This is a genomic window from Microbulbifer maximicatervae (SeqCode), assembly GCF_052467305.1.
The window spans coordinates 348,528-579,213 of the sequence record NZ_CP174306.1 but is presented as its reverse complement, the minus strand read 5'-3'; the positions used below and the strand labels follow the sequence as shown (position 1 = coordinate 579,213).

Genomic DNA, 230,686 nt, shown 5'->3' with positions numbered 1-230,686 from the left:
GGTGCCGCAATGAGACGGGCAGCACCCCAGGCAGGGTAAAAGCGACGCCTGATCAGGCCTCCAGCGCCGGAACCTCGCGGCCCAGACCACGGTAGAACTCGGCGACATAAGCCTCCAACTCATTGGCGGCAATGGCATCGCGCAGCTTTTGCATCAAGCGCTGGTAGTGGCGCAAATTGTGAATCGTATTCAGCTGCGCACCGAGAATTTCACCGCAGCGATCCAGATGGTGCAGGTAAGCGCGAGAGAAATTCTCACAGGTGTAGCAATCGCACTCTTCCTCCAAGGGACCCGTATCATGACGGTGCCTGGCGTTGCGGATTTTCACCACACCTTCGAAGGTAAACAGGTGGCCGTTGCGCGCATTGCGAGTGGGCATGACGCAGTCGAACATATCCACACCGCGGCGCACCGCCTCGACAATATCCTCCGGCTTGCCCACGCCCATCAGGTAGCGCGGCTTATCTTCCGGCATCTTGTGAGCCAGGTGATCCAGCACCTTAATCATCTCATCTTTCGGCTCCCCCACAGACAGGCCGCCAATGGCATAGCCATCGAATCCAATCTCGGTCAGGCCGCGCAGGGACACATCGCGCAACTCCGGGTACATACCGCCCTGCACAATACCGAACAGCGCCGACGGGCTATCGCCGTGAGCCTTCTTGGAGCGCTCCGCCCAGCGCAGGGACAACTCCATAGATTTGCGCGCTTCATCGGTAGTGGCCGGATAAGGGGTGCACTCATCGAAGATCATGACGATATCGGAACCCAGGTCCCGCTGAACGCGCATGGACTCTTCCGGGTCCAGGAATACCGGGCTGCCATCGATAGGCGAACGGAAAGAAACCCCCTCTTCCGTAATCTTGCGCAGTTCACCCAGGCTAAACACCTGGAAACCGCCGGAGTCGGTAAGGATCGGGCCGGACCATTGAGTAAAGTCGTGCAGGTCACCGTGGGCTTTAACCACTTCGGTACCCGGGCGCAGCATCAGGTGGAAGGTGTTGCCCAGAATAATCTGTGCACCGATCCCTTCGATATCCCTCGGCAACATGCCTTTCACGGTGCCGTAAGTGCCCACCGGCATAAACGCCGGGGTTTCCACTACACCGCGAGGGAAGCGCAAGCGACCGCGACGGGCCTTGCCATCAGTGGTATCCACTTCAAACTGCATAAAACATTCGCGGCTCACTGGGTATCTCCTTTCGCTGGTGCTACTTCTTCTTTTTTGGCATTGGGATCGCGGGTAATAAACATGGCATCGCCGTAACTAAAGAAACGATAGCGCTCCTCAACTGCGGCCTTATAAGCGGCCATCGTATGCTGGTACCCCGCGAAGGCACTCACCAGCATCAACAAGGTGGATTCCGGTAGATGGAAGTTGGTGACCAACTTATCCACAACCTGGAATTCATAACCGGGATAAATAAAGATATCTGTCTCCCCTACCGTGGCCTGTAACTGGCCACTGCGCGCCGCACTTTCCAGCGCGCGCACGCTGGTGGTACCCACAGCAATCACGCTGCCATTGCGAGCGCGGCAAGCAGTTACCGCATCCACCACATCCTGGGAGACATCCAGCACTTCACTGTGCATCTGGTGCTCATAAATATTGTCCACGCGCACCGGCTGGAAAGTACCGGCACCCACATGCAGGGTAACGAAGACAACCTCGACACCTTTATCCCGCAATGCGCCGATCATCTCATCATCAAAGTGCAGCCCCGCCGTCGGCGCGGCCACAGCACCGGCGTTGCGGCCGTATACGGTTTGGTAGCGCTCGCGATCGCTGGCATCGTCTTCACGATCAATATAAGGAGGCAGCGGCATATGGCCGAGGCGATCCAGAATCGCCAGCACACCCTCTTCTTTGGGGAAGGACAATTCAAACAGCGCATCCTTGCGGCCGGTCACCTCTATACGGGTGCCGTCTTCAAGGACGATGGTAGAACCGGGCTTAGGCGACTTACTGGAGCGCACGTGGGCCCAGATATCCGTCTCGTTGAGCACCCGCTCCACCAGGATTTCCAACTTACCGCCGGTCTCCTTCTGCGCGAACAAACGCGCCGGGATCACCCGGGTATCGTTAAAGACTATCAGGTCACCAGCTTGGACCTGATCGAGAATATCTGGGAACTGCCGATGTGCAATGGCCCCGCTGGGCCCATCCAGACACAAAAGACGGCTGCCACGGCGCTCCTCGGTGGGCGCGCGGGCGATCAGCTCATCGGGCAGATGAAAGTCAAAGTCCTGACGCTGCATGGAATCCTGGAAATCTAGAAACTATGGAGAGGTCGCGAAGGTTATAGGAAATTTTAGGAGCTGTTAACTGGGACGACAGAAAATGCGCTAAGTTATTGAAATCACTGGTTGACCCAAGCGAAAGCATTGCTATAATCACGCCCTCTTCGCACCGACCCCAAGGTCGAGCAGCGAAAGTGCCAGAGTGGTGAAATTGGTAGACACAGGGGATTCAAAATCCCCCGCCCTTAAAAGCGTGCCGGTTCGAGTCCGGCCTCTGGTACCAAATCAAGATCCGAAGAAGTTCGGAATCGTTCAGAAAGCCCCGTAAATCGGGGCTTTCTGCTATCTGGAATGTACAAAGCCCTCCGCTCTCGTTCATTGTCATCCGGTGCTATCTGGTGCTACATTTGGTGCTACCTAGTTCAATTTAGAAACTGGTAGCACCAATGGCCCTTACAGATACCCAAATCAAACAGGCCAAACCAAGCGACAAGGATCAGTGGCTTACAGATGGGCAGGGATTACGCCTGCTAATCAAACCCACCGGCTCCAAGTATTGGCGGCTTAAGTACAGGTTCCAAGGACGGCAGAAAACGCTAGCCTTGGGAGTTTACCCTTCTGTTAGTCTCAAACAGGCACGAAATAAAGTAATTGAAGCAAGGCAATTACTAGAGAACGGCCAAGACCCTTCAGTACAAAGAAAAATTGAAAAACATCAGCTTCGAGAAAACATAGACCGCAGCTTTGCTACTGTGGCTGAAGACTGGTGGAAACATCAGAAAGGAACCTGGACTGAAAATCACGCCCAGCGTGTATGGTCTAGGTTACGCGATAACGCCTTCCCCCGAATTGGGCAAAAACCTATTGCCGATATTCATCCCCAAGATGTAATTGCCATTGTTCGCGATGTTGAAGATCGGGATGCAATGGATGTTGCTCAGCGGGTTCTACAAGATATTCGCCGGGTTTGTCGTTATGCAGTGCAAATGGGCAAACTCACTCACAACCCCGCCAGTGAATTAACTGGCATTCTACGCGGCCGTAAAAGTAGTCATAGGGCCTCCCTTCCCCGCGAAGAATTACCCAGTTTCTTAAAAGAACTGGACTTTTATCAGGAACGCGGGCGGGCACTAACCAAGCTAGCTATACAGCTATTAATCCTTACCTTTGTTAGACCTGGCGAATTGCGCTGCGCACGCTGGGAAGAGTTCGACTTCGAGTCTGCTCTATGGCGTATCCCTGGCGAGCGTATGAAGATGGGAACGGATCATATAGTACCGCTATCTACCCAAGCCTGTGCTGTCTTGGAGGAATTAAAGCCCATCAGTGGCCAATATCCTCTGCTTTTCCCCTCTGAGCGCGAAAGAGCCCGACCCATGTCCGATAACACTATGCGTAAGGCAATTTTTAAAATGGGCTGGGACGGCTCCCAAGAGGGAAGAAGTAAAGCAAACCCCCATGGCTTCCGCGCTACTGCTTCCTCAATCCTGAATGAGACCGGTTTTAATCCTGATGCCATTGAAAGGCAGCTTTCCCACATGGAGAGAAATGGGGTGAGGGCTGCATATACCCACCACGCTCGTTATATGGATGAACGAAAAGAGATGATGCAGTGGTGGGCAAATTACCTTGATGAGATGCGGGGGAGCGGGAAGGTAGTTCCTATTTTTGCGAAGCAGGGTTAACACAAAGTTGAACACTAAGAAGAACAATCGCTCTCGCCTTTATTTTTTAATCCAACAGGGAAATAGATATGTCATCTTCTTTTCTGAAAGCTAGGGAAATTTTTCGAATTGAAGACTATAAAAAACTAAATGAGAAAAAAGACCTTTCTCTATTTAAATTTTTGCTAGACCGATCAAATACTTGCTCATGGCTATTACATTTGACCGGGGGTAACTTTTTTAAGCGTAATTCAAATAATTCAGAAATTGCAGAGGAAATGAGATCTTGCCTCACAGCTTTTAGAGAGGATGATGCTGAATATAGGAAGCTTAAATCCTTTGATATACGTGATTACGTATCCCTTGAACAATACCCCGAAGAACCGATTGACTCCTCAACTTGGACACCCGCTTGGCTAAGGTCACAGGAATATAGATGTTCTTCAGTAAGACCAATGGGAGTTGGAGATGTTATTAGGATGTTTGATGATTTGGGAGATGGTGCTCCAAAGGGCTTTACTGATGAAGAATTTGCCGAGGACGTGGCTGAATCGAGGGCTCGATATCATCGTAATGAGGAGATTTTCCCTGAATTAGAAGATATATCAATTGATCAATATTATCGAGAAGCTTATGACTATCATCATGGCCTAGCAGCATTGAATATTGATTTGATGGCAAGGGATGAGCAGATAGTTTCAGAGTTAAAAGAACTGCTACCGAAGCTACGAAAATTATTACAGGCTGCTCCTGAAAGACTATTAGACCCAGGTTTTAAGGGACAGCTGTTTTTGGGCCCATCATTACAAAAGCGTGATACCCGCCGGATCGATATGAACAAAGTAAGGGACTATCGTGTTCCGGCATTGATCGATCTATATATCTGGTCCGTGGTTGAGGGGGAAATTTTATCAAATGCAGATTATTTGAGGCTTGTTTTTCCTGGAGATACATTAACTGATGAACTAGTTAATGAGGATAAGATTAAGAAAGTCTGCCTACCATATGCTTTTCGCTGCATGGAAACCGAGTTACTAACAGCTCTTCATAGGTCATTAGATTGGGAGCAAAAATCTCACTGGAAAAATAGCGCTTCTTAAAATCCTGAATTTTGATGCTACCTAAAGGTCCGGCAATCGCCTTTTAAAGCTGATTCAATCTCCTCACCGCCACAGACGTTCACTGTGGTTTGTTAAGGAGACCGAAAATGACCCTCTCAAATACTCATCCCCAAGTGCCGGATGTTTTACCTAACCCGCCGAGCGACCCTATTTTGCGCCTACCAGAGGTAGAGCATCAGACTGGGCTCAAGAAGACTTACATCTATGCCCTGGTAAAAAAAGGTGAGTTCCCCACCCCTATCAAACTTGGTGAGCGCGCCAGTGGTTGGCTCTCTTCTGAGGTTTGCCAATGGGTGCAAAATCGAGTTGCTATTTCTCGTGCGGGAGGCAAGTAATGACTCTTCGTGCCTTCTCTCCCTACACACACCAGCAAGTAGCTGAATTTGCTCGAAGCTATCGGAAAACAGAAAGCGCTGAGTTTGAGCAGAAAATACTTCTTTCGAATTCAAACCTAAGCCCTGAAGATCGGAAACTCTTCCTCAGCTCAATCATGGAGACATTTGATATGGGCTGCCCTATCCCTGGTTATGAGTTGCTTTTGTTTCTATGGCCAACGGGTGAAGCAGCGTTTCTAGCGGTAGGTTCTGACTCATTTAACCCTATTGTTGATCAGCAACATGGCCGCGCCCATTGGTATCTCTCCTCCCCTAATACAATAGCACTAGGACTTCCTGATACTGAGGTGGTGAACCTTTACCGCCTTAGAGCAGGTCTCTCTCTGGGAGGTTGGTTAGCTTGGGATGGTATCCAATTGGAATACCACCCATCAGAGGAAGCTGATGCCCTAGAGCTTCGCAATGGAGGGCTTAAAAATGTCAGCTAATATACGTGCCCTCGCCATGCCATATTGCCTAGATTTACAGCCATGTGGTCGCTATGCATTACTGAATCGCAAATATAAGCCAGTTGGTTTTAGCAGCAGATCATTTGTCTACTATGAAGAGCACCCTGTACTTTTCAGTGTCAGAATTACACCCAAAAGAGCGGCAGCAATCTCCTTGAGAGGAGATCCTGATCCGAGGCGAATTATTCTTTATAACGATAGTTGTATCCCTACCGCTAACTCGGAAGCATGGCTTTTCTATCAGGCTAAATTAGCGATCTTGGCGCGATTACATCATTACAGCGATGATGAATATCACGAACAGGACAAAGCAAAACGTATCCGTCTGGCCAACTTACGTGATGCAAAACGGTTTACGGAGCCTAAGGACGTAGCGGTTTCCCTACCGCCAAATTTATCACCACGGTAAATAAGACTATTGCCTCTATTCGGGGCGATCTTACCCCCTCTTAAAAAAGGTGTTACAGGTGTGCAGGTGTTACAGCATGGCTGAAAGCCCCGTATTTACTGGCTTTCCGCTGTCACACCTTTCTGTTACCCCAAAAGTGTTACAGCAATAAGGTGTAACAGGGATAAGGCCCGCAGTTCTGTTGGAAGCCTTATGGGGCGGGGGTTAAAGTTAAATATAAGGAAAGCTAATGGCACGCTTTGATATTAAACGAGTGGCAGACCTCACCCTTGATCGGGCTGATGAAGTATTGGCGCACTGGGCTCCAGATGGCTCATTTCAGGGAGCTGAATATATTGCTCTTAACCCAACTCGATCTGATAGCAGCAAGGGGTCCTTCTCTGTAAATCGCAATACCGGTGCATGGGCAGATTTTGCAGCGGATGAAAAAGGTGGGGACCTCGTATCGCTGATTGCCTATCTTGAGGGGGTAAACAATGGAGAGGCAGCGCAAAGGCTTGCTGCGTTTCTGGGGCTCTCTGAAGGGGAGTCTATACCGCCTAGCTCAACCTATAAGTCGAAACCCAAAAAGCCTGCCGGTAGCTCCTGGGAAGCCGTATTGCCGGTACCTTTAGAAGCAGAGCAGTCTTGCCCAACAACCCATCCCCATAACGGTAAACCCTCTAAAGTTTGGGAGTACCGTGGGCAGCGCGGCTCATTGTTAATGAAGGTGATGCGTTTTGACATTCAGAAAGGCGATGCAAGATCAAAAGACTATCGCCCCTTAACCTATTGCCGGGATTCGAAGGGTCGCAATTCTTGGAGATGGAAGCAGCCGGTAAAAAAGCGGCCACTCTATAAGCTGGATTTATTGGCAAAGCGCTCTAAAGCTCCGGTATTGCTAACCGAAGGTGAAAAGGCTGCGGATGCAGCTGCTAGCCTGCTGCCGGGTTATGTTTCTATGACCTGGCCCGGTGGTAGTAAAGCGTTGGGCAAAGCAGATTTTAAGCCCCTACATGGAAGGGAAGTACTTCTTTGGCCGGATAACGATGCAGCAGGCAAAGACTGTATGCTTAAGCTGGCTGCGATGCTGCACACTATGGAATGTAAGGTTTCTATGGTGTGTTTAGAGTCCTTAGGACCTAAGTGGCCAGCTAAAGGCGATGCGGCTGATGTGGAAGCTACCGGTATTACAAAAGAGCAGCTTACAGCCTTAATTACAGAGGGAAAATTTTTAACGCCCTATCAGCCCGTAGCAACGGTATATCAAGCCCAAAATAAGGGAGTAAGTAATAAAGGGGCCGAGTCTGGGCAATTTGTAGTAAATGATCGTGGGGTTTTCTTCCCGGTTCAGGGGGCAGATGATGAGCCTTCACTAATGAGAATCTGTGATCGCCTGGATGTGCTTGCTTTAACTCGTGACCCCCAAGGAAGAAACTGGGGTACATTGGTTCGCTTCCTTGACCCTGATGGCATTGTTAAAGAGTGGAATATACCTAGTGAGTACCTAGCGACTGAGGGCGGTGCGGAAGTACTTAAGCAGCTGTACTGCATGGGCCTTCGCGCTGAGGCAGGGCAACAACCAAGACGCAGAATCGTTCAGTACTTACAAACGGCAAAAAGCCCCAATCGCTATGTCTTGGTGAATAAACTTGGCTGGCATGGTAATGCCTACTTACTACCGAATGAAACCCTGGGGACTCCTGTAGAGCCTCTATATTTTTATTCCACCAGCCCGGACCTCAACAAGATAAAGTTTAGTGGTGAGCTTCAGCAATGGCGCGAGCATGTGGCGAGTTATTGTAAGAACAATACCCGGTTGTTATTTGCGGTTTCAGCAGCGTTTGCAGGGCCTCTACTAAATCTCATTGGCATGGAAACGACCGGCTTTCACTTCTTTGGTGATAGCTCCCAAGGAAAAACGACCTTACTTAAAGTGGCTGCTTCTGTTTATGGTGGGCCTGATTTTGTTCGTACCTGGCGCAGTACTGATAACGCGCTGGAAAGTATTGCTGCCTCTCACTCAGACGGCCTTTTAATCCTCGATGAGATCAGTCAATGCGATCCCCGTATTGTGGGGGATATTGCCTATATGCTGGGGAATGGCACAGGCAAAGCGAGGGCTAATGATCGCGGAGGCGTACGCGGGAATGCGTTTGAATGGCGGCTTGTCTTCCTCTCTACAGGAGAGCGCACGCTTGATCAACAGATGGCTGAAGTAGGTAAGAAAGCCAAAGCCGGGCAAGAAGTGCGATTACTGGCTATTCCCTCAGATACAGGGAGTGGTGCCGGTATTTTTGATGAATTGCATGGGTTTGCCGGGGGTGCTGCGTTATCGCGCTATATCGTTGAGAAAGCGTCCTTATTCCATGGAGTGGCTCTTTACACGTTTATCAGAGAGCTATGCGCTAGCAACTTGGAAAAGCTGGCAACCCAGATTCGCCGGGAGCTTGTGAACTTTGCCACAGAGCTGTCTGATGATGTGAGTGGCCAGGTACGTAGGGCAGCAGAGAAGTTTGCTCTCGTTGGTTTTGCCGGAGAGCTGGCTTCCAGGGCGGGGATTACAGATTGGCCCAAAGGCATGGCCATGGAAGCGGCCAAATCCTGTTTTAGCGCTTGGGTATCAGCTCGTGGCGGTGTTGGAAACCTGGAGGACCGGCAGACCTTGGCAGCACTGAGATTATTCTTTGATCTCTATGGAGAGTCCCACTTTACCCGCTGGGATCGAGAAGACTTCACAGCCGATGATCACACTGTTCGCACCCTAAAGCGTTGCGGCTACCGGAAAACGCTACAGGACAGTAATGCCCTTGAGGGGCAGGCTTGCTCTGAGACTGTTTACTACGTTTACCCAGCTACGTTTAAAGCAGAGGTTTGCAAGGGGCTCAGTGATCGAAAGGCAAAGACACTACTAGCCGCCTGTGGTGCTTTGGAGCGTGATGGCAACGGGAAATTCTCGATACCAACGCGCTTGCCGAATAGTGGGCGTAACCCTGAACGGGTGCTAATCATTCGACCTCACTTGATTCCTGTTGAAGATGATGGAGAAAAGGGACTACTTACGAAAAAGGCCGCGTAGCCCATGCCGTTTACAGGTGTTGTAAACGGTGTGCAGCCGTTTACATTCTCTAAATAAGCAGTTGGCCTCGTGGTAAATAGTTAGTGTGTAGGGGATGAACTCAAGGCGTGCTGGTAGCTTAAATTGGCCAACTTCTCAGCGTAATCTATTTGCCGCTCTGGGGACCAGGCCATGTGCAATCCTGTGGTCCGGTCTTTATTTCCTTCACCTCATCGTACAAACACATTGTAACTGCCAAAATCGATATCCTTGACTCTCAATGAAAAGTATTCGGAACATCTATGCCCAGTACCGTACATTAGTACAGGTTGAAGGCAGTAGACTCCTTTCAGTTTTGGGATGAGGACTCCAATCTCTTCCGGGCTGTAAAAAATTGGAAGGCGACGATATTGCTTTTCTGGCCAAAGCCGATATTGAAAAAAAATCGCCTATAAAGACATGCAGTGCATTTAACTCAATCCTTTAGGTGTTAACCGAACAATGACGATTGGCCGAAAGGTAGTTTAGGAATGACTCAACATCGGCAATAACGACCTCCCGAGGGTGTCGAAGTTTAAAAAAGTGGATAAAGTGCTTTATCCAGTGAACGTATGCCTGTTCCGCACGATAGGCTAGACCTACCTCGCATATTTGGCGCCGAACGCTGAAGATGAACTCGTTTGAATGTTTGGGTTGCCTGCTACGAATATCACTACAGGTGTCAAGCCCTGAAATTTAGAGCCATGGCCAACATCCGCAGAAAGTTTCCCCTAACTTATTGATTTAATTGTGGGTAAAATGTGTTCAAGAGAGGGAGGTTGAACCAGACATCTTGAGGCGGTGGCCAGCTATCTCTGGCTACTACAAAAGTTGACAGCTGTGAAACCATCCATATAAGACTTATACCAAGATGCTGAAAACATGGACTCGAAAAGCTTAGTTTGTACGCGCCCCTTACAAATTATAACCAAGTATTTTTACCGTTTAGCATTCCGTCAAGCGTAGTTCAACCTCTCGTGGTTAATCATAAAGTTTTCTCGCATCTTAAGCTTAAATTAAAATTTGGAGAATACAGATCTTAAATGTCAAAAGTAAGATTAGGGCCCGATGGCGCACATATTTTTGATCGAGATTCAGGCACCAATATTCTGCTGAACGAGATTATTCCACCAAGAGATCGTTGGACATTTAGTCCAAGACAAGTTTCGATTGCACTAACTAATGCTTGCGATCTTGAGTGTACCCACTGCTATGCATCCAAAATGCCTGCAAGATTAAACTTTGAATCTGTGAAACAGTGGATGCTTGAGCTGGATAGCGCTGGCTGTTTTGGAGTTGGTTTTGGCGGGGGAGAGCCAATGCTCTATCCAAAAATTCTAGAGTTATGCCAATTTGGAAATTCCCATACTAATCTCGCGATAACTATGACTTCTCATGGTCATAGGCTAAGTGTCCAGATGGTTGAGGACCTCAAATCATCAGTGAATTTCCTCAGAATTAGCATGGATGGTGTACACCATACCTATGAAAAGATAAGGGGCCGCTCTTTTCTTTCTTTACTCGAGAAATTAAGTTTAATAAAGGGGGAAATCCCGTTTGGAATTAATTATGTTGTCAATGAAGCAACAATTAGTGATTTGACGAGAGCGGCAGAAATTGCTGAAGAATTTCAAGCCAAGGAACTTCTTCTTCTTCCAGAGGTAGAGTATGGCCGAGGGAATGTTGCTACACAACAAACGCTAACTAAGCTTTCTGAGTGGGTAGACTCATACAGAGGCAGTTTACAGCTATCAATTAGCTCTGCGCATTCTGAATTAGCAAGAAGCCAATCCCCTTTACCAGCTGAAGCGGAAGAGATTGCATTTGCTCACATAGATGCCAACGGAATACTGAAACGATGTTCTTTTGATAGTGATGGTCAGATTATTAGCGACAGGGGCGTAATGCACGCATTTAACAAATTAATAGAAGAGCAGAAATTAGCATGAAAATTTGGAATAGCTATGGATCTGAACATTCGCTAAACATTGTGATAATTGGACGCTTTAAAGAAGAGCATGAAGCTGAAGCGTTTGAAAAATTAACCGATAAAGTCACGCGATTCTTAAATGATAATTCAGAGTTTGATGTTGAAGCTGATCGGTTTGATAGAAAAACTCTCGACTTTTTGAATAAAGAGAATCTCTTTTCTCTGACACCTCAGCAGCTAGTCCACTTATTATATGATGTCCATGTTTCCCGTCATAACAAAGAAATTCACATTAACTCAGATGACGATGTTAATGCATTTATTAGTCTCTTAATACATAAAGGCGCTAAGGTTGAAGTTTTTTCAGCCCATGATTACCCCGAAAATTAATAGGCTTAGGATTTAATTATGCTTAATTGGGATCGTTTTAATACCTTACCTGGTGCTGATACTGATAATTTTGAGAAGCTATGCCGGGGAGTGATCAGAAGAAATTTTGGCAGTTTAGGGCCTTTACATGAACTGAAGAATCAACCTGGAGTCGAGTTCTATATTAAATTGAACAACGACCACCCACGATTAGCAAAAAGAAATGAAACTGTTGGCTGGCAAAATAAATGGTTTGGCTATACAGCAAGGGGAGAGCTAACCGCTACAGCTAAACAGCAAATCATACACTCATTAGATAAAACCAAAGAGCACGTATCACAGATTAACCATTGGTTCCTATGGACCCATCAAACCTTTGCTAAATGCGATCAAACTTGGTTCTACAATCTTCAAAGCAACTATGGCTTTACCTTGCATCTCTGGAATCAAAATGACTTAGATGAGCTTTTGTCAGGGCCCGCTTTAGACTTACGCAATTCTTATTTCGGCGAGCTTGCGTTGACAAACGAAATGTTGCTTGAGCAACATAAAAAATCAATTGCCCCTATAAAAAATCGATGGCTTCATGAAGTTCACCAGCGAATGGATGCTGAGCTTCAGGTTAGAAAAGTGTTGGGCGAAAAAGAAGCGTGGGGCACCTTCAAAAACGTCACCAATGATCTGAATGAAGTAACTGAGACAATTAAATCAAGCATAAACAATCCTGAATATTCTCGCTGGAAAGATGAGTTAAAGGCTTTTCATGCGTATTGTATCAATCTCCTTGAACACTGTGAGATCTTTAATAATGATATTAGTGGCAATGATATTCATGATGTAATGACAACAATCGGGGAAGTTGATTCCCGATCTAAATTAGAAACTCAAAGAACATTAATAAAAATACGTTCAGGAAATCTTCCGCTATCCCTGACGATTACTAATGCTTTAGCATATATAAAAGATATAAAAAAATTATTCCGTTCTGCCATTAAACTACTTTCCCAACAATTTATCGCAATTATGGCGGACGCAGGGGGTGGCAAAACACAGCTTGCCGTAGAACTAACTTCGCAAGCAATAGATAGGCCCGCAGGAATTTTTATACTCGGGAGATGCCTTAAGAAAGACATGACACTAGACGATATTGCTCATAGTTTCTCTTTCTACCAGAAGCAGGTTGACAACTTCGAAGCGCTGATTTCAGCAGTAAACTCTGCGGGTGAAAGGTCTGGTAGACGCTTGCCAATTGTTATTGACGGGTTAAATGAGGCCCAAGACCCGAGAGAGTGGAAACACTTGTTCGAATCCACTCTTCCGGTTTTAAAAAAATATCCGAACGTCGTGTTGGTATGTACCTTAAGAACATCTGAAAAAGGTTATGAAAATTACTATCGGCCAAATACGCGTCAACGATACGACGGCAGAGAAGGTTGCGCACAACAATCACTACCGGAATCGGCTTTCAAAGTTCTTTCTGAAGGATATGGAGAAGCGTTAACATACGAAGCAATTAAAGCATATTTTAAGCTCTACAAAATTAAAGCAGATCCACTTTTTGCCCCTATGAATTTTTTCTCCCACCCTTTAAATCTTAAGATATTTTGCGAGGTTACTAACAGAAAAGCTGAAAGCATAATAGGTGTTTCATATTTTCCATCTTCGATTTACAGCCTCTTTAGAGAGCAAATAAAACATACTGCAATATCTATTGCCAGCCTGACAAATCTTAGAAAAAAATACGAGATTGAGGATACTAATAAAGCAATCTATTTTCTAGGTGAATGTATATGGAATAAAAATACTAGAACGATAACAGAAGATCATTTAAGGGATAAGCTGAAGCTTCCTCTTAGTGATTGGGACTCAGATATGATAAACCTTCTTGCACAAGAGGGAATTATATTTCGGGATGAAGGAGATGAAAAATTTAGCTATGAACTAACACCTGTATATGATCGTTTGGGTGGCTTTATTGTCGCAGAATATCTTCTAGGTAAGAACTTAGGCAAGGAGTTAAGTGAATGGACTACCCAATCTGATGTTATCGAAAAGCTATTTGGTGAAATATCAGATCAACACCCACTTTCCCAAGATATCCTCCATGCTTTAGTAGTATTGATACCGAAAACAATAAATCGAGAGCAACTTTGGAAAGCTCTTCCAGAGGAATATCAATCTGCTGCGCTGGGATTAACTCCTCTAATTGATAAGGTTGACATCTGCTCTGAAACGCTCGAGAACTATAAATCTTTAATAACTCGCGATGGACTTTCGATAGGGGATATTGAGCAGCTACTGACTTTGAGGTATGTAGTTGAACATCCATTAAATGCAGAGTTCCTCAATGAAATATTAATTAATTTATCTGTATCAGATAGAGACTTATCGTGGACAGAATATATTAGAAACCAAAGCGCGGAAATTATTAGCGCACTGAAAGATCATCTAGCAAATATAAAGTCTGGAACCAGATTTACCCCTGAGACTATTCGATTGAGAATGATTTATTTCTCTTGGTTTCTTACATCTACAGTAATTGATCTGAGAAATTATGCTACAGAGTTGTTATATCATATGGGCCAGCAGGATCCTAATTTGATGTTTGAGCTAACCCTAGAACAACTGAGTGTAAATGATCCGTATGTTTCAGAGCGTTTGCTGGCCTCAAGTTATGCGCTTGCAACAGTTAAAGTTAACTTGCCAGGATGCGAAGAAGCAGTCATAAATTACGGGAAAAAATTATATAAGGAAATGTTTGTTAGAAATGCCTCCTGTGCCACAACTCATTTGTTAGCCAGAGAATATGCAAGCTGTACATTAAGAATGATAGTATTCAACCACTCTAATCTCACACAAGAACTAAATCAGAGTTTATTCCTGCACCCGTTCTCGGAAATGCCAAGAAGAGAGTGGGGATGCATTAAAAAGGATGAGGAAGAAAATTCTTCCTATAACTCACCATTCAGAATGGATTTTGAAAACTATACGATTGGGCGCCTTATAAAGGATAGGAGTAATTATAATTTCTCACATGAAGAATATAAGGTTGCTCGTTGCAACATTCTTTGGCGAATAAATGACCTGGGATGGTCTTTTGATAAGTTTCAAAAAGAAGAAAATCTTATTGAATCATATATGCGCCATTCTTCGCATTTAAGACGACCCCAAATAGAAAGATATGGGAAAAAATATTCTTGGATTGCTTATTATGAACTTGCTGGTCAATTAAGTGATGAATCCAAACTAGAATATTATGGTGAATTTCGCTTTACCACAGATATTGACCCATTCCACCCCAGTCAGATCGAATATTCAGAACTTGGCGTTCATGAATTTCTCTCAGATGAATCTATTGCTACAAAAGATTGGATACAAGAAGAAAAACTTCCTGACTTATCAAGTATTGTTGAAATTAAAGCAGATGGCCAAGATTGGGTTCTATTGTGTGGATTTAACTCTGAGCAGTCTAAAAAATTAGATAGGAATTTTTATTGCTCAATAGATACTGCATTTGTTTCTGAACACTGCATGAGTCAATTAAAGATATACATGGCCGAGAAAAGAAAGATAGACTGGCCGGAAAAATATAGAAGCTATAGCTTATACTCAGGGGAATTATATTGCGAAGCTCTTAATGATTTTTACGGAGACTCCGAGGTCAGTGTCGAGACTGGATATGAGATCCAGACATACGAACAACCTGAGATTAAACTCAATGATAGTATCTATATGGAAGGCGGTACTTTCGAGCGTAAAGTTCCAACTACTGATAAATTGAAAATTCTCTCCACAACTTTTAACTATCATTGGGAAAACCCAGGCAGTTCAAATGAAAGTACTAATCGATTAGCTTTGGCACCTTGGCTGGTAAAAAATCTTGAGCTTCACTTCAATCCGTCAGAATTTACTTATCTGGATAAAAGCGACGATATGGCAATATTAAACATTAACCTCAAAGACGATGCATTTTGCAGCTCCAGGGAGCTGGTATATCTTAGAAAGGATCTTTTCGACGAACTGAATAATAAGCTAGAGATAAAGCCTATTAAGTATATTTTTGGAGAAAAAAGATATGCTAAGAATGAGAATCTAGGAAGAGAAGATTCATACCGTCGATTTGAATCAATCACTCAATTAGAATCTACTAATTAAAGAGCCTATTATAAAGTAAGTTCTTTCTTGTATTTATTAGGAATTGAGTATGAGAGCGCTTACGTAAAATATTGTTATTGGACAAATTTTCTGTAGAGTGCGGCGTGAAAGTTTTAATGGGAATTATGTGATTCAAACACAAAAGCTTATAAGACCCAGAGGAAGTAAAAGAGCAAAAAGTAAATAAACTACTTGGCGATTGTAGTGCCTTAGAGCGTAATGGAAATAGGAAATTCTCAAAACCAATGAGTTTACCGAATAGTGGGAGTAACCCTGAGCAGGTGCTAATCATTCGACCTCACTTGATTCCTGTTGAGGAGGATGGAGATAGTGACCTACTCAAGAAAAAGACTGTGTAACCCTTGCCTTTTACAGTTACTGTAAAAGATATTCAGCCGTTTACTTTGATCTAATCCAGAATTCTGGCTTAGCTCCACTTATCCACATGGCTGACCAGCGGAATCTGAAATAGTCCAATTCCCTAGTAAAAAACACAGTACTTAATGCCCTCTATGCCGGAAAGGTCGCTGTACTGGGTGGCCTGACCTAGCATAAGGCAAGCGGAGAGGGTAAATTCAAGAGCCCCGCTCAATAGTTAAGCTATGGTTTTAATCACAAAGTAAGTGGGCAAGGTGTAAATTTACATCTTGCCCCAAAAAAAGCAGCTGGCCGTGTGGTAAACAGTTAGCTTGAATGGGGAAACTCAAAGCTTGCCTGTGGCTTAAGTTGATCAACTTCTTAGCGCACTCTATTTGCAGCTTTGCGGACCAGACCATATGTAATAGTGTACGGTCAGTGCAGATGCGTTCACCGGGGGGCTCCTAGTTCATTGGTTGCAACTATTAGGTACTCACCTGCTATGTTTAGACTGTTGTTAATTGCATTAATAATTGAACCGCTAACCCTTTACATCAGTGGCATCCAAAAGTTGAAGCAAGCACAGCGGTGTCTGCTGGCTATTCAATTTTTATAATTGGCTTATTTTCTTGTTGGCTGTTTCCCATTGTCTATCCCCCGCTAGCCTTCTTGTACACATCTTCCCCTTAGCATTGAGTCCGGATGATTCACCTTCCTGTAAAGAGCGTTTAAGCGGAAAGAGTAGTCCAGGGAGGATGGCCTTTTCCTCCTGGGTGATTGCCTTAAGGGCTGCTTCACGGGGTCCAGGTTGGGACCAGTCCATGATTAACTCTCGGGCAAGGCAGAGAGCCTCCAACTCTTGTAATTGAGATAGAAAAACTTGAGTGGGTACTGTTGAATAATTCGCTAGAAGGTTTCCCATAGCTCCCCCTGAATCCACCAAAAGTAATAGTTTTTGTTAACTTAATAACAGTATTGGTTGTATTTATTATCCTGTCAACAAAAATTATTAACTTATTAACTTTTATTGTTACCATCTTGGAATCATAAGACAGAGTGAATAAACAAGTGATTACGGGAATACAGGTACGGATGGCTAGAAGTGGCCTGAAATGGAGCGCCCAAGATCTGGCAGAAAAAAGTGGAGTGGGCCTTTCGACAGTTAACAAGATTGATCGAGAGGATGGAATCCCTTCTGTGCGTATTCAGAATCTTGTAGCTATTGAGCAGGCTCTACTTGCTACTGGTCGTGTTCGCTTTGAAGGGGAAACTGGTGTGTTTGTTAAGCCTTTTGAAGGCTGACATCTATTGTGAGGAGTAGTACTTTTCCTGCCAATACGGGCTTGCCGAATACATGAAATCACAAGATGACTCACTACCCAGCGTAAAGACCCGCTGAGTTGTATGGCAAGCTTGTGGTATGGTGGAAAAAAGGATTAACAGCTTCAAGGAGTGAGGTAACACAATGTCACTACCCTCAAGGATCGAGGCAGAGCAGCGCTATGAAAAGCTGCGCGCACTCGCATTGGAAGTTACACAGAATTCACTAACGGGTAATTTGAAGCTAACTCAGATAACCCCTCAAGCCCTAGAGGCCACCCAAAACTGGGAATCCTCAAGGCTTCGTCAGTACGACTGGGACTGGCCGCAAAACTACAGCTACTACAAGAAAAGCTATCCCAAGCGCTTCGAGATAGCACTATGGGAAAACAGTATCTTAATCGCCATCTCCATAGGCCGCCCCACCTACCACGCCACAGGGATGCGCCTGGATGTGGTGGAAGCCATGCCGCGCGACCTAGGCGAACGCTCCAATGTATTCGATACAATTATCCTAGCGTATGAAATCTATGCGCGGATGGTCAATGCCAATCATATTAGAATCATGAATCCGGTTAATGAAACGGTGAGAGCCTTCTACGAGAAATACGGATATCAGTACATTGCCAAGGGCGACTACCTGACAAGAGATATATTGTGATGACTGATAAAGACAAAGTGAAACGCCTGGCTGAGGCCAGACAAAAGAAAGGCTGGACGCAAAACGAAATCGAAGAATTTGCCAAGCGCCGCAGCCGTGAACTAAAGAAAATTTCCGAGGATATTGAGGAGCCTGATCACCTCGCCTCTGGAACCCAAAAATCTATCGAAGAGATATGCAAGGATGACGACAAAGACGAATAAGCCACTGTCAGATAAGGAAAAGCAGTTTGAACCGCAAAAGGGGGAAGTGTCTCCAGAAGATGCCCGTACGAAGGCCACTATCTATGCGGCTCAGGTTAAGGCCCAGATGAAAAGTAAGGGGGCAAAATTGAAATGAATGAGAGTTGTGCTTGTCGGGTGTGGTGAATGTAATGAGTAGCCCGATTATCCACAAGGAATAGGTATTAGGCATGCTACGTGGAGTACCAATAATATTCGGCTTTATTATGCCAAATCAAAGCCCCTAGATACTCAGCTCTATGGAAGAGTTACAGCTATTTTTCGATAAGCTGGAAGAGTACAAATGCTAAGGAGCACCGTAAAGACTTGAAAGCTTCTAAAAGGGGTAGTCAAGATAATAGAGGGAGTAAGGGAAAATAATTTAGACTTGGATTGCCACTTATTTAGATCGGAGCAGCATCCAAATAATTTATCTATAATATTACAAACTTGACCTGACAGAACATCTTCTGAAAAACCAGTAACTGTTAGATCAAGTCTAAACCACTACAACTTACCAATATTTAGAGTATTGGGATTTCTGTGGGATATGAAGATTTTTCTGGAGGTTTTAACCCCCTCGCTCTATTTCGGCATACAGAGGGCTATATATGCGTGGTCCGGTCTCATTTTAATGGGATAGCGTGCCACTACCTGGCGCTTCCATTCGGAAGCCGCTGCTTCACAAGCTTCTTTACTGTTAAATTCAGCCATTGCCACACTTGCTCCACTCTCGCCGCTTACTGGTTTTAATGCCAGGGTTAGTATTAATACAAACTGTTCCATATTTCTCTCCTTTTGATACGCGCCCATCAGATATTGAGGCTTTCCCTGTTCCGATACACAAACTAACCATTGGATGTAGATGGTTAGTGGTAAGGCTTTAGACCGACTTGAACCACGATTGTACTGCTAAGTGCCTAGCAATCAATTGGGCTAGTTAGTCAGACCTATGTGGGAATTGATCTTTTCAGCAATTCACTCAATCTCAATTGGAACTATCGTCTTGGAAATGAGGTTTGGCCTGTTACACCCTTTATTTGTAACAGATTAGGGGTAACAAAAAGGTGTGACAGCGGAAAGCCAATAACCATGCGGCCTGCAGCCACTCTGTAACACCTGCACACCTGTAACACCTTTATTTGAGAGGGATAGAAGTTAACCCTCCCCTCCCCCCTTTGGCTGGGCTGAGACTGCGGACGAGTGGGTATCATCAACATGTGCGTTGTAGAGGAGATATACATCAGCAGAATATTGAGAAGGCATTACTCAATTACTTCAGAGTCTCTATTCGTGACGACGTGGGCAACCTATTCGACTGTGATTGCTTCTCGTGCAGAGTACGCAGATTGTGCGTACCGTGGACGGTAAAGATGTGAGGTTATTCACTTCCTTGCATGGTAGCTCAGGCAGTGAATATCTACCTGGCGTAACGGCGTAGCTCCCGTCTATGGCTGAGTCTTTGGCGGGCCAGGGCATCCGATATCTCTACTTCTGGAACAGCGTGTAGATTAACCGCCCACTAGTTGGCTTGATGGCTATGGCTGAACTCTAAGCCAAGCTTAGGGTTCAACGGGTCCTCCTGAGCGTCCAACACACGGGTAATTCGGACCCCGCTTATTTAACAGATATCTGATTTTTCCTAGGGGGGTTATACCCACCTTAAAGCTAGTTCGGGAGCTGGCAGACCAAACCCCTAATTCGGGGTTTGGTGTTCTGATCAGCTGAACCTATGGGGAGAGGTTGCTAATCCGGTAACTCAATACAGAACTACCGCCAACCTAAGTTATTTTTTATGTGATCTGAATTGAATACAAAAAACACACTGGAGGTGGGAGGGGTGTTTTTAATCTCTATTATTGATCCTGCAGTCACCGCCGCGCTATTCGTGCGTAGCCCAAAAGTAGAATTTTTGTGGAGGGATTACAGGTGGAGAGCAGGTATTCTTCGTCTTTGATAGTTTTGTATCAAGCACTTCGGTTGTAGTGTTCAATACGGAAGGTGAAGTAACCAATATAACTTGAACCTTAGTTTCAACTTTAGACCTTAACTTTGGCCAAGTAGATAGCTAGTCATTTCAGAAATAACTATATGGTTACTAGCCATTCGACTAAGTAAGGGAATAATTATGAATATCTTACGTCGCTGCTTATTTATAAGTTCTAGTACTCTACTCCTAATTTATGTCCTTCGCTGGCTGCTTGCCTATTCATGGCTGTGGGTGATTGGCTATCTTGTAGTTGGTGCAATATTCGTCGCTTTCACAATGTGGGTTTACTCTGGAATGTATAGCGAGGATGAATAAAAATTTTTGTAAGCATGCACATACATAACCAGAAAACTCCGCCCTAGTGGTCCATGTGGTTTTGAGCTGAATGTCAAACCGCCGTTTCTGCGGTTTGGAGGTCTGTACTTCACCGACCCCCTAAAGGCCCAAAGGGAGTCGCGATTTACGACTCCCTTTGGAATGCTCTGGGAGGTGCTTCTTCTAAGGCTGATCCACCTGTTGAGTATTAGGCAAACCGACATTCTGTCGGTTTGAACCAGGTTAAGCCGACAATAAGGTTCTCAGCAGGGGGGTAGGAATTCAAAGTGGTGCTACAAATGGTGCTACTTTTTTGCAAGGTCCCCTTATATAGCCCATAACTATTGGCCTGTAGCCTGTTTTTCGAGTCCGGCCTCTGTACCATATCTCAAACCCGCGATAGCGTAGGCTTTCGCGGGTTTTTTGTTTTACTCATCACCGTAGCCCTGCCTGAAAGTGGTGTTATTTCAATGACACCTAACAGTCAATACTTCTTTTACAAAATCTTTTAGCCTCAAGCATCGCTACCCGCCAGCTATAACCCCTTGAACGGTAAAACTTATATTATTAATTTCGAATAGTCACGACAGACCACAACTTTCATCAAAAATCCTTACACAACTATCCTCAATATAAAGGGAGGTTACGCTTATAGCATCTGTAGTTTTGAACAAACAAGCCAAGTGACATTTAGTCTAAAAACAAAAATAATATATTTATAGAAATAATCTTTGCGAGAGCCCTAGCGGTACGATCGCGCCAAAGTGATAACTGTCAAGTAGAGCCAAAAACAAACCATATCAGCTTAGAATCACCCAATCAGCTCTAACTCCCATAACATCTCCTCAAGGTACACAAATAGCAATTCACTACTACAAGTAAAAAATAATCGCTGAATCTTAGAGCCTCTAAAATAATTAGCAGCAATTGAATTTATTAGTAAACTCAGGTCCAGAGAGGCTTAATGTGCTCAAAATGTAGGCAGAAATAACCCTCCCGCCTACTAGTCAATTATTTCTATAAAAAAAGTAGGAGAAACCTATCAAACAAACTTCAATAGTTATATTCTAAAGCTATATTAATAAGTTAATCTAGGGATTCACCTTGGCCAAATTCCAATTTAAAATATTAAAAGCTAGTCACGGCGACTGCATAATAATACAAGGGAAGTTTGACGGCCAGGAAAGAAATATATTAATTGATGGGGGGCCAGCCAAAACCTTTAAAAGAGGAGGAAAGAAAGGTGAACTTCTAAAAGAACTAGAATTTATTGATAGAAAAAAGCAAAAAGTTGATCTTCTGATTCTAACTCATGTAGATGAAGATCATATTGGTGGCTTATTGAAAGGCTTCAGAAATAATGGAATTTTATCAAGACTTACGGTCGAAGTATGGTTTAATTCAGGCAGCTTAATAGACCATGCATTCAATCAGGAAGTCGACCCAACTCATCTACTGACAATCGCCCCCCCAAGCAATACAAATAGCTTCACGAGCATTAAACAAGGTTTAATATTTGAAGAGCATATAAGAGAAAAGGGAATTTGGAATGAAGAGCTTATTATAAGCGGTACCTCTCTTCAAAGATTTGGAATTACTTTTACAATAATATCTCCAACAGAAGAAAAGCTAGAAAAGCTATTAGGAAAGTGGGAGAAGGAAACTTCGAATTGGTTTACAGGCTCCAATAATGGCGACCACCACATACCACTTGATCACTTATTGAAAAATGAAGAACCCTTCAAAGAAGATAACACTATTCACAATGGCAGCTCAATAGCCTTTATTTTCGAATATAATAATAAGAAAATTCTTTTTTTAAGTGATGCGCACAATGAAGTTATAGTAAGGCAGTTAAAAAAATTAGGGCACTCCGAAAAAAATCCACTGAAAGTAAATTATGTAAAGCTTTCTCACCACGGAAGCAAATATAATACCAGTACAGAATTATTAGATATTATCGACTGCTCAAACTTCATAATCTCATCCGATACAAGCCGTTTCAAGCTACCAAACAAAGCGACAATTTCTCGAATCATAAAACATAAACCAAACTCTACTATCTATTTCAATTATCCAGAAATAATTAACGAAAAGATCTTTTCCAGCAGTGAATTAGATTCACTGCAAAAAATGAAGATCAAACTTAAACCATGTAAAGATCCGTTTGAGTTGTAATGAGCAAAGAAGACGCAATAAAATCGCAAACCGTAAAAATAAATCAAGGCAGCGGATTTATCGTTCAACCCGCCACCAAAGATTTTAGCTATATATTTACAGCTAAACACAACCTCCAAAACGATACAAACAAACCTTCAGATGGACTACTTGAAAAGTCTGAAATTATAATTCAAAGACCTTGCAATGAAAGCAGTGTAGAGCAAAAAAAAATAGAAGCTTTAGAACTATATGTCTCAGACACTATTGATATCGCAATTATAAAAGTACCATACCAATCCGATGTGCTGATTTATCCCTCCTATGAAAAGATTGAAATCGGAGAAACTGTTAGGTTATGGGGTTTTCCGACATATGATGAAAACAAAAATGAACCACTTGATGACCAAATCAACGCTTTAGAACTAAAAATTCATAGAAATGACGGAAACGAAATAGAACTGAGAAATAAATCTGACGCAACATATAACGATGTTATAGGGTATTCTGGTGGCGGCGTGTTTTCACTATCCAGCACCTCTCCCTCATTAGTTTCTATTCAGAGCAAAATGAGTCACGGGGAGGCGGAACACAATCACATAAAATCAATCCCAGTCAAATTTTTTAAAGAACTCATAGAAAATAAAAATTTAAAAAATGTTTACCCATACCACTTAAATAATTACTCATCAACAGCAAAAGATACTTTTATATTCGAAAACTGTGTCAATCCGAAAAATTTAAATAAAGCCAAAAACAGATTACAAAGCCTAGCTGAAAAATATGTATCGGCAGGAATATGCAGTCCTCTCGATATTATTAACAGTTTGAGAAGCCACCTAAAAGTCCACAACAGAAAAACCTCCGAATTAGAAAACAAAAAACTTTGGATTGCACTCCTTGAAATTATCGTTATAAAACACCTAATTGATAGCGTCAAAGATGAAACAAAGTGGACAGTTTCAGATGTCAAGTATCTTTTTAATTCAGTCAGATTCATATTTATTAATTCAACAAAATCATGGAAGAGACACCTCGAAGAGATCATATGTACAAATTTAGACCACTTGAATGATGACGGGATTGCCTTACTGGTTCTTATTGGGGAACAGGACCTACCCGAAGATCCTGTACTCGATCCTGAAATTTTTAGAAATGCAGAACCAGATATCTCCAATGGTCTCGATGGATCTGCAGAACTAATTGACCTTGCAGAAAATTCTCCTATTTGTAGTGGTGATATAAAAATTATACATTTTGCTAAATTACACTCAAAATGTCTCGTTGCAGATGAATTTAAACTTAAAAACTTAAACAGTAACGATGCACTTCAACATATCACTCAAAATTATTCAAAATACATCCCGCAAGTAGATCAAATCGATGAATAATTCATTTTCACTAGGACAGCCACCTAAATTACAAATATTTGAAGAATTTAATGATGTAGAAACGAATTACTTATACGTAAACATTAAAACTGCAAAGCTTCAAGCCTTTCATTATCACTTTAAAACCGTCACTCAACTTGAAGCTGATTGGAAGGAAATAATAAGCGCCTTAACAAGCGAAATATTGATTAAAGAAGGCCTCACATTCCAGAGGCGAAATACCTATGTTTTATATACCTGCGAAGAACCTATCCCAAAAATCCTTCAATACACGATTGAAAATAATAAATTTTCTGTAAGAAAACTTATTTATAACAAATCTGAACCAAACCTATCTACCAACCTCATAATCCAACACCTTAATGAAAAAATATTAATAAGCAATATTGACATTAAAGGTAAAATTAAAGTCAAAAACACTGTAACAGTGTCCGAGATATCACAAAATTTTATTGAAGATTATCGGAAAGAAGTAGAAAACATTTCAAGCGATAACGTTGATTTCCTAGATCGCTGGCTAGAAAAAAAAGTGGGGCTATAGTGAAAATAAAGAATGTATACATCCAAGCCTTCAAGTCATACTTACTCAAATCTGATGGGACCTTTAATTTTGAAATTTTAACTCCAAATGGGAAAAAGGATATTGCAAATCTAGTCTCAATATATGCTCCTAACGGTTTTGGGAAAACCAGCTTTTATGACGCAATAGATTTTACGCTTACAAATAATATAAATCGTTATGTACAAAATGATAACGCAAAAATCAATGCAAGACTGAGCGCTGAATCTGGAGCAAAATATATATTAAGAAATAGAGATGCTGACAAATATGAAGAGGAAAATAAACAGCCGCTTCCAACCGAACTCGTTATTGAAACCACCCAAGGTATAATTAAAAAAAACGTTCCAAAACCAAAAGGAAAACAAAAATCTGACTATCTAGCTAATAAATCAAAACCCAAAAATTTATCCCCTAAAAGCGTAGAGCATTTTAATCGAATCATCTTATCTCAAGACGCGATTAGCAGCTTCCTTAGAGAAGTAGACCCTAAAGAAAGATTTGAAGAGTTCTCTAAAAATTCAGATTCCAAGTTGTCCGGCGCTTCGACCAAAAGAGAGATGATCAGAAAGCTGCACACACACATAGAAAAAAAAATAAAAAAATTAGAAGAAGACAAAGATAGAAAGAATGAAAAAATTAAGCTGGTAGAAAATAAAGATAGACCTTTCGAACAAATCAACAAGATTATCGATACAATTAACGATACAAAATCCTGGGAAATATCCAAGCCAATAAACCCTTTTAACTCAACAAATCAAAGAAAATTTGAAGATGAAGTCTCAGTAATAGAACTGCAAATTAAGAACAAAGTAGAAAGGGAAATACAGCCCTTTATTAACCTATGGGAATCCTTTTCAGGGAAAATAGAATCAATAAAATTACACATAGAAAATCAAGACAAAATCAAAAATGAAATAAATAACAATAAAAGAATAATAAATAACGCCACAAAACTTCAATCATTAAAGTCAAAACTTGACCACAATCAAAAAAAAGAATACGCAGAGAACTTAAAGCTAAATCAACTCAAGCACCAAAAAGATATACTACCAAAATTTATAGAATTTAATAAAAGAAAAGAAGTATTAGATGGCAAGATATTATCAACAAATAATGAAATATTAAAAAATAGCACCACCAAAGAAATATTATCTAAAAGTCTTACTGAAAAAGAAGAAAAAACAAGTGAGCTACAGAGGAAGATAGTAGAAACTCAAATAGCCCTAATTGAATTACCAGAAAAACACAAGCAAATCCATCAACTAACACAAACAAAGGCTGAGCTGAAAAATGCGATTTCAAACCTAAGCTCATCCATTGATGCCAACAAAGATATATTACTCCAAAAGACTAAAAATAAATCCTATTTCTCAAGCCTGGAAATAAGTCACCCAATTGAAGCTAAGGGTGTATATAACGAATACGAAGGTAATATTTTACAGGAATTGCAGAGCCTACATGGTTCTTACGTAGAACAGTCAAAGTCTTTAACTGAAACCAACAAAAAAATAAAAAAACATTTAAAATTAATCGAAGAAGTAAAAGACAAATCTGATGAAACATTAAAGTTATTGCACTCTGCAAGAAAAATCATTACAGAGTCAGAGTTATCCCAGTGTCCAGTATGCCAACACAATCATAAGGATTTTGCGCAGCTACAAAAAAAAGTAGCCGATAACGATCTATTTGATTCTTATCAAAAGTCACTAGAATTAAATTTTAGTGATATCGAGAATAAAAAATCCAGCATTGCGATGGAACTTGCTCAGATTAAAGAAAGATATGAACTACTACTTGAAAAATTAACTAAAAATACTGACAACGAAGAGAACCAACAAAAATTAAAAATAGAAAATTTAAAACTTGAATTGGAAGCAAATAAACATGAACAAGAAAAGGTAAGGGACTCCTTAGCGACCCTTCTAGAAGAAGTGCAAAATAGAACAGAAAACGAACTTTCGGAAAAATATAAGAGCAAGATAGAAATAAACAATATAGAAGTAAAAGAGGCAGAAAAATTAAAACACGAAATACAAAGGAAAATTTCAAGAATCGATAATGAAGAAGACAAGCTTAAAGTTAAACTGCAATCATTATTGGAAGAAGCTATTGAAAATAAAATCGAAGAAGATGAATATATACCACTAGCTAAAGTGCTGGAAAATTCGAAAGAAGTGGGCACCGATCTAAAAAAGAAGGCTGAAAATTTTCTGAGAAAGGAGATACATGAAATAGAACAGAATATAAAAGCTATCTCACAGAAAAACCGACATATTAAAATCGAGATAGAAAATCTAGAGCTGGATTTGATATCATATGACACCTCTTCAATTAGTAACTATATAGAAAGGCTTCAGGTATTAAACACCAACTTGGCTGAAAATAAGGACTATGTAAATGAGCACAGTAAACTTTATACCCACCTACACACTTCCGCCCCAAAAGATATCGAGCAGTTTGATGAGATCAAGCATGATGGGGAAGTGGAATTTACAAAGTTAGCAGATCTAAAACTCTCACATCAAAGTTATTTAAAATATTGCGAATTACTAAAAGATCTATCACAAAAAGCTTCTGTAAGCTTCGAATGTCAAAATATAAAAAAAGATGTACAAAAAATAACTGATGAAATCAAAATTTTAGAGGATTTACTTAGAAAAATAAGTGATGATTTAGGAAGGATAAATCAATACATTCAAAAAGAAGCAGATAATTTTTTTGAGACTGAATTAATAAACAAAATATATTCAGCTATTGATCCTCACCCAGATTTCAGGGAAGTGCGTTTTGAGTGCAAGCTCATAGGCACAGATAAAGGTGAACTAAATATATTTGCATACGATCCAGACAAGAATGAAAAAGTTTCACCTAAAATTAATTTTAGTGCAGCTCAAATAAATGTCTTAAGTTTAAGTATTTTTTTAGCTAGAGCCTTGACCACATTAGATGATCAAGAGCATCCGGTTGATTGTATTTTTATCGATGACCCCATACAGTCAATGGATTCAATAAACACCTTAAGCCTAATTGACCTACTAAGAAATTTAACTGTTAGATTCGAAAAGCAAATTATTATTTCAACGCATGATGAAAACTTCCATGAACTATTAAAAAAGAAGATACCGCCTAGACTTTTCAAATCTAAATTTCTACGACTAGAGTCATTTGGAAAAGTTTCAGAAGATAATCTTTAGGTACTCTAGCTATATTTATTTTCAAAAATAGAATAAGTTTTGACGCCTATTTATATAAGCGCTATTCTGGATATCAACAACAGAAGTAGTATCAAGCGCCATCCATATTGACACCGTAGACAATACATGATCGAATTCTGTATAAATAGCTGGTTAAATAAGGGGTGGCCGATACATTTTGCCCGCAGTTCTCAAACCTTACCAAAGCCTACAATTATCACTATATCCCTTATTGTGTGTGAAGAGAACAATGCTATACACCCACAAAGTAGTAGCTTCAATTATGCAACCACGTAAAATTCCGGATCAAATATTATATAAATAGCCATACAGATAAGAGTTAAGCAAGACCTCTACCATACAGTGCTAAAACCTCACTAGAGCGCACCCCTACTACCACTGTGCTCTCCTTTGCGCGCGAAGAAGTTTCCCTGTAACTAAGGTACGCGGCCTGGTTGAAAACATGAGTTCCTCCGAGAATGGATTGAGGCTAGGATAAATATCATTTAATATTTATTTATTAATTTCTCTAAAAATACGCAATGAAGAACTGCTTTAATCTCGCAATTTATATCGACATAGAATAGATAAATAGTTAGCCTGAAAATTTACAGTTATGTTTATATCATTTTTTTAGACCAGCATTTACAATCTAACAGATCATCCTGTATATGATAAAAATTTATTCTTAATTCAGGCTTTAATTTTAATTAATAGTTTACATCTATAGGCTCATTATATGAACAGTAAGAATACAATTACTTCCGGTGGTTGCTTATGTGGAGCTGTTCGGTACGAGATAAAAGGGCCACTACGCAACGTAGTTAACTGTCACTGTAGTATGTGTCAAAAGCTACATGGAAGTTTCGGCCCTCATACCAAGGCTCGCAAGGTCAATATTAAGATCACCAAAGATGATGGACTGGCGTGGTATAAAACATCAGAAGTGGCCCGCAGAGGCTTCTGCCAGCAATGTGGCTCAAGCCTATTCTGGGAACCATTTAATCTCGATGCAACTGGAATTATTGCAGGATCACTCGATGGCCCAACCGGGTTGAAAACTATGGGGCATATTTTCACCGGCGAAAAATCTGATTTTTACGAAATCGATGATGAACATCCTCAATTCAAGGGATCATCTGATGGGCAGCTAGTCAATGACTACAAATAAGTAGCTACCAGAGATTTGGGGGGCGCTAGTGCTCAAATTACACTAAAGCTCCCTATCAAATCTACGGACACCCAACTTTTCAGGCCCATGTGTTATTTAATTCGTATACCTAGTGGGCACTTAAGGATCTAGCTGAGATAAACCTATCTCCTCTAATATCTTTCAAATTAGAACCTCCACCAAATACAACCAGCAGAATTCCGGCCCCAAGTATTGGCAAATGCCCTATCAACTCATGAATACCAAGAATCGATGCAGTTAATAGAAAGAAACTTAATACCGTAAGAGTTGCTAACCGCGTTGACCAGCCCAACAAGATAACCAACCCAAAGCAGAACTCAGCCATTCCCGCAGAAAAAACGAAGGTCAAATCGGAGAAAGAATACCACCCCAGATTAGACATGAAGTTCCAATGATAGTGCTGTAGAAACTCAAGGCCCAGATGAGGGTTGAGCCACTTATTGTGAACTGCCAGAGTCATTAGCTGAAGGCCTAGCCCGCAGCGTAAAGCAAGCAGTCCAAGATCTGGCTTTTGGTACAATATAAATGCTAGTGAAAGCCCTAAAAATTCAAAGCCGTAATCAATCCAGATTGAGAATGGGTAAGTAGCCATTATTGAGAGTAAAAGCGCGAAGATTAGATACCCGGAGCTTCTTAGGCTGACATCTAAAATTAACACAATACCAATTACCAGCTGAAACTCATTAACAAGACTTTGCGTGGCAGAGAATTCCAGGTTAGGGGCCAGTAATACACCCGAAAAATAATTAAAAACAAAGGTTAACCCAATCAATGCAGACGTGATATGCCAAATTTTGTGACGACCAATGTCGGACCAGAGGTAGGGAAATTTATTAGATGCTTTGTGAACTGCCACTACCTCAAGTGACTGTAAGGATCTATTCACCATACAGTATAGAATGCCCCCCAAAAGAACTAACGCATATATCCAATTCCACTCAAACTCAACTGCATTACCATCGTTTTGTACAAACCAGCGTACATGAGACCACGCAGGAGAAGAAACAAAGTAGCCTATAAAAGCTATAACCAGTAGAAATCTGTAAGACTTCCTCCGTGTAAACATAATTATTACCTCAATGAATACTGCTTTTAGCCTACAAAAATCTATGCAGGCAGCTTTTGCACCTGATCATATATAGTTCACGTATTTAGAGTAAATAAGGTAGCGTTCACGTTGCTAGGTACTTAACAAATGTGAAAAAAATAGCATTCTGAGGGGATTCTTTGTCAACCAAAAAATTTCTTGAAGCAAGTTCACAAAGTGTGAAATCATTGCTCATTGATAATGATCACCAATAGATCTTAGCTATCTTACGCGCGTCTAGAATGAGCATATTATCCGTCAGACAAATGGGTGAGCAACCACATAAGTCTATCTTTTATTAATAGTTTTACTAGAACCCAAAAGTGCCGGTTATTTATGATTGAATTTAAAAGATATGCTCATATTGAAGACTTAAGGAGCCTCTGAATAACTCCGTAATGCCTCTGCGAGTCTTGAAGGCTGCAGATGTTAGGCGCAGCTCGCCGCGAATGGCCGTAGCCCTTTGCAAGAGCTGCAACGCAGCAGGTGCGGCCTTCAAGGCCCGCCCTTCGGGGCTTGCAGAGCGATTCACACTCCGCGTTGCGACTTCTTGAAAGGTCTAGACATTCCTGCGAAGCCGCGCCTTGATTGTGAACCGCTCTGAAAGCCAGAGGTATCACGGAGTTATTCAGAGGCTCCTTAATGCTTTACTATGTAAAATCATACAAAAATGACTCAATACTTAAAATACTAAAGGAAGGGGTAAATAGCACTAGTGAAGCAGAAGAGTTTTCTCTCTTTATTTGGTGGGTTGTTGATTCTATTCATGGTGACCAGGAAAATGAAATAGAGATAATGGGCAGCGCAGGCAATCTTGAAATGTTACCTGATCTCGAATATGAAATATCAGGTTATATGCAATCAGTAGGCTTCTACGATGTATGGTGTAGAGTGAGTAAACAGGCTTAATAGTACCAATACTCATTATTCAAGAACTGAAAATGGAAGCTCTACAAACCAGCTTAGTGTTGAGATGACTAGTACAACTAGCATCTCAAGCCTTCATCCCAACAATTCTGGGCACCCACAAAAGTAGCAGCTCCAAATACAATCCATATTGATACCGCATAAAATACTGAATCAACCAATGCATAAATAGCCAGCCAAATAGGGGGCAACCAATACCTATACCACGCAGCGCGTAAATCCCATGAGTGGCCACTGCACTTGCTTGTGTACATAAAGATGGTAAAGATATGGGGCCGGGCAAAAGATATGGACATCGTCTCAATTGGGACGGCAAAAGCCAGCTGGCAGATTTCCCAAGATGCGGCAACTTATACCACAACAAGCAATTACAAGCCTGCCGTCCTTTATATCAATAAAAAGACCGCTTTGAACTGTCCTCCATAGTCAAGGCTAGCCTTGACAAGCCAGGAGCAGACACCACAACTCACTTCAATGCCACACCACTCACAGGCTTAAACTGTTCGTTCGTCTACGAATATGTCGATTCGTCACTTTTTTAAACACCGAGATTACTGTCGCTATAAGCTAGGTCAAAACTCAATAGGAAAAGAAACTCTTATGAAAGTTACAGCCATTGCCTCCTGTTTACTATTAGCCTCAAGTAATAGCTTCGCCCTCGAAACCAAAAAGAATGACTACGATTTGAGAATCGACAATGTACAAATATTAACCAGCGATGCGGAAGGCTTTAGCGAGAAAAGCCGTATTTACATTCAAGATGACCGCATAGCCAGAATCACTCCAATGACCAGGACAGCCCTACCTGCCGAGAATACCCACGACGCACAGGGTAAATATGCAATACCGGGCTTAATCGATTTACATGTGCACTTGAGTGCATCTGGGTCAACGTATAAGAATTATCAGCACCTGCCGTTAGAAACCAACTTAAACAATCAACTCTATTATGGCGTTACCGCTGTCACTGACCTTCTGATGTCGAGCGAGATGATGCAATCTATATCCCAGTTGAACGATTTGGCTCCACTAGTATTTGCCTCCGGACCCGCCTTCACCAACCCTAGAGGTCACGGTACCCAATTCGGAGTGAAAGTTCATGAGATTGACAGTATCGAGCAAATCAGTGCGAGCTGGGATGCACATTTAAGTTACCAGCCAAAGTTGACCAAAGCCATCATAGAAACTTTTGATGGTACTGTCGTCCCGCTCTCAGATGATGTACTCAAAGAGATTGGAAAACGCTCCCAAAGCGCCGACTTACCGTTTTTTGTTCATGTCTCCACCCTGGAAGATGGGAAACGAGCAATCAAAGCTGGGGCTACTGCTTTAGCCCACGGTATCAATTTTGAACCAGTGGACAATGAATTTATAAAGCTCATGCTACAAAACGAGGTTACCTATATACCCACTCTATCAGTGCTTCATAATCAGGCTGATGAACATGAAAATCAATCTATCACTCAATTAGACTTGGCACCTATACACCCAAAAATGAAGGACTGCCTGTTTAATGAAGTCCAGGCACCAACCGCCAGTAGAAAACTAGCCTGGAAGAAAAAATCCATCGCATATAATAACGTGATCAAGCTAGCTAAAGCCGGTATTAAAATTGGCGCTGGCTCTGACTCCGGCAACCCCTACTCGCCACACGGACTGGGCTTAATAAGCGAGATATTAGCCTTGCACAAGGCGGGTCTATCCAACCAGCAAATTATACTGGCCACGACACAGGTTGCAGCAAAAACTTTGAATGCAAGTGAGAATATAGGGTCAATATCCCAGGGAAAACGTGCTGACTTTATTCTGCTAAATAAAAATCCTATTGAGAACATACAAGCAATTACAAACCCAGAAAAAATCTATCTTGCAGGTGTGCCGGTAGAGAGAAAACAGCTTATCGAGAAGAGCTACGCCACTCCCCCTATCGGTTCCAGTTGTGAATCTTCTTCGGAGAAGAAAGACCATAGAATATAAAAAGACCTCACAGTGTCAGCACTCATTTAAATTGTAATTTATGGGTGCTGATACTCACCTTTAGATAATAAGAAAACATATCAAGCGGGCTTGAATTAAAACTATCTTATCTTATTTAATCCCAATATAATTGGCCAATCCTGAATAAGCTATGATAGCTAGTGCTCATCAATATTTTATGTCAATACTAAAAGATCTTAAGCATCCTTTCTTTGCGAAATCATTTGTCGTCGTTCTATTACTAGATATAGCTTGCGTATTTGTTTTTTTTGAATCAGGAGATATAAGCTCAGTTAGCAGTGCTCTCACTGGTGCTCCGATATGGTTTGTTTTCTTTTATTGGCTACCCACCTGGTCCACAGCTCTCATTGTATTGCGCCTTAGACGCAGAGGGTATCATTCATTGTTAATCGAGTGGATGATCCTGGTAGTCCATATGACTATTGGCAATCAGTGCGTTAGCTGGTTTATAGAGTACGCCTTTAATGTCGAAGGCGGTTTGAATATGGGACTGGGCATTATCTTTAATGGGCTAATGTGGGCTACCTGTTTATACTGCTCTTACGCCATGCTGGAATACCGTCATAAAGCCTCTGAGCAAAAGCTCGCCATGCAGAAAGCAAAATTACAAACATTACGTTATCAGCTAAATCCACACTTTATGTTTAACAGTCTTAATACTATCTCCTCCTATATTCATAGCGATCCAAACCTTGCTGATGAAGTTTTACATAAACTGGCAGATATTTTGAGACATTCCCTCGACACTGGCGAGCTAGAAGAAACTACAATCAAAGAAGAAATTGAACTGATTAATAAGTATTTAGAAATAGAAAAAGTACGTTTTGGTGATAATTTGAAAGTAGAGATTACAGTAGACCCAAGAGCCAGTGATATCTCTATCCCGCCCCTATTATTACAGCCAATTTTTGAGAATTGCTTCAAACATTGCCGTACAATAGAAAACTTACATATTCAATGTCGTATCTACTTAAAGAATGACAAGGTAATTATTGAAGTCGCAGATAACGGATATGGATTTCAGGAAAGCGTTCTTAGTTTTATCCACTCACAGGGAACTGGAATTCATAATTTGCGCCAGCGCGTTGAGCTACGGCCAAATGGAAAACTTACTCTAAGCAATCAAAGCGGTGCCCACGTTAAAGTTGAGATGTCTGTATGAATTTAAGGGTCATTATTGCCGAAGATGAAGCACCGGCAAGGAATAAATTAAAAGCTCAGCTGGCGACTATTAACTCTATTGAATTGGTTGCAGAAGCAAAATCTGGACTGGAAGCATTAACATTGATTGAGGAGCATCAACCACAACTACTACTGATGGACATTGAAATGCCTCATCTTAGTGGATTGGATGTACTAGATGCCCTAACTTACCAACCCTATATTATTTTCACAACAGCGTATTCTAAGTTTGCTATTGATGCTTTTAACCACGATACAATCGATTACTTGCTTAAACCCTACCCATTGCAACGCTTAAAAGCTGCCATCGAAAAAGCGGAGAAGCGAATCAAACTTATTCATAACAGTACTCGGGTAGGGGGTGATTCGATAGCACTAAAGCGCCTCGTAAGTAGGTGCGATGATCGCATGACCTTTATTGATCTGAACGATATTTCTTATATTAAGTCTGAGAAAGGTTCAATTATTGCTCATACAGTGAAAGGCATCAAACCCTTACAAATGGGCCTAGATCAACTGGAGCAAAAGCTTAACCCAGATCAATTTCTACGCCTACACCGCAGCTACCTGATTAACCTGGACAGAGTCTCGGAAATTCAGCGTTACCTAAACGGAAAATTGGCAGTGATTATTGATGATGAACAGAAAACCACTTTAATATCTAGCCGATCCGGAGCCGATAGATTGAAAATGATATTCGAGCAGGGAAGCTAGAAATCGCTATTTGTTTCTTTATTCTTACACGATTAGACCGTACTTACACCATAAATGAAAATCGGGCTGAGTTTAATATGGAATACTGGCAAGTACGTTCTTGATACCACCTCATAAGCACTATCAAGTAATCATCCCAACATCATAAATCATATCGACAAAAATAAAGTGCTGAACCAATTCAATACATTGGGAAAGACACAGAAGCCTCTAAAACTAGCCCAGCATTTCTTTAAGTGGAAATAAGAGTTTCGACATTCAATTATTCAAGAGACTCTTCAAATTCCTTTTTGCTCTCTAAATCGTAATAAAGAATATCACTCCAATACAAACCCACCGGAGGCTCACTCTCAACGTTGTCAAATTTATCATTGAACTGGAGCCCATAAAATGGACTTAAAACAGATTCTGAATTGTTTTCTGCTGCACTCTTTACAATATCAGCCGATACCTCTGGGTCTTCAGGAAGTGCATCAATAGCTGCTCCAGCTTCACGGCAAGCGATAATTTCGGATTCAACGTAGCCACGCAGAACTGACTCTTCAGAGTCATCCATACAGTCCAGCTCGATAGTCTCAAGCAGTAGATGCCTATCCTTATGCTCTTGAAGGAATTCTAACGTTTCATTTAGCATTGAATCCGGCAGATCCGTAATGTCTTTGCTAATAACTCGCAGAACTTCAACAAATTTCTTTAACCGCTCAAATCCTGCCTCAAAGTCACTACTAATAGCATAAAGTTGAGTTTTATCATCAGGTGAATCGTCCTCAAAGCCATCCGAGACCAATGACGCGCACAGATTGGGATTCCCGGACATTAGCACACGATAAGTGAAGGGAATACTATATGGCCATTCAGACAAGCCGGAGATAGTCTCGGGGCGGTCTGAATAGGATTTAGGTTGATTACTAAGGCTATAAAGATAAGAACGATTTGCCATTTTAAGACCCCTTATAAATACTGCCAACGGCACGACCTTATCGTTGTCATGCCTTTTTTGCTTAAGAAAAATATTAGATGGAAACTTTATGGGCTAAGAAAGTTGAGAGTGAAGTTAACTCTGTGTGCTTACCATCCAGTTAGTTGTTAATAACCATCGGTTCATTCGTAAATTGAGTAGATGGATAAGTTAGGTACTCACCGCCAGCGTTCTATTTCTGTTAGAACTAGACTCTACCACTACTGAGCCTGATTATGTACAAGGGGCTTTATTTTAATGATATTTTTCAGGAAATTGATTTTAATCAATTTCAGCTTGGAGTTTTTCTAACGGTGCTGTAGCCAGAGCCATTCAACTTTACCCCTGCAAATAGCTCTGGTCACTCGGGAGATTATCAAACCACAACCTGCCTTAACCTGAACTTTAAATTACTCACACTATACATGTAACTGTTACTTACTTTTCCTACCCTCTGTCTTCGTTCATTAAGTCTATCTTAGTTACCAGGCTCCTATTATTCTGGGCACTCCCTTTCTTCCAATACCCCACCCCTCTTGATTGAGTATTCTGTATAACTCCCAGTCATTATATCGAGAATTTGTAGCCAGGAATAAAACAGCGCTTTTTCAGATTTAGCAATTTCTTCTGCCAGTTCCTTTGCGGCTTCCTCTGTGGGTGCAGAATCCCTAAAGCTTTTTGCACCACCATTCATTAAATTAACCCGCTCTGCAAAAATTGCGAACCGATTGATTTTTCTTCCCATAATTTGCTCCTTATCCATAAAAACAGCTTAAGTCCTTACATTCCTAAGCTGATACTTCCATCCAATTTATACTTCGCTCAACTCCTCGCATTTGCGCCAGGGTCAGCTCTAACTCCTCGCGTAGATTCATCTCTACTGATACCGAAAAGCTGCGTACGTATTTTGTATAGTTAAGGATACAGATAGCGTACATTGGCCGGTTGTTATAACCCGATCGGTAACGGCAGATCCGGATCGGCTCCCCGTCAATAGTGATACTTCTGGCTCCCATTGCTACCTCCACTCAAGATACTGTACATGCATACAGTATACGGTAAGAGGTTCAGGAACTGTCAAGTCACTATTGCCGCCAGTCCAGAGCCCACTCCGCCCATATCGCCCTTCTGCACGCGAAATTACCAGTGTTATCAAGGAGTTTGGTACGAGGGTAATCACCGTTTACGCCATAGCCGCAGATATACACTTCCTGTGTATTGGCAACCCAGTCGTATAAGTGCTGGGACAAGCCATAGACTGTATAAGAAACGATCAGCGATCTATTTTTTGATTAAAAAATGATTAACAAGGCTTAAGGTGAGGGAACACCGGTGAGTAGTACATAGGCTACACCGCTCAACTCAATGCAAGGGAGAAGCAGAGGGGTTGTCGTAGAACAATGTGTATCCTGCTAGCTACCAGGAGTATTTGGGGAATGCTTGGGTAGTCAGCCTTTAGGAGGGTTTTGCGGTACCTCTAAGCTCTCAAGGCTTTTAGCCAGCCAGTCTTCATACCAGTTAAGATAGCTACTAGACCAAGGCTGTGGCTCACGGTAACTCTGAGTAACCCATACTTCTCCCCTATGAGCACCGTTAATAACTAACATAAATTCAATACCACAGCCTATTTCTGCAATATCAATGGTGCCTGCTGACATCGGATATTCATCTTCGTCATCCTGGTAGTAGTGCGGAAGACCTTCTACGTTAGCACCATAAGAATGCCCAGCCCCAAAACCAATCTCAAGAAGAAAGGCCCGAAACTCCTGCGGTAAAGAAATGTTGTATTTCTTCTCGATACCGTTAACTTCTTCCTCCGAAAACCGACGGAAGTTATAGTTCCAGCGCTCTGCACCAAAGAGAGAACAATCCTTATCCAAACCACTCAGCCGTTTAAGTTGTTGTTTGATGCCCAGAAGTCGGCTTTCTATATCTTGCGTACTCATACCGTCTATATTTTAAATATTTATAAGTTTCTGCATTGCCTAGATTACAACTTTTAACGCAACGACTAAACTGCCTCCTCCACATCCTGCCTCACCGAAACCTAACGAAGAGTGAGATTACTTCAATTAGTGCCATTTCGTAAATCTCAATTCGCGACCATAATTGCTGCGATAAGAGCCCCAAAAATAAAATAGAAAAATACAAACCACCCTTGAACTAAGATACCTACTTACTTACAAAAATTAAAAGAGATATTTGCGATGTATACCAGTGATTTAATTTAGCCAATTTCATCTAGATAAACTATGGGCCCAACAGTATCAAACTACAACAGCAGATAGCATATTTTTAAAACCTCAAATACAGCTAAAAAGATAGGCGCAGAAATGATCTTATTGGAATTTATTCAGATTGTTTTCAGTAACAAAACTGCGTAAGGTAACTGAATATTTCTCGATATTTTGATCGCTGCTGAGCAGCGTTATTTGTAAGCAAATCGAATGCAAAATATTGAAGAGATTTATAAATAGCCTATTCCCTCAAAGGAGAACGGTAGCGTGACATAAAAGTAAGTTAAAGTCGCTGACCCAAGGTGCTACCAACACCAGGGGCCAGCTAACCAAATTGATACACTCACTATCAAGATGGCTGTATGGATGATACGCTAGAAACCCGCTCGTCTTCAATAAAGTGGAGCACATTCAGTAACTTGAGGCAATCACTCAGGTTCTGGCAGCGTTGTGTCCGTCTTTTCTACTTTTATGCCTACCGTTCCCGTGCCCCACCCCGCATTCATTCTTCAACTTTCTTTCACAGCTTTCCCATTGCGGAAAGGCTACCCATGGTTTGAGTATCATTAGGGAATAACATATGTTGATTTTGACTCGCCGAATCGGCCAAAACCTCAGAATTGGGGCTAATGTCTCAATCACTGTATTGAACGTTAAAGGCAATCAAGTACAAGTAGGAATAAAGGCCCCCAAATCTTTGGCAGTTCATCGTGAAGAAATTTATAACCGTATCCAGAGGGAGCAGAAGATAGACAAGTAAAACCTGTGAGTGGAAAACCTGGACCAATTATTGGGGGCAGAGTCGAGTAAGCTAAGGGGTTACACTGCCACCAATTATTGGCCTTTCGCGAGAGCGATCATACTTACCGTCAAGAACCCAATCATCTTGAAACTTTGGGATTATCACGAATAGGAGATACGCCATCTTCGAAGACTATATGTCGTCTTCGAAATTTCTTATCCAAAAGGTATTCAGGTTGGCTAATCCGATCCATTCGAAAATGACGAAAGTCATTGCGAGCAGGGTCCCAAGCTACCAGATACCATACGGGTGGTAAGATCAACATAGCTTGCGGTTCAACAACCCGGCTAGTTACTGCCCCTTTCGCATCACGATATTGGAAGCTCAGGTATAGTCGCTGAAGAAAAGCCGTTTCAAATGTAGGCAGTAGTAAGGGCGACATCTCTCCGACATTAGATACGTCTACCTCCGGTGAAAGCTTGCCGATGTACAGGCAATCCATAAACCTGCGTAAATCACGCACCTTATCAACGGGTAAAGCCTTCTCTATTTTTGCCAGCCCGGCATCCGCAAGATCCGAAAAGGGCAAACTCCCTGCTGCACGCACGGATGCAACGCTAATAAGCAGCGCAAAAATCTCAGCGACCGAGAGCCGAGCTGTAGTTTGAACCGATTGCGGATCAAGTTGCAGGCCGCCCCCAGGGCCAGGTTCAGAACGGATAACAAAGCCCTCATCCCGCAACGAGCTGATATCACGCAGCACTGTGCGCCTGGATGCGCCAACTTCAGCGGCTAAATCGGCAATCGTCAAAGTGCCCTTTCGGCGAAGGCTTCGCACTATGGCGTCTTGTCGGAGACGTACATTCATTTTACACAGATATTAATAAATGGTGACAGTTTTTGGCACTATTAGATTCTAGCCTATGCACTCACAATCCAGCAAAGGGATGTTGAAGTTGGAACAACCCTTAAGGATAGAAAGCGGAGCCTGCTGGTAAACAGCAGCTCTCAAGGCCTCCCCAAAAAAGAGGAAGTAAATTGTCTAGAATACCCGATTTCCCCACACCTACTCTTATCTCAGTGAATGGCATAGAGCTGGAGGTCTTTGAAGCGGGCCAGCAGAACACAGGAAACCCCGTTGTGCTTTGTCACGGATGGCCGGAACATGCCTTTTCCTGGCGCCACCAAATACCCGCTCTCGCCGCAGCGGGCTACCACGTTATCGTTCCCAATCAGCGAGGCTATGGCAACTCATCCTGCCCAACGGAAGTAACCAGCTATGACATCGAACAATTAACCGGCGATCTAGCTGCACTTCTGGATCACTACGGATACCAAGATGCCACCTTTATCGGTCATGATTGGGGTGCAATGGTCGTTTGGGGAATAGCGCTATTACACCCAAACCGCGTAAATAAAATTATAAACCTCGCACTGCCCTATCAAGCCCGAACAGAGAAACCTTGGATCGAGTTTATGGAGGAATTCCTTGGGAGCGATTATTATTTTGTCCACTTCAATAGGCAGCCAGGTGTTGCGGACGCAGTGTTAAACAAGAACGCTTCCCAGTTCCTTCGCAATTTGCTCCGCAAAGACGTACCTTCTACACCGCCGGAACCTGGTATGGTAATGATCAATCTCGCAAGAGCAGTATCACCGCTTGGTGCCCCCTTGCTGAATGATAATGAACTGGCTGTATTCGTTTCCGCATTTGAAAAAACGGGTTTTACAAGTAGCATAAACTGGTATAGAAACATGGATCGCAATTGGCATATCTTGGCAGATGTAGACCCAGTTATCCAAAAGCCGACCCTTATGATTTACGGCGATTATGATTTGATACCTAGGTCTCCATATATCAAAGATTTTGTTCCCAATGTAGATGAGGTGAACCTTAATTGCGGCCATTGGATTCAACAGGAAAGACCGGAAGAAACCAATCAGGTGATTTTAAACTGGCTGGAACAACAATCCGCTACTTAGTATCCATTTCTCTAGAAAATTCCCTTTCCGATTATCCACACAGAATCCCGCAAAGAAGGCGTTCACGGTAGGATACTCATTTTAAAGTGGCCGTCTGAGGATAGCATGTGCATATAAGCGAGACATGCTACTTCATAAGGCCACTGCTCAACATAATATGTCTCGATACAACTCATCAGCTACTGATAAATTGGCTTTGCTGCCGAGATGTTCCTCACCTCTAAATTTGGCTGACAATCATCGCTTAAGTATGTAAAACTAGTGGCTTAATGCATCCACCCTGGTGCAGGCAGATCATAACTTCACTGTCAATTTCAGAATTTTATAATAGCTGGATTCCCAAATGGAAAAGGTTGCCATATTTGTTGATGTACAAAATGTTTATTACACATGTCGACAAATCTATAAACGAAACTTTGATTACAACAAGTTTTGGCGGGAGGTGACAGGGGGTAAAAAAGTTGTTAAAGCCATAGCTTACGCCATCGACCGTGGTGATAGAAAACAGTATGAATTTCAAAACATCTTAAGGTCGATTGGTTTCGAAGTGAAATTAAAGCCCTTCACCCAAAGATCCGATGGCTCAGCCAAGGGCGACTGGGATGTGGGCATAACTATTGATGCTATGGAATATTCAAGCTCGGTAGATACAGTGATTTTAGTGTCAGGAGATGGCGACTTTGACATTCTTGCCCAAAAGCTCAGATTAGATAGAGGTAAGAAAGTTGAAGTATATGGTGTTCCGGAATTGACAGCTGGAGCATTAATTAATGCGGCGAGCAAATTCACTCCAATTGAAGATAGGTTATTGCTGTAATAACTACCAAGGCTACTAACTGGTGTTCAGTGGCCTTAAAGAAATTTCGCTCAAAATAACCATCTAGTCACTTATGTGATTTTAGAACAAATACCTATGCTATTAGTCAACAGACAAGTCTATTATTGGCTTTTATACTATCTAATAACACCTTAGTAAGGCTCAAGGCGTCAACAAATGAAGAACTCGTTAGTTATAATTTTGACCCTATTCTCTATGGCTTCTAAAGCAAGAGGGGATGTAAATAATTGCCCTAAATTAAATCTCAACATTCCTGAATCTAAAGCCAACCCAGTAATAAAGGTCGCACCACTGCGTCCACTAGGCACTAACAGGAACTTACCCGTATGCGTAGTCGTGTCCTTTAGACTGGTGGAGAAAACGACGTCTGAAGGAGGAGGTCTTGTTCCTGGGGAAATAAAGATCGAAGGTTCATCTGATAAAGCATGGGATACCCCCGTTAAAGTCGCCGTATCAAGATGGCTTTACCTTTCAGAAGGTATCGACTATCGTGGGCGTCAGTATGTGATCTATAAGATTCCCTCACAATCCCCATAGTCAAAAACTAGAAAAGCTAAATGGTACCGTTTAGAGATTTTATGCGCATATTGGTACTCTTGATTACACTTATCCCCGCAGCAGTTTTTGCAGGAGGTATAAATTGTACTAGCGACGGAGACTCAGATCGCTATAAAAATCAGCTCAAAAAATTCAATGCTCAGCTACTATGCGGCCTAAGTCCTGAGTATGTTGCAGGATTTCGTATTGTTTTTGCTCCATCATTCGGACAAGCCAAGATAACAACGGTTTACCAACGCCATGACGGGACACTAGATGTAAATGGTAAATATCCTCTATCGTTATCCCAGTACAAGGACATGGTTTCCCAATTTAAGGATCTCAACCTCTTTAAATTAGAAAGTTATGATAGATTAATTGATTTGTACTGTGCCAAGCCTCCAAAATTATCAACGAAAATAGATTCCTCCGAACCTAATAAATGCCCTTTGGGGCTCGATGGGGAGACCGTTTATATTGAGGCTGCCTATGGAGGCCAAAAAAGGACCGTTCAGCGCTGGAATGGACTAAGTGTTGCTCCCTATGTGGAAAGGGACTTTAGTAGAACTGCAAATTTTCTCCTAAATATACTTGACTCTGAAATTAAGGACTAATTTATTTTTATATATACTCAATGAGAACACTCAAGATTCTATTATTTTACTTTAGGGAGTGGAAAGGATTTAGCCTAATAGTTCTCCTTCTATTACTGGTGTTACTTCATGTTATTAACCTTGCCAGTAACACCGAGAAGGTTGTAAAGCAAAATGGTACAATCAAATCAAAATTTTATATTGGTGGCTCCAGTGCCGCTCACATACCAAAATATCAATATCGAGTAGAGCTAAAGAATCGCAAGGTGATTGATGTGGGCAGCGATATGAACCTACACCCAGGTGATACGGTCTGTATTGCAAGCATCACTTATAAAAATATCTTGAGAGTCGCCCAATATACCATAGAGACTTCAAACGGCTGCACCGGTGCACAGTAATCGGCGTTGCGCAAGAATCTACTTTTGTGTTCCGACTAACTCCACGACACTCTAGCCCTTGAACTTTAGGTTTCAGCTCAGAGGCCTACTAATCCCCATATCTATCAATCCTTATATTAGTTTCTTTACCTTAACCACATTAACAAACTCAGCATGGTGATAGATGCGCCTAACTTATTGATATTACGAGTTTTTTTGATGGTATCCAGGGTATATGAAGTATTACCCCTGTTACCAAATGCTATGTTTCTAGAGTCGCGTACAATCTACGGAACCAGAAGGCAATGGCTATCAGAATCCTTTCTATCGATGGTGGAGGAATCCGGGGAATCTTACCTGGCCAGATACTGGTGTCCCTTGAACACAAGCTAAAGGTGAAATCAGGCAATCCTGACGCCAGGATAGGCGAGTACTTCGACCTGGTGGCCGGAACAAGTACCGGTGCTGTATTGGGTGCCGCCTATATATGCCCTAACAAGCAAGGAAAACCCAAGTTTTCTGCTCAAGATGCTGTCAACCTCTACCTAGAGAGCGGTGAGAAGGTATTTGGCTCCGGATCATGGCCTTTTCTAGAAAAGTTAAAGCTATTGAAGCAGGAGAAGTACTACTCCAAGGAACTGGATAAAGCTATTACACCATTCTTCAAGAAAACAAAACTTAGTAATCTATTAAAGCCCTGCTGCTTTATTTCTTATGATATCAAAAGACGGAAACCAATCATTTTTAAGCAACACCGCGCCATAGTAAAGAATGAAGATTTTCTGGTTAAAGATCTTCTCTTAGGTAGTACAGCAGTACCAACCTACTTTGAGCCTGCACGCATTTTTTCACTTCCTCCATCCAACAATAAGTATGTCCTCGTAGACGGTGGCATGGTAGCCAGTGATCCAGCTTTATGTGCCTATTCCGAAGCTATCAAATTCAGTGAGGTCTCCGGGATTAAGGATATGATTATTTTGTCACTAGGCACTGGCACAGAACTTTCAGGGTACAAATACAAAGAGGTCAAAGATTGGGGGATGTTTAACTGGGCAAGGCCCGCCATTGATATCGCTGTAAATGGAAACGCACAAATGGTTCATTATTACCTAAAGCAAATCTCTTCTACCGTAGAGAACTCAAATTACTACCGCATACAGCCAAAACTCTATACTGCTGACTCAGCTATGGACAATGCATCACCAGAAAATCTAAAGAAGCTTAAAAAGTCGGGAGAAAGGAATGCGGAGTGTTTTGATAATGAACTGGAAGAGTTAGCTACTATATTAGTCAACACCCAAGGAAACCATAGATATCAGTAATACTACGATTAGGACCATCATCAGCCTTATTGGATTACAGTTATAGAAAGCCTTACTACTTATCAGAGCTGAGATATTTTTCTCTTACCTGATTAATCATACCTCCGGCTTCAAGTACTTCAATTTCGTCCTTAGCCAAATCGCTCCGTAAGTTAATACACTCTCCAGATGATTTTATTAGTAATTTAATTGAACTGCTTGACTTTATCTGTGCAATTGGATTGTCAATTTCAAGAGCTACACCCTGCTCAAGCCGATCGTAATCATCAAATTCTTCAAATAGCAATGGCAGTACACCAAAGTTAATAAGATTACGCCTGTGTATACGGGCCATACTTTTTGCAATTATGCACCTCACCCCAAGAAAGCGTGAAGATACCGCCGCATGCTCACGGCTGGAGCCTTGTCCATAATTCTCACCACCGACAACAAAACAGTCTCCATTGAGCTTCACTGCCCGATCATAGAACGATTCATCGATTCGTGAGAATGTATAGCGGCTGATGGCGGGGATATTTGAGCGCAGCGGTAAGATTTCTGCTCCAGCAGGTAATATTTCATCAGTGGATACATTGTCCCCTGCTTTCAGCAATAATGGGCCAGTTAAAACTTTCGGTAGCTTTTCGAAATCAGGGAGGGGCTTGATATTTGGCCCTTTGATCAACTCAACTGCTACTGGGATTTCTTGAGGCGGCTGCAGTAACGGACGTATATCAGGTAGATATTCCGGCTCACGGAAGCTGGGGTAGTCCATATCCAGGTCACGAGGGTCAGTGATCACTCCTCTTAACGCACTGGCAGTGGCCACTTCGGGGCTGCATAAATAGACTTGATCGTCTGCGGTGCCTGAGCGGCCTCGGAAGTTACGTGGGACCGTGCGCAAGCTTATACCACCACTGGCAGGGGCCTGCCCCATGCCGATACAACCACCACACCCGGTTTGATGCAAGCGAGCTCCCGCTTGTAGCAATTTTGTCAGATCTCCACTCCGACTGAGCTCTTCGAGTAACTGACGTGAGGTTGGATTGATGTCAAAGGAAACGTCATCAGCTATTCGGCGACCTGAGACCATGCGTGCAGGTATCGCAAAGTCTCTCAACCCTGGGTTGGCAGAAGAGCCAATATAGCTCTGATAGATAGGACGGCCCTCCACTTCACGGACCGTCACAACTTTGTCTGGGCTTGATGGGCAAGCAATCAGCGGCTCGAGATGTGATAAATCGATAGTATCTTCTTCGTCATAACCAGCGCCTTCATCGGCCTTCATTTCAACAAAGTCGTTTTCACGATGCTGCTGCTTTAGGAAAGCCCTAACTGCTTCATCGGCAGGAAAGACGCTGGTGGTAGCGCCCATTTCCTGCCCCATATTGGCGATCACATGGCGATCCATCGCTGTCAATTTAGCCAGGCCGGGACCGTAATACTCAACAATCTTGTTAACACAGCCCTTAACAGACTGCCGACGCAACATTTCCAGAATGATGTTCTTAGCGCTAATCCATGGCGGCAGCTCACCTTCGAGCTTCACACCGAGTATTTTGGGCATTTTCAGTGCAAAGGGGACGCCTGCGATGGCCATTGCTACCTGTAGGCCACCGGCTCCAATCGCCAGCATACCCATAGAACCCGCTGCACAAGTATGGCTATCTGCGCCAAGTAATGTCTTGCCAGGCACATCAAAGCAAGCCATCTGTACTGGATGGCTGACACCATTACCGGGCCGCGAAAACCAAATTCCAAATTTACGACAGGCACTTTGCAGGAATATATGATCGTCGGCGTTTTTAAAATCCGTCTGTAACAGGTTATGGTCTACATATTGTGCTGAAAGCTCAGTCTTGATTTGAGACAAACCAAGTGCCTCAAGCTCCAACATAATAAGTGTTCCCGTCCCATCCTGAGCTAGCGTCTGATCGATCTTTATCTCTATTGGGCTGCCAGGCTCCATTGATCCACTCACAAGGTGGCTTTGGATAAGTTTCTGCGCAAGATTCATAGGCATAAAGGGATACCCGGTGAGTGAGCTGGAGCTTTCTAGTATTGATATAACTAGATCTTGATCATTGTAGCTCTAGCTTCCTCGGCTGAAGCACCGTTGTAGTTGCAGGACTATGTAAGCGCCAAGGCTATACCCCCGGACTCTTAGTAGCTCTAACATACGCTAGAGCTACTTGAACCGTTTGCTTCCGCAGTTTTGTAATCTCTGACAAATAACTGAGTATATTCAGCTACATACGATCGATAGGGGGTAATCACTATTAGATAGGGGTTTAATTCAACCCAGAACTTCTATTTAATCAGTCAAAATTAAAAGTGCTCTTGGAAAAGACACAATTTCTAAAGATTGGCAATTGCTTATGAATTCAGCTCACACACAATTATATTAATTTTCTTCTCTACAAGCTGACCTGTATTACTTTCTCCATACTCACTATGCTTCCCGCGGGATACAACTTTAAATCCAGTGTCAGACAATTGGGCACAAATATCACCTTCATCAAACAGCCTGAATCCATATTGAGTGAACGGTAGATTTTGCATAAAAGATTTATCGCCAAAAGCCAGGCATAACTTTCCTTTAGGTGCTAGTACTCTGGAGATCTCTGCAAGATGAGTTTTTAGGGTGTCCCAAAAGTATATTGTGTGTACGGCTAGAACCTTATCGAACTGTCTATCGGCAAACGGCAGGCTTTCTGAGCTACCAACTAAAAAGTCCATTTGCCCCGACTCTATATATTCAAAATTTAGGCCCTTTGCGGTTGCAACCATATCGCTCGACCAATCAATGCCGGTATAGCGGACACAAGCTCCCTTACGAATTACGTCGACTGCAAATTTGCCATTACCCGGACCAATTTCTAGAACAGAATCACCATCTACCACATTGAGAGCCGTTAAAGCGGCAAGATTCGTTGCTTCATTCGCTTTGTTCATTTGCTGCGCGGTTTCTGAAGCCAATGTACCAGATGGTTTTCTAAGCTGCTCAGCAATGAGCTTTGGATCTTTTGACATTACTATTCCTTCAGCGCCAAAAATAAAGTACTAACCAGATAATTTATTCTTTAAATTAACCAATCACTTCCTAGTTAACCGTTTTGTTTTCAATACAGATGTAAAATACAACTTATTCTACCTACTATATTGCCCAATATCTATATCGATTATGTTAGGCAAAAAATAGGTGCAGGCAGAATACCTATTAAGATATTCTGCCTGCGTATCTCAGTATTTCCTGCAATGCGAATTACTTCAATATGAAAATTTGTTTTTTAAGTACCCCTTTCCAAAATAGATTGCAAATAAAGCAAACTAGAACTTGTTATCTTTAATTTGGTTAGATTGTACTTAAAACGATATTTAAACATCCGCAGTATGTGCCATGAGCTTGCAAGCAATTATCATAATGACAGCAGCCACAATTGTTGGGACCACTGTAGGGATAAATTCTGGATAAGATCCATCAATAAAATAGCCTACTAATCGGCCAACCAGAACCAAAATCAATGCAAGAAATCCAACCATAATATGGTCCACGTTAGATCTTATCGCTCCAAGAAGAACCATTGCCCAAATTGCGATTGTTGTCCCACCCCAAAGAGAGCGAATACTCGATAGCCCACTCACAGAATCAATAGGCCCGATAAATGTGTGGGCCAGCATGACAGATGGACTAATCATAAGCACCAATCCAGTCCCCATAAAAAACAGGGCTAAGATACCTAAAATACAGCGTCCAATAGTTGCCTTCGCCATATACCCAAAACCTCCAATCAATTTGTAATCATTCAATATCACCGGACGAGGCATAGGTTATGGATAAATATGCCACTATATGGCATATTTTGATAACTATGCGAACATCTACCCTCTCACGAATAGATAGACTTGAAGTTATCACCGCCCGATTAAAGTCGGACGAACCCATCACGATTGGTGAAATTGCCAAGGAAGTGGGCGTTAGCATTCGGACGCTGAATCGAGATATAGAGGTGTTAAGAAGCCGAGGCTTGCCGATTGAAACGGACGTGGGGCGCGGTGGTGGAATCCGTTTGGACCAGCGCTGGGGCGTTGGTCGTGTCAACTTAAACTATACAGAGGCTGTTGACCTGATGATCAGTTTGGCTATTGCTGAACAGATGAAATCCCCCCTCTTTATGGCACACTTAAGTAGCATCCGCCACAAGGTAATGGCTTCCTTTTCACCGTCCATGAAAAGTAAAGTGAATGGTATAAAGGCACGTATCATCATCGGAAAATCGGCTTCCGAGGTTGTGCTCTCAAATTTCTTAACTCCAAAGCGTAAAACTGTCGAGAAGCTCCACCAGGCTTTCTTAATGCTTCAACGCATAAAGATCACCTATTGTGACGAAAGCGGAAAAGAAACGCTACGTACTATTGAACCCCACTACCTCTTTCTTAGTTATCCCGTATGGTACATCCTAGCCTGGGACAAGCTCCGTGAGGATATGCGGGTATTTCGCTGTGACAGGATTGAAAAGATACAGACCTTAAGTGAAAGCTTTAAGTTAATTCCACTCACTGAATTTAAGAATAAGAGGGATGGTATATCTCCAACTTAATGTAACTGGAGTTAATCACAATAATGCTATTTGAAATTTCTGTATTCAGCATAATTACAGAACATACAACTAAACCTCTATCCTTTTCTCCCTTGGATAAGCAGAACAACCAAGAAACATAATCAAAAAATGGCTCTCACAAAGATTGCAAGAATAATTGGAACTATTTCAGTTGTAGCTTAGTCTATTTATGCAACATATAGACCAGAGCTATTTGGACTTGCTAAATTTAATCCACAGCCAGAAATTTTATTGAACAGGCAAGAAGTTACACAAAACCGACCCTAAACACATGAGCACTCAACAAGGAAGCAGAGATGCCAGGCAGTTATCCAAGTAAAATTAAGGAATTACCTCTCTACGATGGTCGCTTTGATGCTTACAAGCTTAAGGCAGAAAACAGTGATGTTCTTTTCGCATCATATCCAGCTGGAACGTTTATTCCACCCCACACTCATGACACAGATAATCATGGCGTTATCACAAAGGGAGAACTAATACTCACCATGAATGGTGCCACCCAACGGATTGGCATCGGACAGTGGTACCACGTACCGGCAAATGTGGAGCACTCCGCGACTTTTGAAGTCGAAACAGATGAAATTGAATTTTGGTTTAAAGAGAAAACAGGCTAAATCTCTATACGAACATAAACTATGAGCTTTAAAAGCCAAGTCGGTAACCTGTAGATACAGTGTAGTTTATCAAGAAGTTGAGCTGTACATGCAACTCGAAAAAGGACTTTAGACTTGTAAAGCCTAAAGTCCTGATCGATAAAGCTATAGCAGAATCGCGTGTGGCTTAACTCTAAGGTGCAGGCAAGTTAATTACTTTGCTAAGTATTCGTCAGCACTGATCACCTCTGCATAAGCAAATTGCAGTGCAGCCATATAAGCTGCATGTATATGTGCAGCGGGAACATCGGCACCATTGAAGGACATGTCCCGACTGGCGCAAGCATCATGAATAACGGTATTTTCATACCCAAAGTCACTTGCCGCTCGGGTGATAGCGTCGATACACATATGGCTCATCGCACCGACAATGACCAATTTACTAACGCCTAGCTCATCCAAGCGCTCTTTTAGGTCAGTACCTTTGAAGCTGTTTACATCATTCTTGAGTACTACCGGCTCACCTTCAACAGGCAGAAGGCTCTTGTGAATTTCTGCACCCTCACTACCGGCAATAAAGAATGGGGCATCTTCACTGAGAAATTCATGGCGGACATGAATAACTGGCCACTGCTTTTTGCGAAACTCAGCCAGCACTTTTGCTGCCTGGTTTGACGCTTGGCCAATGCCTTCAAGAGTCCACTTTCCGCCTTCAAAGTAGTCGTTTTGCATATCGACGACGATTAGCGCTGTCTTGCTCATAAGATTGTCCTTTGGTTGTGTCTTTGAAATGTACAAGCGCATGTTAGGGCGATGGGCTAAGATACAGGCGTGGCAAGACCGACATAAAAAGGGCAAAAACTGACAGGGGGGCTAGTGACCCAAACAATCCAAATTGCAATACTGATGATCCCCGGAGCGGCTCAGTCGGCGACTTATGGCTTAATCGACCTGTTCCAAACCGCAAACCACATCTGTCAGGAGTCAATTCCAGAACCCAAGGCGCTATTTGAGGTATCACGCTGGCTAATTAATGACGGAAAAGTCATACCCGAGAAAAAAGGGGCTGCTAAAGAACCAAATATTGTTATTGTACCGCCGGTACTTGAAGGTCAGGAATACATGGAGCCACCGACAGATGTCAGTACCTGGTTGTTAAAGCGGCACAAAGAGGGGGCCGTAACCTGTTCCGCTTGTGCTGGGGCTTTTATGTTGGCCGACGCAGGACTATTAGATGGACGCCAGGCGACCACTCACTGGCGACTGGCCGATGCCTTTAAGCAGAAGTTCCCGGATATAGAGCTGAATATCGATTCCATCCTGATTGCAGACCCGGATGTTGTCACCGCAGGAGGTGTAATGTCTTGGATTGACCTTGGGTTACATCTGGTCGGACGATACATGCCTCCCCATATAGTTATGGAGTTAGGACGTTTCTTGTTGGTGGATACGGGAACCCGTTACCAAAGTTATTACCGCAGTTTTCTACCTCCTGTAGATCATGGTGATAAAGCAATTTTAAAAGTACAGCAGCAAATTCACCGGGATTATCAACAACCAATCTCTGTTGCAGAGATGGCTCAACTCGCCAATCTGGGCGAGCGCACCTTTCTACGAAGATTTCAAAAGGTTACCGGCTATAGACCCGCCGAATATCTTCAACAGCAACGTCTGCAAAAGGCTCGCGAACTATTGGAAACAGGCACATTGCAAGTCGAACAGATCGCTTGGCAAGTGGGGTATGAGGATGTCAGCGCATTCCGGAAAATGTTTCACAAACAGACCGGACTCTCCCCTAGGGAGTATCGACAGAGATTTTCAGGTGGCTCTAAAATGTAATTCTCAGGAAAGGATGAAGAGTCGTGCTAAATGAAAAAGTAACCAATCTCACTAAATAGATGGATCGAAGAGATTCTTATTAAGCCCGGTAGCTTGATAGGTAGCGAAACGCCTCTATTTAGAATACGTAGACCAATATAAAAGTTAACCAGATATAACAATAAGATTAAAAGCTTCCTAAAACCTAAAGGTTCTACCTAAAAAATTAACCACATTCAGATAGTTAATGAGTCATTTATCGTTCGAGTAGATATTACAGCACCAACCGGCTAGCAGAAATACGAATCATTTCCCTTTGGAGGTATCGATAAGCACCCCCTAAACCTTCACCTCCGCGCCATCTCAGAAATTGCCCTGCATTTTTCAAAGGTAAATAGCAAGACTTCAATCTCTCCAAATCCAGTGCACTCAATGTATATGCCGAGTTCTGAATAATATCTGAAAAAGTATTTTGTGAACGATTCTGGATATTCAAAAAATACACGGATTTTTTTGTTAAATCATGGTATCAGCCGAACGAGCTTCCCTATATAGTGACGCCGCCTAACTTTGATTAAAAATAGGTTAGTTGTCATTGTTTTTTGAGTTGTGGGAGAGATACCAAAGTGATTAAGAAAATTTTTTCGAAAAGAGATCTCAAGCTTCCAATCATTGGCGGCTTGATAGCGGTAGCAAGCTTGCTATCAACAACTGTATCGGCAACGGCCGAAGTTGATATAAATCAATTACGTCAACAATCAAAAATTATGTTCGGCGCTCTCTCAGAAACTATGCCAGGCAGTGAGAATGACACCCCAGCGATGGTTGAGCTTGGAAGAACACTGTTCATGGACGAACGGCTTTCAGTCAATGATAGCCAGTCCTGTAACAGCTGCCATCAAGTAGGGAACTACAACGGCTCGGGTGTCGACAATGAAGCGACATCACCGGGAGCTTTACCTGGCACCAAGGGTGATCGAAACTCTCCAACGGTCTGGAATTCCGGATTTCAGGTGGCTCAATTTTGGGATGGTCGCGCAGAGGACCTGAAGGAACAGGCCAAAGGTCCAATTCTAAACCCTGTAGAGATGGGAATGCCTTCAGAAGAGGCTGTTGAGGCAAAGATTTCAAAAATTGCCGAATATCAAGAAAGTTTCAAACACGCCTTTGGTAAAGAGAATGCTATCTCTTACGACAATATTGCTCAGGCCATAGCTGCGTTTGAGCGCACACTGATTACAAATGATCGTTTTGATGATTTTATAAATGGTGATGATCAGGCTATGACAAAAAGTGAGTTAAAGGGCCTGCAAACCTTTATCAACACTGGTTGTTCAGCATGCCACAATGGTGCAACCTTGGGTGGGAACATGTACCAGAAGATGGGGCTGGTCAACCAATATCCACACCAAGAAGATTTAGGTCGTTATAAAGTTACAGGCCTTGAAAACGATAAAATGATATTTAAAGTTCCAATGTTACGCGACGTAAGCAGAAGCGCTCCTTACTTTCACGACGGGCGTGTAGAAACCATTGAGCAGGCAATTTACGATATGGCTTGGTACCAATTGGGACAGAAATTGAGCACACAACAGGTAAGTGATATTGCAACTTTCCTAAACGCTTTAGAACATCAAGCTCATTAAACTATTTCCCACCCTTCGGGGTGGGCTTCTTTCGCTCTAATCAATTTTGGCTGAGCTCGCGGGTTTCCAGTCACTAGCTCATTGACAACTTGTAACCATTCAACCCTGCGGTTACTTTGTGTATATGACATAGCAGTCAGTAGACTAAACGGTTTCCTAGTTAACGACCAACTTATAATGTCTAGCGCTCCACCAATGCTTATATCAAGCCCGTAAAATAAAATTCGAAGGGAAATGTACAACCTTCAGCTACTAACTTGAGGGAGTTCCATTAAATTACTGTTCACTACCCGGGCATTCAGTCATCAGATTACTTTATGTGCTTTTGCTTTATAGATAGAGAAATTTTCCATAAGGGGCTAAGAGAATAGAAATTAAGAACTTCCCTCTTACCAATTAAAACCACTCACACTGCTTAACTCCTTATCTCCCCCCCCAAAACAAGACAATAAAACAGCCTTAAGTAACTTTTAAATAACCCAAAGAAATAAAACTAATCTGATTTGCCACACTCACTGTATTAAGAGTTTAGCGTTCAGGAAGATCAATGAAACTTCGGCTAGCGTCAGCCCTCACCATATTAGTTATCATAGCGTTTTTAGGCTTGGTGTACGTCTACAATTATCGACTGACCCAAAGTATTCAGTATGACGCCCATCCTGTTACTAAAGAGTTCATCAAAAGTAATGCTTCCCTTAAAGACAAAGATACTATCAACATTCTTATTATAGATGGCGGTGGAATACGTGGTTTGATACCACTCTATGTCATTCAACATATCGAAGAGCAGACCGGCAAGCCTATTGATGAATTGTTTGATGTTTTTAGTGGAGTATCCACTGGCGCCATCATCGCTACTGGCCTCAATGTGACTCAAGAATCATTTGACGATGATCATCCAGGGATTGAAAACCTTAAATCCCAAAGTGATAAAATTATTGATATTTATAAACAAGATAGCAGATACGTATTCTCCGTACCCTGGTATCACAAATTATTAACCTTTAATGGTTTTATCTCTCCTCGCTTTAGCGGTGAGCGTTTAAGCGAAACCATGGAAAAGCATTACACTGAAAAATTGAAGTTTACGAGTTTGAAGAACTACGTCATCATCCCCTCTCTCAATATTCATATGGGCCAGCTTCAACTATTCAAAAACCGTGGTGAAGCAGTCAGTAAACTACCCACAGACACACTGTATCAACTTGTAACAGCGGCAGCTAGTGCGGAGACTCTATACCCACCTGTCGAGTTCGTAACTACTGGACGGGACATTCATCAGCGCTATTATGCCGACGCTGGTATATACGCAAATAATCCGGCCAGTATTATTTTACGCGAAATTATTAGAGAGTTTCCTGAAAAAAACTACTATGTGCTAATTCTCGGGGCCGGAACGTCTCCACTGAGTACAATGGAAGCCAACTACAGAAACTTAAAAAACTGGGGAAGAATTAATTGGGTGAAAGACCTTATATCTAATGTACAGAGGTCCATGGATGACCAACAGGTATACACCTTGGAAATCGCACAATCCCTTAGCCCTAAAGGGCGAATAAAATATAACTACTTAAATGTAGAGCTTGTTAATCCATATGTTGACCCATTTGACTATAAAGCAAGTAAGAAGCTGAAAGTTCTAGCAGATAGGCTTCTTGAGGAAAATAAAACGGAGGTTGATCAGGTAGTAAACACCCTCAAGGACAAAGGCTAACTATAACGCTGGAGAATACTTCACCTATTCAGTTGAGCTTGCCATTCAGCGTTGCCTTGGATGAGAAGCCATTAATGGATTTGCATGCATGAAGGCCCGAAGATTTGAATTGAATCACACAGAATACAGATAGTGTGTTCAACTTAGGCAAGGTAAGATCATGCCCATACCTTCTTGGATTGACCATGGATATAGGTCGTTAGCAATGAACACACGCCTTCTTAATCTCGATGTACTACGGGGGCTGGCTGCAACTTTGGTTGTCTGGCAACACAGTAGTGAAGTATTTATCCGCAACCCATCCATCGCCCAGCACGGCTCGGCACTGGCTGAATTTATCAGTCAACTGGATTTTGGCCGGATAGGTGTACTTTGCTTTTTCCTAATATCCGGCTTTGTCATTCCCCACAGTCTTCTTGCATCTAACCGTACTCTCAAGAGCTTTGCTATCCGCCGCTTCTTCCGCTTGTATCCCACTTACTGGTTATCTCTGACTGCAATTATCGGACTTACATGGTTGCTCGCTGACCGAACATTCTCTGCATCTACCATTCTTGCCAATACCACAATGCTGCAAGGTCTTATGGGGTTTGAAAGTGTTCAGATTCTATATTGGACTCTCACTGCAGAGCTGCTTTTTTACTGTCTCTGCGCACTGATGTTCACCCTTCGACTACTAGGGAACCCCAGATATCTACTTTTAGTGTGCTGGGGGGCACTATCGGTATTTGTCAGCATGCAACTTTTAGGGCAATCATCCACTCCAATTTCCCAGCTTCCCGCTACCATTACTTACCTCCCCTTTGCTATCGCAGTTATGTTCTGCGGAACCCTACTCAGGTATTGCTACGAAACAAGGCGCGGTTATCGTTACATGCTTTGGGGCCTGGTTTCGACTTTCTCGATACCACTACTCGTTATGGCCATGCACCTACTAGGTAGGTCGATCAGCGAAACTCCCCTCCGCTTTGTATCATCTCATTTCATCGCTTTAGCTATCTTCCTCGTTTTTGTATTACTTCCACCAAAGCCAATACGACATTTAGCCACTCTGGGGACTATCAGTTATTCCATTTACCTGTTTCATTTAATCGTTGTCTTTCTCGTCAGCTGGGCCATAAGCCAACCTTGGGGACAAGGGCTTACAAGTATTTCTCTATCCACGTTGCTTGTGGCAGTAACACTACTTAGCTTCGCTTTGGCGGCAGCCATTTATTGGTTGGTGGAGAGGCCCTGCATGCAATTTGGGCGCTTTTTGAGCGATCGAAACGACGGGTTAAACAGGTCAGGGGAAATGTTAAGGGGGAGTTAGTGTGGAAAACTATCGGAATAAGTTAGGGGCCTGGAAGCAAAAAAATAGCCGTAGACTTATTAGTCTACGGCTATTTTTAGCAGCCATTATTGAGTGTCTACTGCGCCCACAACAAGCTGATAGCAATAGTCCACATCATAATGCCCACCAGTACATCGAGTACCTGCCAGGTTCTGGGGTTCTTAAATAGCGGCTGCATCATGCTGCCACCCACTGAAAGAAGGGTGAACCATAACAGGGATGCACTACATGCCCCCAGCACAAAAAACCAGGTTCCATTGCCAGCATACTGCGCCCCTACTGAGCCAATCAGTACAACCGTGTCCACATACGCGTGTGGATTAAGCAGGGTTAAGGCTACTGCGGTAATCAAGGCAGAGCGGCGGGATTTCATCCACTCTTTTTGCTCTCCAAGACCTTTGTTAGTGAAGGCCGAACGGAAAGCCATGGCACCGTAGGAGAACAGGAAAGCAGCACCGAGCCAGGTCAGCCAGATCATCCAGTCGCCACCCGCTTGTGCGAGATTTGCAACCAGGAACACACCAGCTGTAATCAAGGCAATATCCATCAGTACGCATAAAGCCGCGATACTAAAGTGATATTGTCGACGGATACTCTGCGTCAGCAGAAACGCATTCTGCGCTCCGATCGCCATAATCAAACTGATGGTAGTCAAAAAACCTTTTGCGAGCGGCGCCAGCAACAACCCTGAAAACACGATGCCTCCTGTGTTTCATTTTCTAATTTGGAAGTGCCCGCAGGGCTGCGGGCCTGAATAGTGGCGCGAGATTAAGAGTCAAACTAGAATAAGTAAACTTAATTATACTGATCCCTCATAAGAAATTCTTATGCTAGACCTAAAGCAACTCCAAGCCTTTGCCTTTGTCGTAGAGGAGCGCAGTTTTGACAAGGCTGCCGCCCTACTCCATGTCAGCCAGTCTGCGATTTCCCAACGAATCAAAGCCTTAGAAAGCCAGGTTGGCCAAGCCCTATTGATACGCTCCAACCCTTTGCGGCCCACTGAAGCCGGCCTCAAAGTGCTGGGGTACTACCAGCAAATGCACTTGTTACAGCAAGAGCTTCTCACTGATATCGATCCAGAGGGAGGCAAGACCCGCTATAGCAACCAGAATAAGGTTCGTATCGCACTGAATGCAGATAGTTTGGATACCTGGTTCCTGGCTGCCATCACACCATTGATTCGATCCCAGCAGTTGCTCGTGGATCTAAAGGTTGACGATCAGGACGCTACCCATGAACTGCTGAAGAATGGTGAAGTCATTGGCTGTATCAGTTCAACAACCAGTAACCTCCAGGGCTGCCAATCAGTACTGCTCGGTCATATGGCCTATTACCCAGTATGCACTAAGGCCTTCAAAAAGAAGTTTTTTTCAGACCCGATTAAGGTTGAAGAGCTCCACTACGCTCCCACAGTGGAGTTCAACTATAAGGATCAATTGCAGAGTCGTTACCTTAAACAGTTTTGGGGAGTGGAGACTGGTCAGTACCCATCTCATGAAATCCCCTCGTCAAAGAGCTTCCTCAGTTTCTTAACTCTGGGGTTGGGTTGGGGAATGGCGCCAGATATTCAGATCGCGAGCCTGCTAAAAAGTGGAAAGTTGGTAAAACTCGCTGAAGACCAGTATTTGAAGATTCCTCTTTACTGGCATGTTTGGAATTTAAAATCGAAATTGATTAAAGAGATCACTATCAACCTCACAGAGCATGCTCGAAAAGCCCTGAGTCAGTAGTTCTTGAGTAATTAGTGATGGTGCAACTGCCAGTATGGACAGTAGTCCAGCTGCAGTTCGCCATTTTCCAGCTGCTCTAGGATTGAGAGTGCTTGATGATATATTGGTTGATTTTCCTTATGTCGAACATTTATATTTTTGAAGTCCCGATAGGATTCCTGATAAATTTCTTTCGCATCGCCTCCCAATAAAAAGCTAACTATTTGGTCTCCATGCTTTAACTCATAAGCGAAGTAAGCTCCGTCTAGCTTTTCTTTCTGTACTAATTTCGACGGTTCAGAAGTTATACGGCGAGTGTAATAATTTCCAGGTTTATCCACGATACACTGGGAATTTTCCTTGCCACAGTTTCCATTATAACTTTGCTTTAATCGCTCTATACTTTTACCGTAGTCGGGATCGGTCTGCCCGTATACAACACGTGAAACTCCTAAGAAAATCATCATTCCACTACACATCATGCAGGGTTCAAGAGTTGTATAAATACTAACATTGGAATTAGTTAAGTATTTGGTCTGAGGCCCTAAGCATTTTGTCTCAAGACATCTTTGCATTACACGCACTTCAGCGTGCTGGGTCTTATCCTCACAGACTGAAACCGAATTAAGCTGAACTCCCCCAATGCGCTTGGAAATATCATCAAATAAAACCGCACCAATATTATGGCCTCTTTTATTTTTATCAGTAGGTCTGACCCAGTCCTGGAATACTAAAGAGTAAGCCAACAACATCAGTATCTTATCCTGCTCATCCTTAACACTCTCGGCTTTAGCTATTCCCACAAGAGAGAGTTGTGATAGAACGAAAAATAACAGGAGGCGAAACAACCCGGTATTTTTACCAAAACTGTTCAGTTTTTTGATACTTAGGAGCCCGATTAAAGCCATTTCTCCATTTCACCAATAATAAACCTGACTCTGGCGGGTACAAGTTGAGTGCGCCTAAGCGCCAAATACAGTGTCTCACTAACGGGATTTTCAAGGCTATGTGCCTTAATCAATTTCGGCTTTCGAAATGCACTTACCGCATAGGCGGGTAAAACTGTGAAACCCAATCCCATACTAACGGGCTCCAGGATTAAGCTGATCTGATTGGAAAACCCTTTTTGTTGAAAATCTTCAAGACTTCTAAATTGTGGGAAGTTCGCTCCCAATAATAGACTCGCATGGTGTATACCGTCTGGATGGCCTATGTACCCCAGCGCTAAAAGCGACTCCCAATCAGGGGTTTTCACTTCAGCCGGCGTCACTAGCAATAACCTTTCACTGGCGATCGGCCGACTGTCAATCTCCTCTGCTTGTGGCGGGCTGGTCATTAATCCAATATCAGCACCGTTTTCCGCAATGGCCTTCTCTACATCCAGGTTGGGTGCGAAACGGCAGCTAATCGATAAACCCTGGTGGATTTTCTGCAGGGACAACAACTTGGGGTAGAGCTTCAGCCCCACACTCCCAGGGCACATCACTCGCACATCCCCATGGTGGGGAGGGTCTTCACCAACAATTTGCCCCAGGCTGGAAAGCTTCTGAATAATCCCCTGCCCTTCCCGGTAGAGCCGATCACCAGCATCCGTGAGAGTGAAGTGTTTACCCTGCCTGACTAACAGAGCGACACCTAAGTGCTCCTCTAACTTGCGTATATGCTGACTGACCCCAGACTGAGTCATATGCAAGCGATCCGCCGTACGAGTGAAGTGCCCCTCTTCAGCTAAAGTACAGAAGCTTCTTAACCACACTGGATTTATCATTACGAATGCTACTTGAAAATATTACAAATGATAATTATACGTAATGAATCAGAAGCTGTAACTTAACCGCATTCAACAAAGGAGACAGCTATGAGTAACGCATACCCGAGAACCTTTTCTCATATCGGTATTTCAGTGCCAAACCTTGAAGAAGCTGTGAAGTTTTACACCGAGGTACTTGGTTGGTACCTGATTATGAAGCCCACAGATATCACAGAGGACAAAAGCGCTATCGGTGAAATGTGCACCGACGTATTTGGCCCAAACTGGGGTAGTTTCCGCATTGCTCACTTATCGACAGGGGACCGGATTGGCGTAGAACTATTCCAGTTTAGCAATCAGGAAAACCCAGAAGATAATTTTGAATACTGGAAAACCGGGATCTTTCACTTCTGCGTACAAGACCCCAACCTGGAAGAACTGGCGGATAAGATTGTGGCGGCCGGTGGTAAAAAACGTATGCCGGAGCCCCGTTATTACTATCCCGGTGAAAAGCCTTATCGCATGATTTATATGGAAGATCCTTTTGGCAACATTCTGGAAATTTACAGCCACAGCTATGAGCTGATCTACAGTGCTGGTGCCTACTGATCTTAAGCACTCCAGAATTCACTCAGCATCACTCGAACGATGCTGAGTGAAATGCCAGCACAGAGTTATTCAGAGGCTCCCTAATTTATTTTGGTATTACTCAATCGCTCTGGTCTGCTGTGATGCTGACTACATTACGCAAAACCAACCAGGAAACCACAAAGGCCAAAATTCCACACACCGCAATTACCCCAGCAAGCGACCCTGGTGTTCCATTAAATACCAAACTGGTTATCAGGATAGCTACAGCCCCGATTGACAACTGCATAGTACCAGCCAGAGCAGAAGCCGTTCCCGCTATAGGGCCATGTCTTTCCATGGAAAGAATAAATGCCGTCGGAAGAACCAAACCGAGAAACATATTGCATACGATAAGCATGCATATCAGTAGTACGAGATGGTCAAAACCGGCCTCTATCACTAAATACATGGTCACCGAGCTTATTACAAATCCAGTCACACCCCACTTCACCAGCTTCACCATCCCTAAACGGGCACCGAAATTTGCCGAAAATTGACTCGACAAGAAAAAACTAAGCGCATTTAGAGCAAAGGCGAGACTAAATTCGGTTGGGGTCAATCCGTAGTAATTCGTATATAAGAATGAAGCTGCCGCAAAAAAAGCAAGTACACTAGCGAAGCCAAACCCTCCTATACAAGTAAGCCCTATATAGATCGGGTCACGTAGTAATATCGAATAAGACTCAAGCAGCGCACCTATTTTAAATGGTATGCGCTTATTCACTGGTAAGGTTTCGTGAAGGCTTGTAATAGCAAGTATCAGACTTAAAAAAGTAGCAATGGATATCCCCCAAAATATGCTGCGCCAACCAAACGAAATTAATAGCAGACTACCAATTAATGGCGCCAACATAGGAGAAATTGAAAGGACAAGAATTGCTGTGGTAAGAAGGCGAGTTGCTTGAGTACCCGTATAAGAATCTCGAATTATTGCTCGGGGAATCGACATTACCGAGGCGGCACCCACCCCTTGTAAGAAACGGAAGGCAATTAACCACTCGATAGTGGTTGCCAGGGCACAACAAATAGATGCGAAAGTAAAAACCAGCAAACCAAAATAGAGCGGCGGTTTGCGGCCAAACATATCGGAAGCGGGGCCATAAAAAATCTGACACACCCCGAACGCAATAAAATAAGCCATCAACGTATAGGACGCGACCTGGGTTGAGGTGTCGAGGGCCTTTGTCATCGCAGGTAATGCAGGCAGATACATATCAATGGCCATAGGACCAACAGAGCTCAAAAGCCCCAGGATCAACGCCATTTTTATAAAGCCTGAGTTCATCCACAGTCCCTATTGAACCAACTCCACCTTGGCACCTCTACAAGACACCTCTCACAATTACTAAAAAGGGAGAAGGAAAGAATACACCGCGCTTGGGACCCTAAGAGGCATGGATGCCGATTAGGAGCTTACAGGGATGTATTCACAGCGTGTCTCGAGAGCGGTGTATTCTTTCCTTCCACCCCAGTAGTAAGTTCCCTCATCATTTTTCGGACTGGCAGGTCAAACCTTAACCTTCAATCGTAGCAACTTAACTTAGGACCATAAGATCAGGGGAGTTAATGGCCCATGACGCTTCTATACCGTCTGCAGACGGTATAACTAAAGGTTTTCCAACCCTGACCTCCAAGCGTCCAAGGGGCTCCTGTGGTGCCCGGCACTTGTTCAGCGCCTCTTGGTGGAAAAGCCCTGTCATTCTAGCAACTGTGGTAGCTCAGGAATTTTTGCCTGGCCTGCTGGCTGCTACCAGCCACAAGCCCAAGCGGCACCCGCTTTCCCCACCAACAAGACAACGTCGCCGCCTCCCTTTAAGCTCCAGACGTCCAATTACCCCGCGCGGCCGCCGTCAGCGACCCTATATCGCCAATACCCCCTGTTGGATTATCACTCTGCAACCAAACAGTGATGACGTTGACCTATTACTCAGCGCCGGGAAAATGCAGCGACTGCATATCAACACGATTGATGGGATTGATGGGCGCTCAGGCATTCCGGAACTGGAAGACAATGAGCATATCGCGAGTAACGTCACCCGGTGGCGCCACTTGTGCGAACTCAAAAGCTCCGAGATTGGATGCTATCTCGCCCACTTGAGAGCAATTCGCCGGGCATACCGCTCCGGCTTGGACCGGGTCTGTATTCTGGAAGATGATGTACAGCTAGAACCCTCATTTGGCCGCGTCTTAGCGGAGTTAGAGCAACTCCCTGAAAATATCGAGATGGTTCGACTGATGGGACTTAAAGTCCGCAAGCGAAAAGTCGTGCAAGCCTTGAATGATGGTGTTCATCAGTTAGTGCGACCAGAGCGGGGGTGGTGTGGGGCACAGGGATATCTGATTAACCGGCGCGGGATGGAGAAAGTCTTAAAATATGCCAGCCGTATTTTCGAACCCATCGACAAGGTATTCGATCACTTCTGGCAATTTGACCTAAAACTGTATGGCGTTGAGCCCCACCTTCTGTGGGAAAACGAACACATCTCCAATATTGTTAAATCCAATATCCACCGCACGAAAGTCGCCCGGTGGCTCTATTGGCTGCACCCTTTCGGAAAACTCTGGCGCAGTGTGGGCAGGCACTTTTATTTAAGGCTCCACTCAAAAGGGTTCTATCCAGCAGAAAAACCCACACAGCGCACAGGACGTACGGCGCGGATTAAACCTTAAGAACCCTGCGATCAATTCTCCCAATAACGCTGCATTTTTAAAAACATAAAAGAAGCCGTCCAGGTAATCATCACCAGTCCCGTAAGGGCTTCAAGGCCAGCGGTAAAACGCAGATGCCCCAGGGGCTCAATATCACCGAAACCCAGTGAGGTATAAGTGGTAAATGAGAAATAGGCGCAGTCCAACAGGCTGCCATTAAAGTTGCCCACCAAAGTGCCAAAATAAGGCGAATTCACCATAAAGTAGTAACAGTAGGCAAACAGCCATATTTCAGCCACATGGGCGATCAGGGCGCCAAACACCCCCATCACAATCGCCAGGTTATGCTTAATTGGTATCCAGCGACCGATACGGGCAAGGGCACTCAATACTTCGTGGTGAATCAGGACGACGGTGGCGACAACTATCGAATTCACCACGAAAGCAAATGCCAGATCAGCGTCGATCATGAAAGAACTCGCGCACTAAATTGCTTGCCTCTTCCGCCATGACTCCCGACTCCACCGTAATCTTGTGATTGAAAAAGCTGGCCTGTGCCAATTCCAGCTGGCTCTCAACAACACCGGCCCGGGGCTCGGTAGCGCCATATACCAGCCGCCCTACCCGCGCATGTACCATTGCGCCAAAGCACATAGTACAGGGCTCAATCGTCACATATAAAGTGGTGTTTGGCAGGCGGTAATTTTGTTGTTTATCTGCCGCTTGCCGCAGGGCTACGATTTCCGCATGGGCACTGGGGTCACAATTCCCAATCGGGCGATTACTGCCCTCCCCTATGATTTTTCCATCCTGGACCAAAACCGCACCCACCGGTACTTCACCGCGCTCAGCAGCGAGTTGTGCAAGCTCCAGGGCTCGCCGCATAAATCCAAAGTCTCTGGGAGTCGCCATAACGCTGCTCTATTACCTCTACCTATCAAGTGCCTGTTATTTATGTTTAATAAAACGACGAATAACAAAGTCCGCCTCCAGCTCCAGGCTGTCGCGCTCTTCGAGTTTCTGCCGTTCTTCACGATTGCCCTTCCAGGCAAAAGGCGTCATAGCGAGAAAATCTGAAATGGCCTGCTTGCCCTTCAATACGAAAGGGAAACAGCAGCGCATATCGACTTCTGGGGTCAACTTCTCAATCACTTTTGGTGCGGGATGTTTACGCGGCTCTTTATAGAGGTACTTCTTTAGTGACCACAAGTGATCGGGGCCAGGGGATACGTCTACCAAATGGCCACCGGTTTTGATTACCCGCTCCATTTCATGATCGGGGGCTGGGGCAAAGATCTTCAGCAGGTTATCCACCGACTCCGAGACCACCGGTAAATTCACATTGCTGGCAACCACAAACTGAGCACCACTGTCGCGCTTGGCCGCCATACGCACGCCGGATTTTGAAATGTCGATACCGGAAAGGCCGTGGCCATGCCAGCCGGCGGACTCAAGCTCCCGCAGGTAATACCCCTCACCACAACCGATATCCAGTAAACGGCGACCGGGCTTGTAGGGCAAGAGCGCCGAAATACTATCAACCAAAGGCCGATAGTAACCGGCGTGAAGAAAGCGCCGCCGCGCGTGAAGCATCTCCGAAGAGTCACCGGGATCTTTGCGGCGCTTGCGATAAACGGGCAACAAATTGACGTAGCCCTCACGCGCGCGATCAAAACTATGTCGATTGGTACAGTGCCAAGTATCTTTTCCTAAAGTTAAGGGGGCAGCACAAAGCGGGCATTGCCAAATCATTCAACTTCCTGAGTGTGTCTATTCTCTTTTACAAACGAGCGCGAAGACCGCTGCATAATCAAATCTGCCGCCTTCTCCGCAATAGCGATCACAGGCGCATTGGTATTGCCACTGATCAGGGTGGGCATTATGGAGGCGTCCACAACCCTCAGTCCATCCACACCGTGTACTTTTAGCTCGCTGTCCACTACAGCCAATTCATCACTCCCCATTCGACAGGTACCTATCGGATGGTAGATGGATTCTGCATGCTGGCGAATATAGTGGATGATTGACTCTCTATCACTCAACTTCTGCTCTGGGCGCAAGGACTTTTTCTTGTAGCGACTCAGTTCCTCCTGGGCGAGGATATCCTGTGCCATTTCAAATGCCTCCACCATTACCTGCAGATCCTCGGGCTCACTCAGGTAGTTGGGTTCAATTCTGGGCAGTTTGCGTGGATCGGTGGAGTCCAGAGTGATCTCGCCGCGACTCTTAGGCCTCAGGGCACAGGCGTGAAGGGAGTAACCGTAGCAGGTGCGCTTATTAAACCCATGCTGGAAAGTCGGAACTGCCGTCATGTGGAACTGAATATCCGGGTTACCGCCCGCCAGACTGGAACTGGCAAAGCCCCCCGCCTCGGCCACATTGCTGGTTAAGGGCCCTTTATTTAAAAAGATCAGTTCTGGCAGGCGCATTGCGGTAAGGAGCTTCGGCCATAGTGCCTCGGAAAAGCTAACCGCTTCAGAGGCTTCCACTACTTGTATGATATCCAGGTGGTCCTGTAGGTTTTTTCCAACACCGGGAAGATGCGCTTGCGAAGTCACTCCAGATTTACGCAATTGGTCCTGATCCCCAATACCAGACAGCATTAATAGCTGTGGCGACTGGATAGCACCGGCACTTAAAATCACTTCCTTGTTCGCCAGGATTTTAGTGCCATCAAGCAATTCGACGCCGGTCGCTTTCTCTCCCCTGAGAATAATCCTCGCCACCTGGCTGTTGGTACGAACATGTAGGTTAGAGCGGCTGGAAACTGGGTGCAGATAAGCTGTAGCCGCAGAGCAGCGGCGTCCGCGCCGTTGGGTTACTTGGTAAAAACCCACGCCATTTTGCTGGCTGCCATTGAAATCATTATTCGGCCGGTGTCCCAGGGACTCAGCTGCGCGTAAAAAAGCATGCCCCGATCGGGTTTTCCACTTTAAATCCGAGACCGACAGAGGGCCGTAGCCACTGTGGTGCGCATCAGTACCCCGTTCATTGCCTTCCGACATTAAGAAGTAAGGCAACAAACCTTTCCAGCCCCAACCGGGATTACCCTTTGCTTCCCAGGCATCGTAGTCGTCGCTATTGCCACGGATATAAACCATGGCATTGATAGAGCTACTACCCCCGAGGGTCCTACCCCTCGGCCAAAACAGTTTCCTGTCATTCAGGTGCTTTTGTGGCGTGGTATGGTGGTGTAGGTTATAGCGAGTACCCGGCAGTAACTCGCCAATACCCACAGGGATGGAGATCAGGGGGCTCCGATCTTTAGGACCCGCCTCCAGAAGACAAACTCGATTCTGCTCTTCGGCACTGAGCCGATTTGCTAAAACACAACCGGCGGAGCCGGCACCTACGATCACATAATCAAAAATCATTTGAGTGGACATGGGACCTCAGCACCTTTGTAGCTGGATGGTCCACTGACGGTACACTCAAGCTGTGAATAATGACAGGCTGGAGGTCACCCAAGCATGCCCAATTCCGAATTCAGTGATGATCAGGTACTCACCTGCTGGCATAAGAATGCTCATGAGTGGACTAAAGTAGTAGACAATGCCGCCATTCCCAGCCGCCGACTGGTTACTGATGCCGCCATTGTCAGCACAATCATGGCGTACCAACCAGCAAGCATTTTAGATATCGGTTGCGGTGAAGGCTGGCTCAGCAGAAAACTGGCGGAGCAAGGTATTCGAGTCTGTGGTGTCGATGGCGTTAAAGATTTAGTGGATATTGCCAGCGCTCGAGCAGGCGCCAATGAGTCCTACCGGCGATTGCAATACGAAGAAATTTGCGCCGAAAAACTGGAACAGCAGTTTGAACTTATCGTGTGCAACTTCTCCCTCATCGGAAAGGAATCTGTCGAGCAACTATTCAGCCATGCACGCGAGTTAATACTGCCCGGTGGGTATTTTGTCATCCAAACTCTTCACCCCCATCAAGCCTGCGGTAATGAGCCCTATCGAGATGGATGGCGCCCGGGATCTTGGGAAGGTATTGAGGGAGATTTTGAAGAGGCCGCTCCCTGGTATTTCCGCACCCTGGAAAGTTGGGTCCAGCTATTTCGTGACAACAGCTTTGCCATAGAAGCGATTTACGAACCCAGGGCCGATAGCCAACCAACCCCATCCTCACTGATTATTTGTGGGAGAATTTTGCGGTAGCGCATTTTGGAACTCTTTCCTGGCACCTAAGCCCCGATCCGGTGGAAAGAGGAGCTATTCAAGACAATTTTTTCATCAGCATTGGCACAGAAATACCAAAACAATAATAAAAAAACATTGGCGGGCTCCTGCTCACGCTCGCGACCACTTAGACAAAAATGAAAAAGTATCCATTTCATGCGGCCTCCAAGGAAAGAGATGACTTTTTCGGACTGTCCAGTAAGTGGAGTTGCATCAGCCGCCTAATTAATTCGAAAAAATGCTTTGTTAAGGGTGACCCATAATAAATTCAACGACCGCTTGCGGCCATCGAAATGAGAAGTTGACACCCAGGGGTAAACAGAATGCTACTCTGCAGTTTCCGATTCAGCGCCAATCAACTAGTGCCAAAAACCGTTGGCCTATTTCTTCTGCCCGCGTGCTGCGTCTGTTCTGCCGATGAGTTATTTATCCCGGATTCCCATGAAACCCTGAATATGGAATCCGGCAGTCTGTTTTTCTCCGACAGTGCATTTGCAATGGATAACGAAGCCCTGGTCCAGGCCGCCGAGTACTTGCGCACCAATAGTATGAGCAACGTACAGCGACGCCTGAATTACCAGTGGCTGCAGATGCACACCAATCCAGATAAGTTTAAGCCCCTGAAAGGCGGCAAAGCCCTGTCCAAAATCTTGCGAATGGGCCTTGAGACTTACAAAGCACAAAACTCCCGTGCCGCACGTACAGGCTTGCTCAGGTACACCAACAACGAGGGCAAGATTGGCAGCTCGGTGGACTACGGCATCTCTCTGTCCGACGACAAATTCAAGTTCTCTTTTGAGCTGGAGTTTTAGGGAGCCCCTGAACTCAGGCGCGCTACCTCTCCTTCCCCGTTTACAGGTTTGTTAGAATCTCCGCCACTTAAAACCGGCGGAGATAACCGTGAGTAGCTCGAACACCCCCAAATCCTTTCCTGAACTCCCTGTTGCCGGGGTGGGTCCACGCCTGGCCGCACTGCTCTACGACCTGCTGATACTGATGGGCCTACTGGTGGTTTACGGCTTTATCGCGCTGATGGTTGCCTCTACCGTGGTGGGCCTCAACTGCCAGCCCGAGGCAAATGACTACAACCCCTGTGTCAGCGGACCATTCTTCCAGCTGGGCGCTCTAGCGGTTATCGTAGGGTATTACTTCTGGTCCTGGAGGGCTGCGGGTCAAACTGTGGGGATGCGCGCCTGGCGCCTGCTGCTGGCGAGCCCAAACGGAGCCCAGCTCACTTGGCGCCAGTGTATCCTTCGCGCCATCGTAGCGCCGCTGTCTATTGCTTGTTTGGGACTCGGTTACTTCTCTGCTTGGGCCAGATCCGACAAGGCCACGTGGCATGACCTTATCTCCGAATCCGAGGTGCGCGTACTTCCCAAGAAGTCTAAAAAGTAGAAGGCCAGGGGCCCTAACGGGCCCGCTGCAGTAGATACCATCCCGCGCCAAAGCACAGCAATATCGGTAGCAGCACCGCGAGGAAAGGCGGGAAACCAAATACCAGGGAAGATGGCCCCAGCATATCCTGGACAAACTGAAACACCAGGCCAACCACCAATCCGGTAAACACACGCAGCCCGGTGGTTACTTCCCGCAGAGGGCCAAAAATAAAGGAAATCGCCACCATCACCAGACTGGCGATAGTGAGAGGCTGCAATACCTTTTTCCAGAACTGCAACCAGTAGCGACTGGAATCCTCACCCTTGCGATCGAGGAAATTGCCGTAAGCCCACAAGCTGCGGGGTGACAGATCCGCTGGCAAAGGCACCACCAAGGCGAATAACTCTGGCGAAATCTCCGCCTTCCACTCGGTCGTAGGCAGCGCCTCACTCTCGGTATGCTCATCGGTGAAGATGGTCGTGCGGCTATTCTCCAACTCCCAGCGCTTGCCATCAAAATGGCCGCGCTCAGCAAACTCCACCTGCTCCAGCTCTCGATCGGCACCGAAGTGATAGCGGGTAACACCGTAAAGTTCGCCATCTGGCAGTGCCGCGTTGAAGTGAACAAACTCGCCGCTGTCTTTCAGCCACAGGCCACTTTCCAGACCGCTCGCCTCCAGCTCACCCAATGCCCGGGCTTTGTCACTCTCGGCAATTACATTGGTCTTGGGAATAACAAATTCCGCCAGGCCCAAGCCCAGTAAAATCAGCAACATAATGGGCTTCATCACCGCCCAGGTAATCCGACCGATTGAGACTCCGGCAGACCGCATAACGGTCAGCTCACTGGTACCTGCCAATGAACCAAGCCCCACCAGACACCCAACCAGGGCGGAAAAGCCCAGCTGTTCATAGATACGCGCCGGCAATGTCCAACCCACATACTTCAGGGCATCGATAAAGCCGTAATCCTTCTTCAGCTCCCCCAACTGGTCCACTAATGCAAAGACCACAGTGAGGCCAAGAATAATCATCAGCGCGCCACCCACAGCAACAATAACGGTGCGGGCGATATATAAATCGAGCTTACTCACCTGGCGACTCCTTCACACCCTCGGGCAAACGCTTGGGCGGCGCCTTGCGCCAATTTCTTCCCGCTAACAACAGCAAGCCGAGCAATAAGAACGGCGGGTGAACCAGCCAAATCATTGCCGGATTGGAAATCTTGCCGTCCTCAATCGCCCCCCTGACACCCTGCAGGATTACCAGGTAGGTGATATACAGCAGAATGGCCGGGATCATCTTCGCAAAACGCCCCTGGCGAGGGTTGGTACGCGATAAGGGCACTGCGAGTACTGCAACCACCAATACCAATATCGGAAGACTGAAGCGCCAGTAGAGGTAGGCCCTCTGTTGCGGATCATCACCTTTAAGGAGATCCAGGGTTGAAGCCGATTCCATCTGATCCTGCAAGCGGCTACGCTCGCGAGGCACCTCTAGAATCACCGAGTAACTGTCAAATTTCATCTGGCGGTATTCCCGCTCACCGGGAACACCCTCATAGCGAAAACCGTCGCGCAGTACCAAATAGCGCAGGCCTGTCTCAGGATCTATCTCCTGTACACCTTCACGAGCGCGGATGACAATCTGCTGGTCTGCCTCAGTTTCCTCTTCCGCACCACCCAACTCAGCCAGGAATACCCCCAACATGGTGGACTTGTCTTCGCTCAGCGCATCGGCGTAATAAACCGCGCGGCCGCCCTGGGAGGACACAAATCTCTTTGGTACCAGGTGATCAAATTCGTTGCGCGCCTTTTCTGCATTTAACAGGCTGGTGGAACGCTCCATACCCGCCGGAGAGAAATACAGGCTCATGGACGCCACCACCAGCGCCAGCATCAGTGCTGGAATCATGGTATAGCCCAGCAAACGCCAATCGCTAAAGCCGCAGGCGTGCAGAACCGTCATTTCACTTTCTATATAGAGGCGGCCATAAGCAAGGAGAATCCCCACAAACAGGCCCAGTGGTAATACCAGTTCCAGGAACCCCGGCAAACGGAATCCCATCAGGGAGAACAGGATATTCGCCGAAATATCACCGGCGGCAGCTTCCGCCAGGTATTTCACGAATCGGCCGCTCATCACAATTAACAGCAAAATTGCGCTAACCGCTAGCGTGGCAAACAGCAGCTCGCGGCAGAGATAGCGAAAAATAATCACAGGGCGAACAAATTCCTTGGTGACAGCGGTGTGATGGTGTCTGAATCAAAAACGAGCAAGTTTCCCTCTAGGTACAGCAATCCACAGGCAGGCGGGTTAAACTTGTGCGACGCATTATCACTAAAAATTCTTGCTATGTCTCGGCCTAGAGGCATGCAATCTATTGTCAGATTTTAAGGAAAGCGAAAAATGCAGTTCTCCGCCAAGGTTGCAGATATCAGTAAACAACGCAGTGCCTGCTCAATTATTTCAGCAGATGCCAAAAATAACCTCAGCGAAAGTGGAAAAAGCCTGGATAAACTGACCGGGGGAATCATTGCAAAAATCCTCAAGCGCGGGGACTTGGGGGCCAAATCCGGCAGCACCCAGCTGATCAATCTTATCGACGTTCCCAGCGAGCGCGTTCTGGTCGTACGCACCGGTAAAGGCACCATCAGCCAGGCGGAATTCCGCAAGCTGGCAGCCAGCAGTGCCAATGGAGTAAAGAACTTTAAAGAAGCCACGAGCTACCTGTGCGAAGTAGAGGTTGAAGGTGCCGACAATCGCTGGAAAGCACAGCAAATCGCCATGGCCGCTGGTCTGGCAAGCTACCGCTACACCCTGTCCCGCACCGATGCAAAGCCCCTGCCCCTGGCGAAATTTACCATCCACGCCCCAGAGAAAAAGCAGCTGAAAGCTATTCAAGGCGGCATGGAAGTAGGTGCCGCTCAAGCACTGGGCAGTAATGTCGCCCGTGATTTGGGGGATCTCCCAGGCAATATCTGTACCCCCAACTACCTGGTTGCCCAAGCTAAAGCTCTGGCCAAAAAACATGCAAAGCTCACCACCAGCGTGCTGGACGAAAAGAAAATGAAAGCCCTGGGCATGGGTGCTTTCCTCAGCGTCTCCAAAGGCAGCGACGAGCCCCCCGCGCTGATTGCCATGAACTACAAAGGCGGCAAGGCCAGCGAAAAACCTGTGGTATTGGTCGGTAAAGGCATCACCTTCGATAGCGGCGGCATCAGCATCAAGCCGGGCCAGGCTATGGACGAAATGAAATACGACATGGGCGGTGCCGCTAGTGTCTTCGGCGTGATGAACGCCCTGGTTGAACTGCAGCCTTCTATCAACGTAGTAGGCCTGGTTGCCGCTGCTGAAAATATGCCCAGCGGCCGTGCCAGCAAGCCCGGTGATGTTGTGACTTCCATGTCCGGCAAAACCATCGAAATCCTCAACACCGATGCCGAAGGCCGCCTGGTTCTGTGCGATACGATCACCTACGCAGCCAAGTTCAAGCCCAGCGCAGTGATTGATATCGCCACCCTCACCGGTGCCTGTGTTATTGCCCTGGGCCATCACGCCACCGGTCTCTACGCCAATAACGAAGAACTTGCCAAGAACCTTCTCCAGGCTGGCGAAACTACTGGCGACCGCGCATGGCAAATGCCGCTGTGGGACGAGTACCAGTCCTCCCTGGATTCCAATTTTGCCGATATCCAAAATATCGGTGGACGCGAAGCCGGTTCAGTAACCGCTGCCTGCTTCCTGGCGCGTTTTGCCAAAGACTACAAATGGGCACATATGGATATTGCCGGTAGTGCCTGGAAGTCCGGCGCACAGAAAGGCGCAACCGGCCGTCCGGTTCCCCTACTGGTTGAATATCTACTGGGCAAATAAGTAGCCAAAGCGCACAATAGCCGCCGGCACCATCGGTGCCCGGCCGCCGGGCGGTCCATTAATTAATGGGCCGCTTTTGTTTTTGGCGGCGTATCAATATGGCCGGGATTATTTGACCAGTATCTGTAATGACTCGCATTGATTTCTATATTCTCTCTTCCGACCAACCGGAACACGCCGATGTTTTTGCCTGCCGCCTGGCTGAGAAAGCCTTCCGCGCGGGTATGCGGGTATTAATCGCGGTGGACGACCCGCAACGGGCGGAGCAGATGGATCAACTGCTGTGGACATTTCGCGAGGACAGTTTCCTGCCTCACGCCCCGCAAACTGAAAACCAACAGGCGCAAATAGAAATTAACAGCGGCGAAGACCCCGCAGATCACCACGGCTTACTGATCAATCTCTGCTCCAAAGTACCCAAGTGGTTTAGCCGCTTTGAACGCTTGGCAGAAGTTGTGATCCAACAACCGGAACCATTAAAACGGTCCCGATTGCGATTTGGTCACTTCCGCGATCGCGGATATCCGTTACAATCCCATAAGATTAATTAGAGCCTCTAACTACGTCCGAGAGTCATGTCCGGCAAAAAAAACAAACACAAGCACCGCGGACAGCAGCGCAAGCAGCCCAGTGAATTTCTGGATGAACTTAATTCACTGCACAACTTGCTTGTCACCGACGAGAACAATGAAGAAATCCCCGTGCTCAGCCAAGTGGCCAAGCAGGGTAATCCTGTAACCCCTGAGCCCCCCACACTTCCCACTATTGCCGACATACCAAAACCCAGTGGGACACCAGCTACCAGTGAGTTCGAAGATATCGATACCTCACTGGAAGATATCGACCTGCCGATTTTATTTTCACCGGTTGAAGAAGAGATGCTGGCCCAGCAATCCCTGTCGCTGGCAGAGTCTGACCTGGCTCTTTTGCGCCCGCTTCAAGAGCTGGCTGTAGAGGATGAGGAACCGCAGGCTTCCGCAGAAACCGGGCAATTCGGCGAAGAGCCCGTTGAAGATAAACCGGTTGAAACACCGTTAGAGCAGATTTCCCGGGAAACCAACGCTGAAGATTCCCCAGAGGCCGAACCGAAGGGGCAGCCCGAACCGCAGCCGGAGCCCCGGGCGGAAAACCCGTTCCTGCCAAATCATATTCGCTCCCGCCTCACCGGTGGACGGCCCCTGCCAGTTGAAGAAAATACCCAAGTAACCGAAGCAACAGTGCCCTCGGAAACAGAAGCCCCAGCAACAGTGGCCCCGGCCCCTGAAGTAAAGGAAGAAGCTGAACTTCCAAGCACTGAGGCCCAAGCCGCCGAAGAAGATCCAGCCGCAGACCCTGAGCCCTCCGCCAAAGAGCGCCAGCGCCAGGAATTGATCGAACAACTCGTCGCCCAACAGCTGCCCAAACTGGAGCGCCGCCTGCGCGCCCAAATAGAACACGTGGTCGACGAGCTCGGCGTTTGGGATTAAGAGACGGTCTAAGGGAGCCTCTGAATAACTCCCTAAGCTCAAATACCGCCTTTTTCCCACCAGACCCCGGCGGTATAATTGCCGCCTTTTCCGCGCAGCCCGAGCAAGCACCAGACTATCCTGAGCCAAAACGCTGTGCACGCAGTCAGTTAAACACAAGGTTTCCCGCCCGCATGGACAAAACATACCAGCCCAACGCCATCGAACAGCAGTGGTACAAAACCTGGGAGGAGAACGGCTACTTCAAGCCTTCCGGGGATACTGAGGCCAAGCCCTACAGCATTATGATCCCGCCGCCGAACGTCACCGGCAGCCTGCATATGGGCCACGGTTTCCAGGAGTCCATCATGGACGCCCTGATTCGCTACCACCGCATGCAGGGAGACAACACCCTGTGGCAAGTGGGCACCGACCATGCCGGTATCGCCACCCAGATGGTGGTAGAGCGCCTGTTGGGCGCCGAAGGCGTATCCCGCCACGACCTGGGCCGCGACAAGTTTATTGAGAAGGTCTGGGAGTGGAAGGAAGAGTCCGGCGGCACCATTACCCGCCAGCTGCGCCGCCTGGGTGCCAGCCCAGACTGGTCCCGCGAACGCTTCACCATGGACGACGGCTTCTACAAAGCGGTGCAGGAAGTCTTTATCAAACTGTATGAAGACGGCCTGATTTATCGCGGCAAGCGCCTGGTGAACTGGGACCCGAAATTCCACACCGCGATCTCCGACCTGGAAGTATTAAACGAAGAGAAGCAGGGCCACCTGTGGCACTTCCGCTACCCGCTCTCCGACGGCTCCGGCCACTTGGTAGTTGCCACTACCCGCCCGGAGACCATGCTCGGCGATACCGCCGTAGCCGTACACCCGGAAGACGAGCGCTACCAGCACCTGATCGGCAAGACCATCAAGTTGCCCCTGGCGGATCGCGAAATCCCGATTATTGCCGACGAATACGTCGATCGAGAATTCGGCACCGGCTGTGTAAAAATCACCCCGGCCCACGACTTCAACGACTACGAAATGGGCCAGCGCCACAACCTCGAGATGATTAACATCCTCGATGCCGACGCCCACCTGAATGACGCAGTGCCGGAAAAATACCGAGGCATGGAGCGCTTTGCCGCGCGCACCCAGATTGTCGACGACCTGGACGCCCTCGGCCTGCTGGAAAAAGTAGAGCCCCACACCCTCAAGGTACCTCACGGAGACCGCTCCGGTGCGGTGATCGAGCCCTGGCTCACCGATCAGTGGTATGTGAAAACCCAGCCCCTGGCCGATGAAGCCATCGCCGCCGTTGAAGATGGCCGCGTTGAGTTCGTACCGAAAAACTACGAAAACATGTACTTCTCCTGGATGCGCGATATCCAGGACTGGTGTATTTCCCGCCAGCTGTGGTGGGGTCACCGCATCCCCGCCTGGTACGACAACGAAGGCAAAGTCTACGTTGGCCGCAGCGAAGAGGAAGTGCGCGAGAAGCACAACCTGGGCGCCGATATCAGCCTGCGCCAGGACGACGACGTACTCGACACCTGGTTCTCCTCCGGCCTGTGGACCTTCGGCACCCTGGGCTGGCCAGAAGATACCGAAGAACTGAAAGCCTTCCACCCCAGCTCCGTACTGGTTACCGGCTTCGATATTATTTTCTTCTGGGTCGCGCGCATGATGATGCTGACCCTCTACTTCAAGAAGGAAGTACCGTTTAACACCGTGTACGTACACGGCCTGGTGCGCGACAACCACGGCCAGAAGATGTCCAAATCCAAGGGCAACGTGATCGACCCCATCGACCTGATCGACGGTATCGACCTAGAGACCCTGGTAGAGAAGCGCACCTCTGGTCTGATGCAACCGCACCTGCGCGAAAAGATCGAGAAGCAAACCCGCAAGGACTTCCCCGAAGGTTTCTCTGCTTTTGGTACCGATGCCCTGCGCTACACCTATTACTCACTGGCTTCCACCGGCCGCGACATCAAGTTTGATGTGGGCCGTATCGAAGGCTTCCGCAACTTCTGTAACAAGATCTGGAATGCCTCCCGCTACGTACTGCAAAACTGTGAAGAGCACGATTGCGGACAGGACGGCAGCACGGATTTTGAACTGACCATCGCCGACCGCTGGATTATTTCCCAGCTGCAGCGCACCGAGATTACCGTACGCGAAGCCATGGACACCTACCGCTTCGACCTCGCCTCCCAGGCCCTGTACGACTTTATTTGGAGCGAATACTGCAGCTGGTACCTGGAACTGTCCAAGCCGGTACTGTGGGACGACAACGCCTCCGACGCAGTGAAGAAAGGCACCCGCCGTACCCTAATCCGCGTACTGGAAACCATCTTGCGTCTGGCCCACCCACTGATGCCGTTTATCACCGAAGAAATCTGGCAGCGTGTAAAAACCCTCGCCGGTTCCAACGGTGACACCATTATGCTGCAGCAGTACCCAGAGGCCGACAGCAGCAAGATCGACGAAGAAGCGGAAGCGGCCGTTGCCTGGTTGAAGCAGGTTATTGAAGGCGTGCGCAATATTCGCGGTGAAATGAATATTTCCCCAGCGAAGAAAATCCCACTGATCCTGCGCGGCGGTTCCAACCGTGACAAAGAACTGCTGGAGCAAGCCCGCAGCCTGCTGATCAAACTGGCCAGCCTCGAAGAAATCACCTGGCTGGAAAGTGGTGAAGCTGCACCAGCCTCCGCCACCGCCCTGGTAGGCGATATGGAATTGCTGGTACCCATGGCCGGCCTGATCGACGTTAAAGCCGAGAGTGCGCGTCTGCAAAAAGAGATTGATAAACTTTCCAAAGAACTCGCACGAGTCGAAGGCAAGCTCAACAATCCCAAGTTTGTAGACAAAGCCCCCGAAGCCGTTGTTGCCAAGGAAAAGGACAAGCTCGCGGAAATGAAAGGTGCTCACGAGCGCCTGCAGCAGCAACTTGAGGAAATCAGCAACCTGTAAGGGTTCTGGTAATCCGCTCCGATAAAGAGCGGACCTGATTTAAAAAAGGGGGCTCTGCCCCCTTTTCTTTTTTTGATATAAATCAAACAACCCCTTCTTGAACTAGTGCCTTTCGATTTTCTATCAACTTCAGAATCCGAGTGTGTGCTTAATGTACCTGCATCAGTTATGGGTTTGTCAGCTCTAAAAACAGCTTTACCGAAGTGGTCGTCGACCTAAAACGCTTCAAGCACCAAACCATTTTTCAACCCTCTAAGTCCCTGATAAGAAATCAACATGATTTTCAATCGGCTTGGCTGTTATTTTTTACAAAGATCATGAATGATTGAAAGCTCTTGGAAGCTAGAGAAAGTCTATTCAGTGGGGATAGAGAGTAAAGTGTTCATTTTTTCATTTGGAACAAGAGTTCAAGCTTGTATGTAATTTATTGATCCCTCAAGATTTTTACGCATTTCTTCGTTAGATTGATTCCAGGGTAGCAATCATGATAATAGTGGTCAGAATGATTACTATATATAAATGTTAGTTTATAAACACGTATTAGGAAGAATATGCAAATAACAGAAATATTCTTGAAGAAACTGGATTCTTATGTCAATCCTAAGGTCGAGAACCGTGTTATTTATGGAGCACTCATATCTGGAATGAGCCTAATTATGGCTCCGAAACTTATAGCGCTGCTAAGTAGTGTTTCCATCAAATCTGAAAAATACGAGATAAACCTACAAAACAATCCGCTGGATGAACTGGGCATAATCATTGGAGCTATCCTGATATTTCTAGCGGTGTCATTGCTCTATTTTTTTAAGTTTACTAAGCGGCCAGAGCTTATCATAACAAGTGACTCTCCGTCAGCGAAACTGTGGAAAAGACACGGATATTCGTTCCAAAAAGAAACATTGATAAATCCCCTCCTTTTAAAAGACTTAGTAGGATGGCTTTCAGATAGTGGAAGGCAAATAGTTTCTATCGATATTGCTGGGGCTAATTCAAGTAATAGATACTTCGGTGAAATTGCAGAACGGGTATCTGAAGAACGAAAATTCATAGAGGTTTCGAGTGAAGACAATAGAGAGCTGTTCGGGTACGAATATCTTGGAACGTCAGAGTCTGGGATTCATGTTGTTCACGCTTACGACTCGACTGGTGGTTCTGCAACTTTCCATTGGTTACTGCTACTCCAGATTGAAGAAAGTGGCATCTTAGAATACGAAGATAAAACTCCTAAAAAGAAGACAACTCCAGTTTTGAAATTGGTTGGTAGAATTAGTCTTGGTGACCGCTACAACGGTAGTGTAATTATGGAACGTGGTGTTATCCGAATAAGTAAGGATGAAAGCCATCTTCCTGATCACGTGATTAAAAAAAATAGAAAAATTATAGTGAAGTAAGGAAATAAAATAACATGGTGATGATGTTCGTTTCACCCCTTTTGGGGCTCCACCAGACGGCCTGTTCTTCGCGCAGCCCGCTGTATATCACGGCGTTAACCTTATCGCCCGGCGGACTCGACGCGCCAACGCACGCCGCTGCCTCGCGTGCTCCGCAATCTCAACCACCTCCATCCCCCAGCACCCTCTCCTTTTGGACACGTCTATAGATTTCCTCACGGTGAACGGGTAGAGATTTGGGGGCACGTATGCCTATCTTTACCTGATTACCCTTAACTTCCAATACCGTAATTGAGACGTTCGATCCAATCCGTAAGTTTTCACCCGTCCGGCGCTTTAAGATCAACATATTTGTTTCCTATTAATACTCAAACCATGCGTAGACCTCCCTTAATGGAAGGGTTTGAAAGTAACTTTTAAGGAAGTATTAGGTGGAGCGCGAGAACGGTAGGCATAGAGGTAGAAAAGGCAGACGCAACGCTTCCAGAGCCAAGGGACACGCCCCAAACTACTGAATGGACTCCACTTTATTGAAGACGAGCGGGTTTCTAGCGTATGATCCATATAGCCATTTTGATACTTGGGTTATCAATTTGGTTAGCTGGCCCCAGGTGTTAGCGCACCTTGGGTCAGCGCCTTTTACTTACTCTTACGTCACGCTACCGTTCTCCTTTGAGGGAATGGTTTTTAGAAAATTCTTGATTCTCTCGAATCTCTTTGGTCATCGGCCTTTAGAAGGCTGTTCAATAACGACCCAAATACCAATAAATATCCACCGATTTTACGCAGCTTTGACACTAAAACAAACTCCAATAAAATCCAATAAGATTATTTTTGTGCCTATATTTTTTATTGCTCACGCTTTGGAAATTTCGGCTGTGCATAAAATTGGCTGTGAAAATTAATACCCCCAACGGCTCCCACACTGGAATTCAGAAAACAATAGATCATCAATACCGCTGAAATGTCTTCCACATATCTACAGAAAAGATCTATCGATAAACCAAAGTAGTTTGCAGACTTTTAGGATATTACTGCGGGGTTTAGGAGCCTTTGAACAACCCAGTGATGCTTCTACTTACAGAGCGGTCACAATCAGAACGCAGCTTCGCAGGAATGTCTAGCTAGACCGTACAAGCAGTCGCAACACGGGGCATGAATCGTTATGGAAGCCCCGAAGGCGGACCACAGCTGCTGCGTTGCAACACTTGCAAAGGACTACGGCCATTCGCGGTGAACTGCACCTAATATCTGTAGCCTTCAAGATCCGCAGAGATATTACGGAGTTATTCAGAGGTACACTTGATACCTTACCCCCAATTAGACCCAACCTGATAAAGTTCGTGAGTGCTAGCTTAGGGGTTTACGATCATATTGACCGTTATATTGGGGAGCAAGAAGATAGATCTAACAAAAGTCGTTAAATCAATGGGTTAAGGACTAATGTTAAAATTGAGATAGTAGTCAAAGTGATCGCTTTTCCAGTTTGTACACACGTGTCAGATTACTTTAAGTCTACAGTATTAAATAGAAATTTAGGCTGTGGAGTAGAAATTGATTCTGAGATAATAATCATGACAATAGTGGTCAGAATTATTATTACTATATAGCTGCTAAGCAAAATATGTAGAGACTATTTGGATGAATGAAAAAAGAAAACAAATCCTTAGATCAATTTATCGAGATTTGCTACTTTCCGCCGGGTTAGATCCGGATGGCCGATGGTGGGAAGAAGATGAAGTTCAGCACTTTGCAGGCCTAGAAAAACGAGAAGAAATAATCGCTTTCCAATCTATATTTAATGTAACACGAAATCATCTCGCGGAATTGAAAAGTAAGAAAGAAAAAATATCTGTCTTGAGCGATTATTCACAAGCTGCTATTGAATTCGCAAATAGCGGTGCATCATCAATATGTGACGCTTCGGGGTTTGCTGGTTTTGGAGGCAGGCCAATTTGGTTTGCAGCAATTTCACTGATTGAAGATGAATTTAATGCTTCAAATAATTTAGATGAACGTCAAAAATATATAACGGAAGTCTATAGTGCATTTATGTCATCAGAAATTGATTTCAACCCTAGAAATCAGTCGTCATATACTGGCTTGGCGTTAAAGGCTGGGCGCTATGGTTTTGCATCCTTGCTTATAGCTAATGATAAATACGCAAGCTCTTCCCCCGAACCAATCTGGCAATTTGTGATTAATTCTTCTAAGCAACCGAAACGTGTGGATATGCTTTTGAAATTAATGGATAAACTATACGAGCTTGACGAAGAGGTAGATAGGTTGGGCAGTCATTCTGGTCGTTCTGCGTTGATGCAGGCTTCGGCGTATACTGCGATAGAACAAATTAACTGGCTCCTGGAACGCGGTGCAGATATTAATAAGCGTGATATACGAAGTGGAGCTACACCTTTAATGCATGCGCTTAATCGATACTTTGGAGTCAGTGATAATAATACAAGAAAAAGACTTCGAGAAACGATCGACCTTCTAATAAGTCAAGGTGCTGATATTTCAATGTGTGCGTACACAGGTCAGGACTTTGGAGTTTTAATTAGAGATACGAAAGCGCTCAAGCCTGCAGATAAAAAGCACTTCCGAGAGATGTGGAAAACTTATAAGAAGAAAGGTGCAACTAAGAATAAACGTGTTCTTTCTGACGATGAAATATCTCCAGATCTTATAAAGAAAATAAATATGCAGGGAGAGTTTCTGTTACACCCATGGAATGTTCTTCTTGAAACATTCTTTGAAATACTGAAAGCGCATAAAATTAGTAGATTTACAGATGAGGACATCTTTCATTATTTAAACCCTAGTTACCACGGGGTAAATTTAGATGGCACTAGAAAAATTGACCTAGCTTCCATTAATCATTGGTTAACTAGATTCGTTTGTAGCTGTGCCAGATCGAATGTTGAATTGCATTGCTCCTCAGAAGGTGTATACAGTTTTTCTTCAACGGAAGGTCAAGCGCGACTTAGGCTTTTATAAGTATCAATGCCTAAATCGGGTAGCCGGTAGTTTCTAGCTATCGGCCCCCACACACTCATCGTGCGGGTCCGCAATGGACGGTTCCCTATTCGTAATGAATCTCTAACCCACTATAGTTTCGAGTAGCTATTCATTTGAGTTGAGTGTCATGGCAGTGCGCTACCTCAACTTTATCCGACTGGAAACATATCGGTAGGTTAGCCTTGTCTTTTAATGCGTGGATTTTGGGTTCAGGCCTTCACCATGTCAAAGGTCTTAATCTTCGCATTAAGCTACTATGCCGTCGGCTGGCTTCTGCTTAATCACCTTAGTCACCACTGACCGAGGTGCTGCTGTGTTCAACCACTTTTGTCTATCCCCACAATGGTGACTAGCAGGTTGGGCCTACTTATGAGTCACCAGCCACGCTGACAGCTTCACAGCAGCAAGCTAAACAGATCTCCAAGGGTAAGAACGTGAACTCTCACTACACAACTACATCATTGACTCTACACGTTAGATCAATCAGCCTCTGTGCCCTTGACCATCTCGCCTCCAGGCTAAGCCTTATATGATGTTTCTGTGCGTCAGCTCGTAGTTTTGCCAGCGGCTTGCTCATAACAAGATCTCACGGCGTTGCAGTTGCCATTCGCTGGTAGTTAGCGTTTAATGGCGCCCATTAAACGGTGATCTTCCTACGCCGGACTTTCACCCCATTAGTCCACACCCATGCCGGGCGTACCAAACGCAGTCGGGCGACACAAAATACGCACGCCTGCTACGGATGTTATGTGTTTTTTGGGTAGAGCCTTTGAAATGAAAAAATTACTTTTAATGGCAGTTGTATTTGTTTTGCTGGGTTGCGCTACAAATAATATAGATATGCAAAAAGAAAAGACAGATTTAACGTTACGTAATTCGTGGAAGCGAATAGATGGCTGGCTATCTGAAAATGCTCCTAAAATACGGGATGCGCTAAACCCTCCTGCTAGTGAAGAAGCTATAACTGAACTGGAAGAAACTATCGGTGAAAAATTGCCTGAGGACTTAAAAGAGCTTTATCGAATCCACAATGGCTTAAATAGGAATGCTGTTGCAAATCTTGTTTATGGTTTACAGTTCTATTCAATTGAAGAAGTCCTACTAGAGTACTCCAGACTAAAAAATATTAAAGATATGAAAGATCTTCCAGCATTAAATTATGCTGATCCAGGGGTAAAGGTAACTTCCGTATCAAGTATGATGCGTATTCCAATAGGAGATGACTCTAGCGGGTGTGGGCTGTTTATAGACTTAGATCCAAATTCAGAAGGTAAGATTGGTCAAATAGTTTTGTATGATCAAGATTATAATATAGCGCTAAACCCAGCTTCATCAATAGAAGAAATGTATTCTGATTTTGCAAATCACTTAGAAGCTGGTAGGTACAAATTATTGGAAGACGCTCTAGTTGATGGTGAACACTGGTTAGACGCAGATGCAGAGCTAGATATTATTAATTGGCACAATTCAAAACGGTGGAAAGATATTCTTGGCAAGCGCTAATACATAAATCGGGTAGCAGGTATTGTCTAGCTATCGGCCCCCACACCACCCATCGTGCAGGTCCGCAATGGGTGGTTCCCTATCCAAAATGAATCTCTATCCAACGATCGTATCGAGCAGATCTTCATTTGAACTGAGTGTCATGGCAGTGCGCTACCTCAACTTTATCCAACTGGAAACATATCGGCAGGCTAGCCCTGCCTTCTAACTCGTGGAATTTGAATTCAGGGCTTCACCATGTCCAAGGTATTAATCTTGGCATAGAACGTAGGCAATCTAGGACAGCCAATGACTGGAGGGTGGCGCCGTCAATAGAGCTAGCTACCTCTCTGGCGGCTCTTTCTCTTTGGTTTACAGGTAAAGGAGATTAAATACTTGGAATTGGTCTTCAGGCTATTGGGATCGCTGTTTTTCGATAAAAGGGCGGTAATCGTGCTGTTGAGTACTTGAGGCCGGGGTAGATTAGCAGGGCGTAGCTGAGAGGAGGCGCCGACAGTCGCTTATACCGTGTACCCAGCGCTTATCGAGTTGAGCACAAACTTTTTGTACAACCTCTACCGATCCCACCAAGCCTTTAAAGCGGCTTTCAAAGTTCCGGCTGAGATAGAGCCAGTGCTTGTGTGAAATACCGAGCCGCTCAAGAATAGGAGGTATGTTTTCGGCAATACAACCCCGTTTTCTGGGGTCTAAATGCCAGCCGCTCCAGTCCACTAGCTCCAAATAGTGATCCAGCTGGAAAGGAAGCCCTTTCGGCATATTCAAACGCTCACCGCCGACAAACGGAAGTAGATTTTTGGGCTGCTTACCTGAGACTGCCGCACGAATACGCTGTTGAATCGAAGTGTAATCAGACTCTTCAGGTGTCTTGGCAATATTGGCACGGATGGGGTTAAGGTCTACATAGGCCATACAGGCGGCGAGTGCTCTTTCATCCAGTAAAGCCTGAGATTTGAACCGGCCCTCCCAAAAGCGGCCTGTACAGTTGTCTTCAGCATTGGCCTGGCGGGCGATGGATTCATTTAAACAGCGCATAAACCAGCTGATATCCATTAGACGCTCCCGCCATAGGGAAACGACCTCTTTTAGCCTGTATTCCTCAGCGTGATCGAGAGTATCGCCCTGAAGATAGCGCTGGGCCAAGCTAGAGGCTTTGAAGAGTTTTTTCCAGCGAGTAATTACCTCTGTAAGAGACCATTTGTTAGCCGATTTTGTGTCGATATAGAGCACTATATGGTAGTGATTACTCAATACTGCATAGGCGGTAATATCTAGCGCAAACACCTCGGCTAACTTATGCATACGGCTTTCAATCCATTCGCGCCGATGCTCGTAATCTTTTCCGGACTCAGTATCTCTGCCACAAAGAAATGCACGCCGTACACAGCGGGAGACACAGTGAAAAGCTAAACCGATCTCCCCAGATAAGAACGCGAACTTTCACCACACAACTGCATCATTGACTCTATCCGTTAGATCACATGGCTTCGGTGCCCCTGGCCACCTCACCTCCAGGCTAAGCTTTATAGGATATTTCGGTCCGTCAGCTCGTAGCATTACTAGCGGACTCCTTCCCACAAATCCTCACGGTATTGCAGTTGCCATTCACTAGTAGTTAGCATCTAATGGAACCCATTAAATGGTGATCTTCCCACAGGGGACTTTCACCCCATTAGTCCACGACCATGTTGGGCGTACCAAGACCATCGGAAATCGGCCACTTTGTGGCCTGGACTCGCAACAAGTTGCTCGCCTTTTATGGCAGCGTTAAATGCCAAAGGATGAATGTGAGTAAGAATCAAAAAAATCCATATACTGAAAACGATAACCGGCTCGCAGATGTAATAGCCGCAATCCAAGTTATGGGAACTTATAAATTCTACAAATTAGATTTTTCTGGTTGGGCCGATCGTATTGAAGGCAAGGAAGATCTAGGGAATTATTGGAAAGCTATCTTTGAAGAGCACCCCGAGTTCTTTCGACTTGATAGTAAACAGGAAAGAGCATCCTTGGTATGGCGAAGAAACTATCAAAAATTATACGATGTAGACGAAGAGAGAAAGATATCCAGGGAAGCCTACAAGGGTCTAACAGATGACCAAAAGAAAAGAATTTCCAGAACTCCATTAACCAACTCAGATATCTCTACTCTTATAAATACTGCGATTAATCTTCATGGCGGCGAGCTGGACCACAAGAAAGATTCAAGATGGTGGATAAGTGGTGCAATTGGTTTAGCAGGCGTTATTCTCGGTGCAGCAATTAAAGCCTATGCTGCATAAGCTCTTAAATAAGGTAGCCGGTAGTTTCTAGCTACCGGCCCCCACACCACCCATCATGCAGGTCCACAATGGGTGGCTCCCTATCCGTAATAAATCCCTAGTCAACGAAAGTGTCGAGCAGGTTTTAAGTTGGGTGTTACGGCAGTGCGCAACCTCAATTTTAACCCTGGCTGGAAACCTATCGGTAGGTTAGCCCTGCCCATTAAATCGTCGAGTTTGGGCTCAGTCCTTCACCCTACCCAAGGTATTAATCTTGACATTAGGCTACTATGCCGTCGGCTGACTTCTGCTTAATCACCCTGATCATTACTGACCGAGGCGCTGCTGTGTTCCACCACCTTTTTCTGTCTCCGCGATGGTGGCTAGCGGGCTAAGCCTACATATGAGTCAACGGCCACGCCAGCAGCTTCACAGCAGCAAGCTAAACAGATCTCCCCAGATAAGAACATGAACTTTCACTACGTAACAGCAAAAGCAATCTAGGACAGCCAATGACTAGAGAGTGGTGCCGGCAATAGAGCTAGCTCCCTCTCTGGCGGCTCTTTCTCTTTGGTTTACAGGTAAATTAGATTAAATACTTGGAATTGGTCTTCAGGCTATTGGGATCGCTGTTTTTCGATAAAAGCGCGGTAATCGTGCTGTTGAGTACTTGAGGCCGGGGCAGATTAGCAGGGCGTAGCTGAGAGGAGGCGCCGACAGTCGCTTATACCGTGTACCCAGCGTTTATCGAGTTGAGCACAAACTTTTTGTACAACCTCTACCGATCCAACCAAGCCTTTAAAGCGACTTTCAAAGTTCCGGCTGAGATAGAGCCAGTGCTTGGGTGAAATACCGAGTCGCTCCAGAATAGGAGGTATGTTTTCGGACAGCAATCTAGGACAGCCAATGACTGGAGGGTGGTGCCGGCAATAGAACTACCTCCCTCTCTGGCGGCTCTTTCTCTTTGGTTTACAGGTAAAGGAGATTAAATACTTGGAATTGGTCTTCAGTCTATTGGGATCGCTGTTTTTCGATAAAAGGGCGGTAATCGTGCTGTTGAGTACTTGAGGCCGGGGTAGATTAGCAGGGCGTAGCTGAGAGGAGGCGCCGACAGTCGCTTATACCGTGTACCCAGCGTTTATCGAGTTGAGCACAAACTTTTTGTACAACCTCTACCGATCCCACCAAGCCTTTAAAGCGACTTTCAAAGTTCCGGCTGAGATAAAGCCAGTGCTTGTGTGAAATGCCGAGTCGCTCCAGAATAGGAGGTATGTTTTCGGCAATACAACCCCGTTTTCTGGGGTCTAAATGCCGGCCGCTCCAGTCCACTAGCTCCAAATAGTGATCCAGCTGGAAAGGTAGCCCTTCCGGCATATTCAAACGCTCACCGCCGACAAACGGAAGTAGATTTTTGGGCTGCTTACCTGAGACTGCCGCACGAATACGCTGTTGAATCGAAGTATAATCAGACTCTTCAGATGTCTTGGCAATATTGGCACGGATGGGGTTAAGGTCTACATAGGCCATACAGGCGGCGAGTGCTCTTTCATCCAGTAAAGCCTGAGACTTAAACCGGCCTTCCCAAAAACGGCCGGTACAGTTGTCTTCAGCATTGGCCTGGCGGGCGATAGATTCGTTTAAACAGCGCATAAACCAGCTGATATCCATTAGACGCTCCCGCCATAGGGAAACGATCTCTTTTAGCCTGTCTTCCTCAGCGTGATCGAGAGTATCGCCTTGAAGATAGCGCTGGGCCAAGCTAGAGGCTTTGAAGAGTTTTTTCCAGCGAGTAATTACCTCTGTAATAGACCACTTGTTAGCCGATTTTGTGTCGATATAGAGCACTATATGGTAGTGATTACTCATTACCGCATAAGCGCCAATATCTAGAGCAAACACCTCGGCCAACTTATGCATACGGCTTTCAATCCATGCGCGCCGATGCTCGTAATCTTTTCCGGATTCAGTATCTCTGCCACAGAGAAATGCACGCCGTACACAGCGGGAGACACAGTGATAGTACGGTGTTGCATCAAGAGATATCTGGGTGCTTCGCGGTAGAGTCATCGGCTGTACGCGCACTTAACTGTATAAACATACAGCATTTTGTGGGATTTCAATCTTTTGTCAATAGGGATGGCGGTTTATACTTTCTATTTGGTGGGTGTCCAGGATTAACACCGCAAAATAAACGGTGTTCCTATCGAGGAATCTAAATATAAGGAAGTATTCTTGAGTGCCCGAGATAAAATCTGTTATGTGCAAGTAGAAGGTAAGTATGCTTTCAATTTGTACCTCGCAAAAAATGAAGAAGAATGTAAGCTTTTAATGAAAGAATTCTATTGGTGCAAAAAAGGCGAAAAATGCAGCTATTCTTTTGGTGTAGAATAACATTTTAATCGGGTAGCCGGCAGTCTCTAGCTACCGGCCTCCACACCATCCATCACGCAGGTCCCCAATGGGTGGCTCCCTATCCCTAATGAATTTCTACTTAGCGATCACGTAACGGAATCAGCGTCGAGCAGCTCTTCATTTGAGCTGAGTGTCATAGCAGTACGCCACCTCAACTTCATCCGCCTAGAAGCATATCGCTAGGCTAGCTCTATCTTTTAACTTATAGATTTAGGTTCCGGCCTACACCCTGTCCAAGGTTTTAATCTTGGCATTTAGCTACTATGCCGTCGGCTGACTTCTGTTTAATCACCTCGTCCATTACTGACCGAGGCGCAGCTGTGTTCCACCATTTTTTCTGTCCCCGTAATGTTGGCTAGCGGGTTTGCCCTACTTATGAGTCAGCGGTCACGCTGACAGCAGCAAGCTAAACAGATCTCCCCAGATAAAAATATGAACTTTCACTACACAACTGCATCATTGACTCTACCCCTTAGATCAACCCGCTTCGGTACCCCTGGCCACCTCACCTCCAGGCTAAGCCTTTAGAGATGTCTCTGTTCGTCAGCTTATAGTTTTACCAGCCGCTTCCTTCAGCGCTGTTGCAGTTGCCATTCGCTAGTAGTTAGCATTTAATGGAACCCATTAAACGGTGATCTTCCTACAAGGGACTTTCACATCATTAGTCCACGCCCATGTTGAGCGTACCAAGTACAAGTAGGTTGCTGCGCGCCATCTACCCCTGCTGTAGTCGTTAGCTTTCAGGAAAGAAGTGATGAGATTATTAGTACTTTTTTTATTCACATTTTCTGCATCGTGTATGGCTGGAGCAAAGGATTATATTTATCCATCTTTCAAAGATATAAATATTGATAAATGCAATATAGATACCAAAACAATTGCAGAGGTAGAAGTTAACTATTCAAGCATAGACTTGGGTGATTCCGGCCTGGCTACAGCTGAAGCAGTGGATCTTAACAGAGATGGGGTATGTGAAATTCTATTAAGCCCACCTTCAGCCTACATTGGCAACGGAAATGCATTCACGACAATATTAATTGTTAAAAATAACTCTTATCAGCCATCTGGTGATATTCAATGGGGGAAAAGGTCGTGGTGGTATGGTGAGGCAAAGAATGGATACCCGAGGATATTTGTTAAAACCTACATTGGACATAGAACAAATCCTATTTACGTCACCGATGTATACTCATATAACGGCAGCAACTATATAAAAGAGTTTGATTCGCAGTATAGTCACGGTCAGTTTATGGATTTAGGACTTAAGGCCTATAAAAGTAAAAAATACAATGCGGCTGAAAAGTGGTACTTGAATGCATACAGAATGAATCAGGAAAGCAGCTTGGGAGACGCAAATAATTTAGCTCTTGTTTATATCCGCCTAAATAGATGTGACGAAGCGGTTAACCTGCTTGAAAGACATTTAAAATTGCCTGATAACTCGGAAAAGCACATTAAGTCGGCAAAATATAACCTTGATTTATGCCTAAAAGCTAATTCGGCTAACCGGTAGTTTCTAGCTAGCGGCCCCACACCACCCATCATACAGGTCCACAATGGGTGGTTCCCTACCCTTTATACATATCTACCCAACGATAGCGTCGAACAGCTCTTCATTTGAGTTGAGTGTCATAGCGAAAACAATCTAGGACAGCCAATAACTAGAGAGTGGTGCCGGCAATAGAACTACCTCCCTCTCTGGCGGCTCTTTCTCTTTGGTTTACAGGTAAAGGAGATTAAATACTTGGAATTGGTCTTCAGGCTATTGGGATCGCTGTTTTTCGATAAAAGGGCGGTAATCGTGCTGTTGAGTACTTGAGGCCGGGGCAGATTAGCAGGGCGTAGCTGAGAGGAGGCGCCGACAGTCTCTTATACCGTGTACCCAGCGTTTATCGAGTTGAGCACAAACTTTTTGTACAACCTCTACCGATCCCACCAAGCCTTTAAAGCGACTTTCAAAGTTTCGGCTGAGATAGAGCCAGTGCTTGGGTGAAATGCCGAGTCGCTCCAGAATAGGAGGTATGTTTTCGGCAATACAACCCCGTTTTCTTGGGTCTAAATGCCGGCCGCTCCAGTCCACTAACTCCAAATAGTGATCCAGCTGGAAAGGAAGCCCTTTCGGCATATTCAAACGCTCACCGCCGACAAACGGAAGTAGATTTTTGGGCTGCTTACCAGAGACTGCCACACGAATACGCTGTTGAATCGAAGTGTAATCAGACTCTTCAGGTGTCTGGGCAATATTGGCACGGATGGGGTTAAGGTCTACATAGGCCATACAGGCGGCGAGTGCTCTTTCATCCAGTAAAGCCTGAGACTTGAACCGGCCCTCTCAAAAGCGGCCTGTACAGTTGTCTTCAGCATTGGCCTGGCGAGCGATGGATTCATTTAAACAGCGCATAAACCAGCTGATATCCATTAGACGCTCCCGCCATAGGGAAACGACCTCTTTTAGCCTGTCTTCCTCAGCGTGATCGAGAGTATCGCCCTGAAGATAGCGCTGGGCCAAGCTAGAGGCTTTGAAGAGTTTTTTCCAGCGAGTAATTACCTCTGTAAGAGACCACTTGTTAGCCGATTTTGTGTCGATATAGAGCACTATATGGTAGTGATTACTCATTACTGCAAAGGCGGCAATATCTAGCGCAAACACCTCGGCTAACTTATGCATACGACTTTCAATCCATTCGCGCCGATGCTCGTAATCTTTTCCGGATTCAGTATCTCTGCCACAGAGAAATGCACGCCGTACACAGCGGGAGACACAGTGATAGTACGGTGTTGCATCAAGAGATATCTGGGTGCTTCGCGGTAGAGTCATCGGCTGCACGCGCATTTGCATGTATAAAAATACAGTATTTTGTGGAATTTCAATCTTTTGTCAATAGGGATGGCGGTTTGTACCTTCTATTTGGTGGGTGTCCAGGATTAACTAACAGCAAAAGTTTGTCGGTCTTCCAGGCATCCCTGCATCTAATTAATAAGCGAAGGCTCTGAATCTGCAGATTAATATCTGTACGATTGGTCAGCATTAAAAGAACCTATCCCCCAAGATTCGACTCTGTATGCCGTATTCATCTAAGTACGTAAGGTGAGTTTTTCTTGTGCTTCAAACCGCACCGATATTAATCGTAATTTATTTATTAGCAAATTTATCACACAAATCATCCCAATTTTTATTATTAGGGGGGAGGGTAATGGAAACATAGAAAATACAATTAATATTTTCGGAGGGCTGTATAAATGAAATAAACCTAGCACACAACAAAGAAACCTCCATTATATACGAATTACTGGAGATATAGATCGCAACCAATTGTGGCTTGCGGTAATAAACAGGAGTACTATTGAGGTAGAAAAAAATCTTTATTGAAGTTGAGCATTTTTTTCTGTGGCAGAAATCAACATTAAACCTAACTACCAGCTAGAAATATAGCTACACAATCGACTTGATTAAACATCTAAAACTTGTGTTTATTTAAACAACTACCATTAACACATTAACTTTGAGCACACAAAATGAACGAACTAAAAGAGCGGAACGAAATAGTAAAAAAGCCAACTTACGTTAAAAAACATACTGAGGAAGATTATTCATACATTCCCGGTATAAGGGTGATAGGTCACGCATTTAACGTTTTTGGCGACCTTCAGGTTAGCTCTAGGGATCAATTATTTGATTTGGGTGCTAATGAATACAGGGAAGTTACAATAGCAGGAAAAATCTATCGTGTGCCAAAATATGTAAAGGTTAACGAGCAAGATCAATATGCAGAAACCGAAGATATAGTTACAGAGTCTAGACTAGAGTTTCAGAATAAATTTTCTTCATCAATGGGTGCATCAGGTACATATGGTGCTTTTAGCATGCAGTTCAATGCATACTTTAATCGTAATATTTCTGGGAGAACTAAGAATTACTACTCTTTATACTCAGAAATTCATCAAGACTTCACAATTGAACTAAATTTTGGATAGAAAGATCCATCGGAATTTTTAACGGAAAAAGCAAAGCAAGCTTTTGAAGAGGCCCACTCATCTAAAAATTACGACAAACTATTTGATGAGTGGGGTACCCACTACCCTAATCACGCTGTATTGGGTGGTCGATGTGATATTACTAGTTTAGCATCCCAGAAGTCTATTAGTACTATTTTTGAATTTGGTGCTGAAGTTAAGGCCGTGTACAACGCTATCTCTAATGCTGCTGAAGCGGAAGGGAAAGTGGATTACAAAGACGTTAGCGATGAATTTATGTCTTATGCTAGTTGGAATACTAGCTGTATAGGGGGTGATACTTCTAAAGCTGCACTTATTAAAGTAAATGGAGAAGCACTAAAGTCTTGGAGGGATACTGTACAGAGCTACCCGGATGTTATTGGATTTAGGTCATACAAAAATACTATGGAAAAAAATGACCTAGGTATAAATTCTCCATTGCAAGAAATTTGGCGGTTAGAGAAAGATGATAAAAAACAGGAGTTAATGAAAGAGCATTTTCAAAAATATATGGCTAAAATGTCAGTTAAGTTTCAGCTGAGGGGTGGAGCAGATGGGACTGTAAAAGAAGGAAATGTACACATTGGTGACAAAGTGTATAAGGCTGATTCTAATTTAGTCGGCTTATATGTCCTTACTCTGAATAGATTAACCCTTCTTGCTGACCCCGAAAAAGCTTCAGAGGATAGAAAGACTACTCGGCAATTCTTCACGTGGTACTATGAAAGTGAGCAGAAAAGACTAGCGAAATACTTAAATGGTCTAAATTCAGATAAGATTGTAATAATTGTTAGTTATGATTCTGGTTGGTCATCATATATCACCAGTGATTTAATATATGCATTTGAAAGATGCGGAGCAAATGATAAGATTTTGAAAGAACACGTTTTTGATTGGCGTCAACCATTTTGCATGATTGGTGTACCAGGGGATTTTGATGGAGGCGTTTATGAGTTGCATGATACGAGTGCTGATGGAGCGGCTATGATAGATGGACATTTAATGAAATCTGAAAGCGATATTAACTATTCAATTGAAATTGAGCGTGATTAACTTCTGCTAACCTACTTCTAAAAGCCACCCATTCCGTCTGGGTGGCTTTAACTTCTTCTTTTATTTGTAGTAGTTCAGACTTGATCCAACAGTTACCGGTTTTTCAGGAGGTGCTTTGTCAAGTTTAGTTTAATTAAATATCTATTTGATGGGTGTCTAGATATTCAAACAGATCTCCCCAGGTAAGAACATGGACTTTCACTACACAACTGCATCATTGACTCTACCCGTTAGATCACATGGCTTCGGTGCCCTTCGCCATCTCACCTCTAGGCTAAGCCTTATAGGATGTATCTGTCCGCCAGCTCGTAGCATTACTAGTGGACTCCTTCCCACAAAACCTCACGGTATTGCAGTTGCCATTCGCTAGTAGTTAGCTTTTGATGGAGCCCATTAAAAGGTGATCTCCCTACAGGGGACTCTCACCCCAATAGTCCACGCCCATGCTGGGTACATTTTGTTCGCCGCTATCGCGGTCGGACAGCTTACGCTACGCTTCACCCGCTGCAAATACGAACGTTAAATGATATGAGTGAGTCGACTTACAATGAATTCTTAGAGTTCCTATTCAACAGGAATGAATCTCTTGGTGAGTGGAGATGGGATATTGATTTGGATGAACCTAGAATCTCCGGAGAGTCATTGGTTTCTTATATTATTCGCATGTTTGATAATTATGACAATGATTTAGCACAGTACAGCGACTGACAGTTAGCGTTAGGATTAGAGTACGTTTTTAACAATACTTTCTCAGATCTATCTTTCTATTTAAGAGATGGTCCATCTTCTTTAGAAAAGCGACTGCAAGCTATACACTCGTTAAAGCACTTGTATTCAAAGTGTTTAAATTTGCGGTGCCGAGATTCTCTCGGACACCTTTCTGAGGAAGGAAATCCACTCAATAATTTTTGCTATATGCTTTGGGATACAACCCCCCTTAGCTACTGTGAGGAACTTCCTGATTCAGATGCTCTATATTCAGCTGTTGCTGAAGTCATGGAATATGCTTTATCGCTAGATAATCTTGCATGTATCGAAAGTGGTCTTCATGGATTGGGTCATCTAGAGCTTTACTACAAAGATGCCCAAAAAATAGTGGAAAAATTTATAAAGGATGCAAGAGTTAAAAATAGTAGACTGCTCGAATATGCAATAAATGCGGAATGTGGTTGTATTCAGTAAAACAATTAAATCCGGGGGCCGGTAGTATCTAACTACCGGCCCACACTCCATACGAGTCCGCAATGGGCGGTTCCCTATCCGTAATAAATCTCTACCTAACGATAGTGTTGAGCTGTTCTTCATTTGAGCTGAGTGTCATGGCAGTCCGCTACTTCTGAGTCAGCGGCCACGCCAACAACTTCGCAGCAGCAAGCTAAACAGATCTCTCCAGATAAGAACGTGAACTTTCACTACACAACTGCACCATTGGCTTTAGCTATTAGATCACCCGGATTAGGTGTCCTTGGCCTCCTTGCCTCCAGGCCAAGCCATATAAGATGCTCCTGTTCGCCAGCTCGTAGTCTTGCTAGCGACTTCCTCCCCACAGGACTCACGGTGTTGCAGTTGCCATTCGCAAGTAGTTAGCATTTAATGGCGCCCATTAAATGGTGATCTTCCTACGCGGGACTTTCACCCCATTAGTCCACGCCCATGATGGGTGTGCCAAATTTAAGAAAGCGGACAAATTACTAGGCCTTCGATTCCGTAATTTGCCGTTGCTAAGGGCGTTATGTGGAGCTAAGTTGGGGGCTTATTGAGAGATGTGGCGTAATTGACATTAGCTTAAAGAATCCCCTGACACTCACTGTAGCGCTACGACAAATTTACCAGACACAATAAGTTGTTTTTATGCAGCCTTTTAATACTCAATTTACCTTATCTAGAGATTACCTTGCCGAATGCTATGATCAGTCTCTACCCTATGGGAAAAATGTCAAGCCCAATTATCTTCTTCCTACATTATTATTATCTTCTGGTGTGGGATTACTGTTATTTACTGAGCAACCTAAGATCGCAAGTTGTACGTTAATTGCATTAGGCGCGCTGGAACTGATTCACATTCGATATCGACGAGCTTGGTGGTTAGCACGGCAGATGCTTGGGAAAAGTGCCGGTAGTGAAGTGAAGTTAACCATAGATAATGACGGAATCCAGACACAGAATCCTTATACGATAACAGTTCTGTCGTGGGCAGATATCGAGCGTATTATTGAAACCGATTTAGGGCTTATTTTGGTGGCTAAATCTGGGGGGCAGCAGTACTTATCTAAATCGTTATTACCTGCTGAATTAATTAATGAGATAGTTACCAAGATAAAGGGTAAACATTGATTTCAATAGAAATTAAAATCGTGCCTACAATGCAGATAATACAAAACATAAAAAGTTTCCCAAACGCGACGACCCTACGGGGCCGCCGCTTGGCAAGGCGTTAAGTTTCCAAAGAAGTTATGAGTCAGAATATTGAAATCATAGATCTAGGTTTTTCTGTTGCAGACGCCGAAGATATCACCTTCAAGTTTGATGGTACTGACCTCCTATTGGAATTTAATGATTGGCAAAAAAACCACATCACTATCAAGTGCGAGAATACGCTAGGGTTTAAATTTCAAAATGCAGAATACGAGATTTCTGAGTCTGAGCGCTTTGATTCTTGTCACACCGTACATGATTCTGAGTGGGTAAAAGAACATCTTAAGCTGGGTGAAGCCTGGGAAGGTGAAAATTGGATCCACTATAAATTAAACTTTAATGCAGCTGGTGTGGTCGAGGTTCTATGTTCCAAACTAGCCAAAACTTAAATCGGATAGCCGGTAGCTTCTAGCTACCGGCCCCACACCACCAATCGTGCGAGCCTGTAAAGGGCGACTCCCTATCCGTACGAGCCAACGATGGTCTCGATCAGCTCTTCATTTCAGTTGAGTATCATTGAAGTGCGCTACCTCAACTTTATTCGACTGGAAACATGTCGGTAGGTTAGCTCTGCCATTTAACTCATGGATTTAGATTTAAGCCTTCACCCTGCCCAAGGTATTAATCCTGGCATTAGGTTACTATGCCGTCGGCTGACTTCTTTTTAATCACCTCGACCATTAGTGACCGAGGCGTCGCCATGTCCCACCACTTTTTTCTATCCCCACGACGGTGGTTAGCGGCTTAGGCCTACTTATGACTCAGCAGCTATACTGACAGCTTCACAGCAGCCAGCTAAACAGATCTCCCCAGATAAGAACTTAAGCTTTCACTACACAACTGCATCATTGACTCTACCCGTTAGATCACCCAGCTTCGGCATCCTTATCCACCTCGCCTACGGACTAAGCCTTATAAGATGTTTCTGTTCGTCAGCTCGTAGTTTTACTAGCGGCTTCCTCCCCACAAGGCCTCGCGGTATTGTAGTTGCCATTCGATAGCAGTTAGCATCTAATGGGCCCCATTAGTTCCCACCCATACGGGGAGCACCAAGCAGCAGCACGTAAGCCCAGCAAAAAAATGGGCAGGACGGCCTACACGCCGCTTCGCTCTGTTTCGGCCTCCCATGTGCTGGGCGTATGTGTAAATATGATTAAGAAACCTTTTTCGTGATGGTGATAACGAAAATAGGTAATAGCAATCACCCAAGAAGAGTCATATTTAGTATGAGTACAGGTACAGTAAAGTGGTTCAACGGTGACAAAGGTTTTGGTTTTATTACTCCAGATGATGGAAGCAAAGATCTATTTGTTCACCATTCTGAAATTCAAATGAGTGGTTTCAAATCTCTGGATGAAGGGCAAAAAGTAGAATATGTTGTGGGGCAAGGGCAAAAAGGACCGTGCGCCAACAATGTAAAGTTGCTGTAAGATAGTTAACAGCATAAATCGGGTAGCCGGTAGTTTCTAGCTACCGGCCCCCACGCCACCCATCGTGCAGGTCCTCAATGGGTGGTTCCCTATTCATAATGAATATCTACCCAACGATAGTGTCGAGCAGCTCTTCATTTGAGCTAAGTATCATGGCAATGCGCTACTTCTGAGTCACCGGCCACGCCGACAACTTCATAGCGGCAAGTTGAACAGATCTTCCCAGATAGGAACGCGGACTTTCGTTACACAACTGCATCATTTACTCTGCCCGTTGATCACCCGGCTTCGGTATCCTTGGCCACTTAGCCTCCAGACTAAGCCTTACAAGATGTTTCTGATAGACAGCTCGTAGTTTTGCTAATGGCTTGTCCCCACAACACCTCGCAGTATTGCAGTTGCCAATCGCTGGTAGTTAGCATTTAATGGCGCCCATTAAACGGTGATCTTCCTACAGGGAACTTTCATCCCACTAGTTCACGCCCATACTGGGCGCACCAAGTCAATTAACTTCGCACTTTAGCGGCCAACAGCTTACAGTCCGCTTCGCTACTTTTCAGCTGCGGGTTATTGACGCGCTATGGATAAGTTGGTAATTGAGTAAGAGATGACAATAGAAAAATATCAAGAAGAAAAAGAGATATTACGAAACTTGAATAAATGAGAAAGCCTGTGGGGCATGTTGATAGCCACACTGATTGGAATTTTTCCAACATTAGCAGTCTTCTATGCTGCGCCGGAGTTATTTGTTTCTGTTTTAGGATGGGTTATTCCAGGGGTAGTCCTCGGAGGTTTTGTTAAGCTGGCAATTAGCGCCCATAGTATTAAGCTTAGGCTTATCCCTGCTGGGTTAATATTTCTACTTGGACCGTTATTGCTATTTGTAACAGGAAATCCATTTACTTTTTTCATTGGCCTAATGAACATGTTTATAGTTATAACAATTACAAGGCCAAGATTATCAAAAGATCAAGAGCGGGCACTCTGGCTTCAACGACAGGGAAAGCTCCGGCCATAACATGCAGCTGTATTCTAACCCCCGAAAGTTGAGCCGGGCGTAAAATCTGAGGAGAAAAAAATGAGATGTATTTTAATAGCACTGTCACTGGTATTTTTTCTAGCTGGTTGCGTAGCCTCTATCCCAAAGGAAGATCTTGAGAGATCAGCATTTATTAGGGCAGGCTCAACCAATATTTGGTCAATAACAAGCGGCGGTTCAACGGTTTCTTTGACTGCCATTGATGGCCTACCTGCAAATACAAAAAATGGCCCTATAGCAGTCAGCCCAGGTAAACATACAATTACTATGTCGTGCGCAGGCAATGAAAATGATTTTGAGCTAACCGTCAGAGCTGGTGAAATATACGAGTATACCTATGGTGTTGGTGGGCCAAAGGGGTGTTTTGGTGGGCTCATCAAGGTTAATTGATCTAAATCCGGTAGCTTCTAGTTACCGGCCCCCACACCACCTATCGTGCGAGTCCGCAATCGGCAGCTCCCTATCCTTACAAGCGTACGATAGTCTCAAACAGCTCTTCAATTGAGTTGAGTATCATGGCAGTGCGATACCTCAACTTTATCCAACTGAAAACGTATCGGTAGGCTAGCCCTGTCTTTTAGAGCGAGGATTTAGGATTGAGGCCTTGACCGTATCCAAGGTATTAATCTAGGCACTTAGCTACTATGCCGTCGGCTGACCTCTGTTTAATCACCTTGGCCATTACTGACCGAGGCTCTGCTGTGTTCGCCACTTATTCTCTATTCCCGTGATGTCAGCTAACGGGTTGGGCTGACAGCTTCGCAGCAGCAAGTGAAACAGATCCCTCCAGATAGGAGCGTGATCTTTCACTCCACAACTGCATCATTAATTCTACCTGTTAGATCACCCGGCTTCGGTATCCTTGGCCACCTCGCCTCCAAGCTAAGCCTTTGAGGATGTTTCTATTTGTCAGCTGGTAGTTTTGCTAGTGACCTCCTCCCCATAAGACCTCGCGGTGTTGCAGTTGCCATTCGCTAGTAGTTAGCATTTAATGGAATCCACTAAATGGTGATCCTCCTACATGGGACTTTCACCCCAATTAGTCCACGCTCATACTGGGCGTATCAAGTGGCTGCACGGGATAAATTTTAGCTGTCACTTTTTAAGCGAAATTACACACAAACCGCTATCAAAATTTGCTCGGTGGTCGGGCGTTATAATTATAAGGGAGATTCTAATTGATAAAATTCCTAAAATATTTTGCCAGCTTTGTTGTCCTTGGTGGGATCGCATTTATAGTCGCCTACAACCATAATCTATATGTTTGGGAGCAACCAAGTAGAAGCATGTGGATTAGCAATGGTAGCTTATTTGATGGTACTGGTACGTTGCCCATTGAGAACCCTGGAATCCTTGTAGAGGATGGTAAAATTTCATGTCTGGGAGATACTTGTGAAGTACCAATAGATGCTATTCAAGTTGATGCAGCAGGTAAATCAATTGTACCTGGCCTCATAGAGCTTCACGGTCATTTTTTCAGTGGTAAAGCTGATTCTAGTGAGAGCAGCTTACCTGTAATGATTTGGAATTCGATCCGATTGCAACCAGATGTTAGGCGGAAGCTGATCGAATCAGGTATTACAAGTTATCGCTCCGTCGGCGATCCCAGCTCGGGAATTTATAAGCTAAAAAAATCACTTGACGACCAGGAGGTCGCTGGACCACATATGTTTATTGCAGGGCCTATATTTACTGCTCCTGGTGGACATCCGGTTCAAAGAATACCAAATCGGATGATCGAGCAAATGGTCGTGCAATCCGATGATCCAAAATATGTAAAGGAGAAAATCGCTGCTCTGGTTGAGCAAGGCATTGACGGTATTAAAGCCGTCTATCAGGGCCATACAAATGAACAAGGCGAAATCACGTTACCACGCATCTCAAAGGAAACCTTGCAGACTATTACAACGGAAGCTCGCAAGCATGGTCTTTGGGTTGCGGTACACACAGGCTCTCCACAAGAAACTAATGAAGCTATTAAAGCTGGAATAACTACCATTGAGCATGGTGTGCGACATGGCAATCTCATTAGCCCAGAAACAATGCAATTAATTGTCGAGCACAATATAGTTTATGTGCCAACTTTAGGTCGAGAACCCAAGGGACACCTGAATATACCGGCCCTACACGAGGCTGGAGTTCAATTTGGTGTTGGCACTGATACACAAGGCAAAATGATTGTTGGTGACAGCTACCACAATGAATTGTCACGCATGGTTGATGCTGGACTACCTGATGCGAAAGCGCTTATAGCCGCCACTAGAAATGGTGCCGAAGCTTTAGGGTTAATTGATCAAATGGGGACCATTGAAGTTGGTAAATCTGCTGATCTACTACTTGTCGATGGTCAGCCTTGGAGTGATATTCGTGACCTTAAAAATATCAAGATGGTCGTTCTATCAGGACGAATTGCGTTGGATAAACGTGAACTGACATCGATATAAATACCCTGATCCCCCGTTAACGATTTATAAATCGGGTAGCCGGTAGTTTTTATCTACCGGTCCTCACACCACCCATCGTGCGGGCCCGCAATGGACGGCTCGCTATCGGTAATGAGTATCTACCCAGCGATCACGCAACGATATCATTTACTCTACCCTTTTGATCATATAGCTTCGGTGTCCTTGGCCACCTCACCTCCAGGCTAAGCCATACAGGATGTTTCTATTCGTCAGCTCGTAGTTTTGCTAGCAGCTTCGTTCCCATAAGACCTCGCGGCGTTGCAGTTGCCATCCGCTAGTAGTTAGCATTTAATGGGCCCATTCAGCGGTGATCTTCCTAAAGGGGATTAGTCCACGCCCATACTGCCCGTACCAAGGCCAAGCTGCATCACCCCTTCGGGCCTGGACCTCACTACGCTCGGCCGCTGTTGGCGGCATTGGAGTTTCTGCTCATCGGAGATAGGGAATGTCAACGAGAAAAATCTCTAAATATTATGACTCAACAGAACACAGTGATACTCGAGAAGATTTAATTTTTGCTCTTAGCGAAGTAAAAGGAAGAAAGGTTGCTGTTGATTGTGGCTGTGGAGCAGGATCAGATATCGCTTATTTGCGCGGTAAAGATTTCACAGTTCATGCCTTTGATATCGAAAATGAATCTATATCTAGATGTCGTAAACGATTCAAACATGATGAGCAGGTTATTCTATCAAAGGATAGCTTTAATACCTTTAACTATCCTGAGTCCTCGCTGGTAGTTGCTGATGCCAGTCTTTTCTTTTGTCCTGAAAAAGATTTTAAGTCAGTTTGGCTGAAAATAACTAACTCTTTGACAGAGGGTGGAATCTTTTGTGGTTCATTCCTAGGACCGAAAGACACAATGGCTGGGCCTGAGTATGATAAGGACGCATTTTGGAGTGATACTCTAGTTATGAATGAATCGAAGATAAGAAAACATCTCAGTAACTTTGAGCTATTAAAGTGGACTGAACATGACCTTTCAGGAGAAACTGCAGATGGTACACCGCATCATTGGCATATATTCTCCATCGTAGCGAAAAAAAAACCTAAATCGGGTAGCCGGTAGTTTCTAGCCCCCCATGCCACCCATCGTGCGGCTCCGCAATTGGCTGTTCCCTATCCGTAATGAATCTCCGTTTTACTAGCGGCTTCCTCTCCATAAGATCTTACAATGCTGCAGTTGCCATTCGCTAGTAGTTAGCATTTAATGGAACGGTAATCTTCCTACAGTGGGCTATAACTCCATTAGTCCATGCCCATGCCCATGCCCATGCTAGGTGTACCAATTGGCTGTTGGACTCAGCATTATGTGCTTCGTCATCGCGCCAGGTGTTAAACACACGCAAGATTAGGAGCCCTCTCCGTTTTATCGCGGCTGCTGAACCCGATAATTGATAGAGGAAAGAATAATGGATGATTTAAGAAGCAGGGCTGCGAGAAGATCCAAGACCAAAGCTAAGCCCCATAAGAATAGTGCTAGAACTGAAAAGCCATGGATTTCGGAGAAAAACTGGAAGTTGATGTATACACGCTCTGAAAAGCTTCGTAGAGCTCAGCAATTAGGGATCGAGTACCCCAATCGAACTATGCTTCAAATCCTAAATACTGAGCTTCCTGAGAAAGATTAAGATATGCGAAATCTCCTATTCATATGTAGCCGGAATCAGTGGCGTAGTCCTACAGCTGAAGCCATTTGGAGAAAACACCCTGATTTCAACGCTAAATCTGCTGGTACCAGCCCGCGAGCTAAAAAAACAGTCAGTTCAGCGGATGTTCGCTGGGCTGACGTGATATTCGTCATGGAACAAAAGCATAAAAATAGGCTAATAGCAGAATTCTCTAGAATGCTGGATCATAAGCCAGTTCATGTCTTAGATATTCCAGATGAATACAAGTACATGGACCCGGAGTTAGTTCAAGAATTAGAATCCATTGTTGGGGCGTACTTGGAGAGTTAGTGCCGAGGTTCAGTCCTTAACAAATTTAGGTAAGCTGAAAAATTACTACACCTGCGGTTCTGCAATTTCCCTTTGCTAAAAACATTAGGTGCGTAATATCGATAACCTATTTGAGACACAATAATGAAGAAACTCAAAAACGAAAAAGAGTTAGTGAAAAAGGCTATAGCACTCGGTACTGCATATGGAACCAAGCGAGGAGTTGTCGAGTTCGAAGCTACCGATTCAGCTCACGAGAAACTCGAATATATTTACCGTCTTTTAGTTCACGATAAAGTAATTCAACCGCTTCCAGAAGACAAGATATCACAGAAGGCAATCATGCATAGGCTGGCAATTTGGGCTTCAAAGTACTGAGCGCTCTGATAGGGTTTTCAACTAAATCAGGTAGCCACTAGTTTCTAGCGAACCGCCCGGTTCATGCCGCCATCAGATAAGATACTTTGCCCATTGATGTATCGGGCTTCATGTGAAGCAAGAAAGACACAAGTCTGCCCGATTTCTTCGAACGTGGCAGTGCGCTGTGCGGGTATGGATCTGCGGGCAAACTCCGACAGGTTTACGTTTTCACAGAAGCCCGGCATTAAATTATTCATGCGAATATTGTATCTTGCATAACGATCACCATAGAGCTTGGCAAAACTGTGTAAAGCGCCACGCAGCATGCTCATCGGATAAGGCGCTCTCGGCTCAACCGTGTTCATTGAAGAAATATTGACGAATGCCCCTCCTCCCTGCTCGATATAAATCGGCGTGACGATACGGGCAAGCTTGACAACATTGAGCACGTACATATCGAGGCTTTCATGCCAGAGATCATCACTTAGCTCGAGTAGGGGGCCGTTGAAATCAGGATCGAACCCTACTGTTTTAATTTCTTCCGGCACCCCGCCACCATGGCCCATATTGCTAACGACGGCGTCGATACGGCCATAGGTTTGCATCGTGTCGTCGACCATTGCTTGCAGATCTGCGGTTTCGAGAACCGAACCCTGCCGCCCTATACCACCTAATTCCTTGGCCAGTTCAACACTGCGGTTGGAAGGGGACATCAACGAGACTTTGTAACCCGCCTTAGCCATTTCGCGGGCGCAGCCGGCACCAATTCCCTGACCAGTTCCAGTCATAATAGCAACTCTTGTTTCGGACATTACGCTATCCTCTAGTGCAAATAATTCATGGGTGGAGATCAATATACGATCTTTAAAATCGGTAGAAAAAGGATATAATTACATGCACTTATGAGTTTAATTCATACCAAAACACGATCTTTACCATCTTTGGCCGGCTTGCGTGGGTTTGAGGCTGCGGCAAGGCATATGAGTTTTACCGATGCTGCGAAGGAGTTGAGCGTTACGCAAACGGCGATCAGTCACCAAGTGAGAAATTTGGAGTCGAGACTGGGTGTAAAACTGTTCCATCGTACGGGAAAGTCGATTTCTCTTACCGATGCCGGGAAAAAACTGTTATCCGAAGCCAGTGCATGTTTTGATCGACTCGAAAATACGCTCCACCTCATCAAAGCCGAGAGTCAATCTCCAGTGGTAACCGTGAGCGTAACCCCCAGCTTTGCCAGCAAATGGTTAATACAGCGGTTAGGTAACTTCTGGAGAGCCTACCCTGATATACAGTTGAATGTTCACCATACCCTGGCTCTCGCCAATTTCACTAACGATGGCGTCGATATTTCCATTCGAGCTGGTGACGGAAACTGGCAAGGTTCAGTGACCAGGCTTTCGTTGCTGCTCGATTTAAGCCCGATTTGCCACCCTTCGCTGCTTAACGGCAAAAATCCTTTGAAAGTGCCTTCCGACCTCAAGCATCAAACTTTGCTGCATGAAGATAATTTTGACGATTGGGCATCGTGGCTCAAAGCAGCCGGGGTCGACGATGTCGATCCGCGATCAGGTAGCGTCATGAATGATAGTAACTCTCTCGCAATTGCAGTCGAAAACTGCCAAGGCGTTGCGCTGGGCCGAATATCGCTAATCGAGGATGACTTAAAATCTGGAAGAATCGTAAAACCATTCGATGTAAGTATTGATTCCAACTTTTCTTATTATCTTGTCTGCCCATACGAAAAACTTGATACTCCTGGAGTACAGGCTTTTCGTAACTTTATACTCAGCGAGGTAAATCAAGCTGTTCAACGCAAGCCCGGAGAGGGATAAGGTATCGCTCAACAACAATCAATTAGCTGGACATGGCAAAGCTTTACCGGTAACCCCAAACGTTAATGGCTTCATGCAAATTGGAATTGGATTGATAATTCGGAATACATAATTGTGGCATCCAACTTTTAGATAGTTTGTAGTTACTGCAAGTACCTATCTAAACCTTAACTTCCACTTTCAAAAAAATTTTCTGAAAACTGGCACCAAAGTTTCATTCAAGTACTCTTCTTTTAAGTCAATAAGCCCTACGACCTTGCTACCCCATCATAGAGTGCCAATAAGAGTTAATTGGCGGGAAAAGTATGGTATTTTCCCCTGTGAATTTATATGGCAGTGGCCAGCCAACGTAGGCTGCTAAAAGCAAGTAGGTTATTCAGGGCACTCCATCTATAACTAGGCAAGACAAAGTCGCCTAACCGTAGGCTGGGATGAGCTGTCTGCTCACCCTTTTGACGATTCTTGCTGGCAACATTGAGTGCCATTAAGCCCTAAATTATGATTACTTACTATTTAGAAATGAAGCCAAAAAGTAAACTTATTTCTAAACCCCGCCCACAGGATACCGAAATTGTAGAAGCTAAAATGAAATATTTCAGATTCGATAAATTCCACTATCAATTAATTGGAGAAAGTTAGAGCTGGAATAATAAACTGTCTCAGACGAGTGATGAATGGAGGTCTTACGCAGAAGTAAATAACCTCAGAAGTTAAGTGGCTCACATTAAAGGCTGTATCGCTGGATACTATATGCTTCAGTATCAAAGCAATGGGAATGTTGAATTAGTGTACTTTGGCTTAGTTTCAGATTTTATAGGTAAAGGATATGGTGGTTATCTGATATGCCATGCTATACAGTCAGTATGGTTATATCCGCGAGTATCAAGAGTATCGGTTCATACTTGTACTTTAGATCACCCTAGTGCTCTTAGTAACTACAAAGTCCGAGGCTTCAGTGTATATAGTGGAGTTCACAATTAACAAGCAGCCCTAGCAAGTTCCATCCGTACAAAACGCGTCCTTTACTAGACTCCCTATTTATTACACCGGTCATCTTTTAGTTGGATGTTATCTTTCTCTATGACTAGCGACCTAGGAGAAATATCTGAATCGTTGACCTAAAAAGTATCATCCACAATTGCTATTACAACTACATTCTTATCCAACTCCAGAACAAATTTGGCTCGCTAGATTGAAGTTCCGACCTGAGGGAGATGATCTTATCTGCTTGCTTGAGGGGGATTTCCTCGAGCATAGCAAAGTTCTTGCCGAAGATATTAGAAGTCGCGTCATGGCGTAGCTGTGAGGCTCGTTAGTAATTTTGTACTAGTAAGTTTCTTCTAATTACTGAAACTGAGCTAGGTAAGGCAACGTGGAAAACTATCGAAGAGTTTCTCGATCACTACTAGAAGTATCTTTCGGAGTTTACGACCTATGAAATCACAAAAGAAATATTGCAATTCATGGCAGCAAGGGCGCTTCGGGTCGTAAGCAGCTCCTCTGATTGTTCAGCCGGACGGTAGTAATCCCAGAATAGTATTTATCACGTATAAGGAAAGATTACTTAGCTGCATGTAATAACTACCCTTGTTTAAACTGCAAGTAGATCATCTTGCATCTCCCTAAATAACTCATTTGGTCACCACCGTCCTCAACTCACTCATGCCTTACTATTCAGACAATCGATTTCAATTGAACCGGCTAATCTGTTACTTTATTAAAGGAAAATACTGTCGAATGACGCTTTTTATATTCCTATTAACCCGGTTCTCACAAGGTGAATATGGGTAAGTACAAACACATCAGCCTCTCAGCAATCCGAAATCGTTTTATGACCGACCAGTTCAAGACCATTTACGTATTTTAATACGTTTTGAATTCTACTTTGAAAGCTCACCATATAACTAATCGCCGCTTCAGCTAGCAAGTCTGAGCATTTACCCGCTACCTAACAATAATTGTAAATAACGTCTTGCGTTCAACCGTAGCCATCAAAGCTCTACTGCATCCCTTCCTTATAATGGTATCTCACCCATTCGATCTACCCGATCAACTGTAGTTGGTCGCTCATCTATGCTTGCACTTTTCATGATTTTTTCACGTCGAACATACTAACCGTAACGATTGAAGTAGGATATGCTTCAATCCTAAGATGCTTGTAAAAGTCTCAGCCACTGTTCCAATCTAAGAAAATTAGCTGATAGATCGTCTTATGATGTAACGACAGCCCCATACATCTCTTTTAATGGTGTACAACCTGATGAGAGCATACTGCTTTCTGAGTAGATCATCTATTTGTTGTCACACCCATTTAGTCACGTCTGTACTTTATACACTTACTAGCATCTTAAGTCTGCAAGCCTATATGTTTGCCCTGGGTGGTGTCCTCACAAGCCTGTTTTGCCCCGCAGCTCTCTACTTAACGTCTAAGGATGCCTCTCTAACAATTTAGCTATTACTTCCTGTAAGTGTCCGGCTTTTCTTAGGCTGTAAATCTGGTATCGTTCGTTATCGCTCGGTTCGCAGTAGCTCATCAATACATTTCTCTTAGACGGGGGAGGTGTCGAATCTACCAGATGAACCGTCCTTACCAATTGCACTTATTGTCTGGAACCAGGTAAGAAAAATGATGATGATCAGATTTTTTTTGTTGTTTATTTTGGTGATTTTTTCGCCGCTGTCTGTATATGCAAAAGACCTTAATAAGGGGCTTTTGTATCTGTCGGCGAACGGAAGCCCCGGGCAAGTTAGAAAAATTATTAAGCAAGGCGCGGACCCAAATCATGTCGATGAAAATGGAGTCACGGCATTGTCATTGGCTTCATATTATGGCATGGAAAGCAATGTAAAAGTCCTCATCAAGGCAGGGGCAGAGGTAAACTTTCTGAATGATGGAGAACTAGGAGCCTTGGGCGTGGCTATTAATCAGAGTAAAAATGAAGTGGTGGAAATTTTACTAAAAGCCGGCGCACGTCCTAATCATTCTCGTCTATTACTATCACCAATGTACACGGCTATGAAGGCCGACAATCTGAAGGCCGCTCAATTACTTCTGGACTCTGGAGTTGAGTTAAATACTAGGGAGGTTTCTGATGATGAAAGCCAGTATGTACTCCACTTTGGCCTTGAGATTATGCTAGATGAGGAGATTTCTGACGAAATGGCTTCTTTACTACTAAAGAATGGGTTGGAATTGCAAGAGTTCCTGGATAAAAAAGAAACACTACCAGTTCTAAAATATCTTATCAGCGAGAATAATAACCTCGGCCTACGCAGAGCGCTTAGCTGGGGGTTGAATCCAAATGTCACTTTTGAGGATGGCTCTACACCGCTGCATTTTGCAATTAGAGACTTTGACACTTACAGCCTCGAAATTCTTCTTAGCTGCAAGGAGATAGAAAATGCTCCAGATAAATACGGTATAACCCCATTAGGCTTGGCACGGGCTGAATACTTTGAAGAAGCTGTAAAGATGCTGGAGAATCGATTTCAGTAAATTTCAGTGTGAATTTGTGGAATATAAATGGAACGCAAATCGTCACTGTTCAATTAGGGGCTCTGATGCCTACAAATATAGATGGGAGTGGTCCTTGCCCCTATAATTGATGACCAAACAGCCGCTCTAGAGTTAGTACCAACCAGAATTCTAGAGTTAATTGGTAAAGGTGACACAGACAGAGGAGATACTGGGCCAAAAGCTAAGAGCCCACACCTTACTACCTTGCGGAGGGCGTTTAACAAAATTTCTACTGTTAAAGATTGTTGAATTTCCTATGTTTTAGATGCACTTAAAACTGCAATCAAACTCGAAGGTATGGCTGGTAAAGAAGGTAGTGGGAGCCCAGTGTTAATAAACGAAGACCAAGAATGGAAACTAGCGGGTGTAGTTGCTTGGGATTCAAGCGAAAGAGATTTACGTACCTATCACGGGGGGCTACGGAGATACAGGCTATAACGTCCGTGCGTCATATTACATCAACTGAATAGAAAATGCGATCTCCTCTCGTGCACTTGAGCAAGATTAATAAAGGGTAACAAACCATTACATTGAAATTATTCAAAGCTATGCATCTATTTATATCGGTTCGTTTCGGTCCCGTTTTGGCATGATCAGTGCCTCACTAATTGATCGCGCCTGAATGTGGTGTTAAGTATAAGACTTACCCACGTTTGGTAGACATCCTGTATAGTTAGGTTTTGGTCTAACATGGATTTGCACCTTGGATAAAAACTCAATTGTATGCTTTGAGGTTGTACATTAAATGTTTCTTCGCTTCTTTCTTGGTTATTTAATTTTAGGAATCTGCTTACCATTACATGCTGAAATTTACAAGTGGATTGATGAGAATGGAAAAGTTCACTTTGGTGATCGTAAGCTTAATGAAATAGACCAGGAGGTCCTTGTTTTAGATGAGTTTAAATCTGAATGGTCACCATTTGATATCAGCGTTAAATCGATGGGTGTAAATATTACGCCAGAAGAGCATAAACATATTGTGGACGGGGTAAATTATATTTATGAATTTTTTGATCGAGTTCTGTATTTTGATATGTATAAAACTGTACCAGTTAACATATTGATACTCAAGGATAAAAAAGAGTACAGAAAATATTTAATAAAAAACAATCGTAGTAATTTAACTTCATCTTATGGCGTTTATTTCCCAAAGGAAAATCAAATAATTGTCTACATTAGAGAAGACAGAAAAGGTACCTTCAGAACAATAAGACATGAAGTGAGTCACGCAATAGTTGATACAATTATGCCATACGCTCCTGCTTGGCTAAATGAAGGATTGGCAGAACAAATGGAGACATTAGGTCGAAAAAAATCAGGGCTTTACATTGCGCCCCATAAAGGCAATAGGGAGATCGTAGATCGAGCAGAAAGAAATAGGAATTTAACCAATATTTCTGTATTCTTAAAACTACCAAGTAGTGAGTGGCGCCACACGTTAACGAATAAGGAAAAGAGCTTACAAAGTCAAGCAGGTCAATTCGTTTATTTCTTACTCTCTACACCGCCAAATCGTAGCTTTGTCATTCGATTAATGCATGAGTTCGAGCGAGGAAATCGTAAATTATCTTATTATCTTGTCAACGATAATTATATTGGAGGAGCTAAGGCGCTAGAGGTTACATGGCAAAATTGGATAAAGAATCAAAGTAAAGACATAATTGAGTTTCTTTAACTAAACTCCTACAGCTAGCTACATAACAAGTGGGTATGGTTGTTCATCAAAATTTAAACCATACTTTCACTTTAATAGACATTACTTTTTACCGGGACATCCAGGATTATTAGCTACTTTCTCAGGCAAACAATAAGGGCAACCTTTCTAGGTTTATCAACCTCCAACAGTCGCTTATACATCAGCAATAATTTGGGATAATGTTGTATGGCCGACATGATATAGGGAAACAGAACCGTATATACGCGATGCCTTCCCTCTCAAATGTATCGTTCACTATGAAAGCTACTGCTATCACGGTTCATTGGCACGATACTTATAAGTGCTAAAGTTTCCTTACCGTTCAATTTTCCAATCTGTAAGTTCGCTCGCCGATATGTAAGCCTATACATTGCGGAATCCTTTGGTGATTAGCAAAAGCCATGCCTTTTTCGCCATTCATAAACACAGTAAACAAGTTTGTCCGGCAGCTTTTCGGTTCCTTGTAATCCTTTCTTAATACTGTTTAGACAGGATTTAGAATTATCCATTAAGATGATTTAGGCAATAAATTATTCACGGATTTTATTCTTATTAAAGGCTATTCTTCAGAGTTTTCAGAGACAAGTGTAGAGTCGAATTTATTGACATTTATTCAAGGGCTGGCAATGATAAAACATAGCTAGATTAAACAAACTTACGCAACTGATCGTCAGGCTGGGCGACCAATACTATACTCTGCCCGCCCTTACTGACAAAGTTATATGTTATTATGAAGAAACTGCTAGTTTCCCTAATGCCTATCAACGCCATTGCGCATAACAGAAAATTTAGCATTCCCGGCTTCAATGAGTGGCATTGATCAAACAGTTCGATTGACCTTGTCTGTATTGCTTTTCCGCCATCTTTCGCGAAGTCTTAAAGCATGTCAGATGACGCCGTTTTTCTCAGTGACACGTCATTAGCATCTCCCATGGAGATATACTCCTGTTGATTGCTAATTTTTTCAGATCAATCAACTAGATGCGCCTATATCTCTATCTAATACACCATAACTGGTCATATCTTATTGGTCTCTGATATTCCTCTTTGCGTTGGAGAGACATTATTGCTGTCTTCCTCATCTGAAAAATCAAGGCGAGTCAGTTTCGTATTCAAGGTTATAACAACCGCTAAAACGGCCAATAGGACAGTAGCTGGTAAAGCGGTGCTGAGCGCTTGCCCGGCCAGTAGGTGCGATCCCGAAGCCCCGATCAGAGCTATCGAGAAGCCTGCATATCCCCACTGTTTAAGTGTTTTGAACTTTGGTTGAAGAATTGCAATCGCGCCAATCAAATAGGCGGTTCCTAAGATTTTCAACAAATAAAGCGGGTAGCCTAAATCAACCGTTGCCTGAACAATGGCTTCCTGTCCTGTTAGTTTGGCCATGCCTGATATCATCATCAGCACCGCGAACATAGATGAGACCACGTAAAAGATGACTACCTGTTTTCTCATGAAGGGAACCCTATTTCGTTAAATGACGAGCACAGACTAGCTGTTCTCTTGTTGCAGTTATATAGACAAAAAGGCAAACTTCCATTGCATGAATGCAACGTCAGGGTAATGTCATGGATTGGAACGATTTGAAGGTCGTTATCGCGCTTGCAGAGAAAGGAACCTTAAAGGCGGCTTCTAGGCAGTTGAATGTTAATTCAACCACTGTTTGGAGGCGGATCCAGCAGCTTGAAAGCGATCTTTCAACGCAGCTATTTATTGTTAGTCGTCGCGGCTACCAACTGACTGAGGCGGGGCGAACTGTTTTGGATAGTGCCAAACGAATGGAGTCATTGGCCGATGGCATCCTCATTCAAAGTTCTCTGCAACATGATAAAGTTCAAGGTTTAATTCGTGTTACCGCACCCTCAACAATGGCAACGACCACTTTGCCCGAGTGGGTTAGTGAATTCCGGAGGTCATTCCCCGACGTTGAGTTTGAGATCCTTGAAAGTGAGCAGGCTCTGGATATCGAGCATCGCGATGCGGACATTGCCATTAGGGCAAGTCATACAGCACCGGAAAACCTTATTGCACGTAAAATGAGAGATGTAAACTTAAGCATCTATGCTTCTGAAGACTTTTTGAAAGTTAGTGGGTATAACGCTCCTTTCAAGTTGTCCGAAATTGAACGCTTAACAGCTATTGACTACGTGCACTTAGACAACCCAGCAGTGCACTGGTATCAGAAACGAATTAAACACAACGCTAAATCCATACATTGTAATTCTATCACTACAGCATTGAACGCTGCGCTTAATGATCAAGGGATAGCCTTGTTACCAACTGATGACTCATACGTTCTAGTTGAACTCTATCAACTGGACGCTAAGTACAACTCATCTTTGTGGATTCTTGCTAATAAGGATCTGAGAAACACAGCACGTATCAAGGCTTTTTGGGATTTCTTAATTACTAAAATGGAAAATTATAAAGTTCAATGATTTGCATGTTCCTATGCATGGAACTATCAGGGGGAGATAAAATCCTATGTATGACGATATGTTACAACACCAAAGGTTCCTCTATCTCTTCTTCATTCTCTTGTCATCTTATTTTTCCGCCTCAAGTCCAAACCTGACTATGCAATTTACGCTTAATAGGTTTCTGATAATTCCCTGTTTATGCGGGCTTTGATAGGCTGGCTATCAAACAATATGTTACAAATCAAGGGCTTCGGTTACCATTGAATATGGGCTTTAATTTCCCGCTAACAAAAAGGAATTCAGTATAAGAATCAGGCAAGAACAACCATACAAAGCCAAGCACGATCGCAAGAACAAGTATTTGTTGGACCACCACCATTTTGCAGCCATGCTCCATATTGATTGGCGCTTGCTGTACAAGCAAGAATTTGGAATTATCAAGCAATGTCAGGAATACTAGAACTAGAGCGTCTTTTGAGCAAAATGAATCCCGAACTTATTGAAGATGAATTTGTATTTTGCACTGTTTCAGGCTCACTAGCTCAATATATTGAATGGAACCCACTTGCGAGCTTCAACGAAAAAGAAGGATTAACACTTGTCTTAACAAAAGGTATCGCAAGCCGTGAGGGGTTGCAGTTTAAGAATACTTATAAGCAAATAACTTTAACCGTACATTCTAGTTTAGAGGCTGTTGGATTAATAGCCGCTGTTTCAAACAAACTGGCTTCTAAGGGTATTAGCGCAAATGTAATTGCAGCATACTTCCATGACCATATTTTTGTACAATCAGAAAAAGCAAAGGAAGCGTTAATTGCATTGAAAGAAGTCGGCAAAAACGGCTTATAAGTGCTCCAACAAGGGCATATACTGGCTGACTACTACGCTGCGTGTCAGATTTTGACCACCTCGTATATGCCTATTAAGCAGATGTTAAGATTTTAGGAATGAGAAAGTATGGCAAAGGAAATTGAGCGGAAGTTCTTAGTAGATAAAAAGGCTATTGCTTCTTTTACAGGTGGAAAGAGAATCAAACAAGCCTATGTAAGTACGAAGTCCAAAGCTGTAGTCAGAGTTCGCGTAACCGGAGATCATGCATATCTAACATTGAAAGGTGAAAGTAAAGGAATTACACGGACTGAGTTTGAGTATCCAATACCCTTTGAAGACGCAAATGAAATGATTACTGAGCTATGTGATGGTCCCCTCATAGATAAAACGAGGTTCATAGTAGAGTACGAAAAACACACTTGGGAAATAGATATCTTTCATGGGGATAATGACGGCTTGATTGTTGCTGAGGTCGAGATGCAAAGTGAATCTGAGAATGTGAAGTTGCCGGAGTGGATTGATAAAGAGGTTACTGGAGATCCAAAATATTACAATTCCAATTTATTAGATTTTCCATTTAAAGATTGGGACAAATCATAACTAGAACGTGCACAACATTGACACATGCTTCGCTGAGCTAATCACAAAATAAATTCTGTATTTTCCTCGGCTCATCGAGGCATCATGAGTAAATCACTATGAATCCAGCCATAGAAGGGTTCCGTAGGTACAAACTTCAATTTAACGCAAGCGATATGTATCTTGTTAGAAATACCGAAAAGAATTGGATAAATGTACTTGCTTGGCCAAACTACCTCTCCCATGAGAAATGGAAAGTCCCATACAGAACCGCAAGTGGAGTACGCTATGATGGCATTATTAGGTGTCAGACAAGCCAATGACACCGCACTCTAAGTCCAGCACTGCGTAACCCTAAAAACTTCAATCTGCTTTTGATCAGAGGAATAGTTTAAGAACTATAGGACCCTCCTTCACCTTCTGAAAACTGGCGCACATTTTCATTTATTCAGCTGTCGCAAGACATTACATAACCCTACCGAATAAAAAGTATATACATAAGAATTAAACGTTCCTTCGCACCACTGGCGCTATCTCCCGCAACGATTTATAAATCAGACAAGCGAATGGGATTACCGACAACTAAAAAATTTCGCAGAAAAGCAATAATCGTTTTTCAAATTATCTCTTCTTGCGTGAGAGCACCCTCAAAATCAGAATTCTTGATTTGCCCTTTTACTGCAAGACCAGTGATTGATACGGGCTTCGCCCGCAGAAACATGGGAGAGCGAAGTTGAATTACCCGGATCAGTTCACTCCTCAGATTTGGCCATTGATTGTTTATTGCCTGGCCGTATTTGCCCTAATTACCTTAATGCTCAGCCTTTCCTATTTTCTCGGTCAAAAACGCAGAGATCCGGCTACCGATGAGCCCTATGAGTCAGGTATTGTTTCCCAGGGCAATGCGCGCCTGCGCCTCTCTGTCGCCTATTACCTTGTTGCCATCCTATTTATCGTCTTCGACCTGGAGGCGATTTACCTGTTTAGCTGGTCCATCGCATTTTATGAAACTGGCCTGCTCGGGTTTATCGAGGCGACCGTATTTATCGTGATACTGCTGGTGGGGCTTATTTATCTGTGGCGCCTGGGTGCACTTGACTGGGGCGGATACCAGAAGAGTTTGGAGAAACGCCAAAAACCCCGATAACAACAATGAGAATTCATAATGCGCTGGAAGCTGAGCAAAGCCGACGACCTGATTGCCACTGAACGCGGTAATCCTTCTGAAGAAATAAGCACTCAAGATTTAGAAAAAAATATTCTCCTTACCAAACTCGAAGAGCTGGTTTCCTGGGGTCGTTCAAATTCCCTATGGCCATTTAACTTCGGGTTGTCCTGTTGCTATGTAGAAATGGCCACGGCCTTCACCAGCCGCCACGACATCTCCCGCTTTGGCGCTGAGGTCATCCGTGCAACCCCGCGACAAGCGGATTTAATTGTAATTTCAGGGACAGTTTTCCTGAAAATGGCACCAGTGGTACAGCGACTCTACGAGCAAATGATCGAACCCCGTTGGGTCATCTCCATGGGTTCCTGCGCAAATTCCGGCGGTATGTACGATATCTACAGTGTGGTTCAGGGAGTCGATAAGTTTCTCCCGGTCGATGTTTATGTGCCCGGCTGTCCACCACGCCCAGAGGCTCTACTGCAGGGATTGACCTTGCTGCAAAAGTCGGTGGCTGCGGAGAGACGAGCCTTCAGCTGGGTTGTGGATGATCAAGGAACTCACAAGGTTCCAAAGCCCAGTCAGCGTGATCTCCATAGGGAGGAACGTATGAAAGCTGACATGCTACGTGCGCCCGACAGTGTTTAGGCTTCATGGAATAAGAAAAAAACAACGGAATAGCCAATGACTGGCGTAATTGCGAAAACTGTCCACACAGCAACTCCCTACAGGAAAGCAGCAGAGGCATTTATTCGGGACCTCGACACCGGATATAAGCTTCACTCGTTCTGGTGGCAGCCACACTGTGATGATATGCCCACACTGTGGATCGAGAAACATGCCTTGATCCCTCTTTTACTCTTTCTCAAGCGGGATATCACCCAGCCATTTGAAATGCTGTATGACCTGAGTGCTATCGACGAACGGCTGCGGGTCAACCGTGGGGAGGGAACCGAAAAACAGCCTTCCAGCGATTTCACCCTGGTATATCAACTACTTTCATTTACCCGCAATTTATTTATTCGTATCAAGGTGGCTCTTCCCGAGAGTGATCTGAGCGCACCGACTATTACTGCCGTTTGGGAGAATGCCAACTGGTATGAACGGGAAGTGTGGGATCTATTCGGTATCGACTTTCCCGGTCATCCCCATTTACAGAGAATCATGATGCCCCTGACCTGGAAGGGGCATCCACTGCGCAAGGATCATCACGCCCGAGCTACCGAAGTCGACCCATTTAGTCTGTCAGAAGAGAAGGAACGCAAAGAACAAGACGCCCTGCTGTTCCGGCCGGAAGACTGGGGCATGGCCAGGAGTAATGAAGACTCAGAGTTTATGTTCCTCAACCTGGGCCCGAATCACCCCAGTGTACACGGGGTATTCCGTGTAGCCCTTCAGCTGGATGGTGAACAGATTATCGATGCAGTGCCAGATATCGGTTACCACCATCGCGGTGCGGAGAAGATGGCCGAGCGCCAGGCTTGGCATACCTATGTGCCCTACACTGACCGTATCGATTACCTCGGCGGTGTCATGAACAACCTGCCCTATGTGATGGCACTGGAGCAACTCGCCGGCATTAAGGTCCCTGAACGCGCACAGATGATACGGGTGATGATGTGCGAGTTCTTCCGCATATCCAGTCATCTGGTATTTTTTGGCACCTTTGCCCAGGACGTGGGACAGATGTCTCCCGTGTTCTATATGTTTATCGATAGGGAAAAACTGTTTGGAATAGTTGAGGCCATTACCGGCGGCAGGATGCACCCGGCATGGTTCCGTATCGGCGGTGTAGTGCAGGACTTACCCCAGGGTTGGGACAAGATGGTGCGGGATTTTCTCGACTATATGCCCGCACGATTAGCCGATTACGACGGCATGGTGATTAAAAATAAACTCCTGCAACGCCGCACCCGCGGCATTGGTGTCTACGATACGGCGGAGGCGTTTGAGTGGGGGGTTACCGGGCCAGGCCTTCGCGCCACGGGCCTGGATTGGGATCTGCGCAAGAAACGCCCTTACAGCGGCTATGATCAGTTCGAGTTCGAGATTCCCAGCTACGATGGTGGGGACTGTTTCGACCGCTGCCGGGTCCGGGTGGACGAGATATGGCAGAGCCTGCGGATTATCCGCCAGTGCCTGGAAAATATGCCTGCAGGCCCTTATAAGTCGGACCACCCTTTGACTACCCCTCCACGAAAAGGCCGCACCATGGAGGATATCGAGACTTTAATTCAGCACTTTGTGAATAACAGCTGGGGACCGGTAATGCCAGCCGGCGAAGTGTGTTATCCCATTGAGGCCACTAAAGGAATCAACAGCTACCAAATCATTAGTGATGGGGGGACCACCTCATACAGGACCCGAATTCGCACCCCTTCATTCCCACACCTGCAAATGATTCCGTTAATGTCCAACGGACTGTTGATTGCTGACCTTATTGCCATTATTGCCAGCATCGACTTCGTCATGGCGGATGTGGACAGATAACAATAAAAAACTACGGCACGCACAGGGCCGTATAGCAGCGGAGTAGAAAAGTGCACGGAAATACACCCAGCGTTTCAGCCATCGCACACACAGATGGCAGCAGCGCCTCAACGAAACCTCCGCAAGTTCTATCTCGGGGGCGACTATGTCCAGCTTACTAGAACCGGAATTGATTGAAGTAATGGAGCAAGGCAATAGCAATTCAGCAGACAACCTGGCGACCTTAACAGTACAAGAAAAAGAGGAAATTGATCAGGAAGCCACCCTCTACCACGAAAAAACTTCAGTGGGGCTCGAGGCGTTGCGGATTGTACAGAAACATCGCGGCTGGATTTCCGATGAGAGCCTCCAGGCAATTTCCAATTATCTGGATATTCCCGTTGCAGAACTTGAGAGTGTCGCCACCTACTTCCAGTTGATTTTCCGCCAACCAGTAGGCAAGGAAGTGATCTACCTGTGCAAAAGCTCCAGCTGCTGGATTATGGGTTGCGATAATTTGCAGAAAAAAATATCTGAGCGCTTAAATATCCAGCCTGGAGAGACCTCCGAAGATGGGATTTTTACCCTGCTGGAAACACCCTGCCTGGGAGATTGTGACAAAGCCCCAGTCCTTATGCTTGGCGAGGAAATGCACCGCCATTTGGATGAGAAAGGTATTGATGAATTAATCGATAAGAAGAAAAAATACCATGCTGACAAATCCACTGACTAAAAATATTTCCAGTGAAAATATTGCCGCCACTATAGAGCAATATGTGGAAAACGACGGCTACCAGGGCTGGCGCAAAGCCATCACCATGGTACCGGACGATATTATCAACGAAGTAAAAGATGCAGGCCTGCGTGGACGCGGTGGAGCGGGGTTTAACACTGGGCTGAAGTGGAGTTTTGTACCTAGGGGTGAAGATTCGCCCAAACAAAAGTACGTTGTCTGTAACGCCGATGAAATGGAACCCGGCGCCTTCAAAGACCGATTGCTAATGGAGCGAGACCCTCACCTCCTTCTAGAGGGAATGGCTATAGCCGCCTATGCCATTGGCGCCTCTCACGCCTATATTTTTATTCGTGGTGAATACCACCTGGCTGCAAAGCGGCTCGAACAGGCAATCGATGAAGCCAAGCAGCAGGGCATGATTGGAGAAAATATTTTCGACAGTGGCTTTAATCTGGAGATCTGTCTGCACCGCAGCGCCGGTAACTATATCTGTGGTGAAGAAACCGCACTGCTAAACGCCCTTGAAGGCAAGCGGGCCATTCCCCGTGCCAAGCCCCCCTTTCCACAGGTCAGCGGGCTTTGGGGCAAACCCACCGTCGTTAACAATGTAGAGACCTTGTGCAACCTTCCCCATTTAATTAGCCACGGCGTGGAGTGGTACAAAAACCTTAGCCGGGGTGACGATGCGGGAAGCAAAATATTTGGTGTTAGCGGCAAGGTTAATAATCCAGGGGCTTGGGAACTCCCAATGGGGACGCCCATTCGCGAAATTATTGAACAACATGCCGGTGGCATGAAAGATGGCCTGCAACTGAAGGGCATTCTTCCCGGTGGAGGATCGACCGACTTCCTCGGCCCGGACCACCTCGATCTTCCCATGGATTACGACGTTATCGGCAAGGCCGGCAGCCGTATGGGGACCGGCACGATCACTGTGCTCGACGATAAAACCTGCCCCGTTGGCTTGGTACTGAACTTGACCCAGTTCTTTGCGCGGGAATCCTGTGGCTGGTGCACCCCCTGCCGGGACGGCTTGCCCTGGGCGGTCAAAATTCTGGAGAGAATAGAGTCTGGCCAGGGGACTAAAGAAGACTTGGAACTCCTCAGGGAACAGTGCGAGCGTATTGGCCCCGGCAATACCTTTTGCGCCCTGGCTCCCGGCGCTGCAGAGCCTATACAAAGTGCGTTAAAACTCTTTGAACAGGATTTTATCGACCATATTGAAGGCGGTTGTTGCCCCTATAAATAAATTAGCGCGACTAACTTAGTACAACAACCCTGCCCCTGAAAGCATTAATAAAAAGAAAATGGATTTCAAATGCCAACCATCACAATAGACGGTAATAAATACCAGGTTGATGGAGATCAAAACCTGCTCACTGCCTGCCTGTCCCTGGGTTTGAATGTCCCCTATTTTTGCTGGCACCCCGCCATGGGTTCTGTTGGCGCCTGCCGCCAATGTGCGGTTATCGAGCATAAGGACAGCGAAGATCAACGGGGCCGGTTGATTATGAGCTGTATGACGCCGATAAAAGACGGCGGTATTTACAGTGTCAGTTTGGAAGCCGCGAAAGATTTTCGCGGTTCTGTGATAGAAGACTTGATGACCAACCACCCTCACGATTGCCCGGTTTGTGAGGAGGGCGGCGAGTGCCACTTACAGGATATGACTGAAATGTCCGGTCATACCATGCGCCGCTATCAGGGTACCAAGCGCACCCACCGAAACCAGTATCTCGGCCCCTTTATCAATCACGAAATGAATCGCTGTATTACCTGCTATCGATGTGTCAGGTTCTATCACGACTATGCCGGCGGCGAGGATTTGCAAGCACTGGGTCGCAATCACCAGGTCTTTTTTGGCCGCAATACCGAGGGCATGCTGGAAAATGGTTTTAGTGGGAACCTTGTCGAAGTGTGCCCCACCGGAGTATTTACCGATAAGACCTTCAGCCAGCACTTTGTCCGAAAATGGGATTTGCAAACAGCTGCCTCAGTCTGTGAACACTGTGCCGTGGGTTGCAACACCGCGCCTGGAGCGAGGGAATCCGGCAACAACCAAGACCCGATGTTGCGCCGTGTGGTCAACTTATATCACCACGATATCAACGGCTATTTTCTCTGCGATCGGGGGCGCTTTGGATACGAATATGTCAACAGTAAGAGCCGGATAACCCAAGTACTTTCTGCGCGCAAAGATGATGTGATTAGCTCTACAGCAGAAACTGATGAACGTTTGCACAAAGAGGTTTCTCCCAAGGACGCGGTGTTCTCACTTTCAGAAAAACTCGCATCTGCGCAAAGAGGTGAGCATCACTTAATAGGCATAGGTTCACCCAGGGCATCATTGGAAAATAACTTCGCCCTATTAAAGTTTGTAGGGCGGGATAACTTCTTCTCTGGCCTCAACCAGCGGGATATGCAGCTACTACACCTTGTCGATAGAATTCAGAGCGATGCCAATATCCACAGCCCGACCATCCCTGAGATAGAAAATTCAGATGTTGTATTGATACTCGGAGAAGATATCTACAACACAGCCCCCAGGGTTGCCCTGGCAGTTCGCCAAGCAGCACGGAGCCGCCAAAAAGAACAAGCTGAATCATTAAGAATACCCTTGTGGCAGGATGCTTCTGTTCGACAATTGGAGGGTGAACCCAGCCCGATTATTTTTATCGGCACCGAACTCAATCAGATTTCAGATATTACCTGTAAAGCGATCTATACCCTGCCGGAACAGGCTGCCCAAATCGGCCAAGCAATTGCCAATAATATTCTGGAGGTAAAAAGCAACAAAACTTCACTGAGTGCAGAGAATCTGGAGGAAGCTGAAAGAATCTCAGCAATATTAACTGCGGCCAAGAACCCAGTGATTATCTCTGGAACCAGTAGCAAGAATATCCACCTTACCCACAGCGCAGCCAAAATCGCCTGTGCTCTGGCGGAAAAAAATGGCAAACCCACTTCTCTATACTTGTGTTGTGAAGAGGCTAATAGCTTAGGAGTTATTCAGCTGTTTGAGCCCGAAACCGGTTCCCTTGAGCATCTGATCACTGAACTCAAGAATGACAAAACCAATATCGATAAAACCCTAGTGATTCTGGAGAATGACCTCTCCCTAAGAATCGTGAGTGAAGAGTTAAATAGTCTGTTTGCCAGCGTCGACCATATCATTCTGCTGGACACCCTGCTCAATGAAACCGCCAAACATGCCGACTTAATCTTTCCTGTATCCGCAACGGCCGAATCCCAAGGGACATTTGTTAACAATACTGGTTTGGCACAGAGATTTTATGCGGTCTATGAAGGCACTGGGTTCATCCAGGAGAGCTGGCGCTGGTTGGTGGATGCCGCTGGTTTTTGCACAGAACACTCCGAGAATATCGATACTATTATCAATTGGAATCACTGCCCGGATATCACCGATTCCCTGGCAGAAAGTGTTTCTTCACTCAAGGTCATCAAAGATTTAGGGCCGGATGAAAATTTCCGGATTGAAGGGCTAAAGGTTGCTCGACAGACCGCTCGCTACAGTGGGCGCACGGCTATTCACGCAGAGGAACATGTCTCAGAGGAGCCCCCACACCAAGACCCCGATGCTCCTATGAGCTTTAGCATGGAAGGTGTGCACAATCCAAACCGATCACCGCTGCAAGCCAATATCTGGTCTCCCGGATGGAACTCCAACCAATCAATTTTCAAGTTTCAGCAGGAAGTGGGTGGCGAACGCCGTGGTGGTGCCTCGGGTAAATACATCCAGAGACAAGAGCAAGTACTTTCGGATTGGTCCTTGCCCACAGCCTCCGATGGCGATACAGATAGCGATAACCACAGTCTAGCGACACTGCCGATTTACCGAATGTTTGGTTCGGAAGAGCTCAGCAACCGCGCAATGGCCATCGCTACAGTGATCGATAAGCCATTCTTTACTTTAAATCGCGGTGATGCCGAAAGTGCCAACCTCAACCAGGGAGACACAGTGGCGTTAGACACCAATAACGGGGTTTTCCGGGGCAGTGTGGTTATCTCCGATAGCCAACCTTCGGGCAGCCTGGGTGTGCCTTATGGTCTTCCAGGGCTTGAAACTCTTGCCCCTGTATTACCGGGAGGCGCCAATCTGTTGCCAGTGGAAGAAAGCTCCGCAATCGGGCAAGAGGACTAATTATGAGCACAAATATCTGGATCATATTGCTCAATATTTTCGGCGTATTGATAGTTACCGTGCTGCTAGCAGCCATTTTAACTTGGGGCGAGCGCCGCCTATTGGGCTTTTGGCAAGATCGCCCGGGCCCTAACCGGGTAGGGAAATTTGGCACCCTGCAAGTTATTGCAGATATGATCAAGTTGTTCTTTAAGGAAGACTTCACTCCGAAATTTGCAGATATTCCCGTATTTGTACTGGCACCCACTGTAGTTATGGCAACCATGTTGATTGCCTTTGCTGTAGTGCCCATATCGCCCAATATTGGGGTCACCGACCTGAATATCGGTTTACTGTTTGTGCTGGCTATGAGTTCTATTGCGGTCTATAGCGTAATTCTCGGGGGATATGCATCAAATAATAAATATGCTCTGCTCGGTGGGCTAAGGGCTGCCGCTCAAACCGTGTCCTATGAAGTATTTATGGGTTTGAGCCTGATGGGCGTTGTTATGCTCTCAGGCAGTTTCAATCTGCGCGAGATTGTTAATGCCCAGGCAGATGGTTGGTTTATCATCCCACAATTCCTGGGTTTTATCGTTTTCTTTATTGCCGGTATTGCCGAGAGCCGCAGAACACCCTTTGACCTGCCGGAAGCTGAACATGAGCTGACTGCTGGATTCCATACCGAATATTCCGGTATGAAATTCGGTATGTTCTTTGTGGGTGAATATCTGGCAGTAATCCTAATTTCAGCACTAATAACCACCCTGTTTCTCGGTGGATGGCACGGCCCCCTACTACCGCCCTTTATTTGGTTTTGCCTAAAAACTGCCATTCTGGTTGGTGTGTTTATTCTTTTAAGGGCGGCGATTCCACGCCCCCGCTACGACCAATTAATGAAATTCGGCTGGAAGGTCATGCTACCTCTGGCCCTGATCAATCTACTGGCTACCGCAGCGGTACTTTTGTGGACTGCCTAGAAAATTAAAATAAGCGTGCGAGGCCAAAGAAATGATTTCAAGCCAAATTCGCAGCATGTGGTTGGTATTTAAACACCTGTTCCGGAAGAACGTTACCGTACAATATCCCGACCAAAAGCCCTACTTGGCACCCAGATATCGCGGCAGGATCATACTCACCCGAGATCCCAACGGTGACGAGCGCTGCGTTGCCTGTAATCTCTGCGCCGTTGCCTGCCCTCCTGATTGTATTTCACTGCAAAAAACAGAAGATCCAGACGGCCGCTGGCGCCCCGAATATTTTCGTATCAATTTTTCCCGCTGCATTATGTGTGGGCTTTGTGAAGATGCCTGCCCAACCTATGCCATTCAGCTAACACCTGACTTTGAGATGTGTGAGTACGACCGGCAAAACATGGTGTACGAAAAGGAAGATCTTCTAATCAGTGGCCCCGGTAAGTATCACGACTACAGCTTTTATCAAATTGCAGGAAAGGCCATCTCAGGAAAGGACAAGGGCGAAGCTCAAAATGAGGCCGAGCCCATTAATGTAAAAAGCCTAAATCTCTGATTTCAATAAGGCTAATAACTAAAAAGAGGTTTTCCCAGTGAATTACATTTTCTACTTAACCGCTGCGGTTGCCATTGTCTCAACCGCCATGGTTATCTTTCACAAGAACGCGGTCCACGCGCTACTTTATCTTGTCACTTCACTTTTATCGGTTGCCGTTATTTTCTACCAGTTTGGCGCCCCCCTGGCGGCAGCTTTGGAAGTTATTATTTATGCCGGCGCCATCATGGTATTGATTATTTTTGTCATCATGATGCTCAATCAGGGAGACGCTTCAGTTGCACAGGAGCAAGCCTGGTTACAACCCCACACCTGGATTGGCCCAGCCCTTCTATCAGCCATTTTGTTAATCCAGCTACTTCTGCTGGTTAGTAGCGGGCAAATTCCTTCAGAGCAAACCTATCACTATATCGGGCCCAAACAGGTCGGTATTGCACTTTTTAGCCATTACGTTCTCGCTGTCGAACTGGCTTCAATGCTGCTTTTAGCGGGGCTTGTTGGAGCTTTTCACCTCGCCCGACACAGAAGAACAGTTAAACCGGAGTGAAGCTATGCCTATCGAATCTGCACCTGGTTTGGAGGCTGGCGTGCTGTTGGCCTCCATTCTATTTTGCTTGGGGTTAGCCGGATTACTCATCCGAAGAAATATTATTTTTATGCTGATGAGTATTGAAATTTGCACCAATGCCGCAGCATTAATGTTTGTTGTCGCCGGCGCACACTGGGGCAATGCTGATGGGCAGGTGATGTTTGTTTTTGTTGTCACCCTGGCCGCTGCCGAAGTAGCCATTGCACTGGCCCTAGTCTTGCAATTTTATTATCGCAAACACACGGTCGATATTGACCAGCTCAATGGATTGAGGGGTTAATATGAACGGATCACTTGCCTGGATACCATTGCTTCCCTTTCTTGGTTTCCTAACCCTCATCAGCATTCCACTCTTTACACAAAAGGAGCCCTCACAAAAGTTAGTGAGTCTGATTGGGGTGGGCAGTGTGGGAATCGCAGCGATTCTGGTTTTTAACCTCGCACTCTCCACCTTTCTGGGCAACCCGGAATCGGTCGTTACGCTGTCAGTTTGGCAGTGGATACGAGTATCTGACCTCCAACTCGGCTTCACCTTTCATGTGGACTGGCTAACCCTGGTAATGCTGATGATCATTACCGGAGTGGGCTTCCTTATTCACTTATACTCAGCCGGATATATGCGTGAAGATCCGGATTTCCGCCGCTACTTTTCCTACCTGAATCTATTTGTCTCTGCCATGTTAATTCTTGTAATGGCGGACAACCTGGTACTTCTCTATCTGGGATGGGAAGGCGTTGGTCTTTGTTCCTACTTGCTCATTGGCTTTTGGTATAAGGACCCTGCAAACGGCGCGGCCGCGCAGAAAGCATTTATCGTCACCCGGGTCGGCGATACCGCCATGGCGATCGGCTTGTTCCTGCTGTTCTTTGAGTTCTCAACACTAAATATACCGGAGCTCATCACAGCGGCAGGGAATCCCGAGGTCAATACTCAAATTGTCACTATCGCTATGCTGCTGTTACTGGGTGGCGCTGTGGGTAAGTCAGCACAGATTCCACTCCAGACCTGGCTCCCCGATGCGATGGCAGGCCCCACTCCCGTCAGCGCCCTTATCCACGCTGCCACCATGGTGACGGCCGGGGTCTACTTGATCGCCCGCATGCACCCGCTTTATCAGCTGTCTGGAACCGCCATGACAGCTGTAGCCATTGTCGGCGCTTTGACTCTATTAATCTCCGGATTCAGTGCTATCGCACAAAGTGATATCAAACGGGTCCTGGCCTATTCAACCATCTCCCAGATTGGATATATGTTCCTGGCCCTGGGTGTCGGTGCCTGGTCAGGAGCCATCTTCCATTTGATGACCCACGCCTTCTTCAAGGCTCTGCTCTTCCTCTCCGCAGGGTCAGTAATCCTGAGCGTACATCACGAGCAGAATATCTTTGCCATGGGCGGCCTCTATCGCAAAATCCCCTTTACCTTTATCTGCTTTACTATCGGTTGCGCCTGCCTGGCAGCGCTCCCATTTACGTCCGGTTTCTACAGCAAAGATCATATTTTGCTCAGCGCTTATGAATATCATCAAGGAGTAAACCTGCTTTGGCTTGCCGGTCTATTAGGTGCGCTGGTCACAGGGATTTATAGCTTCCGGGTTCTGTTTCTTGCATTTCTGGGCAGTGAGGGCAGCGCTTCCTCACACTGTAAAGACGCCAATAACACGGTGATGATGCTTCCCTTGGGCCTCCTCGCTGTACTTGCCCTATTTGGTGGAATTCTCGCTCCACCTCTCCAGGGAGTCTTTGGCACCCCAACCGACGAACACCACTCCTGGGTCATTGAAGCTATTGCCATTGCCATGCCACTGATCGGCCTGTTTATCGCCTGGAAAATGTTCCTATTCGAGAAGAAGGTTGGGGAGCAGCGCTCTCCACTAATGCAGTTTTGGTTTAAGGGATGGGGTTTTGACTGGGTCTATGACCGGGTCTTTGTAAGACCTTTTAAATTTATCACCGCCCTTAACCACAAAGATATTATCGACAGCATCTACAAGGGTACCGCTTCGCTGAGTGCACATCTAAATAACGCCCTCAGCTCTTCACAAAATGGCCAAATACGTTGGTACCTGGCCACCTTTGTAGCCGGATCAATTTTATTCCTAGCCCTGTTGGTGGCTCTATGACATTACTGGCAATAATTATAATTTTATTTGTTGGGGGAATATTAGCCTGGCTGGCAGAGAGACATCTCTATGAGGGTGGACGCTTAATCAGCCTAGTTTCCCTGATTATCGCATCCCTACTCTTGATAAGCTATTTCCCCCAGGCAGAGTCCACAGCTGTTACAGGTGACAGTCAATGGTGGGATAGCCTTTTGATATCCTGGATACCCAGGTTTGGGATCAGCTTCCATCTGGCGATTGATGGACTCAGCTTTCTTATGCTGCTACTGACAATGGGGATGGGGATCTTTGGGTTAGTAATGACCTGGAATGATGTCACCTTCCGGCGCGGCTTCTTTTATTTTAACTACCTGTGGACACTGGCCGGTATTGTCGGTGTGTTTACAGCTATCGACCTGTTTTTATTCTTTTTCTTCTGGGAAGTCATGCTGATTCCCATGCTGCTGTTGATTGCAGTTTGGGGCTATGAGGGCAGAGTCTACGCTGCGATAAAGTTCTTTATTTTCACCCAGGCAAGCAGTTTGTTAATGCTGATTGCCATCGTTGCCTTGGCATTTATCCACTATCGGAATAGCGGACAACTGACCTTTAACTATATGGATTTGTTGGGTGCTCAACTGTCTGCAACAGCAGCTTATTGGTTAATGCTCGGTTTTTTTATTGCCTTTATCGTCAAGTTGCCAGCGCTGCCCTTCCATACCTGGTTACCTGACGCCCATACCCAGGCCCCTACTGCCGGCAGTATTCTGCTGGCAGCGATTCTATTGAAAACAGGAGCCTATGGTTTATTACGCTTTACACTGCCCTTATTCCCGGAGAGTTCACAAGCTTTTGCACCGGTTGCAATGACCATTGGAGCCATCAGTGTGGTCTACGGCGCATCGCTGGCATTCGCTCAGAAGGATATGAAAAGACTTGTGGCCTATTCCAGTGTGAGCCATATGGGATTTGTTCTATTGGGGCTCTACGCGCTGAATACTATCGCCCTGCAGGGCGCAGTGATGCAAATGATCGCCCACGGCTTGAGTACTGCTGCTCTCTTCGCATTAGTAGGCGCACTACAGCATCGTCTCCATACTCGGGATATGAGCCAGCTCGGTGGTGTCTGGCCTCTTCTGCCAAAGCTATCCGCCGTTGCACTCTTCTTTGCCATCGCCTCTCTGGGACTGCCTGGACTGGGTAATTTTGTTGCCGAATTCCTGGTGCTTGTTGGTAGCTTTAAAGCTAATCACTGGTTAACGGTTATTGCAGCAATTGGGCTAATTGGAGCAGCACTCTATGCACTATTAATGATGCAGCGTGTCTTCTTTGGCAAGTTTAATGACAAATTGAAACCCGCTACAGAGGGAAAAACTGTCAGTGATCTAAGCCTCAGGGAGATCTCTGCGCTTCTTTCACTGGCGGTGCTTCTCGTGATCTTCGGGCTCCGCCCCCAGCCTATCTTTGATATCGCCGAGCCTACGATTGCTAAATCAATGCAAAAATTTCAGGCCCCTGAAAATGAAGAAGTCGTTATAGAAAAGACAGGGCCGGAAACTTCAGCAAGCTTATCCTCTCCTACTGCTAAAAGCGCTAATACAGGTACATCTCTATGAGTGCCCAAGAACTATTTTCTATCCTACCGCTTTTACTGATTAGTGCCGGTATTGTAATTTTGCTGCTCCAAGTATCCTTCTGGAGAAATCATGCGGGCGCTCTGGTTACAACTCTTATCACTTTGGTAGCCGCTATCATTGCCTGTTTCTGGGTTGGAGCCACCCTATCGGGCAATAACGGGTCCATTCAAGTGACTGCCCTACTCTCGATTGACTACAACTCATTGTTCTTCTGTCTGCTGATATTAGTTACCGCCATAGCCGTCAGCGTTATGGGATACAACTACTTAAAACTTCGGTGTGACCTGAATAGAAACCCGGATAGCTATCCAGAAGAGTTTTATATACTACTTTTACTTGCCATTTTGGGAGCAAGCACCCTGGTATTTGCCAGCCACTTTGCCACCTTTTTCCTCGGTATAGAGTTAATTAGCCTCGCACTTTATCCACTGTTGGGATTTGCGGTTACTGGCAATTTATCCTCAAGTAAAGATCAAGTAAATTCCCTGGAATCTGCCTTTAAATACTTAATCCTTTCAGCACTTTCTACCGCTCTCGGGCTATTCGGTATCGCATTAATTTATGCGGCGTCTGGGGCACTGGACTTTGGCAGTATCGCTACACGTATACAGGATCTTTCACAGACTTCTGCTCTTTTTGCAACCGGCGCCACTCTGCTGATCATTTCTGTTGCTTTCAAGTTATCACTGGTTCCATTTCATATCTGGACACCCGATGTATTCCAGGGCGCACCTACGCCTACGACGGCGTTGATCGCCACAGTGGGAAAAACAGCCGTAATTGCCTTTCTGTTGCGATTCTTTAATACCTTAAATCTCTACCAGAGCCCTATTCTTATTGACTTGCTGTCAATCGCAGCCATAGCCAGCATGCTGATCGGAAATTTATTGGCCCTGATGCAAAACAATATCAAAAGGCTGCTGGCCTACTCCTCAATCGGCCATATCGGCTACTTAATTGTGGCGTTTATCATCGGCAATAGCGCGTTTGGTACAGAGGCGGTTATTTATTACATGGTCGCCTATGTCATTACTACACTAGGAGCCTTTGCAATCGTTGGCCTGATAGCCGATTCAGTGGAGGCCGCACAACTAACCTATGGAACAAATGTCAGCAACGTGACCAACGGTGCAGATGATCCTTATCACAGGGACTTTTACCGGGGATTACTCTGGCGTAGTCCATGGCTGGCGAGCTGTCTTGCTCTAATGCTGTTATCTCTGGCTGGAATTCCCTTAACTATTGGGTTTATTGGGAAGTTTTACGTCTTTACCGCAGGTGTTGAAGGAAAAATGTGGGCTCTTCTCGCTGGTGTGGTTATTGGTAGTGCATTGGGCCTCTTCTATTACCTTCGTCTTCTACTTACGATGGTACAAAGAGATGCCATTGACACTAGCAGTAACAGCGAAACGTTACAAATTACCACTTCAGGGCAGTTTTTAATCGCAACTCTCGCTGCCGTACTGGTTTTTTTCGGAATATTTCCACAGGTCCTTATTAACTGGATAAATGCTATATAAAGTAGAGAGCGAGTGCTGATGTAAAAATATTTTAAAGCCCAGGCAATAGCCTGGTCATCAGAGGGTACTTACTATGAAGACTTTCAAACAAGCATTTGAAGTCATCAAGGATGCTGAGAGATTTCATCTGGAAATGGCAGCTGTTTACGAGACCTTACTGGACAAATCAGAAGACTACCGAACCCAATTGCTATTAAAACACATGCTTGAACATGAGCAGAGAATGGCGAAAAACCTGCAGAACTACAATGATGTAGCGCAAAATAAGGTGATGAAGACATGGCTGCAATACACCCATGAAGAAAGTGCCAATGACTTTATTCGCCGCCTCAATCTGAGTGATCCACCGACAATTCGTGAAATTAATAATATGGGACGAGAGGTAGATCGCTATTTCTCAGAACTCTATCAGGCGGTGTATGGTGCAATTGAGTCGATGGAGGTGAAAGAGGTGTTTGAAGACCTAAAACAAATACAAGATAAGGAAAGAATTACCTTATCTATGGCCACAAATTCACTGTGGGATATGTAAAAATCCCGCTACTTACAGCGGGATCTAATCGTCACATAATTCTGCAGTCGGCTAACCCGGTATTAAGAAACACCAGGTTAGCCAGCTACATAGCAACTAGAACTACTTAGAACTCATACTGCGCTCTTACGTAGTACAGAGCTCCATTGAATCCCATAGGTGCCGTTTCCGGATATTCCGCTCCAGCAACACCGGACCAGGGGTTTTTATCCGGGTAGTTGTTGAATACGTTTTCCGCACCTGCGATCAAGGTCATGGAATCATTGAAGTCATACGCAGCCTCAATATCTACTGTAAATTCATCACCAGCGTCGATGGGCAGACTATAGTCATCCAAATGTGCTTCCCAGTAGCTACCGTAGTAGTTGAGTCGCACTAGGCCTCGCCAATTATCTCCTGTGTGATTAAAAGTGGCATTACCACGAACATTTGGCAATCCGTCTTCCAGCTGCCTAAGACGCATATCACTTATAGTCTCTTCCCTGAAATCAGTTACTTCAGTATCAGTCCAATTCCAAGCGAAACTAAGGTCCGTAGCATCGCCTACTGGATAGGTTGCTACTACGTCAACACCACGGGTTTTAGTGTCAAAATCATTAGTATAGAAACGGAAGAAGGTTAAAGAGTCAGCGCCGCTGATACCATCAGCCACTAACTGAGCGCGTTCATCATCGGTCAGCAATTGATCCGCCGACTGAGTAATCCTGTCATCCACAGAAATCTGGAAATAGTCAACTGTAATTTCCCAATCACCTGCTGAGAATATCGCCCCCAATGTAAAGCTATCAGATTCTTCTGGCTGTAACTGCGTTCCGCCTCTTAACTGAGCAATTGGGTTTGTTGGTGGGATAGTGCCCTTGTTCTCTAACTGGCCATTAGTAAAAGCTGTTGTTACATTGCTGATATTAGATTGTGCTGGAGTTGGTGCACGGAAGCCCGTACTCCATGTAGAGCGCAAGGCAATAGTATCATTGATTGTGTAATGACCTGACAGTTTATAGTTAAAAGTATCGCCAAAATCAGAAAAATCTTCCCAACGCAAAGCTGCGCCTAATCGAAGATCATCATTTACTTCGAGCTCAAAGTCAGAGTAAATCGCTATATTGTCGCGGTCGAAAGTGCCTACAGTTTCTGGGCCAAAACCAGAAAACCCATTAGACCCAATCAAGAAACCCTGTTCTGCCAAATCGCCAATTTGCCAGGATGCGGTATCACCCTGTTTTACTTCAAATTCTTCTTCTCGCCATTCAAAGCCCGTCGCCATAAATAGCGGCAAGCCAGCAACTTCTGTGCTCTTTGTTAAATCAATATTAAAATTAGTTTCAGTTTGAGCATAACCACCAGGGCTGAACTCAGTCGGAGTATCTGGGCCCAAAGTAGCGTTTACCGTATTATAAATATTGAAATCTACTTCGTTATGGCCTCTACTGGCACTAACATCGTAGCCAATCCCATTGGCAAATTCTCCCCGTATGCCGAAGACCACAGAATAATCCTCTAGATCTCCACCAAATCTTGGCGTAAATCCTCCAGGGAACATTTCTGTATAAGAAAAACACTCATCGAGATCATGAGCTTCCGACACACTCACGTTCTGGCAATCATCAATACCGTTACTGGGATCTAAGTCACCAATTAGAGGGTGGATGAATACTTCGTCGTCATCTATAACGCCATTCCCGTTTACGTCTGTCTTTTCCTCATATGTAAAAACCCCAGATCGGTTCTCGGGATTTCGGAAATAGAACCCTCCATCAGTAGAACGACTCGCGTAGTTACCAAAGGCATACAGCTCAGCGGTATCATTTAGCTCTATGGCGCTGTTAACAAAGAACTTAGTGTCGTCATTAACTTCTGGCTGGCCCCAGATCTGTGCAGGATTAGCTACATAGGTATTGCCATCGGCGATCAACTGAGCAGCATCATCTCTCTGGACACTTCGACTGGTAGAATCCTGCTCACGGTACTCAAGGCTAACATTCACAAAGCCGGCGTCTGTCAATGGCAAGCCAAAGTTAGCTGCAACGGTGCTTTGATCACCATCACCCTCAGCAGTGGTTGCATGCTTGACTTCAACACTTCCGCCCTCAGCTGCACCCTTTAACTGAAAGTTGATAACGCCGGCAATCGCATCGGAGCCATATTGGGCTGCGGCACCATCACGCAGGACCTCAACCTGTTTCAGAGCAATCGCCGGAATTGCAGAGATATCTGGCCCCTGGGCACCATCTGAAACACCACTTCCGAGGAAGGAAATGACGGCAGCGCGATGGCGACGCTTACCATTTACCAGAACCAGTGTGCTATCGGGTGGCAGTCCACGCAGGTTTGCAGGGCGAACGATTGAGGCAGCATCAGAAATTGGCTTTGCATTAACGTTGTAGGATGGAACAACGTTTCTAAGCAGGTTACTGAGATCTCCATCACCCTGGTTTACAAATTCTTCTCCGGTCACGATATCGATGGGAGCGGAGGAATCTGTAGCGGAACGCCCTTCAACACGGGTACCGATTGTTATCACTTCCTCAAGGAGTGCATCTTCAGCAAAAGTGGGACTGCTTAATGCAGCAATCGAAGCTGCCAGCAGAGAGGGAGCGCCACAGGCCGTAAGCCAGCGCTTCTTTTTTTCATTCATAGGAGAAATACCCTGTTTTAGTTATCTCTTATTTTCTTCCGAGCCAAATCAACCAGCTTTCACTTAAACCAATTTGTGCGTTACAGCAAAAATAAATTGGCTAATTAAGGTAGTGCTCCAGGAGATCAATAAAAATTTTTTACGCACTTGAAAGCTCGCTTATGCAGAGGGCGGTTACCACCAATACATTCACTGCAAGAAGTGTGACAACCAGAGAAAATGCCAGAAAAACTACAATTTGCAAGAGCAAAAAAGGCAATTTAAAAATTAAGAACGACTAAAAATGTAGATACTGACAAAACTGCCAAAAATAAAATAAATCTAATTAGATGATTAAATTAAATTTAATTACAAGAGGAAGCAAAATAGAGCGCACATACACAAGCAGGGTATATCCCAAATAATAACTTCTACAGAGGACAAATAAAACTTATTTGATGATTTGAGGTAAAAAAATAACCTTGGCCTACCGTAATAAACATGATAAATATCATTTCACAAACAAATACCGTGAAGATATTTTATCTTGTCAGCTCTAACTCACAGACAAACATCCACAGAAAACCCACTTAACAAAAGAGGTTAATACTAAAAAACTAACGAATATGGGACAAGCAAACCTAACAAGAGTAGATTTGTGTTATAAAAAAACCACCCACTGATACGCTTCGAAGCTAGTAGAGTGGCTTTAATAAACGTCACAGTGAACTATCAGTCTAACTTTTGGTTGACAAAGATATCTCTAAGTAAACCTAGCAACACTATTCAACAATCAAGTGCGAACTTTATTGCGGCTTGAGCGTGAATCTCTGTGGAGTTCATCAGGTGAGTAGAGGTATCCTCTTGCGAAAGCAACATGCAAATCTCTGTACACCCTAGGATCACACCTTCGGCACCTCGATTGGATAGCAAATCCACAATACGAATAAATTCCATTTTTGAACTGTTAAGGACTCTTCCCTTACAGAGCTCTTCGTAAATAACCCTGTGGACTATCTCTCTATCGCTGGGCTCCGGAATCAAAACCTCAATCCCATACTTTTCCTGCATATAGCCACGATAGAAATCTTGCTCCATAGTAAAAGCTGTCGCCAACAAGCCGACGGTCTTTATCCCTCTGTTCTTAAGTGCTTCAGCTGTAGCATCACCAATATGTAAAAAAGGTACATCAATAGTCTCGATAATATCTCCGGCTACTTTATGCATAGTATTAGTGCACAATAAAATGCCCTCAGCACCAGCTTTTTCCAGGCACATTGCCGCCTCAACCAATAGCTTACTCGCCTGAGCCCAATCACCCTCCATTTGTAACCGTGCAATTTTTTCAAAATCGATGCTGTAAAGTAGAATTTCAGCCGAGTGCAGCCCTCCTAACTTTTGAGCAATTCCTTCATTAATCAGGCGATAATAAATTGCTGTACTCTCCCAACTCATTCCACCCAAAAGGCCAATCTTCTTCATCTTTGAGCTCATCTAATATCCCTTAATACATGTTGCGAATACTAACATGAGAGAGTCGAAAGACTGATTGTAAATTGAGGGCATTCAGGAATAGCGACAACTTAATTAAAAGTACCAATTCATATAAAATCGGTATTCACTTATAAATTACATACGGACGTGATTTAATACTTTTCTTATTCTTAGTGAAAGATCAATAATCAGACACTTCTGTAGGATCAACCCGCATACAGGAAGCTATTAAGTTTCTCTTACTGAAGTTGTAACCGGACACGACACTCATCAAGTTTTCCCTTCCCAATAGCCGGTGGGTAATCTCACCAAGAGGCAATCCTTGCCGGTCCAATTCCCGTGCTTCAGTTGCAAGATTTAACAAATAATCATACTTGGCTTGTAAGCGGATTTTTCCTTTTTCTACAATCCCTCTATGAGGACAAAATATAATATCAAAATCATAGGTGAGCACTTTTTTGATACTGTGCATTAAAGTTGGAATACTTTCATCTTTACGCAATAGCTTTAACTTACTAGCTACATACAGATCAGCAGTGAATATCCACCCTCGATCCTGAACCAGATAACAGGTCATGTCTTTGGCATGCCCTGGTGCGGGGATAACAACTACCTTTTCGCCGGAGAACCTTAAATCTTCCGGTAGTGGCGCAGCTTCCGCACGCCCGGCCCTCCCCCAAATCAGCATCTGTATTGGCGGAATTCGAAAACCTCTCTTTAATATCTCTACTGTCGCCTTAGGGGCTCTTGGCTGTATACCAGTAAGCTTATAAATTGCGCCGGCGTTACCACTATGATCTTCGTGGTGATGGGTGAGGACTAATTGCCGAAAAGGTTTATTTTTTACAAACCACTTGACGTATTTCCACTGGTTACTGGGGCCGGCATCGATAATAGTGTCACCCAACCGATATACAATAAAGGTTGTATTGATACCAAAGTCGAAACGGCCGACCCTTTGCGCATCCAGATCTTGATAGTCAAAAGAATCAATAACCGACACTCCACTCTCCAGCGCAAGAGACAGACCTTTAAGGAATTATAGAAGTATATCTATAAGGGCTGTCCTCCCCGGCAATTGAGCAATTTTTACGCCAATCATCGCAGGCTCGGGAAAAGAGAGTTTGATATAAGCTTAAATACGACACAGTGACATTAATGGTGACGAGCTACTTTGTCATTTTTAAACGCAACTGCAAACCCAACTTGGATGTGGCTCCAGTAGTGACCCAGGCAACGCGCCCGTCAGTGTCGACAATCAGCAAGGTTGGCGTCACTTTAACGCCCCATTGGGCACTTAAAACACCATATGGATCATTTAGAGAAGGAAAAGCAAGTTCGTGATTCCGCATATATTCGGTAACCACCTCTTCTGTTCCAGACTGCATCGCAACACCAACAACCTGGTAATCCCGAGACAGGTCAGTCACAGCGGAGGAAACTATCCGGCAATAGGGACACCAGGTTGCCCAAAAATAAATTAATACTGGACCTTTAGGGTACATTTGCTTTAGGTCAATAAGATTTCCCTGCAGCGATTGCCCCTCTAACTGAGGGGCCTGGTTCTCAGGGATATCTCTTTGGTGGAAATAACCCACGGCAGTAACCATTAGTACCGCCAAGGTGATAAATATCAACGCCTGAATCAGGTAGCTATAACGAGCTTTTTCCACCCCAAATAAACTCCTTTAGTACTTCACACTACACCCATAAGCCCGCGACGAGGACTTGGCCACAGCCAGTCCCTTCAGTGAAGCATCCAGTGCAGCAGAAACATAATTGTGTGAACTGCCTATAACCGCAGGATTGGCTGAGTCATTATCATCAATGGCTCCAGCATATACGACTTCCCCCTGAGGATTAATGATAAACATATGTGGGGTAGTTTTAGCTCCATAAGCACGCCCCATAACTCCAGAGGTATCCAGCAAGAAGGGTACGCTTGCGCTGAGGTTATGACTCTGTGCAACTGCCATAGCCTGCTCTGGCTCCAAATAGCCCTGCTTTCCTTTAGCTGAAGAAATAACCGTGAGCCAATTTACTTTCTGTGCTGTATACCTTTTTTGAAGGGACTGCATATTACCACTGCCATAGTGTTTCCTGACATAGGGGCAATCTTTATTAAACCATTCAACAACCAACCATTGGCCTGTGTAATCGGAGAGATTGTGAGTTTTTCCAGCAGCATCCACTACTGAGAATTCTGGCGCTTTTTGTCCAGGAACGGCTGCTGCCAACACAACACTCGGCAACATCAGGGATAAAAGCAAAACTCCTCTAAGTATCGAATTATTCACGTTGAAAAATAATTTCATAATTAACCATCCTCACTATTAACAGTTAAGTGCTTACTAAACAGTGCTGCAATTAAAGACTCTTGCAGCAGTGGTGGAAGTAACTCTGGTTTTTTCTCTCCTGCAGGGTACCATGCATATACAGGTACCGAGTTCCTCCCTAAATCCTGCAAAGCTTGAGTAATTTCAGGGTTATAACGCGTCCAGTCGGCCCGAATTAGAAGCACGTTATTCTTTTTAAATAATGCTTGTACACTTGGGGTATCAAGCACCAGCTTTTTATTTACCTGGCAGGTAATACACCAGGCTGCGGTATAGTCGATAAATACAGGGCGCCCATTATCCAAGGCTTCCGTTAAAAGTGCCTTGTCATAACGATGCCAGTCATACGCCATTTCTGCAGGTTGCTCACCACCCTCCATACGGATTGCCGGTAGAGATATTAGCAAAATAGCAGCGGCACAAATCAGACCCGCTGCTCCCCCCTTTTTGGAAAAATTTTTTACTAGCCAGATTGCAAGAGTAACAACGAGCAACAGGCTTAAACCGGCCAACCAACCAGAGTCTCCAGCTAGGCGCCCTAAAATCCATAGTAGCCATATCACCGTTGCGTAAAGCGGAAATGCAAGAAACTGACGCAACTTCTCCATCCATGGACCTGGAGCTGGCAGATGCCTCAGTATTACAGGACTTGCACACATCAAAATAAATGGCGCAGCGAGCCCTAAACCGAGGCATAAGAAGATGAGTAGAGCCTGAAGTGGAGGAATCACCACCGCTGCTCCCAGAGCTGCTCCCATAAATGGACCGGTACAGGGGGCGGCAACAAAGACAGCTAAAACACCGGTGGTAAAGGAGCCACGGCTACTGGAGCTAGCAAGCCCCATTAATCGGTGCCCAAACTCAAAAAAGCCGCTAAAGGATAGGGCCATCAGCCAGAAGAGCATAATTAACCCAATTACCACAACCGGTGACTGAAGTTGAAAACCCCAGCCAACGGCCAACCCTCCCCAGCGTAGCGCCAATAAAGCAAGCCCCAAAGCAAGAAAAGTCACCATAATGCCGGCGCTATATAGGAAAGATTCACGCAAACGTTCGGCTCGGCGATTACCACCGTTAATCAGTCCAAATAGCTTTATGGACAGCACCGGGAAAACACAGGGCATCAGATTCAATAGGAGACCGGCAATAAATGCTGACAGAAGTAAAAGCCATATAGAGGTCGCGCTCTTCTCAATATCCACTTGGGATAAGAGGGGGGCAGAGACTTTCCAGGCCCGGCTCGAGTCTGCAATCACAAAATCACTGCTTTCACTAATCTCAGAGCCCGGCAGGCGCTTGAACTTGTAGAGGAGAGTTTCATCTTCGCGCTGAACTTCTGGCTCAGACGCAGAGTACAAGTCACCATTTACGGGGAAAATGCTAGGTATTTCATCGCTACGATTCCCTCTGAGCTGCAAAGTAATATGCTCACTACCTCGCGCTGAAATGGATACTGGTTGCCACGGGCTCTCACTTTCTCCCCCTGGAAGCCTGTTGGCAAAGTAATTCCTTAACGCCAGATCTGTAGCTGGCCAAGCCGCCTGCTCTGCAACCGACCGTACAAGACTCATAGTGGCAAAGCCCGGTATGCAATCCACTTTACAAACCAACCACTCCAGATCCGCATGCAGAGTAACCTCTTGCGTGCGCTTATCTGGGAGGAGCTGGAACAGGTAGGCAACATTCCCGGAGTACCCCAGGTTAGTAAGATGCTCTACCCGGAGGCGCGTTGGGAATGGCCATTCGGTCGGCCCTAATAAAGCGCCCTGAGCCTCCATATCAAACCGTGGAGCCGCCCCTGAATCTCCAGCATTACGCCAATACACATGCCATCCAGGATCTACCTCAAAGTAGAATCCAACCGTCTCTCTCATTCCTTGGCGAAATGTATCAGGTGCCAGCCAACGTACCTTGACGTGATCACCAGATGCCGTCTCCTGTGCTACAGGGAGACCCGCAACCAACAGTAACGTCAAACAGCAGATGTTGATCAGCGTGGTCTTTATTTTCAATGTGATTCTCCTTCTCGCCTAATCAACTGGTACTCCCCCTTTGGGTCAGATACAAGTTACAACATTGGCCTCACCCATCACAAAACGAAGTCTCACTATACTCCGATCATACCTAACCTAAAGAAGCGCCCAGAATGCCTGCCTTGCAGATAAGTGACGGCCGTATCCTTACTTATGATGACTATGGTGATCCAAATGGCTGGCCTGTGCTTTTCAATCATGGCTTCTCAGATTCGCGACTAATTCGCAATCCTGATAAGGACCTTACCGCATCTCTTGGCGTAAGAGTCATCTCTGTAGATCAACCTGGTGTGGGGGGATCATCTCCCCATAGAGGCCGGCGAATGGTTGATTGGGGGGCCGATATCGAAGAACTGGTTAATCGTCTAAATATCGAGACATTTTCGGTAGTCGGCCATTCAGGTGGTGCCCCTCATGCACTTTCTATCGCTAACAAACTTCCCCACAGAGTCTCTAAAATTGCCCTTGCAGCCCCTGTTGCGCCACTGGACTACCCAGGAATGACTGACCTGCTAAAAAACCCGGATATCAGACTTATCGCAAAGATTCATCGTTGGCAATTTCTTACTCGTTGTCTGTGCCGATTAAGTGCATACCAAGCCAATAGCAATATACAAGATTATATTCAGCTCTTTGCAAAGAAAGACGCCTCTGATGCCGCACTGTTTATTCGAGACCCGGCTCTTAAGAAAATGTTTGAAGAATCATTCTCTGCTGGAGCAACGCAGCATGGGGAGGGTTTTTTTGAAATGATAATGGCGCTTTGGGATTGGGGGTTTGATCCTCGTGAAATCACCACTTCCACCAAAATATTTTATGGTGATGCCGACGATATAATTGATATTAAAATGCCAGAATATCTCTCAAGTATAATGCCAAATAGCTCAACTCAAAGCTGGCACCAGCTGGGACACTATGCCTTTGTTAACAAGTACTGCTGGGTTGAGTTGCTCAAGTCAGCTCGCAAGTAAGCCTTGCGAACTTTACGAGCAACGCTTTTATCTAGCCATCAACAGGCAAAGCCTCTACTGCACTTACCGGAACCAGGCTTGAAATAAAATCCTCAGTGGCCACATCCCAGGAATAGGTCCTGGCATGAGTAACACAGTCCGATCGGTCCAATAATAGTGCCTTTTCTATGGCTACTTGCAGATTGCTATCCAACGCTCCAACGGGGGCATCACCAATGATATCTTTCGGACCTGTCACAGGGTAGGCGGCAACGGGCAAACCACAGGCTAAAGACTCAAGATTAACCAGACCAAAAGTGTCAGTTACCGAAGGAAATACAAAAACATCTGCAGCGCTGTAGCATTCAGTTAAGTCTTTACCCTCTTTAATTCCCAGATATACCGCCTGTGGAAACTTCCTCTTTAATTCGTTGAGTTGAGGACCATCCCCCACGATAACTTTTGTTCCCGGTAACTCAAGAGATAAAAACTTATCCAGTGATTTTTCCACTGCAACACGCCCTACATTGAGCATGATAGGTCGAGTTAGGCCCTCAAAAAGTTTTGTCTCAACCGGATGGAATTTTTCTAACTCTACGCCTCTTCGCCAGCGGGTGACACGGGCAATTCCCAAGGCTCGAGCTTCCGCTGCCATACCATCTGTAGTCACCATTGTTTGCGCTGCGGAATTATGAAAGCGACGCAGGAGACCGTGTAACCACTTCAGTGGAACTTTATAGCGAATCGATACATATTCAGAGAGACGGGATAGCCAAGATGTCGTAAAACGCAAATTATTCCGCTTGCAGTAGCCACGAACAGCCCACCCCACTGGACCTTCACTCATGATATGAATAGCGTCCGGTGAAAAATCCTCAATAATTCGGGCAGCTTTCCCACCGGGAAATACTGCAATTTTCACTTCTTTATAGCCTGGCCAGGGGAAATTAGTAAAATCAGTAGCAGAAACAATTTTTACTTGGTGCCCCCGTGTTGTGAGTTCTTTTTCAGTTTTTTCCAGCACTCTGGAAACACCATTTAGTTGCTCCGGATAAGTATCCGTAGCAATCAAAATCTTCATATTTTGCACTCTTCAGCTATAGACATAAAACCTCACCTTCCACAGGCAGCCTTGATTTCATATAAACCAGGGCCATTGAAGTATGAAAAAATCACCACTTCGATACACAAGGGATTTTAGTTTGGTCACATCGATGTGAATATTTTTTGGCAATACCCTCAACTTCAGTGAGAAGATTATCATTCAGGGTTATAGGATTGAGCCCCATCTCGATAAGCTGATCATTATTTACCAATAAATCATTTTCTGCTGACTCTTTCCTGGGGTTGTCTAAGTAGGCAATTCCCACCCCTGTCTTGTTGGAGATTAAATTTGCTAGATCCCTGATACGATGCGTCTCTGTCATTTGATTCAGAATTTTGACTCTATCGCCTATCTTTGGAGGATTTTCAATAGCTAACTGAATACATTGACAGGTATCCTGAATATGAATAAATGCCCGCTTCTGGCCACCAGTGCCATGAACGGTAAGTGGGTAATTAATCGACGCTTGCATCAGGAATCGATTGAGGACTGTTCCATAATCGCCATCATAATCAAATCGATTAATCAGAGATTCATCCCTCTGTGTTTGTCGGGTCTGGGTACCCCAAACGATCCCTTGGTGTAAATCAGTGACACGTACCTGGTCGTTCTTGTTATAGAAGGCAAATAACAATTGATCCTGTGCCTTTGTCATATGATAGATAGAACCTGGATTACTAGGGTAAAGAATCTCCTGTTCACTCAAATGCCCTTCAGTCTCTACCTGAATTTTTAAATATCCTTCGGGAATAGTGAGACCAGCTGTTCCATACCCGTAGACACCCATAGTACCCAAGTGAATCAAATGTATATCCAATCCGCTTTCTACTATAGCCGCCAGGACATCATTGGTAGCATTCAAGTTATTATCAAGTGTATAACGTCTATGCCGGACAGATTTCATCGAATAGGGTGCAGCACGCTGTTCAGCAAAATGTACAATCGCGTCTGGTTTTTCCTCTTTTAAGAGATCGAGCAATCGCTCAAACTCCTGTCCGAGGTTAATATAAACATGCCTGATGGACATACCGGAAACTTCACGCCATACACGAAGCCGCTCTGACAGATGCCTGATTGGTGTCAATGAATCAACTTCAAGCTCAATATCAATTTTTCGCCGTGATAAGTTATCAACAATAATAACTTCATAACCCGCCTCTGAAAGGTGGAGAGATGTAGGCCAACCACAAAATCCATCACCTCCCAAAATCAATACTTTTCTCACCCGACCCCCTAAAATTTTTTAGGAATTAATACAATTCGAATAAACTAATATTTTTAGCAGCTTCGAATTAACCTACCTCACTCAAAAGTACCAACCGCCGTTAAACGAGGCCATACGGGCAAACTTATTCGACTTTTTGTGACAATGTCGTGACAATCCATATCACTATCCTTATTCCTTGTACGCCACAGTGAGAAAAAACGAACCACTCGTTAAAAATATCTCTCAGCAGCTTTGTAGTTGATAGTAAGTTGGGGGCTTCCTAGCCTACAGGCGCAATGATAGAACTATCTCATTGTTTCTATATTGAAATATATGGCGACAAAGATCTTTATCGCGCCATTCAAATGAATAATGCGCCAATTTTACTTTAAGCCTAAATAGATAGAGTACTCGAACGGAAACACCATTGTTTTAGACCGATCACTCTACCCCTCTGTTAGAAGGGGAAAATACGCCAATAATGTTTTCAATAAAGCTAAACTTTTTTGACAATTATACGGTTCACATTAGTTGCACACACCCCAAAGCACCTTTCTGTAAGTAAGACAGCGATCAAATACCCTTCACCTCTGTATCTACGCTCACAAGCGCATGCTGAAATTTGATCTGGTATAACGAACTGGCACTCACCGAAGATAAGAAGTGTTTCCATAAACCCTATCTACAAAGGTGATATTAAATTCCACAAACAGATAAGTTATTAGCCTCCAAACCATGTGTCACCTGAAGACAATACGAATTCACAATTGGGGAATTCACTCTCAATCGAAAATAATTATAAGTTTTTCAAAATATCCATTGCCTTCAGTAACGTTAATAACCAGCACTTTTTCCTAAATCTAATGTCACAACCACCAGGAATAGGGACTTTCCGTGAAGCAGGAAAGCATGTCACCGAAAGGTAAATATGCAAATACCTACCCTTTCAAAGGAACTTATTTATCAGAAACGGCAACTAAAAAAGCCGAAAAACAAAAACATAGCCGCGTACTAGCGCGGTAGGTTATGGGCAAAATCGACACAATCGGGATCGCATTTTAGATCTTTAGGTCAGTTAATCTGAGCTTTAAAATCTGCTATCGCAATACTGTATCTCCCGTGGTCTTGACGCCTGCCATAAGTGGCAGAACAGGCACAGTTCTACCTATAAGAAGCTTGCAAGGATGCTGTTAAACCTTCACTGGATGCACTTTGCGAGATAAAAATGTTATTACCAAAATCTCTATCAATTTTTCCTTGTAGCACAACTGATAATCAGTTTTTTGGGGAATCGTGCTTAAAAGAAAAGTGGTCGAGTGTCTCCGCATCGAGTGCATTTTCGTAGAAGAACTCACCTTACGTCCGCTCAATATCAGTACCCGGAGATATAGCTGATGATACTTAAAAAACACCTGTTGCCTGTCGCTATGGCAATATCGGCTTTAACATTTAATGCCACTCCAGCGCTTGCCGACTTTGGTTCCAAGCACGATAAAAACCGAGTTCCCAAGCACGCAAGAAAAAACCAAAGACAGCAAAGAACCACTCCCTTCGACTTCAGTGAAGTCTTCGATACCGTACAGATATTGCATGCTGGAGCAATTGAAATTCACCTGGGTGGGCATTTGGAGCAATCTGATCTCGAATCCATGGAAACCCTGGAAGCCTATGTTCATGCTTTTGAGGAGGGCGATGAATTATTCGAGATGAATTACAACGCTCTCGACGGGGTCGGGGTCAATGTGGGCAACGGCAAAAGATTTACCAGCTTCCCAAGGCCCGACCTGAAAGGACCTAATGCATGGGCGAATGTCCTGCCCCATCGTGCGACAGGCCCCAACGGTGATTCCTGCATCAGCTGTCACAACGTACCGGTAGCCGATGGCGGTGGTGGCGTGAACGATAATGTGATTCGTATGGACCCTGAACGCAAGCAAAAAGGCTTTATCGAGCGCCAGTCGCCCCACCTGTTCGGTATGGGGGCTGTACAGTTGGTAGCGGAAGAAATGACTACCGAGCTGCACACTTTGCGGGATGAGGCTATCAGTGAGAGCTGCTCATCCGGCACAGATACGACTGTCGCACTAACCGCAAAAGGCGTTAGCTTTGGTGAGATCTCCGTCTCCTGTGATGAGGTCAACTACGATAACGTCGAAGGCCTCGATGCTGACCTTGTAGTCAGGCCCTTTGAATGGAAAGGCCTAACCGGATTTGTACGCGCATTCGTTCGTGGCGCGGCACACCAGGAGCTGGGCATGCAGGCCACTGAATTGGTCGGTGATGCAGACAGCGACTTTGATTCGATCACTAACGAGCTCAGCGTTGGTGACATTACCGCGTTAACTATCTACAACGCAGCACAGCCCCGTCCGGTGACAAAAATCGAGCTTAACAGCGTGATCGATTCCCTAACCGAGGAAGAGCAGGAGACTTACGGCTTACCACTAAGCGACGGAGAAATCGCCAGTATCGAAAATGGCGAAGAGCTATTTAGCTCTATTGGCTGCGCCTCTTGCCACTCCCCTGAGATGGAAGTTGCATCGCCGGTATTCTATGAACCCTCTCAGCACGCCAACTACCGCGATGAGACTTATCCCGCAGGCGATATAGCCGGCCTACCTAGCAGGTCCCTGCAATTTAACTTGCTCACAGAGATCATGGATAACCCCCAGGAGCTTCCATCCGGACAAACGCTGGGGCAATTTGAGGAATCGGAAAATGGCGGGGCTATAGTCCGCCTATATGGTGACCTTAAGCGTCACGATATGGGAACAGCCATGGCCGAGGAAATTGATGAAGGCAATGTGGGAGCCTCAGTATTCCTTACAGAAAACCTCTGGGGCGTTGGCTCAACACCACCTTACTTACACGATGGACGCGCCACCACTATGACTGAGGCGATTGTCTATCACGGTGGTGAAGCTGAATCCAGCAAGGAACAGTTTGATGCGCTGAGTGACACTGAAAAGGCAGACCTGGTCAACTTCCTGGATAACCTGGTGCTCTATCTTGCGGAAGAATAAACGCAAGATTAACTCTATAAACCTGAAGCGGGGCGGCCACAGGCTCGCCCCGCCTCTCTTTATCCCCTGCTAAGCACTGGGAATATTCCGCTGGTGCCATTCAGCCAGGGATTCCTCTGGATAGCCTTCAAACACTTCATCCCCTTCCCGTATATCTGGCTGCGCCCAACCCGGAGCAGAATCCAGCATCATATGGCTACGAACCGGCGGTACCGGCAACTCAGAATCAATCGCAGAAGCGAAGGGGTGTACCAGTTCTGGCCAGCGCGGGTCCCAAAGCCATAACGCACTGCCACACCTTGAACAAAAATGTCGTCGTGCCGGACTTTTCCCGCTACTTTCCCGACTCCGAATCCCAATTTCAGCCTGATAGATACTTAAATATTCCTCGCCCTCCACTTTCAGGGTTTGGAAATCTGCCCCCAGGTTAATAGCAAAACCACCTCCTCCAGCGGTTTTTCTGCATATTGAGCAGTAACAACGGTTGAAGGGATAAGGTTGCCGGGAGTTCAGACTGAACTTAACCGATTGGCAGTGGCAAGATCCTTTGAGTTTCACAGTATTCCCCCAGACTTTTACCTTTCGTTCCGCAGGTGGCCAGAATGACGGTTTTACAAACTGTGCAGATTCCTGTGCCATATTTGTCGATGGCTGAAAATGCTACACAGATCATAAGTGTATCCGGGCTAAACTGATTCACCCATCCCCAATGAGACTCAGGGCGTCACACCAATGAATGAACCTATCAGACATGATAAGTGGCAGGCTCAAGAGTACGTAAACGCCTCTGACATGCAGTGGCGCCACGCTATGGAAGCCATACATCGCTGCGATTATCGCCAAGCTGCCACTATTCTTGATGTGGGTTGTGGCGATGGCAAGGTAACCCGCTATTTAGCTGAGCGTATGACAAATGGCAGGATTATCGGTATTGATCTAACCGAGGATATGATTTGTTATGCCAATAAAAATTACGCAAATATACCCAACCTATCCTTCGAGCAAATGAGTGCAGATGAAATCCAGTTCGACTACAAATTCGACATTATTTTTTCTTTTAGTTGTTTACACTGGGTAGCGGACCAAGCTCAAGTCTGGAATAGTTTTTATAAATATTTAAAAGTTAACGGTAAAGTAGTTTGTGGTTTTCAGGTTGATCATGAAAATTTCTGGGAGACTGTATACGAGGAACAAGAAACAGCTACATGGAAACCCTATTTTGAAAGTTTTCACGATCCTTATAATCACTATACGCTAGAGAAAATGCGAAACTATGCTGAAGAAGCAGGCTTCTACTTACCCCGATTCGATGAAATCTACCATGTGGAAAACTTTCAAACCTGGGAAAAGCTCACCACCTTCTTTCTATCATGGGTTCCCCAATTCCGCCATCTAGGCCACCCAGAAAGAAAGCAGTTTGCCGACCAGGTAATGAACAAATACTATAAGAAAATCCACCCGGAAATGCGAAAGGATGCTGGGGTAAGAATCAAACGATTTATTATTGAGGCAGAGAAATAGATTCTCTTCAAGCTTTCCTCATAGCACCAACACTCTCACCTGCTACCACAGAGGGTTCTGATATATTTTTATAAATAATAGTTGCACCAATTATTAACATAATTAACTCAATCAAGTAGTGAGTGCCACTTAAAGTCAAATACACAATAGATTCTTCAGCGAATACTGGATAAATTGATACACCTAGATAAGCTACCACCAGACTAACACACAACCAACGCTTTAACCGCCCCGTTATCATCCGAGTCAATATAAAGAAGGCATAGGCAAAAGCAATAGATACCAATGTAAAATAGGGATAGATAATATCTATCAAACTAGGTGCAAGCCCCCCAGAAGATTCATCATAATTTAGTGCTATCAGGAAAGGTTTTAAAAAACTCAATATATTGCTTAGTAATGGCCAGGCAAGCAACCCAAAAATAAATACCCTTAGCGATTCCCTGATCACAAAACACCCTTCTTCTGCAACTCTTAATCCAGAAGCAACGATCATCTTAACAAATAACTTTGCATCGAAATTGGCTACTGGCTAGTACGTAATGAAAACCTAGAGTCTAGGCATCTCATCCAAGTTAACCTGTAAGCATGAAGCAATCAAATTTCTCTTGCAGAAGTTATAACCAGTCAAAGCGCTGAACAATCCTTCTTTACCTAATAAACGCAAAGTAGTCTCTTCTAAGGGCAGTCCCTGCTGCATCAACTTCTGCGCCTCTCCAGATAGATTAAGCAGATACTCATATTTTTTATTCAACTGCTGCCAACCATCCTCTACCACACCTCTATGAGGGCAAAGGATAACGTCAAATGAATGATCCAGGACTCCCTTTATACTTTTCATTAATGTAGGGACATCTTCATCAATACGCAGGAACTTTAAGTAGTTGGCAATAAATAAATCAGCACTAAACAGCCAGCCACGCTCAGGTAACAAATAGCAGGTCATATCCTTTGCATGCCCAGGACTAAATACTGGTAATACTTCTTCTTCACCAATGTAGACCTCCGCTGGGAGAGGTGCTACCTCCGCTTTTCCCGCAGTTCCCCAGAAAAACTTCTGCATCGGGGGAATTCGGAAGCCTTTTTTTAATATACCAATAGTCAGATCCGGGGCCACCGCCTGCACACCGGTAAGTTTCTGGATAGCGCCGGCATTGCCACTATGGTCTTCGTGGTGATGAGTCAGCAATAACTGCTTTAGCGGTGCGCTTTGTATAAACGGCTTAACATACTTCCACTGATTGCTGGGACCCGTATCAATTACGGTTCCATTGAGGCGATAAACAACAAAGGTTGTATTAACACCCATATTGACTCGGCCGACGCGAATAGCATCTAAGCCTTGATAATTAAAGGTTTCACGTACTGGCATAGCTGTGCCCTTGGATAGCTAGGCGTTATTTTTAGGCGAATGCCGTATCTTGGGGAATTGTATTTCCCATGAAAATGAATGACATATCCTTTCCGAACCCTAGACAGTTACGGAGGAGACACATCCTGACTTGCTGCAGAATACTGAAACTAGCTGGTCGAGGGTTATTCCAGTGACACCACTTCTATTCCGGCATCGGTATAGCGCCAACGCAAATTGAATTCACACAATTGCATGCCATAAATGCGCTGAGGATCGGTCTTTTGGTATGCCGGTCTTGGATCCTGGGATAACACCTGTTCAATTAAACGGGGGAGATCTGTACCCCAGTCATCGCGGTAGGCTTTGGCTTTATTCAGAACTGGCTCGGGGATAGTAACGGGAATTTGCACTGGAGCTGCGTCAGCAAATTCACTTTGCGCATGCGTTAACGCATCCGCATAGGGAACATAGGGTTTAATATCCAATACTGGCGTACCATCGACCAAATCTGCCCCGGCAACTATCAACTCCACTTTAGGAGAGGTGCGCACCTCCAGAAGACGAACTACTGACAGCCCGATATTATTGGGACGAAAGGGCGAGCGAGTGGCGAGTACACCCAGTTTCTTATTGCCGCCCAAACGGGGCGGGCGCACTTTAGCTGACCACTGCCCAGCGGCTTGGTGAAATTGGAACACTACCCAGATATGGCTATTTTGCTCCAGACCGGCAACTGCATCTGGCGTATCCAGGGGAGGTAACAACGCAATACTGGCGCGACTGGCATCCGCCAATAGTGGCTGGCGGGGTACTCCAAACTTTTCTCCAAAGCAGGAATGCACCCGCGCAATAGGCTCTACAACCATTTAAAATCCAAACACTTTAACAAACTACTTATCAATACCGCCGACACACAGATATTTTATTTCCAGGTAATCCTCAATACCGTATTTTGAGCCCTCGCGCCCCTGCCCGGATTCTTTTACACCGCCAAAGGGTGCCATTTCGTTGGAAATAATACCCTCATTGATACCGACCATACCGTATTCAAGTCCCTCTGCAACACGCCAAATACGACCGATATCCCTGGAGTAAAAATAAGAAGCCAGACCAAATTCCGTATTGTTGGCCATTTTAATGACTTCCTCTTCAGAGGAGAATTTATATAGCGGAGCTACCGGACCGAAGATCTCTTCTTTGAACAAGTGCATTTGATCGGTGGCCCCACCCAATACTACGGGAGAATAAAAGCATTCCCCCATAGTACTGGGACCACCAGCAACTAGGGTTTGCGCGCCTTTTTGCAGCGCATCTTCCACCAGAGATTCCGTTTTCTTCACTGCTTTGATGGTAATCATAGGGCCCATGTCGACACCGCTATCAAAACCACTGCCCATGGAAAGCTGGTTTACCGCAGCGGAAAATTTCTGTGCAAATTCATCGTAAACACCTTCCTGCACGAAAATGCGATTGGCGCATACACAGGTTTGACCGGCATTGCGATATTTACAAACAATTGCGCCCTTTACAGCTTCGCCAATGTCAGCATCATCAAAAACAATAAATGGGGCATTACCGCCCAATTCCATAGAGGTTTTTTTCATGGTTGCTGCACACTGGGCTTGCAGCAATTTTCCGACAGCAGTAGAACCGGTAAAAGTAAATTTCCGCACTAAGGGATTGGCCGTCATTTCTGCGCCAATCTCCGGTGCCTTATCCCCTGCGACAATATTAAAAACACCTGGGGGAATTCCCGCTTCCTCAGCGAGAACTGCGAGAGCCAGTGCGGATAGAGGTGTTTCGGAGGCGGGTTTGGCAATAAATGGACAGCCTGCGGCAATAGCGGGAGCCATTTTGCGTGCGATCATAGCGCTGGGGAAATTCCATGGCGTTACAGAACAGGTCACACCAATTGACTGCTTGATAACCAAGAGCCGTTTATCACTGGAAGGCGGGCTAATAACATCCCCGTAGACGCGCTTGGCTTCTTCCGAAAACCATTCGACATAATTAGCACCATACACAATTTCGGTACGGGACTCTGTCAGTGGCTTGCCTTGCTCTGCGGTCAAAATAATGGCTAGATCATCGGCGTTAGCAATTATCAGCTCATACCAGCGCCTGAGTATTTTCGCTCTTTCTTTTACCGGAGTATCGCGCCAGGTAGGCCAGGCTTTATCAGCAGCTTCTATAGCACGGCGAGTCTCATCGGCCCCCAAGTTGGCGATACTGGCAACCGCCTTGCCAGTTGCCGGGTCCAACACATCGAAGGTATCGCCAGAATCAGCGTCAATCCACTGGCCACTGATATAGGACTGGTTGCGCAGCAATGCAGGATTCTTCAGCTTCAACATCGTATTCTCCTTGTGGTTTCTTCCCTGGCCCCGTCAAAAACGGGATCACTGGTACGATAGAAATCCCACAATGCCATTCCACTGTGGGTTAAAGCTGGAGTGGTGCGCAAACCGGCATTATCCCTTGCCGGCTTACAGGTAACCTAAGTTACCGCCTCTTATTTTTTCTTCTTTTTAACAAACTTCATCAGGCGGCGTTTCTTGGCCTTCTGGCGGTCACTCAGCTTGTTCTTTTTGTCCGCGTAGGGGTTAGCGCTGGTGCGGAACTCAATTTTTACCGGAGTACCGTGCAAATCCAGAGCCTTGCGGAAAGTCTTCTCCAGGTAGCGCACATAATGTGCCGGTACCTGCTCAGTCTGGTTACCGTGGATCACAATAACCGGCGGATTTTGTCCACCGGCGTGAGCGTAGCGCAATTTGATACGATGTCCGTGCACCAAAGGTGGTTGGTGCTCACTTACCGCCCACTCCAGAATACGAGTGAGGTGATTAGTGGACAGTTTGTCTGTAGCGCTCTGGTAAGCACCCTCAATGGACTCGTACAGATGCCCAACACCGGTGCCATGTAGTGCAGAAATAAAGTGCACATCAGCAAAGTCCACAAAGCGCAGTCGGCGCTCCAACTCGGCTTTCACATAGTCGCGATGATCCGCTTCCAGCCCATCCCACTTGTTCAGGGCAACTACCAGCGCGCGTCCCGCCTGTACTACGCTGCCCATCAGGTGCATATCCTGGTCCACCAGGCCTTCGCGGGCATCGATCACCAGCACCACCACGTTGGCATCTTCCACCGCCTGCAAGGTTTTGACGATAGAGAACTTCTCCACCGATTCCTTGATATTTTTCCGGCGGCGAATGCCCGCAGTATCGATCAGGGTATAAGGCTTTTCGTCCCGTTCATAATTGATATAGACGCTATCGCGGGTTGTGCCGGGCTGATCGTAGACAACAACCCGGTCCTCACCCAAGAGGCGGTTAACCAGGGTGGATTTACCCACATTGGGGCGGCCCACAATGGCAATCTTGATTCCGGTCGCTTCTTCGGCTTCCTCTTCAATCTCCTGCTCGGGCAGGTCCTCGATGACCCGCTGCATCAGGGAGCGAACACCGCGCCCGTGGGTAGCAGTCGTCGGGAAAAGCTCACCAATACCTAACTCATAGAAAGGTGCCAGGGCAATATCCGGGTTTACCCCATCAACTTTGTTGGCCACCAGGAAAGTGGGCTTGGAGCGGGTGCGCAAGCGCTCGGCAATCATCTCGTCGGCTGGGGTCAGGCCGGCGCGGCTGTCCACCAAAAAGAGTACGAAGTCTGCTTCTTCAATGGCCTGCATAGATTGTTCGGCCATAGCCGCATCGATGCCTTCTTCGCCACCGGAAATACCACCGGTATCGACCAGTAACAGCTTGCGCCCGTCGATCTCCGCCTCACCGTACTTGCGATCGCGGGTAAGCCCGGCGTAGTTGGCCACCAAAGCGTCGCGAGACTTGGTCAACCGGTTAAAAAGTGTGGATTTGCCCACATTGGGGCGCCCGACCAGGGCAATTACTGGCAGCATACAAATTCTGGTTTTAGCCGTATAAAAAAATACAAAAGCCCGCGCGAGGCGGGCGATTTCAACTTGCCTGCACTGCAGGCTCCATTTGCGGGCTCTAAGCCCTAAGGCGGACAGCCTGTCCGCCTCTCGTCAGTTGGCTGCGATTATCAGGAATCAGCGAGGCGTAGAGCTGATAACTTGCCGTCATCCGACAGCACAAAAATCAGATCGCCATCAACCAGAATGGGGATGCGAATCGCATCACCGTCCACCTGCTCGCGGCCAATAAATTGTCCGGAATTGGGGTCCAGCACATGCAGGTAGCCTTCCAGATCTCCCACAACGACCACGTCCTGGAAGAAAGCCGGTCCGCTCAATTCGCGGCGCAATAGTTCGTTATTACTCCACTCGATCTGGCCGCTGCCCACATTGTAGGCATAGACGCTACCGGAGGCATCACTGAGGTAGACATGGCCACCACCTACTGCCACTTCGTGGTGGGTAGAGGCATCGCGAGCCCAGAGGCCGCGGCCATTATCTTTGGACAGGGCGACAACACGGCCCTGGTAGCTGGCGGCAAACACCAAATCACCGCGCACTACTGGAGCACCGTCGATATCAACTACCCGCTCCAGCTCCGCAGAGCCCTGGGGAATAGCGACTCGCTGTTCCCAGCGCTGAATGCCATCGCGGGCGTCCAGGGCCAGCAGTTTGCCGTTATCCAGGCCGGCAATCACCATACCACCGCTAATAACAGGTGCCGCAGTACCGCGCAGGGTCAGTACTGGCAAATTGGTATTGTGGCTCCACAACTCTTCACCGCTGGTAGCGTCGAGGCCAACCAGCTTGCCATCTACGGTCTGCAGGACAACCACGCCAGCACCGATCGCTGGAGCGGCAACTACTTCGCCGGAGACCTGGTAATTCCATAGCTCAGCGCCGTTTTCGAGATCCAGAGCCACAGCGCGGCCGCGGTAGTCGGAGACTACCGCCATGCCCAGGCCAGTACCCACACCACCGCTCAGATCTACATCCAGATCTGTCTCCCAGAGCTTGCGCCCGGAGCTGCGATCAAAAGCACTGATTTCACCATCGCTGCTGGCAGCTATCAGGCGACCATCGATAAGGCTCGGCTGCAGCATCGCGTAACGCTTTTGGTCAATACCGCCAATATCGGCAGACCACACCTCTTGCAGGGCAACAGTGGAGTTAATATCCACCAGTTCGACGGGGTCGACATCTTCCTTCTCGTCATTAGAGGCACAGGCAGCCAGGGCCACCGCTAGCGCCACCGCTGCAGTGCGACCCGCAGCGCGATTCAGAAATCCCATTACTCGTCTCCCTCAGATACAGGCTCGGTTTGGTTCTGAGCGTCACTGCTCTCGGTTACCGCCAGGCTTTCAGCCTTCAGGCGCAGAAGTTGGGTGTTGCCCGCTTGCTCTGGCAGAAGCTCTGTCAGTGCTTGCTCGTACGCGGCACGCGCACCGGCGATGTCACCCTTTTGCTTCAGGATATCACCACGAGTCTCAGAATAAAGGGCCGCGAATGCCGGGGGTATAGTGCCCTCGAGCAATTTCAGGCCTTCATCGGACTCACCGCGGGCCGCCAAAACAGCGGCCAGGCGGCGTTTAGCGAGCAGCTCCAGGCTTGCTTCACTGGTGTTGTCGAGTACCCACTGCAGCTGCTGCTCGGCAGCTTCCAGGTCATTGCTCTCCGCTGAAATAGCCGCGAGACGCAGTGCAGCCTGGCTGGCGTAGATGCGCTTGGCAAAATCATCTTTCAGCTGCTCGGCCACATTCTTGGCAGTGGTAAGCTGCTTGTTGTCCGGTTGATTGTTGTTGGCGGAGACCGCTTCAACGAAAGTCTGGTACAGGTCAGAGGCCGCTTCAGCCTTAGTGCGCTGATCTCCCTGCCACCACTGATAACCGAAGTAACCGGCCAGGGCCAGCACGACGCCAGTCACAATTCCCTTGCCATTTTCCGCCCACCAGCGCTTCAGCGTTTCTATTTGTTCTTGTTCGGTAAGATGCTCAGCCATTGGGTAATTTGCCTTTCCTGTAGATTACTAACTTTCCCGGCGGGGGCCTCCGCCTCCCTCAGTGTTTCTTTCAGCCTTGCAGCAGTGCTGCCAGCTCTTTCGGTGCCAGCGTTTGCTGCGGTTGGTCAGCGCGAAGGTACTTCACAGTTATCTGACCACTTGCAGCCTCATCTTCGCCGATAATCAGCGCATAATCGGCGCCGCTCTTATCAGCTTTCTTCATCTGGCTTTTAAAGCTTCCTCCACCACAGTGCAACTGCAGTCGCAACCAGGGCAGCTCGTCGCGCAATTGCTCGGCGGCTGTCATGGCAGCTGATTGTACATCACCAACGGCAACCAGGTAGGCATCTACCTGTTGCGAAAGGGACTCAGGCAACACTTCTAGGGTTTCTAGCATCAATACAAGACGCTCAACACCCAGGCCAAAACCCACTCCCGGAGTGGCTTTGCCACCCATCTGTTCTACCAGGCCGTCATATCGGCCACCGGCACATACAGTGCCCTGGGCACCGAGGCTGTCGGTCACCCACTCAAATACAGTTTTTCCGTAGTAGTCGAGACCGCGCACCAACTTGGGATTGATCTCATACTTAACGCCTGCCCCGTCCAAAAGTGCCTTTAACTGACTAAAGTGGGCGGCGGATTCCTCATCGAGGAAGTCCAGTAGACAGGGCGCATCCGCCAGCAGTTCCTGAGTTTGCGCATTTTTACTGTCGAGAATTCGCAGCGGATTGCGCTCCAGACGGCGCTGGCTGTCCTCATCCAGCTGGTCACGACGCTCACTTAAATAAGTGACCAGCGCATCCCGATAAGCAGCGCGGCTCTCGGCGTTACCCAGGGAATTGAGCTGCAGGGTCACATGTTCGCTGATACCCAGCTGACGCCACAGTCGCGCAGTCATGATCAGGATTTCTGCATCGATATCCGGCCCTTGAATGCCAAACACCTCGACACCAAACTGGTGGAACTGACGCAGGCGCCCCTTCTGTGGGCGCTCATAGCGGAACATAGGGCCGAAATACCACAGGCGCTGTGGCTGGTTCAGCAGGTTGCTCTGGATTGCTGCACGCACAGTGCCCGCTGTGCCCTCAGGGCGCAGGGTAACGCTGTCACCGCTCTTGTCATCAAAGGTGTACATTTCCTTCTCGACAATATCGGTAGCCTCGCCCACCGCACGGCAAAATAACTGGGTCGACTCCAGGTAGGGAGTGCGAATTTCGGTGTAGCCGTAGCGACTAGTAAGTTCACTCAGTGTGGCTTCCACGTACTGCCATACCGGGGACTGTTCCGGTAGCAGATCGTTCATGCCGCGAATTGCGCGAAGCTGTTTCAACGCTGTTCCTTAATTTTTCACTCAATTAATTGGGTCTTGCGCAGGGAGCTGTTGCCCTCTACGCCTTGGCGATGATATCCGCTTCGCGCTCGGCCTTGGCGGCCGCCTTCTCGCGAATCAAGCGTTCTAAATCATCCACCAGATTTTCATTCTTAAACTTGCGGTCCGGCTGCCCATCCACATAGATGGCATGGCTTGGGGTACCACCAGTCAGGCCTACATCGGCTTCTTTCGCTTCGCCGGGGCCGTTGACGATACAGCCAATTACTGCCACATCCAGCGGTGTGGTCACATCTTCCAGGCGCGTCTCCAGCTCATTCATGGTTTTCACCACATCGAAGTTCTGGCGCGAGCAGCTGGGGCAGGCAATAAAGTTAATACCTTTATTGCGAAGACGCAGGCTTTTGAGCAGATCCCAGCCCACTTTGACCTCTTCTACCGGGTCTGCAGCCAGGGAAACCCGCAGGGTGTCACCGATACCGTCGAGCAGGAGGGCACCGAGACCAATCGCCGACTTCACTGTGCCAGCACGCAAGCCGCCAGCTTCGGTAATACCCAAGTGCAGCGGTTGCTCAATCTGCTGGGCCAGCTTGCGATAGGCAGCCGTGGCCATAAAGATATCGGATGCTTTTACACTGACTTTGAAGTCCTGGAAGTCCAGGCTGTCGAGGATTGATACATGGCGCAGCGCCGACTCTACCAGAGCATCCGGCGTGGGCTCGCCATACTTTTTCTGCAGGTCTTTTTCCAGGGAGCCCGCATTGACACCGATACGAATCGGGATATTCAGATCGCGCGCTTTATCCACTACGGCCCGAATACGCTTCTCTCGGCCAATATTGCCGGGGTTAATACGCAGGCAATCCACCCCCAGGTCTGCAACCCGCAGGGCGATACGGTAATCGAAGTGAATGTCTGCGACTAACGGGACATTCACCTGTTTTTTAATTTCTCCAAACGCCTCTGCGGCATCCATGCTGGGCACAGAAACCCGCACTATATCGGCTCCAGCCTGTTCCAGGCGCTGGATCTGGCCAACAGTAGCTGCTACATCGCAGGTTTCGGTGTTGGTCATACTTTGCACCGAGATCGGGGCATCCCCTCCGACCGGTACATCACCCACCATGATCTGGCGCGACTTGCGGCGGACAATGGGAGATTCAAATTGCATAGGCTGACCTGGTGGTATTACTGATAAAAATCGAGGGGAGATTATAGAGAGATTGGGCGCAAACCTACAGGGTTCGCACCCAAACGGGGAAGATCATCTTAATCGCCGACAATCAGACGGCGAGTGCGGCGGTCGCCAATAGGCTGGCTGTCGATAGTTTCATCGCGGTAAACCACATGGGTTGCACGGGCATTTCCCAACATCAGCTCAAATGGAGCATCTCCATCTAAAGACTTGGCACTGCCAGCAGCTTGGACCCCGGCCAGTAAAATCACACCTTGTGCGTCTTTCACCTCAACCCAGGCATCTTCATCAAAGCGAAGCCGCAATGCGCCTTTCAGGGCCTGGTCCAACTGGGCTACTTGGGCGGGAACAGGCTCAACCACTTTTTCCACAGAAGCAGCGGGTTTATTCTCCACCGTTTCAGTACTACCAACCTCAAGCTGAACATCAGCAACTCCATTTGATGCTGGTGCAAATGGCTCTGAGCTTAACTCTTCAACTGCGACTTCCTGCCGCTCTACTTCAGCAACCGGATCAGCTACAACTTCACTGGCAACGGGGACTTCGGCAACCAGGTCCGCAGTATCCTCACCCATGGGCATACCGGGAATATTGACTGGAGTACCGTACTTCCACCAGAAGACACCACCTGCGAGCAACAGGGGAATCAGGGCCAGGGCACCATGTCCGCGCTTGCGCTCAGGGCGAAATGCCTCGGCTTTAGTGGTTCGCCGGGATTCACTGCGCTGTGCTGGCTGCGGCCGATCCCTATCATAGGCTTCCAAAGCCGGCTCAGCAGGAATATTCAACTCGCGACAAATATTACGGATATAGCCTCGCGTGTAGACAGCTTCTGGCTGCTTTTCGTAATTATCGCTTTCAATCCACTCAACTGTGTTATCAATAATACACAGGCGCTGCGATAGCTCCTCTCGGGACAGCCCGGCCGCTTCCCGAGCCGCCAGCAAAAGATTGCCAGCGGAACCCTTAGAAGTTTGCGTATTGGATACGACCTCACCACCTTCGCAGTGTTCGGGACTACTATCCGTCATTACCACTCAACTCCTGATATTTCAGTGTCTCCGCAGAGTACGGGTACAAATTCTTCAAAGCAAGGGCGTAACTCCGCTCCTTGTCACGATTGCCAAACACCTTCTCGATACGAATTCCAAGCCACAGTGACTGGGGTGTCTGGCGATTCTTTTCACTAAATTGATCCAGGTACGCCTTGGATTTTGCGTAATCACCGGCGTTAAATTTCAGCTCAGCCATTTCGATCAACGCCAGCGGCAAATCGGAGTTCAGCGCTAACGCCCTGGCATAGGCCCCTTCCGCCTTGTCGGTGAGACCCAGACGCGCAGCCGTACGACCGTAGTTAACCAAGGCAAAAGATCGACGATTATAGGTGAGGTCTGTAGAGGCAAGCTCGAACTGCTTGAGGGCCTCTTTATAGCGCTCTTGTTTATAGAGAAAAACGCCGTAATTAGTGTGAGCCATGGAAAACCCGTCGCTATAGCGCAAGGCTTTCTTGAAGTGAGATTCCGCAATATTCAGCTCACCATCCGCTTGATAAAGCAGTGCCAGACCGTGATGTGCCAGTGGGTTCTTTTTGCCCAATTCCAAGGCGCGGTTAAAATGACGGCGGGACTGCTCCCGGTTGTTCGGGTCCCGCAAATAGCGAATCCCCAGCTGAACATGGGTCTCCAATGCCTTATCCAGATCAACTTCCTTGCGCTCGGGTCCCCCAGAGGTTACACACCCCCCCAGCAGGGTACCGAGCAGTACCAGGAGCGACAGGCTCTTAAATTTCGCGGACACTACATCACCTGTATCTTTATTTTTCACTTATCGGCCCAGCGAGATTGCGCGGGTGTCACCAATACACCAATGAGTGCTAACGCCAATCCCTGGACAAAGCAAGCCCGCAAAACACAGCAAAACCCAACATCGACCACCGGCATCCACTGGCAGTGGTAAAAGTACATATCGGTATTTTGTGTGAGAAATCTGATTCCGCCTCAGCTGGCACTTTCCAAATCCCTATACTGCCGGAAAGCCTTGCCAGTTGCAGCCCTAAAACCCAATCAATTCCATTTAGTGATGACTTTGTCGAGTATTGTCAATCCGCCAGTACCGGTGTACCGGCGGAATAAGTAAAAAGGGCTTAGAAGAGTTAGAGTTGATTACCTTCCTGGTCAACCGCATCCAGCTGCATGCCATCTGGACCAGTGTCCCGCGGCGGAATCAATGACTGGACTGCATTGGAGTCAGTATTTGCCGCATCTGGATCAGTTAGGGTTTCGAGGAACGCTACCAGTAAATCAACCTCCTCGTCGTCCAAATTCACAGCGCCGTCGCCATTTTCAGCCAACAGTGCTTCAGTCAGTGCCTGGCCATTGGGCGCAACTTTCGCGGCACACTCATCCACCTCTGCAAACTGATCCAAATCGCACATCTCACTGTTGGTGAAATACTGGGAAACAGAGTCGGCTCGACCAGTGTAGTGCTCGACATTTCTTTTCAATGTACCGAACTGACCTGCGTGCCCCCAGGGGCCAGTAAGCGCCACATTAAGCAGCGTTGGCGTGCGGAAACTGCCGCTTCCATTACCACCCAGGTCAGCGCCACTGCCACTCTCATCTTTACCAACACCAATCTGTGGATAACTGACAGCTCTCAGCCCCTGATTAGAGAAAAAGGCTCCTGAGTGGCAATTTGTACACCCTGAATTTCGTGTCATAAAGGTAATTGCCCCTCGCTTTTCATCGTTATTGAGGGCCGCAAGGTCTCCATCAACATAATCAAAGAAGGGGTTATCGATAAAAATTTGCACCGCTTCGTAAGAGGCAATTGCCTCTGCAATTCTGCTGAAGTTAATTGCCGAATCGCCAAATGCTGCGGTAAACATTGCACCCCACGAGTCCTGGGCTAATTTTTCAGCGAGAATATCCTCACGATAATCAGTAAAACCATCATCGCTGGTATCGTCGTAACCGAACTGGGTAATATCCCCCATCTCAGCAGCTTCTGTGACCGGGAAGTGGGCTTGGGCCATCATCAGTGCGAGGGTACCAGTACCCACGGCCGCCTCTGTGTTGCGAGTAACATCCCGGGAGTCTGTCCTGAGCCCTCCATTACCATTGATCGCCACTCGGTTATCCCAAAACAAACCGTTATCCCAAAGGGCTACATTGCAGATAGGCTGGGCATTTCGCGGTACCAGCGGAACTTCATTCTGCCCGTCGGAGCGACCGGGACCGACTAATTCAGCATCAACGGGATCAACGCCAACTGGCATGGACAAATCATCGCCACCACAACCTATTGCCGGGTGGTGGCAGGAAGAGCAAGATGCATCGCCATCAGCGCTCAGGTTTTTATTGTGAAACAAGCGCATACCCAGCTCTACCATGGCAGGGTCCTGTTCACTTCTGACCCGGGCAGCAAAGGCGCGCATATCTTCCAACTGCTCGGCCATGCCAACGTCATCCAGCACTGCCTGCAAGCAGCTATCGAGACTGCCATCAGCAATATTGACCGCTGAACGCGCATTTTGACATTCATCAAAATCGGAAATTCGGCTATCAGAACCGTCTGCATCAGAACCATTACTGAGCCCGTCATTAGTATTATTTACCAATGTTCTGACAGTGACGCTGGCGGTCTCATCTTCGCTGTCGACATCGCCGGTGGTTACTGAGTAGGTATATTCAGTGTCTGATGAGAGACCTTCATCGACATAGTATCCGCTAGTCGTCTCAGCAACTCGTTCGCTGCCACGATAGATAACATAGGTCGCACCGGTGCTTTCCCAGGAAAGACCAATGCTGGTACCGGAAAATGCGTTGCCGATCAGTTCTGCAGGAATAATTCCCTGACCTGAGCCTGTATCGCCATCGCCATCGCCATCGCCATCGCCATCGCCATCGCCATTATCATCATCACCTGAACCAGAATCGCCATCACTGCCAGTATCAGAAGTTTCAGTAGGCGTGTCATTGCCACTACTTGAGGAACCACCTCCTCCGCAGCCCACCATCACAAGAAATAGAGGTAGGACCAGCAGCTTTACCAGAGCCGTTAGCGATAGTGTGATTTGATTTTTATCAACATTCATAGTTCTTGACCTGCCCGTCAATGACCTTTTCTTATTCCGAGTTCTGGACAGCAAATACAGACCTAAGTGCCAGCGCTGGCATCAAAGGGTAAGGAAACACTTACTATATCTAAGAATAAATTCTGCGTTGCAACCTAATGAAAGATCTAGGGAGCCTCGCAGTGATTGCGGACCGTCCTGAAAATCAGCGGCATTGCGAAAATACCCAATTACTCCCAGGGCCTACTGTAATGACTTAAAACAGGAATAACTGCTAATAAGGTCGCAGTAAGCTACTACATCCGTTCTCATAGTCAGGAATTTAATAAAAATTAGTAGTTTCAGTGTTTGCTTAAGAGAATATGTAAATTCAATCAATGAAATTTGGGCGTTAACGCCCAAACCCCAATGAAAATATTTTTGCGCCGTTGAATCAGAGGTGGGAAAAGCAAGGAGAGTTTGTAAAAACAAACTGTGTCAGGATTATTTCAGATAGATTAAAAAAAGCTGCCGGCAATAACCGACAGCTTTTTAGCGGTGACTACCGACAAATAGCCGGCTAATCCAACTTAGGAGAAACGCAAAACGCTCTTGACGCAACCATTTCCCAAAGAGTTATGGAATGAAGGCTATAAACTTTTACCATCGCTATCTTTTGCATCTAACTGCTTTCCATCTGGTCCACCATCCCGAGGAGGAATCAGAAACTGAATCTCATTAGAGTTGGTATTCGCGGCCTTGGGGTCAGTAAGAGTCCCCAGAAATACCACTATAAGGTCCATCTCCTCTTCGCTCAGGCGATTTATACCCCCACCCTCATTTCCATCTAAGATCGCCTGAGAGTGTGCCAAACCATTGGGAGCCAGTTTACTGGCGCAATTTTCAAGACCCTTGAATTGAGCGAGGTCACACATCTCACTATTTTCAAAGTACCTGGAAATGGAGGCTCCATGATCACTGTAGTGTTCAACATTTCTCTTCAGCGTGCCAAACTGCCCGTTGTGCCCCCAGGGACCAGTGATCGCCACATTCAGCAAGGTCGGTGCCCTGAATGCTCCGAACCCTAAGGAACCCTCTCCACCCAGATCTTCCCCACTGCCACTCTCATCGGTTCCTATACCTATCTGCGGATAATTTGCGGCCATCAAGGCTTCAGACGTGAAGAAAGCTCCCTTGTGACAGAACGTGCACCCAGCATCCTTCGACATAAAAGTAATAGCACCACGCTTTTCCTCTACATCGAGCGCCTCCAGGTTACCGCCCACATAGTCAAAGAAGGGGTTATCGATAAATATTTGCACGGCTTCATAAGCTGCAATTGCTTCAGCAATGCGACTGAAATTGATTTCAGAATCCCCAAAGGCAGACGTAAACAGCGGAGCCCAAGCTTCGACATCCAAATTAGCCGCTAATATATCTTCGCGGTATGCAGTGAAATTTTCATCGACAGAATCATCGTATCCAAAGTCCGCGATGTCACCCATTTCTGGCGGGGCCGTTACCGGGAAATGCGCCTGCGCCATAAGTAGGGCTAACGAACCAGCCCCCACAGCATCATTCGTATTATCAGTAACATCTCTTGAATCCGTACGGAGAACGCCATTCGGACTCAGTGAGACCCGGTTATCCCAGAACAGTCCACGAGACCATAGTGACGCATTACAAATAGCTTGTGAATTTCTCGGCACTAAAGGCACTTCATTAGTTCCATCAGATCGACCTGGCCCGAGCAAAGCAGTATCTACAGCATTCACTCCAACCGGCATCGAGAGGTCATCTCCACCACAACCAATCGCAGGGTGGTGACAGGATGAACAAGAAGCATCTTGATTAGCACTGAGAGACTTGTTGTGGAACAGACGCATACCCAGCTCCACCTTGGCTGGGTCCTGCTCACTGCGGACCCGTGCGGCAAAAGCCCGAATATCTTCGACAAGAGAGACCATGCGATTGTACTCGAGCATGGCTGCCAAACAATTGTCCAAGTCCTCTTCGAGTAGATCTAGTGCCGTCGCAGTATTTTTACACTCTGCAAACGTGGAGATACGCTCATTCAAAACATCATCTTCTGTACCGTTATTCAGGCCAGCATTGGTGTCATTAACTAATGTCTTGACCGTAACCTGCGAAGTTTCCGATTCGTTTGCAGCATCAACCGTACTGACAGAGTAAACATATTCGGTATTAACTGAGAGGCCCTGTTCGACATAATAGTTATTGCTGGTTTCCGCGACCTTTTCACCGTTTCGATAGATAAAGTAAATCTCACCATCTCTTTCCCAGTTAAGACCGATACTGGTTCCCGAGTGGGCATAGCCAATTAGCTCAGTGGGTTCACCGGCTTCTTCAGGCTCAGGGTCAGGCTCAGGTTCAGGATCGGTACCCGTCCCTGAGCCGGAACCGGAACCGGAACCGGAACCGGAACCGGAACCGGAACCGGAACCATCATCACCCTGAACGGTATCTGCAGGCGAATTATCCTCACTACCAGATGACCCGGAGCCGCAACCGACTAACAGCGAAAACAGCGTGAGGAAAAAGAGTCTAAGTAGGACTCTGGGAAAGACTTTTTGATCGAACTTCTGAGCACTCATAAGAATCCTAGTGGTCCCTTCCATATATTTTTAATAGTTCATAGGTGATAACGCGACACCAATAGATTTGGTTGACCAATTAAGGAAGAAATGTGAACAAAAGTCCGGAGTGAATCCCGAAGGGAACGACCAACTCACCAAAATTTCAGGGGATAGAGTTTTTTTCCAGCAACAACTGACTAAAAACTTCGCAATCCAGACGATGACTTATACCTAGCCCTGATCGCAGGAATTCACTCTCGGATCAACTTCGGCCTGGCTCTGGAAGCAAAGTAAGAATGAAACTGTGGTGAATTTTAAGGCAGAAGGTGGTTGCCTGAATGATGAATGCGAATAAAGGTCGCTATTGAAGAGTTGGCATCTCACCAGTAAGTCAATATTAGTGAGATGCTCAAATAAAATGCAGGAATATTATAGTGCGTTGCCGTCCTGATCCCAGGCATCCAGCTGCATTCCATCGGGTCCGCCGTCACGGGGAGGAATCAGGGATTGGGTTGCATTTGAATTTACATTCTCTGCATCCGGGTCAGTGAGCGCCTCAAGAAATGCCGCTAACAGCTTCACTTCATCGCCGTCTATCGGAAGTGCTGCATCACCATCTATCTCCAGAATTGCCTCGGTCAACTCCAGACCATTGGGCGCAACTTTCGCTGCGCAGTCTGCTAGCTCGGCAAACTGATCCAGGTCGCACATTTCACTATCTGCGAAATACCGGGACACCGAATCCGCTTGCCCGGCATAGTGCTCAATATTTCTTTCTAAGGAGCCAAACTGCCCGGCGTGCCCCCAGGGACCAGTAATGCCTGCATTGAGCAGTGTTGGAACACGAAAGCCACCGAGTACTGCCCCTCCCCAATCAGCGCCATCATCCTCTTTTCCGACACCAATTTGAGGATAGTTAACGACCCTCAAACCCTGGTTAGTAAAGAAGGCGCCCGTATGGCAAGCAGTACAACCAGAGCCTGGCGTAAAATAAGTAATTGCTCCCCGCTTCGCATCGTCATCCAGCGCTGTCAGGTCACCGTCGATATAGTCAAAGAAGGGGTTATCAATAAAAATATATACCGCTTCATAGGCGGCAATCGCCTGTGCGACCCTACTGTAGTCAATACTGTTGTCTCCATAAGCGGCAGCAAATAAGGGGCCCCAGGACTCCTCATTGAGCTTTGGTATAAGATATTCCTCACGATAGTCAGTAAGGTCATCGTCGCTACTTTCGTCGTAGCCAAATTCAGAAATATCCCCCATCTCAGCAGCATCTGTCACCGGAAAATGGGCTTGGGCCATCATAAGTGCCAAAGTACCAGTACCAACCGCCGCTTCAGTATTATTGGTTACATCCCTGGAGTCTGTTTTAAGGCCACCGTCGCTCGTGAAAAGAACGCGGTTGTCCCAGAATAATCCATTATCCCAGAGCGCCACATTACAAATAGGCTGGGCATTGCGTGCAACCAACGGCACTTCGTTTTCACCATCGGAACGCCCTGGGCCAAGCAAATCGGGATCAACGGCATTAACCCCAACAGACATGGAAAGATCATCACCAGCGCAGCCTATTGTCGGGTGGTGGCAAGAAGAGCAGGCGGTATCACCGTTAGCACTAAGACTTTTACTGTGGAATAACCGCATACCCAACTCAACCATCTCCGGGTCTTGCTCACTTCTAACTCGAGCAGCGAAAGCGCGCATATCCTCCAATTGCTCTGCCATTCCCACTTCATCCAGCACAGCCTGCAAGCAACTGTCGAGACTACTATCGTCAACATCTACGGCTGAGCGCTCATTTTGACATTCATCAAAATCAACAATGCGCTTTTCAATGGCCTCTGCTTCAGTACCATTGCTCAGGCCATCATTCGTGTTATTAACCAATGTTTTTGCAGTAACACTATTAGTATCACTATCAATACTCCCCACACCGACCCAATAACTATATTCAGTATTAACTGAGAGGCCTTCATCCACGTAATGGTTATCTGTAGTTTCTGCGATCAATTCGCCATCGCGATAGATGCTGTAGGTCTCTTCAGAGTCCTCCCAGGAGAGCCCTATGCTGGTGCCGGTGAAGGGATTTGCAATCAGTTCAGCAACCAAGATCCCCTGCTCTGAATCGGATTCATCATCTGACCCAGTATCACCATCAGTATCACCATCAGTATCACCGTCCGAATCGTCACCATCGTCTGAGCCAGAGCTATCCCCAGAGCCGCTATCATTTTCAGTAGTTTCTGTCGGTGAATCATCCTCGCCGCTAGAGGAACCACCTCCCCCACAGCCCACCATAAATAGAAATAAAGAAATGAACAGCAGCTTATTCAGCGCTACAAGAAATTGGGTTAATTGGTTTTTTTCCGCGTTCATAATGTTCGAACAGTCCCGTCGATAACTTTTCTTTTCCTAAGCCAGGCAACTCAGAGAACTCCATGCACTTCAACTCTCAACACAGCTGTGCAAGCATTTCTACACTTTGTTTTTCCTGAACCTAAGCACGCTGTAACAGCTCCAGGCCAAATGAAAATGACTGGATAGCACGCTATAGCGTCATAATGTTTTGATGGATGTTGGAGATACGGGTGTAGCTACTGCAAAGATCCAGTGCCAGACGGTCTAGTGAAGACCTCTCTCCAATGGCCAGCTATTTCATTCAAAGTCAAAATGTTGCAAGCAAAATGCAAATTAAGAAAATATGATCGTTTTGACCTAATCTCATACATATATCCAACGCTCCCTTCCCGGGTAAATTTTCCTCGAGCGTTAAACGTTAGATAAAGCAATTTCGTTGACACGAAAAATAGAATAGAAAGGAACTTTTAGGCTAAACAGAGTTTTTTTGAGAAGGGGAAAATCGAAGCCAATAGGCTGCCAACAATTTGGCAACCTATACAAAAAATTACCAGCGACTAGTTAACAATACGAACAGGGCGCTCTGCATTGCGGTAGCGCTCGGAGCGGCGGGTGCGGTCGTTAACACTGCCCGCCAGCTGACCACAGGCCGCATCAATATCATCGCCGCGTGTAGTGCGCACAGTTACTGTATAACCTTTGTCGAGCAAAATCTGCTGGAAGCGACGCAGTGCGTTATTACTCACTCGCTGGTAGTCGGACAACTCAAACGGGTTAAAGGGAATCAGGTTAATTTTCACCGGAATCTCTTTAAGCAGCTCTGCCAATTGCTCAGCGTGCTCCGGGCGGTCGTTAACCTCGCGCATCAGCGTGTATTCAATGGTCATTTTACGGTGCGTATCCGGCATGCGGTCGATGTAGCGCTTGGCGGAATCCAGTAGCACCGCAATAGGGTATTTTTTATTGATCGGCACCAACTCGTTACGCAATTCATCGTTGGGCGCATGCAGGGAAATTGCCAGGCTCACATCGGTCACATCGGCGAGGCGGTCCAGTGCGGGCACCACACCGGAGGTCGACAGGGTGACGCGGCGCTTGGAAATACCGTAGGCGTTGTCTTCCATCATCAGGTTCATGGAATCGACCACATTGTCGAAATTGAGCAATGGCTCACCCATGCCCATCATCACCACGTTGGTAACCTTGCGCGGTCCTTTCGGGTCCAATTGACCGAAAGATTTACAGGCAATCCAGACCTGCCCGATAATTTCTGCCGCCGTTAAATCGCGGTTAAAGCCCTGCTTGCCAGTTGCACAAAAGCTGCAATCCAGGGAACAGCCCACCTGGGAGGAGACACAAAGGGTGCCGCGATCACCATCGGGGATATAGACAGTCTCGATAGCATTGCCACCGGAGACTTTAATTAACCATTTCCGTGTGCCATCGGCGGAATCCCACTGATTCAATACTTCCGGGGCACGGACTTCGGCCACTTCCGCCAGCTTTTGACGCAGGGCCTTGCTGACATTGGTCATCTCAGCAAAATCATCAACCCCATTCTGGTGAATCCACTTTAAAACCTGAACAGCGCGGAAGCGCTTCTCGCCCAATGATTCAAAAAAGGCGGCCAGCTTTTCTACCGAAAGGCCGAGCAGGTTGGTTTTCTCTGTGGTCATTCATTTCACCTCGGGGGAAGAATTGCACCGGTCCGGACAGACCGGTGCGATTTGTGGCGCGGATTAAGCGCGCGCGCAGATTTCGTCGTCGGCGAAGAAGTAGCTTACTTCGCGAGCAGCGGACTCTGCGGAGTCGGAACCGTGTACAGCGTTGGCGTCGATGCTGTCAGCGAAGTCAGCGCGGATGGTGCCAGCAGCAGCTTCTTTAGGGTTGGTAGCACCCATCAGGTCGCGGTTTGCCAGGATAGCGTTCTCGCCTTCCAGAACCTGTACAACAACTGGACCGGAAGTCATGAAGTCAACCAGGTCTTTGAAGAAAGGACGCTCTTTGTGCTCAGCGTAGAAACCTTCAGCTTTTTCGCGGGACAGTTGAACCATCTTCATGGCAACAATGCTCAGGCCAGCTTTCTCAAAACGGCTCTCGATTTCACCGATTACATTCTTGGCTACTGCGTCCGGCTTGATGATAGAAAGGGTACGCTCCAGGGCCATGGTTATCTCCAAATTGATTTTTTGTAACTTAACTTAGGAACCTCTGAACAAATCTGTAAGCCCCGCAGGGCGGGCCTTCAAGGCTCGCAGAGGTGTTGCGGGATTGTTGCGGAGTTGTTCAGAGGCTCCCTACATAAAGAAAGAGCAACCTACTCAGTTGCTCTTCCCTGATATTCCTTTCATACCCACCGGGGGGTACTCAATTTTTGATCACCGCATTTCGCGGCCGGCGGATTATACGGGGTATTGATCGACTTTTGTACTCTCTTGCCAATACTGCCCCCGAAGGCCGGTCACTCCTGCTCTTCGATCCAGGCAGCCTGGATCGCTTCGAGGATTTTCTCTCCGCAGCGATCAGGATCGTCATCAAATCCGGGCAGCGCCATCACCCAGTTGCGCAGGTCGACAAAGTTGACCGTCAGAGGGTCCACATCCTCGTGAGCTTCGCTCAACTCTATGGCAATATCGTGAATATCAGTCCACTTCATGATTCGGCTTCCTCAGCGTGCAGGTCAGTGCTTTTCCGACACCTGGTTGATGGTGTACTTGGGAATCTCGACCACCAGGTCTTCATCTTCCACAATCGCCTGACAGGACAGGCGAGACTCCGGTTCCAAGCCCCAGGCTTTATCCAGCAGGTCCTCTTCAAGCTCGTCCGGCTCTTCCAGGGAATCGAAGCCCTCGCGCACAATGACGTGGCAAGTGGTACAAGCACAGGCTTTTTCACAAGCGTGCTCAATTTCAATATCGTTGGCCAGGGCCGCGTCGATCACGCTGACACCGCTCTCCGCTTCCACCACTTTGCCCTCAGGGCACATTTCCGGATGGGGTAAAAATACTATCTTCGGCATGGGGTACTGAACCTCTGTGGTCTCAATCCGACGGGGAGAAAGTAACGACTCCCCGGCCGCCGGCAGCGCAGAGTCTGCGCCTGATCATGGTTATTTATCAAATTCATCCAAGCTGTGGCCCTGCATAGCGCGCTTAATGGAGGCATCCATACGCTTGGCAGCAAAAGGCTCAGACAGCTTATTCAAGGCTTCGATACGTCGACGAATTTCCTCTGCGTCGCCGCCGTTATGGGCCAAGCGCAAAGCCTCCATCGCGTGCTCAAGCTCATTTAACTCACCTTCGTCCAGCAGCTGGGCACCGTTCTCACGCAGGGCCACCAACATGCTTTCCAGGGTTCTCTCCGCTTCCACCTGAGCCTCGCGCAGGGCGCGCAGGGCGATATCCTCAGCGGCGTGGGTGTAGGATTCCTGCAGCATTCGCGCAATATCCTTGTCCTCCAACCCATAAGACGGTTTAACCGTAATATCGGCACTGACACCACTGCTTTTTTCCATGGCTGTCACTGATAAAAGACCGTCAGCATCCACCTGGAAAGTCACACGGATATGGGCGGCACCGGCCACCATCGGCGGTATGCCGCGCAATTCAAAGCGCGCCAGTGAGCGACAGTCACTCACCAGCTCCCGCTCGCCCTGCACGACATGGATTGCCATGGCAGTCTGGCCATCTTTAAACGTGGTGAACTCCTGGGCTTTGGAGACGGGGATGGTCGTGTTGCGATCAATCAGTTTTTCCGCGAGGCCACCCATGGTTTCAATCCCGAGGGAGAGCGGAATAACATCCAACAGCAGCAGTTCTTCGCTGGACTTATTGCCCACCAGTACATCCGCCTGAATCGCGGCGCCGATTGCTACCACTTGGTCGGGGTCAATTTCCGCATGGGGGGGACGACCAAAATAACCCTCAACCCGCTCCCGCACGCGCAAAGTACGAGTGGAGCCACCCACCAAAACTACTTCCTGCACCTCATCGGCACTGATACCGGCATCGCGCAGGGCGCGCTTACAGGCGCGTAGGGTTTTGTCGATCAGGGGGTCCAGCAGTGAAGCCATGGTGTCGCGATCGAGCACGCCTGACCAATCGCCGTATTGCACTTCCACCTGCTCGACACTGGACAGGGATTCTTTCGCAGCACAGGCGCTGTCTAACAGGACTCGCTGGGTCGCGGCGTCGAGATCAGTACCCAATCCCACTTGCTCGGCGATCCAGGAAGCGATAGTGCGATCGAAATCGTCGCCACCGAGAGCGGTATCGCCGCCGGTAGACATCACTTCAAACACACCCCGAGACAGGCGCAGAATAGAGATATCGAAGGTGCCGCCACCGAGGTCATAGACCGCGATCACACCCTCTTCACCTTTATCAAGGCCGTAGGCGACCGCCGCTGCTGTGGGCTCGTTGAGCAGGCGCAGGACTTTCAGGCCCGCCAGTTGGGCGGCGTCTTTGGTCGCTTGGCGCTGGGCATCATCGAAGTAGGCCGGCACGGTGATCACCGCACCATCCAGCTCACCGCCCGCTTTGCCATAGAGCGCTTCGCGGCCGCGCGCGGCCAGTTTTTTCAGGATTTCTGCCGATACCTGCACCGGGTTTACCGGTCCGGCTGCAGTTTCAATCGACGGCATACCGCCGCTGCTCTCAGCCAGGCGATAGGGCAACTGCTCACCAAAACTTTTGATATCTGCAACACCTCGCCCCATCAGGCGCTTGATAGAAATCATGGTGTTGTAGGGATCTTCTGCAGCGCACGCGCGGGCTTCAGCGCCCACGGTAATCGCCTCGGCTCCGTAGTGCACCGCTGACGGCAGGATCACTTCACCCTGCTCATCGGCAATGGCCTCTGCCGATCCACTGCGCACGGTCGCTACCAGTGAGTTAGTGGTCCCCAAATCGATACCCACTGCGTGCTTGCGCTGGTGGGGAGCTGGGCTCTGGCCCGGTTCAGAAATCTGCAGTAATGCCATTAGTTATCTCTTCTTTAAGCGGGGCGCGGTACCGTCTGGCCCTCTCAGTCAGTGCTCTCGCAACTAGTCGTTGAAAAGGTCTTCTTCCAGCTCGTCAATTTGCTTCTCAAGCTTGGCCAGGAACTGAAGCTTGCGCAGCGAGCCCTCTGCTGCGCCCAGATCGCCCCCGTCATAAGTTTCGGCAAAGCGCTGTTCCTCACTGGAGATCAGCCCCCGCACCTCAGCACTGAGCTCATCCAGCGCAGCTGCCGGATCGGGCTGCTCGCGCACTTCTTCCAGGCGCTCGCGCAACATCATCTGCTGCATCAGAAATTCAGTATCTTTGGTGGTCTGCTCAGGTGGCACATCTACCCCGGCCAACTTGAGTAGGTAGGCGGCGCGCTGTACCGGGTCGCGCAAAACGGTGTGCGCCTCATTGATCTGAGCCGCCATTTTGATGGCCAACAATTGTTCGCCCTCGGAATGGGAAGCGTATTTATCCGGGTGGAATTCCCGCTGTAACTCCCGGTAGCGGGTCGCCAGGGCACTGCGATCGACCGCGAACGCGGGTTGCAGACCAAAAACTTCGAAATGGTTCAGGTTGGTTGCCATCTGAATATACCTACTGGGGCACAGCCTGGGACGCGGCTGAAGTTGCCGCTTACTGCTGCACGGCCCCCAACTGTCCGAGGAGCCAATAAAAAGGCCGGTATGCGCAGCGCACCCGGCCTTGTGGGGCGAGAGCGAATCAGACGTGGAAACTCTCGCCGCAGCCACACTCATTTTTTACATTGGGATTCGAGAAGGTGAAGCCTTCATTCAGGCCTTCCTTGACGAAATCCAGCTGGGTGCCGTCGAGGTAAACCAGACTCTTGGGGTCCACCACCAACTTAACGCCGTTTTGCTCAAATACCGTATCTTCGGCTTCGAACGAATCGACAAATTCCAGCACATAGGCGAGACCGGAACAGCCGGCCGTTTTGACACCGACACGAATGCCGATTCCCTTGCCTCGCTTGGCCAATTGACTTTGAATGTGGGCCTCAGCGGCCTCGGTCATACTAATAGCCAAAACAACACCTTCGCTATGTTTAGACGCTACATTTGGACGAAAAGTTAACCCGCCGCAGATTCCTTGGCTTCTACAGCGTCATCAGACTCACCGCGCTTTTCACGGATATCTCGAACCGCAGCTTTAATCGCGTCTTCGGCGAGAACCGAGCAGTGGATTTTTACCGGCGGCAGCGCCAGCTCCTCTGCAATGGCAGTGTTCTTGATCTGCTCCGCTTCGTCGATCGTCTTGCCTTTCACCCACTCGGTCAGGAGGGAGCTGGAGGCAATGGCGGAACCACAGCCGTAGGTCTTGAACTTGGCATCTTCGATAACGCCCTCGTCGCTTACCTGAATCTGTAGGCGCATCACGTCACCACAGGCGGGCGCGCCAACCATTCCGGTACCTACATTGTCCGCCTTGTCGTCCATACGTCCAACATTGCGGGGGTGCTCGTAGTGGTCAATTACTTTATCGCTATAGGCCATGACTTTTCTCCTAACTCTTGCGCGCGCTTAGTGAGCGGCCCATTCAATCTTGTTCAGGTCTACGCCGTCTTTGTACATATCCCAAAGCGGTGACAATTCACGTAGTTTCTCCACTGCCTTGCGCACTTCTGCGGCAGCGGTGTCGACATCACTCTCGCTGGTAAAACGACCAAAGCTGAAACGCAGTGAGCTGTGCGCCAGTTCGTCGTTAACACCCAGGGCTCGCAGTACGTAGCTGGGCTCCAGGCTCGCAGAGGTACAGGCGGAACCGGAGGAAATCGCCAGGTCGCGCAGCGACATGATCAGGCTCTCACCTTCTACAAATGCAAAGCTCACGTTCAGGTTGCCCGGAATTCGCTGCTCGGCGGAACCGTTGATATGGACCTCTTCCATATCCTTGATCTGATCCCAGAAACGGTCGCGCAGAGAGCGCAGACGCTCGGCTTCCTGAGCCATTTCTTCTTTAGCAATACCAAAGGCTTCGCCCATACCGACAATCTGGTGAGTCGGCAGGGTACCGGAGCGCATTCCGCGCTCGTGGCCGCCACCGTGCATCTGGGCTTCCAGACGGACGCGGGGCTTGCGGCGTACGTAAAGGGCACCGATACCTTTGGGGCCGTAAATTTTGTGGCCGGAGAAGGACATCAGGTCAACCTTCATTTCCTGAAGGTCGATCGGCAACTTGCCGGCGCTCTGGGCCGCGTCCACATGGAAAATAACTTTGCGCGAACGACACAGTTCGCCGATTGCAGCGATATCGTTGATCACCCCGATCTCGTTGTTAACGTGCATCAGGCTCACCACAGTGGTGTCCTCGCGCATGGCTTCCTCAACCTGCTCCGGATAGACGATGCCGTCTTCGCGGGGATTCAGGTAGGTCACTTCAAAACCTTCCCGCTCCAGCTGGCGGCAGGTATCCAAAACAGCTTTGTGCTCAATTTTGGAGGTAATGATGTGCTTGCCGCGACTCTGGTAAAAGTGGGCCGCACCCTTGATACCCAGGTTGTCGGACTCGGTGGCACCGCTGGTCCAGACAATTTCGCGCGGATCGGCGTTGATCAGCTCCGCCACCTGGCGTCGGGCATTCTCCACTGCTTCTTCCGCTTTCCAACCAAACAGGTGGGAGCGAGAGGCCGGATTGCCGAAATTGCCTTCCATCGTCAGCTGCTCTGCCATTTTCTTGGCGACGCGTGGGTCAACCGGACAGGTAGCCGAATAGTCCAGATAGATGGGAAGCTTCATAGTCATACCGTTTCCGCTTAGTAAATCTCTAATATCTGTCTGCTGGCCCGTTTGGGCCCCAATCACAGGCCGCCGAGTACAGCGACCCTCTCTTCCGGCGCCTCGCGCATATCTTGCCGACGCGCAACTTCCTGCACCTCAGCTCGGGAAACCAGGTTGGCCAAGCTGATACTGCTGAGGAAGCTATGAATCTGATCGCTCAAGTCTGACCAGAGGTAGTGGGTCAGGCACTGTTCGCCATTGGCGCAATCCGCATTGCCGCCGCAGCTGGTGGCGTCTACAGATTCATTAACTGCATCAATGATCTGCGCCACAAAAATCTCTTCACCATCCCGCGCCAGGCGATAGCCACCACCGGGTCCACGCACACTGGACACCAGCCCAGAATGCCGCAACCGGGAGAACAACTGCTCCAGGTAGGACAGTGATATACCCTGGCGCTTGGATATGTCTGCCAGACTGATCGGTCCGCGATCAGCGTGCAACGCCAGGTCCAGCATGGCAGTCACCGCGTAGCGGCCTTTGGTTGTCAAACGCATATCAGCTCCCAACTGATGTACAGCCCTTTTCCGATCGGGGCGCGAGTATGGAATAACCCACTACTGTAGTCAAGTATATAACCCAGCGGGACACTCGGGTACTCAACTAGTCGGGTCGCCCCTTACCACCAGAGCGATGAATGTGATTCTGGATTGAGGTCAACATACCGCGCAGGATACCCAGTTCCATATCGTCGGGGCGCACCCGACTATACAGTCGGCGCAGGCGGGTCATTGTTTGACGGGGGTTATCCGGGTCAATAAAACCCAGTTCGCCCAGCGCCTGCTGCAGGTGATCGAAGTACAGCTCCATATCGCTGGCCTTGGCCGGTGGGCGATCCCAATCGGTGTAATTCACAGGCTCACCTTTTTCTGCTTCCAAGGCCGCCATTCGCACTTCGTAGGCAAGTACCTGAACTGCAGTCGCCAGGTTCAGGGAGCTGTATTCCGGGTTGGCAGGAATATGCACATGGTAGTTACAGGCCTGTAACTCTTCGTTGGTAAGCCCTCGATCCTCGCGGCCAAACACCAAAGCAACCGGATGAGACGCGGCCTCCGCGATTGTGCGCTCTCCACACTGGCGCGGAGTCAGCAGGGGCCAGGGGATTCGGCGCTCGCGAGCGCTGGTGGCCACAACAAGACCACAATCAGCCACGGCTTCTTCCAGGGTATCCACCACAACGGCGCTATCGAGCAACTCAGCTGCCCCGGCTGCACGCCAAACAGCATTGGCTGCAGGAAATTCCCGAGGCGCTACCAGGTACAGCTGACTCAGGCCCATATTCTTGAGCGCGCGCGCCGCACCACCAATATTTCCGGGGTGTGCGCTGTTAACCAGAACCACGCGCACATTGTCGAGCGCGGCAAGTGGAGTCGTGTCTAAAGGTGACTTGGCCATACTGAAAGTAATAAATCGGTGTCATGGGGGCGCGCGAGTGTAGCAAAAACCAATCGGAATCCCTACAATCGCGTCCGTCGCAGTTAACCTGCGGCCTGCTTTTTAACCCCTTTAACCACTTTGTGCGGAATAGTTATGGAACCCATGCTAAATATTGCCCTGCGCGCGGCGCGTAAGGCAGGAGAACTGATCGAACGGGCCTGGGAGCGCGGCGACCTGATGAAATTCGAAGAAAAGACGCGCAACGATTTCGTTACTGAAGTGGATAAGGCCAGCGAACAGGAGATTATCTATCACCTGCGCAAGGCCTACCCCAAGCACAGCATCCGCGCTGAAGAAAGCGGCCTGCAAGAGGGCGCAGAGCCCGATTACGAGTGGATTATCGATCCCCTCGATGGCACCACCAATTTTATCCACGGCGTCCCACAGTTCGCTGTTTCTATCGCCTGTCGCTATCGCGGCCGCATTGAGCACGCAGTCGTACTGGACCCCATCAAACGCGAAGAATTTACCGCAAGTCGCGGTCGCGGCGCTGCCCTGAATGGCCGCCGTATCCGCGTCTCTTCACGCCAGGGCATGCGCGGCTCTCTGATTGGCACCGGCATTCCCTTCAACGGCCTGCCGCTGGATAACATCGACGCCTACCTGGCCGCCCTAAAAGATATCGCTGGGCAAACTGCGGGAATCCGCCGCCCCGGCGCTGCAGCGCTGGATCTTGCCTATGTTGCTGCCGGGCGATTCGACGGCTTCTGGGAAATGTACCTGAACACCTGGGATATCGCAGCGGGCTCCCTATTGGTCAAAGAAGCCGGCGGCCTGATCAGCGATTTCCGCGGTGGTGAAGACTACCTGGACTCCGGCCACCTGGTCTGCGCCACTCCGAAAGTATTTAAGCCTCTGGTGAAAATCGTGGGCAAACATATGGGGCACATACGCTAAAATCCTGAACGGCACTCCGGCGAATAAGATGCCGGGGTGCTGATTCCAAAAGTCCAACTCACCTCTTCCCCGTTAAACACTCCATCAAAACTCGCGCAAGCTGCGGTCGATCAAAGTTATCCGGCAAAGCGGTTGTCACCCCCGAGGAAGCCTCTCCTCCCATAACCACCAAACAGGTTTTTTGAGTGACTTGATCCTGCTTGAGGATACTTACTAAATCCCCAACCGACATTCCCGGTAAGGTATTGTGAAACAACACCACATCCGGTGCTTCGGTACGCGCCATAAATATGGCCTCAACAACATCTGCGGCCACAGAAAGCTGTACTTGCGGCGCCCCCTGCAAAAGTTTTTCCACCCGAGCCACACTTTCAGGACGGTTATCGACTAGCAGCAATCTACAATCGGGTAATGTTGACGGGGCATCAACAGAACTTGCAAATGACAGGAAAGACTCCGCTGCATCAACCATTGGGAATTCAACCCAAAATACTGAGCCCTGCCCTTCCTGACTGTCAAAATCGATCCGCCCCCCCATCGCCTCCGCCAGACGCTTGGCAATTGCAAGACCGACACCCGTGCCCTCGATATGCCCTTTTTCCTCCCCCAAACGGTTAAAGGGCTCAAAAACTTCTTTGCGTCTCTCTGCGGCAATCCCCTTGCCGGTATCCAAAATATTCAGTCTCAACCAGCCATCGGCCTGTGGCGTAAAATTAATAATGACACGGCCATTTTCACGATTGTATTTCACCGCGTTGCCCGCCAGGTTCAATACAACTTGCTTATAGCGCACTGGGTCCGCACAAATATAAGCGGACTCCCAGCCGAGAGGCTCAAACACCAAACTTACGCGACGGGTCTCAGCCAGGGGCTCAAGTAAACGTTTACATTCTGCAACCAAATCGGCCGGACGAATTAATTCCATCGAGGGGCCCAAACGCCTACTGTCGATTCTGGCCAGCTCCAATACATCGCCAACCAAATGCAATAAATGCTGCCCCGCTCGACGAATTTCTGATAAGCGCTGACGCTGGTCTGCGTTGAGACTCTGATCTAATTCGACAATTTGGCTGTAACCTAAAATTGCATTAAGTGGCGTGCGTAATTCATGGCTCAGGCTAAATAATAAATCTGCCCGATGCGCATTTTCCTCCCTCTGCAACTCCAGCTCCCGCTCCATTTGCGAAAGTCTTTCCCGGCTGCGGCTGACGTCTTGTAAAACTCCCAACACCCGCACGGGCTGACCGCGACTATTTAATTGGGCCTTGCCGCGGCAGCGAACCCAAACCACACTGCTATCCGAACGCCAGATGCGAAATTCCACATCGAGCGGTAACCCCTCGCGCACATGATCCCGCATGGACTGCTCAACCCGAGGGAAGTCCTCCGCTAAAATTCGAGCCTTCCACTGCTCCGCGGCTGAAATACCGATACTGCGTATCGGGCTCACTTCGTAACCCAGAATCCCCCAGCAGGCATCATCAAGTACCATTTCATCTGCGCGTAGATCCCACTCCCATAAACCATCGCCAACTCCAGACAGTGTTTGTAAGGGGCGCTCGCCAGGCAGGTTGGATAGGTAGCGCTGGGCCAAGGTTTCAGTGAAGTCAGCGCAACTTCCAATCACAACAAACCCACTGTCATCCTCGAGGTTTATTGCGCGTCCCCGCAATCGTAACCAGCGCAACTGACCGAGACTGTCGTAGGCCCGAAAAGTAGTATCGAAGTGTCCACCTTTGTTAGTAAGACGACGTCGCACAGTGATAATTCGATCCCGCTCATCAGAATGAACCGAACGCAATTCATCACCCGTCCAAAGGTAAGCCAAAGCAAGTTCTGCAGTTTCTGCAAACAGGAGCCAAATTTCACCCTGAGCACGCTGGGCACCGGAATCCGGATGCCACTCCCACAATCCACAATCTGAATCTAAAAACAAATCTTGCAAACAGGCGTTATGACGAGGCAGGCGCGATGCATCCAAAGAGGAAAGCTCATCGCTGGTTGCCAACTGGAACACTGCGCTGGACGGATTTGGGGTTAGTGACTCTGACACACAGGGCTCGACTATCGAAATTAGCTCATTAGTTACCTGGCTCATGCATCCTTGCCATAAAAGAGAGCCTCTCCCCCGGGGCCCTGAAATTTGGGAACGCCTCGGGAGACCCTAAACTAAAGCATTATGAGCTTTGCGCAAAGTGCGGGCAAAAAAAAGGCCCCGCAATGCGGGGCCGTAATCAGCGATGATGAGAGAAAACGGGAAGTCACCCAGTGTTAATGGTTTGCCATAACCCTAAGAAACTCTCCCGAAATGCGGGTCCGTTGTCCCGCACAATCACTAATGCAACCCTTATGCCAACTTTAAAAACGGTGTTTTTAACCGGCATCACCCTTCATCCATTGTGTCACAGCAAATTTACGAACCATTGCGAACCTCAAAATATGGTCGCCGCACCAAAACAATGCATTCTCAGCAAAGACACTAGGGGAAAAATCGCTATCAGGTCTGAGAAAAATCGGGACCACAGAATATGGCCGGTAGGATTTATTTCTCCCGGGCATACATAAACCCGAGGACCACACTATGAACACAACCTCGATAAACTCTACTGTCAAAAGAAAACGCTTCTGGCCTCCCACGTTGCTATTTGCCATAACAGGTTTGTTGGCAATTATTGTTGTACCCCTATATGGCTTTATTTTTGGTTATCACTGGTATCAGTGGCTCGCATTCGCCGTAATGGGTGCAATGTGCAGCCTTTCTATCACCGCCGGATATCATCGCCTTTGGTCCCACAAAAGTTATGAGGCTCACTGGGCCCTACGATTATTATTTGCACTATTCGGAGCCGCAGCACTACAAGATTCTATTTTGAAGTGGTGCGATCATCATCGCCACCACCACCAGTTTGTTGATGACAACAACCGCGACCCCTACTCAGCCAAACGCGGATTTTGGTTTTCCCATATCGAATGGATGATGCATGAATATCCAACCAGCCACCAAAACTTCGAGAATGTACAAGACCTAAAGCGGGATAAAATTGTGATGTGGCAACACAATAACTACATTCCAATCACCGCCACCATGAATCTTGGGATTCTCACCCTGCTGGGAATTTGTACCGGCGATATTATTGGTATGTTCTTACTTGCAGGAGCACTCCGAATTGCCTTCTGTCACCACACTACTTTTATGGTAAATTCGATCATCCATCGATTTGGTAGCCAGCCCTACCGGGATGATGTGACCGCTTGCGACAACAAAATTGTTAATTTTTTTGTTTTTGGTGAGGGTTACCACAACTACCACCACGCCTTTCAGCTCGATTATCGCAATGGCATTCACTGGTTTCATTACGATCCAACCAAGTGGGTCATTAAAGCTCTTAGTCTGATCGGTATTACCCGTAACCTAAAAGTAGCCTCTCCAGTGAAAATTCAAAAAGCCAAGCTAGACCTACAGTTTAAGAAGGCGCGTAAGAAGCTGGAAAGCGGATCTCTGCCCAAGGGAGTCGAAGAGGCCCTAAAAAGTGAAGCTCTACAGCTCACTCATACCCTGGAAAAATGGGAGCAATTGCAATTAAAAAGCTATAAGGCTAAAAATGGAGAAAAGCCCAACAAATGGGAGTTAACCCAAATACAAACCAAGACGAATGAACTTGAGTACAGTTTGAAAATGCAAGGAGAACGACTTCAAGCTCTGATGGAACACGTCCAGGAAGAAAAACCTAAGGAAGCTTTATAATCAGGCCCCCTAATGGAGCCCAAACCTACACTTCTGCGTATTTGCTCACAGCAAATTTGCGCATGGAAAATGACACCCGTTCATCCACATTTTTCCTGAACATTTCTTCATCAAATTTTTCGATAAAGCCCAAACGTTCGCGCAAGCCAACACCGTTGGCAACTTGGATTGCCAACCCTGGACGCGCATTGGCCTCGAGTAAGAGCGGGCCACGTTCACGATCCAGTACAATGTCACAGCCCAAATAACCCAGTCCGGTCATTTCGTAACAGCTCGCCGCCAAGCGGACCAGCTCGTACCAATCCGGTACCTGCAATGCATCGAAGGGCACTTCAGTATCCGGGTGTTGGTCAATTCGCAACCCGCGCATTACCGCATGACAACTTTTGCCCGTGGCCAGGTCAATACCTACACCTACAGCGCCCTGGTGCAAATTGGCTTTACCATCTGAGGCGTGGGTTGAGCAGCGCAGCATGGCCATCACCGGATAACCGCGAAAAACAATAACCCGCACATCAGGCACACCTTCAACGGAGTAGCGATCGAAGACCGGGTCAAAATCCACCAGGGCCTCCACCATCACTCTGTCGGGTTTGCCACCGAGACTGTATAGGCCGCTGTGAATATTGCTCACGTGCCGCAAGATATCCAGCGCATCAATTTCAGCACCGGATATCTTTTTATATTTGTCACCATTGCGACCGGCAATAACGAGAATACCTTTACCACCGGAGCCCCGTGCCGGCTTGATTACAAACTGCCATAGAGGGTCAATCACCTCCATAACTCGCTTGCGGCTGGCAGGGCTTTCAAATGCCTCGATCAACTCGGGCACAGGAATTCCCGCTTTTTTAGCGGCGCGCTTAGTGTTTAGCTTGTCGTCAACGATGGGATATTTTTTGCGGTCGTTATAGCGCGCAATATAGTCAATATTACGCGCGTTCATTCCCAACACCCCCATGCGGCGCAGGGTCAGCGGAGATACCACTCCGCCGCGAACTTTATTGAAGATATGCTTAACTGAAAACTGCAGCATAACGCCCCCTAGCGAACCAGCGGACGGAAACGCATCAACTCACTGAGTCGATATCCGGTGTAGTTGCCCACCACCAGAATAAAGGCCAGCAATACCAACAGTAACTCGGGGAAGTTGAACGTCCAATGCTCAATATAGCGGTTGGTCATTACCCACCAAGCCAGTATCGCCACTAATAAGCTACCCCCGGACTGCACCACCACTTCGTAGGGACCATCCTCCTCCCACACAATCGACATACGCTCGATAGTCCAGGCAAGGATAATCATCGGGAAGAATGTCACTGTGAGAGCCTGCTCAATGCCCAGCTTATAGCTGACCACACTGATTGCCCCCATTATTATCACCACCGTCACCACGACGGCGGCGATCCTCGACACCAATAGCAAATTGAGCCTACTGAGATAAAACCTCACCCAAAGACCGAGGATCAGGATCAAAGTAAAAATGGCTAAACCGGTAATCAGCTGGGTTTCGATAAAGGCAATTGCCAGAAGTACCGGCATAAAGGTACCGGAGGTGCGCAGGCCCACAAATACACGCAGCACCACCACCACCAGGGCCCCCACAGGGACCAGCAGGATCAGCTTGAAAATACTCTGCTGCTCAATGGGCAAACTGTAGATCGAGAAATCCACCAGCGCATCTTTCTCATCCTTGGTGCTGCGCATAGAGACATCGCGAGCTGGGACATCATTGGCAATCACAGAGAAAGTCACTTGAGAGTTACGACCGCCCTCAAGATCCAAAAGACTCTTACCACCGCGCTGCCAAATAAAGAAATTTTTCGGCACACCTGGCTGGCCACTGCTGGGTTCAAACACGATCCAACGCTTGCCATCATAGACCTCAAGCAGATCTTCTGGAGATAGTCGACGTCGATCATCCTCCAGGTAGAGGCCGCGAATACGGTGGGCGGGGATATCGGCTGTGGCCAGTACAAGCAAGGCAACATCCACAAAAGAGCGATCGGCGTAATGGCGGAAGATCAGGTTGCGATCCTGATTTTCATCGTCATTCAATTCGAATAGTAACTGGGTAGTTAGAGATTCCACATCGGAAGAGCGCTCACGGGCCTGTTCAACCAGGGAGTAAATCGCCAAGCGCACCGCTTCTTGCTCACGGGCCCCCAAGAAGGGTTTTTGTATCTCAGTGCTCAGATCCAGAGGCTGCGCCAGCGCAGCACCGGGACGCTGGTAGACATCCAGCTGATAGAAGAGAGATTGGGGGCCTCTTGCGGCCCGGCGAGACCAAATGGCCCGATAGGCATCATCTTCTCTCGCGATATAGAAACCAAAACCAGAGGAGCTGAAGGTCTCCCCCAGTATTTCCATATTGCGCTGCTCGCGCGGGAGGGTCAGTGCGGCCTTTACCGGGCCGCCATCGGCATCGAAGCCCACTTTTGCTTCGATAGTCCACACGGTGCGGTACTCACCCGGCAACAGCGGAAAACCCAACTCGAGGTTTTTATAGGCAGTCAGGCCTGCTCCTACCAATGCGAGTAACGCCGCAATTACATAAACTTGGACACGCGGCGACATTCGCCATTCCCCGTAACTCTGAGGTCCCAATTAGGAACCCAATTGGATAACTGGCCTATTTAACCCCGTCTATTTGGGGTTGGCCCTGGACATTGCGCCGGCTCACATCGACAACAGCGGCATCTTTGAGGAAGTTGCGTCCCAGCAGCATCAATAAATCAGAGCCGCCCTCATCGGTCAGGTTAACTTCGACTTGGTGGGTTATTCGCCCAACAGTCAGGTTAAGCTCCACTACCGGCCTGCGCTGATTATCAAAGCCCAGGCGCTCCACTCGAACATAGCGTTTTATTGGCAGCTCTACCGAGACCGGGTCCATTTTGCTCGACTGAACAATCTGGAACCTGATCCAGTCCCTGCCATCCCGCTCGAACGGAGTCAGCTTCCTGACCCGCAGTGTAGAGGTTGGTGAACCTGTATCGACAACGGATTCCAGAATCAGGCCGGGAGGCTCTATGGCCACTTCTTCTACCGATCCCAAAACCAACTTATCTTTGGCAACGGGCACTTCGACTACTTTTTCTACAGTTCGTTCGATTACCCGCTCAACAACCTTCACTTCCGGTTCCGCACAAATCACTTCCGCAGGCTCTGGGCACTGCATTGCAGAATCTGGTGATTCTACCGGTGGTGCAACTTCCGCTGGTTGAGCGGCCCTGTCCCGCCCCGGATACATCAGTGACTCACAACCGGCGAGCACCGAAAGCGTCAACATTAACCACAGAAGGGAAAATCTCTGCATACCGACCAATTACCTCAAGCCCCATTAGCAATGCCATTCGGACCGCTACAAACGCGCGGTGTTCGCTTATCTGACGGAGAAATTGCTCCCCGCCTCAGGCAAAAGGTCGATATTAGCTCATGAGCGCGGCCACTGCACAGCGATGTCCGCCGAGTCGCGGGACTCAACACTAACAATGTGACATGCCGCCCAGAGTGATTGGGAGCACTAGGCTCATGGAATCAGAGGCCGGTTAGCCCTGCTGCAGGCGCTGGTCGATAGTTTCCAAAATGGCCAGCAGTGCCGCAGCATCATCCCGCCCCTTGAAGAACTCTTCGGCAACCGGAGCAATACCACACTGGCCCGGTAGGGGCATCTCCCCTTCAATCAGGACCTGCATACGCGGCAAAAAAATAAATTGAAGCCACTGGGGCAAGGTCAAAGTATCCACACAAAATGGCTCGGTGCTGGCCAGGGCTTCTGCGGGTGGCGCATTATCCTGCCAAACCTGCAGGCTGCGCAGTTCGGATTCAAGGAACAGGAGCTGATCAGCGATTTCAGAATAAATAGGTTGCATAACTCATAGAACCTTCACATTTACAGCCGTGATAATACGCAATAGCCACCTGCCCAATCTGAGTAACAGCGCAAATACGACCAAAGATTTTCTAAATTTTTCGATTAAAGGGCGGCAGTGAATTGAGTATTGCCTGACCATAGCGACGGGTAACCACCCGGCGATCCAGCAAGGTGACTGTGCCGCTGTCCCCTTCTGCCCGCAGTAAGCGCCCGCAGGCCTGCACCAATTTTAGGGCTGCATCCGGCACTGTGATTTGCATAAATGGATTGCCGCCCTTAGCTTCAATCCACTCCGCCAGCGCCGCCTCAATCGGATCATCGGGCACCGCGAAAGGCAGTTTCGCAATAACCACGTGGCGGCAGTAGTCACCAGGCAAGTCCAATCCCTCGGCAAAACTTGCAAGCCCGAACAGGATACTGCTGCCACCGCCATCGATAATCTCACGGTGGCTATCCAGCAACTGCTGGCGGGATTGCTGCCCCTGCATCAGGATTCGGTTGCGCCAGGTACCAGGGAGCGCCTCGTAAACCGTCTCCATCTGGCGCCGGGAGGAAAACAGCACCAGAGCGCCACCCTCCCCTTTCAACAGGTCTGGCAACGCATCGATAATGGCGTCTGTGTGTTGCTCTGCATTGCCCGCATCCACAGCTTCCGGGGGCACTTGCAGTGTTGCACGGGAAAAATCGAAAGGACTCGGCACCACCTGATAGCTGGCATTGTCTGGAGTACCGGCACGCATTTGCAAACGATCAAACTTCCCCAAAGCTGTGAGTGTGGCCGAAGTCAGTACCGCGCCGTAACAGCGGCGCCACAAGCTGTACTCCAGGGTTTTGCCTGCGAGTATCGGTGAGCTGCAAACCTCAAAATCTGTGGAGCCGCCCCAGTCCACCAGGGTGACCCAGCGCGCCTGGGGCAATGCGCCATCAGCATCGGCACGGGCGTAATTCGCCCACAACAGAAGATTGGCCTCAGCGCGCCCATGCCAACTGCCCAACTGGGGGTACCAGCGCTCCAGATCTGCCAGGGGTACCGGCGAGTGGCCGTCCTCCATCATGCGTTGGGCGGTCTGCAACATCTTGCTGAGCAGGCTTTCCAACTCATCAAAGTCTTCCCGCAGCTTTTCCGCCAGCTGCGACATGGAATCGGGGATTACCCCACCTTCAAAGCGATGGCGGATGGTATTGCCCCGCTCATCTTCAAATTCACACAGTTCTTCAATCAGCGGCCACATCTGCTCCAACCCCTGCTTGGCAGAGGTGAGAACCGCCGGCAGCTGCTCGCCGCAGCGGTCGATCTGGGCGCCGTCACCAATCTCACCCAGCATCTGCCCCAGGGCCTTATTGGTTTGATCCAACCAACCGGTGGAAGCCCCTACGCGACTGTGGTGAGAGAAATGATTGAGAGCCTTTTCCGGTAGATGGTGGGCTTCATCAAGTACATAGATAGTCTCTTCCGGGGGCGGAAGAATCGCGCCACCACCCAGGGCCAGGTCCGCCAGCAACAGGTCGTGGTTAGCAACGATCACCTGTGTCTTGCCCAAGCTCTCTCGCGCTCGGAAGAAGCTGCAATTGGTGACATGGGGGCAGCGGCGGCCACTGCACTGGCGATGGTCAGTGGTAACCCGACTCCAATCATCCGTCTCGATCGTATCCGGCCAGTTATCCCGATCGCCATCCCAGGTACCCGATGTCAGGCTATCCGTCATCTTCTGGTAGAGAGCGACACTCTCCGCTTCCACCTGCGGGAGTTCATCTTCATAGAGACCAAGGGAAAGGCCGGTGCCGGAGGTAGAAAAGCTGGACAAGAGTTGATCCAACTTGGATAGGCAGAGATAGCGACCACGGCCCTTCGCCAGGGCAAACTCAAATTTGAGCCCGCTGTGACGAGCAACTTCTGGCAGGTCCTTGTGGATAATCTGTTCCTGCAGGGCCACCGTGGCGGTGGATATCACCAGGGTCTTGTCCTGGGCTTGGGCCAGGGGAATAGAGGCGAGAAGGTAAGCAACGGTTTTACCGGTGCCCGTACCCGCTTCAACTACACAGATATGCTCACCATCAGTCTTGTCGCTATCGCGCTCACCACTGGCATTCTGGGTGATGGAACCCAGTGAGCGGGCAATGGCGGCTACCATCAGCTTCTGCCCATAGCGGGCTTTCAGCCCTCGACCGGACAGGAATTGGCTATAGGCGCCCTGAATGGCGCTTTTGTGTTTTTCGTTGAGCACGGGGGTGAGGTCTATTCGCTAAGTGGCTGGCGCAGGGGGCGCTATTATCCACTAAGCGCCCTCTCCCCACCAGCTTCTGAACTCAGTGGGCCTTACTCATAGGCGAGGCGAGATACCACGGGATTGGCGTAGGCCTGAATAGCCTTGTCGCGCCAGCGCTCATCGACCCGAGCCATGCGCGCTTCAAACTTCTCCCGCTCTTCTTTATGTGCAGCGGGGTCCCAGGCTTTAGCCGGATATCCCACCGGTAATTGCGGAACCTCACCGTAAACCATCTCGTAGGCAATCATATTGGATGGATGCAATGTGTAGTTGCCGATAACTTGGCGATCTATTTCTTCAGCCAGGCTGTTTACATCGTTAAAATCACCTTCAATCGGCGTGCCGAAGGCGGCATGTACACGGCCTTTGTGACCGACAATGCCCTTACCAATCGAGGCCAAGTCTTCGTTCTTACCCTTCTTGTACTCGTCCTTGTGCTCGGTAACGTAAATTTCCTTGGCCTTCTGTGCATCACAAGGGTCCCATTCGTAGGAAATAGACACCGGAACAATATGCAACTTGCGCCAAAAATCGGCAAAGGGAGTTTCCCGGTCCTTAGTCATAGCGAACATGGCGCAGAGTGCTGGATTGGTGCGATCCAGGCCATCTTTGGCGCGCCCGGAACGCTGTGCGATCCAAACATGCTCGTTATCATTGACGATGGAGTGATAGATGTAATTGGACAACTGGGTTGCTGCCTGCAGCTTTTCCCGACGACTGCCAGAGCTGCGCACCACGGTGAAGCACTTGTTCAACTTCATCAGGTCGCTGGCAAACTGCTTGCTGAGCAGGTTGTCTCCAATCGCAATCCGGGAGGTCTCATGCCCTTCGCGGAACATCGCTTGAATCATCAGCGCCGGGTCCATAGCGATGTCGCGGTGATTGCTGACAAACAGGCAGGCGCGATCCCTGGGCAGGGTATCCAGACCAGAAATGCTCAGGCCGGAGGTGGTGCGCTTGATCACCTTCTCCATATATTTGCCGACAATCTCTTGAAGATCCCGCACATTGCGAACATTGCGGAGTTCAAAGCGCAGAAACTGACGCACCAGCCAGGCGACGGCGCCCTCCAGCTGAGCCAGTTTGGGGACAAGGAAATGCGCCGCTGCATGGGACATTTCCGGGTCGGCAATTAGCCTTTTGATAACCTCGCGCACTTCATCATCGCGATAGGGGCGCATATCCTCGAATTGAGAGGGGTCTAACTCACTTGCTCTCATGAAATACTACCTGTCGGGCCTGCCTCAGACGGCCCGCACTTATTTATTTTGCGGCTGGATCAGCCGGGACTACTGGGCGCAGAACATACCGGAAGCGTCGACGAACTGCCAGCACTGGACCCGACCAGATAGTTGACCGCAGTGATAAATCCGGTTTCGACGACCAGGTCAACGCCAAAATACAGCGATAGTGCGATGATACAAAGTGGACTTCACCGCCCCAAGCTATGAGAATAAGGCTATTAACCGCCGCCGACGGCAAAACAACGATAACGAATACGGCGCTAGCCACGCAGTCAAGCAGGAGTTCACCTTGTCTCAATCCAACCCCAGCTCAGAGCCGCGCGCTCCCAGCTTAACGGACGCCCTGATCCCTCTCGGGATTCTCGTCGCCCTGTTGTCACTATCCGTATATTTCTACGGTGCAGACTCCTCCTACGGTCCCAATCAAATAGCGCTACTGCTCTGCGCCTGCGTTGTGGCCCTAATGGGGATGAAGAACGGACACAGCTGGAACGACATGGAAGGCGGGATGCTCCATGGCATTGGCCTGGTATTTGGCGCTATTCTGATCCTGCTGTCTGTAGGTGCACTTATCGGTAGCTGGATTCTGGCCGGCACAGTGCCTTCCATGATCTATTACGGCGTGCAGATTCTGTCGCCACAGTGGTTCTACGCCGCCAGCTGTATTATTTGTGCCGTAGTAGGACTAAGTATTGGCTCCAGCTGGACTACAGCGGGCACCTTGGGTGTGGCACTGATGGGAATCGCCGGCGCTCTGGGCCTATCCCTCGAGGTTACTGCCGGAGCCGTAATCTCTGGCGCCTACTTCGGCGATAAGATGTCTCCGCTCTCCGACACCACCAACGTGGCCGCAGCGGTAACATCCAATGATCTGTTCCAGCATATTCGCCATATGATGTCCACAGCGATCCCGGCCTTCGCGATCGCCCTGGCGGTTTTTGCTTTCCTGGGTTTTACCTCTGAAGCCAGTTCTGCCTCCGCAACTGATATCGAATCATTGCTCACCGCCCTTAGCAGTGAGTTCAAAATTTCCCTGGTTAGCCTGCTACCTTTGATCTTGTTGCTAGCAATGGCTTGGCGCAAAGTCCCCGCTTTCCCAACATTGATCATTGGCTCCCTGGTTGGCTGTGCCATCGCACTGATTTTCGAACCGGAAGCCGCCCGTCGCCTCGGTGGCGGTGAAGGTGCTTTAGCCCCCCTGAAGGGCGCCTGGTACAGCCTGTTCGACGGCTATAAGTCCACTTCCACCAACGAGAACGTAGCTGCATTGCTGTCCAAAGGCGGTATGAGCAGCATGCTCAACACCGTGTGGCTGATCACCTCCGCCATGGCCTTCGGCGGCGCTATGGAGCGGGCCGGATTCCTTCAGGTCATCGTCCAGGGAGTTTTATCACTGGTTAAAACAGTGGGCGGCCTGGTAACTGCCACCGTATTCACCTGCTTTGGAATGAACCTGGCCGCAGGCGATCAGTACATGGCGATTATTATTCCGGGCCGTATGTTCCGCGAAGCCTTCAAGGAAAAGGGCCTACACGGGCTTAACTTGTCTCGCACCCTCGAAGATTCCGGCACCATCACCTCTGTGCTTATTCCCTGGAATACTTGTGGTGCCTTTATGGCGGCAACGCTGGGTATTGCTACCTGGGAGTATTTGCCTTTTGCCCTATTCAATATTATCTGCCCACTGCTGGCGATCGCCTATGGCTGGTTGCACTTTAAGCAGAAGCCCATTTCTGTAGCGGCTGCGGCATCTTAAGGAAGAAGATAAACCCCCTATGAGTGAAAGCGGTACCCTAAGCGCCCTGATCGAGCAGGCTGACTTTAAATTGCGCTGGTTCGATCTGGGCCGGCGCTTGCAGTCGGTTTCAAAATCCACTGCGGCGGCATTCGAAGCGGGCCAGGCTCCCTGGCCACACCCCTACTTGCGCCAGGCCTGGACAGGCCTGCTACTCCAACCCAACGAGGGCGGTGAGCCCATCGTGTGGTTCCTGCGCTTCCCCCTGGACGAGCAGGGCAAACTGCAACTGCAAGCCCGCGATGGGTTGCTACACGCCCTGGCACAGGAGCTCAAGCAGGGGCCCGCTTCTGAATCTGCAGCGCAGCTGGACCAACTGCTGCAGCAAAGTGGCTTGCTGTTTACCCCGTCAACTGAGCGGCAGGCAACATTCCACTCCCAAACAGCGCTTCTGCTGGGCCTCCAGCCCAGCGAACATTACGAGTCTGTCCTGCGCTATTTTGGCGACCCGAAGAATCACCGCTGGGACAACCTTGCGCTGCAAGGGATCGCCGACTTGGCCGTGCGCTGGGAAAAAGAAAGCACTTTGCTAATGCGCCAGATTGGAAAAGTCGCGGCTCCGGTTTTTATTAACATTTGCCATTGCCTGGAAAACCAGCCGATCGACCACCGTCTTGCAGCAGCCATTATTGAGCGAGCAGAGCAAGAACTGACCGCAAACACGCCGGATATCTCGGTGGCCGCTGCTGCTATCAGGGGTATCTCTCACTCACCAGCCACAGGATTGCGACAGGCATTTATACAGTCACTTTTAGCTGAAGATGCCAGCAACCAGAATAAAGAAGTCTTGGCCGCAATAGGCAGTCGCTGCGTCCAAGATTTGGAAGAGCAGGAACTGGCTGCACAGTGGGTTGGCAAACTGGCCGATGCCGCTGACCAGCAGACTTTTAACTTGCTGCTTTCTGACTTAATGTTTATTCCGAAAGTGCGAATCGCCCTATTGAGTGCTCTCCGTGACCCGACAAGAAAAGAAAGTCTCGCAGTAGCCTTTGGCAACTTTTTGCACGGACCCAAACCGACACACTGAAGGCCTATTGATAACACCTCTGCTGGTATCCCCTCGCCCATTAAAGCTACTTTCACGAGTAAGAATTTTTAACAGAAAAAACTCTTACTCGTGAAACCATTTTTTTTGCATCGCAAAAAAAAATTCCCAATCCATCAAGCGGCATTGTCAGCAACAACAATAATTCTTAGAGCCCATCTCAAAACTGGCGCGATCGGTTTCAGCGTGTAGATTAAATAACCGAAATTCACCACAAAAAATGGTCAGCACAAACCACATTTTTTAAAAAAACCCTTATTTAAGTAGTTTTTTAAAATAAATTGGCGCACCTCTTTTCATAACTTGATCATTGACAGACATTTAAACCCAACGCCTATTACACTCAAATAGGCGGTACCTTTGTAGAACAGATTTTACAAAGCTGACCAACAGGTGACGTTTTATTGGCTATGCTAATGGCTAACATCAACGGAAAGGAGTTAGGGGATGAATTTCACTCCAGCCAAGTACTTAATTGGAATTATCAGTGCACTAGTTCTTGCAGGTTGCTGTAGCCCTCCGGCACCTCCAGCTTACTGCCCACCCGGCGCTGAACAAATTCCTCTATCCATGGCTTGTCCTGCAGATGCCGACTGCTGGATGGCTTCCGACAGAGTGCGCTGCATGAAGGTGGTCAAGTAAAATCTTTTTCTTGCCCGACAGCGTGGTGATTCATACTAAATGAAGTTTTGACCAAATCACCGCTGACAGACACCCGATTTACAAAGCCTTATTTAGTATGGATCACCACAAAATGCCGCTCTAACGAGCGGCATTTGTCTTTCCCCACACAGTTCCTTATCTCGAAACACTCCCTGTAATAGACTGTGATGCCCGCGGTGCTAGTCCGGTAAAGGAAATACCGTTAGCATTGCCGCCCAGTTATAACGAATAAAATTTGATTTGTGTACGTTTTAGCCAATTGGCATTAAAAGGCTCAGAAGAGAACAACCCGAATACCATGACTAGCGAAACCCTAGCTTTAAGCCGTGTAGCGGCAATATCACGGTTAAAGTCCCATTTCGACCAACACAAGTGGTCCCTAAGAGAACTGTTTGCAACGGATTCCCAAAGGACAGAAAAATTCAGCTCAGACGCAGCCGGAATCTATCTGGATTACAGTAAAAACCACTTGCATGAAGACACCCTTAAGTTGCTGTTGGAATATGCCGAAGAGCAGGGTCTGAACAACCAAATTACTGCGCTAGTAAATGGGGCCATTGTCAACAATACCGAACACCGCCCTGCCTTGCACACCGCACTGCGATTTCAGGGGCAACCGAAAACTGAACAAGAGCGGGCGGTAAAAGATTGCCGCGAGCAAATGAAACAGTTTGCCGAATCGGTGCACAACCATAGCTGGCGCAGCTTCTCAGATAAACCGATCCGCCATATCGTAAATATTGGTATCGGTGGTTCCGACCTGGGTCCGCGCATGGCGGTAGAGGCCCTCAAACCTTGGCACAAAGACTCTATCGATGTGCACTTTGTAGCAAATATCGATGGCGCAGACCTCAGTGATACCCTGGCAGGTATCGATGCGGAAGAAACCCTTTTTGTGATTGCTTCCAAATCCTTTTCTACTTTGGAAACCCGTGAAAACGCGCTGTCCGCGCGCCGCTGGATGTTGTCTGCCGGTTGCAATGAGTCGCAGTTGGCCAAACACTTTGTTGCGGTGAGCAGTAATATTACTGCTGCTCAGGATTTCGGAATTGCTCCTGAAAATATTTTCCCAATGTGGGATTGGGTGGGTGGTCGCTACTCACTCTGGTCTGCTATCGGTCTGCCTATTGTTCTCGCTTGTGGCTATGAAGTTTTTGAACAGCTTCTGCAAGGCGCCAATGCAATGGACCAGCACTTCGCCACTACTCCATTGGAATCCAATCTACCCGTACTGATGGCGTTGACCCAATTCTGGTACCGCCAGTGCTGGAATACGACCAGCCACGTCGTGCTGCCCTACGCGCAGCGCCTGGCCCGATTCCCCGCCTGGTTACAGCAGCTGGATATGGAGAGCCTGGGTAAAAGTGTCGACAAGGACGGGCAGGCGCTGGGCTACCCCAGCGGCAGCGTTATCTGGGGCAGTGAGGGTACAAACGGCCAACACTCTTTCCACCAATTATTGCATCAGGGAACCGACCTTATTCCAGCAGACTTTATCGCGGTCAAGGAGCCGACGTCTGAACTCCTTGAACAGCACCGCTGGCTGCAGGCCTGTTGTATTAGCCAGAGCCAGGCGCTACTGCGAGGCAAAAGCCTGCATGAGGCCCGCCAGGAGCTGGAAGAAGCTGGTCACACTCATCGTGAAGCCCACGCCCTGGCCCCACATAAAGTGATTCCTGGCAATCGCTCCAGCAACACCCTGATTCTGGAAAAGTTAGATCCTTTCCACCTGGGCTCGCTCCTGGCACTGTACGAGCACAAGGTCTACGTTGGCGGCTGCCTGCTGGGGATCAACCCCTTTGATCAGTGGGGCGTCGAATTGGGTAAGCAGTTGAGTTCAAAAATCCATAAGGCTGCCAAGGGTGAAATTCCTCAGGATGACTGGGATAGTTCAACCCGCAGCCTGATGAAAAAGCTGCTCTAAACTCTACAAAAAAGGCCGCACTAATTAGTGCGGCCTTTTTTGATCTTTGTTTAAGGACATCGTTAACTGGATGCAGAGCCCCGCTTCAGCATTGGCTCAATTAGATCCAGTGGCAACGGAAATACAATTGTAGAGCTGTTATTTGCGCCGGCAATATCAATCATGGTTTGCATATAGCGCAAAGTAATCGCGTTGGCATTTTTCGATAATTGATTCGCTGCCTCAGTCAGCTTTAACGCCGCCTGCGCCTCCCCCTCTGCGTGTATAACTTTAGCCCGCCGCGCGCGCTCCGCCTCTGCCTGCTGTGCGATAGCCCGCACCATACTTTCATCAAGATCGATATGCTTAATCTCTACGTTAGTAACTTTTACACCCCAGGCATCTGTTTGCTCATCGAGTATTTTTTGGATATCTACATTTAGCTTGTCTCGCTCACATAACATCTCATCCAGCTCGTGCTTACCCAGTACCGAACGCAATGTAGTTTGCGCTAACTGGCTTACAGCTTCGTGATAAAATTCCACATTAATAATTGCAGACTGTGGATTAATTACCCGGTAATAAACCACTGCGTTGACTTTAACTGAGACATTATCCCTGCTGATAACATCCTGGGTGGGTACGTCCATAACCACAGTGCGCAGATCCACGCGCTCCATAGTTTGAACAATGGGAATGATTATAATCAGTCCTGGCCCTTTCACTGTTTGGAAACGCCCCAGGAAAAATACCACCGCGCGCTCATACTCCCGCAAAATACGAATGGCATACATCAGTAGCAATATGAGTGCGACTACCAGTATCCCAAAAAAATAACTGAGCATCATTGGACTCTCCTTAATCCCACCTTAACTGTTGAGCGCTGTCATTAGCTCAATTGATTGCCCTATCTATTCCACCTCTACCCGTAAAACCATACCGTGTTGGGCCACTACTCTAACTTTCTGACCCACCCTCAGAGGCTGGTTACAGGTCGCCTGCCAAATCTCCCCATCGAGATGTACCAAGATCTCTGCGTCCTTAACTTCGCTTACCACCGCAGAGCGACCCACAAAAGCCTGGTCTGCCGGGACTTTCGGTTGGCGTAAACTGCGTCCAACAGCGGTCAATAACATCAATAAAAAGACACCACTTACACCGGCAATAGCCCCAATCAGCTGTTTGGAAACCTGCATTCCCGGCACATCACTGTCAATAAGCATTACAGAGCCAATCACCAATGCAATAATTCCGCCGATCCCCAAGGCGCCGAAACTCGGCATAAAAACCTCTGCCACAATCAGCAATGCGCCAACAATAATTAATGCAAGACCAGCGTAATTAATCGGTAAAACTTGCAAGGCATAAAATGCCAGCAACAGGCAGATAACACCAACAATCCCAGGAACAAAAGCACCTGGGCTATAGCCCTCAAAAATAAGCCCGTAAATACCCACCAATAACAAAATATAGGCCACTTGAGGATTGGTAATCAGGGCCAGCAATTCATTGCGCCAATCCGGCTCGTAACTTTCACTTTGCAGCTCGGCAATATTCTCCGGAATCGTATAATCACCGGTATCAAGCAATACTTTTCGACCGGCAACCTGGCGCAATAAATCATCATCATTATCCGCAACAATATCGATAACATTCATTTTTAACGCTTCCGGAGCTGTCAGGGTCGCTGCTTCGCGTACAGCTTTTTCCGCCCAGTCTGCATTTCGCCCATGGCGCTGTGCCAATCCTCGGATAAACGCGACTGAGTCATTAACGACTTTGCGCTCCATGGCCGTTCCCGCAAGCGGTTTTTCTTTTTCTCCATCCTCACCGTCTTCCGCCTTTTCTTTTTTCTCCTCCTGCTTTCCCCCCGGCATAGGTGTGCCCTGAGGTCCGCCAATCTGCACTGGAGTAGCCGCTCCCAAGGTGGTAGCAGGAGCCATGGCGGCGATCTGGCTGGCATAGAGAATATAAGTTCCCGCACTGGCAGCGCGTGCGCCGGAGGGGTAAACGTAGGTGGCAATAGGGATAGGAGACGCAAGGATATGCTGGATGATATCCCGCGAGGCCGCATCCAACCCCCCAGGAGTATCCAGGTGCAGAATCACCAACTCGGCGCCCTGGTCCACAGCCTCCTGCGTAGCCCGCTTGAAATAATCAGTCGTCGCGGGACCTATGGCGCCATCAATTTTGAGTATGGCTACATGGGGAAAGGGCTCTTCCTGGGCGGCACTTTTACACACAAAAAAGCTGAGCAGCAGCGCCAGGAAAACCAGGCTGCGAAAGAACAAAACGGGCGAATTCTGCTTCGACATGCATCCATCCCTGATGCGACATCTGGCTCAACGCCAATATTTGGATATTGAGTGCCACAGCGAAAAAGCAAAATCACTTTAGCATTCACGACACCCTAGACCGGAAACAAAAAACCCCGGCTAATTCCATCAGATTAACAGAATTAGCCGGGGCCTTGTTTATTTCCACCGGGATTTACGCCCAGTTGAGTAGTTTTATACCCGATTGCGTCGGCTATACCAGTTCACATCGCGGGAATATTTATCTACCTGATTCTCAACACCCAGCAACATGGCAAACAGAGCCATACGCACCAACAAGCCATTGTCGGTCTGGCGGAAAATCGCCAGGCTCGGATGTTCATTCAGGTCGGTATCCAGTTCGTTCGCCTCTGCCCGTGAATCCCGTGGCAGGGGGTGCATAATTACCGTGTTAGGCTCTGCGTGGCGGGTAAAAATAGCCTTATTCAGGCGGAAGCGCCCACGGTAGCGGTTGGCCTCTTCCTGAGAGGCGAAACGCTCTTCCTGGATACGGGTGGAGTAAACAATATCCACATGGGAGATGGAGGATTCCAACTGATCGGTAACTGTCACCTCGTGCCCCGCCCCGCGCAGCATCTCCACAATCATTTCGGGCATCGCCAGTTCCGGTGGAGAAACCAGGGTAATCTGCACCTTGCCAAACAAACACAGCAGTTTGCACAGGGAGTGCACCGTGCGGCCGTGCTTGAGGTCGCCGATCATGGCGATACGAAAATCATCCAGGGTGCGACCGTGCGCAGCCAGTTCCTTGCGAATGGTGTAGAGGTCCAACAGTGCCTGGGTGGGGTGTTCATTGGCGCCGTCGCCGCCATTGACCACCGGCACACGACTCGCTTCAGCAAACTCAGCCACCGACCCTTCTTTTGGGTGGCGCATACAAATCACGTCGCTATAGCCCGATAGCACTCGGGCGGTGTCGTAAAGGGATTCGCCCTTTGCCATAGCGCTGGCAGTAATTCCTACCGTTTCACGTACAGTACCGCCCAACAGATTAAAGGCGGCTCCAAAACTCAGGCGAGTACGAGTGCTCGGCTCCATAAACATATTGCCGAGAATCGCCCCTTCCAATACACGCGTTACCTTTTCACGCTGTGCATAGGGGGTCATGGCGTCAGCTACATCAAATACGCGCTCTATGTCGGCGCGCTCAAATTGGCTGACCGACAGAATATTGGCTCCGATAAAGTCCATGGTTACTCCAGTGGTTGCGCCTTGTGGGCGCCGGGTATTCGCGAGCGGCATTCTACTCGGGCACCAGGAAAGAGCCCAGTGGAAGAACAGCCGCTGACGTGATTCGACACATTAGGCGAGTAAGCTATCGCCCCAGTTCTCCAGCTCTGTAATCAGGGAAATGCGCTCCGGGTGCTGCACCCGCAGCTCAGACAGCTGGCGGAAGTAATCTTCCAGGGTGATTGAGGCCCCGGCAGTAGCGTCAGTTAAGCGCTGGAAACACCAGATCTGCCAGCGCTGGTGCTCTTCCTCAGACAGGGTCTCGGGGAAATTGCGCGCCCGCATACGGAATAGCAGCTCGGGTAGGCGCTTATCGGTGAAAGGCACTTCACCCGCCAAAGCTTCCGGACCTCGGGCCGCCAGTCCACGGTGCAGTTCACGGCAGATATCGCGGTCAGAGTCGCTGAGGAATCCACCGTAAAGGTCCGCTTCCACATCTCTCTCAGGGAATTCCCGATCCAGGAATACGTTGTGCAGCTTTTCCGTCAAATCGATATCTTTGAGCTTCTGCCAGTTCGCCTCACAGGTTGTGCGATCGATACCCAGCTCTGCGGCGCGCTTGTCATCCAGCATATTTGCCGGCGCCAATACCGGGCACTTGTTCAAATGCACCAGTTTCAGCCCTACCGGCAACTCGCCCTCACCCAGCTTGTCGCGAGAGGTGTATAGGCGCTCTCGCAGAGTGTCTGCATCCAGGCTGAGTAATGGCTCGGGGTCCATCGCCAGGTTGGCAACAATAACCGCATTGCGGTTGACCGGGTGACTGGCCAAGGGCATCACATAGGTCAAGTGACCATGATTAGCAGAGACCTTGCCGGAAATATGCAATAGCGGACGGCGCTCGCGCATATCGATCATCTTGGCGGCTTCCTGCTTGCGACGCAGGCGGAACACATAATCGTACAGCTTTGGTTGCTGTTTGCGGATCAGCCTCGCCATATCAATGGTGGCGTGCACATCCGACAGCGCATCGTGGGCGCCCTCGTGGGAGATCCCATTGGCAGCGGTCAATTCTTCCAGGCGGAAGGACGGCGCACCGTCCTCACGGGTGGGCCACTGGATTCCCTCTGGGCGCAGGGCGTAGGTGAGGCGCACCATGTCAATAATGTCCCAACGGCCGTTGCCGGAGCGCCATTCCCGCTCATAGGGATCGAGCAGATTGCGATAAAGGGTGTAGCGAGTTACCTCGTCATCAAAACGCAAACTGTTGTAGCCCACCCCACAGGTGCCCGGCGCACCCAGTTCGGCGAGGATGCGCTGGATAAACTCTATTTCCGGCACTCCATTGGCCAGGGCTTTCTGCGGGCTAATGCCAGTCACCAGGCTCGCCATCGGCTGTGGCAGGCAATCCACTGAAGGGCGACAGTAAATCATCAATGGCTCGCCGACGATATTCAGTTCTTCGTCGGTCCTGATACCGGCAAACTGCGCCGGCTTGTCGGCACCCGGGTCTGTACCCCAGGTTTCATAATCGTGCCAATAAAGTGTGGTAGAACTCACGGTACCTCCATAATTTGGCGGCATCATACCACCGAGAACCTCCTCGTCTGGACACCCAAGTCGAGATTTCGAGCACTCCGGACCAACTCCTTTGCCAACGCTGGTTGCAAAGCCGCCACCGCCCATTAAAATTCGGCGTTTCCACGAATTTAAGACAGCACTTCACTCTATGAATATTCGCCAGCTCCTCACCGACAAATTCCAGGCCGCCATGCTCGCCGCCGGTATCCCCGAAGAATGCGGCCCGATTGTGGCACCTGCGAAGAAAGCCGGATTTGGCGACTACCAGGCCAATGGCGCTATGGGCGCTGCCAAGCGTATGGGCACCAACCCGCGCGAGCTGGCTGGCAAGATCCTTGAGCAGCTGGATAAAGGCGATATGATCGAAAAGGTCGAGATCGCAGGCCCCGGTTTCTTAAACATCCACCTAAGTGAACAGTGGCTGAGCCAGCAACTATTGTCCGCCCAAGGCGACAAGCGCCTGAATATCGCCTCGGTTGAAGAGCCCAAGACCGTAGTCATCGACTATTCCCACCCCAACCTGGCCAAAGAAATGCACGTAGGCCACCTGCGCACCACCATTATCGGTGATGCCCTGGCACGTCTATTGGAGTTCCAAGGTCACAAGGTAGTTCGCCAAAATCATATGGGCGACTGGGGCACCCAATTCGGCATGTTGCTGGCACATCTTTCCGACAAGCTGGCAGACAGTGATGCAGAAGTGGCACTGGCCGACCTGGAAGTCTTCTACCGCGAAGCCAAGGTTCGCTTTGATGATGAAGAAGGCTTTGCCGATCGCGCCCGTGAATACGTTGTAAAACTGCAAGGCGGAGATGAGCAGTGCCTGAAACTGTGGAAGCAGTTTATTGATATCTCTATCAGCCACTGCGAAGAGATCTACTCCAAACTGAATGTCACCCTTAAACAGGAAGACGTTTACGCTGAAAGCCAGTACAACGATGATCTGCCGGTGCTGGTAAAAGAGCTGCTGGATAATGGAATCGCCGTTGAAGACCAGGGCGCGATCGTTGTTTTCCTGGAAGAGATGGCCGATAAGGAAGGCAACCCCAGCCCGATGATTATCCAGAAGAAAGGCGGCGGCTACCTGTATGCCACCACCGACCTGGCCGCTATCCGCTACCGCGCCAACCAACTCAGTGCCGACCGTATCCTATATGTTGTTGATGCTCGCCAATCCCTGCACCTACAACAGGCCTTTGTCGCCTCGCGCAAAGCGAGCTTCCTGCCGGAGTCGGTTTCTCTAGAGCATTGCGCTTTTGGCACCATGATGGGCGACGATGGCAAACCATTTAAAACCCGCACCGGCGGCACCGTAAAACTGGCAGCCCTCCTGGATGAAGCAGTAGAGCGTGCAGAGAAACTGGTGGCTGAGAAAAACCCGGAGCTGGATGCAAAAACCTGTGCAGAAATCGCGCGCAAGGTGGGCATCGGCGCGGTGAAATATGCGGACCTAAGCAAGACCCGCACTAACGATTACATCTTCAGCTGGGAATCCATGCTGAGCTTTGAGGGCAATACCGCCCCCTACCTACAGTATGCTTACACCCGCGTACGCAGTATTTTCCGCAAAGCCGGTATTGAGCCGAGCGAGCTCAAGGGCGATATCCAACTGGAAAACCCACAGGAACGCGCCCTGGCAATTAAACTAAGCCAATTTGGCGAAGTACTGGACCAGGTAGCCAAAGATACCTTCCCGCACGTACTCTGCACCTACTTGTACGAACTGGCCAGTGCCTATATGAGCTTCTACGAAGCCTGCCCAGTATTGAAAGAAGGCGTAAGTGAACAGCAGAAGCACAGCCGCCTACAGCTATGTAATCTAGTGGCCAGCACTATCGCTACTGGCCTCGATCTGCTCGGTATAGAGGTAATGGAGCAAATGTAAAGCTGCGTATGCAGAGGGCGGCCACCGCCCTCTGTCGTCTCTGCATGCCTTTTCCTGCCGCGCCCGAGCAATCCACGGTCAGGCCCTGCGAACAAAAGCGCCTATCCTTGGGGCGCCGGGCAGTGGAAAACGCTCGATACACGCTGGCAATGCCGTCTGGTAAATGTATAGATCGCCCCCGGCTTCGGCACAAACGAGCGCTCAAATCGACGTATTTACCGCTTCATGTCGACCACTTCTCTCTGCCGATATAAATCTGCACTAAGTGCTTGTCACCACTGCCCGTCCCCAATATCATGCCGCGCTTCTACGTTTGGCACCCCATAAAGATCACTCCGGTGATGTTTTGCAAATAGAACGATACCAGTGCCGTTATCGTCATGTGTGTCGGTTATTGTGGGAATCTAGGGAGCCTCTGAATATCTCCATAATGCCTCTGCGGGCCTTGAAGGCCGCATCTGCTGCGTTGCAGCTCTTGCTTGCAACTGCCACCCCTGCCTCGCAACAGTATCAACGGAACTGACACTCAAGCAGGAAAAGATTCTATATGTTCGTACTTTTAATAGTCGTTATTATTATCGCACTCTTAACTTTTCACCTGGTCGCGCTGGTCAGAGCACTATTCGGGCTCGACAAAAAGAAGAAAAAGAAGAGGATCCGTATAGGCCTGAGCGACGATAAAGATGCGCTTGAGTACAGCGAAGCGTATTACAGCGGTGACGGCGACTAGTGCGCTCACCCTTCACCGCCCTCCGTTACCACTAGTGCCAGAGTCCTGACACAATGATTTTAGCCGCCGATGTCGACTATCGGGAAACCTCAACCAGTATAGCCGCCATCACCTTTAAGCACTGGCAAGGTCGCTGTCCATCAGCTGTATACCGCTCTTATGTAACAGAAGTTGCCGCCTCCGAGCCCGACCAATTCTACAAGCGCGAACAGGCCCCAGTTTCGCCCATCACCGCCGAGCTCTGACACTTTTACCAGCGCCTGCTCCCAAGCCATTTTGCCGATATAACCGCACACCTGCAAATACGGCCAAAGGTCAGGAGTTTTTTACCGCATACAATTATCGCGAGACATTTACCACACAAAAAGATCCCAACCAGGGCGCCATGCAGGCCTTTGCGTCGAGCCCACAGCAAACGCGGCCGGCAGTAATTGTCGCTAAAATGACAGTCATTGCCTGCTGACAATTCAGATTTATCGCCCATAAACAAAAACAAATAGTGACATTTCACTACTACTGAATTTTGGCAATAAATACACTTCAAACACCTAGCGCGGGTGTGTATAACGCCCCGCACAAAAGCTATTTGCCAAGCCTGTCACAGCAACTGTGCACCGGCACTGTCACCTAGAGTTAGGTTATAAGCAGCGCAGTAAATACGCAAGCTTGAATATTTCACAGAGACAGCAAAACAATATTTGTAGAAAACCTATCCAACACGAGATAAAAGAATGACTTGCTGGGACATTATTGGCATATCCGCCACAGTGGATAAAAGGGCGATTAAGCGTGCCTACGCCTCCAAACTCAAAAAGCATCGTCCAGATGAAGACCCCGAGGGTTTCAAGCAGCTTCGCCTCGCCTATGAGGAGGCCCTGGAAGAAACCAAATCCTATCATCCCACTCAGGAGCAAAGCGCGCCGCAGTCCAGCCCGGTGCCGGCCGCAGAAAATACCGCAGCTCAAGCCGCGACCCATGCTCAGAGAGAAATCATCGACAGCGACCGCGACAGCTGCGAACAGGCAGTGACCAAGTTGCAACAGGCGGTCGTAGAGCTCTATGAAGACTTTAATGCGCGGATACAGCTCGGCAATTGGCAGGCCATTTTCGACCAGGCTGAAACCTGGGATATAGAAGTTCTCCAGCGCATAGCGCTGGGGCTATTGCAGTTTATTGGCCGAAACCCTTTTATCCCCAGCGAGGTTATCAGCTACCTGGAAAGCCAGTTCGCCTGGCAGGAAAACCACAGCTGGCTGCAACAGTATTTCGAAGAAGACTTTCTACGTTATGTGTTAAATCATGCTATCGTCTGTCGCTGGGGGCCATCCTACCGAGACATTCGCTTCCCAGAAAACAGCGACCTGGAAACAGTCGAGACCTATCTCCGCCAACGCAAACTGCTGACCTATCTGCTCGATGATCCAGAAGACGATGAGCGCGATGCTCTGCTGAGCGCCCTGCAAGGGCATAACGTACAAGACCCCGAACTCTACCGCCTGCTCTCCAGTCTGTACTTAAACGAGGGCGATCTCGCGCGCGCGTTACAATACAGCGAACAACTCAACAACACCTTTAGTGGAAATATTGATGGGCACTTGCGCAGTGCCAACTTGTACTATCGCCAAGGCTATTTCAGCGCTGCGTTCAGCGCCTACGAATCCGCCCTCGCCATTGATGAAGAGCACCCCCTCGCCCTCAAGGGGCTCGCCGCCTGCTACCTGCAAAGGTGCGATCTATTCGCCAGCAAACATCTCTTTGAGCAGGCCCTGGCGCAAGTGCCCTTCGATATGGAAGCACGTATTCAGCTGGTGCAAATCAACCAGAAAATTATTCAGCAGGGCCTTGAGCACCTGGAAAAACACCCAAAGGACACCCGCGAACAGCGCTATGTAGCCGAGGGATATCTGGAGATAGGTGCCTACCACGAGGCAATTCAGTTTCTTCTCCCCCTCACCAAGTCAGGATTTTTTTCCAAAGCCGACAGAGATGGCGAGTTTCACTATCTACTGGGACTTGCCTACGAAGCGATCGATCAGCTGGAGGCGGCAGAGAATGCCTTCAATCGATCACTCAACCTTGCGGTAATGAGTGGCGGCAACGGTTACGAGGCCCTCGTTAAGCTCGGCGAGACGGCATACGTCAACAATAAATTTAAATGGGCGGAAAAAATGCTCCTGCAGGCCCGGCATTTCAATCCGGAATCTAGCAAGGTACTGAGGTTACTGGCCGGCTGTCAACTCGGCCAAGAAGAACCAGAAAAACTAGATGAGGCTCTGGAAAATATTAACCACGCAATCCGCATCAACAGCGAAGAACACCACAGCTATACCCTTCGCGCCCTAATATTTAGGGCGACCGAGAACTACTCTGCGGAGGCGGCCGACTTAAACCAGGTTTTAGAATACTGCCCCACCTGCGACAGACACTGGCACAAGCTGGGCCTGTGCCTCCTGAAATTGCAGCAGCTCGATGAGGCCATGACGGCATTTGAAAACGCCACCCTCTATAACACCGCCAGGCAGGATTCCGCTCTGCAGTGGATACAGCTCGCCCTCGGGACCGGCAACAGAGATAGCGCCCAACTCGCACTCGAGGCCCTGGAAAGAGCCGAGGCCGACCCCGTACAAATAACGCTTTTTAAAGAAACTATTGAGAGAATGAGCAGTGAAGTGGCTAACGAACCTAACGCCTGAGCAAGAATATTTTTTGAACCCCGATGCACTGTCGCAGACCCAGCTTTGGATACTGGGCCTTATGGGACAGATCTGTGAAATGAACGAACTGCGCCACGATGTTTTTCACAACCTGGGCACCTCCGAGCAATCCCGGCAGAATATCGCCCATATGATGAAGCGCGACTGGGGTATTGAATCCCGCGAAGACTGCCTGAGTATGCTGGAGTGGCTGCGCACAGAAGGGCATAATGCTGGATATATGCCACAACAAAAATACTTCGAGGGATTGTCGGAAGCCGCCATTGATGCTTATATCGAAGCCCATGATCACGATACCGATGAGCAGATACGCTTAAAATTGGTAAAGGCCTACCGCCACACCTTGCAAGTTGGTGGTATTGGTGCCTGGGATTATGCACGCTTTATCACCGTCAGCCGCTGGTGCACCTCGCTGGAGCTACTCAGTGAAGAGGAAGCCTGGGAAAAAATGCTGGATATCGCCCAGAGAGCACAGAAATCTTTCGATAGCTGGTATAGCTATGGTCTGAGCTATATTGCCGGGCGCCAGTACTGGCGCAAGACCCTCTCTGAGGATTTTGCCAAAAAGTCGACAGAGGTGATTAAGGGTCTAACCGGCAGTCCACATAGTCCATGGAACTCACTGCCATGGGACTTAAACCTGAATCCGTTTTGACCTACTTGAAGATAAGGTGATGGGGCAGATATTACCTGCCCTCATGATAAATATACTGGAAAATTTACCTTATCTCCGCCACGTGCCCCAGCAGCATTAAGTGCGCGAACATGGCATACTTCTGCCTTTGCCCCAATGAAAGGAGGAGTTCACATGAGGATTTTAATAACCGGCGCCTCCGGCCTATTGGGGCGCAGTGTATTTAAACAGCTTTCCAGCAATCCGGTTTTTTCTGTTACCGGTACCGCCTTTTCCCGCGCGGGAGAAAATTTAATTCGCCTGGACTTGTCCGATAGCGAAGCGGTGAAGGCCTGCCTGCAACAGGTTGATCCCGATATTGTCATTCACTGCGCCGCCGAACGCTGGCCTGATCGCTGCGCCGACAGCCCCGACACCGCCTGGCAGCTCAATGTCAGCAGCACAGAATTCCTGGCGAAATACTGTAACGAAAACGATACACAATTAGTGTATATCAGCACCGACTATGTTTTTGATGGCAGCACCCCGCCCTACAAAGCTGATGACAATCCCAACCCGGTTAACTTCTATGGCCGCAGTAAATTGGCAGGGGAAGAGGCCGTACTGAATAACGGAAACCACTGGGTATTGAGGTTGCCCTGGTTATTCGGGCCCGTTGCCTATCTGGAGGAATCCGGTATCACCGCCCTACTGGATACTTTGCACGAGCAAAAGCCAGTCACGTTGGATCACTGGGCTATTCGTTTTCCCACCAGTGTTGAGGAAGTGGCTGAAGTATTGGAGCAATGCCTGCTAAAAATTCGTAGTGGTATGAATTTTGAAGGTATTTACCAGTGGAGTGGCGATACGGCCTGCACACGCTACGAGCTCGCACACATTATTGCCAAGGCTTGTAACCTGAATGCCGAACACCTGAGCGCTGAAAGTGAACCCAATTTTACAGTGCCGCGCCCTTACAATTGCCAGCTGGATAAATCAAAACTGACAGGTATGGGAATTAACGGTAGTGAACCCCTGGAGCAACAGCTATTACGAAATTTAAAGCCATTTATTGAAGGCTGATTTAAATAGCTTTCAGACAAAGCGCTACAGGGAAGTATCGCTGCCGGCCATGTTCCGGCTCACACCTGTGTAATACCGTTAACTCATACAACAAACGGTGCTACAAGGTGGCAATCGAGTAGATCAGGGAAGAGCTATTGGATTGCCGAGTAAAACCACTCGAATATTTAGGGAAGGATAAATGAAATTGAAACACTGGTTCTCTGCAGGAGCTCTGGTACTGGGCAGCCTAACCACATTGGCTTCTTGCAATGCGGATAGCGGACCTCACAGCAAGAAACCACACCAGGCCATCAAGACTGAAAACGCCCAACCCATTATCTGGATTGGCGACTTCAATAACTTTGACGATGCCGTAGCACTGATGCTAATCGCCAAAGACCCACGCTATACCCTGGAGCTGGCTGTCGTTGAGGACTCTTTCAATACCGTAGCGCACGGGGCCAACACTGTTTACAACATCCTCGAATGGCTGGGAAATAACGATACCCAGGTTATTCGCGGAGCCTATTTTGCCACAGAAGAAGTCGCCTACGGCGCAAACGGCAAAGCTTCAGTATCTCCAGTGAATGACGATAAGGCCGTTCTCGGCAGAGAAGACTACCAACTACCCAACTCCTCCGATTTCTCCACCGGCACCTGGAACCTCGAGCGCCGCAACGCCATGGGTATCAATCTCTACGGCCAGTATGTACCCGGCCCCTGGCGTGACAACGGCTCCACCTTATATGGAACTGACCACCTAATCCCGCGCGCAAAACAGGAGCACTACCGCTACCAAGGTAACAATGGTGTCTCCTTCAATTTTGAGCTGGCCGAAGACATTATCCTGGAAACGATGGATAACCTGGAGCAACGCCCAGTAGTTTTCAATACCGGCAAACTCACCACCCTGGCCCGGGTACTTGGCAAAGCCAACGAAGAGCAGCTGGCTAAAATTGACCGCGTTATTATGATGGGTGGTGGCTTTGAGAATTATGAGCCGTTTACCCAGAATCACGAAGCAGCCTGCTTTGGCGATAAATCTAGAAATCTGGGCGGCAATATTTTCTCCCACCCCAGCTTTGGCTGTGACAGCGACTTCAGTACCCATCAGGAATTCAATATTCTGCTCGACCCACTGAGCGCACAATGGGCCTTCGACGCCCTGAGTGAAAATAGTATTGAAACCTACCTGGTTCCGACCAACTCAACGGATATGGCCAAAGTACAAGGCAGCACCATCGAAGCCCTCGCAGAGCGCCGCGCAACTCCGGAAGCCTGCTACACCTCCCAACTCCTCAGTTCCATTCGTGAATTTGAGGGTGGGGATTTCCAGGGTAATGGTGACTTCGCCATGGATGCCGTTATTCGCCTGTGGGATATTATCGCTGCGATGGTACTACTGGAACCTGAAACCCTGGAAATGGAATTAGTGCCCGGCTATATCACCGTCGATCAACTAGATGCAGGCCTAGCCGACAGCACAACTCCCTATGATCCGATTACCTTTGACCCAACAGTGGGAAAGACTACTTTTGCTGAGGCCGGTGAGGGCTTGGCAGTAAATGTGGTTATGGGTATAAACCACGATGCTGCGCGCTCAGCAATGATTGAACGCTTGCGTGATCGCTTTAATGCTGCGCGGAAGGGGCCTAGATGTAAATCCAACTAAGTAAATTTAGATAGCAGTTAACACAATAGAACCTTTAACCTTTATAAAAACCGAATAAATGATAAAGGTTCTTACTTCACTTATTGAAGATCAGTAAGCTACCATTTTCGCTTCCCAAATTAATATTCTGTATATCGACATCACCCTCTCTATACAACTTGAGAAAATATTATGATGCACAACCAGTTACACCTGCGCCACAAATCACTGATAAAGCTTGAATGAAAAAACTAAGCCTATACTCTATAGCCACCTTGCGGACCACCTGCCTTTAGCAGAATAAAAGTACCAATTTAATTCATTTTATAGGATGCAAGCTTGAAGAGCTTTACTGTATACGGAAACTGCCAAACCCAACCCCTAGCAAACATATTACAAGAAAATAAATCATTTTCTGAGATTTATAGGTATATCCCTATAAAGCCGGCACAGACTCTCGGCAAGGATGACTATAAACCTATACTGTCAAAAATAGAAAGTATTGACCTGTTTATACATCAGCCTGTCGCAACTACCAACAATAGACCCAAAGAGCTGTCTAGCGATCACTTGCTTAAAAAATTAAAGTCAAACGCATTGAGAATTTCCTTTCCCTCGATTTACTTTGATGGATATTTCCCACACCTTCAGGCCTTTAAAGGCTTGGTATCTGAATTGAATTTAGTTCATGATTATTTTATAGCCTATCTATTTGCGAAGGGCTATAGTGAAAAACATACTTTTGAAGTAATCAATGATAGCAATTTGTACACGCCAAACACCTCCAAACAACTAGTTTCAAATTCCCTTAACAACCTCACTGCTCGAGAAGCATCCGAGGACCTCGACATAAGAATCTCAAGATATATAGAGAAAAACTATAGAAAGCAAAAGCTATTCAATCAATTCAATCACCCTAGAAGACCTGTGTTCAGATATATCGCTGAGAATATTTTAAAGACAATTAAGATACAAGATACCTTTATTCCTGAAACTGGGGCAACGACTCTCGACGGAATTATTACTCCAATATATCAAAGCACCTACAACAATTTAAAACTTGAATTTCCTGAGGACTTCCATCATTACAGATCCCAAAATCACGACCGCATCCACCAGAATGATATAATTTCATGTCTATTTAGGTTTTATAGAACATTGGATTCCAAAATGATCGAGGAACACGTTAAGAAATCAAAACCCTTCATTTCCGAAGCAATTGATGGACTCCAAAGCCACATATAAAAATTTAATTTTTGAAGCCAATACACATAACAGTTTCAAGCGAGGTCAACTAGCTATAGGCTGGCTGGCCTCCACAAAGCAAGCCTGAAACTCTAGAAGCTCCCACACTATCTAGCCACCTCCTAAAGAATATTACCAGATCGAATTCATCAATTAGTAAAACAATGCAATTCAACTTATCACCCAGCCACTCTATCGCTTAAACAAAATTGTCAGGAATATGCCTAATCACTCCCCCCCTATTCTGCTACGAGCATTCATCGCTCTTCCTTACAGAAACCGCGCGGGGCTCTTAAGAGCACTAAACTTGACTTCACCACAAAGGAACTAATCGACCACCAGTATACAAGCACTAGTATTAAACAAATTTCTGAATGAGCGAAACCTAAAAGAGCATGAAAAAGCGGTCGACCGCTCAATAATTTATCACTGAGACAGCAGCAAAGCTCATTCCAGGGCGTGTTTATATTGCAAAACCACTAATGATTATCAACTTACAAACCCTAGCAAAAACTGGATCGCCTAGAGCATTCAACGGACCACATTCAATTAGGCTACTTAGTGGCCCCCTACAATAACTCATCAAAAAACTAGCAAATAAAGCTCATTGTTTCTCTATAAAAACAAATGATCAACCACAATATACTCCACATAAACCACTCTGAAAAATCCTTTACCGAACCACCATTTAAAAAGCAATTAACTAGACCAACATATACATCAATCAAGCTGCAGAGCAATGAAAAAATCAAGCTTATTTTTTCTTGTTTGACTACATTTTAGAATTTTAAAATCAAGCATACCCAGCTTTCGCGCCCCCTCAATACAATCCACAATAGAGTCTGGGGTGAAAAGATTCACATGGCAATCATGATAACCTTTAAGGGCTCTATCAAAGGTATCGTAGGATTGTTTAACCGTAAAAGTTCTCGGAACTTTAACTCTATAGTTCGAATAGTCCGCCCACAATCGAGCCGCCTTTACATTTTTATGATAATAACGCTGATCAAAAGCATGCCTTGGAGCTGGCCTATCTCGATCCAACACATAGTTTTCTACTAGCTCTCCCAGCCCAGTCCAAGGACGCTCAACATCAAAACAGTATCGACAATCAGGCACTATAGAAAATATAATCCCACCTGAATTCAAAACTTTGGAAGCATCATTCAGCCAGCCCAAAAAATTTGGCAAGTGTTCCAATACATGGGATGTAAATATATAATCAAATGATCTATCCACCACTTCACTTAACTTTTTACCTTTTAAAACATAATCCAACTCGACAACCTTATCTGGATTTCTATTTTTATTATTTTTAATTTTATTTTTTAGCTGAATCTCATCAAAATAATCCACATAGAAAACTCTGTTGTCAGCCTTCTTTATAAAGGGCTTATCCAGAGGACCAACCTCCAGACCGACCTTTTTCTGAGGAGTAACAATTTTCAAAAACTCATCAGCATAGGAAACCTGCATTATGCGCTTCCTTCCAAGCAAGCCATTCCCAATTAACACTTTTTACTCCTTTAAAATTCACGCACCCAAAATACACTCACCGATAAAAACATAAATATCCCAACCAAAAATGGGCTCTAAACAGCACATTTTTTGAGTATACCCCTCCCCCTTCTCTATTGCTAGAACCAAACATAACGCCCCACCCCATGATGTCGAAATTACAGTTAATAAAAAACTTACTACCAACTATTCACTAGTTTAAATATAATTCCTCAATAATACGGAACTCTTGCTGCCAAACGATACCAAGATACTGAAAAGTAAATCGCTAAAAAATAGCGATTAGCAAGAAAACACCAAAGATAGAGTGGAACAGATAACTCCGAAATCTTTATTAGTTAATTTGTATCAGATGGATAGATAAAAATCTATACTCTGTTGGAACAGGTACAACAAAGCGCCACCTATAATTATTGCGTACGAAGCGCACTTAAAGTTAATATTGGAACGACAAATAAATGGTGAAAATTATCGCTCAAAGTGTCTATTGATCATACGATACGTACCAAAGCTAAAGTCAATACAGCTTCACTAGACAGTAATCTTGCGTTAACAGCCATTAAGTAACTGAGAAAGCTTAGAGACAGGTATTTAATCCCCTAATACTCACCCCGAAAGAGTAAACACTATTGAAACATTAAAAGTCGCAACAAATGAATTATTCTTTTAGCGGTAAAGACTTTGACTTAAAATCGGTATAGGTTCTGAGAGCCAGGTCATATAGGCATGCACAGCAATCTCACAGTAAGTTGCAGTCCATTTAACTTAAGATAACTTAGGTGAAACCAGATAAGATAAAAATAAGCTGGCCCCCACCTTTAAATAAAGCCTTCAAATGATATAAGCACAGCATATTGCTTGTACTATTATCACTCTGAATTATTGATACTTTTTATATTATCCGCAAAAGTAATATACGTAATATTTCAGTCAGAATTGAAGACCCGTCTTACTGCATCAAAAGCACAAATTTGACAGCGTCATCGGGTCTATTTCTCTCAATGCTTAACATTTTTGGAAATGTTAAAAAGTTAATAAATTTGAATACAATACCTTAATTCACCACAAAGAATAAAGATCCCAAGGCTGGTTAAGAAATGACATTCACATCCACCTTTAGAGTTCAAGAGTAGAAATGGATGCGGTTCCTCCAAAGCCAACCCCCTCAACTCCCACTCCCTTACACAGTAGAGGTTGAAGATCCAGAGCTATTAGAGAGCAGATCCTTTTAGCCCCAGGGTAAGATGAGAATATGCACTTAGAACAAAATGCCTCTATTTGCCATTTCACAGGATTTAACCCAATTTTTAACCCCAAATTTAGCAGTTTCCTCGCTCAAATCCCGCAGATTGCCCCTACTCGCCCCGATTGCTAAGATGCGCGCCTGCCGCTATGGCCCGGCTCCCCCTTTGGTTCCGTATTGCGACACTGGGGCTGCCAGCAAACCGATTTTTCCCAAGCGTTACCCTCGCCTATCCGCAACGCGGAGGCCCGAGGCTTTCCACAGGAAAAGCGGTATTGAGGCCAGGTGCTATTTTTAACCGCGAGCGCACCGCGACGACTCCCTGCGACTACAGGAACGAAGTTTATGACCCAACCATCGCTGCAGCAGTTGGAACAACACGACGCCTTTATCCATCGCCATATTGGCCCCGATGCCAAACAGGTAGAGGCCATGCTGGAAACCCTCGGAGTTGCCAGCCTCGAAGAGCTGATCGAGAAAACCGTGCCCGAAGCCATTCGCAAGACCGATGAGCTGGATCTGGCCGACGCGATCAATGAAGTTGAGGCCCTCGCAGAGCTGAAAGATATCGCGGCGCGCAATAAGATCTACCGCACCTTTATTGGTATGGGCTACCACGACACCATTACCCCCAATGTGATCCTGCGCAACGTGTTGGAGAATCCGGGTTGGTACACCGCCTATACCCCTTACCAGCCGGAAATTGCCCAGGGGCGCCTGGAAGGCCTGCTGAACTTCCAGCAGATGATTATGGACCTCACCGGCATGGAACTGGCCAACGCCTCCATGCTGGATGAAGGCACCGCTGCCGCAGAAGCCATGGCCATGTGTAAGCGCCAGGTCAAGCGCAACAAGTCCAACGTCTACTTTGTGGACCAGGACTGCCATCCGCAAACTATCGCCGTAGTTAAGACCCGCGCCGAACACTTCGGCTTCGAAGTCGTTGTCGGCGACGTGGAAAAAGATATCCCCACCGAGCTGTTCGGCGCACTGCTGCAATACCCCGGCAGCACCGGCCGTGTACGCGACCTGAGCGATATTATTGCCAAGGTCCACGAAGCCAACGCCCTGGTAACCGTGGCCGCAGATCTGATGAGCCTGGTAGCCCTGCGGGCACCGGGTGATATGGGTGCGGACGTAGTCGTCGGCTGTAACCAGCGCTTCGGTATCCCCATGGGTTACGGTGGCCCCCACGCAGGCTTCTTCGCCTTCCGCGAAGCTTACAAGCGCTCCGCACCGGGCCGTATTATCGGTGTGTCCGTGGACAGCAAAGGTAAGCGCGCGCTGCGTATGGCCATGCAGACCCGCGAGCAGCACATTCGCCGCGAGAAAGCCAACTCCAATATCTGTACCTCCCAGGTACTGCTGGCGGTGATGAGCGCGTTCTATGCGATTTACCACGGCCCCGAAGGCCTGAAAACCATCGCTGCCCGCATCCAGCGCTTAGCAGATATTCTCGCTTCCGCCCTGCAGCAGGAAGGCTTTAACCTGGCCCACGACAGCTGGTTCGATACCCTGAATATCACCGTTGGCGCCAAGCAGGAAGAGATTTACCAGCGCGCCCTGGCCGCAGAGATCAACCTGCGTAAAATTGGTGAAGACGCTCTGGGTGTGAGCCTGAGTGAGACCGCCACCCTGCAGGATGTGTCTGACCTGATCAATGCCTTTATCGGCACCGAACACAGCATCGACCTACACACTCTGGACAGCGAAATTGCCAGCAAGGGCTCCCTGGGTGTACCCGCCGCCCTGGCGCGCGATACTGAATTCCTGACCCATCCGGTGTTCAACACCTACCACTCCGAAACTGAGATGCTGCGCTACCTCAAGTCTCTGGAAGCCAAGGATATCGCCCTGAATCACTCCATGATTCCCCTGGGCTCCTGCACCATGAAGTTGAATGCCACTGCGGAGATGATCCCGGTCACCTGGCCCGAGTTCGGCAAGCTGCACCCCTTCGCACCAGTAGATCAAGCACAAGGCTACGCGGAAATGTTCCGTCAGCTACAGCAAATGCTGTCCGCTTGCACCGGTTACGATGCGGTGAGCCTGCAGCCCAATGCCGGTTCCCAGGGTGAATACGCAGGCCTGGTTGCTATCAAGAAGTACTTCGAAGCGAAGGGTGAAACCCAGCGCGATATCTGCCTGATTCCCGCCTCTGCCCACGGCACCAACCCAGCTTCCGCCATGATGGTGAGCATGAAAGTGGTTGTGGTTGCCTGTGATGATAAAGGCAATGTGAATATTGAAGACCTGAAAGCCAAAATCGAAGAGCACGGCGACCGCGTTGCCGCACTGATGGTCACCTACCCGTCCACCCACGGGGTGTTCGAGGAAGGTATCCGCGAAGTTTGCGATCTGGTTCACCAGGCTGGCGGCCAGGTTTATATCGACGGTGCCAACATGAACGCCTTGATCGGCGTCGCAGCTCCGGGCCAGTTCGGTGGTGACGTATCCCACCTGAACCTGCACAAAACTTTCTGTATTCCTCACGGTGGCGGCGGCCCCGGTATGGGTCCGATCGCTGTTGGCGAACATCTGAAGCCCTACTTGGCGGCCCACCCGGTGACTGAAGTACCGGAAACCAAGCTGGATAACGGCACCATATCCGCCGCTCCTTGGGGCTCCGCCAGCATCCTGCCGATCAGCTGGATGTATATCCGTATGATGGGTAAGCAGGGCATGAAGCAGGCTACCGAAATGGCAATCCTGAACGCCAACTACGTAGCCAAGAAGCTGGGTGAGCACTACTCTCTACTCTACACCGGCACCAATGGCTTTGTTGCCCACGAGTGCCTGGTTGACCTGCGCCCCCTCAAGGAGGCCAGCGGTATCACTGAAGAGGATATCGCCAAGCGTCTGATGGACTTTGGCTTCCACTCCCCCACCATGTCCTTCCCCGTAGCCGGCACCCTGATGATCGAGCCTACCGAAAGTGAATCCAAGGGTGAACTGGATCGCTTTATCGAGGCTATGGCAACAATTCGCCAAGAAGTGGAAGATGTCACCAGCGGTAAATACACCCCTGAAGACAACCCGCTGCACAACGCTCCCCACACCCTTGAGGACGTGATGAGCGATGAGTGGACCCACAGCTACTCCCGCGATATCGCTGCGCGCCCGGCGGCGTGGTTAAAAGAGCATAAGGTGTGGCCCGCCGCTAACCGTATCGACAACGTATACGGCGACCGCAACCTGATTTGTTCCTGCCCTCCGATTGAGAGCTACGCTGATTAAGATCTAACACTCTCACAGGTGGATTTAAAAGCGGGCTTAATGCCCGCTTTTTCTTTGTTAACGAAAATCATTGGACTCGACTTCTTGCTCAAAAAGATCCTACCCACCAACGACGGACACTCTCAGAAAGCAATAGCAAAACCCCAATGATCAGTCGAAGGCTACAACGTAATATAGGCCTGCGAGGATATCGTCCAGGGTAAGCATATTAGCTTACAAAATTAATACGCTAGCAAGTGCAACTCGAAAAGAATTAAGCCCTCAACAGACTGTAAGCTATTTAAAGAAACTTGCAGGCATGTCGTTACATCATGAGTAGATCTACCGACTAATTTATTTAGATCAGGCAAATGGTGGAGACTTGTACAAGCACCTTAGGCGGATTAGTTCAGAAGAAACCTGCGTGCGCAGCTTCCTACTCCAGCATGAATCAATTCAATGTGCACATTAAGAAGCCATTAGTTCGCCGGTTGAATAATAGTCACATCCACAATAACACTTTCATGCAGTGCCATACCATTCTCAGGAAATTGTTTATTGATATCCTCAAATAGAATCGCACTCAGCTAGTTAATCCCCAATAAGTGACGAAAGTTAAGGATCGTTGTTTTGTGAAGATCGGACCATTCAAAGGCAATCCAGCGAAATTACATATAGATTCAATTTTATATAGCGCGTCCAACACATCCGGACCCTGAGGTTGGATCGCAGCCATACAATGAATACGCCTCTCCTCAAGAGCACTAAAACTCAATTCGAGCTTCTAATCCAGGCTATGTTATGAGTATACCCATCTGAGAAAGAAACGTTTCTCAGCGAGTTATGAAGCACTTTAGATTGTATTCTGCTTCGCCAAAAGGTAAAGCGTATGATCTATCGTACTGAACACCACCAAGTTGGCCCTTTAGTCAAGATTACATCGGATTACAATAAAGAGCGCTTTTCCAAAGAAGTCCGTACAAGATTCCACCTAAATACGTGCACTCACCTTACCCGAGTTGACATGCCAGCCTTATTGCGTTATACGTCCACATTGGAACTTCTATAGTTGCCTTGTATTCTAGAGTGAGGGTATCTCTGCATTAGCTTAAATAAGAAATATCAATAACTAATCTGCTACTTAATTAAAGTTAAGCGATCAGCCATAAGCCCCTGCCGAATGAGGAATACGAATATTGATGTAATCAGTAGCTCTTTTGGGAATGATTCCCTTATAGGTCAAGAATTTATAAGTAAGGACATTGTACAATCGCGCCCCCTGAAGAGGTTAGATTACATAAAACTTAATTGAGCTCTGAGGATAGTTGATTGGTTATATTGGTCACTTACACTAGAGTCGTTTTATAGTTAATATATTAAATTGCGAGATGTTTTATGAAGTTATATCTGCACATTGGAACAGAGAAAACTGGAACAACCACTATACAAGAGGTTTTATTCAAAAATCAGAACTTCTTGAGCGAGCGGGGATTCCACTTTCTACAATGTGCCGGCGTAAAAAACAACAGAGCCTTACCTGCATACTGTGTTAATGATGAGAAAAGTGATGACTTCTTTAGAGCTAGGAACATTACCACAATTGAAGAAAAAATAATATTTCGAAAATCGCTAAAGGAAAAGTTAGACAAGGAACTTAGCAACCTGCCTGCAAACGTTCACTCTGTAATCATTTCAAGTGAGCACTTCCATTCAAGGGTAAATACAAAAGAGGAGGTTAATAGAGCTCTTGAGTTAATGTCCGAATATTTTTCAGATATTTCTGTCATTTGCTACCTCAGAGAGCAATCTGCGGTTTGTGAATCTTTATACTCAACATCTATCAAGTTTGGTTACTCCCAAAGTTTAGATTTCATGTTAGCCCAGTGTCAGCCATCTAATATATACTACAATTATTATGACATGCTATCTAACTGGGCAAGCGCTTTCGGATTGGAAAATATAAATCCTAGAATATTCTCTAGAGACTTCTTTGTTAACAGCGACCTTATTGATGACTTTTTTTGTCAACTAGATCCAAAACTATTAAAGGGATTATCAAAGGATGTTGATAAGGAGAATGAATCTCTAACTCAGCTTGGCCAGACCTTGGGGAGAGCTGTTAATAGGGTTACACCTAGATATCTTGCCGATGGGACCCCAAACTCACTTCGAGCAAAAGTATTTGATATTATTTATCAGGAATTTAAAGGTAAAGGAGAGCGTGTTTCCCAGGAAAAATATGATGAAATTTATTACTCCTTTGAAGAAAGTAATAGACAGTTAAATAAGGAATTTTTTAAGTCTGAGGATGATATTTTTGTGTATCGGATGCGGAACACAGAGAAATCTGAGCCTGCGGGAAAGGAGCAAGTTGATAGCTTTGTTAAAATCATACAGTCCTTGATGATCGGCTATGCGGGATTACCCGGTCGCTATGCAGGCTTCCCCGATTATTACGCAGATGTTTTTAGGGATGCATCAATTAAATTGGAAACTGTAGATTTAAAAGCTTCTTTGGGGCTTATGGAGATTGCACACTCGATACGGCCTGAAGGAGAGGTTATCAAGAGCAAGCTCGAAAAGTATAGAAATTCCATGTAAAGACTAAACGTTTATTTGAAATATACTTTAATGGTTTGACTCTAATTTCAAACTACTCTGTATTTGAGATTAATTAGGGGGCATACCGCCCCTTTTTTTTGACTAATGTCTCGTAAAGCTATAAAGCGGATACGCGAAATAGACCTCTGGCGAACTAATTCAGACCAAATCTGATACATCCTCTTAACTAGTTTTGATGTATATACCTATACCTAAAAGCGAAAAACTCCATAATCTATACTAATGATCGTATCATCTAACAAAAAACTGGACTGCTAAATTTGGCAGAAGAGCTTCAAAGTTTTCAAACTACTGAGTGTATCCAGAGACACTTTCTATCGGTACATGGAAGCCCTTTCAATTGTCCGCTATCGAGTTCACAGTATCATGAAAAAGCTAGGTTTGGCAGTAGAATTCAAGAAGCGATTTACACTGACGACAGATAACAAAACACCAACTTCTGATTGTGCAAAACCTTCTGAATAGGGAATTATCACTGAGTGTTAAAAATCAAGTTTGAACTACTGATATTGCGTATATCTGGACTGTGCAAGGCTGGTTATACTTGGCGCTAGTGATTGGTCTCTATTCACACCGGATTGTTGGTTTGCATCTAGATCGCCAGATGGAAACGGCCTTGGAAAACCGTGCATTGCTAATAGCTGTCAATTTGCCTACGCCACCAAAAGGTCTTTTCACCGCTCTGATCGAGGCAACCAGTATGCCAGCCATACCTACCAAGCACTGTTGAAGCGACATGAGATGTTATTCTCAATGAACCGCTAAGAAAATTGTTGGGACAACGCTCCGACTGAACGTTTTTAGCAGCCTGAAACGGGAGTGGCTAACAGAAAATCTCTATAACAACAAGGGAGAATGCGATAATCGATGTAAGAGCCTATATCGCTTATTACCACACACGCAGAATACATACAACGCTGGAGGATGTAACCCCTATCGAATTTGAGAAATGTGCTTAATGAGGTGTTCGGTTGGAATTGACCACAACATATCGAGACGCTGCTAAAAAATTCCTACGAAACCGAGGGCAAAACCTTCGGTAGTACAATTATCTGTCCACCACCCTTCAGACTCATAAGCACGGAATGAGCGTACTTGGACTCACAGCTGCTGCATGCCCGGCGGCGTGGTGGCAAGAGTGCTAAGTTTGGCCGACTGCTAACCTTATCGATAAGGAACCAGCTACAAGCCTAAGATACCAGCCACTTATACCCATTACCCCCCTGCGTACCTTTACTAAATCATAGCAAAAACTAACCAGACAATTAATCTGACAACTCAGTTGTAACAAATTAACTTACCCTCTCATAAAATAAGCTAATTAACACCTATGCTAAGCTAATTCTTAACAACCGTTCTGGCATCGGTGGTGTCCGAAGTGAGACAAAGACAAGTCGGGGAATAAGTGCTGACATATCGAATCTCCAATTAAACCGGTAATTGAATTCAGCCAAATAACTCTGTACTTACTTCGGTTTAATTGCATTATAGGTGCTACGTATTGCACTCTATAAATCACCGAGAACCGTATTCACCCAATAAAATTCAGGCCCTCAACAGAATTCCGACCGCCACCACAAGCAATCTTGTCATGTGCACATCCAGCAGTTATAACGGCATTGAAGCACGCAAGACCGCCAGAAATCACTGTGCTGCCGTTACAGAGGTGTTTTTTGCTCCATGCAGAAATCTCACTGCTCCTGAAACCCTTGACAATAGGGAGCTTGATACGTCTTGATCGCCCTTCCTTGGTGGTTTCAACCGCAGCCACAACAGGGGGTTAACTTTAGCTCCACGGCCAGATTTGCATTCTGTACGCTCCCCCCCCCTGAAATAAACATCATCCAGCTCAACGAAGCCAAACAGCTTATATTGGCGGTCTTGCTCCATCATCACCTGCATGAGTTTGCGCTTCATGCGCCAAGTTGCGTTGTATGAGATACCCAAGTGACGTAACAACTCTATACAAGAGATGCCTTTCTTATCCTGGGTGACGAAAAAAAATCTCAAGTAACAAGGGGCAACTTGGTAGAATCGAAGATCATACGGGAAGTGATCGATGTCTGACGCCGACATCGATCCTAGATTGCCAACATAAGTGACACACGCCTGCCTGCTAGAAATTCTAGTGGGCTCAAGTAATTTAGAATCTTTCTTGGACGAGTGTTTATTCGGAACACTGCTTCGTCAATACGGCTTTGGGGTATCTTACCAATCTTCATACCCTTCGGGAAGAAACGTCTCAGTAGACCATTCGTATTTTCGTTTAATCCACGCCCCCAAGAATGATAAGGCTTTGCAAAATATATTTTGCACCCCAGTTTCTGTGTAATCGCTTGATGACCAGCAAACTCCCCTCCGCTATCGAAGGTTATCGTTTTACATATTGCCTGATACGGCTTCAGCATCTTCTTAATTGCCCGACTTAATGTCTTCTTACTCTTGTTGGACACGCAACGAGTGAGCAACAACTTAAAGACTCGCTCAACTAAAGTCACAAGATAGCCATCCTGGCCATAAACCGTATCGCCCTCCCTGTGGCCGAGCTCGGTGTTTCCATCAACAATCGTAGGCCATTCTTCAATATCAATACGCTCCGGAATGAGCTTTGCCCCTGCTTCAGAGCCTGTACGCCTTCGGTAGACTTTGTCTTTTCGTGGAAGCCGCAGCCTCCAACCAAGCTAAGCTATCCAGCGATAAATAGTAGAACAACAGACCGTTCTCTCACATTTCTCAAGTTTCATCCGACCAGCAACTTGTTCGGGGCTAGCATTTTTTAGCTGATGGTCGATTTGCACCTTCATGACGAAATCAAACTAGGTGTACTTACGGGCCCCATATCGCCTCTGCAGCACCTGACGATGAACGCTTTCAGTACAGTAAGGATGAAAGCGATTGAGCTGTAGTGCAATGGCTCGAGCCGAATAGCCCTGTCCATTGAGGACTTCGATCTGGTATCGTTCTTTCAGGGTAAGCTGGTTGATATAGGTTCCCATGAAATTCATGGCTTGTTTGTGTGGGAGCTGACTAGCCTACAGCCAGCTGGCCTCCTTCGCTATCGCAATGCATGTCGGTTATTGTGGGAATCTAGGGATTACATTATGTGAGCTTTCGGTTAGATATATCACAATACTTGTCATACCCACAGTGAGGACAAGAAAACCCTTTTGGCCAACACCACTGGCAGAGAGCCTCGAAACACTGCTCATCGGTATCACATTCTTGGAGGAATTGAGTCAAACTAATGCCTTTCTGGAACTGCACCTTATTACGAGCCATGATCTATTCCCTTATGAATCGACCAAACAACTGTATTTACATACAGATTTATATGAATTAACAAGGATGGAAATTAGCTAAAACAATGAAAGCTAAAGCATGATAAATTTTACTATCGCTAATCTAATAAATTCATTTTAAAATAACTCAACTGTGAATTAAGCCTATATGGAGCAAAAATGAAACCACTTGATAAATTAGATCGAAGATTCAATCTTAAGAATGGAACTTTCAACCTGGACGATGGTACACTTTTCTTACGACAGAAAGGTAAATCCCAAAATCAATTTGCATATCTTCTAGGCGAGCGAACACTTAGCGATAAAACTATAAACAACTTCAACCTAAATATAGATAGAAACAGAGACTACTGTTACAAGAGAAACATACCTTATCGACATGTTATCTTTCCCGCCAAAGCCATTGCCTACCAGGATATATTTCTTCAGGAAGGTCTAAAAATAACCCCAATCTATGGAAAAAAGCACACTCGAAAATCTGTTTACTACCCCGGAAATATCGTTGAGCCAATCGATTACTTCAAAAATGATTCCCACTGCTCTTTCTTGGGCCAATATAAGATTATGCAAGAAGTACTCCACGGTCTCGGTATCGACCTGCATAAGTTCACCTACAAAACAAAAATCGAGCAAAACAGGGGGGACCTAGGGAAAATGCGAGGAGACGCACCTATAGACCTTCTTTCATTTGATTGCTTCACCGAAATAAAACCAGAATTAGACCGATTTAACCTATCAAAGGCTCTGCAGGGAAACACAGGGGGGATATTTCTAACAATAAACCAAACAGCCCCCATTAAAAAACGTATATTACTATTTGGCGACAGTTATTTTCAAAGTTGCTTGAAATGGCTATCTCATATATTTGAAGAAATAATCTATTTAAGATCACCATATATACTTCCAGATGTAGCAAGCTCTCTTTCCCCTGATTTAATTTTAACTGGAAATGCAGAGCGATATCTAGTAAACACTCCAAATGCAGAAAATGATGTGCCCTTCTTTATTAATTACATCCACTCTCGTTTTGAATCCAGGAAATTAGATGAACATACTCTCTCTGCGTTCCAGAATATTTTCTCTGGTAGAAACTCCATAAGCTACTTAGAGTGGAAAGAGACTTTAAGAATCTCCCACAAGAAAACCCTACTCAACCTAGAAAATAATCATTTACTCCAGTTATGCGAAAACAACAATATATTAATAGACAGGATTAGAGATACTGCCACATCCCTGGAAAAAACGGACATGGAAGAAGCCTATCGGCTTATGTCTATTGCTCACAAAGCTCGGCCAAGTGGTATATTTATACGCAGAAAATTACAGGAATATATATTGTTACTTAACCCATAAAAAACTTAAAAATAAGGAGCCGTGAGGATTTTCCTGACAATCAATAACAGCTCATAAGTGAGCTCATTAATTACTTTTAACGGATTGGCAGCGGGCTTAAGGCCCGCTTTTTTCGTTTTTATTGGGCCTAATTAAATTTCGACCACTTTCAAAGCCCCCCATTTTCCCTCTCAATCAATGGTAAGGAACACCCAATGAAAAGCGGCAAACAAAGAAGAACCGAAATTAAGCAAGCTCGAAGAAAAAGAATAGAGAAGTTAAATAGAGGCAAGATCCTTGATCAGTTCAGTGGCCCCATTCCCGACTGGGCTATTGCGGTAGATAGAGCAACAATTGTGCACCACTCTTACTACCTTGACATTCCTCTCTACTACTTGGATCGAGAATTTCAATGTAAAGATTGTGGCTCAGATGAAGTATGGACGGCAAAGCAACAAAAATGGTGGTATGAAATCGCCAAAGGAGACTTTGAGACTTCTGCGATTCGCTGTCGTCCCTGTAGGAAAAAGAGAAACCAAGCGAAAGCAGAACAGAAAGCTCATATGGAAGCAATGGCAAAGAAAAAGCCACACCCCAATGAGGCCTTCTTTAAAAAGGGCTTTATTAAAGAATAATACAGGTGCATCCAGTAAGAACCAGAAATCGCGCCTTAGGAAACGAGTATAAGGATTGTATTTCGGAGTGTTTACAATCCACTCCGAAATAGATTTACTAAAAAAAATTAATTAATCACAACTATCAATATTTTTGAACTACTTTAGGCAATTAGGAAGTGCTGAAGTACCTGGCCATATTGTAGAAAGGTAACTGCTAGAATCTTTAGTCACATTAAATATCATAGTACCGCCACCAAGGTTATTATTCTCATTACATGATGCTAAAGCGCTCGCTGCAGAAGCACTATTCAACACAGTAGAAGCGCCAACACCCAGCTTAGACTTATCAACACCCAGATTGATATACTTCTGGATTCTTGAAGTACAACTTGAGCCCAACCAATAGCTCATCTCCCAGCCATAAGTTAGTTGATCGCCCAGTTTCTTGCCATTCCATTCAGCCTGAAAAGCATCGGCATCACTCCAGAGCGCTTTAGAAATGATTTTATTCGGCATTTTCTCTCGCAATGCACTAGTCACTTTTACCAGGGAGTCAGAATAGGTTTGGCCGCACTGTGAGTACTCATCATCAATATCAATACCATCCAGACCATATTGATCCACTGCATCTTTCAACTGCTGAGCAAAGTCATCAGCGGATTGCTCATCGGCAAAACAAGACCAACCTGCATTTTGGTGATTTCCGAGAACGCTGAGCACCACTTTCGTACCCTTGTCTTGCAAGTCTTGTACTGTACTCAAATTGTTATTGAGCAAGTCTGACACTTGGTCATTAAAATGCAGTACAGCTTTCTGACCATCGTAATTAATATTTGCCGCGAAGATCACAGCTATATCAAACAACTGGCTGCCATCGCTCTCTGTAAAGCAGCCCGCATTGCCCAGGTTATTACTATTAACTTCTACGTAAGCAACTTTAGGAGCTAACACACTTTCCTGAGGAGTATCAGATTTACACAGAGTTGAGCCCAGCTCACGGATTTCATTCTTACGTGAACCACACCCATACCCGCTGCCATCCATGGAGGCATTATCGGCAAGATTTGCAATTTCCCAGTCCCCCAGGACGGAACACAGCTCATCCTTATAGATTTGAGCCTCAAGATAGGTGACCGGGCTTGCATCAGATGCACAGCTGCTTCCACTAACAACTTGAGGCGCTGAAGGTTCGGATTTACACAATGTCATGGATAATTGGCGACTTTCATTACTCGTCAATTGGCAATTATTTCCCAGATGTTCTATTGAGGACCCGTCTGATAAACCAACCAAATCACCATTACTGAGAAGATCACAAAATTCATTAGGATAATTAAGCGCTTCAGAATAGCTTACTGCTGTAGTGTCCGAGGGACAGTCAACCGAATTAACCACTTCAATATCTGCGTATGCACCAGTCTGAAATAAAATGGTGGCACAAGCAGCCTGCACTGCTCTACGTGTCGATTGTTTCATATTTATGCTCATTTTTATTATGTAGTTATGTAAATTCTGTAATCTAATATCGATAATCAAAAAAAATGGTGTAGAGCTTACACTCTACACCCAATACTACGATCAACGAGGTATTAGAATTTATAGTTTGCACCAATATATAGTCTGCGCCCAGAGTAATTATAATAAGTCATTCTGTTTTCCTGCTTCCAGAACCCCTCTGCCTTTTCCTCCGTTAAATTAATGATAGATGCCGTGAAATTGAGGTTTTCATTGAAGGTAAAGCTGACATTAAGATCAAGCTGCCCATAAGCTTTATCGTATAAATTATACCCTTGGTGAAGCCCCCCAGCTCGATCATCTTTCCAGTTATAAGATGCTCGCACACTGTACAAATCATTTTCATAATAACCGGAAAGATTGTACTGGTGCTTAGCCGTTCCAGGAATTTCTGCCTCAGTTTCTTCACCATTAACAAACACCCCTGAAGTACTGGTGTCGGTGTAGGTATAATTTGCCATTACACCAAAACCACTTTCGAACGCGTGTTGTGCAAACAGCTCAACGCCTCTTGAAGTTGCCTCAGCACCACCCGTTTTTGTGGTCATGTCGACTTCAATGGGTCCATTGCAGCAATTGTGCTCACGTAATACAACTTCAGTTGTGGTTATAGGAAGGTTGCTGATATCCTTACTAAATAATGTTGCCCCAAGTGCGGAAGCATCAAAGTAATACCATTCAATTCCCAGGTCGAATTGATTGGAGAGCATCGCTTCTAGCCCAGTATTTGCTGAAGTGCCAGTCCCACGGCCGGTCCAAGAATCCGGCGAGTTAATATTTACAGGGGGGCCATAAGACTCAGCCTGCCCCAAATCAGCATAACTAACTCGAGACATGGTTTTTGCTGCAGCAAATCGTATTACAAGGTCATCAGTTAGATCCCAGGCAATATTCAAACTTGGTAGGAAGTTTTCACTGTCAGCACTTCGATTATTTGCATTGGTGATATCTGTCTCTTGACCAATGATGTCATCGTACGTCGAGGTAGTTAAGTCGGTATTAACATAGCGGACACCAAAGTTACCCCGGAAGGCTTCCCATTCAAAATCTGCCTGTGCGTAAAGTGAAAATATTTTTTCCTCGATGGTATAGGTACCGGATAAGACAGGAACTACAGTCCGAGTAAAATTATCACTAACGTAGGCTTTAAGCGCATCTATATCAAAAGGCAGATAGTTAATAGCCCCGGTATCGCCTGCGCTATTATCGATTACGCTGCCGCCAAGTAAGATTGAAGTGTCTGGATGAAAATCCGGGTTGTGGAACCATTCGGTACCCGACAACCACCCACGATAACCACCGTTATCCGAAATACCGTCATCCCACAGGAAAGTATCTCTTAGGGACTTGGCTTCATGATCTCGGTATTTAGTACCGACATAGATTTTGTTAACTATTCCCCAATTGGTATCAAATCCCAGGTCAAGCTGATAATAATCTTCCCTATCCCGATTTTGGGTAGCGTCAGAACTAAACCAGTCATAGTATGGATAGGCCTCCTGATCCGAGGTGAGATCTGTAGAGATTTCGTAGCTAGGTTCCCCGTCGGCAATAGACCACAGCCAACTATTTACGGAACCATAACGTGCATCCATATTTGCCATGATTCTTTCGGAGACACCTCCTTTTGCAGAGCTGCGCCCAATATTCACTGCTGCTGTGTAAGAATCACCTTCATACAGAATTTCGAGGTCGAATGTATGAGATTCTGATTCACCGTAGCTATCCTGCCCGGTCAATTGCGGAGACATTAAACCTCGCTCTACCTCAACACCACCATTGACATCAGCATCACCCCAGTTATCAGCATTTAGCAAACCGTTATCACCGTTGCCATAGGTAACTACGGTATCCCCTTCCAGCTCAACGCCAAAGTAGGGGTTATGGTTATCATTCCATTCTGCTAAGGTGAGATTCTGACTACGGGTATCGTATCCCAACTGGGAACCGAAATAGTTCAGAGCAAATTCCAAGCGCTCAGTTGGCCGCCATTGAGTGGTAATTTGATAACCATCCCTGGCCCTATCCTGCTCATGATTACCAATACCCATAGCTCTGGGCGCCCAAACATTGTTGTAAACTTCACCAGTTTCCTGGTCAACAATTGCCGGACGCTCAGCACCTTCAACCGTATCTGAATGGAATCGCCAATGACTCGCGTAGTTTTCAATTGAGGTTACGGTTCTGTCCTGCTTGGTATAGCCAGCCAGGATACCGAAGGTTTCACTCTCATTTTTCCAGGAGTAAAAAGCACTATATTGAGGTTCCCACTGCTCATTAGTATCTGAGTAAGTGGTTTCAGTAGTTATAACACCCTCACCAGAATCCATTTCCAGAGGCTTACGACTGTGTAGAATAACCGTTCCGCCAATTCCTCCTTCATCAATTCTAGCTTCCGGGCTTTTGTAAACTTCTACTTTGCTAATCATGTTGGATGGCAGCAAAGTGTAATTAAAGCTTCGAGATGGCGCTTCTCCATCAGAGGTTGCAATGTAGTTTCCATTTAACTGAGTCAAGGTCCACTCGGCACTGGTGCCACGAATACTGACTCGACTACCCTCTCCACCACTGCGTGTAATTGTGATCCCTGGCACGCGCTGAAGAGAGTCTGCAACATTCTTATCCGGGAACTTGCCCACATCCTCGGCGGTTATCGCGTCTACAATAGCATTAGAATCCCGCTTAATTTCCAGGTTTCTGGTATTACTCTCAAGAATTCCGATTACCTCAATATGATCCATCGGTTTGTCTTTCTCAGAGATATCATCAGCAATCGCCACGCTACTAATGGCTAATGAAATAGCGGAGACTAGCGATTTCTGCTTAATCTCTCGGCTCCAGATTTTGACCATGGTTCGTCTATTATTCTTGACTGTTTTCATAGTATCCCAACTTTCTTTTCTTATAAGTTTTTTAAAAGAGCCCCTCTCCAAATTGGAGAGGGGCGAGAAACCGTCAGGGGACCCTAAACCCCGTAATGACAGTCCACTTGTTGAGCACTAAAACCCTAAGAAAAAAACGGGATAAGGGGGTAATAGAAACTGAGACAGGAATAGAACAAAATCGGCGTTTGGATTTTTGGAGAACACTAAGGGAAAGGTATAAGAAGGTATGAAAGGCCAAAATTCGATTATGGATTTACATGATATTCAACAAATAGATAAACTATTTTTAAAGAGAAGAAAGCCAGCACCAAACCATTTCAACAAAAAACTTCTATTGATTATCCATCTCTAAGTAGTTCAGGAATGGCCTATCGCATTCAAAGTTGAGACTGAACTTCTTCTCTATAAATAGCGGGAAGCTGCCCAAACATGGTCTTGAAATGTCTACTGAAGTAACTGTGAGATGGAAATCCGACACGGTATGCGATTTCAGAAATTGGCCGCTGAGTGTCCACCAGCATACGACGGGAGTTCTCTAACCTAACCTCTCTGACAAACTGCATTGGAGTTTTCTCCAAATACTTTTTAAATCGCCTCTCAAGGGCGCTAACAGACAAACTGGCTACCTCTGCTAGCTGTTCGACAGTAATCGGCTGACTGTAATTATTTTTAATATATTCAACAGGCTTTTTCAGCTTATCCATTCTGGAGAGCGTTTTGACCGTTTCATTAAGGTCGCGAGCTACGCCATAGGTACCAATAATTTTTCCAGTGGAATTCTTTAGTGGGCGCTTGGATGTCGTAAACCAAACCAACTCTCCACTTTTCCCTATATTCAACTCCAGTCGATCTGTAATCGTTTCGCCCTCCATCACTCTTTGGTCATCACGCATATAGTTTTTTGCGAGATAAGAGGGGGAAAAATCCATATCAGAGCGGCCCACAACCTGATTAAGGGACCTGCATCCAACATGCTCAATAAACTCTCGGTTACAATGTACTACGTAACCAGAATCATCTTTTACCCAAAAAATAATATCTGATATTAAATCAAAAACCGCAATAATCTGCTGGGTAGACACCATTTCCAATATTGATTCAGACTTCATTATTATTATCTATAATAGCTGGTAAAGAGTCCCTGCCTTTTTTATTACTGTACAGATCCAGCAAGCAGAAAAGGCACTAAAAAGCGCCTTCTCGGCACTCTCCCCGCACCTCACCACCATACGCGGAAATAACCCGTTCAATTTCAAAATAGCCACGCTCACAGAAACCGGTTTCCAACATCTTTTGTTCGAGAGCCCAATCTAAATAACGCTCTACACGGTCACTTGAACGGCCTCCCAAACCGATAGTATCCCGCTGCATTCGACGTTGAGAACTAGGCTGGTTTGAAACTGGGGGAGGAAGATCCTGCCGATCCTTCTCAAGAGTAAATGTAAAACGCTTAGCTCCATTTTGAGCAATCTCAGTTACAAACGACTCTTTCATTCCGGGAATCGGCTTGTTACTGGAACAGGCACTGAGAAAAATAGGTAACGCTAGGCCAGCGGCAATAAATAAACGGGCCTGAAAACTGCTAATATTTTTATTATTCACTCAAAATCCTCTCTAAACACTAACCTGCTTTACTACATCGAGCGCAAAGTTAGTATTGTTTACTGCGTTTCTATTTAAATACCACTGTTTTATTTCCGTGTATAAACACTCGCTCCTGCAAAACTAGTTGCAGCGCTCGAGTCAAAACCAATTTTTCGACATCCCTACCTGCATCCGCCATGGTTTCTGCAGAATAGGCATGATCCACATGTATTACATCCTGTTCAATGATCGGCCCTTCATCCAGATCATCGGTAACAAAGTGCGCTGTGGCTCCAATAATTTTTACTCCACGCTCGTAGGCCTGCTGATAGGGCTTGGCTCCGATAAATGCAGGAAGGAAAGAATGGTGGATGTTGATAATGCGCCCGCTATAGCGAGCAACAAAATCAGGGGTTAGCACGCGCATATACTTGGCCAGCACCAAATAATCAGGGTTGTACTCATCCACTAAGGTGGCCACTTGCTGCTCGTGGGCCCCGCGCCCCATCCCCTCAGCAGAAATACAGTGGAAAGGAATATCAAACTTCTGTACCAGCCCCTCCAGATCCGGGTGATTGCCGATAACAGCCGCGATCTCCACATCCATAGCGCCGGAATAGCACTTCATCAGGATATCCCCCAGGCAGTGGGGCTCGCGGGTAACCATCAGCACCAGGCGTTTCTTCCGCTCTATGGATACCAAGCGACGCTCTGCGCCCTGGGGCAGTGTCATATCCAGATCTTCCAGGAAGGTGGCATCGTTAAAGATACCCTCCAGTGCAGTGCGCATAAAGAAGCGCCCCTCAACCCGGTCCACGAACTCATCATTTTTGATGATATTCAGCTGGTGCTTGTAGCAAATATTGGTAATCTTTGCGATCAGGCCCTTATCATCGGGGCAGTCGGTCAGCAGTATCTTCTTTTCCATGGTCAAATTTCAGGCCAAATATCCAGAGTCCAGACTATACACTATGCCGACTTTACGATTCAGCGATCCATTCCGGGGAGAACATGGATAAAAACCTTTACGCCGATCATATGGCCACCCTGTGCCGCCGCTACGACGAAATCCTCGAGCAGAGCGGGTTTGATACCCTCAACGTATTCAGTGGCGCTCCCAGGGTGCAGTTCCTGGACGATAACTATTACCCGTTTAAGGTGAATCCCCACTTTAAGGCACTGGTTCCCATTGCCGACAACCCCCACAGCTGGGTTATCTATCAGCGTGGACAAAAGCCAAAGCTTTTGTTCTACCGCCCAGTAGACTTTTGGCACTATGTACCGCCGGCACCCCAGACCTTCTGGAGCGATTTCTACGATATCGAGCTACTGAGCAAGCCGGCCGATGCCCAGGCGTTCCTGAGCCCAGAGAATGCCGCTTTTATCGGTGAGAGCGACAAGCTGCAAGGCTGGTCACTGGGGGAGGAAAATCCGGAGCTTCTGATCAACCGCTTGCACTGGGCCCGCGCTTATAAAACGCCTTATGAGGTCGCCTGCCTGCGTGAGGCGAACCGTATTGCGGTCAATGGGCACCGCGCCGCCGAACAGGCTTTCCGCAGTGGCGCCAGTGAATTTGAGATCAATCAAGCCTACCTGGGCGCTGCTGGCCAGGGCGAGAACCGTATGCCCTACGGCAACATTGTTGCCCTGAATGAACACGCCGCAATCCTGCACTACACCCACCTGTCTACTGAGCGGCTGCCTGAGCCGCAGCTGAAAAGCTTCCTGATCGATGCGGGTGCTGACTGCAATGGCTACTGCTCTGATATCACTCGCACCTACGCCTATGCCGATAATGAGTTCGCAGAGCTGGTAACGGCCATGGATGAAAAGCAGTTGCAGCTGGTAGACGGCCTCAAACCTGGCCTGCCTTACCCAGAACTACATCGCCAGTGCCACTTAAACGTGGGCGAGCTGTTGGCCCAATTTGGCATAATCAAAACCTCTGCCGAGAATGCCGTGGAATCCGGATTAACTCGCCCCTTCCTGCCACACGGCTTGGGTCACTTCCTCGGCCTCCAGGTACACGATGTCGGCGGTCACCAGACCGGCCCCGATGGAGGCACGACACCCCCACCGGCCAAGTACCCATTCCTGCGTACCAGCCGAACTATCGAGGAGAACCAGGTATTTACCATCGAACCTGGACTCTACTTTATCGATAGCCTATTGGGAGAGCTAAAAGACTCAGACCTCGCTGCCGAGGTTAACTGGGATAAGGTCGACAGCTTCCGCCCCTACGGCGGCGTGCGTATTGAAGACAATATTGTCGTACACGCAGCCGGCAACGAAAACCTTTCTCGCACCCCTTAGTTCATAGAGTAACGCAATATTGTGAGAGTGCTTACAAGTAAGCGCTCTCGCAATACCTTTACCTTACTCCGAAAGTTAAAACATTAAAGAACGCCCTACCGCTCCCGCTTTTCCTCTCGCCGCTTGCGCCCCTAAGCTGCTTGCCCCCTCACCGAAAAGAAGCCAAAGTCCATCACCGGTATTACAACAAGAAAAGGGACTGTTCATGAGAAAAAAAACACTGGCAACGCTTATCGCAGCCACAGTACTAGCCGCAGCCAATAGCGCTTATGCAAAATCAATCGAGTATATTTTTTACGATAAAGAGGGCATTGCTGGCTCTGAAGTTATTCATCAGGATGGAACAAAGGTATCTGGTGAATTAAAGCTCGGCTGGAATAACCGTCGCCTAAACCTCAAGGAGAGCTTCACTATCGGTGAGGCGGCAATGCCCGAGAAATTATCCATTGAAGGGATCAGCCCATTTGGTGCTCCAGTCAGCGAAGAATTTTCCCAGGAAAATGGTGTCTCTCGCTGGAAAGGTTCCGATGAACATGGCAGTGCAAAAACTTCCGAAGCCCAATTTTATATTCCCAAGAACAGTACCCTTGCCGTACAGACGCAATTGGTAAAAGCACTGATTGCCGATGCAGATCAAAATATTGATTTACTGCCGCAAGGAAAAGCACGCCTCCATAAGCTTGATAAAGTGACCCTGCAACAAGGCGAGAAAAAGAAAACGGTCCACCTTTACGGCGTAAGCGGCCTGGGCTTTACCCCAGATCTCGCCTGGTATGATGACAATGGGGATTTATTTGCCTCCGATGAGGGGGGATGGTTCGCCATCCTGCGCAAAGGCTGGGATAAATCTCACCTCGAAGAACTGAAAACCCGGCAAGTCGCAGCCGCAGACCAGTACCTGCAAAGTATTGCCAAGAAACATACCCACACATCAACCCAACCCATCCTGATCAGCAACGTCAACCTGGTTGATGTTGAATCTGGCAAACTGCAGAAAAAGCAGCATGTGCTGATCAAAGATGGAAAGATCGCAAAAATCAGTAAAAAACCGATCAAAGCCAACGGGGCAACCACCATTGATGCCCGTAACCATACGTTGATCCCCGGCCTCTGGGATATGCACGCCCACTTATCCCCTACCGATGGTGTTCTGAATATGGCCGCTGGCATTGTCAATGTTCGCGACATCGGTAATACCCATGAAAGTATCATGCGTATTGAAGGCATGTTTGAGTCAGAGCAAATCATTGGCGGCGACCTTTTCCGTGCGGGCTTTATGGACCGGGAAAGCGAAAATGCCATGCGAATGGGCAAGACTGCGGACAGCCTGGAAGAAGCCAAGGATATTGTCGAGTGGTATGCCGATCGCGGCTATCAGCAAATTAAAACTTACAGCTCGATGGAGCCCGAGTGGATCGCTCCGTTAGCCAAGCATATCCACGAAAATGGTATGCGTTTGTCCGGTCATATTCCTGCATTTATGACCGCCGAAGAGGCAGTGGACGCGGGCTTTGATGAAATTCAGCATATCAATATGCTGTTTCTGAATTTTATGGGCAAGATAGATACCCGTAAAAGACTGCGCTTTACAGAAATCGGAGAGCACGCCCACGAGCTGGATCTGGATAGCAAAGAAGTGGCTGCTTTCCTGGATAAGCTAGCCAAGAAAGGCACTGTCGTAGACGCAACCACCACCGTATTCAGTTCGATGTTACTGCGCCAGCCGGGCAAAGTAGATCCTGAATTTGCCGATATTACCGACCACCTTCCAGTCAATATCCAGCGCGCCTTTGTTGGGGCCGAACTGGATGTGAAGCCGGAACACCGGGATGACTACGACCTTTCAGCGGAAGCCCTGCTGGCCATGATGCTCAAGCTACACGAGCACAAGGTCACTATGGTCGCGGGCTCCGATGGCATCCCCGGATTTACCCTGTTACGTGAACTGGAGCTCTATGCCAAAGCCGGTATTCCCAATATTGATGTGCTGCGCACGGCCACCCTGGTACCGGCACAAGTTATGGGGGCCGACGAGTACACTGGCAGTATTGCGGTGGGTAAAAATGCAGACCTGGTTTTACTGGAGGGAAATCCCCTTGAGGATATCACTGCGTTACGTCGCACTGCACTGGTGCTCGAGGGACAAAATATGTATCGCCCGGATGAGCTTTACACGGCCTTGGGTATTAAACCTTTCCACCCTTCAGTGCCATTTGAATTAAATAACACTACTACAGTAGCCACCAAGTCCGAGTAAGCAAAAAACAG

The 230,686-nt window shown here is 46.8% G+C and carries 189 protein-coding genes, 1 tRNA gene and 4 pseudogenes; 108 read left to right on the top strand and 86 right to left on the bottom strand.

What is annotated here, in order from left to right; all coding sequences use genetic code 11:
• Nucleotides 1–52: 52 nt before the first annotated feature.
• Both tgt and queA read right to left on the bottom strand, forming a co-directional pair.
• Nucleotides 53–1,171 (bottom strand): tRNA guanosine(34) transglycosylase Tgt, encoded by a 1,119-nt coding sequence (gene tgt / locus ACJJI4_RS02545; RefSeq protein WP_444894765.1) that lies wholly within the window; start codon nt 1,169–1,171, stop codon nt 53–55.
• A 14-nt stretch (nt 1,172–1,185) separates the two neighbouring features.
• Nucleotides 1,186–2,259, bottom strand: a complete 1,074-nt coding sequence (queA, locus tag ACJJI4_RS02540; RefSeq protein WP_413664693.1) for a tRNA preQ1(34) S-adenosylmethionine ribosyltransferase-isomerase QueA — start codon at nt 2,257–2,259, stop codon at nt 1,186–1,188.
• A gap of 178 nt (nt 2,260–2,437) precedes the next feature.
• Between queA and ACJJI4_RS02535 the strand changes: the two genes are divergently transcribed.
• The 7 genes from ACJJI4_RS02535 to ACJJI4_RS02505 all read left to right on the top strand — a co-directional run bounded on the left by ACJJI4_RS02535 (nt 2,438) and on the right by ACJJI4_RS02505 (nt 9,337).
• Nucleotides 2,438–2,524 (top strand) — tRNA-Leu (locus ACJJI4_RS02535).
• A gap of 163 nt (nt 2,525–2,687) precedes the next feature.
• Nucleotides 2,688–3,926 (top strand): tyrosine-type recombinase/integrase, encoded by a 1,239-nt coding sequence (locus tag ACJJI4_RS02530; protein ID WP_444926947.1) that lies wholly within the window; start codon nt 2,688–2,690, stop codon nt 3,924–3,926.
• Between the two features lie 68 nt (nt 3,927–3,994).
• Entirely contained in the window at nt 3,995–5,005 is a 1,011-nt protein-coding gene (locus ACJJI4_RS02525) for a DUF6387 family protein (RefSeq protein WP_444926946.1), read from the top strand.
• 107 nt (nt 5,006–5,112) lie between these two features.
• Nucleotides 5,113–5,361, top strand: a complete 249-nt coding sequence (locus tag ACJJI4_RS02520) for a helix-turn-helix transcriptional regulator (protein ID WP_444926945.1) — start codon at nt 5,113–5,115, stop codon at nt 5,359–5,361.
• Nucleotides 5,361–5,849 carry a hypothetical protein gene (locus ACJJI4_RS02515; protein ID WP_444926944.1) on the top strand — a complete coding sequence of 163 codons (489 nt, stop codon included), beginning with the start codon at nt 5,361–5,363 and terminating at the stop codon, nt 5,847–5,849. The genes ACJJI4_RS02520 and ACJJI4_RS02515 overlap by 1 nt, the downstream gene beginning before the upstream one ends.
• The gene (locus ACJJI4_RS02510) at nt 5,839–6,279 is read left to right on the top strand and encodes a hypothetical protein (RefSeq protein ID WP_444926943.1); all 441 of its coding nucleotides are present in this window, start codon (nt 5,839–5,841) and stop codon (nt 6,277–6,279) included. The genes ACJJI4_RS02515 and ACJJI4_RS02510 overlap by 11 nt, the downstream gene beginning before the upstream one ends.
• Before the next feature lie 229 nt (nt 6,280–6,508).
• Complete coding sequence (locus ACJJI4_RS02505) at nt 6,509–9,337, top strand: DUF927 domain-containing protein (RefSeq protein WP_444926942.1); 2,829 nt, start codon at nt 6,509–6,511, stop codon at nt 9,335–9,337.
• A 462-nt stretch (nt 9,338–9,799) separates the two neighbouring features.
• Here ACJJI4_RS02505 and ACJJI4_RS02500 read toward each other — a convergent pair whose 3' ends face one another.
• Entirely contained in the window at nt 9,800–9,967 is a 168-nt protein-coding gene (locus ACJJI4_RS02500; protein ID WP_444928212.1) for a site-specific integrase, read from the bottom strand.
• 431 nt (nt 9,968–10,398) lie between these two features.
• On the opposite strand from ACJJI4_RS02500, the gene ACJJI4_RS02495 reads away from it, so the two are divergent.
• From ACJJI4_RS02495 to ACJJI4_RS02465, 7 genes are all read left to right on the top strand, one after another.
• Nucleotides 10,399–11,304: a radical SAM protein gene (locus ACJJI4_RS02495; protein ID WP_444926941.1), complete on the top strand. Its 906-nt coding sequence runs from the start codon at nt 10,399–10,401 to the stop codon at nt 11,302–11,304.
• Nucleotides 11,301–11,675, top strand: a complete 375-nt coding sequence (locus tag ACJJI4_RS02490) for a DUF6375 family protein (protein ID WP_444926940.1) — start codon at nt 11,301–11,303, stop codon at nt 11,673–11,675. The genes ACJJI4_RS02495 and ACJJI4_RS02490 overlap by 4 nt, the downstream gene beginning before the upstream one ends.
• Nucleotides 11,676–11,693: 18 nt before the next feature.
• Nucleotides 11,694–15,809, top strand: a complete 4,116-nt coding sequence (locus ACJJI4_RS02485) for an NACHT domain-containing protein (protein ID WP_444926939.1) — start codon at nt 11,694–11,696, stop codon at nt 15,807–15,809.
• A 1,413-nt stretch (nt 15,810–17,222) separates the two neighbouring features.
• Entirely contained in the window at nt 17,223–17,468 is a 246-nt protein-coding gene (locus ACJJI4_RS02480) for a helix-turn-helix domain-containing protein (RefSeq protein ID WP_444906147.1), read from the top strand.
• A 163-nt stretch (nt 17,469–17,631) separates the two neighbouring features.
• Nucleotides 17,632–18,147 (top strand): hypothetical protein, encoded by a 516-nt coding sequence (locus tag ACJJI4_RS02475; protein ID WP_444926938.1) that lies wholly within the window; start codon nt 17,632–17,634, stop codon nt 18,145–18,147.
• Complete coding sequence (locus tag ACJJI4_RS02470) at nt 18,147–18,350, top strand: hypothetical protein (RefSeq protein ID WP_444891828.1); 204 nt, start codon at nt 18,147–18,149, stop codon at nt 18,348–18,350. Before ACJJI4_RS02475 ends, ACJJI4_RS02470 begins: the two co-directional genes overlap by 1 nt.
• The gene (locus ACJJI4_RS02465) at nt 18,331–18,486 is read left to right on the top strand and encodes a hypothetical protein (protein ID WP_444926937.1); all 156 of its coding nucleotides are present in this window, start codon (nt 18,331–18,333) and stop codon (nt 18,484–18,486) included. Before ACJJI4_RS02470 ends, ACJJI4_RS02465 begins: the two co-directional genes overlap by 20 nt.
• 467 nt (nt 18,487–18,953) lie before the next feature.
• Here ACJJI4_RS02465 and ACJJI4_RS02460 read toward each other — a convergent pair whose 3' ends face one another.
• Complete coding sequence (locus tag ACJJI4_RS02460; protein WP_371838595.1) at nt 18,954–19,154, bottom strand: hypothetical protein; 201 nt, start codon at nt 19,152–19,154, stop codon at nt 18,954–18,956.
• A 2,623-nt stretch (nt 19,155–21,777) separates the two neighbouring features.
• Here ACJJI4_RS02460 and ACJJI4_RS02455 point away from each other — a divergent pair.
• From ACJJI4_RS02455 to ACJJI4_RS02435, 5 genes are all read left to right on the top strand, one after another.
• Nucleotides 21,778–22,851 (top strand): ComEC/Rec2 family competence protein, encoded by a 1,074-nt coding sequence (locus tag ACJJI4_RS02455; RefSeq protein WP_444926936.1) that lies wholly within the window; start codon nt 21,778–21,780, stop codon nt 22,849–22,851.
• Complete coding sequence (locus ACJJI4_RS02450) at nt 22,851–24,221, top strand: ABC-three component system protein (RefSeq protein ID WP_444926935.1); 1,371 nt, start codon at nt 22,851–22,853, stop codon at nt 24,219–24,221. The genes ACJJI4_RS02455 and ACJJI4_RS02450 overlap by 1 nt, the downstream gene beginning before the upstream one ends.
• Complete coding sequence (locus tag ACJJI4_RS02445) at nt 24,214–24,762, top strand: ABC-three component system middle component 1 (protein WP_444926934.1); 549 nt, start codon at nt 24,214–24,216, stop codon at nt 24,760–24,762. The genes ACJJI4_RS02450 and ACJJI4_RS02445 overlap by 8 nt, the downstream gene beginning before the upstream one ends.
• Nucleotides 24,762–27,977 carry an AAA family ATPase gene (locus ACJJI4_RS02440; RefSeq protein WP_444926933.1) on the top strand — a complete coding sequence of 1,072 codons (3,216 nt, stop codon included), beginning with the start codon at nt 24,762–24,764 and terminating at the stop codon, nt 27,975–27,977. The genes ACJJI4_RS02445 and ACJJI4_RS02440 overlap by 1 nt, the downstream gene beginning before the upstream one ends.
• Before the next feature lie 739 nt (nt 27,978–28,716).
• Nucleotides 28,717–29,148: a GFA family protein gene (locus ACJJI4_RS02435; protein ID WP_444926932.1), complete on the top strand. Its 432-nt coding sequence runs from the start codon at nt 28,717–28,719 to the stop codon at nt 29,146–29,148.
• A gap of 109 nt (nt 29,149–29,257) precedes the next feature.
• On the opposite strand, the gene ACJJI4_RS02430 is transcribed toward ACJJI4_RS02435, so the two are convergent.
• Complete coding sequence (locus ACJJI4_RS02430) at nt 29,258–30,025, bottom strand: hypothetical protein (RefSeq protein ID WP_444926931.1); 768 nt, start codon at nt 30,023–30,025, stop codon at nt 29,258–29,260.
• 873 nt (nt 30,026–30,898) lie between these two features.
• On the opposite strand from ACJJI4_RS02430, the gene ACJJI4_RS02425 reads away from it, so the two are divergent.
• The 4 genes from ACJJI4_RS02425 (at nt 30,899) to ACJJI4_RS02410 (ending at nt 35,077) form a co-directional block, all read left to right on the top strand.
• On the top strand, nt 30,899–31,165 hold the full coding sequence (locus ACJJI4_RS02425; protein WP_444926930.1) for a hypothetical protein: 267 nt from the start codon (nt 30,899–30,901) through the stop codon (nt 31,163–31,165).
• 618 nt (nt 31,166–31,783) lie between these two features.
• Nucleotides 31,784–33,160, top strand: a complete 1,377-nt coding sequence (locus ACJJI4_RS02420; RefSeq protein ID WP_444926929.1) for an amidohydrolase family protein — start codon at nt 31,784–31,786, stop codon at nt 33,158–33,160.
• Nucleotides 33,161–33,596: 436 nt separating this feature from the next.
• Nucleotides 33,597–34,343, top strand: a complete 747-nt coding sequence (locus ACJJI4_RS02415) for a sensor histidine kinase (protein ID WP_444926928.1) — start codon at nt 33,597–33,599, stop codon at nt 34,341–34,343.
• The gene (locus ACJJI4_RS02410) at nt 34,340–35,077 is read left to right on the top strand and encodes a LytR/AlgR family response regulator transcription factor (protein ID WP_444926927.1); all 738 of its coding nucleotides are present in this window, start codon (nt 34,340–34,342) and stop codon (nt 35,075–35,077) included. Before ACJJI4_RS02415 ends, ACJJI4_RS02410 begins: the two co-directional genes overlap by 4 nt.
• A gap of 262 nt (nt 35,078–35,339) precedes the next feature.
• Here the strand turns inward: ACJJI4_RS02410 and ACJJI4_RS02405 are convergent, their stop codons facing one another.
• The 4 genes from ACJJI4_RS02405 to ACJJI4_RS02390 all read right to left on the bottom strand — a co-directional run bounded on the left by ACJJI4_RS02405 (nt 35,340) and on the right by ACJJI4_RS02390 (nt 37,981).
• Entirely contained in the window at nt 35,340–36,017 is a 678-nt protein-coding gene (locus ACJJI4_RS02405; RefSeq protein ID WP_444926926.1) for a DUF7822 domain-containing protein, read from the bottom strand.
• Between the two features lie 514 nt (nt 36,018–36,531).
• On the bottom strand, nt 36,532–36,798 hold the full coding sequence (locus ACJJI4_RS02400) for a hypothetical protein (protein ID WP_444926925.1): 267 nt from the start codon (nt 36,796–36,798) through the stop codon (nt 36,532–36,534).
• A gap of 25 nt (nt 36,799–36,823) precedes the next feature.
• Nucleotides 36,824–37,051: a hypothetical protein gene (locus ACJJI4_RS02395; protein ID WP_413664682.1), complete on the bottom strand. Its 228-nt coding sequence runs from the start codon at nt 37,049–37,051 to the stop codon at nt 36,824–36,826.
• A gap of 432 nt (nt 37,052–37,483) precedes the next feature.
• Complete coding sequence (locus ACJJI4_RS02390; RefSeq protein WP_444906157.1) at nt 37,484–37,981, bottom strand: SMI1/KNR4 family protein; 498 nt, start codon at nt 37,979–37,981, stop codon at nt 37,484–37,486.
• 871 nt (nt 37,982–38,852) lie between these two features.
• On the opposite strand from ACJJI4_RS02390, the gene csrA (ACJJI4_RS02385) reads away from it, so the two are divergent.
• The gene (csrA, locus tag ACJJI4_RS02385; protein ID WP_413664680.1) at nt 38,853–39,032 is read left to right on the top strand and encodes a carbon storage regulator CsrA; all 180 of its coding nucleotides are present in this window, start codon (nt 38,853–38,855) and stop codon (nt 39,030–39,032) included.
• 121 nt (nt 39,033–39,153) lie between these two features.
• Here the strand turns inward: csrA (ACJJI4_RS02385) and ACJJI4_RS02380 are convergent, their stop codons facing one another.
• Complete coding sequence (locus tag ACJJI4_RS02380) at nt 39,154–39,882, bottom strand: helix-turn-helix transcriptional regulator (protein ID WP_413664679.1); 729 nt, start codon at nt 39,880–39,882, stop codon at nt 39,154–39,156.
• A gap of 170 nt (nt 39,883–40,052) precedes the next feature.
• Between ACJJI4_RS02380 and ACJJI4_RS02375 the strand changes: the two genes are divergently transcribed.
• The 6 genes from ACJJI4_RS02375 (at nt 40,053) to ACJJI4_RS02350 (ending at nt 44,667) form a co-directional block, all read left to right on the top strand.
• Nucleotides 40,053–40,997 (top strand): alpha/beta fold hydrolase, encoded by a 945-nt coding sequence (locus ACJJI4_RS02375; RefSeq protein WP_444926924.1) that lies wholly within the window; start codon nt 40,053–40,055, stop codon nt 40,995–40,997.
• A 343-nt stretch (nt 40,998–41,340) separates the two neighbouring features.
• Complete coding sequence (locus tag ACJJI4_RS02370) at nt 41,341–41,814, top strand: LabA-like NYN domain-containing protein (protein ID WP_444926923.1); 474 nt, start codon at nt 41,341–41,343, stop codon at nt 41,812–41,814.
• A gap of 177 nt (nt 41,815–41,991) precedes the next feature.
• On the top strand, nt 41,992–42,372 hold the full coding sequence (locus tag ACJJI4_RS02365) for a hypothetical protein (protein WP_444926922.1): 381 nt from the start codon (nt 41,992–41,994) through the stop codon (nt 42,370–42,372).
• Between the two features lie 41 nt (nt 42,373–42,413).
• Nucleotides 42,414–42,986 carry a hypothetical protein gene (locus ACJJI4_RS02360; protein WP_444926921.1) on the top strand — a complete coding sequence of 191 codons (573 nt, stop codon included), beginning with the start codon at nt 42,414–42,416 and terminating at the stop codon, nt 42,984–42,986.
• A gap of 20 nt (nt 42,987–43,006) precedes the next feature.
• A complete protein-coding gene (locus ACJJI4_RS02355; protein WP_444926920.1) occupies nt 43,007–43,366 on the top strand; it encodes a hypothetical protein in 360 nt (119 codons plus the stop codon).
• 284 nt (nt 43,367–43,650) lie between these two features.
• Nucleotides 43,651–44,667, top strand: a complete 1,017-nt coding sequence (locus ACJJI4_RS02350; RefSeq protein ID WP_444926919.1) for a patatin-like phospholipase family protein — start codon at nt 43,651–43,653, stop codon at nt 44,665–44,667.
• A gap of 55 nt (nt 44,668–44,722) precedes the next feature.
• On the opposite strand, the gene ACJJI4_RS02345 is transcribed toward ACJJI4_RS02350, so the two are convergent.
• The 3 genes from ACJJI4_RS02345 to ACJJI4_RS02335 all read right to left on the bottom strand — a co-directional run bounded on the left by ACJJI4_RS02345 (nt 44,723) and on the right by ACJJI4_RS02335 (nt 48,420).
• Entirely contained in the window at nt 44,723–46,669 is a 1,947-nt protein-coding gene (locus tag ACJJI4_RS02345; RefSeq protein ID WP_444926918.1) for an aconitate hydratase, read from the bottom strand.
• 353 nt (nt 46,670–47,022) lie between these two features.
• Nucleotides 47,023–47,679, bottom strand: a complete 657-nt coding sequence (locus tag ACJJI4_RS02340) for a class I SAM-dependent methyltransferase (protein WP_444926917.1) — start codon at nt 47,677–47,679, stop codon at nt 47,023–47,025.
• Between the two features lie 345 nt (nt 47,680–48,024).
• On the bottom strand, nt 48,025–48,420 hold the full coding sequence (locus ACJJI4_RS02335) for a DUF4345 family protein (protein WP_444926916.1): 396 nt from the start codon (nt 48,418–48,420) through the stop codon (nt 48,025–48,027).
• A gap of 59 nt (nt 48,421–48,479) precedes the next feature.
• Here ACJJI4_RS02335 and ACJJI4_RS02330 point away from each other — a divergent pair, with 59 nt between their 5' ends.
• Together ACJJI4_RS02330 and ACJJI4_RS02325 are read left to right on the top strand one after the other, a co-directional pair.
• On the top strand, nt 48,480–49,247 hold the full coding sequence (locus ACJJI4_RS02330; RefSeq protein WP_444926915.1) for a helix-turn-helix transcriptional regulator: 768 nt from the start codon (nt 48,480–48,482) through the stop codon (nt 49,245–49,247).
• Nucleotides 49,248–49,564: 317 nt separating this feature from the next.
• A complete protein-coding gene (locus ACJJI4_RS02325; protein ID WP_444926914.1) occupies nt 49,565–49,882 on the top strand; it encodes a cupin domain-containing protein in 318 nt (105 codons plus the stop codon).
• A gap of 192 nt (nt 49,883–50,074) precedes the next feature.
• Here ACJJI4_RS02325 and ACJJI4_RS02320 read toward each other — a convergent pair whose 3' ends face one another.
• Nucleotides 50,075–50,623: a cysteine hydrolase family protein gene (locus tag ACJJI4_RS02320; protein ID WP_444926913.1), complete on the bottom strand. Its 549-nt coding sequence runs from the start codon at nt 50,621–50,623 to the stop codon at nt 50,075–50,077.
• 114 nt (nt 50,624–50,737) lie between these two features.
• Here ACJJI4_RS02320 and ACJJI4_RS02315 point away from each other — a divergent pair, with 114 nt between their 5' ends.
• From ACJJI4_RS02315 to ACJJI4_RS02300, 4 genes are all read left to right on the top strand, one after another.
• Nucleotides 50,738–51,700: a GlxA family transcriptional regulator gene (locus ACJJI4_RS02315; RefSeq protein WP_444926912.1), complete on the top strand. Its 963-nt coding sequence runs from the start codon at nt 50,738–50,740 to the stop codon at nt 51,698–51,700.
• Between the two features lie 605 nt (nt 51,701–52,305).
• Nucleotides 52,306–53,325 (top strand): cytochrome-c peroxidase, encoded by a 1,020-nt coding sequence (locus ACJJI4_RS02310; protein WP_444926911.1) that lies wholly within the window; start codon nt 52,306–52,308, stop codon nt 53,323–53,325.
• A gap of 547 nt (nt 53,326–53,872) precedes the next feature.
• Nucleotides 53,873–55,039, top strand: a complete 1,167-nt coding sequence (locus ACJJI4_RS02305) for a patatin-like phospholipase family protein (protein ID WP_444926910.1) — start codon at nt 53,873–53,875, stop codon at nt 55,037–55,039.
• A 205-nt stretch (nt 55,040–55,244) separates the two neighbouring features.
• Complete coding sequence (locus ACJJI4_RS02300) at nt 55,245–56,351, top strand: acyltransferase family protein (protein ID WP_444926909.1); 1,107 nt, start codon at nt 55,245–55,247, stop codon at nt 56,349–56,351.
• Nucleotides 56,352–56,448: 97 nt separating this feature from the next.
• Here ACJJI4_RS02300 and ACJJI4_RS02295 read toward each other — a convergent pair whose 3' ends face one another.
• Nucleotides 56,449–57,069: a LysE/ArgO family amino acid transporter gene (locus ACJJI4_RS02295; protein WP_444894975.1), complete on the bottom strand. Its 621-nt coding sequence runs from the start codon at nt 57,067–57,069 to the stop codon at nt 56,449–56,451.
• Between the two features lie 130 nt (nt 57,070–57,199).
• On the opposite strand from ACJJI4_RS02295, the gene ACJJI4_RS02290 reads away from it, so the two are divergent.
• Complete coding sequence (locus ACJJI4_RS02290; RefSeq protein WP_413664659.1) at nt 57,200–58,102, top strand: LysR family transcriptional regulator ArgP; 903 nt, start codon at nt 57,200–57,202, stop codon at nt 58,100–58,102.
• An 11-nt stretch (nt 58,103–58,113) separates the two neighbouring features.
• Here the strand turns inward: ACJJI4_RS02290 and ACJJI4_RS02285 are convergent, their stop codons facing one another.
• Both ACJJI4_RS02285 and ACJJI4_RS02280 read right to left on the bottom strand, forming a co-directional pair.
• On the bottom strand, nt 58,114–58,989 hold the full coding sequence (locus tag ACJJI4_RS02285) for a nucleoside deaminase (RefSeq protein WP_444926908.1): 876 nt from the start codon (nt 58,987–58,989) through the stop codon (nt 58,114–58,116).
• Entirely contained in the window at nt 58,980–59,849 is an 870-nt protein-coding gene (locus ACJJI4_RS02280) for a LysR family transcriptional regulator (RefSeq protein ID WP_444926907.1), read from the bottom strand. The genes ACJJI4_RS02285 and ACJJI4_RS02280 overlap by 10 nt, the downstream gene beginning before the upstream one ends.
• Before the next feature lie 90 nt (nt 59,850–59,939).
• On the opposite strand from ACJJI4_RS02280, the gene ACJJI4_RS02275 reads away from it, so the two are divergent.
• Nucleotides 59,940–60,440 carry a lactoylglutathione lyase family protein gene (locus tag ACJJI4_RS02275; RefSeq protein ID WP_282933974.1) on the top strand — a complete coding sequence of 167 codons (501 nt, stop codon included), beginning with the start codon at nt 59,940–59,942 and terminating at the stop codon, nt 60,438–60,440.
• A gap of 100 nt (nt 60,441–60,540) precedes the next feature.
• Here the strand turns inward: ACJJI4_RS02275 and ACJJI4_RS02270 are convergent, their stop codons facing one another.
• Nucleotides 60,541–61,746 (bottom strand): multidrug effflux MFS transporter, encoded by a 1,206-nt coding sequence (locus ACJJI4_RS02270; RefSeq protein WP_444926906.1) that lies wholly within the window; start codon nt 61,744–61,746, stop codon nt 60,541–60,543.
• A gap of 281 nt (nt 61,747–62,027) precedes the next feature.
• Between ACJJI4_RS02270 and ACJJI4_RS02265 the strand changes: the two genes are divergently transcribed.
• The gene (locus ACJJI4_RS02265) at nt 62,028–63,131 is read left to right on the top strand and encodes a glycosyltransferase family 25 protein (RefSeq protein WP_444926905.1); all 1,104 of its coding nucleotides are present in this window, start codon (nt 62,028–62,030) and stop codon (nt 63,129–63,131) included.
• A gap of 11 nt (nt 63,132–63,142) precedes the next feature.
• Here ACJJI4_RS02265 and ACJJI4_RS02260 read toward each other — a convergent pair whose 3' ends face one another.
• From ACJJI4_RS02260 to ACJJI4_RS02245, 4 genes are read right to left on the bottom strand one after another with little or no spacing between them, the layout of a single operon-like run.
• Entirely contained in the window at nt 63,143–63,580 is a 438-nt protein-coding gene (locus tag ACJJI4_RS02260; RefSeq protein ID WP_282933977.1) for an ion channel, read from the bottom strand.
• On the bottom strand, nt 63,567–64,022 hold the full coding sequence (tadA, locus tag ACJJI4_RS02255) for a tRNA adenosine(34) deaminase TadA (protein ID WP_282933978.1): 456 nt from the start codon (nt 64,020–64,022) through the stop codon (nt 63,567–63,569). The genes ACJJI4_RS02260 and tadA overlap by 14 nt, the downstream gene beginning before the upstream one ends.
• Before the next feature lie 36 nt (nt 64,023–64,058).
• Nucleotides 64,059–64,862 (bottom strand): putative RNA methyltransferase, encoded by an 804-nt coding sequence (locus ACJJI4_RS02250; RefSeq protein WP_444906179.1) that lies wholly within the window; start codon nt 64,860–64,862, stop codon nt 64,059–64,061.
• Nucleotides 64,859–66,496, bottom strand: a complete 1,638-nt coding sequence (locus ACJJI4_RS02245) for a GMC family oxidoreductase (protein ID WP_444926904.1) — start codon at nt 66,494–66,496, stop codon at nt 64,859–64,861. The genes ACJJI4_RS02250 and ACJJI4_RS02245 overlap by 4 nt, the downstream gene beginning before the upstream one ends.
• An 84-nt stretch (nt 66,497–66,580) precedes the next feature.
• On the opposite strand from ACJJI4_RS02245, the gene ACJJI4_RS02240 reads away from it, so the two are divergent.
• Nucleotides 66,581–67,270: a class I SAM-dependent methyltransferase gene (locus ACJJI4_RS02240; RefSeq protein WP_444926903.1), complete on the top strand. Its 690-nt coding sequence runs from the start codon at nt 66,581–66,583 to the stop codon at nt 67,268–67,270.
• A 26-nt stretch (nt 67,271–67,296) separates the two neighbouring features.
• Here the strand turns inward: ACJJI4_RS02240 and ACJJI4_RS02235 are convergent, their stop codons facing one another.
• Nucleotides 67,297–67,449 carry a hypothetical protein gene (locus ACJJI4_RS02235; RefSeq protein WP_413664650.1) on the bottom strand — a complete coding sequence of 51 codons (153 nt, stop codon included), beginning with the start codon at nt 67,447–67,449 and terminating at the stop codon, nt 67,297–67,299.
• Between the two features lie 165 nt (nt 67,450–67,614).
• Between ACJJI4_RS02235 and ACJJI4_RS02230 the strand changes: the two genes are divergently transcribed.
• A complete protein-coding gene (locus tag ACJJI4_RS02230) occupies nt 67,615–68,103 on the top strand; it encodes a hypothetical protein (RefSeq protein WP_282933982.1) in 489 nt (162 codons plus the stop codon).
• Nucleotides 68,104–68,191: 88 nt separating this feature from the next.
• Nucleotides 68,192–68,686: an RDD family protein gene (locus tag ACJJI4_RS02225; protein ID WP_444906181.1), complete on the top strand. Its 495-nt coding sequence runs from the start codon at nt 68,192–68,194 to the stop codon at nt 68,684–68,686.
• A gap of 13 nt (nt 68,687–68,699) precedes the next feature.
• Here the strand turns inward: ACJJI4_RS02225 and lptG are convergent, their stop codons facing one another.
• Together lptG and lptF are read right to left on the bottom strand one after the other, a co-directional pair.
• Complete coding sequence (gene lptG, locus ACJJI4_RS02220; protein WP_444926902.1) at nt 68,700–69,761, bottom strand: LPS export ABC transporter permease LptG; 1,062 nt, start codon at nt 69,759–69,761, stop codon at nt 68,700–68,702.
• Nucleotides 69,754–70,887 carry an LPS export ABC transporter permease LptF gene (lptF, locus tag ACJJI4_RS02215; RefSeq protein WP_444926901.1) on the bottom strand — a complete coding sequence of 378 codons (1,134 nt, stop codon included), beginning with the start codon at nt 70,885–70,887 and terminating at the stop codon, nt 69,754–69,756. The genes lptG and lptF overlap by 8 nt, the downstream gene beginning before the upstream one ends.
• A gap of 189 nt (nt 70,888–71,076) precedes the next feature.
• On the opposite strand from lptF, the gene ACJJI4_RS02210 reads away from it, so the two are divergent.
• The 5 genes from ACJJI4_RS02210 to ACJJI4_RS02190 all read left to right on the top strand — a co-directional run bounded on the left by ACJJI4_RS02210 (nt 71,077) and on the right by ACJJI4_RS02190 (nt 78,348).
• A complete protein-coding gene (locus ACJJI4_RS02210; RefSeq protein ID WP_444926900.1) occupies nt 71,077–72,543 on the top strand; it encodes a leucyl aminopeptidase in 1,467 nt (488 codons plus the stop codon).
• A gap of 128 nt (nt 72,544–72,671) precedes the next feature.
• Nucleotides 72,672–73,094 carry a DNA polymerase III subunit chi gene (locus tag ACJJI4_RS02205; RefSeq protein WP_282933987.1) on the top strand — a complete coding sequence of 141 codons (423 nt, stop codon included), beginning with the start codon at nt 72,672–72,674 and terminating at the stop codon, nt 73,092–73,094.
• Nucleotides 73,095–73,118: 24 nt separating this feature from the next.
• Entirely contained in the window at nt 73,119–74,009 is an 891-nt protein-coding gene (locus ACJJI4_RS02200) for a hypothetical protein (protein ID WP_444926899.1), read from the top strand.
• 173 nt (nt 74,010–74,182) lie between these two features.
• Complete coding sequence (locus ACJJI4_RS02195) at nt 74,183–76,957, top strand: valine--tRNA ligase (RefSeq protein WP_444926898.1); 2,775 nt, start codon at nt 74,183–74,185, stop codon at nt 76,955–76,957.
• 551 nt (nt 76,958–77,508) lie between these two features.
• A complete protein-coding gene (locus ACJJI4_RS02190) occupies nt 77,509–78,348 on the top strand; it encodes a hypothetical protein (protein ID WP_444926897.1) in 840 nt (279 codons plus the stop codon).
• Between the two features lie 160 nt (nt 78,349–78,508).
• On the opposite strand, the gene csrA (ACJJI4_RS02185) is transcribed toward ACJJI4_RS02190, so the two are convergent.
• Nucleotides 78,509–78,697: a carbon storage regulator CsrA gene (gene csrA / locus ACJJI4_RS02185; protein WP_444926896.1), complete on the bottom strand. Its 189-nt coding sequence runs from the start codon at nt 78,695–78,697 to the stop codon at nt 78,509–78,511.
• 1,292 nt (nt 78,698–79,989) lie between these two features.
• On the opposite strand from csrA (ACJJI4_RS02185), the gene ACJJI4_RS02180 reads away from it, so the two are divergent.
• Together ACJJI4_RS02180 and ACJJI4_RS02175 are read left to right on the top strand one after the other, a co-directional pair.
• Nucleotides 79,990–81,345 carry an ankyrin repeat domain-containing protein gene (locus ACJJI4_RS02180; RefSeq protein WP_444926895.1) on the top strand — a complete coding sequence of 452 codons (1,356 nt, stop codon included), beginning with the start codon at nt 79,990–79,992 and terminating at the stop codon, nt 81,343–81,345.
• A gap of 795 nt (nt 81,346–82,140) precedes the next feature.
• On the top strand, nt 82,141–82,869 hold the full coding sequence (locus tag ACJJI4_RS02175; protein ID WP_444926894.1) for an SMI1/KNR4 family protein: 729 nt from the start codon (nt 82,141–82,143) through the stop codon (nt 82,867–82,869).
• A gap of 462 nt (nt 82,870–83,331) precedes the next feature.
• Here ACJJI4_RS02175 and ACJJI4_RS02170 read toward each other — a convergent pair whose 3' ends face one another.
• Entirely contained in the window at nt 83,332–84,168 is an 837-nt protein-coding gene (locus ACJJI4_RS02170; protein ID WP_444906193.1) for a transposase, read from the bottom strand.
• A gap of 485 nt (nt 84,169–84,653) precedes the next feature.
• On the opposite strand from ACJJI4_RS02170, the gene ACJJI4_RS02165 reads away from it, so the two are divergent.
• Nucleotides 84,654–85,148 (top strand): hypothetical protein, encoded by a 495-nt coding sequence (locus ACJJI4_RS02165; protein ID WP_444906194.1) that lies wholly within the window; start codon nt 84,654–84,656, stop codon nt 85,146–85,148.
• Nucleotides 85,149–86,207: 1,059 nt separating this feature from the next.
• On the opposite strand, the gene ACJJI4_RS02160 is transcribed toward ACJJI4_RS02165, so the two are convergent.
• Nucleotides 86,208–87,194 carry a transposase gene (locus ACJJI4_RS02160; protein ID WP_444926893.1) on the bottom strand — a complete coding sequence of 329 codons (987 nt, stop codon included), beginning with the start codon at nt 87,192–87,194 and terminating at the stop codon, nt 86,208–86,210.
• 1,099 nt (nt 87,195–88,293) lie between these two features.
• On the opposite strand from ACJJI4_RS02160, the gene ACJJI4_RS02155 reads away from it, so the two are divergent.
• Entirely contained in the window at nt 88,294–89,052 is a 759-nt protein-coding gene (locus ACJJI4_RS02155) for a tetratricopeptide repeat protein (RefSeq protein ID WP_444926892.1), read from the top strand.
• 318 nt (nt 89,053–89,370) lie between these two features.
• On the opposite strand, the gene ACJJI4_RS02150 is transcribed toward ACJJI4_RS02155, so the two are convergent.
• On the bottom strand, nt 89,371–89,817 hold the full coding sequence (locus tag ACJJI4_RS02150) for a hypothetical protein (RefSeq protein ID WP_444926891.1): 447 nt from the start codon (nt 89,815–89,817) through the stop codon (nt 89,371–89,373).
• 54 nt (nt 89,818–89,871) lie between these two features.
• The gene (locus ACJJI4_RS02145; RefSeq protein ID WP_444926890.1) at nt 89,872–90,366 is read right to left on the bottom strand and encodes a nitrogen fixation protein NifB; all 495 of its coding nucleotides are present in this window, start codon (nt 90,364–90,366) and stop codon (nt 89,872–89,874) included.
• 689 nt (nt 90,367–91,055) lie between these two features.
• Between ACJJI4_RS02145 and ACJJI4_RS02140 the strand changes: the two genes are divergently transcribed.
• The 13 genes and pseudogenes from ACJJI4_RS02140 to ACJJI4_RS02080 all read left to right on the top strand — a co-directional run bounded on the left by ACJJI4_RS02140 (nt 91,056) and on the right by ACJJI4_RS02080 (nt 102,252).
• Nucleotides 91,056–91,514 carry a hypothetical protein gene (locus tag ACJJI4_RS02140; RefSeq protein WP_444926889.1) on the top strand — a complete coding sequence of 153 codons (459 nt, stop codon included), beginning with the start codon at nt 91,056–91,058 and terminating at the stop codon, nt 91,512–91,514.
• Nucleotides 91,515–91,583: 69 nt separating this feature from the next.
• Nucleotides 91,584–92,036, top strand: a pseudogene (locus ACJJI4_RS02135) (MAC/perforin domain-containing protein); the annotation flags it as partial.
• A complete protein-coding gene (locus tag ACJJI4_RS02130; RefSeq protein WP_507021926.1) occupies nt 92,022–92,588 on the top strand; it encodes an interleukin-like EMT inducer domain-containing protein in 567 nt (188 codons plus the stop codon). The pseudogene ACJJI4_RS02135 and the gene ACJJI4_RS02130, both read left to right, overlap by 15 nt.
• Before the next feature lie 915 nt (nt 92,589–93,503).
• Nucleotides 93,504–93,770, top strand: coding sequence for a hypothetical protein (locus ACJJI4_RS02125; protein ID WP_444926888.1), 267 nt, complete (start codon nt 93,504–93,506; stop codon nt 93,768–93,770).
• Nucleotides 93,771–94,439: 669 nt separating this feature from the next.
• Nucleotides 94,440–94,922 (top strand): YcxB family protein, encoded by a 483-nt coding sequence (locus tag ACJJI4_RS02120; protein ID WP_444926887.1) that lies wholly within the window; start codon nt 94,440–94,442, stop codon nt 94,920–94,922.
• A 119-nt stretch (nt 94,923–95,041) separates the two neighbouring features.
• The gene (locus ACJJI4_RS02115; RefSeq protein WP_444926886.1) at nt 95,042–95,392 is read left to right on the top strand and encodes a hypothetical protein; all 351 of its coding nucleotides are present in this window, start codon (nt 95,042–95,044) and stop codon (nt 95,390–95,392) included.
• An 837-nt stretch (nt 95,393–96,229) separates the two neighbouring features.
• Nucleotides 96,230–96,433: a cold-shock protein gene (locus ACJJI4_RS02110; RefSeq protein WP_444919221.1), complete on the top strand. Its 204-nt coding sequence runs from the start codon at nt 96,230–96,232 to the stop codon at nt 96,431–96,433.
• Nucleotides 96,434–97,112: 679 nt separating this feature from the next.
• Entirely contained in the window at nt 97,113–97,451 is a 339-nt protein-coding gene (locus ACJJI4_RS02105; protein ID WP_444926885.1) for a hypothetical protein, read from the top strand.
• Between the two features lie 60 nt (nt 97,452–97,511).
• Nucleotides 97,512–97,862, top strand: a complete 351-nt coding sequence (locus ACJJI4_RS02100; RefSeq protein ID WP_444926884.1) for a hypothetical protein — start codon at nt 97,512–97,514, stop codon at nt 97,860–97,862.
• A gap of 788 nt (nt 97,863–98,650) precedes the next feature.
• Nucleotides 98,651–99,916, top strand: a complete 1,266-nt coding sequence (locus ACJJI4_RS02095) for an amidohydrolase family protein (RefSeq protein WP_444926883.1) — start codon at nt 98,651–98,653, stop codon at nt 99,914–99,916.
• Between the two features lie 466 nt (nt 99,917–100,382).
• Nucleotides 100,383–101,003, top strand: coding sequence for a class I SAM-dependent methyltransferase (locus tag ACJJI4_RS02090; protein WP_444926882.1), 621 nt, complete (start codon nt 100,383–100,385; stop codon nt 101,001–101,003).
• A 343-nt stretch (nt 101,004–101,346) separates the two neighbouring features.
• The gene (locus ACJJI4_RS02085; RefSeq protein ID WP_444926881.1) at nt 101,347–101,565 is read left to right on the top strand and encodes a hypothetical protein; all 219 of its coding nucleotides are present in this window, start codon (nt 101,347–101,349) and stop codon (nt 101,563–101,565) included.
• A gap of 453 nt (nt 101,566–102,018) precedes the next feature.
• Nucleotides 102,019–102,252 (top strand): DUF5062 family protein, encoded by a 234-nt coding sequence (locus tag ACJJI4_RS02080; RefSeq protein ID WP_413664607.1) that lies wholly within the window; start codon nt 102,019–102,021, stop codon nt 102,250–102,252.
• A 44-nt stretch (nt 102,253–102,296) separates the two neighbouring features.
• On the opposite strand, the gene ACJJI4_RS02075 is transcribed toward ACJJI4_RS02080, so the two are convergent.
• A complete protein-coding gene (locus ACJJI4_RS02075; protein WP_444895008.1) occupies nt 102,297–103,046 on the bottom strand; it encodes an SDR family oxidoreductase in 750 nt (249 codons plus the stop codon).
• Nucleotides 103,047–103,136: 90 nt separating this feature from the next.
• Between ACJJI4_RS02075 and gcvA the strand changes: the two genes are divergently transcribed.
• The 3 genes from gcvA (at nt 103,137) to ACJJI4_RS02060 (ending at nt 109,258) form a co-directional block, all read left to right on the top strand.
• The gene (gene gcvA, locus ACJJI4_RS02070) at nt 103,137–104,066 is read left to right on the top strand and encodes a transcriptional regulator GcvA (RefSeq protein WP_444926880.1); all 930 of its coding nucleotides are present in this window, start codon (nt 103,137–103,139) and stop codon (nt 104,064–104,066) included.
• Between the two features lie 2,626 nt (nt 104,067–106,692).
• Nucleotides 106,693–107,562, top strand: a complete 870-nt coding sequence (locus ACJJI4_RS02065; protein WP_444919213.1) for an ankyrin repeat domain-containing protein — start codon at nt 106,693–106,695, stop codon at nt 107,560–107,562.
• 766 nt (nt 107,563–108,328) lie between these two features.
• On the top strand, nt 108,329–109,258 hold the full coding sequence (locus ACJJI4_RS02060) for a DUF4124 domain-containing protein (RefSeq protein WP_444919212.1): 930 nt from the start codon (nt 108,329–108,331) through the stop codon (nt 109,256–109,258).
• Nucleotides 109,259–110,296: 1,038 nt separating this feature from the next.
• Here ACJJI4_RS02060 and ACJJI4_RS02055 read toward each other — a convergent pair.
• On the bottom strand, nt 110,297–110,734 hold the full coding sequence (locus tag ACJJI4_RS02055) for a DoxX family protein (RefSeq protein ID WP_444919211.1): 438 nt from the start codon (nt 110,732–110,734) through the stop codon (nt 110,297–110,299).
• Nucleotides 110,735–110,847: 113 nt separating this feature from the next.
• Between ACJJI4_RS02055 and ACJJI4_RS02050 the strand changes: the two genes are divergently transcribed.
• The 17 genes from ACJJI4_RS02050 to ACJJI4_RS01970 all read left to right on the top strand — a co-directional run bounded on the left by ACJJI4_RS02050 (nt 110,848) and on the right by ACJJI4_RS01970 (nt 129,527).
• Nucleotides 110,848–111,717, top strand: coding sequence for a LysR family transcriptional regulator (locus ACJJI4_RS02050; protein WP_444919210.1), 870 nt, complete (start codon nt 110,848–110,850; stop codon nt 111,715–111,717).
• Between the two features lie 426 nt (nt 111,718–112,143).
• Nucleotides 112,144–112,548: an ACT domain-containing protein gene (locus ACJJI4_RS02045; RefSeq protein WP_444926879.1), complete on the top strand. Its 405-nt coding sequence runs from the start codon at nt 112,144–112,146 to the stop codon at nt 112,546–112,548.
• Nucleotides 112,549–112,656: 108 nt separating this feature from the next.
• A complete protein-coding gene (locus ACJJI4_RS02040; protein WP_444926878.1) occupies nt 112,657–113,130 on the top strand; it encodes a CYTH domain-containing protein in 474 nt (157 codons plus the stop codon).
• A 712-nt stretch (nt 113,131–113,842) separates the two neighbouring features.
• A complete protein-coding gene (ndhC, locus tag ACJJI4_RS02035; RefSeq protein WP_282934024.1) occupies nt 113,843–114,256 on the top strand; it encodes an NADH-quinone oxidoreductase subunit A in 414 nt (137 codons plus the stop codon).
• A gap of 18 nt (nt 114,257–114,274) precedes the next feature.
• Complete coding sequence (locus ACJJI4_RS02030; RefSeq protein WP_413664591.1) at nt 114,275–114,922, top strand: NADH-quinone oxidoreductase subunit B; 648 nt, start codon at nt 114,275–114,277, stop codon at nt 114,920–114,922.
• 36 nt (nt 114,923–114,958) lie between these two features.
• A complete protein-coding gene (gene nuoC, locus ACJJI4_RS02025) occupies nt 114,959–116,764 on the top strand; it encodes an NADH-quinone oxidoreductase subunit C/D (protein ID WP_444926877.1) in 1,806 nt (601 codons plus the stop codon).
• A gap of 145 nt (nt 116,765–116,909) precedes the next feature.
• The gene (nuoE, locus tag ACJJI4_RS02020) at nt 116,910–117,476 is read left to right on the top strand and encodes an NADH-quinone oxidoreductase subunit NuoE (protein ID WP_444926876.1); all 567 of its coding nucleotides are present in this window, start codon (nt 116,910–116,912) and stop codon (nt 117,474–117,476) included.
• On the top strand, nt 117,454–118,728 hold the full coding sequence (gene nuoF, locus ACJJI4_RS02015; RefSeq protein WP_444926875.1) for an NADH-quinone oxidoreductase subunit NuoF: 1,275 nt from the start codon (nt 117,454–117,456) through the stop codon (nt 118,726–118,728). The genes nuoE and nuoF overlap by 23 nt, the downstream gene beginning before the upstream one ends.
• Nucleotides 118,729–118,797: 69 nt before the next feature.
• Complete coding sequence (nuoG, locus tag ACJJI4_RS02010; protein ID WP_444926874.1) at nt 118,798–121,641, top strand: NADH-quinone oxidoreductase subunit NuoG; 2,844 nt, start codon at nt 118,798–118,800, stop codon at nt 121,639–121,641.
• Nucleotides 121,642–121,643: 2 nt separating this feature from the next.
• Complete coding sequence (nuoH, locus tag ACJJI4_RS02005; protein ID WP_282934030.1) at nt 121,644–122,600, top strand: NADH-quinone oxidoreductase subunit NuoH; 957 nt, start codon at nt 121,644–121,646, stop codon at nt 122,598–122,600.
• Between the two features lie 31 nt (nt 122,601–122,631).
• Nucleotides 122,632–123,150 carry an NADH-quinone oxidoreductase subunit NuoI gene (gene nuoI, locus ACJJI4_RS02000; RefSeq protein WP_444926873.1) on the top strand — a complete coding sequence of 173 codons (519 nt, stop codon included), beginning with the start codon at nt 122,632–122,634 and terminating at the stop codon, nt 123,148–123,150.
• Between the two features lie 37 nt (nt 123,151–123,187).
• On the top strand, nt 123,188–123,697 hold the full coding sequence (gene nuoJ / locus ACJJI4_RS01995; protein ID WP_413664586.1) for an NADH-quinone oxidoreductase subunit J: 510 nt from the start codon (nt 123,188–123,190) through the stop codon (nt 123,695–123,697).
• 4 nt (nt 123,698–123,701) lie between these two features.
• Nucleotides 123,702–124,019: an NADH-quinone oxidoreductase subunit NuoK gene (gene nuoK, locus ACJJI4_RS01990; RefSeq protein ID WP_413664585.1), complete on the top strand. Its 318-nt coding sequence runs from the start codon at nt 123,702–123,704 to the stop codon at nt 124,017–124,019.
• Nucleotide 124,020: 1 nt separating this feature from the next.
• A complete protein-coding gene (gene nuoL / locus ACJJI4_RS01985) occupies nt 124,021–125,859 on the top strand; it encodes an NADH-quinone oxidoreductase subunit L (protein ID WP_444926872.1) in 1,839 nt (612 codons plus the stop codon).
• Nucleotides 125,856–127,454, top strand: coding sequence for an NADH-quinone oxidoreductase subunit M (gene nuoM / locus ACJJI4_RS01980; RefSeq protein ID WP_444906229.1), 1,599 nt, complete (start codon nt 125,856–125,858; stop codon nt 127,452–127,454). The genes nuoL and nuoM overlap by 4 nt, the downstream gene beginning before the upstream one ends.
• Nucleotides 127,451–128,995 carry an NADH-quinone oxidoreductase subunit N gene (locus tag ACJJI4_RS01975; RefSeq protein WP_444926871.1) on the top strand — a complete coding sequence of 515 codons (1,545 nt, stop codon included), beginning with the start codon at nt 127,451–127,453 and terminating at the stop codon, nt 128,993–128,995. The genes nuoM and ACJJI4_RS01975 overlap by 4 nt, the downstream gene beginning before the upstream one ends.
• Nucleotides 128,996–129,068: 73 nt before the next feature.
• The gene (locus tag ACJJI4_RS01970; RefSeq protein WP_282934036.1) at nt 129,069–129,527 is read left to right on the top strand and encodes a hypothetical protein; all 459 of its coding nucleotides are present in this window, start codon (nt 129,069–129,071) and stop codon (nt 129,525–129,527) included.
• 106 nt (nt 129,528–129,633) lie between these two features.
• On the opposite strand, the gene ACJJI4_RS01965 is transcribed toward ACJJI4_RS01970, so the two are convergent.
• The 6 genes from ACJJI4_RS01965 to ACJJI4_RS01940 form a co-directional block, all read right to left on the bottom strand.
• The gene (locus ACJJI4_RS01965; RefSeq protein ID WP_444926870.1) at nt 129,634–132,162 is read right to left on the bottom strand and encodes a TonB-dependent receptor plug domain-containing protein; all 2,529 of its coding nucleotides are present in this window, start codon (nt 132,160–132,162) and stop codon (nt 129,634–129,636) included.
• 765 nt (nt 132,163–132,927) lie between these two features.
• Complete coding sequence (locus ACJJI4_RS01960; protein ID WP_444926869.1) at nt 132,928–133,635, bottom strand: aspartate/glutamate racemase family protein; 708 nt, start codon at nt 133,633–133,635, stop codon at nt 132,928–132,930.
• Between the two features lie 181 nt (nt 133,636–133,816).
• Complete coding sequence (locus tag ACJJI4_RS01955; RefSeq protein WP_282934039.1) at nt 133,817–134,638, bottom strand: MBL fold metallo-hydrolase; 822 nt, start codon at nt 134,636–134,638, stop codon at nt 133,817–133,819.
• Between the two features lie 166 nt (nt 134,639–134,804).
• A complete protein-coding gene (locus ACJJI4_RS01950; protein ID WP_444926868.1) occupies nt 134,805–135,308 on the bottom strand; it encodes a protein disulfide oxidoreductase in 504 nt (167 codons plus the stop codon).
• A gap of 15 nt (nt 135,309–135,323) precedes the next feature.
• A complete protein-coding gene (locus tag ACJJI4_RS01945; RefSeq protein ID WP_444926867.1) occupies nt 135,324–135,950 on the bottom strand; it encodes a thioredoxin family protein in 627 nt (208 codons plus the stop codon).
• A 2-nt stretch (nt 135,951–135,952) separates the two neighbouring features.
• Entirely contained in the window at nt 135,953–137,983 is a 2,031-nt protein-coding gene (locus ACJJI4_RS01940) for a protein-disulfide reductase DsbD family protein (RefSeq protein WP_444926866.1), read from the bottom strand.
• A gap of 134 nt (nt 137,984–138,117) precedes the next feature.
• Between ACJJI4_RS01940 and ACJJI4_RS01935 the strand changes: the two genes are divergently transcribed.
• Nucleotides 138,118–138,975 carry an alpha/beta hydrolase gene (locus ACJJI4_RS01935; protein ID WP_282934044.1) on the top strand — a complete coding sequence of 286 codons (858 nt, stop codon included), beginning with the start codon at nt 138,118–138,120 and terminating at the stop codon, nt 138,973–138,975.
• 31 nt (nt 138,976–139,006) lie between these two features.
• Here the strand turns inward: ACJJI4_RS01935 and ACJJI4_RS01930 are convergent, their stop codons facing one another.
• The gene (locus ACJJI4_RS01930) at nt 139,007–140,035 is read right to left on the bottom strand and encodes a glycosyltransferase family 4 protein (protein ID WP_444926865.1); all 1,029 of its coding nucleotides are present in this window, start codon (nt 140,033–140,035) and stop codon (nt 139,007–139,009) included.
• Nucleotides 140,036–140,126: 91 nt separating this feature from the next.
• Complete coding sequence (locus ACJJI4_RS01925; protein WP_444926864.1) at nt 140,127–141,284, bottom strand: NAD-dependent epimerase/dehydratase family protein; 1,158 nt, start codon at nt 141,282–141,284, stop codon at nt 140,127–140,129.
• Nucleotides 141,285–142,160: 876 nt separating this feature from the next.
• Here ACJJI4_RS01925 and ACJJI4_RS01920 point away from each other — a divergent pair.
• Both ACJJI4_RS01920 and ACJJI4_RS01915 read left to right on the top strand, forming a co-directional pair.
• Nucleotides 142,161–142,289 (top strand): hypothetical protein, encoded by a 129-nt coding sequence (locus ACJJI4_RS01920; RefSeq protein ID WP_444926863.1) that lies wholly within the window; start codon nt 142,161–142,163, stop codon nt 142,287–142,289.
• 371 nt (nt 142,290–142,660) lie between these two features.
• Nucleotides 142,661–144,289 (top strand): di-heme oxidoredictase family protein, encoded by a 1,629-nt coding sequence (locus ACJJI4_RS01915; protein WP_444926862.1) that lies wholly within the window; start codon nt 142,661–142,663, stop codon nt 144,287–144,289.
• Nucleotides 144,290–144,358: 69 nt separating this feature from the next.
• Here ACJJI4_RS01915 and ACJJI4_RS01910 read toward each other — a convergent pair whose 3' ends face one another.
• The gene (locus ACJJI4_RS01910; protein ID WP_444926861.1) at nt 144,359–144,847 is read right to left on the bottom strand and encodes a GFA family protein; all 489 of its coding nucleotides are present in this window, start codon (nt 144,845–144,847) and stop codon (nt 144,359–144,361) included.
• A 174-nt stretch (nt 144,848–145,021) separates the two neighbouring features.
• Between ACJJI4_RS01910 and ACJJI4_RS01905 the strand changes: the two genes are divergently transcribed.
• Complete coding sequence (locus tag ACJJI4_RS01905; protein ID WP_444914568.1) at nt 145,022–145,810, top strand: class I SAM-dependent methyltransferase; 789 nt, start codon at nt 145,022–145,024, stop codon at nt 145,808–145,810.
• A gap of 7 nt (nt 145,811–145,817) precedes the next feature.
• Here the strand turns inward: ACJJI4_RS01905 and ACJJI4_RS01900 are convergent, their stop codons facing one another.
• The 25 genes from ACJJI4_RS01900 to trmJ form a co-directional block, all read right to left on the bottom strand.
• Nucleotides 145,818–146,306 carry a hypothetical protein gene (locus ACJJI4_RS01900; protein ID WP_444926860.1) on the bottom strand — a complete coding sequence of 163 codons (489 nt, stop codon included), beginning with the start codon at nt 146,304–146,306 and terminating at the stop codon, nt 145,818–145,820.
• Nucleotides 146,307–146,360: 54 nt separating this feature from the next.
• Complete coding sequence (locus ACJJI4_RS01895) at nt 146,361–147,182, bottom strand: MBL fold metallo-hydrolase (RefSeq protein WP_444914570.1); 822 nt, start codon at nt 147,180–147,182, stop codon at nt 146,361–146,363.
• 164 nt (nt 147,183–147,346) lie between these two features.
• Nucleotides 147,347–148,030, bottom strand: coding sequence for a tRNA (N6-threonylcarbamoyladenosine(37)-N6)-methyltransferase TrmO (tsaA, locus tag ACJJI4_RS01890; protein WP_444926859.1), 684 nt, complete (start codon nt 148,028–148,030; stop codon nt 147,347–147,349).
• Nucleotides 148,031–148,054: 24 nt separating this feature from the next.
• Nucleotides 148,055–149,518 carry an NAD-dependent succinate-semialdehyde dehydrogenase gene (locus ACJJI4_RS01885; protein WP_444914572.1) on the bottom strand — a complete coding sequence of 488 codons (1,464 nt, stop codon included), beginning with the start codon at nt 149,516–149,518 and terminating at the stop codon, nt 148,055–148,057.
• A gap of 158 nt (nt 149,519–149,676) precedes the next feature.
• On the bottom strand, nt 149,677–151,074 hold the full coding sequence (der, locus tag ACJJI4_RS01880) for a ribosome biogenesis GTPase Der (protein ID WP_413664566.1): 1,398 nt from the start codon (nt 151,072–151,074) through the stop codon (nt 149,677–149,679).
• A gap of 146 nt (nt 151,075–151,220) precedes the next feature.
• Nucleotides 151,221–152,384, bottom strand: coding sequence for an outer membrane protein assembly factor BamB (gene bamB / locus ACJJI4_RS01875; RefSeq protein WP_282934067.1), 1,164 nt, complete (start codon nt 152,382–152,384; stop codon nt 151,221–151,223).
• Nucleotides 152,384–153,091, bottom strand: a complete 708-nt coding sequence (locus ACJJI4_RS01870; protein WP_444895038.1) for a YfgM family protein — start codon at nt 153,089–153,091, stop codon at nt 152,384–152,386. The genes bamB and ACJJI4_RS01870 overlap by 1 nt, the downstream gene beginning before the upstream one ends.
• Nucleotides 153,092–153,161: 70 nt before the next feature.
• The gene (gene hisS / locus ACJJI4_RS01865; protein ID WP_282934069.1) at nt 153,162–154,424 is read right to left on the bottom strand and encodes a histidine--tRNA ligase; all 1,263 of its coding nucleotides are present in this window, start codon (nt 154,422–154,424) and stop codon (nt 153,162–153,164) included.
• A 58-nt stretch (nt 154,425–154,482) separates the two neighbouring features.
• Complete coding sequence (ispG, locus tag ACJJI4_RS01860) at nt 154,483–155,595, bottom strand: flavodoxin-dependent (E)-4-hydroxy-3-methylbut-2-enyl-diphosphate synthase (RefSeq protein ID WP_444926858.1); 1,113 nt, start codon at nt 155,593–155,595, stop codon at nt 154,483–154,485.
• A 98-nt stretch (nt 155,596–155,693) separates the two neighbouring features.
• Nucleotides 155,694–156,650 carry a RodZ domain-containing protein gene (locus tag ACJJI4_RS01855; RefSeq protein ID WP_444926857.1) on the bottom strand — a complete coding sequence of 319 codons (957 nt, stop codon included), beginning with the start codon at nt 156,648–156,650 and terminating at the stop codon, nt 155,694–155,696.
• Entirely contained in the window at nt 156,640–157,416 is a 777-nt protein-coding gene (gene pilW, locus ACJJI4_RS01850) for a type IV pilus biogenesis/stability protein PilW (RefSeq protein ID WP_444926856.1), read from the bottom strand. Before pilW ends, ACJJI4_RS01855 begins: the two co-directional genes overlap by 11 nt.
• Nucleotides 157,417–157,771: 355 nt before the next feature.
• Nucleotides 157,772–159,715 (bottom strand): cytochrome-c peroxidase, encoded by a 1,944-nt coding sequence (locus ACJJI4_RS01845; protein WP_444926855.1) that lies wholly within the window; start codon nt 159,713–159,715, stop codon nt 157,772–157,774.
• A 608-nt stretch (nt 159,716–160,323) separates the two neighbouring features.
• Nucleotides 160,324–162,288 (bottom strand): cytochrome-c peroxidase, encoded by a 1,965-nt coding sequence (locus ACJJI4_RS01840; protein WP_444926854.1) that lies wholly within the window; start codon nt 162,286–162,288, stop codon nt 160,324–160,326.
• 411 nt (nt 162,289–162,699) lie between these two features.
• Nucleotides 162,700–164,649, bottom strand: coding sequence for a cytochrome-c peroxidase (locus tag ACJJI4_RS01835; RefSeq protein ID WP_444926853.1), 1,950 nt, complete (start codon nt 164,647–164,649; stop codon nt 162,700–162,702).
• Nucleotides 164,650–165,188: 539 nt separating this feature from the next.
• Entirely contained in the window at nt 165,189–166,307 is a 1,119-nt protein-coding gene (gene rlmN / locus ACJJI4_RS01830) for a dual-specificity RNA methyltransferase RlmN (protein WP_444892905.1), read from the bottom strand.
• Between the two features lie 63 nt (nt 166,308–166,370).
• Nucleotides 166,371–166,799: a nucleoside-diphosphate kinase gene (gene ndk, locus ACJJI4_RS01825; RefSeq protein ID WP_108731991.1), complete on the bottom strand. Its 429-nt coding sequence runs from the start codon at nt 166,797–166,799 to the stop codon at nt 166,371–166,373.
• 293 nt (nt 166,800–167,092) lie between these two features.
• Nucleotides 167,093–167,287 carry a Fe-S cluster assembly protein IscX gene (iscX, locus tag ACJJI4_RS01820; protein ID WP_282934076.1) on the bottom strand — a complete coding sequence of 65 codons (195 nt, stop codon included), beginning with the start codon at nt 167,285–167,287 and terminating at the stop codon, nt 167,093–167,095.
• 24 nt (nt 167,288–167,311) lie between these two features.
• Nucleotides 167,312–167,650: an ISC system 2Fe-2S type ferredoxin gene (gene fdx / locus ACJJI4_RS01815; protein WP_108731989.1), complete on the bottom strand. Its 339-nt coding sequence runs from the start codon at nt 167,648–167,650 to the stop codon at nt 167,312–167,314.
• Nucleotides 167,651–167,740: 90 nt separating this feature from the next.
• Nucleotides 167,741–169,612, bottom strand: coding sequence for a Fe-S protein assembly chaperone HscA (gene hscA, locus ACJJI4_RS01810; protein ID WP_444895048.1), 1,872 nt, complete (start codon nt 169,610–169,612; stop codon nt 167,741–167,743).
• Nucleotides 169,613–169,675: 63 nt separating this feature from the next.
• Nucleotides 169,676–170,203, bottom strand: a complete 528-nt coding sequence (gene hscB / locus ACJJI4_RS01805) for a co-chaperone HscB (protein WP_444926852.1) — start codon at nt 170,201–170,203, stop codon at nt 169,676–169,678.
• Between the two features lie 136 nt (nt 170,204–170,339).
• On the bottom strand, nt 170,340–170,663 hold the full coding sequence (iscA, locus tag ACJJI4_RS01800; protein WP_108731986.1) for an iron-sulfur cluster assembly protein IscA: 324 nt from the start codon (nt 170,661–170,663) through the stop codon (nt 170,340–170,342).
• A gap of 44 nt (nt 170,664–170,707) precedes the next feature.
• The gene (iscU, locus tag ACJJI4_RS01795) at nt 170,708–171,130 is read right to left on the bottom strand and encodes a Fe-S cluster assembly scaffold IscU (RefSeq protein ID WP_108731985.1); all 423 of its coding nucleotides are present in this window, start codon (nt 171,128–171,130) and stop codon (nt 170,708–170,710) included.
• A gap of 27 nt (nt 171,131–171,157) precedes the next feature.
• Nucleotides 171,158–172,372 carry an IscS subfamily cysteine desulfurase gene (locus tag ACJJI4_RS01790; RefSeq protein WP_444908430.1) on the bottom strand — a complete coding sequence of 405 codons (1,215 nt, stop codon included), beginning with the start codon at nt 172,370–172,372 and terminating at the stop codon, nt 171,158–171,160.
• Between the two features lie 62 nt (nt 172,373–172,434).
• A complete protein-coding gene (iscR, locus tag ACJJI4_RS01785) occupies nt 172,435–172,911 on the bottom strand; it encodes a Fe-S cluster assembly transcriptional regulator IscR (protein ID WP_282934079.1) in 477 nt (158 codons plus the stop codon).
• 106 nt (nt 172,912–173,017) lie between these two features.
• Nucleotides 173,018–173,809 carry a tRNA (cytosine(32)/uridine(32)-2'-O)-methyltransferase TrmJ gene (gene trmJ, locus ACJJI4_RS01780; RefSeq protein ID WP_444926851.1) on the bottom strand — a complete coding sequence of 264 codons (792 nt, stop codon included), beginning with the start codon at nt 173,807–173,809 and terminating at the stop codon, nt 173,018–173,020.
• Between the two features lie 135 nt (nt 173,810–173,944).
• Between trmJ and ACJJI4_RS01775 the strand changes: the two genes are divergently transcribed.
• Nucleotides 173,945–174,748: an inositol monophosphatase family protein gene (locus tag ACJJI4_RS01775; RefSeq protein WP_282934081.1), complete on the top strand. Its 804-nt coding sequence runs from the start codon at nt 173,945–173,947 to the stop codon at nt 174,746–174,748.
• Between the two features lie 58 nt (nt 174,749–174,806).
• Here the strand turns inward: ACJJI4_RS01775 and ACJJI4_RS01770 are convergent, their stop codons facing one another.
• Nucleotides 174,807–176,846 carry an ATP-binding protein gene (locus tag ACJJI4_RS01770; protein ID WP_444926850.1) on the bottom strand — a complete coding sequence of 680 codons (2,040 nt, stop codon included), beginning with the start codon at nt 176,844–176,846 and terminating at the stop codon, nt 174,807–174,809.
• Nucleotides 176,847–177,329: 483 nt separating this feature from the next.
• Here ACJJI4_RS01770 and ACJJI4_RS01765 point away from each other — a divergent pair, with 483 nt between their 5' ends.
• Complete coding sequence (locus ACJJI4_RS01765; protein ID WP_444926849.1) at nt 177,330–178,493, top strand: acyl-CoA desaturase; 1,164 nt, start codon at nt 177,330–177,332, stop codon at nt 178,491–178,493.
• A 25-nt stretch (nt 178,494–178,518) separates the two neighbouring features.
• On the opposite strand, the gene ACJJI4_RS01760 is transcribed toward ACJJI4_RS01765, so the two are convergent.
• From ACJJI4_RS01760 to ACJJI4_RS01735, 6 genes are all read right to left on the bottom strand, one after another.
• Complete coding sequence (locus ACJJI4_RS01760) at nt 178,519–179,529, bottom strand: alpha-L-glutamate ligase-like protein (RefSeq protein WP_444926848.1); 1,011 nt, start codon at nt 179,527–179,529, stop codon at nt 178,519–178,521.
• An 8-nt stretch (nt 179,530–179,537) separates the two neighbouring features.
• Nucleotides 179,538–181,070: an inactive transglutaminase family protein gene (locus ACJJI4_RS01755; RefSeq protein WP_444926847.1), complete on the bottom strand. Its 1,533-nt coding sequence runs from the start codon at nt 181,068–181,070 to the stop codon at nt 179,538–179,540.
• A 55-nt stretch (nt 181,071–181,125) separates the two neighbouring features.
• The gene (locus ACJJI4_RS01750) at nt 181,126–181,809 is read right to left on the bottom strand and encodes an ATP-dependent zinc protease family protein (RefSeq protein WP_444926846.1); all 684 of its coding nucleotides are present in this window, start codon (nt 181,807–181,809) and stop codon (nt 181,126–181,128) included.
• Nucleotides 181,810–182,041: 232 nt separating this feature from the next.
• The gene (locus tag ACJJI4_RS01745; protein ID WP_282934088.1) at nt 182,042–182,365 is read right to left on the bottom strand and encodes a YqcC family protein; all 324 of its coding nucleotides are present in this window, start codon (nt 182,363–182,365) and stop codon (nt 182,042–182,044) included.
• A gap of 91 nt (nt 182,366–182,456) precedes the next feature.
• The gene (gene dinG, locus ACJJI4_RS01740) at nt 182,457–184,592 is read right to left on the bottom strand and encodes an ATP-dependent DNA helicase DinG (RefSeq protein WP_444926845.1); all 2,136 of its coding nucleotides are present in this window, start codon (nt 184,590–184,592) and stop codon (nt 182,457–182,459) included.
• 92 nt (nt 184,593–184,684) lie between these two features.
• A complete protein-coding gene (locus ACJJI4_RS01735) occupies nt 184,685–185,854 on the bottom strand; it encodes a 1-acyl-sn-glycerol-3-phosphate acyltransferase (RefSeq protein WP_413664551.1) in 1,170 nt (389 codons plus the stop codon).
• A 313-nt stretch (nt 185,855–186,167) separates the two neighbouring features.
• Here ACJJI4_RS01735 and nhaC point away from each other — a divergent pair, with 313 nt between their 5' ends.
• The 4 genes from nhaC to pgi all read left to right on the top strand — a co-directional run bounded on the left by nhaC (nt 186,168) and on the right by pgi (nt 191,305).
• Nucleotides 186,168–187,634 carry a Na+/H+ antiporter NhaC gene (nhaC, locus tag ACJJI4_RS01730; protein WP_444928210.1) on the top strand — a complete coding sequence of 489 codons (1,467 nt, stop codon included), beginning with the start codon at nt 186,168–186,170 and terminating at the stop codon, nt 187,632–187,634.
• A gap of 19 nt (nt 187,635–187,653) precedes the next feature.
• Complete coding sequence (locus ACJJI4_RS01725) at nt 187,654–188,700, top strand: DUF3549 family protein (protein WP_444926844.1); 1,047 nt, start codon at nt 187,654–187,656, stop codon at nt 188,698–188,700.
• 465 nt (nt 188,701–189,165) lie between these two features.
• Complete coding sequence (locus ACJJI4_RS01720) at nt 189,166–189,360, top strand: hypothetical protein (protein ID WP_157533369.1); 195 nt, start codon at nt 189,166–189,168, stop codon at nt 189,358–189,360.
• Nucleotides 189,361–189,679: 319 nt separating this feature from the next.
• Nucleotides 189,680–191,305 (top strand): glucose-6-phosphate isomerase, encoded by a 1,626-nt coding sequence (pgi, locus tag ACJJI4_RS01715; RefSeq protein WP_444926843.1) that lies wholly within the window; start codon nt 189,680–189,682, stop codon nt 191,303–191,305.
• 62 nt (nt 191,306–191,367) lie between these two features.
• Here pgi and ACJJI4_RS01710 read toward each other — a convergent pair whose 3' ends face one another.
• The 4 genes from ACJJI4_RS01710 to sbcB all read right to left on the bottom strand — a co-directional run bounded on the left by ACJJI4_RS01710 (nt 191,368) and on the right by sbcB (nt 196,374).
• Nucleotides 191,368–192,132, bottom strand: a complete 765-nt coding sequence (locus tag ACJJI4_RS01710) for a slipin family protein (protein ID WP_413664548.1) — start codon at nt 192,130–192,132, stop codon at nt 191,368–191,370.
• 63 nt (nt 192,133–192,195) lie between these two features.
• Nucleotides 192,196–193,599, bottom strand: coding sequence for an NfeD family protein (locus ACJJI4_RS01705; RefSeq protein ID WP_444926842.1), 1,404 nt, complete (start codon nt 193,597–193,599; stop codon nt 192,196–192,198).
• A 195-nt stretch (nt 193,600–193,794) separates the two neighbouring features.
• Nucleotides 193,795–194,811, bottom strand: a complete 1,017-nt coding sequence (locus tag ACJJI4_RS01700; RefSeq protein WP_413664546.1) for an aspartate carbamoyltransferase — start codon at nt 194,809–194,811, stop codon at nt 193,795–193,797.
• A gap of 111 nt (nt 194,812–194,922) precedes the next feature.
• A complete protein-coding gene (sbcB, locus tag ACJJI4_RS01695) occupies nt 194,923–196,374 on the bottom strand; it encodes an exodeoxyribonuclease I (RefSeq protein ID WP_444928209.1) in 1,452 nt (483 codons plus the stop codon).
• A gap of 145 nt (nt 196,375–196,519) precedes the next feature.
• On the opposite strand from sbcB, the gene argS reads away from it, so the two are divergent.
• The 8 genes from argS (at nt 196,520) to ACJJI4_RS01655 (ending at nt 206,274) form a co-directional block, all read left to right on the top strand.
• Nucleotides 196,520–198,256, top strand: coding sequence for an arginine--tRNA ligase (argS, locus tag ACJJI4_RS01690; RefSeq protein ID WP_444926841.1), 1,737 nt, complete (start codon nt 196,520–196,522; stop codon nt 198,254–198,256).
• 547 nt (nt 198,257–198,803) lie between these two features.
• Complete coding sequence (locus ACJJI4_RS01685; RefSeq protein ID WP_444926840.1) at nt 198,804–198,986, top strand: hypothetical protein; 183 nt, start codon at nt 198,804–198,806, stop codon at nt 198,984–198,986.
• Between the two features lie 53 nt (nt 198,987–199,039).
• Nucleotides 199,040–199,231: a hypothetical protein gene (locus tag ACJJI4_RS01680; protein WP_444926839.1), complete on the top strand. Its 192-nt coding sequence runs from the start codon at nt 199,040–199,042 to the stop codon at nt 199,229–199,231.
• Between the two features lie 486 nt (nt 199,232–199,717).
• A complete protein-coding gene (locus ACJJI4_RS01675) occupies nt 199,718–201,679 on the top strand; it encodes a hypothetical protein (protein ID WP_444926838.1) in 1,962 nt (653 codons plus the stop codon).
• The gene (locus ACJJI4_RS01670; RefSeq protein WP_444926837.1) at nt 201,651–202,355 is read left to right on the top strand and encodes a DUF1266 domain-containing protein; all 705 of its coding nucleotides are present in this window, start codon (nt 201,651–201,653) and stop codon (nt 202,353–202,355) included. The genes ACJJI4_RS01675 and ACJJI4_RS01670 overlap by 29 nt, the downstream gene beginning before the upstream one ends.
• 153 nt (nt 202,356–202,508) lie before the next feature.
• A complete protein-coding gene (locus ACJJI4_RS01665; RefSeq protein WP_444926836.1) occupies nt 202,509–203,396 on the top strand; it encodes a dTDP-4-dehydrorhamnose reductase family protein in 888 nt (295 codons plus the stop codon).
• 181 nt (nt 203,397–203,577) lie between these two features.
• Complete coding sequence (locus ACJJI4_RS01660) at nt 203,578–205,050, top strand: nucleoside hydrolase (RefSeq protein WP_444926835.1); 1,473 nt, start codon at nt 203,578–203,580, stop codon at nt 205,048–205,050.
• A gap of 318 nt (nt 205,051–205,368) precedes the next feature.
• A complete protein-coding gene (locus ACJJI4_RS01655; protein WP_444926834.1) occupies nt 205,369–206,274 on the top strand; it encodes a WcbI family polysaccharide biosynthesis putative acetyltransferase in 906 nt (301 codons plus the stop codon).
• Nucleotides 206,275–206,994: 720 nt separating this feature from the next.
• On the opposite strand, the gene ACJJI4_RS01650 is transcribed toward ACJJI4_RS01655, so the two are convergent.
• The gene (locus tag ACJJI4_RS01650) at nt 206,995–207,750 is read right to left on the bottom strand and encodes a methyltransferase domain-containing protein (protein ID WP_444926833.1); all 756 of its coding nucleotides are present in this window, start codon (nt 207,748–207,750) and stop codon (nt 206,995–206,997) included.
• Between the two features lie 1,630 nt (nt 207,751–209,380).
• Here ACJJI4_RS01650 and gcvP point away from each other — a divergent pair.
• Nucleotides 209,381–212,272 (top strand): aminomethyl-transferring glycine dehydrogenase, encoded by a 2,892-nt coding sequence (gene gcvP / locus ACJJI4_RS01645; RefSeq protein WP_444926832.1) that lies wholly within the window; start codon nt 209,381–209,383, stop codon nt 212,270–212,272.
• Between the two features lie 1,374 nt (nt 212,273–213,646).
• Nucleotides 213,647–214,852 (top strand): hypothetical protein, encoded by a 1,206-nt coding sequence (locus ACJJI4_RS01640; RefSeq protein WP_444895064.1) that lies wholly within the window; start codon nt 213,647–213,649, stop codon nt 214,850–214,852.
• A 1,349-nt stretch (nt 214,853–216,201) separates the two neighbouring features.
• Here ACJJI4_RS01640 and ACJJI4_RS01630 read toward each other — a convergent pair.
• The 3 pseudogenes from ACJJI4_RS01630 to ACJJI4_RS01620 all read right to left on the bottom strand — a co-directional run.
• Nucleotides 216,202–216,954 (bottom strand): annotated as a pseudogene (locus ACJJI4_RS01630) (IS1595 family transposase); the annotation flags it as partial.
• Nucleotides 216,955–217,869, bottom strand: a pseudogene (locus ACJJI4_RS01625) (IS30 family transposase).
• A gap of 109 nt (nt 217,870–217,978) precedes the next feature.
• Nucleotides 217,979–218,152, bottom strand: a pseudogene (locus ACJJI4_RS01620) (transposase family protein); the annotation flags it as partial.
• 179 nt (nt 218,153–218,331) lie between these two features.
• Here ACJJI4_RS01620 and ACJJI4_RS01615 point away from each other — a divergent pair.
• The gene (locus ACJJI4_RS01615) at nt 218,332–219,525 is read left to right on the top strand and encodes an alginate O-acetyltransferase AlgX-related protein (RefSeq protein WP_444926831.1); all 1,194 of its coding nucleotides are present in this window, start codon (nt 218,332–218,334) and stop codon (nt 219,523–219,525) included.
• Nucleotides 219,526–219,719: 194 nt separating this feature from the next.
• A complete protein-coding gene (locus ACJJI4_RS01610) occupies nt 219,720–220,139 on the top strand; it encodes a zinc-ribbon domain-containing protein (protein ID WP_444926830.1) in 420 nt (139 codons plus the stop codon).
• Between the two features lie 138 nt (nt 220,140–220,277).
• On the opposite strand, the gene ACJJI4_RS01605 is transcribed toward ACJJI4_RS01610, so the two are convergent.
• From ACJJI4_RS01605 to purU, 5 genes are all read right to left on the bottom strand, one after another.
• On the bottom strand, nt 220,278–221,657 hold the full coding sequence (locus ACJJI4_RS01605; protein WP_444926829.1) for a glycosyl hydrolase family 18 protein: 1,380 nt from the start codon (nt 221,655–221,657) through the stop codon (nt 220,278–220,280).
• 53 nt (nt 221,658–221,710) lie between these two features.
• Nucleotides 221,711–224,518 carry a TonB-dependent receptor gene (locus ACJJI4_RS01600; RefSeq protein WP_444926828.1) on the bottom strand — a complete coding sequence of 936 codons (2,808 nt, stop codon included), beginning with the start codon at nt 224,516–224,518 and terminating at the stop codon, nt 221,711–221,713.
• A gap of 380 nt (nt 224,519–224,898) precedes the next feature.
• Entirely contained in the window at nt 224,899–225,630 is a 732-nt protein-coding gene (locus ACJJI4_RS01595) for an AraC family transcriptional regulator (protein ID WP_413664535.1), read from the bottom strand.
• A 76-nt stretch (nt 225,631–225,706) separates the two neighbouring features.
• On the bottom strand, nt 225,707–226,123 hold the full coding sequence (locus ACJJI4_RS01590; RefSeq protein WP_444914595.1) for a hypothetical protein: 417 nt from the start codon (nt 226,121–226,123) through the stop codon (nt 225,707–225,709).
• Nucleotides 226,124–226,193: 70 nt separating this feature from the next.
• Nucleotides 226,194–227,033: a formyltetrahydrofolate deformylase gene (gene purU / locus ACJJI4_RS01585; protein WP_444926827.1), complete on the bottom strand. Its 840-nt coding sequence runs from the start codon at nt 227,031–227,033 to the stop codon at nt 226,194–226,196.
• An 83-nt stretch (nt 227,034–227,116) separates the two neighbouring features.
• Between purU and pepQ the strand changes: the two genes are divergently transcribed.
• The gene (gene pepQ / locus ACJJI4_RS01580; RefSeq protein WP_444926826.1) at nt 227,117–228,418 is read left to right on the top strand and encodes a Xaa-Pro dipeptidase; all 1,302 of its coding nucleotides are present in this window, start codon (nt 227,117–227,119) and stop codon (nt 228,416–228,418) included.
• Nucleotides 228,419–228,623: 205 nt separating this feature from the next.
• Nucleotides 228,624–230,675 carry an amidohydrolase family protein gene (locus ACJJI4_RS01575; RefSeq protein WP_444912191.1) on the top strand — a complete coding sequence of 684 codons (2,052 nt, stop codon included), beginning with the start codon at nt 228,624–228,626 and terminating at the stop codon, nt 230,673–230,675.
• Nucleotides 230,676–230,686: the final 11 nt, after the last annotated feature.

What these genes read in the sequence shown, in the direction of transcription:
- tgt (WP_444894765.1), bottom strand. Translation starts at nt 1,171, where the DNA reads ATGCAGTTTGAAGTGGATACCACTGATGGCAAGGCCCGTCGCGGTCGC.
- queA (WP_413664693.1), bottom strand. Translation starts at nt 2,259, where the DNA reads ATGCAGCGTCAGGACTTTGACTTTCATCTGCCCGATGAGCTGATCGCC.
- ACJJI4_RS02530 (WP_444926947.1), top strand. Translation starts at nt 2,688, where the DNA reads ATGGCCCTTACAGATACCCAAATCAAACAGGCCAAACCAAGCGACAAG.
- ACJJI4_RS02525 (WP_444926946.1), top strand. Translation starts at nt 3,995, where the DNA reads ATGTCATCTTCTTTTCTGAAAGCTAGGGAAATTTTTCGAATTGAAGAC.
- ACJJI4_RS02520 (WP_444926945.1), top strand. Translation starts at nt 5,113, where the DNA reads ATGACCCTCTCAAATACTCATCCCCAAGTGCCGGATGTTTTACCTAAC.
- ACJJI4_RS02515 (WP_444926944.1), top strand. Translation starts at nt 5,361, where the DNA reads ATGACTCTTCGTGCCTTCTCTCCCTACACACACCAGCAAGTAGCTGAA.
- ACJJI4_RS02510 (WP_444926943.1), top strand. Translation starts at nt 5,839, where the DNA reads ATGTCAGCTAATATACGTGCCCTCGCCATGCCATATTGCCTAGATTTA.
- ACJJI4_RS02505 (WP_444926942.1), top strand. Translation starts at nt 6,509, where the DNA reads ATGGCACGCTTTGATATTAAACGAGTGGCAGACCTCACCCTTGATCGG.
- ACJJI4_RS02495 (WP_444926941.1), top strand. Translation starts at nt 10,399, where the DNA reads ATGTCAAAAGTAAGATTAGGGCCCGATGGCGCACATATTTTTGATCGA.
- ACJJI4_RS02490 (WP_444926940.1), top strand. Translation starts at nt 11,301, where the DNA reads ATGAAAATTTGGAATAGCTATGGATCTGAACATTCGCTAAACATTGTG.
- ACJJI4_RS02485 (WP_444926939.1), top strand. Translation starts at nt 11,694, where the DNA reads ATGCTTAATTGGGATCGTTTTAATACCTTACCTGGTGCTGATACTGAT.
- ACJJI4_RS02475 (WP_444926938.1), top strand. Translation starts at nt 17,632, where the DNA reads ATGTCACTACCCTCAAGGATCGAGGCAGAGCAGCGCTATGAAAAGCTG.
- ACJJI4_RS02470 (WP_444891828.1), top strand. Translation starts at nt 18,147, where the DNA reads ATGACTGATAAAGACAAAGTGAAACGCCTGGCTGAGGCCAGACAAAAG.
- ACJJI4_RS02465 (WP_444926937.1), top strand. Translation starts at nt 18,331, where the DNA reads ATGACGACAAAGACGAATAAGCCACTGTCAGATAAGGAAAAGCAGTTT.
- ACJJI4_RS02460 (WP_371838595.1), bottom strand. Translation starts at nt 19,154, where the DNA reads ATGGAACAGTTTGTATTAATACTAACCCTGGCATTAAAACCAGTAAGC.
- ACJJI4_RS02450 (WP_444926935.1), top strand. Translation starts at nt 22,851, where the DNA reads ATGAGCAAAGAAGACGCAATAAAATCGCAAACCGTAAAAATAAATCAA.
- ACJJI4_RS02445 (WP_444926934.1), top strand. Translation starts at nt 24,214, where the DNA reads ATGAATAATTCATTTTCACTAGGACAGCCACCTAAATTACAAATATTT.
- ACJJI4_RS02435 (WP_444926932.1), top strand. Translation starts at nt 28,717, where the DNA reads ATGAACAGTAAGAATACAATTACTTCCGGTGGTTGCTTATGTGGAGCT.
- ACJJI4_RS02425 (WP_444926930.1), top strand. Translation starts at nt 30,899, where the DNA reads ATGCTTTACTATGTAAAATCATACAAAAATGACTCAATACTTAAAATA.
- ACJJI4_RS02420 (WP_444926929.1), top strand. Translation starts at nt 31,784, where the DNA reads ATGAAAGTTACAGCCATTGCCTCCTGTTTACTATTAGCCTCAAGTAAT.
- ACJJI4_RS02415 (WP_444926928.1), top strand. Translation starts at nt 33,597, where the DNA reads ATGACTATTGGCAATCAGTGCGTTAGCTGGTTTATAGAGTACGCCTTT.
- ACJJI4_RS02410 (WP_444926927.1), top strand. Translation starts at nt 34,340, where the DNA reads ATGAATTTAAGGGTCATTATTGCCGAAGATGAAGCACCGGCAAGGAAT.
- ACJJI4_RS02405 (WP_444926926.1), bottom strand. Translation starts at nt 36,017, where the DNA reads ATGGCAAATCGTTCTTATCTTTATAGCCTTAGTAATCAACCTAAATCC.
- ACJJI4_RS02400 (WP_444926925.1), bottom strand. Translation starts at nt 36,798, where the DNA reads ATGGATAAGGAGCAAATTATGGGAAGAAAAATCAATCGGTTCGCAATT.
- ACJJI4_RS02395 (WP_413664682.1), bottom strand. Translation starts at nt 37,051, where the DNA reads ATGGGAGCCAGAAGTATCACTATTGACGGGGAGCCGATCCGGATCTGC.
- ACJJI4_RS02390 (WP_444906157.1), bottom strand. Translation starts at nt 37,981, where the DNA reads ATGAGTACGCAAGATATAGAAAGCCGACTTCTGGGCATCAAACAACAA.
- csrA (WP_413664680.1), top strand. Translation starts at nt 38,853, where the DNA reads ATGTTGATTTTGACTCGCCGAATCGGCCAAAACCTCAGAATTGGGGCT.
- ACJJI4_RS02380 (WP_413664679.1), bottom strand. Translation starts at nt 39,882, where the DNA reads ATGAATGTACGTCTCCGACAAGACGCCATAGTGCGAAGCCTTCGCCGA.
- ACJJI4_RS02370 (WP_444926923.1), top strand. Translation starts at nt 41,341, where the DNA reads ATGGAAAAGGTTGCCATATTTGTTGATGTACAAAATGTTTATTACACA.
- ACJJI4_RS02365 (WP_444926922.1), top strand. Translation starts at nt 41,992, where the DNA reads ATGAAGAACTCGTTAGTTATAATTTTGACCCTATTCTCTATGGCTTCT.
- ACJJI4_RS02360 (WP_444926921.1), top strand. Translation starts at nt 42,414, where the DNA reads ATGCGCATATTGGTACTCTTGATTACACTTATCCCCGCAGCAGTTTTT.
- ACJJI4_RS02355 (WP_444926920.1), top strand. Translation starts at nt 43,007, where the DNA reads ATGAGAACACTCAAGATTCTATTATTTTACTTTAGGGAGTGGAAAGGA.
- ACJJI4_RS02350 (WP_444926919.1), top strand. Translation starts at nt 43,651, where the DNA reads ATGGCTATCAGAATCCTTTCTATCGATGGTGGAGGAATCCGGGGAATC.
- ACJJI4_RS02345 (WP_444926918.1), bottom strand. Translation starts at nt 46,669, where the DNA reads ATGCCTATGAATCTTGCGCAGAAACTTATCCAAAGCCACCTTGTGAGT.
- ACJJI4_RS02340 (WP_444926917.1), bottom strand. Translation starts at nt 47,679, where the DNA reads ATGTCAAAAGATCCAAAGCTCATTGCTGAGCAGCTTAGAAAACCATCT.
- ACJJI4_RS02335 (WP_444926916.1), bottom strand. Translation starts at nt 48,420, where the DNA reads ATGGCGAAGGCAACTATTGGACGCTGTATTTTAGGTATCTTAGCCCTG.
- ACJJI4_RS02330 (WP_444926915.1), top strand. Translation starts at nt 48,480, where the DNA reads ATGGATAAATATGCCACTATATGGCATATTTTGATAACTATGCGAACA.
- ACJJI4_RS02325 (WP_444926914.1), top strand. Translation starts at nt 49,565, where the DNA reads ATGCCAGGCAGTTATCCAAGTAAAATTAAGGAATTACCTCTCTACGAT.
- ACJJI4_RS02320 (WP_444926913.1), bottom strand. Translation starts at nt 50,623, where the DNA reads ATGAGCAAGACAGCGCTAATCGTCGTCGATATGCAAAACGACTACTTT.
- ACJJI4_RS02305 (WP_444926910.1), top strand. Translation starts at nt 53,873, where the DNA reads ATGAAACTTCGGCTAGCGTCAGCCCTCACCATATTAGTTATCATAGCG.
- ACJJI4_RS02300 (WP_444926909.1), top strand. Translation starts at nt 55,245, where the DNA reads ATGAACACACGCCTTCTTAATCTCGATGTACTACGGGGGCTGGCTGCA.
- ACJJI4_RS02290 (WP_413664659.1), top strand. Translation starts at nt 57,200, where the DNA reads ATGCTAGACCTAAAGCAACTCCAAGCCTTTGCCTTTGTCGTAGAGGAG.
- ACJJI4_RS02285 (WP_444926908.1), bottom strand. Translation starts at nt 58,989, where the DNA reads ATGGCTTTAATCGGGCTCCTAAGTATCAAAAAACTGAACAGTTTTGGT.
- ACJJI4_RS02280 (WP_444926907.1), bottom strand. Translation starts at nt 59,849, where the DNA reads ATGATAAATCCAGTGTGGTTAAGAAGCTTCTGTACTTTAGCTGAAGAG.
- ACJJI4_RS02275 (WP_282933974.1), top strand. Translation starts at nt 59,940, where the DNA reads ATGAGTAACGCATACCCGAGAACCTTTTCTCATATCGGTATTTCAGTG.
- ACJJI4_RS02270 (WP_444926906.1), bottom strand. Translation starts at nt 61,746, where the DNA reads ATGAACTCAGGCTTTATAAAAATGGCGTTGATCCTGGGGCTTTTGAGC.
- ACJJI4_RS02265 (WP_444926905.1), top strand. Translation starts at nt 62,028, where the DNA reads ATGGCCCATGACGCTTCTATACCGTCTGCAGACGGTATAACTAAAGGT.
- ACJJI4_RS02260 (WP_282933977.1), bottom strand. Translation starts at nt 63,580, where the DNA reads ATGATCGACGCTGATCTGGCATTTGCTTTCGTGGTGAATTCGATAGTT.
- tadA (WP_282933978.1), bottom strand. Translation starts at nt 64,022, where the DNA reads ATGGCGACTCCCAGAGACTTTGGATTTATGCGGCGAGCCCTGGAGCTT.
- ACJJI4_RS02250 (WP_444906179.1), bottom strand. Translation starts at nt 64,862, where the DNA reads ATGATTTGGCAATGCCCGCTTTGTGCTGCCCCCTTAACTTTAGGAAAA.
- ACJJI4_RS02245 (WP_444926904.1), bottom strand. Translation starts at nt 66,496, where the DNA reads ATGTCCACTCAAATGATTTTTGATTATGTGATCGTAGGTGCCGGCTCC.
- ACJJI4_RS02240 (WP_444926903.1), top strand. Translation starts at nt 66,581, where the DNA reads ATGCCCAATTCCGAATTCAGTGATGATCAGGTACTCACCTGCTGGCAT.
- ACJJI4_RS02235 (WP_413664650.1), bottom strand. Translation starts at nt 67,449, where the DNA reads ATGAAATGGATACTTTTTCATTTTTGTCTAAGTGGTCGCGAGCGTGAG.
- ACJJI4_RS02230 (WP_282933982.1), top strand. Translation starts at nt 67,615, where the DNA reads ATGCTACTCTGCAGTTTCCGATTCAGCGCCAATCAACTAGTGCCAAAA.
- ACJJI4_RS02210 (WP_444926900.1), top strand. Translation starts at nt 71,077, where the DNA reads ATGCAGTTCTCCGCCAAGGTTGCAGATATCAGTAAACAACGCAGTGCC.
- ACJJI4_RS02205 (WP_282933987.1), top strand. Translation starts at nt 72,672, where the DNA reads ATGACTCGCATTGATTTCTATATTCTCTCTTCCGACCAACCGGAACAC.
- ACJJI4_RS02200 (WP_444926899.1), top strand. Translation starts at nt 73,119, where the DNA reads ATGTCCGGCAAAAAAAACAAACACAAGCACCGCGGACAGCAGCGCAAG.
- ACJJI4_RS02195 (WP_444926898.1), top strand. Translation starts at nt 74,183, where the DNA reads ATGGACAAAACATACCAGCCCAACGCCATCGAACAGCAGTGGTACAAA.
- ACJJI4_RS02190 (WP_444926897.1), top strand. Translation starts at nt 77,509, where the DNA reads ATGCAAATAACAGAAATATTCTTGAAGAAACTGGATTCTTATGTCAAT.
- csrA (WP_444926896.1), bottom strand. Translation starts at nt 78,697, where the DNA reads ATGTTGATCTTAAAGCGCCGGACGGGTGAAAACTTACGGATTGGATCG.
- ACJJI4_RS02180 (WP_444926895.1), top strand. Translation starts at nt 79,990, where the DNA reads ATGAATGAAAAAAGAAAACAAATCCTTAGATCAATTTATCGAGATTTG.
- ACJJI4_RS02175 (WP_444926894.1), top strand. Translation starts at nt 82,141, where the DNA reads ATGAAAAAATTACTTTTAATGGCAGTTGTATTTGTTTTGCTGGGTTGC.
- ACJJI4_RS02170 (WP_444906193.1), bottom strand. Translation starts at nt 84,168, where the DNA reads ATGCATAAGTTAGCCGAGGTGTTTGCGCTAGATATTACCGCCTATGCA.
- ACJJI4_RS02160 (WP_444926893.1), bottom strand. Translation starts at nt 87,194, where the DNA reads ATGACTCTACCGCGAAGCACCCAGATATCTCTTGATGCAACACCGTAC.
- ACJJI4_RS02155 (WP_444926892.1), top strand. Translation starts at nt 88,294, where the DNA reads ATGAGATTATTAGTACTTTTTTTATTCACATTTTCTGCATCGTGTATG.
- ACJJI4_RS02150 (WP_444926891.1), bottom strand. Translation starts at nt 89,817, where the DNA reads ATGGCCTATGTAGACCTTAACCCCATCCGTGCCAATATTGCCCAGACA.
- ACJJI4_RS02140 (WP_444926889.1), top strand. Translation starts at nt 91,056, where the DNA reads ATGAACGAACTAAAAGAGCGGAACGAAATAGTAAAAAAGCCAACTTAC.
- ACJJI4_RS02130 (WP_507021926.1), top strand. Translation starts at nt 92,022, where the DNA reads ATGAAAGAGCATTTTCAAAAATATATGGCTAAAATGTCAGTTAAGTTT.
- ACJJI4_RS02125 (WP_444926888.1), top strand. Translation starts at nt 93,504, where the DNA reads ATGCTTTGGGATACAACCCCCCTTAGCTACTGTGAGGAACTTCCTGAT.
- ACJJI4_RS02120 (WP_444926887.1), top strand. Translation starts at nt 94,440, where the DNA reads ATGCAGCCTTTTAATACTCAATTTACCTTATCTAGAGATTACCTTGCC.
- ACJJI4_RS02115 (WP_444926886.1), top strand. Translation starts at nt 95,042, where the DNA reads ATGAGTCAGAATATTGAAATCATAGATCTAGGTTTTTCTGTTGCAGAC.
- ACJJI4_RS02110 (WP_444919221.1), top strand. Translation starts at nt 96,230, where the DNA reads ATGAGTACAGGTACAGTAAAGTGGTTCAACGGTGACAAAGGTTTTGGT.
- ACJJI4_RS02105 (WP_444926885.1), top strand. Translation starts at nt 97,113, where the DNA reads ATGTTGATAGCCACACTGATTGGAATTTTTCCAACATTAGCAGTCTTC.
- ACJJI4_RS02100 (WP_444926884.1), top strand. Translation starts at nt 97,512, where the DNA reads ATGAGATGTATTTTAATAGCACTGTCACTGGTATTTTTTCTAGCTGGT.
- ACJJI4_RS02090 (WP_444926882.1), top strand. Translation starts at nt 100,383, where the DNA reads ATGTCAACGAGAAAAATCTCTAAATATTATGACTCAACAGAACACAGT.
- ACJJI4_RS02085 (WP_444926881.1), top strand. Translation starts at nt 101,347, where the DNA reads ATGGATGATTTAAGAAGCAGGGCTGCGAGAAGATCCAAGACCAAAGCT.
- ACJJI4_RS02080 (WP_413664607.1), top strand. Translation starts at nt 102,019, where the DNA reads ATGAAGAAACTCAAAAACGAAAAAGAGTTAGTGAAAAAGGCTATAGCA.
- ACJJI4_RS02075 (WP_444895008.1), bottom strand. Translation starts at nt 103,046, where the DNA reads ATGTCCGAAACAAGAGTTGCTATTATGACTGGAACTGGTCAGGGAATT.
- gcvA (WP_444926880.1), top strand. Translation starts at nt 103,137, where the DNA reads ATGAGTTTAATTCATACCAAAACACGATCTTTACCATCTTTGGCCGGC.
- ACJJI4_RS02065 (WP_444919213.1), top strand. Translation starts at nt 106,693, where the DNA reads ATGATGATGATCAGATTTTTTTTGTTGTTTATTTTGGTGATTTTTTCG.
- ACJJI4_RS02060 (WP_444919212.1), top strand. Translation starts at nt 108,329, where the DNA reads ATGTTTCTTCGCTTCTTTCTTGGTTATTTAATTTTAGGAATCTGCTTA.
- ACJJI4_RS02055 (WP_444919211.1), bottom strand. Translation starts at nt 110,734, where the DNA reads ATGAGAAAACAGGTAGTCATCTTTTACGTGGTCTCATCTATGTTCGCG.
- ACJJI4_RS02050 (WP_444919210.1), top strand. Translation starts at nt 110,848, where the DNA reads ATGGATTGGAACGATTTGAAGGTCGTTATCGCGCTTGCAGAGAAAGGA.
- ACJJI4_RS02045 (WP_444926879.1), top strand. Translation starts at nt 112,144, where the DNA reads ATGTCAGGAATACTAGAACTAGAGCGTCTTTTGAGCAAAATGAATCCC.
- ACJJI4_RS02040 (WP_444926878.1), top strand. Translation starts at nt 112,657, where the DNA reads ATGGCAAAGGAAATTGAGCGGAAGTTCTTAGTAGATAAAAAGGCTATT.
- ACJJI4_RS02030 (WP_413664591.1), top strand. Translation starts at nt 114,275, where the DNA reads ATGCGCTGGAAGCTGAGCAAAGCCGACGACCTGATTGCCACTGAACGC.
- nuoC (WP_444926877.1), top strand. Translation starts at nt 114,959, where the DNA reads ATGACTGGCGTAATTGCGAAAACTGTCCACACAGCAACTCCCTACAGG.
- nuoE (WP_444926876.1), top strand. Translation starts at nt 116,910, where the DNA reads ATGTCCAGCTTACTAGAACCGGAATTGATTGAAGTAATGGAGCAAGGC.
- nuoF (WP_444926875.1), top strand. Translation starts at nt 117,454, where the DNA reads ATGCTGACAAATCCACTGACTAAAAATATTTCCAGTGAAAATATTGCC.
- nuoG (WP_444926874.1), top strand. Translation starts at nt 118,798, where the DNA reads ATGCCAACCATCACAATAGACGGTAATAAATACCAGGTTGATGGAGAT.
- nuoH (WP_282934030.1), top strand. Translation starts at nt 121,644, where the DNA reads ATGAGCACAAATATCTGGATCATATTGCTCAATATTTTCGGCGTATTG.
- nuoI (WP_444926873.1), top strand. Translation starts at nt 122,632, where the DNA reads ATGATTTCAAGCCAAATTCGCAGCATGTGGTTGGTATTTAAACACCTG.
- nuoK (WP_413664585.1), top strand. Translation starts at nt 123,702, where the DNA reads ATGCCTATCGAATCTGCACCTGGTTTGGAGGCTGGCGTGCTGTTGGCC.
- nuoL (WP_444926872.1), top strand. Translation starts at nt 124,021, where the DNA reads ATGAACGGATCACTTGCCTGGATACCATTGCTTCCCTTTCTTGGTTTC.
- nuoM (WP_444906229.1), top strand. Translation starts at nt 125,856, where the DNA reads ATGACATTACTGGCAATAATTATAATTTTATTTGTTGGGGGAATATTA.
- ACJJI4_RS01975 (WP_444926871.1), top strand. Translation starts at nt 127,451, where the DNA reads ATGAGTGCCCAAGAACTATTTTCTATCCTACCGCTTTTACTGATTAGT.
- ACJJI4_RS01970 (WP_282934036.1), top strand. Translation starts at nt 129,069, where the DNA reads ATGAAGACTTTCAAACAAGCATTTGAAGTCATCAAGGATGCTGAGAGA.
- ACJJI4_RS01965 (WP_444926870.1), bottom strand. Translation starts at nt 132,162, where the DNA reads ATGAATGAAAAAAAGAAGCGCTGGCTTACGGCCTGTGGCGCTCCCTCT.
- ACJJI4_RS01960 (WP_444926869.1), bottom strand. Translation starts at nt 133,635, where the DNA reads ATGAGCTCAAAGATGAAGAAGATTGGCCTTTTGGGTGGAATGAGTTGG.
- ACJJI4_RS01945 (WP_444926867.1), bottom strand. Translation starts at nt 135,950, where the DNA reads ATGAAATTATTTTTCAACGTGAATAATTCGATACTTAGAGGAGTTTTG.
- ACJJI4_RS01935 (WP_282934044.1), top strand. Translation starts at nt 138,118, where the DNA reads ATGCCTGCCTTGCAGATAAGTGACGGCCGTATCCTTACTTATGATGAC.
- ACJJI4_RS01930 (WP_444926865.1), bottom strand. Translation starts at nt 140,035, where the DNA reads ATGAAGATTTTGATTGCTACGGATACTTATCCGGAGCAACTAAATGGT.
- ACJJI4_RS01915 (WP_444926862.1), top strand. Translation starts at nt 142,661, where the DNA reads ATGATACTTAAAAAACACCTGTTGCCTGTCGCTATGGCAATATCGGCT.
- ACJJI4_RS01905 (WP_444914568.1), top strand. Translation starts at nt 145,022, where the DNA reads ATGAATGAACCTATCAGACATGATAAGTGGCAGGCTCAAGAGTACGTA.
- ACJJI4_RS01900 (WP_444926860.1), bottom strand. Translation starts at nt 146,306, where the DNA reads ATGATCGTTGCTTCTGGATTAAGAGTTGCAGAAGAAGGGTGTTTTGTG.
- ACJJI4_RS01895 (WP_444914570.1), bottom strand. Translation starts at nt 147,182, where the DNA reads ATGCCAGTACGTGAAACCTTTAATTATCAAGGCTTAGATGCTATTCGC.
- tsaA (WP_444926859.1), bottom strand. Translation starts at nt 148,030, where the DNA reads ATGGTTGTAGAGCCTATTGCGCGGGTGCATTCCTGCTTTGGAGAAAAG.
- ACJJI4_RS01885 (WP_444914572.1), bottom strand. Translation starts at nt 149,518, where the DNA reads ATGTTGAAGCTGAAGAATCCTGCATTGCTGCGCAACCAGTCCTATATC.
- der (WP_413664566.1), bottom strand. Translation starts at nt 151,074, where the DNA reads ATGCTGCCAGTAATTGCCCTGGTCGGGCGCCCCAATGTGGGCAAATCC.
- bamB (WP_282934067.1), bottom strand. Translation starts at nt 152,384, where the DNA reads ATGGGATTTCTGAATCGCGCTGCGGGTCGCACTGCAGCGGTGGCGCTA.
- ACJJI4_RS01870 (WP_444895038.1), bottom strand. Translation starts at nt 153,091, where the DNA reads ATGGCTGAGCATCTTACCGAACAAGAACAAATAGAAACGCTGAAGCGC.
- ispG (WP_444926858.1), bottom strand. Translation starts at nt 155,595, where the DNA reads ATGCAATTTGAATCTCCCATTGTCCGCCGCAAGTCGCGCCAGATCATG.
- ACJJI4_RS01855 (WP_444926857.1), bottom strand. Translation starts at nt 156,650, where the DNA reads ATGACGGATAGTAGTCCCGAACACTGCGAAGGTGGTGAGGTCGTATCC.
- ACJJI4_RS01845 (WP_444926855.1), bottom strand. Translation starts at nt 159,715, where the DNA reads ATGAATGTTGATAAAAATCAAATCACACTATCGCTAACGGCTCTGGTA.
- ACJJI4_RS01840 (WP_444926854.1), bottom strand. Translation starts at nt 162,288, where the DNA reads ATGAGTGCTCAGAAGTTCGATCAAAAAGTCTTTCCCAGAGTCCTACTT.
- ACJJI4_RS01835 (WP_444926853.1), bottom strand. Translation starts at nt 164,649, where the DNA reads ATGAACGCGGAAAAAAACCAATTAACCCAATTTCTTGTAGCGCTGAAT.
- rlmN (WP_444892905.1), bottom strand. Translation starts at nt 166,307, where the DNA reads ATGACCACAGAGAAAACCAACCTGCTCGGCCTTTCGGTAGAAAAGCTG.
- ndk (WP_108731991.1), bottom strand. Translation starts at nt 166,799, where the DNA reads ATGGCCCTGGAGCGTACCCTTTCTATCATCAAGCCGGACGCAGTAGCC.
- iscX (WP_282934076.1), bottom strand. Translation starts at nt 167,287, where the DNA reads ATGAAGTGGACTGATATTCACGATATTGCCATAGAGTTGAGCGAAGCT.
- fdx (WP_108731989.1), bottom strand. Translation starts at nt 167,650, where the DNA reads ATGCCGAAGATAGTATTTTTACCCCATCCGGAAATGTGCCCTGAGGGC.
- hscA (WP_444895048.1), bottom strand. Translation starts at nt 169,612, where the DNA reads ATGGCATTACTGCAGATTTCTGAACCGGGCCAGAGCCCAGCTCCCCAC.
- hscB (WP_444926852.1), bottom strand. Translation starts at nt 170,203, where the DNA reads ATGGCAACCAACCTGAACCATTTCGAAGTTTTTGGTCTGCAACCCGCG.
- iscU (WP_108731985.1), bottom strand. Translation starts at nt 171,130, where the DNA reads ATGGCCTATAGCGATAAAGTAATTGACCACTACGAGCACCCCCGCAAT.
- ACJJI4_RS01790 (WP_444908430.1), bottom strand. Translation starts at nt 172,372, where the DNA reads ATGAAGCTTCCCATCTATCTGGACTATTCGGCTACCTGTCCGGTTGAC.
- iscR (WP_282934079.1), bottom strand. Translation starts at nt 172,911, where the DNA reads ATGCGTTTGACAACCAAAGGCCGCTACGCGGTGACTGCCATGCTGGAC.
- trmJ (WP_444926851.1), bottom strand. Translation starts at nt 173,809, where the DNA reads ATGGCCAAGTCACCTTTAGACACGACTCCACTTGCCGCGCTCGACAAT.
- ACJJI4_RS01775 (WP_282934081.1), top strand. Translation starts at nt 173,945, where the DNA reads ATGGAACCCATGCTAAATATTGCCCTGCGCGCGGCGCGTAAGGCAGGA.
- ACJJI4_RS01770 (WP_444926850.1), bottom strand. Translation starts at nt 176,846, where the DNA reads ATGAGCCAGGTAACTAATGAGCTAATTTCGATAGTCGAGCCCTGTGTG.
- ACJJI4_RS01765 (WP_444926849.1), top strand. Translation starts at nt 177,330, where the DNA reads ATGAACACAACCTCGATAAACTCTACTGTCAAAAGAAAACGCTTCTGG.
- ACJJI4_RS01760 (WP_444926848.1), bottom strand. Translation starts at nt 179,529, where the DNA reads ATGCTGCAGTTTTCAGTTAAGCATATCTTCAATAAAGTTCGCGGCGGA.
- ACJJI4_RS01755 (WP_444926847.1), bottom strand. Translation starts at nt 181,070, where the DNA reads ATGTCGCCGCGTGTCCAAGTTTATGTAATTGCGGCGTTACTCGCATTG.
- ACJJI4_RS01750 (WP_444926846.1), bottom strand. Translation starts at nt 181,809, where the DNA reads ATGCAGAGATTTTCCCTTCTGTGGTTAATGTTGACGCTTTCGGTGCTC.
- ACJJI4_RS01745 (WP_282934088.1), bottom strand. Translation starts at nt 182,365, where the DNA reads ATGCAACCTATTTATTCTGAAATCGCTGATCAGCTCCTGTTCCTTGAA.
- ACJJI4_RS01735 (WP_413664551.1), bottom strand. Translation starts at nt 185,854, where the DNA reads ATGAGAGCAAGTGAGTTAGACCCCTCTCAATTCGAGGATATGCGCCCC.
- ACJJI4_RS01725 (WP_444926844.1), top strand. Translation starts at nt 187,654, where the DNA reads ATGAGTGAAAGCGGTACCCTAAGCGCCCTGATCGAGCAGGCTGACTTT.
- ACJJI4_RS01720 (WP_157533369.1), top strand. Translation starts at nt 189,166, where the DNA reads ATGAATTTCACTCCAGCCAAGTACTTAATTGGAATTATCAGTGCACTA.
- pgi (WP_444926843.1), top strand. Translation starts at nt 189,680, where the DNA reads ATGACTAGCGAAACCCTAGCTTTAAGCCGTGTAGCGGCAATATCACGG.
- ACJJI4_RS01710 (WP_413664548.1), bottom strand. Translation starts at nt 192,132, where the DNA reads ATGATGCTCAGTTATTTTTTTGGGATACTGGTAGTCGCACTCATATTG.
- ACJJI4_RS01705 (WP_444926842.1), bottom strand. Translation starts at nt 193,599, where the DNA reads ATGTCGAAGCAGAATTCGCCCGTTTTGTTCTTTCGCAGCCTGGTTTTC.
- ACJJI4_RS01700 (WP_413664546.1), bottom strand. Translation starts at nt 194,811, where the DNA reads ATGGACTTTATCGGAGCCAATATTCTGTCGGTCAGCCAATTTGAGCGC.
- sbcB (WP_444928209.1), bottom strand. Translation starts at nt 196,374, where the DNA reads ATGCCGCCAAATTATGGAGGTACCGTGAGTTCTACCACACTTTATTGG.
- argS (WP_444926841.1), top strand. Translation starts at nt 196,520, where the DNA reads ATGAATATTCGCCAGCTCCTCACCGACAAATTCCAGGCCGCCATGCTC.
- ACJJI4_RS01685 (WP_444926840.1), top strand. Translation starts at nt 198,804, where the DNA reads ATGTTCGTACTTTTAATAGTCGTTATTATTATCGCACTCTTAACTTTT.
- ACJJI4_RS01680 (WP_444926839.1), top strand. Translation starts at nt 199,040, where the DNA reads ATGATTTTAGCCGCCGATGTCGACTATCGGGAAACCTCAACCAGTATA.
- ACJJI4_RS01675 (WP_444926838.1), top strand. Translation starts at nt 199,718, where the DNA reads ATGACTTGCTGGGACATTATTGGCATATCCGCCACAGTGGATAAAAGG.
- ACJJI4_RS01665 (WP_444926836.1), top strand. Translation starts at nt 202,509, where the DNA reads ATGAGGATTTTAATAACCGGCGCCTCCGGCCTATTGGGGCGCAGTGTA.
- ACJJI4_RS01660 (WP_444926835.1), top strand. Translation starts at nt 203,578, where the DNA reads ATGAAATTGAAACACTGGTTCTCTGCAGGAGCTCTGGTACTGGGCAGC.
- ACJJI4_RS01650 (WP_444926833.1), bottom strand. Translation starts at nt 207,750, where the DNA reads ATGCAGGTTTCCTATGCTGATGAGTTTTTGAAAATTGTTACTCCTCAG.
- gcvP (WP_444926832.1), top strand. Translation starts at nt 209,381, where the DNA reads ATGACCCAACCATCGCTGCAGCAGTTGGAACAACACGACGCCTTTATC.
- ACJJI4_RS01640 (WP_444895064.1), top strand. Translation starts at nt 213,647, where the DNA reads ATGAAGTTATATCTGCACATTGGAACAGAGAAAACTGGAACAACCACT.
- ACJJI4_RS01615 (WP_444926831.1), top strand. Translation starts at nt 218,332, where the DNA reads ATGAAACCACTTGATAAATTAGATCGAAGATTCAATCTTAAGAATGGA.
- ACJJI4_RS01610 (WP_444926830.1), top strand. Translation starts at nt 219,720, where the DNA reads ATGAAAAGCGGCAAACAAAGAAGAACCGAAATTAAGCAAGCTCGAAGA.
- ACJJI4_RS01600 (WP_444926828.1), bottom strand. Translation starts at nt 224,518, where the DNA reads ATGAAAACAGTCAAGAATAATAGACGAACCATGGTCAAAATCTGGAGC.
- ACJJI4_RS01595 (WP_413664535.1), bottom strand. Translation starts at nt 225,630, where the DNA reads ATGAAGTCTGAATCAATATTGGAAATGGTGTCTACCCAGCAGATTATT.
- purU (WP_444926827.1), bottom strand. Translation starts at nt 227,033, where the DNA reads ATGGAAAAGAAGATACTGCTGACCGACTGCCCCGATGATAAGGGCCTG.
- pepQ (WP_444926826.1), top strand. Translation starts at nt 227,117, where the DNA reads ATGGATAAAAACCTTTACGCCGATCATATGGCCACCCTGTGCCGCCGC.
- ACJJI4_RS01575 (WP_444912191.1), top strand. Translation starts at nt 228,624, where the DNA reads ATGAGAAAAAAAACACTGGCAACGCTTATCGCAGCCACAGTACTAGCC.